Here is a 224586-nt window from a genome sequence, read left to right on the forward strand (position 1 = left end):
GCCCGCGCAGCGAGCCCTTGAGGACGACCAGCGCGGCCTCGGGGCCGGTGGGCCCCTGGGTCTTCAGGACGTCCTTGAGCGTGACACCGTCGACCAGCTCCATCACGAGGGCGGCGGCCGTCGGCGTCTCGACGTACTCGTAGAGGCCGACGACGTGGGGGTCGGTCAGCTCGGCCATCAGCCGCGCCTCCGCCCGGAACCGGTCGAGGAAGTCGGCGTCGGACCTGAGCGCGTCCGACAGGTACTTGATGGCGGCGGGAGTGCCGGTCGCCTCGTGCACGGCGAGGACGACCGTGCCGGAGGCACCCTGCCCGAGGATTCGGACCTGCCGGTATCCGGGGACCGTCCAGTTTCCGTCCATGGCGTTCCTTGGTCTCAAGCGACGGAGAGCGTCGGGGTCCCGACACTACGTATGCGACGTACGCCGCACCTGTCGAGTTGAGAAAAGGCGATGAAGTGGCCGGATTCGGCCATGACCGTAATGATGACTACGAGTCGGAAGTAAAACGCCGTATCGCTCGGGACGGACGCCGCCCGAAGAAATGTTCCGCTTCGGCCGAGGACCGCCCTATATGTCGGGCGGCCCCCGGTCGGCGGATCAGCCGGCCTTCGGCCCGAGCTTCTCGACGATCAGCCGGTACAGCTGGCGGGGACGGCCCGGTTGCGGGGTCCGGTTCGGCGGCAGAGGCCAGGCGAGGCCCTCTTCCACCAGTGTCCGCAGCAGTCGCCGAGCCGTGCGCGGGGTGACGCCGAGCATCTTCCCGGCGTTCTCCGCGTCCACGATGAGCGGCTGCCGGCCGTCGGCACCCTCCTCACCCGGCTGGTCGCCCAGCTTGTCGGCCAGGCGGGCGAGGATCTCCAGGCCCTTGGGCTTGGCCGGCGCCGGAGCGCGGGGCGGGGTGCGCGGGGCGGGCACGAGCGCGCGGCCGTCCCGGTCCAGCGCGAAGCCCTGCGCCCGCTGCGACGTCTGCGAGCGGGCGAGGGCCGCCCGCGCGTGCGTCTCCGCCTCCTGGGCGGTGCGCCCCATGCCGATGCCGACCTCGACCGCCAGCCCCAGCTCCTCCCGGACCCGCTCGACGAACGGCGGGGTGCGGAACCCCTCCGTCGCCGCCGTGATCGAGCCGCGGGTGGCGGTGACCAGGTAGCTGTGGTCGTCGAGCGGCCAGACTGCGGCGCTCATCCGGTGCGCCTCCTGCAGGAGGAGGCGCTGCAGCGACAGCTTCAGCTCCTCGCGCCAGTAGCGCGGCGTGACGCGCCGCGGCGTCTCGCGCAGCGTCGGAACGTCCACGACCACGACGACGAGCTGGGACTCCTCCAGCCGGTGATGGGCGCCCAGCAGCGCCGAGGTCTGCAGCGCGGACCGGATCGCCGCGCCCGTCGGCCGGATGCGCAGCGTCGGCACGCCGGCCAGCTCGAGCCGCTCCGCCGTCGCGTGCACGCAAGTGAGCGCGACACTTGTCGCGCCGCGACGCCACAAACGCTCGTGAAAGGCCGCCAGGGTCCCCGGCCCGGCCGCCTCCTCCCGCAAGTGCACGTGCTCGGTGTTGAGGTTGATCTCGCCGTACGCCTCTTCGACCTCGGCGCGGCTCAGCACGTCGATGCTGACGCGCGACGGCTCGTGGTGCTCGTCGAGTGCGGCGCGCAGGAGCGCGCCCTGCAGCGCGGCGCCGTTCAGCGGGACGAACGTCGCCGGCATCGTGAGGACGCCCGCCTTGCGGGCGAACTCGTACGGGACCGGGCTGGCGAACAGACAGACGTCCACCCCCGACCCGAGCCGTACGACCTTGTCCGCCGCCTCCTGCTCGTCGCGGTACGCCGCCGCGACGAGGCGGCTCGGCACCGGCGTGGGGCCGTGGCCCATGAGCATGACGCGCTCGACCAGATCGTGTGGTCCGACGACGCCGATGGTCAGATCGGGTGTCACCGATCCGCCTCGAGGACCACTCATCTCCGCCCCTCCCGGCGCCGCGGCGCCTTTAGGCGGCTTTCGGCCGGTCCTACCTGCCGCCCGTTCCGTCTCGCGGCCGTCGACCCACGGCCTTCACCCAACGCATGACCCATCACATTGACGCCCCTGTCTGGTCGTCCGCCCCAGCTCCGTGAACTAACACCTCACTGGGCAGATCGCCGGAGGCCCGCGATATGTGACGCGTCTTAGCGAAATCGGTTAAGAGTGCGTCGAAAAACCACTAGTAGAGAGCGTCCGGTGAGGGAAATATTACTAACCGGTTAGGTCAGCGAGGGTCGGAAGGCTTGTGATCATTAAGGTCCAATATGGCACACGCCCCGCCGCGTTCGCCGGTGAATGACGGCCTCGCGTAGGAGAGGGGTCACTGCCGGGATCGCGACGGGGCGTCCGCGCCGTGGAACCAGAGGTCAGGCCAGGCGCTCGATGTCCGCGCCCAGGGCGTTCAGCCGCTCGGCGATGTGCGAGTGGCCGCGGTCCAGGTAATAGCCGTTGGTGATGGTGGTCTCGCCCTCGGCCACGAGGCCGGCCAGCACCAGCGCGCTTCCGGTGCGCAGGTCGTGGGCGACGACCTCGGACCCGCGCAGGGGCGTCGCGCCGTTGACCTTGGCCCGGTTGCCGTTCACCTCGATGTCGGCGCCCATCCGCACCAGCTCGTCGGCCAGCTTGAACCGGCCGTCGAAGATGCGCTCGTAGATGTAGCTCGGGCCGTCGGCGAGGCAGGACACCGCCATGATCGGCGACTGGAGGTCGGTGGCGAAGCCGGGGTACTCGTCGGTGATCACGTTGATGGGCCGCAGCGGCCGGTCCCGGCGGACCCGGAGCACGGCGCCCTCCTCGGAGAACTCCACGCCCATCTGCTCCAGCTTGTCGGCCGCGACGCCGAGGTGCTCGAGCGAGGCGCCGACCAGGCTGATCTCGCCGCCGGTGATGGCGGCCGCCATGACCAGGACGCCCGCGTCGATGCGGTCGGGCATCACCGTGTGCTGGACCGCGGTGAGCTTGTCGACGCCCTCGACGGTGATGAAGCCGGTGCCGCCGCCGGTGATGCGGGCGCCCATCCGCTGCACGAACTGGATGACGTCCAGCACCTCGGGCTCGAGGGCGCAGTTCTTGATCAGTGTGGTGCCCTCGGCCAGCGAGGCGGCCATGATGAGGTTCTCGGTGCCGGTGTGCGACGGCGTGTCCAGGTAGAGCGTGCCGCCCTGCAGCTGGCCGGCCTTGACGTGGATGCTGCCACGGCCGTCGTCGCTCACCTGCTCGGTGACGGTCGCGCCCATGCGCTTGAAACCGTTGTAGTGGAAGTCGAGGTTGCGGCTGCCGAGGTTGCATCCGCCGACGCCCTCGATCACCGCCTCACCGAGTCGGTGCAGCAACGCCGGCACGAACAGGAACGAGCCACGGAACCGCGAGGCGATCTCTTCCGGCAGGACCGGGCTGGTCAGCTTCGACGCGTCGATCACCAGGGTGCGCTCGGCCTCGTGCAGCTCGGCCTTCGCGCCGACCGCCTCGGCCAGCTCGACCGCACGTTTCACGTCCTCGATGATCGGCACGTTCCGCAGGACCGTACGTCCCTCGGCCGCCATCAGGGAGGCGCCGATCATCGGCAGGACGGCGTTCTTGGCGCCCTGGACGAACACGGTGCCGCTCAACTCGGCGCCACCACGCACGCGGTAACGGACCTCGTGGCCCAAGCTCATATCGCCGGTGCTCCTTTGGCTGCGGTGAAGTTAGACTGCCCGCTCGGTCAGGTCGGCGGGTCACGAGTGCCGCGCGTGTGACACGGGCGGCCCCAGTATTCCATCGGGTGCTCCGTGGCATGACCGAAACTTCCGGTCTCGCGTGGTAACCCCGATTCGTTAGATTCGGCGGGCCGCAGGTTTGTTCGGGGTCTCCCGGACCTCAGCGCCGAGGCTTGCCGATGCGTTCAGCGTTTCACTTGTACGAACCTGAGTCCCGAGGATACCCACGTACCGGTGTGGTCCCGGAGGCCCGGTGCGCCACAGGTGTCGCGACCGGCCCGACCAGGGCCCAATCGTGATCGAATCTTTTGGATGGGCCGCGATCGACGAGGCGCCGGCCCGCGTCCACGGAGCCGCCGCATTCGGCACCATCCACAAAGGGGCGCTCGGCGGCCCGGACCCGCTCGACGGCTACGGCGTCCCGGCCGGCGAGGTCATCGGCTGAGCACGGTCACGTCGTCGCCGACGTTGATGGTGCCGAGGGCGCGGGGGACGGCGTTCTGGCCGAAGATGACGCCGCGGTCGCCGTCGGGGAACGTGTGCGTCCGGTAGGTCGCCAGGGTGCGCAGCGGCTCCCGGCCCTTGATGGCGGTCTCCTGGTCGGTGGTCGTGATGACGCAGCGGGCGCAGGGCTTGACCAGCTCCAGCTCGACCTCGCCGATCCGCAGGAACCGCACGGCGTCCTCGCCCCAGGCGCCGAGGCCCTCGAGCACGATGCTGGGCCGGAAGCGGTTCATCGGCAGCGGCTCGGCCAGGCGGGAGTTCAGCTCCGCCAGGGACTCCGCCGAGACGACGAGCAGCGGGAACTCGTCGGCGAACTTGACCGTGCCGCCGCCGATCCCGGTCTCCCGCCGGCCGGTGAACCCCACGAGGCGGCAGTCGCGGCCGAGCGCGGCGGTGAACCAGGCGGCCGCCTCGTCGCCCTGGTCGACGCCCTGGCACGGGTTGCCGTGCACCGTGACGTCCAGGACCGGCCCGTCGGCCGGGACCGCGTGGGCGAGCGGTGCGCTTGGCCCGGTTCCGGTGAACTCCACGGTCAGCTTCACGCCGTCGTACGACGGGCGCAGCAGCGCCATCCGCGGGACCTCCCGCTGTGACAGGTGCCGCCCGTCCGGACGGATCAGCATGAACGCGCGGTCGTGCCGGAACCCCTCCGGGAGCACCTCGGCCCTGGTCAGCGGCGTGCCGCCGGCGCTCTTCACGGGATAGACGTTCAGCTCGCGGACCACGACCGTCATTGGGGGGCTCCCTTCTCTCCCCGCCATGATCGCACTCGGGCCGCCGTCAGCTCAGCGCGGCGAGGCGCTGGAACATCCCGTCGAGGCGCTCGACGTACCGCTCCGGACGGCAGACCTCGTCGAGCCGCGCCTCGTCGAGCGTCAGCCCGGCCGCGGCGGCCTGCGTGCGCAGCGTCTCGCGGAACGGCGTCCCGGTCTCCCAGGTCTCCATCGCGGCCCGCTGGACGAGCGGGTACGCCTCGTCGTCGCGGGACATGCCCGCGTTGACGAGCTCGAGCAGGACGGTGCTCGTGTAGATCAGGCCGCCGGTCGACTCCAGGTTGGCCCGCATCCGCTCGGTGTCGACGACGAGGCCGGTGACCAGGCGGTGCGTCAGGTTGAGCATGTAGTCGAGTCCGATGGAGGCGTCGGGCAGCGCGATCCGCTCGGTGGAGGAGTGCGAGATGTCCCGCTCGTGCCACAGCGGGATGCCCTCCAGGACCGGGGTCACCTGGGCGCGCACGATCCGGGCCATCCCGGCCAGTCGCTCGGAGATGATCGGGTTCTTCTTGTGCGGCATCGCGGAGGAGCCCTTCTGGCCCTTCCCGAACGGCTCCCACAGCTCGCGCACCTCGGTGCGCTGGCCGTGCCGGACCTCCAGAGCGATCGCCTCGCAGACCGTGGCCATGATCGCCAGCGCGGAGACCCACTCGCTGATGCCGTCGCGGATCACCACCTGGGTGGACACGTCCGCGGCCGTCAGCCCGAGCTCGGCCGCGACGTACCGCTCGACGTCCGGGTCGATGTTCGAGTAGGTGCCGACGGCGCCGGAGATCGCGCAGACCCCGACGGCGGCCCGGGCGCGGTGCAGCCGGTCCCGGGAGCGCGCCATCGCGAACGCGAAGTCGGCGACCCGGTGCCCCCAGACGTCGGGCTCGCCGTGGATGCCGTGGGTGCGGCCGACGCGCAGCGTGCCGCGGTGCGCCAGGCCGTGGTCGCGCAACGCCGCGACCAGGTCGTCCGCCTTGGCGAGCAGGATGTCGGTGGCCTCGACGAGCTGCACCGCGAGGGCGGTGTCGAGCAGGTCCGAGGACGTCATGCCGAAGTGCACGTACGCCGCGGCCTCGCGGGGCTTGGTGTTGTCGGCCCACGCGGACAGGAACGCGATCACATCGTGCTGGGTCGTCGCCTCGATCTCGGCGACCCGTTCGGGGGTCGGCGGTGGAGCGGCGCGCACCGGCTCGACGACGTCCGCCGGGACGGTGCCCGCCTTGGCGTGCGCCTCGAGCACCAGGGTCTCGACCCGGCACCACAGCTCGTACTTGTGCGCGTCGCTCCAGACGCGGCCCATCTCCGGAAGGGTGTAGCGCTCGATCACCCTTCCAGTGTCCCAGCCGCTAGAACAGGTAGCTCACCCAGGACCGCCAGTTCTCGTTCGCGTCGACCATGCTGAACGGCCCGTCGCCGTTGTCGGAGGAGTACTCCCACCAGGCGTAGTCGAGGCCCTTGGACTTGTAGAGGGCGACCTTGTCCTTGATGTACTGGTCGTGGCCGGTGGCGCCGCTGCCGATGCCGAACTCCCCGATCCAGACCGGCAGGCTCTCGGCCTTGGCCATGTCGAGCTGGACCTGCAGGTGCGAGGCGAGACCGGCCTTGTTCGCCGCGTTGTAGCCGGTGGTGCCGTCGGAGGGGTTCGGGACCATGCCCAGTCCGGTGGAGTTGGCGTAGCCGCTCGTGTAGCCGCTCGCGGAGGCCCCGTTGTAGTAGTCGTGGACCGACCAGATGAGGTTGCCGCGGTTCGTCGGCGTGAAGGACGAGAACGACGAGGTGGGCACCTTCGAGTCGCCGTAGGACGGCTCCAGCATGATGCTGGTGGTGCCGTCCTTGGCGCGGATCGCGTTGACGAGCTGGGTGTAGTCGGACAGCAGCCGCGCGGACTTGGTGGAAGAGCGGAACGGCTCGTTGACCGGGTCGTACGCCGCGATCGCCGGCTCGTCCTTGTACCGGTTGGCGATGGTCTGCAGGAAGCCCAGGCCGTTCTCGACGACGGCGTCCAGGCCCTCGACGGAGCCGTCGTCCGTGGGCGTCACCTGGGCCCAGTCCGGCACGTGCTCCTGGCCGTCGTTGGCGCCGGACATGTGGACGCAGTCGAGGATGACGTACAGGCCGGCGGCCTTCGCCCTCGTGACCGCCGTGGCGAGGGTGGAGAACGCCGTCTCGTTCCACTCCGCCTCGGTCGGCTGGAACATGTCCCAGAACAGGACCATGCGGACCGCCGTGAAGCCCTTGGCCTTGATCGAGTCGTAGGTCGACTGTCCCCAGGTGTCGGTGTCGTTCGCGTCCCAGACCGGCTGGATGTTCGGGCCGATCAGCAGGTGGGTGGTCCCGGCGGAGTCGACGAACGCGTGCGACGACGTGGCGTGCAGCCGGGTGAGCGAGGCGGCGGCCTGGGCCGTCGCGGCGGAGGTGCGCGCGGTGGCGGCCGGCTCACGGGCCGAGGTTCCGGCGAGAGCGGTGCCGCAAGTACCGGCCGTCATGAGAAGCGTGGCGAGGGCGAGCCCGACTGATCGGCGCATGGACCGTCTTCCCTTCAGGAGGACCAAGATCAACACGGGATCCTAGATCAACTTCTCCGCTCCGTCAGGAGAGCCGCGATGATGATCGAAAAGAGCGCGATGAGCTCCGCCTCGCCGGCCACCAGGGCGCCCAACGGGATCGCGGCCAGGCACGACACCGCCGCGACGAGCCGGATGATCGGGGCGCCGATCCGCAGGGCGCGGCGGAACGCGGCGTCGCCGAGGAGGTACGCGGCGACGCCCGCGCCGAGGGCGATCGACGGTCCCGTGTGCAGGGCCTCCGTCGCGTGGCTCATCGCCTTCTTCACGCCCGCCGCCGCCGCGACGATGCCGATCATCACCGGGATGTGGGCGTAGAAGTAGCCGTTCATGATCGCGCCGGTCCGGCGCGCGTCGTCCATCCGGGTGAGCGCGTGCTCGGCCCGCATGTCGTCCTCGGCGAAGTACGTCCACCAGAGCGCGGCGGCGAGGGCCAGCCCGAGCACCGCCGCGATCGCCGTACGGGTGTCGAGCGGCTCCTCCGACAGGCCGATCCCGATCGCCACCACCGACTCGCCGAGCGTGATGAGGACGAGCAGACCGTGCCGCTCGACGATGTGCGCCGCTCGCAGCGGGAACCGGCCGTTCGGCCGCACGATGTACGGCGTGACGATCGGCACGAGCACCGCCGCGATCCACAGCGCGTACGTCGCCGGACCGGACGTCAGCCCCGCGCCGATCACCAGGACGGCGGCGATCAGGTTGGCGGGCAGCACCCGCAGCATCTCGCGGTTGACCTGGATGTACAGGCCGCCGTGCACGACCACGACCACGAGGTAGCCCAGGCCCCACGCGACACCGCCGCCGTCGAAGGCGCGCGGGGTGGCCAGCGCCATGACGAGGAACCCGGCCATGCCGACCAGCAGCAGGACCCGCCGGAGCGTGGTGGTCGGCGCGACGGTGTTCGTCAGCCAGGCGTACCCGCTGTAGATCCACCACAGGACGCCGAAGAGCACGACCACCCGCAGCAGCCCCACCGGCGACAGCTCGTGGGCGAGCACTCCGGTGAGCTGCGTGATCGTGAAGACGAAGACCAGGTCGAAGAACAGCTCCAGGGTGGTGACCCGGTACGCCTCCTCCGGCGCCTCGGCCGTCACCGCCGAGGCGCCGCCGTGCGGCTCCATCCGCCCGTCAGACCTTGGCGGCGATGTCCGTGCGGTAGTGCGCGCCGCGCAGCCGGATGCGCTCCGCGGCGGTGTACGCCGCCGCGCGGGCGGCGGCCAGGTCCGGACCGGTGCCGACGACGTCGAGCACCCGCCCGCCGCCGGAGACCGGCAGCCCCTCGTGCAGCTTGGTGCCCGCGTGCAGGACGTACGCGCCCTCCACCGCGTCGGCCTCCTCGAGCCCGGCGATGGGGTCGCCGACGGTCGGCTTGCCCGGGTAGTTCTCCGCCGCGATCACGACGGTGACCGCCGCGCCCGGCCGCCACTCCAGCGCCGGGGCGGATCCGAGCCCGCCGACCGCGCACGCCTGCAGCAGCGAGCCGAGCGGCGTCGCCAGCCGGTCCAGGACGACCTGCGTCTCCGGGTCGCCGAACCGGGCGTTGAACTCGATCACCCGGACGCCCTTCGACGTCAGCGCCAGCCCGGCGTACAGCACGCCGGTGTAGGGCGTCTCGCGGCGCCGCAGCTCGTCCACGGTCGGCTGGATGATCGTCTGGACGACCTCGTCGACCAGGCCCGGCGGCGCCCAGGGCAGCGGGGTGTACGCCCCCATGCCGCCGGTGTTGGGGCCCTGGTCGTCGTCGTAGGCGCGCTTGAAATCCTGCGCCGGCAGCAGTGGGACGACCGTGGTGCCGTCGGTCAGCGCGAACAGCGAGACCTCGGGTCCGTCGAGGTACTCCTCGATCACCACCCGCTCGCACTCGGCCGCGTGCCGCTCGGCGACCCCCCGGTCCTCGGTGACGACGACGCCCTTGCCGGCGGCCAGCCCGTCGTCCTTCACGACGTACGGCGGCCCGAACTCGTCGAGCGCGGCGTTGATGCCGTCGGTGCTCTCACAGACCCGGGCGGCGGCGGTCGGGACGCCGGCCGCCGACATGATCTCCTTGGCGAACGCCTTCGAGCCCTCGATCCTCGCCGCCGCGGCGTCGGGGCCGAAGCACAGCAGCCCGGCGCGGCGCAGGGCGTCGCCCACGCCCGCGACCAGCGGCGCCTCGGGGCCGATCACGACGAGCTGCACCATCAGGCGCTGCGCGAGCTCGACCACGGCGACCGGATCGGTGGGGTCCAGGACATGGTTGTCCGCGAGCGCACCGGTGCCGGCGTTGCCGGGGGCACAGTGCAGGGCGGTGACGTCAGGGTCTTGGGCAAGGGAGCGGACCAGCGCGTGTTCGCGCCCGCCCGAGCCGAGAACGAGGACTCGCACGTTCGAAGCCTATCGAGATCCGGAGATCTTCCGGGGTGGGGATGGAAGCGACGACGGCCCGCGGACGTTGATCCCTACAGCGGTGTTTTTTCGGATGTTCCGGGAACCCTGTGAACCGGCGGCCGCCGCCGGGCGTCCTTATTACCCGGTGTAACCTCAGAGCTCGTGCTCTGACGCCGACGACCCGAAGGAGGTGGTCGAAATGAGTCCTGGCGATCCTTGCAGTAACGCCGAGCCTCCTCACAGTCCGACCACCTCTACTCGGCGTCCGGCCGCCTCCGGCGCGCGATCCCCGCTCTGACCTCGGGTCGACGCGCGCCGTCGCGCGTGCGGCCGGGCCAGGGAAGGATCCCCCATGGCCATGACCAGGGTTCGCCCCGGACGCGCCACCCGCGTCCTGTTCAAGCCGCTCGCCCGCCCCGGCCGCATCTCGGCCGGTGAGTCGATCAACCAGCGCTCGGCCCTCATCGACTGGGCCGCGTACGTCGACGGCAAGCGCGTCGACACCGACAGCCTCGCCGAGGCCGTCGAGCTGGTCCGCGCCCCCGACGACCTCCCCGAGGGCGCCGAGCCGCGCAACCGCTTCGTCTGGGTCGGGCTGCACGAGCCCGACGCCGCCGAGCTGGAGCGGCTGTCGGAGGTGTTCGGCCTGCACCCGCTCGCCGTCGAGGACGCCGTCCACGCCCACCAGCGGCCGAAGCTGGAGCGCTACGACGACGTGCAGTTCATCGTCATGAAGACGGTCGGCTACGTCGAGCGCGCCGGCACGGAGACCGTGCGCACCGGCGAGATCATGATCTTCTGCGGGCCCGACTTCATCGTGACCGTACGCCACGGCGAGCACGGCGCGCTCGCCCCCGTCCGGCGGCGTCTCGAGGACACCCCCGAGCGCCTGGCCCTCGGCCCCGCCGCCGTCCTGCACGCGATCATCGACCGGGTGGTCGACGACTACATCTCCGTGGGCGACGCGGTCCAGCAGGACATCGACGAGGTCGAAGAGAACGTCTTCTCCGCCGACGCCACCAACCAGGCCGAGCGGATCTACCGGTTGAAGCGCGAGGTCATCCAGCTCAAGCGGGCCGTCGGCCCCCTGTCCGGTCCGCTGCGCAACCTCGCGGCCCGCCGGTTCGTCCCGGCCGAGATCCGCGAGTACTTCCGCGACGTGGACGACCACCTCGCCCGCGTGCGCGAGCAGGTCGAGTCCTGCGACGAGCTGCTCACCCCGATCCTCCAGGCGCACCTGACCCAGGTGACCGTCACCGACAACCACGACATGCGGAAGATCTCCGCGTGGGCGGCGATCCTCGCGATGCCGACGGCGATCACCGGGGTGTACGGCATGAACTTCAAGTACATGCCGGAGCTGCACTGGAAGTACGGCTACCTGCTGGCCGTCGGCGTCATCGCGACGGCCTGTTTCGTCCTCTACCGCGGCTTCCGCCGCAACGGCTGGCTCTGAGCGCCGCCTGACTGCGAGCCCGGCTCAGCGGCCGAGCACCGTCCGGAGGCGGTCGGGGTAGTCGGTGACGATCGCGTCCACGCCGAACGCGATGTGCCGTCGCATCTCCGCCGGCTCGTTGACCGTCCAGGGGACGACGCGCAGGTCCCGCGCGTGCGCCGTCGCGACCAGTTCCGGGACGACCATGACCCGCTTGGGGGAGATCATGGTCGCCCCGGCGTCGGCCGCGGCGGCGATCAGGCCGCCCGCCGGATCCCGCCCGGCCATCCACGACGCGTCGAGCGTGTCCGGCTCGACCAGCGCGACGCGGTCCCCGCCGGGCAGCAGTTCCCGTGCCACGCCCAGCACCCGCCAGTCGAACGCCAGCAGCCGCGACCGCTCCGCCAGGCCGTACGACTCCAGCACCTTCACGGCCGCGACCGTGATCGTCTCGATGTCCGGCCAGGACGGATCCGTCTTGATCTCCACGGCCAGCCGTACGTCGTGCGGGGCGACCAGCTCACAGAGCTCCGCCAGCGTCGGCACCTCCGCGCCGGGGATCGGCGTCTGCGTGGCCGCGAACCGCTTGTTCTGGATGCCCGCGTCGAGCGTCTTGATCTGCGCGAGCGTGAGCTCCCGGATCGGCCGGCCGACGTACGGGAACAGCGGGTCGCGCGGCCGGCACGGCCCCCGGTCCCGTACCGTCCCGGCGTTCAGCGCCTGGTCGTGATGGAGCACCGGGACGCCGTCCGCGGTGAGCGCGACGTCCAGCTCCAGCACGTCGACGCCCAGCTCGAGCGTTCTCGCGAACCCCGGGATGGTGTTCTCCGGCCACAGTCCCCGCGCCCCGCGGTGTCCTTGGATCTCCACCCGCCCCAGCGTACGGGCCCGATTCGCCGCCTTCGCGGCGTACCGGAGGGCGGCGGAGCCGGCTGGTCATGGGGCCGTGTACTGCTCCCGCGCGTCGAGCAGCTCGTCCCAGTGCTCCGCCGCCCACGCGCAGGCGGCCTCCAGCGGCCCCAGCATGCTGCGCCCCAGCGGCGTCAGCGCGTACTCCACCCCCGGTTTCGGGTCGGCGTGCACCGTGCGGGAGACGAGCCCGTCTCGCTCCAGACGGCGTAGCGACTGGGTGAGCACTTTCGGGGTGACGCGGTGCAGGGGCACGCGGAGCTCGGAGAATCGTCGGGGGCCGTCTTCCAGGCAGCGAATGACCAGACCCGCCCACTTGTCGCCGAAGCGGAACGGCGACAGCGAGGACGGGCACAGTTCGTCGAACATGTCAGGAGGCAGCGGGTGCCGGTGCGTCATGGTGTCTCCTGTCGGCCGGGCCGGTGGCCGTCCTCGGTATCCAGGAGGTAACCGGCCTTGTGGATACCTTCCGGGAGCATCGAGTCAACGGGAGGTATTCCGACGATGAGCAGGTTCGTGATTTTCGGGGCCGGTGGCCGGGCCGGCCGGCAGGCCGTCGCCGAAGCGCGTCAGCGTGGACACCAGGTCACCGCGGTGGTCCGTGACCCGTCCCGCTACGGCGGCCTGGCGGACGATGGCGTACGGATCGCCGCCGGGGACGTCACCGACGTGGCGGACGTCGCCACCCTCGCGGCCGGGCACGACGCCGCGATCAACGCGGCCGCGGTGTACGGCGCGGGCACCGACCCCGACGCCTTCTTCGCCGGTGCCGCACACGCCCTGGTCAAGGGCTTGCGGCAGGCCGGAGTGGACAGGCTCGTCGCGGTCGGGCTGTCGGTGTTGCTGCCCGGCCCCGATGGGGTCCGGCAGTTGGACGCGCCCGGTTTCCCCGCCGAGTTCCGGCCCTTCTGCCTGGCCCACGCCGCCGGTCTGGAGGTGTTTCGTGGCGAAGGCGGCACGCTGGACTGGGTGTACGTCAGCCCGGCCGGCGACTTCGACCATGAGGGGGAGCGCACCGGCCATTACGAGATCCGCGAACACGGTGACACCGCGGCGCGCATCTCCTACGCGGACTTCGCCCTCGTCCTGCTCGACGAGGCCGAGACCCCACGGCACCACCGCAGCCACCTTGCCGTGACCTGACGACCTGGCCCCGCTCCGTTGGGATCCCGGGCTCACGCTGCCGGACGGGGCGGGGCATTTGTTCCGCTATGCGGGCCTGATTCCTGAGTCACGGGGTGGCGAGGGCCTCGGTGGGGGAGAGCCGGGCGGCGCGGATGGCGGGGTACAGGCCGGCGATCCCGCCGATGACCAACGTGGCGCCGATTCCGCCGGCCATCGCCCACGCCGGGACGACCGTCGGCCAGCCCTGCGTCACCGCGAACACCGCCGTGACGAGGATGCCCAGCGTCACGCCGCCCACGCCGCCGAGCGCCGCCAGCAGCTGGGACTCGGTGAGGAACTGCAGCCTGACCTGACCGCGCGTCGCGCCCAGGGAGCGCCGCAGGCCGATCTCGGCGCGGCGTTCCAGCACCGAGATCACCATGGTGTTCGCGACCCCGACCCCGCCGACCAGGAGCGCCACCGCGCCCAGGCCGAGGAGGAGCCCGGTGAACGCCTTGTCGCTGGCGTTCTGCGCGGCCAGCGCGTCGGACGGGCGGCTGACCTCGACCGCGGTCGGCGACTCGGGGTTGGCGGTGGCGGCGAGCAGGTCCCGTACGCGCTGCACCGCGTCCTCCTTCGCCCGCGTGTAGACGGTGGTGGGGTGGCCGTCGAAGCCGAGCCGCGCGACCGCCACGTCCCAGCCGACCAGCGCGGCCGAGTCCAGCTCCGGTGCGAGCTCCGCCCGGTTCAGGATGCCGACGACGGTGAACCACTGCGAGCCGAGCCAGACCTGGACGCCCGGTTGGGCGACGCCGAGCGCGTCCGCCGCGTCCGAGCCGAGCACGACGGCCGGGTACCGGCCCGTGGCCGCGTTGAGCCAGGTCCCGGCGGCCACGTTCAGACCGGCCGTACGGGGCAGGTCGAGGCGGCTCGCGAGGACGGCGATGCCGCCGGTCTCCCCCGCGCTGATGTGATCGTTGCGGTAGACGTTCGTGTCGGAGACCTTGCCGGTGGCGGACGCGGACAGGACGTCGGTCATCCGGCCGATCATCGCGACCGACTCCTTGGGAAGCTCGGCGTCGGAACCGAAGAAGTCCTTGCCGGGGGCCACGGTGAGCATGTTCGTGCCCAGCCGCTCCAGCGTGGCCTGGAGCTGCGCCCGGCTGGAGGTCGAGATCCCGACCACGCCGACCATCGCCGCGATGCCGATCGCGATCCCCAGAGCGGACAGGAACACCCGCAGCGGGCGGGCGCGCAGCCCCGCCGCGCCGACCCGGACCGCGTCCCGGAGGCTCAGCCGCGCCGGCTCATCGCCACTCATCATGGTGCGGCCTCCACCCGTACGTCGTCCGCCACGACCCGGCCGTCGCGCATCCGGATCTGGCGGGGCAGCGTCGCGGCGATGTCGCGATCGTGAGTGATCACGATGACCGTGGTGCCGCCCGCGGCCAGTTCGCGGAGCAGGCCCATCACCCCGGCGCCCGTGCTGGTGTCCAGCGCGCCGGTCGGCTCGTCGGCCAGCAGCATCGCCGGTTCGCCGACCACCGCGCGGGCGATCGCCACCCGCTGCTTCTCCCCGCCCGAGAGCTGGTGCGGCCGGTGGCCGAGCCGGTGGGCGAGACCGACGCGTTCGAGGGCCAGGCGTGCGCGGCGCCGGCGTTCCGCCAGGGGAACGCCGGCGTACAGCAGGCCGTCGGCGACGTTGTCCAGCGCGCCGACCCCGGCGGCGAGGTGGAACTGCTGGAAGACGAAACCGATCCTCCGGGCACGCAGCGCGGAGAGCCGTCGATCCGACATCGTCGACACGTCGCGGCCCTCGATGTGCACCGTGCCGGCGCTGGGCCGGTCCAGCGTGCCGATGAGGTGCAGCAACGTCGACTTACCGGAGCCGGACGGCCCGACGATCGCGGCCGCCTCACCGGCCTCGATCCGGAGCGTCACCCCGTCCAGGGCCGTGACGTCGCCCGGGTACTCCTTGCGTACTTCGCGCAGTTCCACGACCGGCTCGTTTCCCATGGGGTCGCTCACTTCGGCACCCCCACGCTCATGCCCTCGGACAGGCCGGAGCCGGAGATCTCCACCTTGCCCTGGGTGAACGCGCCGGTCTCCACGGGGACCGTACGGACGCGCCCACCGTCGACGACCTGCACGGCGTAGCCGCCGTCGGACTGGGCGAGCAGTGCCTCGATCGGCGCGGAGAGGACGTTCTCGTGCCGTCTGCTGGTGAGGTAGACCGCCACCGGCGCCTTGTCGAAGGAGCCCAGGGAGCCCTGGTCGTCGACGGCGACGGTGACCGCGACGGTGGTGGGGTCGTTCCCCTGTCCCGCCGTGGCGACCTTGCCGACCTTGGTGATCCGGCCCTTGGTCGTTCCGCCGCCGGGGAGTTCGACCGACACCTTGGCGCCCTTCTTGGCGAGCCGCTGGTACTGCACGTCGAGGTTGACGTCCACCTGTCGGGTGGTGCCGGTGTAGGTGAGCACCGGGCCGCTCACCCGGTCCCCGACCTGCGCCTTCCGCTCGGCGACCCGGATCGCGCCGGATGCGAACAGGACGGAGCCGGGCGCGACCTTGCCGGTCTCGTCGAGGCCGAGGTCCTCCTGCCAGCGTTTCACCGCCGCCGCGGTGGCGGCGGTGTAGGTCTCGTCGACCGTGAACCCCGTGTAGCCCAGGGCCTGGAGGTTCCGCTCGAACTGCAGGACGTCCCGGCCCTTCGTGCCGTCGGCGAGGGTCCGGTACAGCGGCAGCGCCCCGTACAGCAGCGGCACCGGGTGGTCGTCGACCCGGTAGGCGGACCGGCCGCGCGAGATCACGCTGCCGGGCGCGGCCAGCCACGTCAGGACGCCGCGGCCGCCCGCGCCGGCCATGGTGCGCGTCGAGCCGTATCCGAGGGTGCCGTCCACTTTCTGGGTCTCCACCAGCGTGGTCCGCTCGATCCGCGCGGTCGCGGGCGGCAGGGAACTGCGCCCGGTGGGCGTTCCACCCCCTCCGCCCAGGCCGGCCGCCGCCAGCCCGGCGACGCCGACCAGGACCACGCCGGCCACGCTCAGGGCCGCGACGCGGACCCTGCTCAACTTCCACTCCGGTTGAGGGACCGGCCGCCGCCCGGCCGGTACTGGGCGCAGGCCTTGTCCGCGCTCTTGAACGTCTGGCTCTCCGGGTCGGCGCCGGTGCGGCCCTGAGAACCGGTTGCGCTTTCGCGCTTCATCACGATGCCGCCGTCGGGATTCGGGTCGGGCATGTCGACGCCGTGCTGACGCATGCACTTGGTGTATGCGCGCATCTTCGCCAGATCCGCCGCACTGAGCTGCTTCGGTTTCCCGCCGTTCGGCTGCAGATGGCCGCATTTGGCCTGGGCGGCCTTCAACGTCTGGTCGTCCGAGCCTTTCGCGGCGTTCGGCTTGCCACTGCCACCCTGGACATCGATCCGTATCCTGCCGTTCCCGTCGGACTGCGGGTCGGCCATGTTGACGCCGTTGGCCCGCATGCATTTGGCGTACGCCCGCATCTTCGCCAGATCACTCGAGGCACTGGCCTGGGCGTTCGTCGTCTTGTGCCCCGACCCGCAGGCCGGCAGGCCGAAGAGGAGCGCGGGCGCCAGGACCAGCGCCGGGATCGTCTTTCTTCGCATGCGTCGTCTCCCCACGACTTCGCCGGGCGCTTCCCGGCGAACTGCGAGGAGTCAAATCGTCGGTCGATAACCCGGGCGTAACCGGTTGTGGTTATGCCGGCGTTATGCGCGATGGCGCACGCTGTTCCACGACGTTCGTCGAACGAGTTCTGGACGGGAAACGTGCGCGTACTCATCGCCGAGGACGAGCGGATGCTCGCCGATTCGATCGCCGAGGGGCTGCGGGCGGAGGCCCTCGCCGTGGACGTGGCCTACGACGGGGACGCCACGCTCGAACTCCTCGGCGTCAACGACTACGACGTGCTCGTGCTCGACCGCGACCTGCCGGTCGTGCACGGCGACGACGTCTGCCGGGCGGTCGTCGAGTCCGGGGCGCACGTGCGGGTGCTGATGCTCACCGCCGCCGCCGCGGTACGGGCGCGGGTGGAGGGGCTCGGGCTCGGCGCGGACGACTACCTGACCAAGCCGTTCGCCTTCGAGGAGCTGGTGGCCCGGATCCACGCGCTCGGCCGGCGCGCCCGCCCGGCGGACCCGCCCGCGCTGCAGCGCGCCGGGATCCGGCTCGACCCCGCACGCCGGGAGGTCTACCGGGACGGGCGCTACGTGCACCTGGCACGCAAGGAGTTCGGCCTGCTGGCCGAGCTGCTGCGCGCGGACGGCGCGGTCGTCTCGGCGGAGCGGCTCCTGGAGAAGGTCTGGGACGAGCACACCGACCCGTTCACCAACACCGTACGGGTGACGATGATGAAGCTTCGCCGCAAGCTCGGCGACCCGCCCGTCGTGGAGACCGTCCAGGGAGTGGGGTACCGCATCACATGAGGCCACTCGCACAGCGGCTGCAGCCCACGATCCGCGTCCGGCTCACACTGGTGTACGGCGGGCTGTTCCTGGTCGGTGGCATCGTGATGCTGACCCTGACCTACCTCCTCGCCAAGAACAACATCCAGCCGGACCGACCGGCCGGCGTGACGGCCGTCCAGATCGAGCGGACCGCCGCACCCGGCGAGGCGAACCCGGCCACGCCCGCTCCCGGCAAGGTGTACACGTCCAGGCAGGCCGTCTACACGGCCAATCAGACGAAGGGCATGCTCCTGAAGGCGCGGGAGGACTCGGCGCAGCAGACGCTCGACTCGCTGCTCACCCAGGGCGGCATCGCGCTGGCGGTCGTGGGCGCGGCCGCGCTCGGGCTCGGCTGGTTCTTCGCCGACCGGGCGCTGCGGCCCGTCCACCGGATCACCGAGACCGCCCGTCGCGTGGCGCACAGCCGCAACCTCACCGAGCGGATCGCCTACACCGGGCCGCGCGACGACGTGAAAGAGCTGGCCGACACGTTCGACATGATGCTGGAGCGGCTGGCCCGGGCGTTCGAGGGGCAGCGGAGGTTCGTCGACAACGCCTCCCACGAGCTGCGTACGCCCCTGGCCATCAACCGGACCCTCATCGACGTGGCGGTACGCCGCCCGGGCGCCGGCGAGGACGTCAGGCGACTCGGAGAGTCGCTGCTCATCGTCGGCGATCGGCACGAGCGGCTCATCGAAGGGCTGCTCACCCTCGCCGGCAGCGAGAACTCCGTCGTCGACACGTCACCGCTCGACCTCGCCGACGTGGGCGCGCACGTCCTCGACCAGGCCAAGGCCGAGACGGACGGCCGCGGCCTGACCGTGCGCCGCGCCCTCGACCGCGCCCCGACCGAGGGCGACCCGGTCCTCGTGGAACGGCTCGTGCAGAACCTGGTCGAGAACGCGACCAGGTACAACGTCGACGGCGGTGGAGTGTGGCTGTCCACCCGGCGGAGCGCGCGGCTCGCCGAGGTCGTCGTCGCCAACACCGGCCCGGTCGTCCCGGCCTACGAGGTCGAGACGCTGTTCGAGCCGTTCCGGCGGCTGCGGAGCGACCGGCTGCGCTCCGACCGGGGCACCGGTCTGGGACTGTCGATCGTCCGCGCCATCGCGACCGCCCACGGCGGTACCGTGACCGCCGTCCCCCGGGAGGGCGGCGGTCTCGTCGTGACGGTGCGGCTGCCGTCGGCCGGCTGAGCGCGGCGACGAGTCGCCGCGCGTCCTGCCCGGTCACCGTGCCGCAGACGGCCTCGGCCGCCGAGCGGAACACAGGCCCAGTCGCCCGCGCGGAGGCAGGATCAGTCGCCGCGCCACCAGCGGACCAGGGCATTGCTCCGCCGGGGAGCGGCGTTGCGCAGCGCCGTCGCCAGGCCGCCGGCCAGGCCCATCTCCTGACCGCCGGGGGTCGGCGGCGGCGGAATGTGAATGGGCGAGAAGCGCACCGGCAGCGAGACCAGGGCGCGCTGGGCGAACCCGGGCCGCCACTCCAGCCGACTCGCGGGGACGGCCAGCTCCATGTCCGGCAGGGCGTCGAGCACCTTCTCGATGGCGACCGAGGCGATCATGCGCGCCTCGCCCTGCGACGGGCACTTGTGCGGACCCGCCCCCCAGGCCAGGTGGGCGCGGTTGCCCGCCCGGTTCGTGGACGCGGCCGCCGGGTCGGTGTTGGCGGCCGCGAAGCCGATGACGACCGGCTGGTCCGCCGGCAGCCGTACGCCACGCAGGTCGACGTCCTGCGTGGGGTAGCTGACCGCCCAGTTCGCCAGCGGCGGGTCGGCCCACAGGACCTCGTCGATCGCGTCCTCGACGGGCAGGCTGCCGCCGGACAGGTCGCCGGCGAACCGGTCGTCGGACAGCAGCAGGAGCAGCGCGTTGGCGATGAGGTTCTGCTCCGGCTCGGTGGCGAGGCCCACGAGCAGGGCGATCTGCTCGATCAGCTCCTCGTCGGTGAGCTGGGCCGGGTGGGCGATCAGCCACGACGTCAGGTCCTGGTCCGGTCGGGCGCGCTTGAGCGCGACCAGTTCGGCCACGGCCTTCATCATGATCTGGTTGCTGTTCGCCGTGTCGACGTTCTCGACGAAACCCCGCATCCCGACGACGATGCGGGTTCCGATGTCGGACGGGCAGCCCAGGATCTCGTTGAACACCAGGATGGGCAGGAGCAGCGCGTACTCGGCGCGCAGGTCCACTGTGCCCTTCTCGGAGAACCCCCGGATGAGCGCCTCGACGTTGCGTTCGACGGACTCACGCAGGATGGTCGAGTCGACCCTGGACAGGCTGTCGGCGATCGCCGTGCGCAGCCGGACATGTGCGGCGCCGTCCGACAGGTTGCAGGCCGGCCGGTACATCATGAACGGCAGGACCGGGCAGTCGGGCGGGACGCCCTGCTGCCACCGGCGGGCGTCCTTCGGGAAGGTGACGGGGTCGCGCAGCACGTCGAGGGCGGCGCTGTACGAGATGACCAGGGACGCCGGGACACCCGGGGCCAGCTCGACGGGAGCGACCGGACCGTATCGGCGTAGGGCCTCGTAGACGCGCTGCGGGCGGGCTGCGAAATCCGGACCGTACAGCGGCGTCCGTCCGCCGTGGGCGGGACATCCGGCCGCGAACGCGTCAGAACTCACGAATGCTCCCGTTCTGGATCGCGATGAGGTACTCGACGAGAGTGATCAGCGCGCGGGTCGAGGACACCCGATCCCGGGCGTCGCAGGTGATCAGCGGCGTCGAGGGCAGCAGGTCGAGGGCTTCGCGCAGCTCCTCCTCGGCGAAGGTCGGCGCGCCGTCGAACTGGTTGATGGCGACGGCGTACCGCAGCTTCTGCTCCTCGAGGAAGCCCATGATGTCGAAGGACTGCTCGAGCCGCCGGGTGTCCGCCAGCACGAGCGCGCCGAGGGCCCCGCGTGACAGGTCGTGCCACAGCTGCGTGAACCGGTGCTGCCCGGGAGTGCCGAACAGGTACAGCACGAGGTCGTCGGTCAGCGTCAGCCGGCCGAAGTCCATGGCGACGGTGGTCGTCTCCTTGTCGGGGACCCCGGCGAGGTCGTCGATCAAGGCGCCGGCCTGCGTCATCCGTTCCTCGGTGCGCAGCGGCCGGATCTCCGACAGCGTGCCGACCAGCGTCGTCTTGCCGACGGCGAAGTGACCGACGATCAACAGCTTGACCGAGGTCCGTACGGTCTCGCGCACATAGGTGCCATCAGAGACGAGCGCGGAGTCCATTCAGCACCTCCTGGAGAAGCCGGGTCGAGGTCTCGCCGTCGTCCGGCCCGCCGACCCGGGTCACGATGTGGCCGCTGTCCACCAGATCCGAGAGCAGGACCTTGACGACGCTGAGGGGAAGAGAGAGGTGACCGGCGACCTCGGCCACTGAGAGGGCGCCGCCCCGGCACAGCTCCAGGACCCGGCGCTTCTCCGGGCTGAGGCCGGTCATGTCCGTGCGCGCGGCCATGACGAGCGTGACGAGGTCGAAGATGTTGCGGGTCGGGCGGGCACGCCCGCCCGTCACCACGTGCGGCCGGACCAGAGCGCGTTCCCGCCGACTAGGAGTCATGCGTCCTCCTTCGTCGGGGGAGGGACCGGAGACGCCGTGTTCTCGCTTCGCTCGCTTCGCTCGCTCATGCCGTGATGCCGCCCGGGGTTTGTCTCGGCGGAGCGGTCAGCTCCTTGCCCAGGCGCTGGACGAGTTCCTGCAGGCGGAAGGAGATCGCCTCCATGTCGACGCGTTCCGTCGTCGAGACCGCGAGGTACGCGCCGGGACCGGCGGCGACGAGGAAGGCGTATCCGTCGTCGAACTCGGTCACGGTCTGCCGCCAGGGGGTGCGCGCGTCGCCGCAGAACTCCGCCGAGCTGCGGGCCAGCGACTGCAGCCCGGACATCCCGGCCGCGTGGCGTTCGGCGTCGTCACGGTTGATGCGCTCGGAGTAGGCCATCAGCAGGCCGTCCGCGGACAGCAGGATGGCGTGCCGGGTCTCCGGCATTTTCAGGGCGTCGTCGAGCATCCAGCCGAGCTTGTTGTTCGCGTCCTGCGTCATTCGGCGATATTCCCTTCGGACTCCGGAGAACCAGTGGCACGGCCGGCTCGGGTACCGCGCTGCCAGGCGCCCATCCCGGCGGCGACATCCCGCGGCGGGCGGATGGAGGGCGACGTCTCGGTCGACGGTACGGGCCGCTCGCCCGTGTCGGTGACGCGCCGACGCTTCGGCAGGCCGTTCGCGGTGACCGGGCGCTGCTCCTCTTGCGTGGACGAGACCGGGCTCGGCGTGGTCGGCCGGCTGGGCGCGGGCGGCGTAGGCGGCACGGACGGTGCGGGCGGCATAGGCGGCGCGGGGGGTCGGCTCGGCATGGTGGGGAGGCTCGGCGCGGGCGGCGTGGACAGGCTCGGCGCGGTCGGGAGACTGGGCGCGGTCGGCAGGCTCGGCGCGGGCTGCTCGACGCGTACGGGCTGCGGCTCGCTTCGTGCGGGGGCCGGTTCGGTGTCGAGCCGGGTGAGCAGCTCGCTGGGGAGGAACAGGACGGCGCGCACCCCGCCGTACGGCGAGCTGCTGTCGACGGTCACCCGGAATCCGTACCGCGCGGCGAGTACGCCGACGACGGCGAAGCCGACCTGCGGCGGGTCGCCGAGCCGGTTGATGTCCACGGAGTCCCGCCCGGACAGCATCCGATCGGCCCGCTGGATCTCCTCCGCGTCCATGCCGACGCCCGCGTCGTCGATCACGACGGCGACGCCGTTGTGGGCCTGCCGGAAGTTGACCTCGACGGCGGTGTTCGGCTGGGAGTGGCGGGCGGCGTTGTCCAGGAGCTCGGCGACCGCCAGGACCACCGGCTCGACCACGCGGCTGACGACGGCGACGTTCGACTGCGGCTGGACCTCGATGCGCAGGTAGTCGCGGATGCGGGAGGTGGCTCCACGTACGACGTCGACCAGTCCGGCAGCGGACCGCTGCTGGCCCGGCCACGACCCGCAGAGCACGGCGGTGGCCTGGGCGCGCCGGCCGAGCTGGGCGTTCATGTGGTCGACCTTCATGAGACCCTCGAGCACGTCGGGGTCGTCGTGACGTTCCTGCATGGTGGAGATGGCGAGTTGCTGCTCGTTGGCCAGGCTCTGCACGGCGCGCATCATGGCCTTCACCGTGACCTTGGCCGCCTGGTCGGCCCGCTCCTTCGCGCGTTCGGCGTATTCCGAGAATGTCGCCAGAATCGCCCGAATGCCCTGTTCGGCGCTGGTTCCGGCGAAACTCGGGTTGCGCGGGCCGGGCACCGCGACCGGCTTGCCGTAAAGGGACTCCACCAGCGCCGGGACGCGCACCGTGACGAGGTAGCGCAGTTCCTCGTTACGGATGCGGGCCGTCTCCTCCAGCGCGCCGGCCTGCCGGCGTAGCCGGGAGGCGATCTGCCGCTCCCGTACGAGCAGCACCACGGCGACCAGGAGCCCGGCCGTCAGGCACACGAAGGCGACCGCCGTCATGTATCGCTCCTCAGATCCTCGATGCGGGAAGGGGGAAACGCGAGCGCGCCACATTTCGGGGCAGTACTCATATAAGTCGCAAAGACTACAGCCCGTGATCTTCGTGTACCAGGGCATCACGAAAAAAGACCAGCCCGATGAGGGGCTGGTCGCGAACGACTTGACGGCCCTGCGGAAGGCAGGGCCGTCAAGTCGGCAGGTCAGACGAGAGAGCGCAGTTGAAGTGTCTGATCGCGGCCGGGTCCGACGCCGATGGCGCTGATCTGGGCGCCCGACATCTCCTCCAGCGCCCGGACGTAGTCCTGCGCCTTCTTCGGCAGGTCCTCGAACGTCTTGCAGTCGGAGATGTCCTCGTGCCAGCCGTCCAGCTCCTCGTAGATCGGCTTGGCGTGGTGGAACCCGGTCTGCGTCATCGGGAGCTCGTCACAGCGCTCGCCGTCGATATCGTACGCCACGCAGACCGGGATCTTCTCCAGGCCCGACAGCACGTCGAGCTTGGTGAGGAAGTAGTCGGTCACGCCGTTGACGCGCGTGGCGTACCGGGCGATCACCGCGTCGAACCAGCCGCAGCGGCGGTTCCGGCCCGTCGTCACGCCGTACTCGCCGCCGGTCGTGCGCAGCCAGTCGCCCGTCTCGTCGAGCAGTTCGGTGGGGAACGGCCCGGAGCCGACGCGGGTGGTGTACGCCTTCAGGATGCCGATGACCTTGGTGATGCGGGTCGGGCCGACGCCCGAGCCCGCGCACGCCCCGCCCGAGGTCGGGCTGGAGGACGTGACGAAGGGGTACGTGCCGTGGTCGACGTCGAGGAGCGTGCCCTGGGCGCCCTCGAGCAGGACCAGCTTGCCCTCCTCGAGCGCCTTGTTGACGACGAGCGCGGTGTCGGCGATGTGCGGGCGCAGCCTCTCACCGTACGCGACGTACTCCTCGATGATCGGGTCGATATCGATGGAGCGCCGGTTGTAGACCTTGGCGAGGATCTGGTTCTTGTCGCGCAGCGCGAGCTCGAGCTTCTGCCGCAGGATGCCGGGGTCGAGCAGGTCCTGCACCCGGATGCCCATGCGGGCGATCTTGTCGCCGTACGCCGGCCCGATGCCGCGGCCGGTGGTGCCGATCCGCGCCTTGCCGAGGTACCGCTCGCTCACCTTGTCGAGGGCCTTGTGGTGCGGCATGATCAAATGCGCGTTGGCCGAGATCAACAGCCGGTCGCAGCTCACCCCGCGCGCCTGTAGGCCGTCGATCTCCTCCAGCAGCACTCCCGGGTCGATGACCACGCCGTTTCCGATCACGGGTACGACGTCCGGGGAGAGTACCCCTGACGGAAGCAGATGCAGGGCGTAGGACTGGTCGCCGATGACGACGGTGTGCCCCGCGTTGTTGCCGCCCTGGTATCGGACGACATAGTCGACGTCGCCGCCGAGAATATCGGTGGCCTTGCCCTTGCCTTCGTCACCCCACTGGGCGCCGACGAGCACGATGGCCGGCATAGGAGCTCTCTCCCCTGGCATCGACGAAGCCCCTGGCGCAAGCAGCAGCGACAGGGGCTCTTGCGATCAGAGGGTACCCGCCGGATGACCGCGAGGAAAACGGTAGGAGCCGGTCAGGTGGCCAGAACCGCGACCGCCGTTGGGCTGGAGTCCCGCAGGAACGTCCGGCAGCGCTCGGCCTCGTCCTCCTCGCCGATCGCCGCGGCGGCCCGGCCGAGGGCGTGCAGGGCGCGCAGGAACCCGCGGTTCGCCGCGTGCTCCCAGGGGATCGGGCCCTGGCCCTTCCACCCCGCGCGGCGGAGCGAGTCGAGTCCGCGGTGGTAACCGGTGCGCGCGTAGGCGTACGACTCGATCACGTCGCCCTTCCCGAAGGCGCGATCGGCGAGCTCGGCCCAGGCGGCCGGGTACGCCGGGAAACGGGCGGCGACCTCGAAGGGGTCGACGCCGGCCTCCAGGGACTGTCGGGCTTCGTCGATGTCCGGCAGCTCGGTCGGGGCCGGCCCGCCGAGAAGGTTCTGGTGCTCCATGGAGTCATCCTGCCCTTTTCGACGCCGTTCTCCTATTCCAGCGGTCGGGAAACTTCGTCGATAATGCTGCTGGGTACGGTTGCGGCATGACCGAAACCACGTTCGCCATCGGTGGAGACCTGACCGTAAATCGTCTGGCGTACGGCGCCATGCGGATCACCGGGCCCGGCGTCTGGGGTCCTCCGGCCGACCGTGACGAGGCGCTGCGGGTCCTGCGGCGCGCCGTCGAACTCGGTGTGGACTTCATCGACACCGCCGACTCGTACGGCCCGTACGTCTCCGAGGAACTGATCCACGAGGCGCTGCACCCGTACGACGGAGTGAAGATCGCCACGAAGGCCGGCCTGGTTCGGACGGGACCGAACGAGTGGCATCCGGTCGGCCGGCCGAAGTACCTCCGCCAAGAGGCGATGATGAGCCTGCACCGGCTGGGCCTGGAGCGGATCGACCTGTTCCAGTTGCACCGCATCGACCCGGAGGTACCGCTCGCCGACCAGGTGGGCGAGCTGCGCGACCTGCGTGACGAGGGCAAGATCCGGCATATCGGGCTGTCCGAGGTCAGCGTCGAGGAGATCGAGCGGGCCCGCGAGATCGTTCCGATCGCCACCGTGCAGAACCTCTACAACCTGACCAACCGCCAGTCCGAGGACGTTCTGGACTACTGCGAGCGGGAGGGCATCGGGTTCATCCCGTGGTTCCCGCTGGCCGTGGGCGAGCTCGCCAAGCCGGGCGGACACCTCGACCTGATCGCCAAGGAGCTGAACGCCACCCCCTCGCAGGTCGCGCTGGCCTGGCTGCTCCGGCGCTCGCCGGTGATGCTGCCGATCCCCGGCACCGGCTCGGTGGCGCACCTCGAGGAGAACATGGGTGCCGCGAACATCGACCTGACCGACGAGCAGTTCGCCGCCCTGTCCGAACCGGCCTAAAGCGTGATCCGGTAGATCAGGCCGCCCTCCTCGCCGCGGGCGGCGACGGCGTGCGGCCACACGTTGCCGATCGCCGCCCGCGCGGCGTGGTTCTCCACCAGGACGTCGGCGCGCAGCTCGGCGATCCCGCGGGCCCGCGCGAGGCCGGCCAGGTCGGTGACCAGCCGCCGGGCGACGCCCCGGCGCTGCCAGGGGTCCGCGACCAGGACCGCGAGGTCCGCGAGCCCGGGCAGTGTCGCGTCGCGCGCGTACTCGGCGATCCCCACGACCCCGGTGTCCGCCACGGCGACGAGCGCGGCGCGGTCCCAGTGGTCCACCCGGCTCAGCGCCTCCGCGTAGAAGGACGGGAGCCGCGGCGTTCCGGCGAAGAACCGGAGGTACAGGCTGCGCGCCGATAGCCGCATCCCGAGCACGTCCGCCCGGTCGCCGGCCTCGTACGGCCGCACACCGATCGCCGATGCGGCATCGCCGGTCTCGTACGGCCGCACACCGATCGCCGGCGCGGCATCGCCGGTCTCGTACGGCCGCACGCCGGCCGTCGGCGCGGCGTCGTCGGCCAGGGGTGCGGGGGCCGGGTGGACATTGAGTTTCGTCACGAAACTCATTGCATCATCGGTAGGTTTCGTGAAGCAACCCTCAGGCCCTGAGAAAGGCCGGAGGCGAGACCGCCGCCTCCGGCCCTGCGCCGTCGGTTCAGGAGTGGAGGTGTCCCAGGTCGAGGTGGTGGTCCGGGCCGACCGCCGCGTGCCACGAGGCCGCGCCGAGGCCGCCGCTGTTCGGCAGGGAGAACGTCAGCGAGTCCGGAACGGTCGGCGTGTCGACGATGGACCAGTGCAGGTCGAGGTGGCCGACGGTGCCGGGCTTGAGGACGACCGACTCCTTGGTGGAGCCGGACGCCCGGGTGACGGTGACCGGAACGCTCTGCGCCCCTCCCTCCGGACCGGACGTCAGGAACGCGAGGCTCGTCAGGTCGTTGCGCAGGACGCAGGTCTTCTTGCCGAGCGTCGCGAAGTCCAGCGTGGAGTACCGCTGCCCCGCGCCGCTGTCCACGCGGCCGAGCGAGACCGTGAGGTCCGTGCCCTTGCAGGTCGGCGTGGTGGTGGCCGCGACGGCGGGCACGGCGGCGGCGATCGAGCCGCCCGTGATGACGCCGGCGACGATCGCGGTCCGCATCCGGCGGCGGGTCTTGTCGTTCATCGATGCTCCCCGAGAGATCGACGGGCACCGCGGGCGCCCGTCAGTGTGCGGTCGGAGAGTGAGACGCCCGCCCAATCAAGATCGTTCGGGCCTTGAGGAGAATTTGATCAATGAGTGCCGTCCGCGGCCTGCTGGACGATCCGGTCCGTCGGGCGCGCGCCCGGGCCGGGCCGGGGCTCGACGTCGGTGGGGCCCATGGCGGCCCCGCATTCCGAGCACGTCAGGGCGGGCGTCAGCCGGCCGGTGCAGCCGCGGTGGGAGAGGACGACCGGAGAGCCGTCCTCGGCGTAGTGCTGGTCGCCCCACAGCAGGAGGGACATCATCGCCGGCCACAGCCCCACGCCCTTGCGGGTCAGCCGGTACTCGTAGCGGTCGGGCCGCTCCTGGTAGCGGTGGCGCCGGAGGATGCCCTCGTCGCACAGGCGGCTCAGGCGGTCCGTCAGGACGTTGCGCGCCACCCCCAGGTCCGCCTGGAAGTCGTCGAAGCGGCGGACGCCCTCGAAGGCGTCACGGATGATCAGCAGGGTCCAGCGCTCGCCGACGATCTCCAGCGCCCGGGCGATCGAGCAGTTCTGGTCGTCATATGTGCGATGAAGCACGTTCCCAGCGTAGGCCGCCGGGTTTCGTCAAGCAACGCGGGGACGGCCGCGACCGCCGGCCGTCCCCGCCCTACGTTCCGGGGCCCTTACTTGATCTTGGTGCCCTGGGACAGGAGGTGCTCGCACGCCTCGACGATGCGCGCGGCCATGCCCGCCTCGGCGGCCTTGCCGTACGCGCGCGGGTCGTAGGCCTTCTTGTTGCCGACCTCGCCGTCGATCTTCAGCACGCCGTCGTAGTTCTTGAACATGTGGTCGGCGACCGGCCGCGTGAAGGCGTACTGCGTGTCGGTGTCGATGTTCATCTTCACCACGCCGTACGACACCGCCTCCCGGATCTCCTCCAGCGTGGAGCCGGAGCCGCCGTGGAAGACCAGGTCGAAGGGCTTCTCCTTGCCGTACTGCTCGCCGACGACCTCCTGGATCTCCTTCAGGACCTCCGGCCGCAGCTTCACGTGACCCGGCTTGTAGACGCCGTGCACGTTGCCGAACGTCGCGGCGAGGAGGTAGCGGCCCTTCTCACCGAGACCCACGGCCTCGACCGTGGCCAGGGCGTCGCCCGGCGTGGTGTAGAGCTTCTCGTTGATCTCGCCGACGACGCCGTCCTCCTCGCCGCCGACGACGCCGATCTCCATCTCCATGATCACGCGGGCCTTCGCGCACTCCTCGATGAGCTCGGCCGCGATCTGGAGGTTCTCCTCGAGCGGAACGGCCGAGCCGTCCCACATGTGCGACTGGAACAGCGGCTCCTCGCCGCGGGCCACCCGCTCCTGGGAGATCTTGATCAGCGGCTTCATGAAGCCGTCGAGCTTGTTCTTCGGGCAGTGGTCGGTGTGCAGCGCGATCTGCACGGGGTACTTCTCGGCGACCACGCGGGCGTACTCCGCGAGCGCCGTGGCGCCCGTGACCATGTCCTTCACGGTGGCGCCGGAGAGGAACTCCGCACCGCCGGTCGAGACCTGGATGATCCCGTCGCTCTCCGCCTCCGCGAATCCGCGCAGCGCGGCGTTCAGCGTCTGGCTCGAGGTGACGTTGATCGCGGGGTAGGCGAAGCCCTGACGCTTTGCCCGATCGAGCATCTCCGCGTATACCTCAGGGGTTGCGATGGGCATGGCTCTTCCTTCCTTGGGCATGGCTCCCGGCCGGCTCGACTCCAGTATCCCGAAATCCGCAGGCGGCCCGGACATGGCACGCCTACCGGTACGCTCAGGCCGTGGCACTCGCCGTGAACATCCTGGATCCCAAGTCCCTCATCGCGACGTTCGGACTTGTCGGCATCCTCGCCGTAATCTTCGCCGAGACCGGCCTGCTCATCGGGTTCTTCCTGCCCGGTGACACGCTGCTGGTCACCGCGGGCGTCTTCACCACGACGGCCGCCGCCCACCACGCCGGCATCGCGCCGCTGCCGCTCCCAGTGCTCCTGATCGGGGCGCCGATCTGCGCGATCGCGGGCGCCCAGGTCGGGCACTTCCTCGGCGCGAAGTACGGCCGGAAACTCTTCGACCGGCCCGACTCACGGCTGTTCCGGCAGGACCACGTCGAGAAGGCCGAGCACTATTTCAACAAGTTCGGCCCGGCGAAGGCGGTCGTGCTGGCCCGCTTCGCCCCGGTCGTGCGCACCTTCCTCAACCCGCTCGCCGGGATGCTGGAGATGTCCGCGGGCCGGTTCCTCGTCTTCAACGTGATCGGCGGAGTCGTCTGGACCGAGACGATCATCCTGCTCGGCCGGTTCCTCGGCGACCGGGTCAAGGGGATCGACAAGTACATCCTCCCCGTCGTCGCCATCGCGGTGATCCTGTCGGTCATCCCGGTGATCCGCGAGATCATCAGAGGGCCGAAGAAGACCGGGCAGAGCGGTGACGGCCGAAAGACGGCGATGCCATCTGGCCGTCACCGTCGCTGACGGTCCCGGTTATCGCTAACCTCCCCCTGTGGGACGTCACCGATCAGACCCCATGGGTCTCGCACGCATAGCCATCGCGGTCCTCGCCGTCAGCTTGGCGCTGGGCCTCGTGATCGTCGGTGGCGTGTCGCTCTGGGGGGCGCTCACCAAGGACGCGTCCAAGACGGCCTCCACCGCGCCCGACCCGTCCTCCAGCGCGGTCGCGCCCAGCGACACGGCGAAGTCGAAGCGGAGCGCGCCGAGCGCCCAGTCCGGCAACGAGATCGACGTCCAGTGCCTGGTCGCCCAGTGCCAGATCTACGTGGCCGGGCCCAGCGCCACCGACGTCGTCTACAACGGCTCGCTCGCCCACGGCGAGCGGCGTCAGTTCACCGGTACCCGCCTGATCCTGCAGGTCGACGACGCGAGCACGGTCAGCGTCGTCGTGAACGGGCAGCAGCAGGCCAGGGGACGGCACGGCCAGCAGCGCACCTACCACGCGCCGGCCAAGCAGCAGTAAGGACGCCGGCCCGGCCCCCTCGTGGCACGGTCCAGCCGGGGCCGACGGTCCTCGGTCGGCCGAGCCTCAGCCGAGCCCGAGGTCGTCCAGGGTGAACACCGAGCGGTACGGCAGGCCCGTCTCGGCGATGCGCGGACCCGCGCCGCGCTCGACGATGGTGGCGACGCCGACGACCTCGGCCCCGGCCTCGCGCAGCGCCTCCACCGCGGTCAGCACCGAGCCGCCGGTCGTGGAGGTGTCCTCGACGGCGAGCACCCGCCGCCCGGCGACATCGGGCCCTTCGACGCGCCGCTGCAGCCCGTGCGCCTTGCCCGCCTTGCGGACGACGAACGCGTCCAGGTGCCGGCCGCGCGCGGCGGCGGCGTGCAGCATCGCGGTGGCGACCGGATCGGCGCCGAGCGTCAGCCCGCCGACGGCCTCGTAGTCGAGATCCTCGGTGAGGTCGAGCATCGCCCGCCCCACCAGCGGGGCGGCGTGCCCGTCGAGGGTCACGCGGCGCAGGTCGACGTAGAAGTCGGCCTCCTGACCGGACGACAGGACCACCCTGCCGTGGACCACTGCCTTGCTCTTGATCTCGGCCAGGAGATCGTCACGATCCGTCATACGCGAAACTCTACTCATGGAACCCGGCACCCTCGTCCTGCTGCACAGCCCGCTGACCACCGCGTCCGCCTGGGGCGCCCTGCCGGAGGCCCTCGGCCCGTACGACGTCGTGGTGCCGGAGATCACCGACGACGACCGGCCGCCGTACGCCGGCCGCTACGTCGCCCGCGCGGCGCTGGAGATCACGAGGGCGGGCGTGCGGCCGCCCGTCGTCCTGGTCGGGCACGGCGGGGCGGGCCCGCTGCTGCCGCCGGTCGGCGCGGCGCAGCGCGCGGCGCATCGCCTCGTCGGCGCGTACGTCTTCGTCGACGCGGAGCTTCCGCCGCCGGCGGGGTCGAGCCGCCTGGACCAGGCGGGGGCGTTCGGACCGGAGTTCGCGGAGGCGCTGAAGGACGGCGGGCGGTTCCCCGACGAGGAGCCGCAGGCCGGGGTGACCGCCCGCCGCCGCGACGACGAGTTCTTCGCCGAGCCGCTGCCGATGCCGCAGGACTGGCCCGACGCGCCGTGCGGGTACCTGCGCACGTCCGACGCGTACGAGAGGCAGGCCGCGCAGGCGAGGATGCGCGGCTGGACGGTCGCCGCGAACCCCGGCGGGCACTTCGCCGCCGTCACCGATCCCCGGGCGACGGCCCGCGCCCTCACCGAGTTGATCGCGTCCCTGTAAGCCTGCGCGGGGGAGTCGGCCGGGGCCCGGCTCGGGGATCCGCGACACGCGGAACGAGCGAGCCGGAAGGGCCTGTCCGCGAGGGGGGATCACTGTGTCCGCCGGGGGAGGGACGCGAGATGTTCTCCCTGAATTTAGCGGGTGGTACCGACGCCCATCGGGCATCCGAGCCCGGTGGTCTTCCCAAGTCAGCCGTGTCGCGGCGCTCCCCGTCATACAGTGGCGAGCGACCGAGTCAACGCTGACACGCGGGAGGAGTGCGGTTGCCCGGGTTCGGAAAGCCACATATCCCCCATAATCTCGAGGAGCGGCCAATCACCCGATCGGCCCACGCCGACGACGGACTTCACTACGCTGTGGTGCCCGAGGTCGCTCGCCGGCTCGAAAGCCCACCCGTGGGTCACTGATAAGGGTCTCGTGCCGAGAAAGGGGCGGTGTCGCGTGGATCGCTGTGCGCTGTTCGTAGATGCCGGCTATCTGCTGGCGGACGGCGCGATGGCGGTGCACGGAACCCGCCGTCGTGAGTCCGTGTCGTGGGACTTCGCCGGGCTGCTGCAACTCCTCGGCAACCTCGCCCGAGAGCGCACCGGGCTGCCGCTGCTGCGCTGCTACTGGTACGAGGCGACGGTCGAGGGCCGTCGCACGCCGGAGCACGACGCGCTGGCCGACCTGCCGGGCATCAAGCTCCGGCTCTCCCGGATCCGCCCGGGCCGCCGCGAGGGCGTCGACACCGAGATCCATCGCGACCTGATGACGCTCGCCCGCAACGGCGGGGTCGCCGACGCCGTCATCGTCAGCGGTGACGAGGACCTCGCCCAGGTGATCGCCGACGCGCAGGACCTCGGCGTCCGGGTCACCGTCGTGCACGTGGCCGTCGACGGCAACTGGACGATCTCCCGGGTCCTCCGGCAGGAGTGCGACGACCTCATCGAGATCGCCGCCGGTCACCTCCGGCCGTACGTCAACCTGCTGGCCGGGGTGGACACCTCGTCCGCGCCGCTTTCCAACGGCCAGTCCAACGGCTCGGGCGGCGCGCTGGCCCCGCTCCGGCCGTCCCCGCAGCACGGCGCCGCGCCGCCGAGCACGCCGATCACCGCGTCGCCGTCCCTCGGCCCCTCCGCGGGCAGCACCGCGTCGAGCCTCGGCCGCCACTCCGGTGACGTTCAGCCGAGCACGCCCACGCCGCCGCTCCGCTCGGTGCCCACCCACTCGGCGCCCACGCCTTCCGTGCCGACGGCCGGCTCGTCGCCGACCGCCGGCGGCAACGCCAGCGGCCCGCTGTACCCGCAGCAGCCGGTGGGCCCCTACACCGGGCCGCAGCAGATCACGCCGACGCCGGTCCACCAGTCCGCCCCGACCCTGGCCGACGCCGTGAAGGCGGCCCACAAGGAAGGGCAGGACTTCGGCGAGTCGGTGGCCCGCGACGCGCCCGCCCTCTGGCTGGAGGCGGTGCTGGCCCGCAAGCCGCGGATGCCCTCGGATCTGGAGGCACGGCTGCTGCAGGGCTCGTCCCTGCCGATCGACTTCCTGCTGCACGACGAGGTGCGCCACGCGCTGCGACGCGGCTTCTGGGACGCGCTGGAACGCTCGCGGCGCAACTGAGCGCGGTAACGTCTGTACCGGCCGGGCCGGTCCGGCCCGGTTCTGGTCGGGGGATGATCCCAAATGACCAGATTCGCAGCAGGTAGGCCGGGTAGCGTCTAGAAGGTGACGCATGTGACCGAAGACGATCTCGATGACCTCGAGTTCGAGACTCTCCGCACCGGTGATCACGCCGCTGCGGCGACACGGTTCATCGAACTCGCCGATACGGCCTCAGTCGGCGTCTCCCGCGCCGGCCTGTTGCTGCGTGCCGGTGAACAGTGGCAGCACGCCGGAGACCACGAGAGGGCCGCGGAGGCGTACCGCCGCGCGCTCGAGGACGGCGGGGATACCTACGGCGACCCACGCATCTACCTCGCCGGCGCGCTCTTCGAACTCGAACGCACCGATGAGGCCCGGGCACTGATCGACCGGGTACGCGCCGACAACCCGAAGGACCCGGAGATCTTCCGCGCCGTCGCCGAGCTGCTGCACGAGCAGGGCGACCTGGTCGGCGCGCACGACTGGTCCACCGAGGGTGCCGACATCGCCGGGTCGACCGACCCGGACGCCCTCGAGGGACTGCTGCGGATCCGCTACCGCTGCCGGCTCGACCTCGGCCGCCCGGAGGACGAGTACGACGCGCTGCTCGACGACCTGCTGAAGAAGACCGACGAGGCACCCGACGAGCAGTTCCGCTGACGCTCCGAAGGCCCTGGTTCAGGTCAGCTCGGCGCGGCCGAGTTCGCGGAGCCGGTCCTCGGCGTCGGCGGAGTCCCAGCGCACCGTGGCCGTCCGCCCGTCGACGTGCACGGTCGCCAGCGCGTTGTCGAACCAGGGCCCGTCGGTGAGCCGCCACCGCAGCGGCGGCCGCCGCACTCCGGCGAGCCGCGCCAGCGCCCGTACGGGCAGGTCGCCTAGGCGCCGGCAGGCCGTGCGGTTGGCCATCCGGAACCGGCCGACGAGGGGATTGCGCAGCGGCGAGCACACGACCTGGGAGATCGGCGTGCGGGTGCCGCGCACCCGCGCGAGGTAGGAGAAGTGGACGTCGCCGGAGACGAGCGTGATGCTCGCGGGCGGGCGCGGCCCGTTTGCGACGTCGAGCAGGGTGTTCGCCACCGCGCGGAACGACGCCTGGAACGCCGCCCAGTGCTCCAGGTCCGCGCCCTGCCGGAGCCGCTCTCCGAGGTTCGCCGCCCACTTGCCCCACGCGCCGCCCGCGACCGCCTCGTTCCACGACTCGATGTCGTGGATGGCCGTCGGCAGCAGGAAGGGCAGCGACGTCGCGACGATGAGGTGGTCGACGTCCGCGCGCAGCCGCTCGTCCAGCCAGGCGAACTCCGCGTCGTCGAGCATGGCGCGTGCGCCGTCGCCCACCACGCGCCCGCACCTGCTGTCCACCACCACGAGCCTGGTCCGTCCGTGGTCGTGGACGTAACTCCACCGGACCCCCGTCGGTTCCCGGTCGGCGCGGTCGGCGAACTCGTCCACGATCGGGCCCGCGTCGCCGTCCGCCGCCAGCACGGCCTGGTAGACCGGGTCCGCGGCGCGCTCCGCCGGTGACAGGTTGCCGAGGTGCTGGTAGATCCAGTACGCGCCGAGCCCGCCGGTGATCCGCTTCGCCCACCAGTCCTGGGCGCGCATCTGCCGCCGCCACGTCTCCGAGGTGTTCCAGTCGTCGCGGATGTCGTGGTCATCGAAGATCATCGAGCTGGGCACCGTGGCCAGCAGCCACCGGACCAGGGGGTCCGCGCCCCAGGCGAGGCGGTACAGCTCCGCGTACTCCTCGAAGTCGGCGATCTCGCCGTACGGCGGCCGCTCGATGTCGCGGTGGGCGGCGATGAACTCCCGGATCTCCGGACCCGTCTCGTCGGCGTACACCTGGTCGCCGATCAGCAGCAGTTCGTCCGGCGGCTCCTCGCCCGCCAGCAGCCGACGCGCGTACACCGACAGCATGTCGAAGCCGTGCGTCTCCACGGAGGCCGGCGCCACCCGGCACGACCCGACCGCGAACCGCCGCGCGCCGTCGGCCGTACGCGTACGGATGCGGCCGGGCGCGGCCCCGTCCTCCGGCCACGCGTGTTCGCCGTCGAGGAGCACCTCGTACGGGGTGTCCGTGCCGGGCTCCAGCCCCTCGACGTCGACGAGCGCGTAGTGGTGCCCGTGGACGGTGAAGGTGCGCGCCGCGGCGCCGAGGACACGGACCTCGCACGGCCGGTCGGTCTCCACCCACACCGTCGCGGTACGAGGGCCGACGTGGCGCAGCATGGGTCCGAGGACAAGTCGTGTCATGACTGTACGGACTATCGCGACTCGGCCGCCGCGTCCACCGGGGCCGCGTCCCACGGAGGTCAGCGGTCGGTCGGACGCCGTTCATCCCGATGTGATCAACTATGCCGCGTAGTAGCACAGATGATCTTCTGTTATCCGAGGGAAATCTCTCCATGATGCAACGCGTCACCCGTCGAGCCGCTCGCCGTATCGCCACGGCCGTGGTCCCGGCCGCGGTCGTCGGAACCCTGGCGGTCCCCGGCGCCGCGTACGCCGTCACGTCGGCCCCCACGGCCCGTACGGCCGCCACCTGCCCGCCCGCGGCCACGGCGGTCGGCTACAGCGACGCACTGAACAAGGCCACGTTCAACGGGATCGGGGTCGGCGGACTGTCGGCCATCGCCTACGACCGGCGCACCCGCGGGTACGTGACCGTCGAGGACCACAGCGGCACCCAGGCCGCCCGGCTCTTCTTCTTCCGCGACACCGCCGCGCCCAAGGTCACCGACACCCTCGTGCTGACCAAGCCGGACGGCACCCCCTACGACGGGAACAACTTCGACGGCGAGGGCGTCGTCGTCCTCCCCAACGGGAACTTCCTGGTCAGCTCGGAGACCGAGCCGTCGATCCGCGTCTTCGACCGTAAGGGCAGGGAGCGCGCCTCGCTCGAGGTCCCGGCGCGTTTCCAGGTCGCCCCGGCCGGCGAGGCGACCGTCAACGCCACCCTCGAGGGCCTGAGCATGTCGCCGGACGGACGCTACGTCTACGCCGCGATGGAGGGCACGCTCAGCGGGGACGCGCCGGCCACCGGCGAGGGCGTCTGGCGGCGTCTTCTGGTGTACCGGGCGCACGGCGACGGCTATCGACTCACCCGCCAGATCGGCTACCGGGTCGAGCCCGGCAACCGGATCGCCGACGTCGCGGCGTACGGCGACGGGCGGCTGCTGGTCCTCGAGGCGGCCTGGGACGCGAACAAGGGCAACACCATCCAGCTGTACGCCGTGCGCGACGCGGACCGGGCCCCGGACGTGAGCAAGGTCGCCAACCTCGCCGCCGCGCCGTCCCGTGACACGGTGCGCAAGGAGCTCGTCTCCGACCTGGTCCACTGCCCGACGCTGGGCGCCACCAGCCCCGAGCCGCAGACCAACCCCCTGCTCGACAACTACGAAGGCCTCCAGGTCGACACCTCCGCCGGCCTCCGCAGGGCCCGGATCCACCTCATCAGCGACGACAACTTCTCCGCGACCCAGGTCACCCGGGTGCTGACCCTCACCGCCCGCCTGCCCTGACCCCTGGTCGAAGCGCCATCTTGATCGCCGAGACTTTTGGTCGTCAGGACGACCAAAAGTCTCGGCGGTGAGCGACTGCCTGGGCTTTCGCGTGCGGAGCGGGCGACGGAGGTCGAACCCGCCGTCATAGGCGCTGATCAGTCGCCGGCGGCCACGACCAGGGTGAGGCTGTTGGCGCCGGTCGATGACGAGCGCCTTCCGATTCCGCTGATCGAACGCGCGCCCCAACGCGCATTGGTTCCCTTGGAGCGGCACCGTCTGACTGTTCGAAATCTCTAAGATAAATCTCGCGAACTTCACGTTGATCTCCCGAACCCCTGCAGGACTATCCCTCTCATCGGAGGAGAACCCGCCCCCGCTTGGTCGGCGGCTCCTCCTGGGAGAAAGGGACAGCCCGTGTTCAAGAAGCTCACCATCACGGCCGCCACGGTGGCCGCTGCGGCGGCCACAACCCTCACCATGGCCGCCCCGGCACACGCCGGCTCCACCGTCTACGCGGAGAACAACAACAGCTGCGCAGGGGTCTGGTTCGAGCCGGACGGCGACAACTTCGGCTTCAAGGACTTCTGCGCGGACGGCATGGGAGTCTATATGGAGATGACCAAGCCGACGGGGGGTACGCCCTCCACGTCCGATTCCAAGATCTTCAAGAGCTACGCCACCAGCTACAACGGTAGTCTCGACTGGTACAGCGGCGACGTGGTCTGGAACCAGGATTACACCGAGGGCTACTGCTTCTTGTACCGGGTCGGCCTGCGCAAGGACGGCGCCTACGTCTCGGGAACGTACGGGTCCTGGCACCTCGCCTGCGCCTGAGCGGAGACGACCGCACACCACCTGGCGCGGACGTCGGCCACGCCAGGTGGTCTGGGCAGGGGACGCCTGCTCCAGTGGTCTCCGCTTCTGACCGGATGGCGGCCGACAGCCGGGCCTACCGAGATCGAAGCCCAGGTTGGGGAACTTGTCCCTGGCCTGGGCTTTCGCGTGCGGAGCGGTCCCTGACCCACTGCCGAAGCGCCGCTCGCCGGGCGGCGCTTCGGCCTTCCCGCGGAGGGGGTCAGCGGAGCTTGCCGAAGAACTCCCGGATGTCCTCCGCGAGGACCTCGGGGAGTTCCATGGCGACGAAGTGGTTGCTCGGGGGACGGTTCTCGCCCCAGTGGACGATGTCGTTGTCGCGTTCGGCCAGGCGCCGGATGCCGGGCGGCCCGCTGTAGACCCCCGTGGGAACCGCGGACTGGCCCTTCGGCCAGACGAACCGCTCGCTGCCGTACATGAACCACGAGGACGACCCCGACGTCCCGGTCAGCCAGTACAGGGTCACGTTGGTCAGTAGCAGGTCACGGTCGATGGCGTCCTCGGGCACGGCCACCGTGTAGGCGAACTCTTTGAACTTCTGCGTCAGCCAGGCCAGCAGCGCGACCGGCGAGTCGTGCCAGCCGTAGGCGAAGGTCTGCGGGGCGGCGCGGAGCAGCGCGTGATGGTCCACGCCGCCGGCCCACTCCGCCATCTGCCGGAAGATCGCCTGCTCCGCCTCGGTCATCACCGGCAGGTCGTCCTCGGTGGGAATCCCCAGGCCGCTGTCGACGTGCACTCCGACGACGTGCTCGGGATCGACCGCCGCCAGCGCCGGGGTGACGTACGCGCCGAGGTCGCCGCCCTGCGCGCCGTACCGGGAGTAGCCGAGCCGGGCCATCAGCGCCGCCCAGAGCCGCGCCACCCGCGTGACGTCCCAGCCCGTCTCCCGCGGCGCCGCCGAGAATCCGAAGCCGGGGAGCGACGGCACGACGACGTGGAACGCCTGACCCGGGTCGCCGCCGTACGCTCCGGGATCGGTCAGCGGGCCGATCAGGTCGACGAACTCGACGAACGAGTTCGGCCAGCCGTGCGTGAGGATCAGCGGGAGTGCGTCCGGGTGCGGCGAGCGTACGTGCAGGAAGTGCACGTCCTGACCGTCGATCGTGGTCATGAACTGCGGGAAGCGGTTCAGCCTCGCCTCGTGGGCGCGCCAGTCGTACCCGTCGCGCCAGTAGGCGGCGAGGTCCTTCAGGTAGGCCACCGGAACTCCACGGCTCCACCCCTCGCCGGGCAGTTGCGCGGGCCAGCGGGTGCGGGCCAGGCGCTCGCGCAGGTCGTCCAGCTCGGCCTGTGGCACCTCGATGCGGAACGGCCGGATCTCTTCGCTCATCGGGTCTCCTCTGGGTGCGGGGCCGTACGGCGGGGCGTTCGCCGTCGACTTCCACCGACACTAGGCCGCGTATAGGTCGGAACCTGTCCTAGACTCCGGCCGTGACCGCGGCCCGCCTCCTGACGTTGCTGTCCCTGCTGCAGACTCCGCGCGAGTGGCCGGGCAGCGAACTCGCCGAGCGCATGGGCGTCAGCCCGCGCACGGTCCGCCGTGACGTCGAGCGGCTGCGCGACCTCGGCTATCCGGTCGAGGCCACGATGGGCCCGGCGGGCGGCTACCGCCTCGTCGCGGGTACGGCCATGCCGCCGCTGCTCGTCGACGACGAGGAGGCGGTGGCCATCGCGGTCGCCCTGAGCACCGCCGCCGCGCATCCGGTCGGCGGCATGGCGGAGGCGTCACTGCGGGCCCTGACCAAACTGGAACAGGTGCTGCCGTCGCACCTCCGGCAGCGGGTGGGCGCCCTGGGCGCCGCCACCGTCGCGCTGCTGGGCGAGGCCGGTCCGAGCATCGACCCGGACGACCTCACGACCGTCGCCGTCGCCGCGGCGAGCCGCCGGCGGCTGCGGTTCGCCTACCGGTCCCGCGAAGAGCCCGAGGTCGGCGGTGCCGACAACGACCGCCTCGTCGAGCCGTACCGGCTGGTCGCCGCCGGACGCCGCTGGTACCTCGTCGCGTACGACCTCGGCCGCGACGACTGGCGGATCTTCCGCATGGACCGGGTCCGGCGACCGCGGCCGACGGGCGTGCCGAACACCCCGCGCCGACCGCCCGAGGAAGACGCCGCCGCCTACGTCACCCGCAAGCTGCACTCGCTCGTCCCGACCTACCAGGCCCTGGTCACCCTTCACCTGCCGGCCGACGACGCACCGGCGGGCCGGCTCGGTGAGGTCGAACCGGTCGACGCGCGGACCTGCCGCCTGCGCACCCACGCCGACACACTCGACTGGCTGGCGCTGCGGCTCGCCATGCTCGGCTGCGAGTTCACCGTGCACGACCCACCGGAGCTCATCGACTACCTCCGATCCCTCAGCGCCCGCGTCCTCCGCTCCACCACCGACCCGGCGAGGGCTCGGGAACCCCGCAGCTCAGGGCTCAGCGACGGCGAACGTCCTCCACCACCTGCCAGGGCGCCGTCGTGAAGCACGCGTACAAGCTGAAGCGCCAGGCGGACGCCCGATGAGGGGGCCCCGTACGGGACCCCCTCGCCTGAGGGCTCACGCGTCGACCGGGTCGGCCTCCGGGACGCTCTCCAGGGCCACCGGCCTGCGGTCGCGGAGGACGAAGAGGGCGAGCACCGCGGCGGCCAGGACACCGGCCGCGCCCACCAGGAAGGTGGTCGACATGGCGGTGGTGAAGGCGTCGCGGGCGGTGCGGGCCAGGCCGGCGTCTCCGGTCCGGGCGGCGAGGGCGAGCGCCTCGCCGATCGAGTGCCGGGCCCGGTCGGGGGCCGTGGTGGGCATCGTGCGGGTGAAGGTTCCGGACAGGACGCTGCCGAGGATCGCGACGCCGAGGGCGGCGCCCGCCTGCTGGATCGTGTCGTTCAGCGCGGAACCGACTCCGGCGTGCTCGGCCGGTACCGCCCCCATCAGCGCGGTGATGGCCGCGGGCACGGCCAGGCCCCCGCCGACGCCCATGAGGCCGAGCGCGACGCCCACCACGGCGAACCCGTCACCCGGTGAGACCGTCGCCAGCACGCCGAACCCCACCGCCGTGATCACCAGCCCGGTCACCGCCATCATGCGGTTTCCGATCTTCTGGCCGATGGCGGCGCCGATGGTGTTGAACACCAGCGCGGCCGCCGCGAGCGGGACGAACGCCAGCCCGGTCTCCATCGGCGAGTAGCCGAGCACGAACTGCAGGTACTGGGTGGCCGCCAGCAGCAGTCCGCCGTTCGCGATCTCGGCGAGGGTGAGGGAGAGGCTGCCGCCGGTGAAGTTCCGGTCGCGGAACAGGCTCAGCGGCACCATCGGAGTCGAGACTCGCGTCTCCCAGAGCACGAACCCGATGAGCGTGGCGACCGCGACGGCACCGCCGGCGATCGTCGTGGGGCTGCCGAAGCCGTACCTCGGCAGTTCGATGATCGTCCAGACGAGCGCCGTCATGCCGACCACCGACAGGACCGCGCCGAGCGGGTCGGGCTTGCGCCACGGACCCTTGGACTCGGGCATCAGCACCAGCGCCGCGATGATCGCCAGGGCGGCGATCGGAATGTTGATCAGGAACACCGCGCCCCACCAGAACCGGGCGACCAGCAGGCCGCCGACGACCGGACCGCCCACCAGGCCGACCGTGGCGACCGCGCTCCAGGCGGCCATCGCCTTGGGACGCTCCGCCTCGTCGAACACGGTGATCAGGATGGACAGCATGCTCGGCATGACCAGCGCGCCGCCGACGCCCATCAGGATCCGGGCGGCGATCAGCAGCGCGGGCCCGGTCGCGAACGTCGCCGCGAGCGACGCGCCGCCGAAGAGCGCCAGCCCGATCACCATCATCCGCCGCCGGCCGTACCGGTCCGACAGGCTTCCCGAGGGGAGCAGCAGCCCGGCGAACACGAGGATGTAGGAGTCCAGGATCCACTGGATGTCCTGGGCGCTCGCGCCGAGGTCCTCGGTGAGCGGCGGGATGGCCACGTTGAGGGCCATGTTGTCGATGACCAGCACCAACGTGCTGAGGCAGAGCACGATCAGAATCAGCCAGCGGCGTGGATGACGGTTCATCACGCCTCCTTCCAACGATGCGCACAGTGTTCGCTAACTGGCGCACACTGTACGCAGGGCAGAACGGTGTGCGCAAGTGCGTACACCGTTCCCGCTTGCATACGGTGTGCGCTACGCTGTGAGTGATCGCAAGGAGGAGGCACCGTGACCGCCGATGACCGGCAGATTCCGTCGGTGTGGGCCCGTCCCAGTCGAGAAAGGCGCGAGCAGCCGGCGTTGAGCCGGCAGCAGATCGTGGCCGAGGCCGTCCGGCTGCTCGACGCGGAGGGCGTCGACGCGCTGAGCATGCGCAAGCTCGGCACCCGCCTCGGCGCGGGCGCGACCTCGCTCTACCGGCATGTCGCCAACAAGGACGAGCTCGTGGAGCTCGCGGTCGACGAGGTCTTCGGTGAGCTGCGGGCGCCCGACATGAGCGACCCGGCGCACTGGCGGGAGACGACGATCGCCTGCGCCCAGGGCATCCGCGCCGTGATCCTGCGGCACCCGTGGATGGCCTCCATGCTCGGCGCGATGGCCTACCTCGGCCCCAACCTCATGCGCCTGTCGGAGGACCTGCTCGCCATGCTGGAGGCGGCGGGCTTCCCTCTCACCGAGGCCAACGGCGCGATGAACACCGTCTTCGCCTACGTCCTCGGCATGACCGGCAGCGAGGCGGCGTGGCTGACCATGCTCGCGCGCAGCGGTCAGTCCGAGGACGAGTGGGCCGAACGCCTCAAACCGGCGTTCGAGAACCTGCACCGCACCCACCCGCGGCTCTCCGCCCTGTTCACCGCCCAGGCCGACGACGACCCCGTACGCCGCCGCGAGGAGGAGTTCGCCTACGGCCTGGACCGCATCCTCGACGGCGTCTCGGTCGCCCGCACCGGCGGCCCTACCTTCGACTGACGGCAAGCCGGTCGGCGCAGACGGCGACATCACGGCAGCTCATGGCCGATCCATCTCAACCAGGCGGTCTGTCGGGGAAGTCGGCGCGGTCAGTCGGCGCGCGGGCCACAGACAGGCGGCGGCTGCGAGCATGCCCGCTGTGACGACCATCAGCAGCAGGCGGTAGTCCACCACCGACACCAGGGCGGCGCCGGCGGCGACGGAGATCGTCTGGGGCCCGCTGACCAGCGTTTCGGCCGCTGCCGAGACCCGGCCGATCAGCGGTCCAGGCGTACGCCGCTGTATCACCGTCGTGAATCCGACGACCATCGTCGCCAGGCCCAGGCCGGTGATGACCAGGCCGATGAGGATGACCGGCAGGGACGGGAGGTCGTGCCCCGGAAGTGCGCGTCGGGCGGATGCGGGAATCACGGCGCCGAGCCGCTTCATCACCGCCCTGTTGTACGACGGTGTCCCGTCCGGACAGTCTTGAGTGGCACGTCGATGGACGCGCTCAGTCGACCTCGAAGGAGAGGAACCCGTCATGGCCGAGGTGCAGAAGCCGGACTGGTCGAAGCTCGACACGAACAAGGACGCCTCCCAAGGACAGGGGGCGCAGGACGTCGAGAGCCGGGAGTCCGGCGAGTCCGGCAAGTAGCAAGGTCGGCCGCTGAGGCCGGCGTCGAGCGGCCCCCTGACGGGGCCGCTCTTCTCTCGTCAGGCGACGGTGACCGCCGGTTTGACGGTGAGGGTGGGCACGCCGTCGCGACCGCCGACCCGCTGGTGCCGTCTAGGGAAGGCTCTTCCATCTGCTCCGAGCTGCCCTCGAACGAGTCACTCTCGCTGGCCATCTCTGACCTGACAGCTACCGGTCCTTTCGGCACAGACCTCGTGACCTGCACCGATCGATCCACTTCGGGGCTGGGGACAGAACTTCAAACCCGCTCGCGCCTAAGCGCGAGCGGGCCCTTTTTCAATGCTCTCCCCCATCAAGGGAGAGTAGAGCGCAGCATCAAGCGCGGTCTTCGGTGCTGTCGCCCGTGGGCTCACCGCTGCCGCTCCCAGGGGTGAAATCGAACCCATACTGGGCCCCTGCGGCCTTCGCATCAGCGACGTTCACACCCGCCGGCTCCGAGCCGTCCTGCGGGTCACTCTCGATCCGCGACATAGCGTCTCCCCATCTTGTCTTTCCGCACATTAAGTGCAGGGCCCTCTCAATGAGGACCAACTAAGACCGTCCACGTGCAGGCCCGAGAAGCACGAAAGCCGATCGAGGCAGGGGATGCGGTAGGCAACGCCGATGCGCTGACCTGCGTCTATGTCGCTCATGGGGGCTCTACGCCGCCATGCAGGCGCCCGAGGGCAACGAATTCGACATCGTCTGAGGGCCGTCGTGACGGTGCTGGTCGCTGAGAGGCCGGTCGGCATCGAGCGGCCCCCTCACCGGGGCCGCTCTTCTGTCGTCAGGCGACGGTGACGGACGGCTTGACGGTGAGGGTGTCGGAGCCGAGGTCGGTGTCGACGATGACCTCGTCGCCGTCGCTGATCTCGCCGCCCAGGAGCTCCTTGGCGAGCTGGTCGCCGATCGCGCTCTGCACGAGGCGGCGGAGCGGGCGGGCGCCGTACGCCGGGTCGTAGCCGGTGAGGGCGAGCCACTCGCGGGCGGCGTCGGTGACGGTGAGCGTCAGGCGACGGTCGGCGAGGCGGCGGGCCAGCCGGTCGATCTGCAGGTCGACGATCTTCGTGAGCTCCTCGGTCGACAGGGCGTCGAAGACGATGACGTCGTCGAGCCGGTTGAGGAACTCGGGCTTGAAGCTCGCCCGTACGGTGTTCATGACGGCGTCGCGCTTGGCGCCGTTGTCCAGGGCCGGGTCGACCAGGAACTGCGAGCCGAGGTTCGACGTCATGATCAGGATCGTGTTGCGGAAGTCCACCGTGCGGCCCTGGCCGTCGGTGAGGCGGCCGTCGTCGAGCACCTGGAGCAGGATGTCGAAGACCTCGGGGTGGGCCTTCTCCACCTCGTCCAGCAGCACGACGCAGTACGGCCGGCGGCGGACGGCCTCGGTGAGCTGGCCGCCCTCCTCGTACCCGATGTAGCCGGGAGGCGCGCCGACGAGGCGGGCGACCGAGTGCTTCTCGGCGTACTCGCTCATGTCGATGCGGATCATCGCCCGCTCGTCGTCGAACAGGAAGTCGGCGAGCGCCTTGGCCAGCTCGGTCTTGCCGACACCGGTCGGACCGAGGAACAGGAACGACCCGGTCGGCCGGTCGGGGTCGGAGACGCCCGCCCGCGCCCGGCGTACGGCGTCGGACACGGCGCGTACGGCGTCGGTCTGGCCGATGAGGCGGCGGCCGAGCTCGTCCTCCATGCGGAGCAGCTTGGCGGTCTCGCCTTCGAGGAGCCGGCCGACGGGGACGCCGGTCCAGGACGACACGACCTCGGCCACGTCGTCGGCGCCGACCTCCTCCTTGACCATCGTCTCGCGGGTCTCGGCGGCCTCGGACGCCTCGGCGAGCTGCTTCTCCAGCACGGGGATCTCGCCGTACATGAGGCGGGCGGAGGTCTCCAGGTCGGCGTCGCGCTGGGCGCGTTCGGCCTGGCCGCGCAGGTCGTCGATGCGCTTCTTCAGCTCACCGACCTTGTTCAGCCCGGCCTTCTCCCGCTCCCAGCGGCCGTTGAGGGCGTTGAGGCCCTCCTGTTTGTCGGCCAGCTCGGCGCGGAGGCGTTCGAGGCGGCGCTTGGACGCCTCGTCGGACTCCTTCTCGAGGGCCAGCTCCTCCATCTTGAGCCGGTCGACGGAGCGCTGCAGCTCGTCGATCTCGACGGGCCGCGAGTCGATCTCCATGCGGAGCCGGGAGGCGGCCTCGTCGACCAGGTCGATGGCCTTGTCCGGCAGGAACCGCGCGGTGATGTACCGGTCGGACAGCGCGGCGGCGGACACGAGGGCGGCGTCGGAGATCTGCACCTGGTGGTGCGCCTCGTACCGGCCCTTGAGGCCGCGCAGGATCGCGATGGTGTCCTCGACCGTCGGCTCGCCGACGAGGACCTGCTGGAACCGCCGCTCGAGGGCCGGGTCCTTCTCGATCCGCTCGCGGTACTCGTCGAGCGTGGTCGCGCCGATCATCCGCAGCTCACCGCGGGCCAGCATGGGCTTGAGCATGTTGCCCGCGTCCATGGCGCCTTCGGCGGCGCCCGCGCCGACGACGGTGTGCAGCTCGTCGATGAACGTGACGATCTGGCCGTCGCTCTGCTTGATCTCGTTCAGGACCGCCTTGAGGCGCTCCTCGAACTCGCCGCGGAACTTCGCGCCCGCGACCATCGCGCCCAGGTCGAGGGAGACCAGGCGCTTGTTCTTCAGCGTCTCCGGCACGTCGCCGGCGATGATCCGCTGGGCCAGGCCCTCGACGACCGCGGTCTTGCCGACGCCGGGCTCGCCGATCAGCACGGGGTTGTTCTTCGTACGCCGGGACAGCACCTGCACGACGCGGCGGATCTCGGTGTCGCGGCCGATGACCGGGTCGAGCCTCCCGTCGCGGGCCTGCGCCGTCAGGTCGACGCCGTACTTCTCCAGCGCCTGGTAGGTCTCTTCGGGGTTCTCGCTGGTGACGCGCGCGTGGCCGCGGACCTTCTCGAACGCCTCCAGCAGGGCGTCGGGGGTCGCGCCGTTCTCCTTCAGGAGGGTGGCGACGGGGCCGCCGTCGGTGGCCAGGCCGACGAGGAGGTGCTCGGTGGAGACGTACTCGTCCTCGAGCCGCTTGGCGCGGTTGGCGGCGGTGTTGATCACCTTCAGCAGCGGCCGGGAGGTGTCCGGCGCGTTGACGGTCGACCCGGCGGCCTTCGGCAGCGCGGCGATCTGCTCCTCGGCGCGACGCCGGACGGCCTGGGGGTCCGCGCCGACGGCCTCGAGCAGGGGCCCGGCGATGCCGTCGGACTGGCCGAGCAGCGCGACCAGCAGGTGCACCGGCTCGACCAGGGGGTGGCCCTCGGTCGAAGCCCGCCGGACCGCGACCGAGACGGCCTCCTGGCTCTTCTGGGTCAGCTTGTAATCCACTTACTCCTCCCCCCGTGATCGCCACAGCACCACGCTGGTCTGCCGGATCGGCACGAGGTCCGCTCCAGTGTCAGAACCGTGGCCACTCTTCAACTTGACGAGCCGGGCCGCGACGGCGCGCGTGGACTCCAGTTCGTTGGACAGCTCCTCGACCATTGCCCGGAGGCGTGCCACCTCGGTGCGGAGTGCGTCGGACTCGCGCTGCGAGTCGAGGATGTGCTTGATGCCGGCGAGGTTGATGCCCTCTTCCTGGGAGAGCCGCTGGATCTCCCGGAGCATCACGATGTCCCGCATCGAGTAGCGGCGCCCGCGCCCGGCCGTACGACCGGGGGACACGAGGCCCAGCCGGTCGTACGTGCGGAGGGTCTGCGGGTGCAGCCCGGACAGCTGAGCCGCCACCGAGATGACGTAGACCGGACTGTCGTCGCCGAACGGATCCATGATCGTCACCCCTCTCTCGCCAGCCGCAGCAGCTCGCTGCGCAGGTCGTCCCCGTTGTTGCTCGCGCGGATCTTCTCCAGCGCCTCCCGGGTGTCCTCGTCGACGTGTTCGGGCACGTGCACCTCGACGGTCACCAGCAGGTCGCCCTTGGTGCCGTCGCGTCGCGTCGCGCCCTTGCCGCGGACGCGGAACGTACGGCCGTTCGGGGTGCCCGCCGGGATCCGCAGGGTGACGGGCTGGCCGCCCAGGACCGGCGCCTTGATCTCCGCGCCCAGGGTGGCCTCGGGGAAGGTCACCGGGACGGTGACGGTGAGGTTGTCGCCGGAGCGGCCGAACACCTTGTGCCCCGTGACGTGCACGACGACGTAGAGGTCGCCGCTGGGCCCGCCGTTCTCTCCGGGCGCGCCCTTGGCCTTGAGCCGGATGCGCTGGCCGTCGCCGACACCGGCGGGGATCCGCGCCTGGATCGTGCGGGTGCTCTGCGCCCGCCCGCTGCCGTGGCAGGTGGTGCAGGGATCGTCGACCACGAGGCCGCGGCCGTGGCACTCGTGGCAGGGCTCGGAGAAGGCGAACCCGCCGGCGTTGCGGCTTTCCTGCCCCGTGCCCTCACAGCGCGGGCACACGCGGGGCACCGTGCCGGCCTTCGCGCCGGTGCCCCGGCAGGTGGGACAGGCCGCTTCGCTGGTCAGCCGCAGCGGCACCGTCTTGCCGCCGAGGGCCTCGCTGAAGGTCAGCGTGACCTCGGTCTCGACGTCGGTGCCGCGGCGGGGCCGCCGGGTGGCCTGCCCCCGGCGGCCGCCGCCGAAGAGCCCGCCGAAGAGGTCACCGATCCGCTCGCCGGTGCCGGTGGTGCCCCCGGTCTGGCTGCCGAAGAGGTCGCCCAGGTCGAAGCCGAAGCCGCCCTGGGCGCCGCCACGCGGCCGAGGGCCGCCGAAGAGGCTGCGCGCGTCGTCGTACTCCTTGCGACGCTTCTCATCCGACAGCACGTCGTAGGCCTCGGAGATCTCCTTGAACTTCTCCTCGGACTCGGCGTCGCCGCGGTTGGCGTCCGGGTGGTACTGACGCGCCAGCTTCCGGTAGGACTTCTTGATCTCGTCCTGCGTCGCGGTCTTCGGAACACCGAGAACCTTGTAGTAGTCCTTCTCGATGAAGTCCTTGGTGCTCACCGGCGTCCCTTACCTCTTTCGCTGTGGGTCTTCGTCTCAGTCCTCGCCGTCGCCGCCGGGCTCGGCGTCCGGCTTCGCGCCGTCGGCCGCACCCGCCGTCTCCGGCTCCGGCTCCGACGCGGCCTCCGCCTCCGAGCCGAGGTCCGCGGTCGGCTCGGCGACGGCCACCCGGGCGGGCCGGAGGGTCCGCTCGCCGATGCGGTACCCCGACTGCAGGATCTGCACGGCCGTCGGCTCGGTGACCTCGTCGGAGTAGGAGTGCATCAGAGCCTCGTGGACGTTCGGGTCGAACGGCTCACCGGCCTCCCCGAACGACTCGAGCCCGAGCTTGCCGACGATGCCTTCCAGGGACTCGGCGATCTGCTTGAACCCGCCGGTCAGCTCCTCGTGCTCCCGGGCGCGGCCGATGTCGTCGAGCACCGGCAGCAGCTCGCCGAGGACGTACGCGAGGGCCTGCTCGCGTACGGCCGCACGGTCGCGGTCGACCCTCTTGCGGTAGTTGGAGTACTCCGCCTGCAGCCGCTGAAGGTCGGTCGTGCGCTCGGACAGCTCCTTCTCGAGCTTGGCCGCCTTGCCGGCGTCCGCACCGGAGGGCGCTTTCGCGGTGGGGGACTCGGGAGCCGGCGTGGCCGCCGGCTCCCGAACCTCACCGGTCTCGGGATCGATGCGCCGCTTGTCGCGGATCACCGGGCCCTGGCGCTCCTCGGCGTCGTCACGACGCTCCGTCACGCTTCCTCCTCGAGTACCAGCTCGTCACGGTGTGCGGGGGACGCCCCGGTCACGCCGCGCCGCCCTTGGTGTCCTTTTCGTCGTCCACGATCTCGGCGTCGACGACCTCGTCGTCCTTCGCCTGCTCGCCCGCGGCCTGGCCGTCGGCCGGCTGGCCCTCGGCGCTCGCCTGGTTCTGGGCGTACATCGCGGCGCCCATCTTCTGGCTGACCTGGGCCAGCTTCTCGGAGCTGCTGCGGATCGCGTCGACGTCCGTACCCTCGAGGGCCTTCTTGACCTCGTCCAGCGCCGACTGGACGTCGGTCTTCACGTCGGCCGGGATCTTCTCGTCGTTCTCGCGGAGGAACTTCTCCGTCGAGTAGGCGAGGGTGTCGGCGTTGTTGCGGGTCTCGGTCTCCTCGCGGCGCTTGCGGTCCTCCTCCGCGTACTGGTCCGCCTCGCGCATCATGCGGTCGATGTCGTCCTTGGGCAGGGCCGACCCGCCCGTGATGGTCATCGACTGCTCCTTGCCGGTGCCGAGGTCCTTGGCGCCGACGTTCACGATGCCGTTGGCGTCGATGTCGAACGTGACCTCGATCTGCGGGACACCGCGCGGCGCCGGCGGCAGGCCGGTCAGCTGGAAGGTGCCGAGCTTCTTGTTGTACGCCGCGATCTCGCGCTCGCCCTGGTAGACCTGGATCTCCACGGACGGCTGGTTGTCGTCGGCGGTGGTGAACACCTCGGACCGCTTGGTCGGAATCGTGGTGTTGCGCTCGATGATCTTGGTGAAGATGCCGCCCTTGGTCTCGATGCCCAGGCTCAGCGGCGTGACGTCGAGCAGCAGGACGTCCTTGACCTCACCCTTGAGCACGCCGGCCTGCAGGGACGCGCCGACCGCGACGACCTCGTCCGGGTTGACGCCCTTGTTGGCCTCCTTGCCGCCGGTCAGCTCCTTGACCAGGTCGGCGACGGCGGGCATACGGGTGGAGCCGCCGACGAGGACGACGTGGTTGATCTCGTTCACGCCGATGCCGGCGTCCTTGATGACCTGCTGGAACGGGTTCTTGCAGCGGTCGAGCAGGTCGGACGTCATCTTCTGGAACTCGGCCCGGGTGAGCTTCTCGTCCAGGTGCAGCGGGCCCTCGGACGAGGCCGTGATGTACGGCAGGTTGATGCTCGTCTCCGAGGAGCTGGACAGCTCGATCTTGGCCTTCTCGGCGGCCTCACGGAGCCGCTGCAGCGCCATCTTGTCCTTGGACAGGTCGACGCCGTGGGCGTTCTTGAACTTCGTGACCAGCCAGTCGACGACCTTGCTGTCCCAGTCGTCGCCACCGAGGTGGTTGTCGCCGTTGGTCGCCTTGACCTCGACCACGCCGTCGCCCACCTCGAGGAGGGAGACGTCGAAGGTGCCGCCACCGAGGTCGAAGACGAGGATCGTGGCCTCGCCCTCCTTCTCCAGGTGGTAGGCCAGCGCCGCCGAGGTCGGCTCGTTGATGATGCGCAGGACGTTGAGGCCCGCGATCTGGCCGGCCTCCTTGGTGGCCTGCCGCTGGTGGTCCGAGAAGTACGCCGGAACGGTGATCACCGCGTCGGTGATCTTCTCGCCGAGGTAGGCCTCCGCGTCGCGCTTGAGCTTCTGCAGCACGAACGCACTGATCTGCTGCGGCGTGAAGTCCTTGCCGTCGATCGTGGTCTTCCAGTCGGTGCCCATTTCGCGCTTGACCGACCGGATGGTGCGATCGACGTTGGTCACCGCCTGGCGCTTGGCGACCTCGCCGACCAGGACCTCGCCGTTCTTGGCGAAGGCGACGACGGACGGCGTGGTCCTCGACCCCTCCGCGTTGGCGATGACGGTGGGCTCGCCACCCTCCAGGATCGCGACGACCGAGTTGGTCGTTCCAAGGTCGATACCGACCGCACGTGCCATGAGTTGGTTCCTCCGACTGTGAGCTTGCTAAGCCGATGAAGCTGAGTCCAGCAGACGCAAGGTTGCCAAACCGCTCCTGAAGTGTCAAATGACTTGAGTCCAGCGGACTCAACTTTGCTGACTGGTACAACGAGCGATGCCCCCGCGCTTGTTCCCATCCACGGCGAAATCTCAGGCCCCTCGGTAAGAGGCGGCTCGCCGTACGTCGGCTCGGAGGGGCCCACGTGGGATCGGAACGCCTTGCGTCGGCGCGAAGCGCCCTACGTCAGATCGGAGTGCCGTCGGCCGATGGGCGGCGGCTCGCCGTGGGCGTCGGCGTATCCCACGACCAGCTCCGCTGGTAGATGAAGTAGAGGCCGCTGAGCCGAAGAGCCCTGGCGAGCAGCCCCACACGCAGCGTGCGGACGCCGCCCGACCCCGGCCACGGGTCGAAGACGGTGACGGTGCCCCGCGCCCGGTCGTATCCGACGGCGACCACCATGTGATCCACCCTCTGGCCGGAAGGAATGTCCTGGTGCCAGGGCAGCCGCTCGGCCCAGACGGCGAGCATCGGCGCCCGGCGCAGTACGCCGACGTCGTAGGCCACCTCGCGCATCACGAAGTCGGGTTCGCTGTCCGGGCCTCCGACGTTGTTGACCAGATAGGGGGTGTCGTGCAGATAGCCGTTGACGGCCTTGTAGAAGGCCTCACCCGAGTACTCCCCGTCCGAGGTCATCTTCATCTTGGCCGCCATCGTGGACTGGCTGACCTCGATGCCGAAGCTGGACAGGCTGAGTACCGCCGCTGCGGGCGCTGCGTAGTAGGGGTTCTTCTGGTAGCGCGCCTTGAGCGGCAGGACGGAGCCGGTAGGCGGGGAGGGGGATGGGGACGGGGTCACCGACGGGGGCGGGGTCGACGTGGTTCGGCCGAGTGTCCCGACCCCCACGATGCCGACCACGCCCGCCACGGTGATCGTGGCGGCGGCCGCGGTCAGCCCGATGACCCATCGACGGCGTGACGTGCTGGACACGCTGATCCTCCTTGACGACTGGCTCGATCGTGGCACCGGCCCACGGGTTCCGCGTCGGTTTCGACCTTGGTCGAAAGCCCGATGTCAGATGATGCGAAGACGCCGCAGGGCGGCCCGGGAACTCGCTGGGCGAGATCGGGCGACCAATGGGTGACCGGCCCCGCGGTGGGTCCGCGCCGATGGCGTGGACCCGGCTGCGCGGCCGGCTCCTCTGACACCGGGACCGGGTGCGCGCCGCGCGCCCGGGGAAGGGAGGCCTGACGCGTGACCGACCTGACGCGGGTCGTCGGTGAGACCGGCGAGAACTCTTCGCCGGCACGGGAAGAGACTCCGGCCACGCCCGAGCATCGGCGCGGCCGGTCGCGCATGGGCGTCGGGGGCCCTCTGGCGCTGGCCGCCATCGGCGTGGCCGTCGCGGTCGCGCTGTCGGTCGGGTCGTCGGCGCCCCGGCCACGGCGGCACGCGCCGACCGGACGCGACCTCCTCCTGGCGACGGCCACCGCCGTGGACCGCCGGACGGACACGCCGACCGGCCGCTACTGGCACGTGGTCAAGACCGGCCGGTACACGCTTCCCGCCGGGAGCAGCGTCGGCACGGACCCCATCGAGGTCCGCGTGCGGGATGAGATCTGGATCGCCGGGCCCGGCGGAGGGCGGAGCGTCGCGTACCGGCAGTGCCTCGGCACCCGTCCCCTCACACCGGCCGAACGGGCCGCGCACCTGGACCGGGCCTCGCAGGCGTGGCCGGCGGACTCCGCGGCGGCGCCGATCTGCACGGCGGGGTCCGGGCCCGCCGTACGGAACGCCGACCTCACGGCGGCCACCGACTACCGCCTCGCGGACGTCGCCGTGTCACCGACCTGGCTGGACCACCTCTCCACCGAACCCGCCGTCCTGCGCCGGCAGATCGAGGCCAAGCTCGCGACGGCGCACCAGGGTGGCCTGGGCGTGTTCGGTCACGTCGTGCTGCCGCAGTTGACGGTCGACCTGCCGCTCCGTCCGGAGGTCCGCGCGGCGGTACTGCGGATGATGGCCGGACTGCCGGGCGTACGGGCGGAGGGCAAGGTGCAGGACGCGCTCGGCCGCACCGGAGAGGGCGTCACGACCGGCGGGCTCGGCCTCACCACGACGGAACTGCGCTGGATCGTCGACCCGCGCGGCGGCGGGATCCTGGGCGTTCAGGAGGTCGCCACCGGTCGCGGCCGCCGCCCGGCGGGAGCGGTGGTCGCCGAGAAGGCGTACGCGTCGGCGGCCTGGACGAACGACGCTCCAGGCGGCTGATCAGGTGTAGATGTAGTAGAGGCCGGAGGGCTGGAGGGCCTTGAGGAGCGCCGCCGCCCCGAGCGTGTGAGTGCCCCCGGTCGGCCGCCACGGGTCGAAGACGGTGATGGTGCCCTTCTTCTGGTCGTAGCCGTACGCGACGATCAGGTGCCCGATCTTGCGGCGCGAGCCGAGGCCCTTGTTCCAGGGCAGGCGTTCCCACCAGACCGCGACGAGGGGCGCGCGCCGCAGGACGCCGACGTCGTACGACACCTCCTTCATGATGAAGCCCGTGCCGCTGCCCGACCAGCCGTCGAACGTGAGCGAGTAGGGCGTGCCGCGCAGGTATCGCGTGAGGGCGGTCATGGCGTTGTCGCCGGTGGTGCCCTTCGGGTACCTCGTCTTCATCGTCCGGGCCAGGGCCGACTGCCGGACCTTGATGTGGAACGTCGACAGGCTCATGACCCCGGCGGCGGGCGCGCAGTTGTACGACGTCGCCTGGTACTCCTTCGTCATGCGGAGCCGGTGGGACGCCGGCGGGACCGCGACGGCCGGAGACGCCGACGCGCTCGGCGTGGGCGCCGGCGCCGACGCCGCGGTGACGGGGCGGGTGCGGTCGGCCGAGCGCCGGGTCTCCCCGGCGCCGGTGGTGCACCCCGCGAGGACCAGCGCGGTGGCCGCCGCGAGCCCGGCGACCCACCGACCACGCAGCACCCTGTGCAACTTTGCTCCCATACGACGGATCGGTGGCCAAATGATGGCACGATCCGCCATTCGCGGCATTGACTTTCTTCAACGGTGAAACCCGGAAAACCGGCCCGCGGGGAGTCGCGCGGATCGGCGGCGAGAACCGCGCGTCGACGGCCGGGCGACAGGCCGGCGTACGCCATGTGAACAATGCGATCGCCCTGCTGAAAGGCGCAGTGCCCGTCTTGCCGGGGTCGGTCGCTTGTGAACTGTCGGCTCTCGTAAGAGCACAACTCAGAGCAGAAGAAGCAGAAGGACGCGGCTCGACCGCGTCGTTCCCACACAGTCAGGAGCACCCTGATGAAGAACAAGCGCAAGATCACTGTCAAGGTCCGAGCCGGGAACTCCAGGGAGGCCGACGCGATCGGCCACACCGCGATGCGTCAGGTCCACGACGGCCTCACCTCCCGGGAGACCGTCACCAGCACGACGCACCGGACGCTGCTCGGAGGCAGGGGCGAGAAGCTGACCTTCGTGGTCGAGAAGCGCTAGCACTCACGCCGACCGCCGGCCGTCACCCGAGATCCGTTCGGGTGACGGCCGGTACGTCCACTGGAGGCGCTGCCGAGCGGGTCGCTCCTAGGGTGAGAAGACGACGGGAGGAATCCGATGGTCTGTGCTGATCTGCGCGGTGCCGCTGGACCCGGCGTCCTCGCCGCTTTGCCGCCGAGCAGGAGGTTCCCGCGATCCCACCGCTGCGCACCAAGCGGTGACCGGAGAACCGCCGTCGCGTGAGGAGGGATGGGGATCCGCTGCTGCGGGGGAGAAGAGGTGACCGTCATCCACGCCAATAGATGAGGCATCAGATGAAGGAGCCCCCCATGGTCGCTCCCCCCGACGCCGGACCGGACCTCCCGACCGACGCGTCGGTGGTGGAGCGGTCCTGGCAGGACCCGGAGCGATTCGGAGTCATTTTCGACGCGTACTTCGCGGAGATCCATCGGTACGTCGCACGCCGGCTCGATGTCGAAGTGGCCGACGACATCGCGGCGGAGACCTTCCACGTCGCGTTCCGGCGGCGGAAGACGTTCGACCTGACCAGGGGCAGCGCCCGGCCCTGGCTGTACGGCATCACGACCAATCTCATCGCCAAGCATCGGCGTACGGAGGCGCGGAGGTTCCGCGCCCTGGCGCGTCTCGGCGACGACGGTCCGGCGAGCGGCCATGAGGAACGGGTCGCGGCCCAGGTGAGCGCGGAGCACGAGAGGGGCCGCCTGGCGCGGGCCGTCGGCGCCCTGTCCGCCGACCAGCGCGACGTGCTCCTGCTCGTCGTCCTGGCCGATCTCACCTACGACGAGGTCGCGCAGGCGCTGGACGTGCCGTACGGCACGGTCGCCTCGCGGTTCAGCAGGGCCCGGAAGAAACTGCGGAAGGCGCTGGGCGGGGTCGATCCCATGCTCGATCAGGAAGGATCCACCGATGGATGAGCTCCAGGCCGTACGAGAGCTGTTCCCCGAGACCCCGCCGCCGGACGCCCGAGTGACCACCCAGGCCCGGCGGCGGGCGACCGGGGCCGCGCGGCTCCGCCCGCCACGACTGCGCTGGGCGCTGCCCGGCCTCGGCCTGGTCGCCGCGGCGACCGCGGTCGCGCTGGCCGTGGGCTCGACCGGCGGCGGGCCCACGCGGCCCGCGCCGACCTCCTCGCTGCCGCTCGACGGCAAGGCGGTGTTCCTGGCCGCGGCGGAGAAGGCCGAGAAGCAGCCGATGGGCGGCTACTGGCACTCCGACCAGATCTCCGGGCAGTCGTACCTTCTCAAGGGCGGGTACGCCGTCATCGGCGCGCACAGCGAGACCTTCGAGTGGACCAGTGCCGCGGAGGGGGGCGGCGGTCGCTTCTACGGGCGGGACCTGCCCATGCGGCCGGCGACCCCGGAGGACGAGGCCGTCTGGCGCCGGGCGGGGGCGCCGACGAGCGTCCGCGTCATGTCCAACGGCCACCCCATGACGTACACCAGGAAGGCGGGTCGCTGGCAGGAGGACAAGGGCGGGCGGAAGTCCGGCGGCCGTTTCCTCGTCGGCCGCGGCGAGGGGCTGACCCTGCAGGAGGTGCTCAGGCTCCCCACCGACCCGGAGACGCTGACCAAGCGGTTCCTCACCTCCTCGTCGAGACGGCGTTCGGGGGGACCGCCGGGCCCGGGGAACCCGGTACCGGCTCCGGTCAGCAACGCGTACCAGCTCGTCCTGGCGGCGAACCTCCTCGGGAGCGCGCCCCTGCCGCCGAAGGTGCGCGCCGGGGTGATGCGGGCGCTCGTCGCCCGGCCCGGCGTGCACACCATCGAGACGGCGACCGACGCGCTGGGCCGTCAGGGCGTCGCGCTCGCCGTCGACCAGCCGTCGTGGGGCTGGCGACCGGGCCCCGACGGGAAACTCGTCAAGAAGGACGACGGCTATCGGACCCAGGAACAACTGATCTTCGACAAGAGGACCGGGGCCCTCCTGGCCGAACAGTCGGTCCTCCTGACACCCGGCGGTGAGTACGGGAGCCGCAAGCCGGGCTTCGTAATCGATTATCTGCTGCTGCGGAGCTCCGGCTGGACGGACCGCAAGCCGTCCCCGCCGTCGGCCCTGCCGTTCCGGTAGCCGATCGCGGCTCGTCACGTACGCGGCCCGTGCCTCGTCAGAGGCGCAGGCCGCTCGTATCGTCGGTGTAGGGCCGCGAGAGGTCGGGCGGTGGTGACCAGGGAAGCTACTGCTCGGTAGAATCCGGAGTCCCATGTCGATGGCTGTCAGTTGCCGGCCGTACGCTGATTGCCAACGCCGTACCCCAGGAGGACGGAACATTGGTTCTCAGGTTGATCATCGGGCTTGCCGCAACGGTGGTCGCGCTGGTGTTCGCGGTTCGGCGGGTCCTGTTCCTGTACAGGCTCGCGACGAACGGCCAGCCCGCCCCCGACCGCATCGCGCTCGCCAAGGCGAGCGTCGGTGAGGACGTCAAGCTCCAGGCCGTGGAGGTCTTCGGGCAGCGGAAGCTGCTCAAGTGGACCGTGCCCGGTCTCGCCCACTTCTTCGTCATGTGGGCGTTCTTCATCCTCGCCACGGTCTATCTCGAGGCGTACGGCGCGCTGTTCTTCGGGCTCGACTTCCACATCCCGCTGATCGGCACGTGGGGCGTGCTCGGGTTCCTCCAGGACTTCATCGCGGTGGCGGCGTTCCTCGGCCTGATCGTCTTCTCGGTCATCCGGCTGAAGAACTCCCCGAAGAAGCTGGACCGCAAGTCCCGCTTCAAGGGCTCGCATCTCGGCGGCGCCTGGCTCGTCCTGTTCATGATCTTCAATGTGATCTGGACGATGTTCCTGTTCCGCGGCGCGGGCGTCGCGACGGGCAACTTCCCGTACGGGAACGCGGCGTTCATGTCGCACCTGGTCGGCAACGGCCTGAAGGGCCTGGGCCACGACGCCGGAGAGGCGCTGGAGTCGGTCGGCCTGCTGCTGCACATCGGCGTGATGCTGGCCTTCCTGATCATCGTGCTGAACTCCAAGCACCTGCACATCTTCGTCGCCCCGCTCAACGTCCTGTTCAAGCGCCGTCCGGACGGCCTGGGCGCGGTGCAGCCGATGATGAGCGACGGCAAGCCGATCGACTTCGAAGAGGCCGACCCGGACGAGGACACCTTCGGCCGAGGCAAGATCGAGGACTTCACCTGGAAGGGCTACCTCGACTTCGCCTCCTGCACCGAGTGCGGCCGCTGCCAGTCGCAGTGCCCCGCCTGGAACACCGGCAAGCCGCTGTCCCCCAAGTCCCTCATCATGGACCTGCGCGACCACGCGCTGGCCAAGGCGCCGTACATCTTCGCGTCCGAGGAGGAGCAGGCGAACCTCCCCGAGGATGTCCTCAAGGAGGCCGGCCGGCCGCTGGTCGGCGGCGCGGACGTGAACGGCGTCATCGATCCCGACGTGCTGTGGTCCTGCACCAACTGCGGCGCCTGCGTCGAGCAGTGCCCGGTGGACATCGAGCACATCGACCACATCGTCGACATGCGCCGCTACCAGGTCATGATCGAGTCGAGCTTCCCGTCCGAGGCCGGCGTGATGCTCAAGAACCTCGAGAACAAGGGCAACCCCTGGGGCATGTCCGAGATGAAGCGCCTCGACTGGATCGAGGAGCTCGACTTCGAGGTCCCGGTCGTCGAGGAGAAGATGCCCGAGGACACCGAGTACCTCTTCTGGGTCGGCTGCGCCGGTGCCCTCGAGGACCGCGCCAAGAAGACCACCAAGGCCATCGCCGAGCTGCTGCACATCGCGGGCGTGAAGTTCGCGGTGCTCGGCCCGATGGAGGCCTGCTCCGGTGACCCGGCGCGCCGCCTGGGCATGGAGTTCGTCTTCCAGATGCTCGCCCAGCAGAACGTCGAGACCCTCAACGAGGCCGGCGTCAAGAAGATCGTCGCGTCCTGCCCGCACTGCTTCAACACGCTGGCCAACGAGTACCCGCAGCTCGGCGGCACGTACGAGGTCGTGCACCACACCCAGTTGCTGTCGCACCTCGTCGAGACCGGAAAGCTCACGCCGGTCACGCCGATCGAGGAGAAGATCACCTACCACGACCCGTGCTTCCTCGGCCGGCACAACAAGGTCTACGCCCAGCCGCGCGACATCATGGCCCAGGTGCCGGGCGTGCAGACGCAGGAGATGCACCGCTGCAAGGAGCGGGGCTTCTGCTGCGGCGCCGGCGGCGCGCGGATGTGGATGGAGGAGCGCATCGGCAAGCGCATCAACACCGAGCGCGTCGAGGAGGCGCTGGAGACCGACCCGGACACCGTCTCCACGGCCTGCCCGTTCTGCCTCGTCATGCTCGGCGACGCCATCAACGAGAAGAAGAACAGCGGTGGCGCCAAGGAGTCCCTCGAGGTCGTCGACGTCGCCCAGCTGCTGATCAAGTCGGTCAAGGGTGAGGCGGAGCCCGCTCCGGCGGCCGCCGAGTAGGCGCCCCGTACGTCAAGGGCCCGTCACCGGGTGAGCCGGTGCCGGGCCCTTGGTATGTCGCGGCATGAATAAAGGCGGTGCCATCTCGGGGGAGCGGGGATTTGAGATGGCACCGCCCTAACGTTCCCTATCAGGTGTGACGAAGGCCACAGGGGCGGACGTCAACCGAACTGATCGGTAACGCGTCGTCCGAAACTATCGGCTTTGCTGTTAGTTGGCCACCGTTTGTGGAAAGAATCACGGGCCGTCCCGGCGCAATCACCGGGACGGCCCGTGCCGTACGTCAGAGCGCAGGCGGCCGGATCAGCTGGTCAGCCGCTTGACGACGTCCGGATGCTGCTTCTCCCACTCCGCGACGCCCTGCGCGGGCGTGTCCTTGTACTTGTTGATCACCAGATCCTCGAGCGGGAACAGGTCGGCGTCGGACATCTTGAAGTTCTTCAGCCAGCCGGTCAGCTGCGGGAAGTCCTTGGCGAAGCCCGCACGGCCGAGCACGTGGACCTGCTCCGCCGAGCCGAAGGCGTTCTGCGGGTCGGCCAGCGGCTTGATCGGGAACTTGTTGTACGCCCAGTGCGGCTTCCACAGCGTCACCACGATCGGCTGGTTGCTCTTCGCGGACCGGTCCAGCTCCGCCAGCATCGCCGCCGTGCTGCTCTGCAGCAGCTTGTAGTCGCCGAGCCCGTACCCGGGCAGCACCTTGTTCTTGACGATCTTCATCTCGCCGGCGCCCGGCTCGATGCCGACGACGCGGCCCTTGTAGCGGGCGCTCTGCCCCTTCAGATCGGCCACGGAGTTCGCCGGGTCGTTCTTCAGGACGGCCAGCTGCATGCTCGCGTTCTTGTACCAGACACCGATGTCCTGGAGCCTGTCCTTGTACTTGTTGTAGTAGTCGGCGTGCGTCGCGGGCAGCCACGCGTCGAGGAACAGGTCGATGTCGCCCTGGCCGAGCCCGGCGAACAGCGGGCCGGCGTCGACCTGCTTGAGCGTGACCTGGTAGCCCTTCTTCTCCAGCTCCGACTTCCAGAGCTGGGTGACGGCGATGTCCTCGTCCCACGGGATGTAGCCGATCGTGATCGGCTTGCCCTTGCTGCCACCGCCGGAGCCCATGACGCCGAGCGTGGTCGCCAGCAGCGCGAACACCACGACGCCGGACAGGGCCAGCGCCGGACGCGGACGGTACCGCAGGACGGAGGACACGCCCCCGTGCGCGGCCCGCTCGGCGTGCCGCCGCGCGGCCGGCGCCAGGCGCTGCCCGAGGGCCCCGGTCATGCGGTCCAGGATGATCGCCAGCAGCACGACCGCCAGGCCGGCCTCGGCGCCCGCCCCCAGGTTGTACTGCGTGATCGCCCCGAAGACGTTGGCGCCGAGCCCGGCGGCGCCGACCATGCCCGCGGTCACCACCATGGACAGCGAGAGCATGATGACCTGGTTGACCCCGGTCATGATGGTGGGCAGCGCCAGCGGCAACTGCACCCGGGTGAGGATCCGCGACGACGGCGTGCCGAAAGCCTCGGCCGCCTCGACCATCTCCCGGTCGACCTGCCTGATGCCGAGCTCCGTCAGCCGTACCCCCGGGGGAATGGCGAAGACCAGGCACGCGGCGATGCCCGGCACCTCCCCGAGCCCGAAGAACGAGATCGCCGGGATCAGGTAGACGAAGGCCGGCATGGTCTGCATGAAGTCCAGCACCGGCCGGGCCACCGCGCCGACCGCGGACACCCGCACGCAGAGGATGCCCAGCGGGATCCCGATGACGAGGGCGGCGACGCTGGAGACCAGCACCAGCGTGAGCGTCTGCATGGCCGCGTCCCACTGCCCCAGCCCGTCGATCACCATGAGGCCGGCGAAGGTCAGGACGCCCGCGAGCAGACCGCGCAGCCACCAGCACAGCATCGCGATGACGGCCGCCAGCGCCAGCGACGGCGGCGCGGTCAGCAGGTGGTCCATCCCGTGGACGACGCCGCCGACCACGTCACTGATCGCGTTGAAGACCGGCCTGCCGTGCCGGGTGAGGAAGTCGACCGCGTCGGTGACCCAGACGCCGAGGGGGATCCTAGGCATCGGCGGTCACCCCCCGAGGAGTGGTCTCTTCCGGAGGAGAGGTGTCCTCCCGTACGACGGGCATCTCTCCCGTGTTGCCCATGTGGCCCAGCGCGGCGAGCAGCGTCACTCGCGGGATCACGCCGATGAGCTTGCCGTTCCGGTCGGTGACGGGCACGGGCAGCGGGCTCTCCGCGCACGGCAGGAACAGATCGGCCACGGGAGTGTCCGGGTCGACCGGATGCGTGCCACCCTCGACGAGACCGTCGAGGGTGTTCCGCCCCGCCCGTACGGCCTTGGCCGCCGGCTCGGCGAACACCACGCCGGCCAGCCGCCGGTCGCGGGTCACGACGAACGCGAAGGACGTCTGCTGCTCGCGCATGACGCGCACGGCCGCGCGGGGGCCGCCGTTCGCGTCGACCACCGCGATCGGCTTGTCCATCACCGAGCGGGCGGTGAGCACCCGCGTACGGTCGACGTCGGCGACGAACTGCGCGACGTAGTCGTTGGCGGGGTCGGTGAGGATCTCCTCGGCGGTACCGATCTGCATGACGCGTCCGTGCCGGAGCATCGCGACCCGGTCGCCGAGCCGCATCGCCTCGTTCAGGTCGTGCGTGATGAAGACGATCGTCTTGCCGAGCTCGCCCTGCAGGTCGAGCAGCAGGTCCTGCATCTCCCGCCGGATCATCGGGTCCAGCGCGCTGAACGCCTCGTCCATGAGCAGGATGTCCGTCTCGGCGGAGAGCGCCCGGGCGATGCCCACGCGCTGCTGCATCCCGCCTGACAGCTGGTCGGGGTAGCGGTCCTCCCAGCCCGCGAGACCCACGTGGTTCAGGAACTCCCTGGCCTTCGCCAGCCGCTCCTGCTTTGGAACGTTCCGAGTCTCGAGCGCGTACGCCGCGTTCTCCAGGACGGTGCGGTGGGGGAAGAGCGCGAAGTGCTGGAAGACCATGCTGACCTTCTCCTGGCGGAGTCGGCGCAGTTCCTTCCCGCCCATGGCGGTGATGTCGACACCGTCGATCTCGATGCTGCCCGCCGTCGGCTCCAGGAGGCCGTTGAGCATCCGAATCAGCGTCGACTTGCCGGAGCCCGACAGCCCCATCACGACGAAGATCTCGCCCTCGTTCACCTCGAACGAGACGTCCGCGACGGCCGCGGTCACGCCCATCCGGCGGAGCTCGTCGGCGTCGGCGCCTTGGCGGATCTTGCGGAGGGCCTCAGCCGATCTGCGACCGAAGACCTTTGACACGTGTTGTGCGCGGATTCTGGGCACATCGTCCTTCCGGTCCGGCCGCGCCGCCGTCCCGGGAGCCGTCGTCCCCGTCGAACCGCGCGGCAATCTGCGCGAACCGCCGTGCCCGCCCCACCACGGCTCGCCTGTACGACCCAGTGGAACCGAGACGTGACACATGTCACTCTCGCGGTCGCCAACCGACCGAATGGGTCATGCGTCAAGGCACCTTATCGCCCGGTTAAAAGCAGTGCACGTTCGTGTGTGAACCCTCACATTCCGCAATGATCGGTTTGACCTGCGGAGATACGGGCAGTCCGGGCCCCTCGGGCCGCCCCGAACGCTCCACCGACGCGGTCGCACAGACGAAGAACCGGACCGCGGCGAGCCATCGCCACGGTCCGGTGAGTTGGACGGTCCGACCGCCGGCACCGGGCCGGCGGGCGTCCTGTCAGACGCGCGTCTGGTGGAAGTTCACGTAGGACCGCGACGGCGTCGGGCCGCGCTGGTCCTGGTACCGAGACCCGTGGCGCTCGGAGCCGTACGGCTCCTCCACCGGAGAACTCGTGCGGAACAGGCACATCTGCCCGATCTTCATGCCCGGCCACAGCTTGATCGGCAGCGTCGCGACGTTCGACAGCTCCAGCGTCACGTGGCCGGAGAAGCCCGGGTCGATCCAGCCCGCCGTCGAGTGCGTGAGCAGCCCCAGGCGCCCCAGACTCGACTTGCCCTCCAGCCGCGCGGCCAGATCGTCCGGCAGGCCGAACACCTCGTACGTCGAGGCCAGCACGAACTCCCCCGGGTGCAGGATGAACGCCTGGTCCGGCTCGACATCGACGAGCCGGGTGAGGTCGGGCTGCTCCACCGCCGGATCGATGTGCGGATACCTGTGGTTCTCGAACACCCGGAAGTAGCGGTCCAGGCGCACGTCGATGCTCGACGGCTGAACCATCCCGGGATCGTACGGATCGATCTTCATCCGCCCGGACTCGATCTCGTTCTTGAGATCACGATCGGAGAGCAGCACGACAAGAAACTACCGGGTAAAGCGACCCGACACGTAAACGCCGGTCCTGGACCGCGCCCCGGCGTACGGAGGTGATCACGCCTGAAGCGAACCTCTGGGCGCGGAGGGCGCGGGTTCCGGTAGCATGTGCGGGCGGTCACCTGAGAAGGCGATCGATGCGGGTGTAGTTCAATGGCAGAACTCCAGCTTCCCAAGCTGGTAGCGCGGGTTCGATTCCCGTCACCCGCTCCAACAGCTAAGGCCCAGGTCAGGACATGAATCCCGACCTCGCCCGCGGGCTGTGCGCCTACCTGCGCCAGCGCAACGCCAACGCCGCCACTTCCAGACGTCCTGGCCGCCCAACACCGCGAAGGCGACCGCATCCGTAGCGAACGACAGCAACGCTGCTGCGGCCGCCCACCGACCCAAAGCCCTGTGATCAAACCCGGCGAACGTTCGTGGTCGCCGCACCAGGGCGTCCGCTAGTGCATTTCTTTGCAGCTCATAAAGATCGTTTTAGCCCGGCCTCGGGCACATCCGTGACCGCACGGCCTCATAGATCGTTCGTGCGTCACGCGTCAGTTGGCCGGAAGGCCGACCGGACCGGCGAGAGCTTTGGCGTGCCCCGGGCCGGCGGCGCATCCCGATGCCGGCCTTCATGAAAGGAAGCCCATGCCGACAAGAGGTCTCACCGGCGCCATCCGCAGGCTCACCTCACCACCCCGACTGGCACGCGCCCTGACTCTGGCCTGTGCGACCAGTGTCCTGATCGGGGTGGCCGGGTCCGCGAGCGCGAGCGCGGCTACACCGCCCGTACCACTCGGTGCCGCCGCCAACTTCGCGGTTCTCGCCGGGTCGACGGTCACCAACACCGGCTCCACCACGATCAACGGTGATCTCGGGCTGAGCCCGGGCACCTCGGTGACCGGCTTTCCTCCCGGGCATGTGAGCGGAACCCAACACGTGGCCGATACTGTCGCGTTGCAGGCCAAGAACGACCTCGCCACCGCGTACGATGACGCCGCGGCACGCCCGACCACCGCCACCGTCCCCGTAGAACTCGGCGGCACCACCAAGACACCCGGCGTATACGACTCTCCCGCGGGCACGTTCGGGATCACCGGCACGCTGACCCTCGACGCCCAGGGCGACCCGAACGCCGTGTTCATCTTCAAAGCCGCATCCACGCTGACCACGGCGTCGGCGAGCAGCGTGAACCTCGTCAATGGTGCTCAGGCATGCAACGTGTTCTGGCTGGTCGGCAGCTCCGCGACGCTCGGAACCAATTCCACCCTGCGAGGGAACATCATGGCGCAGGCCTCGATCACCGTCACGACGGGCGTCATCGTGGACGGCCGGGCGCTGGCACGCAGCGCCGCGGTCACACTGGACACTGACACGATCACCCGCCCGAGCTGTGGCGAATCGGCCACCAGCACCACTACAACGCTGACATCTTCGGCGAACCCCACACCGGTGGGCCAACGGGTCAGTTTCATCGCCACAGTGAAAGCCACCACTGGTACGGCCATTCCGGCGGGCCTGGTGGTGTTCACGGACGGCCGAAGGATCATCCTCGGCGCCGTCGCTCTCGACAGCACGGGGCACGCGGTATTGACCACCTCCGCGCTTCCAGCCGGGATCCATCGGATCAGAGCCGTCTATATCGGCACAACCGCGTTCGCCGGCAGCACTTCACCGGAAATCGTGGAGTACGTCCTACCCGGCTGACCACTCTCGATGAATCTGCAGTGATCGAGACCGCGAACGCCACCAACGCTGGGGCCGCCCACACGCCCAAGCCACCTGACAAACCCGGTGAACGTTGGTGGTCACCGCACTAGGCATGACATGCGCGCTGTTGCCGACTGCTGTACAACACGGAAGTACAGCAACACCGTCGTGCAGCGCCGGCCACGATCACACGGCAACACACGTCCGAGCAGGGCACACCAGGGCCGACCTTGATCGTGCCGGTAGTTCGGGACGAAGAGGCATCGGATGGCGCGGCCAAGTTGGCTGAGCGAGCCCGAAGCGGGGGTCTCGCGACCCCCAGCCCCCGCGAGGCGGAGTACTCACCCGCGCGAAACCGTCTGTCACGCCATCTCGCCGTTCGCGCGGGTGAGTACTCCGGTCCGGCGTTTACGCCGCGGTAGTGGACACGCTTGCTAGCACTCGCGCTAACGATCACTCTGACTGCCTCGGACGAGTCCGCGCATTGAGGCGCCCTACGAGGATGGTTGCCTCGTTGTCTGCAGGTATTCGTACTAGCTACCGGTGAACTCAATCTCAATCGGGCTGCTCTGAGCTTCTGCCCTAGAGAAGTTCTTCTCACTCTTGAAGGTCTGGGGATCTGCGCCAAAGAGGAACGTCTTAGACGTATGTTGGCGGAACACGGATGGCACTGTGTCGTGAATGTGACCAACCTGTGAAGGCGGAAGGGGGGCGAGTCTGCAACATGCCGGCTGAGGGTGAGCACGTCACCATAGCTGCGGCCTCTGCCTCTAAGTGGCCCAGATGCTGGCGCTCCCACCGTCGCGCCGTTCGCGGGGGCGAGCGCTCCGGACCCAAGCCTGCCGGTGGATGTTGGCGCACGTCAACGACGTCCACCCTGTCTGAGTCCGTGCAATTAGCGTGCAACTAGCCAGGGCGAGCAGGGGTCAACAAGGGTCACTCGCGGGCTTCCCCAGCCGCAGGTCAGGGGCTCTGAAGGCCGATCTTCATTTGATTCCCAAGCTGGTAGCGCGGGTTCGATTCCCGTCACCCGCTCCGACTGAGAAAGCCCAGGCCAGGAACAGATCTCGGACCTGGGCTTTGATCTTGATAGGGCCAGCGAACGGCTGCCGGGCAATTAGCGGGCAATTAGGTCGCCGGCATCGGTGGCGCCGTCGTCCTGGTCGTCGTCAGCCGCGCGAGCTTCCTTCACGAGGGCATCAAGGCGGCGGCGCTGCGCGTCGCCGCAGGCCGCCCGCTCCGGCACGCCCTACGTGCGTGCGGCATGGGCGCCGGTTCCTCCGGCCGTCCCGGTCCTCGTCGAAGCTCGTCGTCATTCCGGCCGATCGCCGGCGAACAGTAGCTCTCCCCGGGCGTATCGCCAGTAGCCGTGCTGGCCGCGTGACTTCCACGTCTCGGCCGCCGTCTGCGCCTGCCGCACCCATCCGCGAAGCTGCGGCAAGCCCTGCGAGCGCAAGAGCGAGCGAACAGCAACCCGGTCGATGGACCGGACCGGACGAATGACGACATCGACGCCGACTGAGTCCGGATGGATGCCGCCTTGCCCGTAGTTGAACGACAGGGCCGGGACCCAACTCACCACCACCACGACATCGGAGATCAAACCCGTCTCGAAGCGAGGTGGTTTCATCAGAGCGTGTGCGTCGCCGAGTCCGTCGATCACGTCGGTGAGGGAGAGTGGCCACGACTGCCCTCGGGGAAGGCCACGGTTCCGTGACGACATGCCCCCGATCATGACGTTCACGAGTACACACCCGCATGCGCAAATCGCCGCACAAGCGCCTTCGGCGGGGCGCTTCCGGCTCCGGGGTGGGAGCACCTTCGGCGGGGAGTAGCGCCTGTTCACCTGCCCCACCTAGCCTGAGGTCGCCGTGTGCCCATCGCTGAGGGGAAAGGCTGATGGCTGAGCCACCGCGCCGGATCAGGCCGCGAGACGATCCGTCCTCATGGTCTTACTACGGCGCCGCCCATCGCTACGACGTTCACGGCGATCCCGACGCAGAGGCTGCCTGCGAGCGGCGTATGGACATGCTTGTCCTGGAGCGGCGTGAAGACGAGCTCAAGGCGCTGAGCATGGCCGGCGACCGGTGTGCGTTCATCGCTCTGATCGAAATCCTCGTTGATGAGAATCGCGTTGACGACCTGCGTGCGATGGCCGAGGCCGGCGACGGCCGAGCCCACGCGACCTTGATGGAGTTGTTGAGAAACCAGGAGTGCGCAGACTGACCGTGCCAGGAGGCAGATAAGTAGCGCTTCGCGGCCGCCGCGAGCAAGGAGGAGATCAACCCGGCCGAGGCACACACGGCCTCTTCTCGAGGCGGGGCGGACATCTGCGCGTGTCTGCGATGGGCTGAGCGTGCGTGTCTGGGAACCCGCGGTCCCCCGACCCCTCCTTGACCCGCCCCGGAGTTTCCGGACGATCATCCATCGAGCATGCTGCCAGTACCACGAGGGAGACTCATCATGACCGACTCACCCGATGGTCTCGCCCAGGATCTCGCCGACCTACGTGCGGTCGTTGAGATCCACGGCCATAGTCTCGCCAGGCACACAGAGCTCATCAATGGACTTCGCGATCGAGCTGGTTCACCCATTTCCATCGACGCCGATGAAACCATTGACCAACCAGATGATGAACGTCAGCCTGTACCAACCTTCATCCTGTACATGGAGGACCCAGAGGCAATCCTCGAACTCCAGACCATGGCCGAGTGGGTCAATGTTCTTCTGGTCCCCATCTATATCGACCAGGTGAGCCCGCTCCGACCGTGGTGCTCACGCTGGTGGGAACATCCTGAGGCCCGCGCTCGCCTCCACGCTCTTTGGATGGCCTGGCAAGAGCTCACCCACCCACCGGTATGCGGGCACACCGGCCCCAGCATCTGGCACCGTGACCATCTCGACCCCACACTTCTGCGTCTCCGTGCCCCTGATGGCCCCTTTGCAAAGTGCATGATCGATCCCGAGCGGCCTGCCCACAACGTAACCCCCACCACCCCGGTCGAAAGTTTTGGGCCCCCTCAGACATGACGGTGACAAGGCAGGCGGGCCGGGTCCTTCTCACCATTGCGCTCGCGGGCGACGCGAATGCATACCTCGGTGAAGCGGCGAAGGATCTGATCGCTGGTTTGCCGCAACCGCTAGTGGGCCAGTTGCCAGAGCGCCGCTGAGGACCACAGGATCACGATTAGGGTGACCAGGGTGCCGCCGGCGAGGGGCAACGCCCAAGCGGGCAGGTGCCGGCTGCGGACGAAGAGTACCTTCGCGGCGAATGCGCCGTAGAAGAAGCAGCCGGCGAGGGAGTGCAGGGCGACGCGGGCGTTATAGGTCTCTACTCCGTAGGCGGTGATGCAGTGGTAGGCGATGGGAAGGGACAACGCGAACAGCACCGCTCCGCCGATGCGGTGGGCCAGCGGTACCGGGCGGGGGGCGGTGCCTGCACCGGGTAGTCGGCGGTACATCCACAGTGCCAATATGAGCTGATAGAGCGCAAGGCACAGCAGGGCAGTGCCGAGTTGGGCCTTCAGCAGGTTCGCATCATTGCCGTGGCGTCCGAACAGGCTGCTGGCGTAGTCCGGCGCGTGCGTCCGGCCGAACACGTACAAGACTGCCGTCGTGGCGAGGGTGAGGCCGGCAGCTGCGATCAGCCGCAACCCGGCCCAGCGGGTTGACATCCTCCGCTCTGCTCCCATATTCATCTGATCCCTTCGTGATCCCGGCCGTCGGCGCCGCTGAGCAGGATGCTCGCGGTCGGCGAGCCGACGCGGCCGGTGCGAGGCTCAGCTGGAGGGGCGGTCCAGAGTTTGGCGAGCGTCGTCTGTTCCGCCGTACGCGTCATGCTGTGCGTGGCGCCGATGGCCTTGGTCTCGTTGATGGCGGAGGCGGGGTCGGCCGGTAGTCGCCGGGATTGCCGGCTGTGTAGGGCGGCGGTGCGGCGTCGGCGCCGTCGTGCGCGCGCAGCGCGTGGATGGAGTGGGCCGCTTGGGTGCTGGGCCTGGATTCCTACCTGCTTGGCGCGGCTGTTGGGAATGCCGACGAGGTCGGTGGCAACCTGGTGGTCCAGGCTGGTCGGATGGATGCTGCTCGGCTGTGCCTGCGGAGTCCGCGCGATGTCGAGCAGGGGCCGATTCCACTCGATCACGATGTTGCCCCGCGGCTGCCCCTCGACGGCGTTCGCGATCGCGAGCGAGGCGGCGTGGGCGACGGATTTTGCGGCACCTTGGGCGCCGAGCGTCAGAACTGCCACTGCGAGCGGGAACACGGACCAACACCGAGCTCTCCGCGGTTCTGGAAATGCGAATATCCTCATGGTCGTCTTCCGGTCAGGTCGCAGGTCGCTCTTCGCTGATCTCCGCCGCACACGTGGCGCCGCGGGCACTGTCAGCCGGCGGTTCTCAGCATTCGCATCAGCTGTTACCTGCAGTCGGCGGTCAAAGGCACACGGCTGGTCGGGCCGCCCGCGATGAGTGACGACGGCGTGGCCGACTCCTGCCCCCTCGCATATCCGGGTGGACATCGGTACGGCGGGGCGGTGGGATGACACCACCGTCTGGCAGGAGTTCTCCGGTGTCGTCGAAGAGGACGATGCCGTTGCACAGCAGGCTCCATCCCTGCTCGGGGTGGGAGGCAATGGTGTGCGCGGCGTCCCGGTCGACAGCGTCGGCCGGGGGCACTGCGGTTGGGCGGCACATGGCGTACCTCCAAAGATCTGGAGCATCCACCGAGGCCACCGGTGCGGTTCCACGGTGTGAAGATGATCCTTTTCGAGTGGTGCCGCCGCTTCGACCATGACCAAAGCGGCAGCGGCGGCCTGATCGAGCGTCGCCGGGCGGCGACCGGTGCGAACAGCCGATGGTCGGCGAGGTCGCAGCCATCTGTGGTCTCAACCCGCAGGCGGTATGACCTCGGCGCCCTGTTTCGCGTCTGTCGTTGAGGAGATAGGCGCGTGGGTTACAGCGAGAGTGATGCTGCCCCCGACTTGGCGATCAGGACGTGTGTGCCGAGGAACCGTAGCCGCAGGTGCAGCCGTCTTCTCGCCGTCCAGTCGACTGGAGACCCAGTCCACTGAGATCTTCCGTCCCGACTACAGCATCCGGCTTGATGCCGCACGAGAACGACTCGCGCCGCCCGGCTCCGAGTTCTGAAAGACGCCTCCGGCGGGCGCTCCAGCTCCGGAATGGCCATCACACGGGGCGCGGCGTGACAGTATGCCGTCGTGAACGCCGACGTTGCCGTCCCCAAGGACGTTCCCACGGTGGTTCTCGACGGTACGACCATGCGGGATGAGCGAAGTTTCCACAGGAATTTCGTGCCCGCACTCGGCGACAGAATTCGCGTCGACTACGGGAAGAACCTGGACGCGCTCAATGACGTCGTGAGCCTTGAGATCGAAGGTCCGCTCGACATTCACTGGAGCGATCACGCCGGCGCCCGCGAGCGGCTCCCACCCGCCTTCTACGCGAGGGTCATCGAGATCTTTCAGAAGAGGGCAACGGACGACGCTCGCTACGGGCACACCGCTGTCCGCCTGATCTTGGATTAGCGCTCCGTCTTCTCCCACACGGGCACCGACGGCAAGCCACGCTCCGCCCGTGCCCGATCCGTCAGCTCCTGGATCAGGGCCGTCTTCGCCCGCGCATAGTCGCCAGGCGCGATCCCAGCAGCGGCGATCTGCCGCTTCAGCCGGGCATACCGCTCGACGTCGCCTGGATGCTCGCGCAGGTGGTCACGCAGAATCCGCTGGTTGCGGGTCGGCCAACTCTCCAGCGTGACCACGTGCAGGATGTGGCTGCGCACGCCTCCGGCGGCACGCACATACAGCAGACGGTCGACCATGCCGTTGAAATGACGGTGATAACCCAGCTCTGCCAAAGTCTCCTGGCACCGCTCAACGATCTCCAGATCAGTGACCGCGGCCATCAGATCGATGATGGGCTTGGACGCCAACCCTGGCACAGCGGTCGAGCCAATGTGCTCAATCTCCGCCATGACCCCGGGCAACGCCTGCTCCAGCTCCTGAATCGCGGCGGCAGCCAAAGCCGGCCATGCCGGATCGTACGCAACGACTTCGATGGTCGCCCTGGCCATAGGCGCCATCCTGTCATCCGTTCGAACGGCCAGTTCGCGGCAACCCCTGTCGCATTATCGAAGAACCGGTGTAGGCCACAACCGCCTTGAGGAGCTGCATCATGACGGACCTCATCGACTTCGCCGCACCCCTCGGAGTTCTCGGGAAGTTCGCCGACACCGCTGTCGTGGGCTGGTACATGCCCAAGTTGATCAGGTCCCGCAACGCCCACCTCGCCAGGATCCTTTGATCGACGCGATTTCCACGAGGACCGGCCACCAGGCGAACCGCCGTTGTGCGTCCGGGGCGGCGGCCTCCACGAGGGGGCGGCCAATCAGAGGAGGGTCGTCGGCGCTACCACCCGCCTTCAGCCGTACATCCGCTGTGGGATCCGACGAACCCGCAGGCACGGAGCTTCCAGAGGATCCCCAGTCCGGACTCGTCCCTGGTGTTCACCGAGCTCGCGCCGGACGGAATGGTCGCACCCCAGAACTGGTAGGTCTTGAAGCCGTCATCGCTCCACTCGAGCTTGACGACGTCGCCTGCCGATCCGCCGACGATCTGCGCGTGCCACTGCAGGGCATCCCCGTACATCCACAGTTTCACCGTCCGGCCCTGCACGGTGGTCTGGTGGTCAACGGCCCAGCTGGACGCCTGAGCGGCGCCGGCCGATGCCACGGACCCGCCGAGGGTCAGGACCGCGCCCGCGCCCAGAGCAACGACCATCTGACCGATTCGCGAACGGAGAGCGTTTGCTGACATGCGGTCTCTTGGATTCATAAGGCGAAAGTACGTTGACTGCGCCGGGCCCTGTGGCCAATGCGCGTACGGTCTCTCACCATTCTGTGCACGGCGTACGGGCGCGAGCTCAATGGACGGCGGCGCTCATCTGAAAGCGTTTCAAGATCACGCCGTATTCGACCAGCGAATTCTAACCATTTGCGCAAAACGGTCGGGCGGCATCGAGCCGCCCGACCGTCGGTGTGCTACTTGTTGTCGGACACTGGTCCTCGCCGGACAGCGACCTGAGACGCCGTCAAGGCGCCTTCGAACCATGTCCCTGGCCGCATTCGCCGGAGGCGGTGTCCGATGGTTGTTGCCACTGCGACCTGACCTGGAGTGGCCAGGTCGCGACGGCCTAGTTCATGAGGCCGAACACCGCGGAGACCTGTCGCACAGAGTCCTCCTCGGTGATCGTGGAATCCACCCTGAGCCTGTTCAGACCCAGGTGGCGGGTCTGCTCGGTGAGCCGCTCGGTGAACAGCGCGTCGCGCTGAAGCAGGTTCTGCAGCGCGCGCTGTGGGTCACCGGTCTTGGCGATGAACCCCCATGCCGACCCCCCACGGCTGTCGACCACCGCCTGACGGAACGCGGGGGTCGGCAGCAGCCACACGGCGTGGCCCACCTCGGCGAGCAGCGGTCGCACGAGATCGGGCAGCAGCCGGAACCCCTCGGCGATCACCGGCCGATCGGTCGGGAGAGCGAGAAGGTCCTCGATGATCTGGTTGAACCCTTCACCCTGGTACCAGTGGAAGGTGTCGAGCATCTCCCACGGGCTTCGGTTCACCCACCGTTCGTCCATGTCCATGGCGGCGAACTTGCCCAGGCACGGGGCCTGTTCCACGGGCATGCGGCGGGCGTGGTCGGGCATGACCGCGTCGGTGTCGTACAGGCGCAGCCCGCACTGGTCGGCGAGGCGCCGGGCGATGGTGGACTTCCCCGCCCCGCTGCCGCCGCCGAGCCAGTAGACGTGGCGCAACCGCTCCCGCAGAACCTCGGGGGGAGAGTCGGCGCCCATGGACTCGGCGTCCGCCGAATCGGCGTACTCGTCGTGCGGCTCATTGCCACTATTGTTGTGCGGATTGCCCATGGAGCTTCCGTTATGCTGCATAGGGCGATCCTCCTCATTCTTAATTGGGGATGTCCTGCTGATCGCCAGCCGGACCCTTGCGCCGCTAACCAGTTGGGTTACGGCAGGTGGTCAATGGTGTCACATGCGCACCACTGGGCCATGCCTCGCGGTGGGCGCTGGGAATCGGGGCGTTCGCATGGCCGGGGCGTGCGTACGCGGCTCCCGGTAAATGTTCGCACGTCAAGCTGTGCTGCTATGAGTGAACCGATATGAGCTGGGACGCGGACTCGGCCAGTGGAATCGGAAGGCGCATGGCGTCGTCGCCGCGTACGGCGAAACCCCGATCCGTACGCCGGACCGGGGCATGGCAGGGCGAACCCAGCTCGCCGTGCGATGTTCGCAGTCTCGGTCAGGAGAGGACCGAGACCAGGCACAACCCCGCGACGGCCCCGGCCGGCAGCGCCAAGAGACAGGCCCGCACGATGGTCTTCTTGTCCTTGTCTTCGCCCGGCTTGACGATCGTGAAGATGCACGCCGCGAAGAACAGAAGCGCCACCACCCCCACGGGGGCCGAGACCCACATGGGAAGCGGCTTGACCCACCCGGTGGGGTTCCACCCGGCGTGCGCCTTGTCCGCCAGTCTGCCGATGCCGGTGGCGAGCACAAGAGTCCTCATGGTCTCTCTCCTTTGGTCAGATGTTCACCCCTGCAGTGAGACATCGCCTATGACCGTCCACGCTCAGGCGCGGCCTGCAACGGCTGTGGTATCGGGACGAGCCGCTCCGGTCGCGTCGCGTCGGGCGGCCAAGAGAGCGACCTACCTCGCTGTCATGCTGGATCGCATGGACGACATCGCATTCCTCCGGCGCGAGTTCGACGCGGAAGAGGGCTCGTTCCTGCTTCAGGTCCGGTGTGACCTGCATTGGGACCGCGAGGCGTTCAGCCGGCTGGAGCAGGCGATGCGCAGGGTGTGCGCCCAACAGGAAGACCGCGGGCAACTGGACCGATGGCTGGTCGAGGGCTACTGGTACCTCGCAAATTTCGTCCCGAGTTTCACCGGCCATCCGAACTTTCCACGCCCCGAGCCGCCCGACTACTACGAGGCAGCACTTGAGCGGCTGCACGACCTGCAGAACTGGTTCGTCTCCGGGTGCTCGCCCTACCTTCCCGAGCACGTCTGGCCGGACTTGTGATCCCGCCGCCACTTTCCGCCTCCGGTGGGACTCGGCCGGCGGTGAGGCGGCGCGGAGCTCAGGCGGTTGCGCGGCGTACTCGGTAGCCCCAGCGCCGGAGGACCCGGACCACCGTCTCCGCGCCGCTCGGATTGGCGCTGTGGACGAAGATCATGCCGATCTCGAAGGGGTGGTCGTCGAAAGCCGCCTCTTCCAGCAGGGCCACGACCGGCATGATGCTGTCGTCGCCGCCCAGGTCGTGGTCGAGCCAGAGTTCATCGATCTCGCGGTCGCGATGCTCTTCGAGTAGCAGGATGCCGTCGCGGCTGGTGCGGGCGATCCGGGTGGCTCTCGGCAAGGCTCGCAGGTCGTCGATGCCGAGGACGATCGGCGTTCGTGGCCCTGAACAGCCGGGGACTGCTGGGTTCGTGGCCACGGTGAGGACGACCGAGCGGGATCCAACGGTGAGGATGCGCGCGTCGGCGTCGATGAAGCCGGCGGCCGTCGCGAGCGTGCGCGCGTCTTCGGCCGTCTCCGGAAGCGGAACGTCGGCGGATACGAGGTCGGCGAACGGGCCGGAGGGACGGAACCGCGATGCGATCGGCAACGTGAAGCCCACTCGCCCTCTGGGCCTAAGCGCACGTCGCCAGTCGGCCAGGGCTCGGATGCCCAAGAAGTGAAGAGACGACGTGCAAAGGATCAGGTCCAGGTCGGCGTCGGCCACCGGCAACGGCACCGCCGTCCCGACACGCCAATCGATGGCGCGATCGCAGCCGAGCCGTTCGGCGCGGAGTCTGCCGGCGGCGACCATTCCCGCCGAAAGATCAACGGCCAGAATCGGCGTGCCGCGATGCGAGCGCCCCTGGGCGATCGCCAGCGCCGCCGCGCCGGCCCCGCAGGCCACATCGGCGATGTGCTCCGCGTCGGCCGGCGCCGCCAGCGCGACCAGAGCGCGGGCGATCTCGTCATGATGGTCGTTGTCATAGCCGTCGGCCAGATCATCGAACGCCCGCGCCATCTGCACTGGACCGGTCACGATCACACCTTAGTTCGGTGACCAGGCCCCATCCGTGGTGTTCCGGGCCGGCGGCACCGGCGCCGGCCGTACTCCGCCAAGGCGCACCTAGCTCGTGAACATCTGAGTGACGTTGGTGAAGGTGCCGGTCATGCCGGACGAGCGGTCGGAGGCGAGGAACACCGCCACCTCCGCGACCTCGGTGAGCGAGGGCGAGCGCTTGGACATCCGCATGGCGGCCAGGTTGTTCTTGAGTCCCTCGAGGGCCGCCTCGTCGAGCTGCATGTCGCTGTTCACGGTGGCCAGCCTCTCCGGGGTGAGCGTCTCGGGGATACCGGCGGCCCAGATCCCGAGGACCCGGACGCCATTCGGGCCGACCTCCAGGGCCAGGTTGCGGATGAAGGTGTCGATCGCCGCGTCGGCCGGGCCGGTGCTGCCCATCATCGGGGAGCTGTGCGCGGAGCCGCTGTTGAACGCCAGGATCACACCGGACCCCTGCTCGCTCATGTGGCGGGCCGCGACCTTCGCGGTGATGAAGGTGGCCGTGACGCCCTTCGTGATCGCGCGGGTGAAGTCGTCGGCCGCCATGCGCATGAGCGGGACGCCCTGGACGTCGCCGCGGCTGATGAGGTTGAGCGAGATGTGGATGCCGCCCTGCGCGGCCACGGACCTGGCGTGTTCCGCCACGGCGTCCTCGTCCAGGGCGTCGACGACCGCCGTCTCGGCCCTGCCGCCGGCCTCGGTGATCTCCTTGGCGAGCCGGTCGAGCTTGTCCTGGCCGCGCCCGGTGAGGAAGACCCGGGCTCCCTCGCGGGCGAACGCCTTGGCGATGCCGCCGCCGACCGGGCCGCCCGCCCCGTAAATGATCGCGTTCTTGCCCTCGAGCATCATGATCCGCTCCATCTCGCAGAGTCCGTTGCCTGTCGACTGTTGAAACGAGGAGACGGCCGGAGACTCATCGGTGTGACGGTGACCATTTTTGAAAGCCGGCCGTCACCTTGGCCGATCGAGAACTCAGGCGGCCGCTGCGGGTTCGAGGTACGGCGGTCGAGCGTGCCGGCGGCGTTGTGCCCAGCGGACGGCGAGTGGCGCCGCCAGTCCGGTCAGGGTGAACAGTGCTCCGACGACGTACCACCCGGGGCGGCCCCAGGCGATGCAGAGGGAGATGAGCAGGCTGGGGCCGAACGCTTCGGCGAGGCCGGCGCCCAGGCCGAAGACGCCCAGGTACTGCCCGATGGCGTGGTCCGGCGCGAGGGAGAAGGAGACCTCGAACCCGCCCGCGGAGTGCCAGAGCTCGCCCACCGTTGAGGATCAGGATCGCCGCGGAGGCCGCGAAGGAGATCGCGTTACCCGCGACGAGGAGCTGGTACGCGGTGTGGGTGCCCACTTGGACGGCCCAGCCCGCCAGCAGGGCCCCGAGGGAGACGCCGATGTTGGTCACGGCGCGCAGATAGGCGCGGAACTCCTGAGGCCGTCGCCGCGCCCCGTACGACGAGTGTGGCCGCGTAGACGCCACGTGCTCCGTGCGTGTCGGCGAGATGGCCGACCGTGACGCCGGCGATGAGCGAGACGAAGCCGGCGATGCCGAGTCCGAGACCCACCTCGGTCGCCGGGAGGTGGGCCGCCTGGGTGAAGTACAGGACTCCGGCGGTCAGGTAGAGGCCGCTGCCGATGGTGTTGACGAAGTTCGAGGCGGCGATGACGCGCTGCGGTCCGGTTTCTGGCACCAGGTGGGGCATGGCGTGGCTCCGCGTCTCGAGCATCCGGTACGGACCTGCTCTTGTTGCAAATAAGTTGCAATAGCAAGACTTGCGCGACTATGCCCGGCCGAGTCACGGCGGCCCCGACGGGAGGATCCGGCCGCCGGGGCCGCTACCGTACGAACGTGTTCAACCGTGACGGAGCCGAGGCCGGAGAGACGGCGGCGGCGGTCGACGCTTTCCTGGCCGACCGGCCGGACGACGCCGGCAGAGTGACCCTCCGCCCGCTCGCCGACCGTGAACAGGACGAGTTCCTCGAACTGGTGGCGGCGAGCGGCGATCTGCACCGCCCGTGGATGACCCTGCCCTCCACTCCCGAGGAGTTCCAGGCCTACCTCGCGCGGTACGCGCAGCCCGGCGAGGAGTCGCTGCTGGTCTGCCTGCGGAGCACCGGCGCCATCGCCGGCCTGGTCAACATCAACAGCATCATCCGGGGACGCTTCCAGAACGGCTCGCTGGCCTACGCCGCCTTCGCCCCCACCGCCGGCCAGGGGTACATGACCGAAGGTCTCGAACTCGTCGTGCGCTTCGCCTTCGCGCAGCTGCGGCTCCACCGGCTGGAAGCCCAGATCCAACCCGACAACCAAGCCTCCATCGGCCTGGTCCGGCGGGCCGGCTTCCGCTACGAGGGCTGCTCGCCCGAACTCCTGTTCATCGACGGCGCCTGGCGGGACCACGAACGCTGGGCCATCACCAACGCCATGATCGACGCCGTCCCCGCCGACCCCCATCCCACCCAGCCGCAACGCTGAGCGCCGACGGTCGTACGGTCCCGCCGTCGGGCCTTCGTCGTACGCGCCGCGGAGCGGCTCGCCCTGCCGCCCCGCGACGCCACCGAGAGCCGAGACGGAACCCGTCGGGATCGCCGGCGATGGCGCTGGAAGATCTTTTGTCGCAGGATGGCGGCCATGACGTGGTACGCGACGGTTCTGCCGCTCGGTGGGGTGGTTCTCGGATCGGCCGGCGCCCTGTTCGGTCAGTACCTGACCACGCGCGTCGACGCGCGCCGGGAACGACGTGCGCAGGTGACGGCCGAGCGGGCCGAGCGCAAGGAGGCGATCCTGGGCTTCCTGTCGGCCGCGCAGAGCGTGGAGCTGTTCCTCGACCGCCGCGATACGGCCGGTCCACAGGAGGACGACGGCGAGGCCGGGGATCGCCTGCACGCACTCTGGCTCGCCAAGAAGACCTGCGAGCTCGTGTGCTCGGACGGAGCCGCCCAGGCCGCCCACGACTACACGCTCGTCCTGCACGATCTCGTGCGTGCCAGGCCGGAAGGGCCCGCGAGCAAGCGTGAGCTCCGGCACGCGTTCATGGAGGAGGCCAGGAGCGAGCTCGGCATCGACGGCCGTCCGCTGCGGCGCGAGCTACCGCCGCCGATGTGAGATCCGCGCCTTCGACCGGGCACCACCGTCGGCTTCGATGTGCCGCCGTCGGCCGAGCCGATTCATGGGCTCGGCCGGTTCGGGCATCGGCCCGGGATCAGGAACCGGACTCCACGGTCGGGCACCAGACGGCCAGCTCGCAGCCTCCCGGCTCGCGGAAGTGGAACCGCCGGCCGCCCGGGAAGTCGAACGGGTCGACGGTCACGACTCCGCCCGCCCCCTCGACGGCCGTCCGCGCGGCGTCGAGATCGTCGGTGCGGACGGTCACCAAGGGAGCGTTCGGCCTCTCGGCGGGGTCTGCCTGGAAACCGAGAGCGACATCCCCGCTCCGCACGTCGACGTAGTCGGGGCCGTACGAGGTGGCCGCCCAGCCGAACGCGTCCTCGAAGAACCGGCCGGATTCGGCGGCGGAGCCGGAGGGGAACTCGACGAAGTCGACGGTGTACATGGGCGGCACCGTACGCCTCGGCACTGACAAGTCGGACCATCGCGCAGGTCAGGGGACTGATGGACCGGTTAATTAAGGCGACAAGGGTCGAACCCGGACACTACCGTACGGCGCATGAAACCGATCGGCGAGAACGAGATACGCGGCAGCTTCGTCAACTGTTCCAAGGGCGAAGCGCGCAAGCTGCACCTGCCTCGGGGGCTGGCCGATCTGCCCTGGGGCGACCTGGACTTCCTGGGCTGGCGAGATCCGGGAGCGCCGGACCGCGGCTATCTGGTCGCGGAACGAGACGACGGGCTGATCGGGCTCTCGCTGCGGGTCTCGGCCGAGGTTCGCCGGAGCATGGTGAAGACGACCGTCTGCTCGGTGTGCCTGACGGCCCACGCCGGGTCGGGGGTGTCGCTCTTCGTCGGACGCCGGGCCGGCGCCGCCGGGCGTGACGGCAACACGGTGGGCACGTACATCTGCGGCGACCTGGCCTGCCCGCTGTACGTACGCGGCAAGAAGAAGAACCCGCTGGCCACGCGGTTCACCGAGTCGCTCACCCTCGAGGAGCAGGTGGGCCGGATGCGCGACAACCTGAACACCTTCCTGGACCAGATCCTGTCGGAGAGGCCGTCCGTCTAGTGCAGCGCCGCGTTGATCCTTCGGGGGTTCATGCGGCTTTGAGTGGGCTGCCGTCGTAGGTCCAGCGGTAGGGCTTGGCGTCGTGTTCGTCGTAGGCCAAGACGAAGGTGGCGCTCGACGATGCCGGCGAAGGGAACCCCGCGCCGCACGACATATTCCCGGCGGATGACTCCGGTACCTCGCGGGGGCTACGAACGACACCAGAATGTTTACATCTATGGGCTGATTCGATACGGAGCTGCGGAACCTAGCGTCGATCCCGTGAAACGCAATCGCCGTATCAGCGCTGTCGCGGTGCTGACGCTCGCCGCCCTCGTCACCGGAACCGGCGCCGGGTTCGCCGCCACGACCACACCGTCGGCCACGCCGGTGGCCACGCACGCGTTCGGCATCGCACCGGCCACGGCCACGGCCACCGCGCCCACGCCGTCCTTCCAAGGCACGCTCCCCGCGCCGACCGGCCCCTACGCCGCCGGCGAGGACGTCATCCACCTCACCGACGCGAGCCGTCCCGACCCGTGGGTGCCGTCATCCGGCCCCCGCCAACTGACCGTCACGATGGTCTACCCGGCCGTCCCCGGGACCGGGACTCCGGCCCCTTATATGACCCTCGCCGAGGCAGCCGGAGTCATCCAGCACCGGAAGATGCCGGCGAGCTCCGGCGTCACCCCACAGAACCTTTCCAGCGTCACCACTCACGCCTTCGACGGCGCGCGGCCGCAACACGGCAAGCATCCGCTGGTGGTCCTCTCACCCGCGTACGAGGACCCGCGCATGGTGCTCACCTCGCTCGCGACCGACCTGGCCAGTCACGGCTACGTCGTCGCGCTCGTCGGCCACACCTACGAGGACAGCGGCGAGACGCTGGCGAACGGCCAGACGCCGCCGTGCGCGATCTGCGATGACCCGGCGCTCGACTTCGACTCCGTCGCCGCCAGCCGCGCGCTGGACGTGTCCTTCGTGATCGACCGGTTGACGCATGGCAATACCGCGTGGCGCCTGGCACACCTCATCGACAAGCACGAGATCGGCATGGCCGGACACTCCCTCGGCGGAGCGGCGGCCGCCACCACGATGATCGCCGACCCGCGAGTACGGGCCGGAGTGAACATGGACGGCACCTTCCACCCGGCCCCGATGCCCGGCCAGATCAACCGGCCGTTCCTCATGCTGGGTGCGGCCGTCAACCACGCGCCCGGCGGCGACGACTACACCGTGTGGGAGCAGGCCTGGGCCGCCCTCGGCGGCTACAAGAAGTGGCTGACGGTCGCCGGCGCCGACCACTTCAGCTTCAGCGACCTGGACCTGCTTCTGGAGGAGGGCGGGTTCCCGACGCCGCCCCTCTCCCCGGAACGCGGGGTGGTGATCACCCGCGAGTACGTGACAGCGTTCTTCGACCAGACGCTGAAGGGGATCCACAGTCCGCTGCTGGACGGCCCCTCGCCGAACAATCCGGAAGTAGTCTTCCAGTACTAGCGCAGCGCCGGGTTGATCCTTCGGGGGTTCATGCGCCTCGGCGACCCCGCCAGCTGACCGGCACCCCCGAAGGATCAACGCGGCGCTGCACTAGGGCGGAGCCGTCGGTGCCGTGGAGGTCCGCGCGCATCACTCAGGGCGGTCGCCGTCTCACATCCGGCCTCGGCGGAAATTTCGTCGCGAAGCGTGCAACCCCGCGTACACCTCGTGCGTATTGGCGGGCGGAAGGCATCTGTGCCGAAAGAGACGGAGTGCTCATGCACGAAGGCGCCGGACGTCCACGGGTCCGCCGCTCCGTGACGTCGATGCCGAGGTCGCCGCAGGATCGGCCGACCCATCGGGTCCGGCCGGTGTGCGCATTCGCCGGCCGGCCGTGCCGCGCGAACTCCGCGCCACGCGCCGCCTCGGCCTCTTTCGGCGGTGTCTTCCTTCTGCTCGGCCGCCCGCCGGCAACCGCGCCCGGCGCGGGGCGGCCGCGCGTCCGATTCGACTCCGCGCTCGTACGCGGAGCGCTTCCCCGAAGGAGTGGACACCTGTGCGCTTGACGCGTCTTTCCGCCGCCGCGGCCATCGCGGGTGCGCTGGCCGCGCCCCTGGCCATGGCCGGCACGGCCTCGGCCACCACCGGCACCGGCTCGGCCTACGGTCTGGCCGCCACCGGTCTGGTCGCCATCCCCGCGACCCCCGCCGTCGCCGCCACCGCCGACAAGAGCCTGCTGCACCTGCCGGCCAACCCCCTCATCGACGTCAAGGTCCTGCACGTCACCGCCAAGCCGGCCTATGCCCGCGCCAGCGTCACCGACCTGAGCGTCGCCAAGGCCGCCCTCACCGCCCACCTGGTCACCGCCACCTGCGACAACGGGACGGCCAGGTCCCACCTGGCCAAGGCCAGCCTGGCCGGGCACCGCCTGGCCGCCGACGCCGCGCCCAACAGCGCCCTCACCATCCCCGTCCAAGGGCTCGGCACCGCCTCCGTCACCCTCAACAAACAGGTCCGGAACGCGGACGGCACCCTCACCGTCACCGCCATCGAGGCCACCCTGCCCCTCGGCCCCGGCCACACCCAGACCCTCAGCGTCTCCTCCGCCACCTGCGCCGGCCCCGCTGAGAACCCGCCCACCCAGCCTCCGGGCAACCCCCCCACCCCGACGCCCACCCCGACCGCGACCGGCAGCCCCGTCCCCGCGCCGCCGGGGCAGGCGCCCAAGCCCACCCCCGTCACCGGAGACCTGCCCGTCACCGGCTGACCCCGTCGTAGGCGCCCTCATGCGGAGATCAGTGCACGGGTCTCCGCACGAGGGCCCCGCACCCGGTCGCCACCGCCCGCCGGGCGCGAAGCGGTCAGCCGGTGGGGACCGCGTAGCCGGGGATGGACGGCCAGCGGACGGTCATGACGACCGATTCCTCCTCGGCGTACCAGGAGTGGTCGACGCCGTGGCCCCAGAGAACGTAGTCGCCCTGCTCGGCCAGCACGACGTCGCCGTCGGGGAACCGCAGGTGGAACCGGCCGCTGATCAGGACGAGCAGGGCGGTGCGCTTCTCCTCGGTCGCCCACTGCGCCCGCTGGTCGCCGCGCGGGTGCACGCCCCACTTGATCTCGACGTCCTCGCTGTGCCGGAGGTCGCCGACCGGCTTGAAATGCCCGAGCAGCCAGCCCCGGTCACCGGCCGCGTCGGCGGCGGCCTTCCCGACGTACACGTTCTCCACGACCGGCGACGCTAGCAGTGCCCTCCTCAGGCGCTCGCATCACCGGTGCGGTCCCTCCTGAGCCTCACTGGGGCGTGTCACCGGCGGTCGACCGCGCGGCGATCAGGTCGGCACGCAGCTTCGCCGCGGCCTCGGCCGGGTCCTTCTGGTCGAGATCGGCGAACGCGGCGGCCGCGCGGTCGGCGGCGACGACGGCCTCGTCGAACCGCTCCAGGGCACCGAGGATCCGCGCCTCGTCGAAGTCGATGAGGGCCGTCTCCCAGGCCAGGGCGGCGGGTTCGTCGCCGGGCAGGTCCGCGAGCGCGGCCCGCGCGCCGGCCATCGCCGTCAGGCCGACCTCGGCGCTGCCGCTCCACATCACGCACAGGGCCTGGCGCCGGAGCGCCTGGACGGTTCCGTACGGGTCGCCGGCGGCGGTGGACGCCTCGGCGGCCGCGGCGAAGCGTTCCGCGGCGGTCGCGTCCTTGTCGAGCCGGCTGAGCAGGTCGCCGGCCTGGACGAGGAGGCGCGCGGCCACGGCCGGCTGCTCGGCGCGTTCGTCCTCGGCGAGCCGGGTGAAGGTGTCGGCGGCGGCGTCGACCTCGCCGAGGTCGCGCTGGGCGTTGCCGAGCAGGTAACGGGTCCGGCGTGCGGCGTCGGCGTCGCCGTGCGCCTCGAACATCGGAAGCGCCTCCTCGGCGGTCTCGGCCGCCTCGAGGTACCGGCCGGTCTCCAGATAGGCGACGCACAGGTCCTGGCGCGCGTACGCGGCCTGGTGGTGCGAGCCCTCCGCGGTGAAGCCGGCGACGGCCTCGATCAGGTCCTCGGCGGCCTGACCGGCGTCCCCGCGGGCCAGCAGGCGACCGCCCCGGACGGCGTACGCGGCGGCGCGCAGCGCGGGCAGGTCGGCCGGGGCGTTGGTGATGGCCTCGGTGAGCAGCGCGTCCGCCTCGGCGGCGTCCTCTTCCGTGTCGCTCGCGGCCAGCCGCCGGCCGAGCAGGAAGGCGGCCTCGGCCAGGACCGCGCGTCGTCCGCCCCGCCGGTATCCGTCGACCGCCCGCCGGAGCGCGGGCGTGAGCTCCGCGTCGCGGCCGGCGGCGCCCAGGACGCGGGCGCGGGCCATCTCCAGCTCACCGAGATCGCCGGGCTCGGCGGGCGTCGGCGCGCCGTCGAGCAGGCCGAGCGCCTCCTCGGTGCGACCCGCCTCGCCGTACGCGGCGGCCACCCGCGTCCGGGCCGCCAGCACCCGTCGCGGATCCGTCCCATGGGCGTCGAGCCAGGCGAAGGCGGACTCCAGCAGGGGCAGTCCCGCCTCGACCTGCCCGGTCTGGCACAGGACCGCGGCGTACCGGCTGGTCGCCGACCGAGCGCTCTCCTCGTCGCCGCCTCGCGTGTACGCCTCCGCGGCCCGCCGCCAGCCGTCGATCGCGCCCGGCGGATCTCCGGAGAGGAGGCGTTCGAGGCCCTCGCCGTCGAGCCGTCGTCCCCGCTGGACGGGGGAGAGCTCGCCCGCGACGGCGTCGACGCGACGCCAGGCGACCAGCGCGGCGGGGAACTCGCCCAGCCTCCAGTGCTCCTCGGCGCGGTCGAACAGCCGGTCGACGTCGTCGACGCTTTCGAGGCCGCCCTGCGGGACCGGGGCCGGGGGCGGCGTCGTGGCACGGCGCGCGTACGGGGTCAGCGGCAGGTGGTCGGCGAGCGGCTCGGCGTCGAGCAGTTCCCGGACGAGCCGGCCCTGCTCCGGCGTGCCGTTACGCGCGTCGAACCGGGCGGCGAGGTCGAGGGCCTCTCGGGTGAGCTCCGCGCGCAGGTCGGCGGCCGGTACCTCGGCGGCCGGCCGGTCGCCGTGCGCGGGCCGGCGTACGGTCACGTCCCCGTGGCCGATCTCGGCGAGCCGCCGCAGCAGGAGCGCGCCGGCGGCCGCGAACCGCATGCGGTCGTACGGCGTCGGGGCGCGGTCGAGCCAGCCGAGGTGGCGTTCCAGCAGCTCCAGACCGCGGGCCTCGTTGCCGCTGCGGGCACAGAACTCCAGGTGCACGGCGATGCCCCACAGCTCGGCCAGCCGGTCGCGCTGCGCCCGGTAGCCACGCCGGTGCGCGTCGGCGGCCGCCTCGAGGCGACCCGTGCGGAGGTAGCTGAAGAGCAGCTCGGTGAGGATCGTGTGGGGCTGCTCGTCGCAGCCGAGCTCGCCGCGCAGCAGCGGCTCGGCGAGCGCGATCGCGTCCTCGTCCCGGCCGCGCGCGGCCAGGTAGGCGACCTTGGTGCTGGGGTCGCAGCCCTCGCAGTCCGACAGCCGGGTACGCGGCGCCGCGTGCCACCGGGTGTACCACTCCTCGGCGGCCTCCGGCCCGTGGACGTGCTGGGTGACGACCGACCGGCACATGTACACCGGCTGCAGCCCCTCGCCGGCGAGCCGGTAGCGGCGCTCCATGTCGTCCAGGACCGCCAGCGTGCGGTCGAGCGGGATCTCGGGGAACCGCGTCAGCCCGGTGACGGTCCCCTTGAACCCCCAGAACAGCTGGTGCTCCTCGCCGAGGTCGGGGTTCCGGTCGTAGTCGCTGAGGCAGCGTACGAACACCGCGAACGCCTTGGCCCGCTCGCCGCTCTGGGTGTACTCGGTGCGCAGGTAGGTGCGGATCCGGTAGGCGACGCGCTCGTCGGCGGCGGCCTCGGCCAGCCGCAGCGCCTCCTCGACCATGATCGTTCGTGCCTGGCCGTACGGCAGCTCGCCCGCGCGGCTCAGCAGCTCATACGCCTGTTCGACCGTCATCGATCCTCCTCCGTCGGGCCGGTGACCAAGGTGCTGGGCTTCGTCACTGCTCCTCCGGGGCGGGGTCGTGGACGGCCCAGTCGAGCAGGCCGAGGAAGGACCGGTTGAGCACGGCGGTGTCGGCGGCCCGGAGGGGATGGTGGCCGAGCAGGAGCGCCTGGCCGTAGAGGGCCTGGACCGCGAGCTCGATGAGACCGGTCTCGGTCAGTGCGGTGATGCGCCGGGCGAGCGGGTTGCGATGGTTGATGACGAGCTGCGGGCGGTCGCTCACGGCCGCCATGCCCTCCAGCGCGCCGAGCACGTCCGACCACAGCGCGTCGGCGGACTCCCGTGCCTCCCGCAGCTCGGCCTGGTGCCGTGCGGCCCGGCTGGTCACGTACAGCGCGGGCAGCGACGCCGGGTCGAAGTCGCGGATGACGACCTCGCAGCCGAGCGAGTCGACGGCCCGCTGCGCGACGGCCAGGAAAGGCCGCAGCGCCAGCTCGGTCTCCGGGTCGAGCACGCCGAAGTGGGAGGTCAGCTCCGAGGGGTCCAGCGGCGGCAGGACCGCGTCGGGGTCGATCGCCGGGAGCCGTTCGATGATGTCGGCGTCGTAGACGTAACCGCCGTTGACCAGCGCGACTCCCTGAGCGCCGGAGACGGCCGCCAGGCGCCGGAACTCGTCCACGTCCGCGGTGTAGCGGCCGTCCCGGTGCCGGGTACGGAACTCCGCCAGGGTCATCGGCCCGGCGGATGTCTCGAACTCCAGCCACCGGTCGACGATCCGCAGCATGTCGTCGTCGCGCAGCGCCATCGCCTTGACGCCCAGGTGGTGCAGGCGCAGGAACGCGCGCAGCCGGGCCGGGTCGGTCTCCGACAGCCGTACGAGCCACTGCCGGACCTGCCGGCCCAGGGCGTCGCGGGTCGCGTCGAGCAGCTCGTCCTCGTACAGCGCCTCGCGGCCGGCCGTCGGGCGCAGTTCCCCGGCGTCCACCACGCACCGTACGAAGAACGCCCAGTCGGGCAGCAGCCCCTCGACGTCCTCGGCCAGCAGCATGCGCTTCAGGTAGACGCGGTGCGCGCCGCGCGCGGTCGGGGTGACCGGCTGCGGGAGGACGAACGCGACCCCGGTCAGCCCCGCCTCGGGGACCTCCAGGTCGATGGCGTCGAACGGCGCGAACCCGAACACCCGCCGGCAGTACTCGTCGAGCGCCGCGCGGCGGCGGCCCGGGTCGGGGTACGCCGCCCGCCACGGCGGCCCGTCCGCGGTGATCCGCCGGCCGTCCACCGTGAGGTCGACGGGCAGCAGCTCGCCGTACGTCGCGGCGAGCTCGGTGACGGTCGCGGGGGTGAGCCAGTCGCTCGCGCCGAGCCGGGGCCGCAGGCTGACGGTGGTACCCGGCTCGTCACGCGTGCCGGGTTCGACGCGGTAGCGGCCGTCGGCGAAGCCGGTCCACCGTACGGCGTCTCCCCCGCGGGCGGAGCGGGTGACCACGGTGATCTCGTCCGCGACGAGGAACGCCGACAGCAGGCCGATGCCGAACTGGCCGAGGAAGTCGTGCCGGGCCAGGCCGAGCTCGTCGCGCTTGGACGACCGGCCGATCGTCGCCAGCAGCTCGTGGACCTCGGTCTCGGTCAGGCCGATCCCGTCGTCGTGCACGCGGAGTTCGGCGCCGGTCTCGATCCGGATCCGCCCCGGCCCGTCGCCGCGCGCGGTGATCGCGTCGACCCCGTTCTGCAACAGCTCCCGCAGGTAGACGCGGGGGCTGGAGTACAGGTGCCTGCTCAGCAGGTCGACGACGCCGCGCAGATCGACTTGGAACGCCTGGTCCACCCCGGTGGCCTCTCATCGGTCGGCATTGCTGCCGATCACCCTAACGGCGACCTATCGGACACGCGTTTCAATATCGCGAGATGGCAGGTGATCGTACGGTGTCGAGCTTCCCACGCCGGGTAGGGGAGGCCTGACCAGGGGCTTTTCGGAGGGAGGAGGCCGACGATGAAAGAGCAGGAGGAGGGCCCCCACGGGGAGCGAGGAGTCACCAAGAGGCCGAGCACGCCCGCGGAGACGGAGACCACCGGCCGTCCGGACGCGAAGACCCCCGCCGAGGAGGAGTACCACCCGCCCGGCGGAACCTCCCGACCCGAGGACCTCAGCCCGGACGACTTCGAGTGAACGGGGCCCGGCGGCGGCTGAGCGAATCGCCCGATTCGCCGGCCGCCAGACCGGGCCTTCACCGAGCTTTCCTGCCCGGGGAGGCGGATGGCGGGTGGTGAGCGGCGGGTGGGTCCAGCCGCTCTCTGCTGTGAAACCCGATCGGCCAGTCGGTCCGCGTCCGCTGACCCGTGAGGCCCGCTCTCACCTGCGGCTCGGCTCGCCACCCTCTACCTGCGGTCTTTCCCACTACGCGGGATGGGATTCGTCGTCCGGCCGGTCGGCCTCCAGCGCCGCGATCCGGTGCCGCGCCGCCTCGATCTGCCGGCGGAGGAGGCGCACCTCCTGCTCGAGCTCGAGGACCCGGCGGATCGCCGTCAGGGTCATCCCCTCGTCGGCGAGGCGGACGACGTACTGGACCCGGTCGATCTCACGCCGGGAGTAACGACGCTGGCCGCCCGGGGACCGCTGGGGACGGACCACATCGTGCTCGTCCAGCCGCCGCAGGAACGCCTGCTGTAGGTCGAGCATGCCCGCTACCTGACCGACCGAGTAGAGAGGCGCGTGCTCGTCGTCGATGGGCAGTGATCCCATTGGCGGTCCTCCCTTGACGACGGCGGGGTGGGCGCCGTGACGCGCCCACCCCGCCGGCGACCGATCCGATCAGCGGACGATCGCCTTCTGCTCCGACTTGTGCACCTCGATCTTGCGCGGCTTGGCCTGCTCGAGCACGGGGATGCGGACCGCGAGCACGCCGTTGTCGTACGCGGCGTCGATGCGCTCGGCGTCCAGGTGCTCGGAAAGGTAGACGCGCCGGGTGAAGGTGCCCATCGGGCGCTCCCGGACGAAGACCCGGTCGTCCTCGGCGAACTCCTCTTCGCGCCTGGCGCTGACCGTGAGCACCCCGCGGTCGACCGTGACCTCGATCGAGTCCGGGTCGATGCCGGGAACGTCGAAACGAAGCACCACGTCGTCCTTGCGACGGATGCCGTCCATCGGCATCACCGCGCCGCCGGACTGGCCGAGGGACTGCCGGGTGAGCCGGTCGAACTGCCGCTCGAACTCCTGCACGAATGGGTCGATCGACGTCAGCAGCATCGTGAACCACCTCCGAAGATCCGTAAGTATCTTGTGCCGCCGACTGGAGGAAACCTCCAAGTCGATTTCGATGTTCCCTCTCGCCGCGACGAGAACAACTAACGTGCGGGGTAGATCTATCTAACCGCGATCGCGCAGGTCGGACGGGGTCATGCGCGTCGCGTCTCACGCGGTGGCGGGTGTGGGTGGTACCGGCCGGGCGGAACGGTTCACCCGCCGGGTGGGGCGTCGTTTCTGGTGGTGTCTACTCAGAGGAGACGAAATCTTCTGTCAGTAGACGTCGGTGAAACAGGACGGGCGACCCGCAGGGCGCTACTAGGAATCGTCGGCGCCCGCGTCTCTCACAGCGCCATCGCCAGTTCGGCCGCGCGGCACGCGTAGACCAGTTGCTGCGGGGTCGTGGCGAACAGGATCGGCGAGGCCGTGTCGAACCGGGCGATGGCCATGTACTCGCGCCGGTACCAGCACCACATCACTAACCACTGGCGGCACAGGCCCTGCAGCTCGGCGAGTTGGGCGGGGCTCGGGTCGGGGCGGACGGCGGGGATGTCGGTGAGCGTGTCGCCGACCGTCGTACGGTACGGGGTGCGCCGGGTCAGCATGGCGAGGAGGCGGCCGATCACCGCGGCTCCCGGATTTCGGCCAGCTCCGCGGCGGTCAGGATGACGCCGGATGCGGGGACGATGACGTGCACGGTCTTGCCGTGCTCGGTGTAGGTCGGCCACCAGGCGAGGGCGTGCTGATCGATGATGACTAAGCCGCGACCGTTCTCGGCGAGCAGGCCGCCCATCTGCCGGGCGGACAGTGGCTCGGGGTCGGGATCGCTGACGGCCAGGTGTACGTACCGGTCGGTGACGGTCACCTCGACACCGATCGGCCAGATGTCGTCCGGCCATGGGTGCAGGGCCGTCGCGGCGCGTACGGCGTTGGTGGCCAGTTCGGACGCCAGCAGAGCGATGTCGTACGGGTCGTACGGATGGCCGGACACAGCGTCGGCGGCGAAGCGGCGAGCCTGACGCACGACTTCGGGCCGGGCCTGGAGCGGGAGGAACCCGGGTCCCGCCGCTGTGCGGGACGGGGGAGCAATAGATCCCTAAATGTCGGTTCCCCTGTTCAGCCCTTCCTGCTGCCCTACGATTCCCCTGGCAACACTGAGGGAGGTCGTGTGGTTACTGAGCGAATCAGCCCGACACTGCGACGCCGTCGTCTTGCGTCGCGGCTGCGGCAGTTGCGCGAGCAAGCCGACATGACCGTTGCCGAGGCCGCGAAAGCGATCGAATGGACGCCATCGAAGATCACTTGGATCGAGACGAATCGTGGCAAGCGCCCGAATCCACGCGACGTCCGCGACCTGTGCGACGCCTACGAGGTGACCAACGAGCGCGAACGCGCGTACCTTGAGCAGCTTGCCCGCGATGGGCGACTGAAGGGCTGGTGGGATCCGTACGGCGACGTCCTCCCGCACCCGTACGAGAACTACGTCGGCTTGGAGGCGGAAGCGGCGACCGTGCTGAACTTCGAACTCGGCATGATTCCCGGCCTGCTCCAGACCGAGGACTACGCCCGCGCGATGATCCAGGCGGGGCCGGCTGAACTCGCCGCCGACAAGGTCGACAAACGCGTCGAGGTTCGGATCAAGCGGCAGGCCGCGCTGCGGCAGGACCCGGGACTCCGCCTGGTCGCAGTGATTGACGAAGCCGCGCTACACCGGCAGGTCGGCAGCACGACGGTGATGCGTGCTCAGCTGCAGCACCTGGTCGACATCGCCGAAGAACTCTCGCGCGTCACGATTCAGGTAGTCCCCTTCATCCGTGGCGCGCACTCGAGTATGACGAACGGCTTTGTGATCCTCCAGTTCCCTGAGTCGGAGGACCCTGATGTCGTCTATGTCGAGAACGCGGCCGGTGGACTCTGGTTGGAGGACGTGCAGGAGATCACGGGCCATCACGTCGCGTTCCAACATCTGCTCGGCAATGCGGATAGTGCGCCAGATACGATCGCAATGATCGCCAAAATGGCAAGGTCCTGACCGTACCGACCTGAAAGACCGTGTACCAATGTCCAACACCCACGAGTTGATCGATCCCGCGTGGCGTAAATCGAGCCACAGCGGCCAGTCGGGCCAGTGTGTCGAGGTCGCCGTAGGCGGAGAGGACCGTATCCGATAGGTGAATCCAGGGGCCCATTCGCCGGAGACGGCGCGCGGGCGACCTGGTCACGGTCGCCGCGCGCCTCACCGTCGCGCAGGGACCCTCACCCGTTCACCGTCTCCTTCGCGTCGGGTTGTGTCTCGGGCCCCTCGCCGGGCCTCCGGACCTTCGTGAGGTCAGACGCGGCGTGTCTCGTTGCCCAGGCCGAGGGCATCGGAGACCTCGGCGACTCGCGTGTACTCCTGGTCCGGGAGGTTCCGCAGGTCTCTGACGACGTCGTCCGGGGCGCCGTTGCGCGCCGCGCGGTCGGCCAGCGCGGCCGGGCGCATCGGCTCGTGGAAGCCCGCGAGGTAGCGCGCGATGTTGCTGCGCCGTTCGACGTCGTCCGGGCTCATGCCGGGCGGAGTGCCTTCGCGGTCCGCGAGGTTCGCGGACGTCGGGTCGCGGTCCCGGTCGTCCTCCACCGGCTCGGGTTCCTTCCACTCCTCCACGCGCGTCGGACGGGCGGCGCGCTGCAGCCCTTCGGTCTCGTGCCGCAGCTGGTCGTCGATGTGCGGGCCGTGCTTGGCGCTCTTGTCACCCATGGTGGACTCCTCTCGGCTCATAGGCTTCGCAGGGCCCCTACCCGCCGCACGGGGAAAATGCGGCCCACGTGCCGGGAGTTGCCGCCGCGGCGGGGAGACCGGTCGGGACCGGGCGGGCGACCGTGCGGTAGCTTCGCTTTCCTGGGACGGGTTCGACGCGGCCCTGTCCCCGCGCAGGCCTCGTCACCTGGGAGCAGCCCATGAACCGGCCCATACGAATCGCGAACTGCTCCGGCTTCTACGGCGACCGGCTGTCCGCGCTGGCCGAGATGGTGCGCGGCGGGCCGGTCGACGTGATCACGGGCGACTACCTGGCCGAGGTCACGATGCTCGTGCTGGCCAAGAACCGGCTGAAGAAGCCCGCCGGCGGGTATGCCACGACCTTCCTGCGCCAGCTCCGGCCGGTGGCGGCCGAGATCGCCGAGCGCGGGATCAAGGTCGTCGTCAACGCCGGTGGCCTGGACCCGGCGGGTCTGGCGCGGGACACCCGCGCCCTGCTGGCCGAGGCCGGTGCGGACCTGACGGTCGCGCACGTCGAGGGCGACGACCTGTCGGCGCGGCTGCCCGAGCTGGCGGCCGCGGGCCATGACCTGGCCCATCTGGACACCGGCAAGCCGTTCACGAGCTGGGGGCACGAGCCGCTCACCGCGAACGCGTACCTCGGCGGATTCGGCATCGCCGCCGCCCTCGCCGGTGGGGCCGACATCGTGATCACGGGCCGGGTCGCCGACGCGTCGCTGGTAACGGGGGCCGCCGCCTGGTGGTGGGGCTGGTCGCCGGGCGACCATGACGCGCTCGCCGGGGCCGTCGTGGCCGGGCACGTGATCGAGTGCGGCGCCCAGGCGACCGGGGGCAACTTCTCCGGCTTCCCCGGCATCGCCGACCTGCGTCACCCCGGCTTCCCGATCGCGGAGGTCGACCGGGACGGGTCCAGCGTGATCACGAAGCACGAGGGCACCGGCGGGGCGGTCACGGTCGACACCGTCACCGCGCAACTGCTGTACGAGGTCGGGGCACCGGACTACCTGAACCCGGACGTGATCGCCCGGCTCGACACCGTCCGGGTCGAGCAGGAGGGGCCCGACCGCGTCCGGATCAGCGGCGTGGCGGGGCAGGCGCCGCCGCCCACCACCAAGGTGGCCGTGACCGGGCTCGGCGGCTGGCGGAACGGCTGCACGTTCGTGCTGACCGGGCTGGACGTCGACGCGAAGGCCGCATTGGTCGAGCGGGCGGTGCGCGCGCGACTCGACGAGGATCCGGGCATCGCCGACCTGCGCTTCACCCGTATCGGCTCACCCGCGGCCGACCCGGCGGACCAGATGGCCGGGTCCAGCCTCCTGCACGTCGCCGTCGACGGCGACCAGCAGAGCGCGGGCCGGTCCTTTTCGGCGCTCTGCGTGGAGCTGGCCCTGTCCAGCTATCCGGGGATCTACGGCATGGGGGCGCCGCCGTCCGGCTCCGCATATGGCGTGTACTGGCCGACGCTGATTCCCCAGGACGTCCTGCGGCACACGGTCGTGCACGCCGACGGACGCCAGGAGCTCGTCCCGCCCCCCGCGACCGGGGAAGAGCCCGTCGAGAGGTCTGCCGACGCCCAGGCGCCGTACGACGCGGGGCCGACCGTTGACGGGCCGCTCGGGCGGCTCGTGCACGCTCGCTCCGGGGACAAGGGCGGCAACGCGAACGTCGGGCTCTGGGTCGCCGATCCCGAGGCGTGGCCGTGGCTCGCCGCGACGATGACCACCGACCGGCTGCGGGAGCTGCTGCCCGAGACGCGCGGGCTGGCCGTCGACCGGTACGTCCTGCCGAACCTGCGGGCGGTCAATTTCGTGATCCGGGGCCTGCTGGACGGCGGGGCCACCGAGGCGCGGCGGTTCGACACCCAGGCCAAGGCGCTCGGCGAGTGGCTGCGCGCCCGCCACGTACCCCTTCCGGAGCGGCTCCTGGCATGAAGGTCACCACCGAGTCCGCACGGCGCCGCACCGTGGCGTCGTTGGAGCTCGGTGTGCTGCTGGCGCTGGTCGGGGGGTTCCTCGACGCGTACTCCTTCATCCACCTGGGCGGCGTCTTCGCCAACGCGCAGACCGCCAATGTCGTGCTGTTCGGCGTGGAGGCGGCCCGTGGGCAGTGGGGGAACGCCGTGCGGCACCTGCCGCCGATCGTGGCCTTCATGGTCGGCGTGGCCGTGGCGGAGACGCTGCGGCGGCCCCGGGTGACGGCCGTCGTACCCGGGCCGGCCAGGGCCGCCCTCGTGCTGGAGATCCTCGTGCTGGTGGCCGCCGGCTTCCTGTCGTCCGTGATCCCGGCCGACGCGCTCGTGGTCGTGATCGCGTTCGTGGCGTCGGTGCAGGTGACGTCGTTCCGGACGCTGATCGACTGGCCGTACAACACGACCATGACCACGGGGAACCTCCGTTCGGCCGCGCAGGCGCTGTACGTGGCGGTCGTCGACCGGGACGCCGCGTCGGCGCGGAAGGCCGCCAGCTTCGCCACCGTCATCGTCAGCTTCCTGGCGGGCGGGTTCCTCGGCGGGTGGCTGACCCTGCGCCTCGGCGCGCACGCGATCTGGGTCTGCGCCGCCATCCTCCTGCTGGCACTGGGCCTGTTCGTCATCGACGTGCGCCGGAACGTCCCCGCGCTGCGCCTGCGGATGCCCCGCCGCCGGCGGTGACGGTCACTCGTACGGGTCCCGTGGGGCGGTGACCTCGGCGAGGCTGGTGGCGCGCAGCTCGGGTACACCGTCGGCGGCGCGCTGGAACGTCCCGGTCACGGTCACCCACTGGTCCCGTGCGGGCGCGTTCCCGGTCGTGCCGGTGACGCGTACGACCGCCGCGACGGCGTCGGCGGCGCAGCAGGCGATCTGGTAGCGCGCGATCCGGAACCCCGTCCGGTCCTTCGCCGGGGTGACGAAGCCGGTGAGCCGTACGGGGGTCGCGCCGAAGCTCGCGCCGTGGTGGTCGGCGGTGCGTTCGTCGAACTCCAGCAGCGTCATCGGCACCGTACGCCCGGTGGGGAGCGGGTCGAAGGTCCGGCCGCCGGAGCTGACGTCGACGGCGGCGCTGCGGCCGACGCCGAAGCTGCCGAGCGCGGGCGGCGTGACCAGCAGCAACGCGAGGACGGGCCCGAGCAGCAGCCACCCGGCCCGATCGCCGTGCGCGTGGCCGTGGTCGTGGCCGTGGGCGTCGCCCCGGCCCCGTACGAACCCGAGGGCGCGGGCGACCCCGACCAGACCGAGGCCGACGAGCAGGATCCCGGCGATCAGCAGCACGCTGCCCATGCCGGTCTTGACGTACTTCGCGTACGCGCCGGTGAGCGCCAGGCGGACCATCATCGCGCCGACGAGCAGGACGGTCGTCGCGCGGGCGTCCTCGGTCACAGCAGCCACCACCCGACGAGACCGGCGCAGGTGACCGCCACCGCGAACGTCGCGAGCGAGAACCGCCACGCGAACCGGGTGCCGAACGTCCCCGCCTGCAGCGCGAACAGCTTGACGTCCACCATGGGCCCGACCACGAGGAACGCCAGCCGCGCGGTGAGGGAGAACTGCTTGAGCCCCGCGGCGACGAAGGCGTCCGCCTCGGAGCAGAGGGCCACCACGACGGCGAGGGCGCCGAGGACGAGCAGCGAGAGCGGCCCGGTCCCGGCGACGGAGTCCACGATGTTCCGGGGTACGAGGGTCTGCAGCGTGGCCGCGGTGCCGGCCCCGATGACGAGGAAGCCACCGGCCTGCAGGAAGTCGTGCTGCGCGGTGGAGAGGAAGACGGTGAGCCGGGGTCCTTCCTCGTCGTGGTGCGAGCGCCGCGGCCGGATCAGGTCGTCGCGGCCCAGGGCGTTCCACAGCAGGCCCATGATGACGGAGGCGGCCAGACTCGCCAGGAACCGCGCGAGGACCATCGCGGGCCGCCCGGGGAACGCGACCGCGGTCGAGACGAGGACGACCGGGTTGATGGCCGGCGCCGACAGCAGGAAGGCGAACGCCGCCGCCGGCGTCACGCCGATCGAGACGAGCCGGGCGGCGACCGGGACGGATCCGCACTCACAGCCGGGCAGCGCCGCTCCGGCCGCCGCCGCGGCGGGCACCGCGAGCACGGGGCGTTTCGGCAGCAGCCGCGCGATCAGGCCGGGCGGGACGAACGCCGCGATCGACGCGCTGACGGCGACGCCGAGCACGAGGAACGGCAGGGCCTGGATGGTGATGGCGACGAAGACGGTCGCCCAGTTCGCGACGGCGGGGTGGCCGAGCAGCCCGGTCAGCACCGGCCGCAGCAGCACCGCGGCGACGATCAGCGCGGTGACCAGCGGCAGTCCGGCTCCGCGCGGGCGTCGGCCGGGCGGAGCCGCGTCGGCGGCGGTCGAGGGGGCCTCCGGGGAGGAGGCGGGGGTCGGCACAGGCGGCAATCTACTCATCGCCGCAAAACGGTCACAAGGCGAGATCACGCCATGAACACGAATTAACCCGACGTCTTCCCGCGCGTCGTCGTCGCATGGGAAGGTACGGCCGGTATCGACGTCCCCACCGGAGACCGCGTGGTCCCCGGCTCCCGGAGGAAGCCTTGCCCCCTAGGTTCCTGCGTTCCCGCGCGACCCGTGCGGGACTCATCGCCGTCGCGCTGGGCGCGGTGGCCGCCGCGCCGCTGGCCGTCACCGGCTCACAGCCGGCCGACGCGGTCACCATCGCCGGCGCCAACACGCTCTCCGACAAGGTCTCGGTCGACTGGTCCAAGCACCGGCCCGCTCGCACGACCGACGTCCACCTGATCGCCTGGAACGACTTCCACGGCAACCTCGAACCGGCCGGCCTGACCATCTACGGCAAGTTCGCGGGCGGCGCCGCCTTCCTCGCCAAGGCGGTGAAGGACAAGCAGCAGCAGTACGGCGCCCGCGAGGCCAGCGTGATGGCCGGTGACGACATCGGCGCCAGCCCCCTCGTCAACGGGCTGTTCAACGAGGAACCGGCCACCATCATGGCCAACCTCATGAACGCCGACTTCGCCTCGGTCGGCAACCACGAGTTCGACAAGGGCAAGACCGAGCTCCTGCGCATCCAGAACGGCGGCTGCGCGAGCACCGGCTGCAAGGGCGCGCCGTACCCGGTCGAGCGGCATGGCAAGTGGACGACGACCAACACCTACCCGGGCGCCGCCTTCCAGTACCTGTCCGCCAACGTGACGGACAAGGCGACCGGCAAGACGCTGCTTCCCGCGTACGGCGTCAAGCGGTTCCCCTCGACGAGCGGGCGGCCGATCTCCGTCGGCTTCATCGGTGAGGTGCTGCAGGCCACGCCCACGATCGTCACCCCGACCGGCGTCGCCGGCCTGGACTTCGGCGACGAGGCGGCCGCCGCGAACCGCGCCGCCAAGCAGCTCGCCAAGCAGGGTGTGAAGATCCCGGTCCTCGTCATCCACCAGGGCGGCTTCCAGACCGGCACGATCAGCACGCCGAACGGCTGCGCGGGGAACCTCGCCGGCAGCGACATCGAGGCGATCGCCAAGAAGCTGGACCCCTCGATCAAGGTCATCGTGTCCGGCCACACGCACGCCGAGTACCGCTGCACGATCACCGTGAACGGCGTCACGCGCCTGGTCACCAGCGCGGCGTCGTTCGGCCGCATCCTCAGCGACATCACGCTCAAGGTCGACAACCGGACCGGCACGCTCGTCTCCGCCGACGCGACCAACTCGATCGTCGAGAACGCGCTGAACACCCCGGGCACCGGCGTCACCCGCCAGGAGGACCCGTCCAAGGCCGACCCGGCCGTGGCGAAGGTCGTCAAGCAGTACGTCGACGCGTCCGCGCCGCTGGCCAACAAGGTGGTCGGCAAGATCCAGGGCGACCTGACCCGGGACGCGACCTCCGTCGGCGAGACGACGCTCGGCGACGTGATCGCCGACGCGCAGCTCGCCGCGACCTCCGACGCGAACACGGGCGGCGCCCAGCTCGCGCTGATGAACCCGGGCGGCGTCCGCGCGGACCTCAAGACCGGCGACATCTCCGCCGGCGGTGAGGCGGTCGGCGAGGTCACCTACGGAGAGGCGTTCACGGTCCAGCCGTTCGGCAACAGCCTCGTCACCAAGACGATGACCGGCGACATGCTCCGGCGCGTCCTGGAGCAGCAGTTCACCGGCTGCGGCGGCCAGACGTCCCAGAAGGTCCTGCAGCTCTCCAAGACGCTCACCTACCAGTCGAACCCGTCCGCCGCGACCTGCGCCGGCAAGATCGGTGAGATCAAGGTGAACGGTGCGACGGTCACCCCGACCACGAGCCTGCGCGTCACGATGAACAACTTCCTCGCCACCGGCGGGGACGGGTTCACCGTCTTCAACGAGGGCACCGACCCGCTCGGCGGCGCCCAGGACATCGACGCCTTCGTCGCCTACCTCACGGCCGCCGGCTCCACCGGCCTCGCCGTCCCGGCGAGGGACCGCATCACCCCGCTGTCCTGACCTCCGGCTCGACCGCCTCGGCCCGTACGGCTCCCGCCGTACGGGCCGAGGCGTTTCAGCCGCTCCCCGGTTTCACGCCCGCGACGATGTCGTCCATCAGGGAGACCTTCGGGGCCTTCGGGTCGTCGTCGAACCCGAACCGGAGGATCGCGAAGCCCCGGGCCGGTGCCGGGAAGACGACGGACTGGACATAGGCGGTCTGGCCGTCATCCGACTTGATCTTCCAGCGGATGAGGTGGCCCTTCTTGCCGGCGACGGTCACCGGGCCGGACTTGAGCACGGTGTGCCGCGCGATGCGCCCGTAGGACGCCTCGGCCGCCTCCGGGATGTCCGCCTCCGCGGCGGACTTCGCGCCCATCGACGTCGACGACTCGTGCGACGTGTCGACGCCGGCGAGGACGCAACCGGAGCTCGGGTTCTGGTCGCACCGGTAGTGGCCGACGGTCATGTGGGCACTGCCTCCGTAGCCGGTCTCGCCCGTCCATCCATGGGGCAGCGGCAGGGTGATCTTGTTCTCGTTGTCGACGACCGCGTTGGCGGGCGGGGGCGTCTCCTTCTTCCGCCCGGCCAGGTCGTGGAGCATCATCGCAAACCCTGCGAACCACACCACGATCCCAAGGCCGGCGAGGCACGCGCATCCGATGCCGAGGGGCTTCAGGCAGCTCCCGCGATCCGCCCGCGGCAGGCCGAGCGCGGCCCGCGTACCGTCCTCGACGGCATCTCTGATCTCCCAGGGCTCCAACCGGTCCATGAACGCCTTTCCGACGGTTCGTGATCATGCCGTCACCGAGCCTGCTGGACGCGGCGGAGAACTTTCAACCGGAACGGACCGGCTTACCGGGTTCATCGTGGTGATGACCCGGTCGATCCACCCACGTGGAACATTGGAAAGCGCACAGACAGGTCTAGTAGGGAGGTCACATGAGCGTCCTGTACACGGCGATCGCCACGGCGTCCGGCCGGGACGGCCGCGCGGTCAGCTCCGACAAGAAGCTCGACGTCACCCTGGCCGGCCCGACCGAGATGGGCGGCGACGGCGAGGGCACCAACCCCGAGCAGCTGTTCGCCGCCGGGTACGCGGCCTGCTTCGGGAGCGCGCTGAGCATGATCGGGGAGAAGAAGAAGGTCGACGTCTCCGACGCCGCCGTCACCGCCGAGGTCGGCATCGGGCCGAACGAATCCGGCGGCTACGGCCTCGAGGTGGTCCTGCGCGTCGAGCTGCCCGACGGTGTCCCCGCCGAGACCGGCCGCGAGCTCGTCGACGCCGCGCACCAGGTCTGCCCCTACTCCAACGCCACCCGCGGCAACATCCCGGTCAAGCTCGTCGTCGAGTAGGCGCCCGCGTGCGCCGTCCGGTCGCCGACGCTCAGGAGCGCTCCACCGCCTCCTCGCGGTGCAGGAAGCCCTGAATCCTCTCGGCCGCTCCGGTCACGTCGCCGACCGGATGGCGCATCTCGGCGTTCCGCCAGTCGAAGTGGTTCCCCGACTCGCTGACGAAGATGTACAGCGGAACGCCGGGCACGTCGGTCGCGACGGCCAGGCCGGGTAGCGACCGGCGCAGGTCGGATTCCACCCCGAGCCGGACCAGTTCCGCGCTCAGCCTCTCGAGCAGCCGGACCTCCTCGTCATGAGCGATCGCGCGTCGCACCGCCGAACTCCTTCCGCCGTGCCCTGTCACCTCGTGCGGTCCCGGATTCGGACCGTCACCACGTTGTACGCGAGAAATAGGACGGAAGGTTCAACCGGGTCCGGGATGACCTTAAATCGGGTTGTCCGCTAGAAACGGCCGCTCTCGGTGAGCGGCCGGCCGGCGCCGTCGGCGGCCGTCACGCTGTAGGTGTCCTGGTGTGCGTCGTGGCCGTCGGGCGCGCGTGCGTACTGGGCGGCGAAGACGTACCGGCCGGGCGGCACCGACCGGCCGGGCCGCAGCACCCACGTGTAGACGACCGCGCTCCCCTCGTCGCCGACGGTGACCTGGAAGGTGTCGCCCGGCAGGTTCGACCAGGAACCCGTCGACCGTACGCCCGCCGTGCGCGTCACGCGCACGGTGACCCGCAGCGCGGTGAGCGGCCGGGTCCTGGACAGGGTCACGTCCTCCTCCGCCCAGTAGGCGTTGCTTGCCGAGGCGAGCCCGGCCACGACCGCCGGGGACGTCGTACGGGGCCGCTGCGGGACCGACGAGGAGGTGGCGGGGCCACCGGTCGGGGAGGGCCGGTCGGAGCGCGCCGTCGGCGCGGCGCTGCCCCACGTGGAGGCGGCGGACGACGGGGCCGGCCGGTCGGTCTGGGCCGTGCCGTGCCCGGCCGGGACGGCCGGGGCGGCCGGTCCCGCGGCCCGCCACGTCACCACTCCCACCGAGACGGCGGCCACGCCGACCGCAGCCAGCGCCGCCGCGGCCAGCGAGCGGCCGCGGGCCGGCCGGGCCCGGCGCCCGCGGGTGCCGGCGTCCACGCGGGACCACATGCGGTCGCCGTCGGGACGGTGCGCGTCGGCCTCCTCGCGCAGGGCGGAGCGCAGCCAGGCGGGCGGCTCGCTCATCGCGCCTCCCCCGTGCGCCCGGCCGGGTGCGCCGGCGGCGACCGCCACGCGCCCAGGGCCTTCTCCAACTCCGCCACCCCCCGTGACGTCTGGCTCTTCACCGTCCCGACCGAGATCCCCAGGACACGCGCCGTCTCCTGCTCCGACAGGTCGAAGGCGTACCGCAGGACGACGCACGCGCGCTTGCGCATCGGCAGCCGCCGCAGCGCCGCGCGCACGTCGAGCACAGCGGGAACGTCCGGATCGTCGGACCGGTCGCGGAACATGGCCCCGAGCCGCCCGGCGCGCGCACGTTCCCGGACAAGAGTACGGACCCGGCTGGCGGCGAGGTTCACCACGATGCGGCGGACGTAGGCGAGCGGCTGGTCCGCCGCCCGGACCCGGCCCCATTGGTGCCAGGCCGCGACGAACGCGTCGGCGGCGAGGTCGTCGGCTGCGTCCGCGTCCCCGGTGAGCAGATAGGCGAGACGTGCCAGCTCCCGATGGTGCGCCTCGAAGAAGGCGTGGAACTCTGCTGCGTCGTCCTCGGACTGCACAGGGCGCTCCCGGGTGCGTCGGCTGCGTCCGCTCATCGGCCTCAGCCGCGCAGAGAGTAGCAGTCTCAATCGGGTTTCTACCGGCTCAGCACGGCGTCACCTCGACCGGGACCGTCAGGACGCGATCCAGGCCGAGCACGCGCTCCGGGCCGGTCAGGGTGAACGCCCCCCGCAGCGGCAGGTCGGCGCTGGACCCGCCGACCGCGACGTCCACCCGGCCGGGTTCGACGACGCGCCGGAGGTCGAGGTCGGTGAACGAGGTGCGGTCGGCGTGCACGGTGAACTCCACCCGCGCCGCCGCGCCGGGCTCGAGCCGGACCCGCGCCCAGCCGGCCAGCCACCGCACCGGCCGTACGACGGAGGCGACCGGGTCGCCGAGGTAGAGCTGGACGACCTCGGTGCCGGGCCGGTCCCCCGTGTTGCGCACCGTCGCGGTGACGCGCACGGTGCCGTCCGTGGCGGCCGACGGGTCCACCTCGAGGACGTCGTACGCGAACCGGGTCCAGGTCAGCCCGTGGCCGAAGGGGAACAGCGGGGCCGGGTCGATCGAGCTCCAGCGCGACGGCCCGCCGGTCCGCGAGTGCAGGTACGTCGCCGGCTGGCCGCCCGGGCCGCGCGGCACGCTGACCGGCAGGCGACCCGACGGCTCGACACGGCCCGACAGCACGCCGGCGACGGCGGGGCCGCCCTCCTCGCCGGGGAAGAAGGCCTGCACGATCGCCGCCGCCCGGTCCACCAAGCCGCCGAGCGCGTACGGGCGGCCGGCGAGCAGCACGATGACCGTGGGCGTGCCGGTGGCCAGCACCGCGTCGGCGAGTTCGGCCTGCCGGCCGGGCAGGGCGAGGCTCTCGGCGTCGCAGCCCTCGCCCGAGGTGCCCCGGCCGAACAGGTCCGACCGGTCGCCGAGGGTGAGCACGCACACCTCGGCGCGGCGGGCGGCCGCGACGGCGGCGGCGATGTCCGCGTCGTCGGTGACCCGGACGTCCCGGCCGGCCGCCACCTCGACCTCCGCGTCCGGCAGTGCGGCGCGGAGGGCGTCCGCGAGGGGCGGGATGTCCACGCCGAACGGCAGGTCGGGGAATCGCGCGGTCATGTGGTTGGGGAAGGCGTAGCAGCCGAGCATGGCCCGCGGCTCGGCGGCGAGCGGGCCGGTCACCGCGACGCGACCGGCGCGCAGCGGGAGGACCCCGTCGTTGGCGAGCAGGACCACCGACTGCTCGGCGACCCGGCGCGCCAGCCGCCGGTGGGCGGGCGGATCCAGGTCGATCGGGTCGCCGGGCCGTACCCCGTCGACCGAGCCGCCCGGCCGCCGCACCCCGGCCACCTCGACGGCTCCATCCACCTCGACGGCTCCATCCACCTCGACGGCTCCGGCCACCTCGACGGCTCCGTCAGCCGAGCCGTCGGCGGAGCCGTCCTTCGCTCCGTCCGAAGCCTCGTCGAGCAGGCCGAGGTCGCACTTGAGCGCGAGGACGCGGGCCACCGAACGGTCCAGGTCCTTCTCCGGGACGGCGCCGCGCCGCACCATCTCGACCAGCGGCGCGCCGTAGCAGCGGATCGTCGGCAGCTCGACGTCGACGCCCGCGCGCAGGGCGAGGGCGGCGGACTCGCCGGGGGAGCCGGCGACGCCGTGCATGCTCTCCAGGAACGAGATGCCGAAGTAGTCGGCCACCACCACGCCGGTGAAGCCGAGCTCGTCGCGGAGCAGCCGGGTCATCAGCCGTTCGTCGGCGGTGGCCGGGACGCCGTCGACGTCCACGTACGCGGCCATGACCGAGCGGGCGCCGCCCTCGCGGAGGGCGAGGAAGAACGGTTCGAGGACGATGTCGGCGTACTCGCGGGGGCCGAGGGCGGCGGACGCCATGTTCCGGCCGGCCCGCGACGAGGCGTACGCCGCGAAGTGCTTGAGCGTGGCCACGACGCCGCGGCCCTCCAGCCCGCGCACGTAGGCCGTGCCGATCCGGCCGACGAGATACGGGTCCTCCCCGATGGTCTCCTCGGTGCGGCCCCACCGGGGGTCGCGGGTCACGTCGAGGACGGGCGCGAGGCCCTGGTGGACGCCGACCTGCCGCATGCTGTCGGCGATCGCGCCGGCCATCTCCTCGACCAGCTCGGGGTCGAACGTCGCGCCCCACGCCAGTGGGCAGGGGAAGACGGTCGCGGTGTGGGTCATGAAGCCCGTGAGGCACTCCTCGTGGGCGATCGCGGGGATGCCGAACCGGTTGCCGGCGGCGACCCGTGCCTGCAGTTCGCGCAGCCGGGACGCGCCCTCGGCCGGCGGGATCGGCGCGGTGCCGAAGACGCGGGTGAGCTGGCCGAGTCCGGCCTTGATGACGTCGTCCAGCGGCGGCGGCTCACCGAAGTCGTCGGGGAGCGGCGCCACCTCCTCGCCGGGGCGGGCGGACACGGCCCAGTACCCGACCAGCTGGGCCGCCTTCTCCTCCACGGTCATCCGGCTCAGCAGGTCGGCCACCCGTTCGGCGGTCGGCAACCGGCGGTCTCGCCATGACCCGGCCGGTCGGGTGGGGTGAGGAAGCGTTTCGGCCATCTGTGGTGGGCTCCCGTCTGGCGATCGAACGTGGTGTGGGCCAGGCGTGTCCCGTGGGCCTCGCGCTCCCACCGCATCGAGGTCCACGGGGCACGCGTCCTGGGTGCGGCCGGCGGTGGCGCCGTGGATGGCCGGACGCGCGGCTCGGTGGCGAGGGGCTTGCTCGCCGAGCGGCCGAGGTGAACGTTATCGCAATGTTTCGGAGCCGCCAAGGTCTCCGTAGCTTGCAGGATTTCCGGTTTCACAAAGAACGTCGCGAAGGGTTGACCGCTGCCGGGCGCTTTTTTAAGGTACGGCAGCAACTGCTTTCCCGACACTTTTTCGAAACAGCGCCGACACGTCGTCGCAACGCCCGTCTCTGCCGCAATCCCCCAAGGAGGACCGATGGGCGACTCACCGCTCTCGCGCCGCACCTTCCTCTCGGCCGCCGGTATCGCCGGCCTCACCGCCCCTCTGCTCAGCGCCTGCGGAACCTCCGGGCCCTCCGGTGGCGGTAAGGGAGGCGGCAAGACCCTCCAGGCCTGGGTTCTGCAGGACGACGGGCAGAACCCCATCCAGCAGGCGTCCCTCGACGACTTCAACAAGTCGTCGGCCACAAAGATCAAGCTCGTGGAGATCCCCAACTCCGGCAGCTCGGGGTACACCGACAAGCTCCGCATCGGCATGGGCTCGCCGAACCCGCCGGACCTGCTGTTCAACTGGGGCACCGGCAGCATTCAGGACTACGCCCAGAGCGGTCGCCTGGTCGACCTCACCCCGCACCTCACGAGCGACCCGACGTGGCAGAACTCCTTCCTGCCCTCGGTGCTCGACGCCGGTAAGGCGGCCGACGGGAAGTTCTACGGCATCCCGATGCGCGGGATGCAGCCCGTGCTGCTCTTCTACAACAAGACGCTGTTCGCCCAGCACGGCCAGCAGCCCCCGGCCACGTACGACGACCTGCTGAAACTGGTCACGTACTTCGACTCGAAGAAGATCCAGCCGTTCGCGCTGGGCCACGTCGACGCCTGGCCCAACCTGATGTGGCTGGAGTACCTCGTCGAGCGTCTCGGCGGGCCGTCGGTCTTCGCGGACATCCTGGCCGGCAAGCCGAACGCCTGGGGACACCCGCTCGTGCTCGACGCGCTGCGGCGGATCCAGGACCTGGTCGACCGGCGGGCGTTCGGCACCAACTTCGCGTCGGTCAACTACGTCAACGACGGCGCCGGGCTGCTGTTCGCCAAGGGCAAGGCCGCGATGCATCTGATGGGGACGTGGGAGTACTCCAACCAGGTCGACAAGCACCCGCAGTTCGCCAAGAACGACCTCGCGTTCGCGCCCTTCCCGACCATCGCCGGGGGCAAGGGCGACCCGAACAGCGTCGTCGGCAACCCCACCAACTACTACTCGATCAGCAGCAGGTCCAAGGACGTCAACGCCGCGCTCGCCTTCCTCAAGAAGGAGATGGCCGGCGCGATGTACGTCGACAAGCTGATCAAGGCGGGTGACGTGCCGGCCGTCAGTGGCCTGGAGGCGAGGCTGTCCGCCTCCCCCGGCCCGGAGTTCTCCAAGTACGTCTACCAGATGGTGCAGAAGGCTCCGAGCTTCACGCTGTCCTGGGACCAGGCGCTGCCGCACGTGTTCACCGACCCGCTGCACAACAACCTGCAGAAGGTCTTCCTCAAGAAGCTGACCCCGGAGAAGTTCGTCCAGGTCATGGGCCAGGTGAAGTGATGGCGGCGCGGACCGAGGCGGCCGGCCGATGACCGCCGTGGCGGGCAGGCGCCGAGGCGGGCGGCCGTCGGCCGCCGGCGCGGACCGGGCGGCGCGGCCGGGCGCCGTGTGGATCCTCCCCGCCGCGCTGTTCTTCGGCGTGTTCGCGGGGGTGCCCCTGCTCCTGACGGCCGTGCTGTCCTTCACCGACTGGAACGGCCTCGGCACGCCGAACTTCAACGGCCTGGCCAACTGGAGCCGTGCGCTCTCGGACAGCGCGATCTGGGAGTCGATGCGGATCAGCCTGGTCTTCATGGTGCTGTGCTGGGTGGTGCAGACGCCGCTCGCCCTGCTGATCGGCGTCTGGGCGGCGGGCCGGGAGCTGAACCGCGCGGTGCTGTCCTCGATCTTCTTCCTGCCGCTGCTGATGTCGACCGCCGCGATCGCCATCACCTGGCGGGTGCTGCTCGACCCGAACTTCGGGCTCGCCGCGAAGGTCGGTCCCTGGATCGGATTCCCGGACGGGAACATCGCCGGCGACCAGCACGGCGCCCTGGGCGCCGTGGTCGTCGTCATCGCCTGGCAGTTCGTGCCGTTCCACTCGCTGATGTACCAAGCCGCGGCGCGGCAGATCCCGAAGATGCTGTACGACGCCGCGCTCATCGACGGCGCGGGACGGTTCCAGCAGTTCTGGCACATCACGCTGCCGCAGCTCCGGAACACCATCATCACCTCGTCGGTGCTGATGCTGGTCGGGTCGCTGACCTACTTCGAGACCATCCTGATCGTCACCAACGGCGGGCCGGGCACCGCCACGATGGTCCTGCCGCAGCGCATGTACAACAGCGCCTTCCAGAGCTTCCAGATGGGGTACGCGAGCGTGATCGCGCTGGTCCTGGCCGCGTTCGGCACCGCGCTGTCGCTGCTCATCGTCCGGTTCTCCGGTTACGGGAAGATGCGCAGCACCCTGGAGGGGATCTGACGCCATGACGGCACTCCGGGAAGAGACGTCGGTGCCGGTCGCGCGCCACCGGCGCGGCGACCGGCCACGGCGGAGGCGGCAGCGGCCGAACTGGGGCGCCGGGGTGGCGGCGCTCGCCTGGCTCGTGTTCGTGGGCGTCCCGATCTACCTGATGATCAAGGACAGTGTGCAGCCGACGGACGCCTACCTCGACGGCGGCCCGCTGTCCCTGCCGCACAAGCTGACCTTGGGCAACTTCACCGAGGTCTTCCGCAGCGGGTACACCCGCTACCTGGTCAACACGGCCATCGTCACCGCGGGGAGCGTCGCGCTGACCGTGCTGCTCGCCTTCCCCGCGGCGTACGCGATCGTGCGGTCGCGCAGCCGGGTCGTGTCCGGGACGTTCCGGATCTTCCTGGCCGGACTCGCGGTGCCCGCGCAGGCCACGATCATCCCCGTCTACCTGATGATCACCCGGATGCACCTGTACGACTCGCTGACGGCGATCATCCTGCCGACCGTGGCGTTCGGCCTGCCGCTCAGCGTGCTGGTGCTGTCGTCGGCGCTGCGGGACGTCCCCCGCGAGCTGTACGAGGCGATGACCATCGACGGCGGAGGGGCGTTCCGGCTGATGTGGAGCCTGGCGCTGCCGCTCAGCCGCGCGTCGCTGACCACGATCGCCGTCTACAGCGCGCTGAACGCCTGGAACGGCTTCCTGTTCCCGTTGATCCTCACGCAGTCCCCCGAGCAGCGGGTCCAGACGCTCGGCCTGTGGAACTTCCAGAACCAGTTCGGCTCGAACGTGCCCGGCCTGATGGCGGCCGTGCTGCTGTCGGCTCTTCCCGTGTTCGTCGTCTACCTGTTCGCGCGCCGCTGGCTCATCGCGGGCCTGGCCGGCGCGGGCGGAAAGTAGCGGATCCCCCCATGCGTCCCCTCACGCGCAGCTCACTTGCCCTCGCCCTCACCGTGGCGACCACGTGCTCCCTGGGCGTGCCCGCGCACGCCCAGGAAGCACCCCGCGGCCGCGTCGACTTCCGCGCGAACCTGCAGCCCATCGACGGGTTCGGGTTCTCCGAGGCCTTCCAGCGGGCCGCCGTGATCCACGGACTGAACGGACTGTCGGCGCCGAAGCAGAAGGAGGTCGTCGACCTGCTGTTCGGCCGGCGCGCCGGCGCGGGCGCGTCCATCCTGCGGCTCGGCATCGGCTCGTCCGCCGACAAGGTGTACGACCACATGCCGTCCATCGAGCCCGCCGACCCGGGCGGGCCGACCGCACCGCCGAAGTACGTCTGGGACGGCGACGACGGCGGCCAGGTCTGGCTGGCCAATCAGGCGCGGTCGTACGGCGTGCGGCGGTTCTACGCCGACGCGTGGAGCGCGCCGGGCTTCATGAAGACCAACGGCACCGACGCGAACGGCGGCACCCTCTGCGGTCTCCAGGGCACGGACTGCGCGAGCGGTGACTGGCGGCAGGCGTACGCGAACTACCTGGTGCAATACGCGAGGTTCTACCGCCGCGAGGGCATCAGGATCACCGACCTGGGCTTCACCAACGAGCCGGACATCACCGTCTCGTACGCCTCCATGAACTTCACCCCGGCCCAGGCCGTGGAGTTCGTCAAGGTGCTCGGCCCGGTCGCGAAGAAGGCCGGGCTGAAGCTGTCCTGCTGCGACCACACGGGCTGGGACGGCCAGCAGGACTACACCCGGGCCATCGAGGCCGACCCGCAGGCGGCCAGGTGGGTCACGACCATCACCGGGCACGCCTACTCCAGCCCGGTCACCTCGCCGCAGCCGACCCGGAAGCGCACCTGGATGTCGGAGTGGGGCCCGGGCGGCAGCACCTGGAACGAGAACTGGGACGACGGCACCGAGTACTCCGGCTTCGCGGTCGCGGAGAACATCCACCGGACCATGACGGACGGGAACGCCGGCGCGTACGTCTACTGGCTCGCCGCCTCCGTCGGGGCGACCCGCGCGCTGATCCAGCTCGACGGCGACGCGTACCACGTGTCCAAGCGGTTCTGGGCGTTCGCGGCGTACAGCCGGTTCATCCGACCGGGCGCGACCCGGGTCGCGGTGAGCGCCGCCGACCCCGCGCTGGAGATCTCGGCGTACCGGAACGCCGACGGCACCAAGGTCGTCGAGATCCTCAACACCGGCACCACCGCGTCGACGACGGACCTGGCCCTCGGCTCCCCGGCCGGGCACGCCCAGGCGTACCTGACCGACGCCGGCCACTCGGTGGCCCCCGTCGCCGCCGCGCGCACCCACGGCCGTGACCTGTCGGCCGACCTCGCCCCCCGCTCGCTGACCACGGTCGTCCTGCGGTGATCCGGGCCGCGATCGTCGGCACGGGCGGGATCGCGGGGATCTGCCACCTGCCCGCGCTGCGGGCGGAGGCGCACCGCGCCCGGGTCGTGGCCGCCGTCGACGTCGACGCCGCGCGCGTGAAGGACTTCTGCGCCGCGCACGACGTTCCCGCGGCGTACACCGACCTGGGGGAGATGCTCGCCGAGGCCCGCCCCGACCTGGTGCACGTCTGCACGCCGCCGCACGTGCACGCCGCCCAGGTCAGGGCGTGCCTGGAGGCGGGCGCGTGGGTGCTGTGCGAGAAGCCGCCCGCCCTCTCGCTCGCCGAGTACGACGCCATGACGGCCGCCGAGCGCGACGGCGGCCCGTACGCGGCGGTCGTCTACCAGCACCGGTTCGGCTCCGGCGCCCGCCACCTGCGGCGGCTCATCGCCGACGGCGAGCTGGGCCGGCCGCTGGTCGCGGTCTGCCTGACCACCTGGTACCGCGACCAGGCGTACTTCGACGTGCCCTGGCGCGGTCGGTGGGACACCGAGGGTGGCGGGCCGACCATGGGCCACGGCATCCACCAGATGGACCTGCTGCTGGCGACGCTCGGCGACTGGGCCGAGGTCCGCGCCATGGCCGGCCGCCTCGTCCGGGACGTCGCCACCGAGGACGCGTCCGTGGCGTCGGTCCGCTTCGAGAACGGCGCGCTGGCGTCGGTGGTCAACAGCGTGCTGTCGCCGCGTGAGGAGAGCCGGCTGCGATTCGACTTCACCGACGCGACGGTGGAGCTGTCGCACCTGTACGGCCATGCCAACGCGGACTGGACCTACACCCCCGCGCCGCACGTCACCGACGAGGCTCGCGTCGCCGCCTGGCGGACCCCGGACCAGGACCTGCCGAGCTCGCACACCGCGCTGCTGGCCGACCTGCTCGACGCGTACGAACGCGGCGACCGGCCGCAGACCAGCGGCGCGGGCGGCCGCCGGACCCTCGAGCTCATCGTCGCGCTCTACAAGTCGGCGCTCACCGGCCGTCCCGTACGCCGGGGCGAGATCGACGGCACGGACCCCTTCTACCGCGAGATGAACGGCGGGAGAGACCTTTGAGGATCGAGCACCTCGGCGACCACACGCTCGCCGTGCACGAGCGGGACGTGGAGCTGTTCCGGTACGTCTACCGGCCGACCACGCCGGCGTTCGAGGGCCCGAAGCCGTACCTACATCCGGTGCGTACGCTGGCCGGGGACGTCGTCACCGCGTACCGGCCGCACGACCACCGCTGGCACAAGGGCGTGCAGCTGACCGCGTCGCACCTTTCGGGGGAGAACTTCTGGGGCGGCGGCAGCTACGTCCGCGACCAGGGCTACGTCGACCTGCCGAACGTCGGCGTCATGCGGCACGAGGAGTTCACCGAGGCCGACGGGGGACGGATCGCCGAGCGACTCACCTGGCACACCCAGGCGGGCGAGCACTGGGTCGACGAGGGGCGCGAGCTGGCCGTACGCGACGTCACCGGCGACTCGTGGGCGCTGGAGTTCGCGACCGCGCTGACCAACGTACGAGGGGAGGCGCTCGTCTTCGGCAGCCCGACCACGAACGGCCGGCCGGCGGCCGGGTACAGCGGGCTGTTCTGGCGCGGGCCGCGCGCGTTCACCGACGGGGACGTCATCGCGGCGGACGGCCAGGGCGGCCCGGAGCTGATGGGCCGGCCCGCGGCCTGGCTGGCGTACGTCGGCCGGCATGACGAGGTGGACCGCGCCTCCACCCTGATGTTCTTCGACGACCCGGGCTTCGGCAGCGACTGGTTCGTCCGGACCACGCCGTTCCCGGCGGTCAACCCCTCGCTCGCCTTCGCCGAGGAGTTCGCGCTGCCGCCCGGCGAGACGCTGCGCCTGCGGTACCGCATCGTCGTCGCCGACGGCGCGTGGGACCGCCTCCGTCTGGACGCCTACGCCGAGGACCACCCATGTTGAGCCCGCTGCCCGGTGCGGTCGGGATCTCCGGGCTCCGCGTGTACGACTGGCCGACGGCCGACGGCCTGTGCGGCGGCTCGCCGCACGTCCACCTGACCTGCGCGGAGGCGTACGTCGTCGTCGCGGGGCAGGGCAGCGTGCAGACGCTGACCTGCGACGGTTTCGCCGAGACGCCGCTGGCCCCCGGTACCGTCGCCTGGTTCACGCCCGGGACCGTGCACCGGCTCGTCAACGGCGACGGCGGGCTGCACATCGTCGTCGTCATGCAGAACAGCGGGCTTCCCGAGGCGGGCGACGCCGTCTTCACCTTCCCGCCGGAGACCCTGAACGACCCGGAGGCGTACGGGCGGGCGGCGGCCCTGGACCCCGGCGCGCGGGAGCACACCGCCCGCAGCCGTCGCGACCTGGCCCTGGCGGGCTTCACCGCGCTGCGCGCCCGGTTGGACGCCGGCGAGCCGACGGCGCTGCACGACTTCTACCGGTCGGCCGTACGGCTCAAGGCGCATCTGTTCCCCGAGTGGGAGAAGCGCTGGCAGGCCGGCGCGTTCGCCGAGGCGCTGCGGACCGGTGCGCAGCTGAGCCGCCTGGGCGCGGGCGACATCGGCCCCCTGACGGAGGCCGCCGTCCACCGCCTCGACCCGCCACCGGAGCGCGCGTTCGGCATGTGCGGCCGCCTCGACACGTACGTGCCCTGACCCACCCGGCCGGTCAGCGCCGGATCCGCGGGCGGCAGTGGACGAGGTCTTGGACGACGTGATCGAGACCGGCGAGCCGCCGCCCACCTTCAGGCGTCGCGGACGTGCAGGAGCAGGCCGCCGACCAGGAGCGCCGCGGCGGCCCACCCGGCGGTCACGCCGAGGCCGGCCCAGGGGCTGATGGGCAGGCTGCGGAGATCGGTGGTGGCTTGGACGGCGAGCCCGGCGCTCATCGGCGCGACCTGCTGGAGCAGGCGCTGCCAGTGCGGATCGCCGACGGTCTGGGAGACGATGGGGACGATGTAGAGCAGGCCGAGGACGACCCCGATGCCGGTGGCGGAGTCCCGCACGGCGGTCGCGATGCCGAGGCTGAGAAGGGCGATCAGGATCAGGTAGAGGACCGTTCCGAGGACCGCGCGCAGCGTCGGCCCGTCGGCCAGGGACAGGGCCTGGTGGCCTGGGCCGGGCAGGATGAGCCACCCGGCGAGCAGCGACCCGAGGACGGCGACGGTCCCGGCGACGGCCACGACGCCGGTGAGAGTGATGGCCTTGGCCGCGAAGGCGGTGGCTCGCCGCGGCACCGCCGTCAGGGTGGTGCGGATCAGGCCCGAGCCGTACTCCCCGCTGATGATCAGCACGGCCAGGATGGCGACCAGCGCCTGGCCGAGGTAGACGCCCATGAGGGTGATCTTGGTCGGGTCGCCGCCGCAGCGGGCGGACGTGCACGTCACCAGCGAGGTCGCCACGGCGCTGAGGGCCACTGTCGCCGCGATGGTGCCGAGCAGCAGCCACAGGGGGCCGGCGACGGTCCGAATCTTCGTCCATTCCGCGTGCAGTGCCGGTCTCATGCGTCCCTCCTGTTGAGAAGGACGGCGGCCACGGCCAGGCTTGCCACCGCGTAGCCGGCCAGGACGGCGAACCCGGCCCATGGCGCCAGCGGGTAGTAGCCGTAGTACGGCGTGTAATTGCTTGCGACCTGGTCATATGGCACAAGCGTCTGCTGGACGGCGAAAGCCGCGCCCGGTGTCACCGTGGCCACCCCCTTCGACACGCTCGCGGGCAGGAACGGGATGGCGATCAGGATGTAGGGCAGCACGATGGCCAAGAGGACCGTGGTGACCGCGCCCGCACTGTTCCGGAAGACGGCGCCCACGGAGAGGGCCAGGACCGAGGCGGTCGCGAGCAGCGCCGCGGTCCCGAGTGCCACCCGCAGTTCGGTCGAGGACGACACCGGGAAGATGTAGACGCCGTTGCCCCGGGCGAGCCGCTCACCGAGCGGAGTGGCGAGGAGCGTTCCCACCGACCCGGCGACGAAGGTGACGGCCCACAATACGATCGCCTTGGCCACCAGCACCCGGCTCCGCCTCGGACTCGCGGCCAGGGTGACGTGGATCATCTTGTTCCGGTACTCCGCGGTCATGAACAGCGCCCCCACGACGATCACCGCGGTCAGCGCGGCGAACGTGCCGATGAGGATGTCGCGGAGGAGGCCGCCGGTCGGCAGGCTGTCGCGGACGGCGGGCGCTATGTCGCCGGCGCCGGTCACCGTGAACCGGGCGCCGGATCCCGTGAACGAACCCGAGCCGTTCTCCGGGTAGCCGGCGAAGCTGGGGGATTCGGCTCCCACCTGATCGCCTGTCCAGTCGCCACCGGCCCAGCCGCTCTGGGTGCGCAGGTCCCCGAAGGTGGCCGTGGACACGCTGCCGGCCGTGCCCCCACCGCCCACGACAGGCGGAGAGGCGACGAACAGCCCGACCTGCGCGGTCGTTCCGAGCCCGCTCACCTGCGCGGTGCCCACCCTGGTCCACTTCACGCCGTCGGCGGAGGCGTAGCCGGTGACCGTGTCGCCCGAGCGGTCCAGCCGCAGCCGGCGGGGGGACTCGGCGGAGACCGGACCGGGCGGGCCGGCCGTGTCATTGACGTAGCCGTCCTGCATCCGCACGCCGTGGCTGCCGGTGACCATGATCGCCGCGTAGGGCGATCCCTGGCGAGTGCTCTGCTTGATGATGAGCCCGGCCTTCGCCCACGGCACGGTGCCGGGCCGCAGGTCCCCGGGACCCTTGGGGATGCTGCTCTTGAGCGCGGAGACGGAGACGGTGACGCTGCCGTTCCCGGCGAGCGGTCGGTGCACGAAGTAGAAGCTGTCGGTGACCGGCTCACCGCCAGGTCCGACCGGAACCGGTGGTGAGCCCTTCTGGTTGCTGCTGGCCCCGGTGAGCAGGGCGAACAGCACCATCATCAGTGCCGCCGCCACCGTGCCGGTCACCCAGCCCCGGACCGTCCGGAACTTGGTCCACTCCGCGTGCAGCAACTGGAGGAAGCCGTCCCGCCCGACCCGTCGGCCGGATCGGTAAGGCGTGATGGTGGGGGTCACCGCGAGACCTCCGTGGGCGTCGCGGCGTGGAACTCGAGCGCTTCGCGGGTGAGCGCCAGGTAGACGTCCTCAAGGGTGGCGCGGTGTGCCGAAACCTCGGAGAACGGCACCGCGCTCGCGCTGAGCAGCGTCACGATCCGGTCCGCAGGCAGGCCGGAGACGGTGATGGTGTCGCGGCCGGCGGCCGTCACGGTCGCGCCGGCCTGCGCGAGCACCCTCATCGCGTGCGTCGCGGCCGTGGTCCGCACGGCCACCCGGTTCGCGGAGGCGGCCGCGATCAGGTCGGCCACGCCGGCGTCGGCGATGGCCTTGCCGCGCCCGACCACGACGAGGTGGTCGGCCGTGTCCTGCACCTCGCTCATCAGGTGGCTGGAGACCAGCACGGCGCGACCCTGAGCGGCCAGCGACCGCAGGAAGCCGCGCATCCAGATGATGCCGTCGGGGTCCATGCCGTTGAACGGCTCATCGAGCATGATGATCGGCGGGTCGCCCAGCAGGGCCGCGGCGATCCCGAGCCGCTGGCGCATGCCGAGCGAGTAGCCGCCGGCCTTGCGCCGGGCCGCCGGGGTCAGGCCGACCTGCTCGATCACCTGGTCCACCCGCCGCGCGGCCAGGCCCTGCGAATGCGCCAGCCACAGCAGGTGACCTCGCCCGCTGCGGCCGGGGTGCAGCGCCGCCGCGTCCAGCAGTGAACCGACATGGTTCAGCGGGTGCCGAAGACCGCGGTACGGCTTCCCCTCGATGAGCGCGGTGCCCTCCTCGACCGCGTCCAGGCCGAGGATCACCCGCATCGTGGTGGACTTCCCGGCCCCGTTCGGCCCAACGAAGCCGGTCACCAGACCCGGGCGGACGGTGAAGGACATGCCGTCGAGGGCCAGGGTCGCCCCATACCTCTTGCGCAGTCCGGCGACGACGATCCCCGGGGCGCTCATCGCAGCGAGCTCACGGTTGGAAATGCACTCATGCCGACGGTTGTACGCGGCACCCGGTTCCAGCCCGGTCGCAGCGGCTGCGACCCGGTTGGAACCGGGGAGCTGGCATCGTCAAGGCATGGCACCTCGACCCGGCGGCCGGTTCGGCCCTCCCACCCGCACGACGACCGGCGGTGAGCGGCGGTGAGGGTCCTCGTCGTCGAGGACTTCGAGGTCCTCGCCCGCTCCATCGGAACCGGGCTGCGCCGCGAGGGCATGGCTGTCGACGTCGTCCTCGACGGAACCGCCGCCCTCGAGCACCTTGCCGTCACCCGCTATGAGGTGGTGATCCTCGACCGCGACCTGCCCGGCGTCCACGGGGACGAGATCTGCCGGCGACTCGCCCACGGCCGTTGCGAGGCCCGCGTGCTGATGCTCACCGCCTCGGACACGATCGAGGACCGCGTCGACGGGCTCGGCCTCGGCGCCGACGACTACCTGCCCAAGCCGTTCGCGTTCGCCGAACTGGTCGCCCGCGTCCGTGCTCTGGCCCGCCGAGCCGCCCCGCCGCTACCGCCCACCCTGGCATGCGGGGACATCACCCTCGATCCGGCCCGCCGCATCGCGTTCCGGGCCGGCCGGCGTCTCCAGCTGAGCCCCAAGGAGTTCGCCCTGCTCGAATGCCTGCTCGCCGCACCCGGCCTGGTCATCTCCGCCGAGGAACTGCTCGAACGCGTCTGGGACGAGGCCGCCGACCCCTTCAGCAGCGCCGTCAAGCACACCGTGCACCGGTTGCGGGCCAAGCTCGGCGACCCGCCCGTGATCGAGACCATCCGCGAAGGCGGCTACCGCATCGGATCGTCATGACCTCCCGGCAGCTTGCCAGAAGGTCGTTGCAGACGCGGCTCGCGCTCGCGTACGCGGCGGGCATCTACGCCGCCGGGGTCTTCGTGCTCGTACTCGTCGACATCCCGCTCGCCGGCGTCCAGTCGGCCAAACCCAAGGGCCGGCCCTCATCGCCCGCGATCACCGGAAACGGGCACGGGATCAGCCTGCCCCAACTCCTCACGGGGTCCGCCGTCGCCCTGGTCGTCCTGGTTCCCGTCGCCCTGGCTCTCGGCTGGTTCGTGGCCGGCCGGTTCCTGCACCCACTGCGCGCCATCACCGCCACCGCCGGAATCATCTCCGCCGGCGACCTCCACCGGCGCCTCGACCTCGGTGAGCCCACCGACGAGCTGACCGAGCTCGGCCGCACCCTCGACGACCTGTTCGCCCGCCTTCAAGCCTCCTTCGACGCCCAACGCCACTTCGTCGCCAACGCCTCCCATGAGCTGCGAACCCCCCTCGCCGGGCTGCGCACCCTCCTCGAGGTCGCCCTCGCCGACCCTGACGCCGACGCCGACACCCTGCGCTCGGTCTGCCAGGAGGCCCTCGCTCTCAGCGGACACCAGGAACGGCTCGTCAGCGCACTGCTCGTCCTCGCCACCAGCGAGCGCGGAATCTCTCGCCGGGTCACCCTCGACCTCGCCCAAGCCGTCGAAGGGGTGCTCGCCTCCCGCCGCGACCGAGCAGCGGAGAAGGGCATCGACCTCGCCGAACACCTGACGCCCGCAGTGACGGCCGGGGACCCGAGACTGATCGAAAGCCTCATCGCCAACCTCATCGACAACGCCATCCGCCACAACCGCCCAGACGGGCTCGTGGAGATCACCACCCAGACCTCCGGCACGCAGGCGACCCTTACGGTCACCAACAGCGGGCCGGTCATCCCCGGGAACGAGATCCAGCGCCTCTTCCAACCCTTCCAAAGACTGGCGCCCGATCGGAACGGCCGCCGCGACGGCTACGGTCTCGGCCTCGCCATCGTCAATGCCGTCACCCAGGCTCACCACGCCACCCTCACCGCCGGCGCACGCCCCGAAGGCGGCCTGTCCATCACCGTACGGTTCGCGCACGCATCTCCGGACCTTCTCTAGGGTCGAGGCGGCCACTGGTCCGCCGCTTTCAGCTGCTTTCACGGCCGGCCTCCCGGCTGTGCGAGTATCCGCAGGTCACCCTGCCCACGCCGGATCCCCTCGCGGCCGTCGTTGACCCTCCGAGGTCCGGAAACCGATCCTGAGAACGCGCTCCCACCGCGCCCGAACTCCCTGCGGGTCCGCATGCCGGCCCGCGGGCAGATCGAAGGGAAACGGTGTCGTGAGAAAGCGACGGAGAAGCGCGCTCGCCGCGGCCCTCGGAATGGTGTCGATCCTGGTGATGAGCGTGTTCACGGGGACCCCGGCGTGGGCCCACGGGGCGTTCATGCAGCCGGGCAGCCGTACGTTCCTGTGCTGGAAGGACGGCCTCACCTCCACTGGAGAGATCAAGCCGCAGAACCCGGCGTGCGCGGCCGCAGTCGCCCAGAGCGGGACCAACTCGCTCTACAACTGGTTCTCCGTGCTCCGGTCCGACGGCGCCGGCCGTACGCGGGGCTTCATCCCCGACGGGCAGCTGTGCAGCGGCGGGAACCCGAACTACACCGGCTTCGACCTGCCGAACGCGAACTGGCCGGTCACGCACCTGACCAGCGGCGCGAACTTCCAGTTCCGCTACAACAAGTGGGCGGCGCACCCCGGCTCGTTCTACCTGTACGTCACCAAGGACGGCTGGGACCCGACCAAGCCGCTCACCTGGGACGAGATGGAGACCAATCCGTTCCTCGTCGCCGACCACCCGGCCGACACCGGCCCGGTCGGCAGCGTCGACGGCTACTACTACTGGTCCGGCAACCTGCCGGCCAACAAGACCGGCCGCCACATCATCTACTCCGTCTGGAGTCGCTCCGACAGCACGGAGACGTTCTATGGCTGCTCCGACGTGGTCTTCGACGGCGGCAACGGGCAGGTCACCGGCGTCGGCGACAGCAGCGGCGGCGGTGGCGGTGGAACCCCGAGCACGCCGTGCACCGCGACGTACAAGACGACCAGCAGCTGGTCGGGCGGCTTCCAGGGTGAGATCACGGTGAGCAACCCCGGGACCACGGCCCTCAACGGCTGGACCGTGAGCTGGATGCCGTCCAGCGGCCAGACCATCAACAGCGTATGGAACGGCACCCTCACCTTGAGCGGCGACATGGCGACCGTACGGAACGCCGACTGGAACCGCACCGTGAACGGCGGCGCGTCGACCAGCTTCGGGTTCGTCGCCAATGGCTCGCCGGGCGCGTCGATGATCACCTGTACGAGCCCCTGACCCGCCCGTACGGCGCGGCGGACCACGCCGACTCCTGACCCACCGACCCGGCGCGGGGGAGCCCCGCTCTCCCCCGCGCCGCGTCATGCCCACGGCACATCTCACGAACACCCCTGGAGGAACTCAGCATGTCCTCGCCACTCCGGCCGAGACTCGCGGCCGTCCTGGCGCTGGCACTCGGCGTGCTCCTGGCGCTCACCGCCATGGTGATGCGCCCCGCGTCCGCCGCGTCAACGCTCGACCAGCTCGCCAAGGCCAAGGGCAAGTACTTCGGTTCGGCGACCGACAACCCCGAGCTGTCCAACAGCGCCTACACGGCGATCCTGGGCGGCGGCGAATTCGGGGCGACGACCCCGGGCAACTCGATGAAGTGGGACACCACCGAGCCTTCGAGGGGATCGTTCAACTTCAGCGGAGGCGACACGATCGTCTCCTTCGCCAAGAGCCACAACGTGATCGTCCGCGGTCACAACCTGGTCTGGCACAGCCAGTTGCCGAGCTGGGTGTCGAGTCTGCCGAGCACCCAGGTGCAGGCCGCCATGGAGAACCACATCACCACCGAGGTGACCCACTACAAGGGCCAGCTTTACGCCTGGGACGTGGTCAACGAGCCGTTCAACGAGGACGGCACTCTCCGCACCGACGCGTTCTACAACGCGATGGGCAGCGGCTACATCGCCGACGCGCTCCGCACGGCGCACGCCGCCGACCCGAACGCCAAGCTCTACCTGAACGACTACAACATCGAGGGCACCGGCGCGAAGAGCGACGGCATGTACAACCTCGTCAAGTCGCTCAAGCAGCAGGGCGTGCCGATCGACGGCGTCGGCTTCGAGAGCCACCTGGCGATCCAGTACGGCTTCCCCACGAACATGCAGCAGAACCTGCAGCGCTTCGCCGATCTCGGCGTCGACGTCGCCGTCACCGAGCTCGACGTGCGGATGCAGCTGCCCGCGGACACCACCAAGGTCAACACCCAGGCGCAGTACTACACGAACGTCGTCAACGCGTGCCTCGCCGTGACCCGCTGCGTCGGCATCACGATCTGGGACTACACCGACAAGTACTCCTGGATCCCCGGCACCTTCAGCGGTGAGGGTTCGGCCCTGCCCTGGGACGAGAACCTCAACAAGAAGCCGCAGATCTACGGCGCGATCAGCACCGCGCTCGGCGGCACGGGCGACGGCGGCACCCCGACGCCGACTCCGACCCCCACACCGACGCCCGGCAGCTGCAAGGTCGCCTACTCGGCCAACGACTGGGGGACCGGCTTCACCGCGAACATCACGATCACCAACGGCAGCTCGGCGATCAACGGCTGGACGCTGAAGTTCTCCTACGCCGGCAACCAGCAGCTCTCCCAGGGCTGGAGCGGCACCTGGTCGCAGTCGGGCAGCACCGTCACCGTCACCAACGCGAGCTGGAACGGCGGCCTCGCCGCAGGCGCGTCCACCTCGGTCGGCGCCAACTTCACCTACAGCGGCTCCAACACGGCGCCCGGCTCGTTCACCCTGAACGGCACGGCCTGTAGCTGAGGGCCGGCCCACCGCCACCCGGGGGCCTCGCGTGCGGAGGACCGAGGCCCCCGGGCACCACCCTTCTCGCCGACCGCTTAATGAGTGATTTGTCCTCTTTTGTCGCCTTTTGGTCGGGCATCCACCGAGCTTTTCGCGCGCGGGTGTCAGCGGAGGATCGGCACCGTCTCGCCGGTCGTCCGAGATGCCCCCTTTTGTTGCTGATCCGTTATGTCTATATCTGGCTCGTCCGATATGTGAAGCTGCGATCATGATCGCGCCGTCCCGGATTCACAGGGGCGTGCCTGGGCGTTCCCCGCCCATGCGTGCAGAAGGCCTCAAGGAGGCAAGCATGAGAACGGCGCTACGCCGTACCGCGCTGTCGCTTTCAGCGCTCACTCTCACCACCGCCGGAACCCTGTCCATCGTGAGTCCGGCCCACGCCGCCGCGAACTTCACGATCCCCGGCGTCTGCGGCAGCAGTTACTACGAGGTGCACAGCGAGACGAGGAGCGGCTACAACAAGACCTCGGACGGCTGGGGCACCGTCATCTACATCAAGTTCGGCTACAGCCCCAGCACCGGCAAGAACTGCGCCTTCGTCCAGAAGTCAACGACGAACTACTCCTACGGCGAGGCGTCGGGTCTCTCCATCGCCTTGCGGAGGAAGAGTGACAGCGCGTACGCATACAACGGCGGCAGCTTCAAGTACTACGCCGGACCGGTCTACCTGTCGGCCCCGCACACCTGCATCAGCGCCGACGGCTGGGACGACTGGGCGGGCTCCTGGTCGACCGGCTGGTACGCCTGCGGCTGAGCACGTATAGGACGTGGCGTGCGGTCGATTCGTGCGACGGAAAGTACCGCACGCCACGGTCAAGCAGAGAACGTCGAACACGTACGTCCCGCGTCGCCTCGACCTCATCGGCCGCGACGCGCTCGTCACCACCAACATGGCATGACACCCCGTCGTTGAATCGTCGGCGGAGGTGCCGCGCGTCAGCGGTGGTGCGGTAGGGCGGCGATGCCGTCGAGCAGGCGCTCGTCGATCTCACGGCCGGCGCCGGAGGGGAGCCCGAGCAGCCCGTCCCGGTACGGGCCCAGGAGGGCGACATCGCCCGCATCCTGTACGACCCCTCATGGCTGTACCGCCTGCTCGACCACGCCGAGGCGACCGGCACCGACCTGACCCCCCTGAAGTTCGTCATGTACGGCAGCTCCCCCGCAGCCCCCGCCCGGCTGCGCCAGGCGCTGGAACGGCTCGGCCCCGGACTCATGCAGACGTACGCGACCACCGAGGCGCCGGCCATCGCGACGCTGCAACCGGCCTACCACGCCGCCGCCCTCGCCGGCCGTCCCGAAGTCCTCGCCTCGGTCGGCCGCCCGATGCCGGGCGTCACCGTCACGCTGCGGCGCACCGACGGCACGACCGCGCCACCCGGTGAGATCGGGGAGGTCTGCGTCCAGGGGCCGGGCGTGCTGACCGAGTACTGGAACCGCCCGGACGACGCGGGCCGGACCGTACTGCCGGATGGCCGGCTGCGCACCGGCGACCTCGGCCGATTCGATCCACCTGACCGCCGACGCCGTACCGGCCACGATCACCGTTCTCGACGAGCTACCGCTCACCCCACTCGGCAAGCCCGACAAGCGGACCCTCCGCACCCGGGCCACCTCGACGCCCCAACCGTCGATGACCGACCCGAGCTGACGGCCGCCGACGGACCGAGAAACGGGCTTAGTTCCGGCGCGGCAGGTGCGGACATCTGCGGATCGGTGTGTTCGGTGTGCTTCCGGTTCTCGCCTAACGTCGTGGTTAGAATTGTCACTGAAACATCCCCTGATGGCACTCTCCCCTAGGTGTACCTTTATAACGGCCATCGCCAACGAGAGCAGCGGCAGATTCGGCGTGCCGAATGAAAAGCTGAAGGACCTGCTCGAAGAAGCCGGATGGCGTCCGGAAAGCCTTGCACGCCGCGTCAACGCGGCCATTTTCGCAATTCGCCGGGAAAATCGCCAGATCCACCTAAAGACCCCCTATCGCTGGCTGAACCGCGGCGAGGTCCCTCATGCGCCGGTGCCCGAGGTCGTTGTGCGGCTTCTCGCCGAAGCCACTGGACGTGACCTGACGTTCGACCAGGTATGGCCTCGCGGAGCATCGCGCTCTTCGCTGCTCTTGCCCGCCGACCACGGCCTCGATCTGCCCTGGGACGCGAGCGGATTGCTGCGTCTCCTGGAGGAGTGGTCGCATCCGATGCTGACCCGGCGGACGTTCATGGTGGTCTCCGGTACGACGCTGACACGCCATGCGTGGCAGTGGTCTCAAGCACCGGTCCCGGCCCTCGCCTCGGCCGCGCGGGAGGCGGATCGCGTCACCGCGCCGATGCTCGAACTCGTCGAGGACATCGCCTCGCGATGCCGTCGACTGGACGAGCGGCACGGCGCCGCGGGTGCCGCCTTCGTCGCCGACCAGTTCGCCTGCGTGTCGCGGTTACTACGGCGGTCCCGATACGACGCGCGAACGGGTCGGCGTCTTACCTCGGCCCTTGCCCAACTTGCCCAGACCTCCGGTTTCATGGCGTTCGACTCCGCCCGGGACGGCGAGGCACAGCGCTGGTACCTGACCGGTCTTCGCGCGGCGCACGCCGCCGGTGACCGCGCGCTGGCCGCGAGCATCCTGGGCCTGATGAGCAATCAGGCGACGGAGATCGGCGAAACGGCGGACGCGCTACAACTCGCCACGGCCGCGTAGGAGGCGGCCTCGCAGGGGCCGTCGACGGTGCGGGCGCTCATCGCCGCGCGCAGCGGTCTCGCCAGTGCGGCGGCCGGGGATCTGGCGACCTTCCAACGATTGCGGGAGCAGACACTGGGCCTGCTCGAAGGCGCGGAATACCGTGGAGAGGCCGCTCCGGACTGGGCCAGTTATGTCACCCGGACCGAACTCGATGCCATCGCCGGGCGAGGCATGGTGGTCCTGGCTCGGCGGATGCCCACGCATCGGGGCCGTCTGCTGGCGGAGGCCGAAGATCTGCTGCGCGACCGGGCGCGGACCGATCCAACCGGCGAGCCGCAGCGTTCGGCGTTCCGGCACGGCGCATGGCTCGGGCTGGCTCATGCCCAAGCCGGCGACCTGGACCAGGCCCTGGCGGCGGCACATCGATCCATGAACCGACTGCCCGGCGTCACCTCGGCGCGTAGCGTCGGTCTCCTCCAGCGGCTCGGCCGTGAACTGGCCCCGCACGCACGCCGATCTCCTGAGGTGAAGGGCCTCCTCCGCGACCTCGAACGAAGGCCGCCACACGCGGAACCGCCGGGCGGGTGAGAACGCGCCTTCTTCCGCCCTCGACGGGCGGAAGAAGGCGCGTGGCCGCCGTTGCGGGGGCGGGTTTACCAGTGCGGGACCTCCTTCTGGGTCCAGCGCAGGGTCTTCCTGTCGACGATGTCGATCTTCTTGCCGACGATCGACGGGGCTTCGTCGAAGGAGCATCGGCCGCCCGACGGCGTGTCCTTGCACTCCACCTTGTTGCCGTAGGCGACCAGGAAGGAGTCACCGGAGTGGGTGACGGCCTTCACGGTCACCTTCACCTTCGACGCGCCCTTGGCCCGGTCGGTGTCGATCGAGACGACGGTGGGAGGCAGGAACCGCTCCCAGTCGAAGGTCGCGTCGGCCTTCGAGTACTTCCACTGCGGGTCCAGGAACTCCTTCTTCAGGTGCGCGACCGCCGCCGGGTCCTCGATGAAGTAGCCGTCGTCCTGCAGGAAGGCCGGGTAGGCGTTCTTGGAGCCCAGGTAGAAGACGCGGTCGTCGACCACGATCAGCTTGGTGTGCTGGGCGTAGGTGCAGGCCTCCTTCGGGTCGTCGCAGTTGATGACCTTGCCCTCGTCGTTCTTCTCCTTGCCCTCCCAGCGGGGCTTGTCGCTGCTGCGCAGCGAGGCGTACTGGAGGGTGTCCTGCATGACCTGATCGGCTTTCCTGTCACCGCCCGCCTGCAGCGCGATCCGCTTGCGCAGCAGGTCCGAGAGCTGCGCCATGTTCTTCATGGTGGAGTAGGCGTCCTCGTTGCCGGGCGTGGAGATGACGATGCGGACCTTGACCCCGTGGATCATCTTGGCGGCGACGTTGTCGAGCAGCCGCAGGTCGGCCAGCGGCTGGACGGCCTTGATGGGGCCGCCGATGCTCGCGCACCAGCCGTACAGGTCCTGCTGGGAGAACACGATCGACTTGGTGGCGGTGGCCACCATCTCGCGTAGCGCGGTCTCCTCCGGGTTGACGGTCTGGTAGTCCCGGTCGAGGTTGACCACGTCCTTGTCGGCGAAGCTCAGCTTGCACTTGGCGTCGTCGGGCTGCTTGAGGTCGGGCAGCTTGTAGGTGGAGGAGCCGTCCTTGTGCTGGATGCCGACGCCGAGCCCGCCGACCTCCAGCATGTCGAGGTCGCCGGCCCTGGCCGCGGCGGGCGGGTGCAGGGTGGAGATGCAGCCCCCGCCCGACGGGTACACCCACGATCCCGTGGTGGCCGCCCAGTTCCACTTGTTGCGGTTGGCGCAGGTCCAGTCCCAGAGCCGGTTGACGTAGCCGGTCGCCGACGCGGCCGCGGGGCCTCGGATGGCCATCATCATGTCGGTGACGGGCTTCGGGGTCTGGACGTAGTTGTTGGTGTAGGTGTTGACGCCGCCGGTGATGACGGTCCTCCCGTCGACCACGAACAGCTTGGAATGGTTCCAGGAGGGCGTGTAGCCGCCGATCGGGACGCCCGGCGTTCCCGAATAGGAGGTCGTCATCGTCGCCACGTTGAAGGTGATGTTGCGGGCCGCGGCGCCGATGGTCTTCTTCGCGGCGTCGATCCAGTCGTCGCCGTTCACCGTGGCGGGCAGCACCGGCGCGCCCAGCAGCATCCTGAAGGTGATCTTGTGCTCCTCGGCCGCCTTCTTCAGCCCGGCGACGATGGCGTCGCGGAAGTAGCCGTCCGGGAAGGTACGGCACGGTGAGGGCAGCGGCAGGATCAGCTTCTCCGGGCAGCCGAGCGAGGTGATGTCGACCGTGCTGGTCGCCTCGCCGATATTGCTGGTGATCTTGCTCAGCAGCCGCTTGGTGCCCGGCCGGTCGGCGGGCGGGCAGGGGTCGTGACCCCAGCACTGCGGTGTCTGCAGCAGCCAGTCCCCCGCCGAGTCGTCCAGCCGGTTGCCGCCGCTGCGTTCCCAGACCTGGTGTTCCAGGCCCGGCGACACGTGCCGGACCGCCCGCTCGATCTGGTCGAGGTAGGGCGTCGGCGACGACGCGGCCGAGGCCGCGTCGTGGGTTGCCGCCGGTGAGGAGACGGCGGCGGTGAACGCCGTCGCCGTCGGCCAGGAGATGGCGGCGGTGAACGCCGTCACCGCCGCCGCGGTGATGATCGTCTTCATATTCGCCACTCAACCCAGCGGGACCGCCCGCCCGGTCGTCAGCCACACCCCGCCCGGGTAAAGCGATGATCCAGAAAGCACAGGGCGCTCACGGGAACCGGACCTCGACGTCCAGGCCGCCTTCCGGGCGGGCGTGGGCCGTGACGGTGGCGTCGTGCGCGGCGGCGATGGCGCGCACGATCGACAGGCCCAGGCCGTGGCCGCCGTCGTCGCGGGCGGTACGGCCGGCGAGGCGCTGGAACGGCTCGAACAGGTCCGCCACCCGATCCGGCGGGATCACCGGCCCGGTGTTGCGCACGGACAGGACCGCGCGCCCGGCCTCGGTCGTCGTACCGACCTCCACGCGGCCGCCGGGAACGTTGTAGCGGACCGCGTTGTCGAGAAGGTTCGCGACGAGGCGTTCGGCCAGGGCCGGATCGCCGGCGGCCGGGGCGGGAGACGTCCGCGTCTCGATCCGGAGCCCGAGCCGGTCGACCTGCGGCCGGGGTGCGAGCAGCGCCTGACCGGTGAGCTCGGCCAGGTCGAAGCGTTCGCGGCGCTCCAGCCCGCGTTCGCCCGTCGCCAGGGTGAGGAGCGCCTCCAGCAGGCGTTCCTGCTGCTCACTGATGGCGAGCACACGCTCCGACGTCGCCCGGAAGGACGCGAGCGTGGCGGTGTGGTCGGTGAGCGTCTCCTCCAGCAGCGCGTGCTCCAGCGTGAGCGGGGTGCGCAGCTCGTGCGCGGCGTTGGCGACGAAGCGCTTGTGCGCGCCCAGTGCCGTCTCCAGCCGGCCGAGGAGGCCGTCGACGGTGTCGGCCAGGTCCTTGAGTTCGTCGCGGGGGCCTGCGACGGCCAGCCGTTCGTGCACGTTGCGCGCGGAGATCCGCTGGATCGTGGAGGTCATCGTCCGCAGCGGGCGCAGCACCCGCCCGGCGACCAGCCAGCCCAGCACGACCGACACCACCATCATGATCGTCAGTGCGATGCCGGACTGGACCAGCAGGGCGTGCATCTGGGCCGCGTGCTGCCGGGCCACCTCGGCGTCCAGCTGTGCGTTGAGCTGTTTCAGGTCGGGCGGAAGGGACTGCTTCGTGAAGACTTTGTCGCCCGAGACGACCGGTCCGATCCGGCCGGTCCGGTAGAGGATCCGCCGCGGCCCTGTGGCGTGCCGGACGAGCAGGTATGTGATCGCGAGCAGGATGGCGCCGGAGACGGCGAACAGCACGCCGTACAGGGCGGTGAGCCGCAGGCGTACGGTGCGCGGCCGCAGACCGGCCGGGACGCGGGGACGAAGCAGCGTGAGCATGGGGCCTTCAGATCCGGTAGCCGCCCCGGGGGACGGTCTCGATCACGGGTGGGGAGCCGAGCTTCGACCGCAGGCGGTTGATCGTCGCCTTGACCGTCGTGGTGAACGGGTCGGTCGCCTCGTCCCAGACCCGTTCGAGCAGTTCCTCGGCGGGCACGACCCGGCCCTGCGCGCCGAGCAGGTACTCCAGCACGGAGAACTCCTTGGGGCTGAGTGCCAGGCGTGCGCCCGCGCGGAAGGCGGTCCGCTGTGCGGGGTCGAGCCGTACGTCGCCGCGCGCGAGGACCGGCGGCAGGGCCGGCTGCGCGCGCCGGGCGAGCGCGCGGACGCGGGCGACCAGCTCCGCGTAGGCGAACGGCTTGGGCAGGTAGTCGTCGGCGCCGAGGCTGAACCCCTCCACGCGATCCGCGATCGTGGCCGACGCGGTCAGCATCAGGATCCGGGTGCGCGGTCCCTTCGCGGTCAGGGCGGCGCAGACCTCGTCACCGTGGACCTCGGGAAGGTCCCGGTCGAGCACGACGACGTCGTAGTCGGTCAGCGACGTACGGTCGAGGGCGTCCTGCCCGTCGTAGGACACGTCGACCGCGATCCCCTCACGGCGCAGCACCCGCGCCACCGAGTCCGCGAGTTCGACCTGGTCCTCCACCACCAGCACTCTCATCCGCGTACGCCTCGCGGTCCGGTCAGGGCGGTCTGGTCCATGCCGTCAGGATGCCCGACGACCGGTCACAGGCCGGTCACAACGGCTCGCACCGTGCTGTGACCGGCGAATCCGTACAACTGGCCTCGCAACGAACGGCCGCCGGGCCACGACGGTCCGGCGGCGTCGATATCGCAGAGAGGCCGAGACATGGACGACACAGCCGGCACGCGCACCACCCCGACCACGTCGCGACGGACGCGACACGGCCGGCCGCTCGCCGCGGTACTCCTGATCGCCGGGCTGGCCCTCACGGCCTGCGGGGGCGGGTCCGGCGGTTCCGCCGGCGCTTCGAGCTCCGCGGCGGCCGGCTCCGGTGGGAGCGCAGGGAAGGGCGCGGACTCCGGGAAGGCGGTCAAGTACGCCGAGTGCATGCGCAAGAACGGTGTGCCCGACTTCCCCGACCCGCAGGACGGCAAGATCCAGATCAAGGCGGGACCGGGCAGTGACATGAATCCCGACTCGCCGCAGTTCAAGGCCGCCGACCAGAAGTGCAAGGCGTACGCGCCGAGCGGCACCGGGATGGGCGCCCAGGACAACACCGCGATGCTGAAGTTCGCCGCGTGCATGCGCAAGAACGGCGTGCCGAACTTCCCCGACCCGCAGGGCGGAAAGATGATCATCGCCAAGGGCAAGGGAGTCGACCCCGACTCGCCGCAGTTCCAGGCGGCCCAGAAGGCCTGCCAGAAACTGATGCCCGGCGGCCTCCAGTGAGCGTGGAGCGGCCTGGGAGCACGCGCGTCCCCGAACCGGACGCGGCGCCCGCCGGCGACGAACCCGGACGGGGCCTGACGCGCTCCGACGCCGCCGTACCCGTTCGCGCGGCCGAGCGGGAGACGGGAACCTCCACCGGGACGGCGGAGATCGCCGACGCCGGAACGCCCGGTCGGAAGAGGCCGCGCAGGCGGCGACGCCGGTTCGCGCGCGTCGGCGGCGCCATCGTCGTCCTGGCGGTCGCGGCGGGCATCGTGATCGTCACCGCCGATCCGTTCGGCGACCGGAAGAAGACGCCCCCGCCGACGACCACCGGTGAGTCCCTCGCGTCCGTTCGGCAGGGCCCGCTGTCGTCACAGGTCGACCAGAGCGGAACCCTCTCGTACGTCGCCCGGGCCGACGGGACGCCGTACTCGGTCGTCAACCACGCGAACGGCGTCTACACCTGGGTGCCGCGCGCGGGCGACGAGATCAAGTGCGGGAAGGTCCTCTACTGGGTCGGCGGCACGCCGGTGCCGCTGCTGTGCGGTACGTGGCCCGCCTACCGCGACCTGTCCGAGGGCGACAGCGGCAAGGACGTGCGGGAGCTCAACCGCAACCTGGTGAAGCTCGGCTACGCCGACGACGCGGACCTGGACCCGGACTCGAAGTACTTCGGCTCGGCCACCGCCACGGCGCTCGAGAAGCTGCAGGACAAGATCGGCGCGGAGGAGACCGGGTCGCTGAAGCTGGGCTCCGCCGTGTTCCTGCCCGGCCCGCTCCGGATCACCAAGGCGGCGGCGCAGCTCGGCACGAACGCGCGGCCGGGGGAGCCGGTCGCGCAGGCGACCTCGACCGACCGCCAGGTGACCGTGAATCTGGACGCGTCGCAGCAGTCCCAGGTCAAGGTCGGGGACAAGGTGGAGATCACCCTGCCGGACAACCGTACGACCTCCGGGAAGGTCCGCCGCATCGGCGCGGTCGCGACCTCTTCCTCCGATCAGAAGGACTCGTCCAGCGCGACGATCCCGGTGTACGTCACGCTCACGCATCCGAAGGACGCGGGCGGCCTCGACCAGGCGCCCGTCCGCGTGCAGATCACCACCGGCGGCGTCAAGGACGCGCTGATCGTGCCGGTCACGGCGCTGATCGGCCGGTCCGGCGGCGGGTACTCGGTGGAGAAGGTCGACGCGCGGGGAGCGCACAGCGTCGTACCGGTCACGCTGGGCCTGTTCGACAACGCCGACGGCCTGGTGCAGGTGTCGGGGAACCTCGCCCCGGGCGACCGAGTGGTGGTGCCCGCGACATGAGCGTGACGCGAGTGGCCCTGGAGCTGGAGGCGGTGACCAAGGTCTACGGAGAGCGGTCGCCCGTCCTGGCGCTCCGGGGCGTGACCTTCAGTGTCCGGAAGGGCGAACTGGTGGCGATCGTCGGGCCGTCCGGATCGGGCAAGACGACGTTGCTGCACGTCATGGGAACGCTGGAACGGCCCACCGGGGGCACGGTCCGGATCGACGGGGTCGACGTCGACCGTCTCGACGACCGCGGCCTGTCGGCGCTGCGGGCCCGCAGCATCGGGTTCGTCTTCCAGCAGTTCTTCCTGGCCGAGCACTCGACCGTGCTGGACAACGTCGCCGACGGGCTGCTGTACGCCGGCGTCGAGGTCCGCGAGCGGCGGCGGAGGGCCCTGGCGGCGCTCGAACGCGTCGGCCTGGCCGACCGGGCGTCCGCCCGGCCGACCCAGATGTCGGGCGGGCAGCGCCAGCGCGTGGCGATCGCCCGGGCGCTCGTCGGCCGGCCGGCGATCGTGCTCGCCGACGAGCCGACCGGCAACCTCGACAGCGTCACCGGCGCCTCGATCATCGAACTGCTGCACGAGCTCAACGCCGAAGGCGCGACGATCGTCGTGATCACGCATGACGCCGAGCTGGCCGCCGGGCTGCCCCGGCAGGTGCACGTACGCGACGGGCGGATCGTTTCGGACAGCGCCCACGACCGGGACCTGCGGCCCGGCGACCGGACGACGAGCCGGGCCGTCGGGGCGACCGACGGCGTGCGTGTGCCCGTCGGAGCGGAGCAGGAGGACCGCTCATGACGACGCTCGTCCCCGCCCGGCTGCGGCCGGGTGATCGAGCGCGGGTGGCGAGCGTCGGGCTGCGGGCCCGGCGGCTGCGGTCGGCACTGTCGGCGCTCGGGATCGCGATCGGCACGGCTGCGATCGTCGCGGTGCTGGGACTCTCGTCATCGTCCCAGGCCGGTCTGCTCAATGAGATCGACCGTCTCGGCACGAATCTGCTCACCGCGGACAGCGGGCAGAGCTTCAGCGGGGACGCGGCCCAACTGCCGCCCGAGGCGCCCGCCAGGATCTCGCGGCTGAAGGCCGTCGAGCAGGTGGCCGACACCGCCACCGTCACGACCGCGAACGTGTACCGCAGTCCGCTGATCCCTCCGGTCAGCACCAACGCGCTGAAGGTCAGGGCGGCCGGTCTCAACCTGCTGTCGGTGGTCGCCACCGGCGTCGCCCAGGGCCGCTGGCTGAACTCCGCGACCGCCACGAAGCCCGTCGTGGTGCTCGGCGCGGTCGCCGCGCAGCGGCTCGGGATCGACAGGGTCCGCCCGGGGCAGCGCGTCTGGCTCGGCGGCCAGTGGTTCTACGTCGGGGGGATCCTCCGGCCGGCGGTGCTGGCACCGGAGATCGACACCAGCGCCCTGGTCGGTTATCCGGCCGCGCAGCGCTATCTGAACTACACGAGCGTCGTTCACGGCACGGTGACGCCGGGACCGCCGAGCACCATCTACGTCCGTTGCCGGACGGATCAGGTCAACGCGGTGCACGAGGTGCTGGCCCAGACGGCCGACCCCGAGTCGCCGAACGAGGTCGACGTGAGCCGGCCGTCCGACGCGCTCACCGCCCGCGCCGCCGCGAGCGGTGCGTTCAACAGCCTGTTCCTGGGCCTCGGAGTCGTCGCGTTGATCGTGGGCGCGGTCGGGGTGGCCAACATCATGATCATCTCGGTGCTCGAACGCCGCTCGGAGATCGGCCTGCGCCGCGCGCTCGGCGCGACGAAGGGGCAGATCCGCACGCAGTTCCTGTCCGAGGCGATCGTGCTGGCGTTCCTCGGGGGCGCGGTCGGGGTGGCGGCCGGTGTCCTGGCCACGGCCGTCTACGCCGAGACCAAGCACTGGGCGATCGTCGTTCCGCTGGAAGCGTGGACGGGCGGCATCGGCTCCGCGATCCTGATCGGCGCCCTCGCCGGCCTGCTCCCGGCCCTCCGCGCCTCGCGGATGGCGCCCACAGAGGCGCTGCGAACGGTGTGACCGGTGCTCGCCGAGGATCGCCGGGCGCGAGGCCCCGGCGATCCTCGGCGAGCGGCTCCCTACCCGCCGACGCGGTCGCCGTACAGCACGCCGCGGCCGTTGGTGGCGATGTAGACGCGGCCGTAGACGCGCGGGTCGCCGGTGATGGCGGCGCCGATGTTGCCCCACTGGTGCGCGTCGTCGTTGATCCGTACCCAGGTGGCCCCGGAGTCGTCGGACCGGAAGACGCCGCGTACGCCGCCCACCTTGGCGATGACGTACAACGCCGGGTACGTCTTGCCGGTCGCGGCCTTGCCGAAGCCGACGTTGTCGGCCTCCTGGACGTTCGACAGCTTCGTGAACGTCGCCCCGGAGTCGGTCGAGTGCCACAGGCCGTACGCCGAACCGGAGGCGCCGCCGGCCAGCCAGAGGTCGCCCTCGTGGCCCGCGACCGCCTTGACGTGGCCGGAGGAGGGCAGGCCGGTCGCGGCGGTGGCCGTGAAGGTCGCGCCGCCGTCCGTGCTCACGTACAAGCGCCCGCCCGACAGGCCGTAGAACTTCTTCGGGTTCACCCGGTCGGCGGCGACCCGCGCGCCGGACGGGATGCCGGACGAGGCGGTCCAGGAGTTGCCGAATCCGACGGAGTAGTACACGCCCGTGCCGTCGGGGCTCCACACGAACCGGGACCCGTCCGCGGCCGCCGCGACCGTACCGCCGCCGGTCACGCCCGGCGGCTCACTGCCCTGCCACCAGTTCGCGCCGCCGTCGGTGGAGAAGCCGACCCGGTTGACGTTCGGGCTGGCCGACTTGTCGACGTTCCCGACGCGGACCATCCAGCCGGGGTTCGTCTCGGCGTAGTCGAGGCTCGTCGTCGTGGTCAGATTCGGCTGGGTGAACATCATCGACGGGATCGCGTCGAGGTTGGTGTGGCGGAAGCCGCCGATGTCACCGAGGGCCGACAGCAGGTGCGCGTCGCCGGACGGCGGGCTGATCAGGTCGTTGACCGCGGTCTCCTCCAGGCCCTTGACCATCGGCTTCAGCGTTATCTGCCCCCCGGCGTCCCAGTTCGTCAGGTTCGTCGTGCCGTAGATCGTGGCGCCCGTCCCGTACATCATCCGCGCGGAGTCGAACGGGTCGATCTCCAGCGCCTCGGTCATCCAGCCGAGCTTGGGCGTCACCTCGGGCGGCGACGGGTTGGCGCCGAACGTCAGCCACGGCACCGAGGACACGTCCAGCGTGTAGCGGAACGTACGGTTCGGGTAGCTGCTCCAGTCCCAGATGCGGGTCCAGGTGGCGCCGCTGTCGGTGCTGCGCCAGATCATCGTGTCCGGCCACCAAGAGCTGTACCCGGTCACCATGAGGGTGCCGGGGTGCTGCCGGTCGACGCTCAGCCCGCTGTAGCCGTAGTAGTTGTCGCCGCTGGACGCCGGGATCGGGCTGATGTCGGTCCACGCGCCGGTCGCGGTGTCGTAGCGCCACACCTGGCCCTTCGATCCGTCGTACGGGCCGCCCTTGTCGCTGGTCGCGAGGTAGAGGTAGCCCTTGGTCGTGTCGAGGACGCCCTTGTGCGCGAGGTATCCGGTCGGCTGGCCGGCGAGGCGCTGCCAGGTGGAGCCGCCGTCGGTGGAGCGGTACACGGTGTTCTGCGGGTCCGCGACGCCCACGTAGATGGTCTTCGTGGCGTTTCCCGAACTACCCGTGCGCTTGTCGAACGTCACCCACACGACGCCCTGATTGTCGCTGAGGTAGCCGGAGGAGTCGCTCGGATCCTGCTTGTACGTCCCAGGGTTCGGGAAGCTCGTCACCTTCGCCCAGGTGACGCCGTAGTCGGTGCTGCGCCACAGGCCGTTGCCGCTCGGCGCGCCCAGGTAGAGGACGCCGTCCTTGTTCGGGTCGATGGCCAGGCGTTCGCCCATGCCCCGGCCGGGCATGTTCCCGCCGAGTTTGAACGGCAGCGGCGTGGCGGTCCAGCTGTCGCCCTTGTTCGTGGACCGCAGGATGGCGCCGTTGTTCGGGTCCCAGCTGTTGGTGTACATGCCGGCGGCCACGTACACGCGGTTCGGGTCGACGGGGTCGGTGGCCAGGCTCGCGGCGCCCATCCAGCCCCAGTTCGTGAAGCCGATCGAGTCCAGCAGCGGTGTCCAGGAACTCGTCGACTGGTTCCAGCGGTACACGCCGCCGATATCGGTGCGGGCGTAGATGAGGTTGGCCTGCGACTGGTTGAACACGATGCTCGGCACGAACCCGCCGCCGCCGATCTGGACGTTGCGCCAGGTGTACGACTCCGCGGCGGAGGCCGCGCCGCCGACGGCGACCTGACCGGCGATGCCCGCCAGGACCGTGATCACGGCGACCAGCGCGGCCGTGAGCGCGCCGACCGGATTTCTGCGCATTGACGGACTCCTCTCTCGGCAGCGCCACCGGTGGGAGGGACAGAGGCTGCCGATCGAGGATGACGCTCACCCCGGCGCGTCGAGACCGTCAACGATTCGACGTGCCGTTCGATCGTCTTTCACGGATCGCCGCCGCGACCAGCGGAGACGACGGTGAGAGCGGCCGCGCGGAGCACGCCGTTCGACCATGCTCGGGCTGCTGCGGAGGAGGCCGTCCGACCGCGTTCAGGCCGGCTGGTCGGCGGCCCGCCGTGGGGTCTGGAACACGCGCACGATGTCGCTCATGCGCTCGGTCATGACCTCCTCGGCCCGCTCGACGTACCGGTTGCGCTCGGCGCGGTGCTGCGCCCACGCGGGGGCGGGAGGGGCGTTGCGGACGACCGCGTGCCAGCGGCCGGTGAGCTCCTCGAGCACCTGCCGCGCCTGCATGAAGGCGTGGCCGGGCAGGTCGACCTCGCGGGACTGCCGCGCGGCCGTCTCCACCGACCGGTAGGCCTTGGCCGCCTCGGCCGCCTGGTTCTCCTTGCGACCGGGCGCGACCATGCTGACGACCGTGGCGAGCAGCGCGGCGCCCAGCGCCAGCCCGCCCGCGATCAGGGGGAAGCGGTCGCCGGCCAGGACGAGGCTGCCGGCCACCCCGGCGGCCAGGACGGCGGTGGACCCGAGCCACAGGTTGAGGACCCGCCAGATCTTCACCGTCTCGGCCTGGGCGCGCGCCGAGTGCGAGCAGTGCTCCTCGATCCGGTACAGCTCGGCGGCGACCGTCACGCGCCACGCGGGCTCGCCGAAGAGTTCGTTGTCGACCATGGCGTTTCCCCTCGAATACTCGCCGATGATGACGCAGATGATTCAGCGGGTCGTTGCGTGAACGGAGGGCGCACGACGGAAAACGGGAACGCCGTTGACCGAGGCATGAACCGCGGTCACCTCTTGTAGGACCACATGGAGCGGTTGCCGTCGGTGGTGCTGCCGTCGCCGAGATCGCTTGCGATCTTGGGCCAGTGCCCGTTGTCGAAGGCGCTGCTGTCGTTCCTGAGTTCGAGCAGTGCGGCGAACTTCTCCAGTGAGTTCTGCGCGAGCGCGGTAGCGAGCGTATAGATCGCGACGACCTCCGTCATGGTGCTCACCACGGCAACGGCGATCGTGAACAGACCTTCCGGTATGAGGAAGAACGTCACCAGCATGAGAGCGGCGACGACGATACGGCGCAGGCCGATCGTCAGGGCGGCCGCGATGGCGACGTAGAGAGACGCCAGGGCATAGGCGAGATCCTGCATCGCCTCCCTTGTCGTGGACACCATCTCGGCGACCTTGGCCGTTGCCGCCTGCTGCACCGGGATCGCCTGCGTGTACGCGAGTGCCGCGGGGCCCGCCCAGAAGTCCTCGACTTTGGTCTTGTTGGTGTTCAGCTGCCCCGAAATCGTCGACAGATTCTTATAGACGGTCGTGGTCCACTTGTTTCCGGCCGTATACAGCGTGTACGGGCCGGTGATCGCAGGAAAGACGTTCTCCGCCAGCCAATCGTTGAGCTTGCCGACGAGCTTGGCGATGAGATCCAGGAGCTCCTTCGCTCCGGCGAGGACCTGATCGGCGAGCGCTCGATCCACGCCGGGCGGTATTGCCGGGGAGTTGATCGAGTACGCGAGGTTCTGGACGGTCCGGTTGATGCTCTGACTGAACGCCTCCAGCTTCTCGAATGCTCCACTGAGTTGCCCGCACACGGCTTCGGCGCTCATGATGCCCTTCTTCACCAGGCCTTGTTGGCGGCGTGCACGTTATTGTCTTCTTCTCGCTGGTAGGCGTTTCGTGCCTTGATGAGGTTGTCGGCGATCGCGCCGAACTCGATTGCGGCCTCGCCGCAGCGATCGATGATCATTTGTTGTACTCGCCGGTATGTCTCCGCCATGCCGAAGAGTGCGGCCGGGCCGAACGTCAGTGAGTCGATATGGAGGGCGTCGGCGGCCTGCTCGGCCTGCCGCATCGATCTGCTGTGTGCGTCCCACTGGGCGGCGTCCGAGGTGAACTTGCCGAGGGCGAAGCGGAGATCTTGGATGCTCGGAGGCGTCTCCGTCATGCGTGACGTCCCTCTCCGAACACGGCGTTCACGATCGACTGCAGCTCACCGAAGAGGTCGGCAGTGGGTTCTGCGCCGGCGTCATCGGCGGCGCCCGCGGCGTACGCGGAATCGAACGCCTCGAGCAATGACGCGGACAACTGCCGGTGACCGGCGCGGAGTGCCCACCGGTGGTCCATATTCACCGAACTCGGCTGACCCGCGACCATGGACACCGCGATCCGGCGATTGGCGCTATGCCCCACGGTCTCATCGTTCTTTTCCTGGTCGATGGGCGGACTGATCGCGCAGGCGTCGATGGCGCGTTCCAAAGTGTCGAGCATGCGGCCGAGTTCATCCCAATTCCGGGCGGTCATCGGCCTCTTGGCCGCTGATGGTGGCGAGGCCGGCGCGGACGGGGTGGACGGGGTGGACGGCGCCTCGGCCGTCGCGGCGGCGAAGTCCTTCATCGCACTCAGCCGGGCTGAGACGACCGCCTCCATGACGGCCGGTCCAAGACCTTCGGCGCCTACGCGGTCGCGCCAGTCGGCGGCCACGACCACGCGGGTGACCCGCCGGCCGTGGTCGTTCATGGTCACGGTGACGGTGCCGGAGGCATCGCTGGAATCCGTGACCTCGGGAGGAGGGCGGTAGGCGACGCGCGCCGCCTGGGCCAGCGATTCCGCCTCGGCGAGCAACGCGGCGAGCTGCTCTTCGGCAGAGTTGATCATGGGTCATAGCCTCACGTCTTGGCCGTGTCATGTCAACGATTCGTTTATGCCATTAACTACGTAAATTACTGTAATTCATCACACAACGGGTGGCGGGCTCTCCGGTCGGTGAGCCCGCGGTGAGCGTGCGGTGAGCGCCCGCCGCCATCGTCTTGCCCATCGCCGGATCCACCGAGGACCGGCCACTGAGCGAGGAGCAGGGCGATGGGCATGCTGACCGGCAAGACGGCGCTGGTGACCGGAGCGTCACGGGGGATCGGCCGGGCGGTCGCGCTGCGGCTGGCCGCCGAGGGCGCGCTGGTCGCCGTCCACTACGGCGGCAACGACGAGGCGGCCAAGGAGACCGTGGCGCGGATCGAGGAGGCGGGTGGTGCGGCGTTCATCGTCCAGGCGCGGTTCGGCGAGGACGGGGCCGTGGACCGGCTCTTCGCGGGTCTGACCGCGGGGCTGGCCGGTCGCGGGCTGGACATCCTGGTCAACAACGCGGGCATCGGCTCGGGCAGCCCGATCTCCCAGGTCACCCAGGAGGAGCTCGACCGGCTGCTCGCCATCAACGTCACCACGCCGTTCTTCGTGATCCAGCGCGCGCTGCCGCTGCTGAACGACGGCGGTCGCATCGTCAACATGGGGTCGACGGCCAGCCGCTTCGCGGTCACCACGCAGATCGGGTACACGATCAGCAAGGCCGCGCTGGAGTCGATGGCCCCGTCACTGGCCAACGAGCTCGGCAGGCGCGGCATCACCGTGAACACCGTCGCGCCCGGCGCCGTACGGACCGACCTCACCGCCGGCTACACCTCCATCCCCGAGGTCGTCGCCGGGCTGGAAGCGATCACCGCGCTCGGCCGGCTCGGCGAGCCCGAGGACGTCGCCGACGTCGTCGGCTTCCTCGCGGGCCCGCAGGGACGGTGGGTGACGGGTCAGACCGTCGACGTCTCGGGAGGCACCTGGCTCGGTCCGATCGCCCCTTGATCGACGCCGGTGGATAATCACCGGCATGCGGTTCGGGATTCTCGGTGACACCCGGGCGTGGCGTGACGACGGGGCCGAGGTCCCCCTGGGCGGGCCGGCCCGCCGCGCGCTGCTGGCGCTGCTGCTGAGCCGGCCCGGCGAGATCGTGGCGGCCGACCGGCTGGCCGACGAGATCGACCCGGACGGGGCGCCGTCGGCACACGCGCTGCAGTCCCAGGTGTCCCGGCTGCGCGCGGTCCTCGGTCCCGAGGCGCCGATCGAACGGGCCGGGACCGGCTACCGGATCGTCGTCGCGCCCGACGACGTGGACGCCTCCCGGTTCGAGCGGCTCGCCCGGGAGGGGCGGGCCGCACTGCGCGACGACGACGCCGGGCGGGCGGTCGCGCTGCTGCGCGAGGCCCTGAGCCTGTGGCGCGGGGCCGCCCTGGCCGACCTCGGCGAGGGCGAGACGGCTCGGGCCGCCGCCGTACGGCTGGAGGAGCTCCGGCTCGGGGCGACCGAGGACCGGATCGAGGGTGAGCTCCGGCTCGGCGAGCACCGCGCGGCAGTGCCCGAGCTGCGCGAGCTGGTCGGCCGGCATCCGCTGCGCGAACGGGCGGCCGGCCTGCTGATGCGGGCGTTGTTCGCCGCGGGCGGGCCGGCGGAGGCGCTCGTGGTGTTCGAGGAGACCCGGCGGCACCTGGCGGACGAGCTGGGCGCCGACCCTTCGGCGGAGCTCACCGCGCTGCACCGGGAGCTGCTCAGCGCCGATCCGTCGCCGTCGCCCGTCGCGCCGCCCGCCCAGCTCACGGCCTTCGTCGGCCGCGAGGAGGACGTGGCCGAGGTCGCCGGTCTGCTGCGCGTGGCCCGGCTGGTCACGCTCGTCGGCCCCGGCGGAGTCGGGAAGACCCGGCTGTCCGTCGAGGTCGCCGGCGCCATGGCCGACGAGGTCTGCTTCGTCGAGCTGGCGCCGTCGCGCGACGGCGCGGGGCTGCCGCAGACGCTGCTGGCCGCGCTCGGCCTGCGCGAGAACGGGCTGCACCTGGGAGGCGGCGGGCAGACGCCCCTGGACCGGCTGATCACGGCGCTGTCGGACCGGGTGCTCGTGCTGGTCCTGGACAACTGCGAGCACGTCGTCGAGGAGGCCGCGGCGCTGACCGCGCGACTGCTGGCGACCTGCCCCCGGCTGCGCGTCCTGGCGACGAGCCGCGAGCCGCTCGGCGTCATCGGCGAGCACCTGCGGCAGGTGGCGCCGCTCGACGCCGAGGCGGCCGTACGCCTCTTCACCGACCGCGCCCACGCCGTCCGGCGCGGCTTCACCGCCGACCCCGAGGTCGTACGGCGGATCTGCGCGGCCCTCGACGACCTGCCGCTGGCGATCGAGCTCGCGGCGGCGCGGCTGCGGACGCTGCACCTCGACGACCTCGCGGCGCGGCTGGACGACCGGCTCGGCGTCGCGGCCCGGGGCAGCCGCGGCACCGACGAGCGGCATCGGACGCTCCGGTCGGTGGTCGCCTGGAGCTGGGACCTGCTGCCGGCGGCCGAGCAGGAGGCCGCGCGGAGGTTCGCGGTGTTCGCCGGGGGCGCGACGGCCGAGTCCGCGGCGCTCGTGTGCGGCACCGACGCCGACACGCTGGAGTCGCTGCTCGACAAGTCGCTCCTGGAGCTCGCGGGCGGCCGCTACCGGATGCTCGAGACGATCCGCGCGTACGCCGCCGAACGGCTCGACGAGTCGGGCGAAGGCGAGTCCGTGCGACGCGCCCACGCCCGCCGCCTCCTGGACCTGACCCGGTCCGCCGACCCGCACCTGCGGCGGCCCGAACAGCTCGAGTGGCTGACCGTCCTCGCGGCCGAGCACGGCGATCTCCTGGCGGCCGTGCGCTGGGCGGTCGAGGCCCGGGAGGCGGAGACCGCGCTCGACCTGATCGCCGCGGCGACGCACTACCTGTGGATCCGGGGCGCGTCCGCCTCGATCGTCCCCCAGGCGGCCACGCTGCTCGAGGTGATCGGCGAGGAGCCTCCGGCCGGCCGTGGCGAGGAGTACGCGCTGGCCGTGCTGGCGGCGGCGTCCGGCGCGGCCGGGCGGTGGGTCTGGCGCAGGCACCGCGCGTCGGCCGAGAAGGCGCTGACGGCCGCGTGGTCCGGTGACGAGCCGGGCCGTCACCCGGTCGTCCTGCTCATGTGGATGATGCGGAACGCCGGTGAAGGCGATCCGCAGGGCGCGTTCACGCTGGTGGCGTCGCAGTGCGACCGCGCCGATCCGTGGGTGCGGGCGGCCGCGCGGTACGTCTCGGGCTTCGGGCCGCTCGGCGCGGGCGACACCGCCGAGGCCGAGCGCGTCTTCGCCGCGGCCGTCGCGGGCTTCCGCTCGCTCGGTGAGCGCTGGGGCACCGCGCTGGCCCTCGACGCGCTCGCCGGGATGGCCGGCGCGCGCGGCGACCGGGCGGCGGCGATCGCGCTCACCGACGAGGCGCTGGCCCTCACCGAGTCGCTCGGCGCCCTGGAGGACGGCGCCGACCTCCTGGTCAACCGGGGCGATCACCTCGTCGCGGACGACGCGGCGGCGGCACGCGCCGACTACGAGAAGGCCGCCGCCCTCGCCCGCCGCGCCGGCAGCGCCACCGGTCGGGCGGCGGCCCTGCGCGGGCTCGGCGACCTGGCCCTGGCGGAGGGGGACCCGGCGGAGGCGGGCCGGCTGTACGGCGAGGCCCTGGAGCTCCTCGACCCGCACTGGGTCAAGAACATCGGCAACCGGGTGCGCGCGCTCGCCGGGCTCGGCCGCGTCGCGGAGGCCGGCGGCGACCACGCCGCGGCGCGGGCGCGGTACCGGGAGGCCGCCGAGTCGGCGGGCGTGATGGGCGCCGCCACCCCGGAGGCCCTGCGCGCGATGGGGCTCCCCGAACCCGTCGTCGAGGCGGTGAGCGCGCGGTGAAGCGCCCTCGGAGGGACTGACCGGCACGGTGAGCGCGCGGTGAGCCCGCGGTGAGCGCCCCCCGCGAAGCTCACCGACATGAAGAAACTCAACGTCCTGATCTCCGGCGCCTCCGTCGCCGGCCCCGTGCTCGCCTACTGGCTCCACCGGCACGGCTTCAACCCCACGATCGTCGAGCGGGCCCCCGCCCGCCGCGACGGCGGATACGCCGTCGACTTCCGCGGCGAGGCGCACCTGACGGTCCTGCGCCGGATGGGCATCCTGGCCGACCTCGAACGCGCCCGCACCGGCATGAGCCACATGTCGTACGTCAACGCCAAGGGCCGGCCGGTCGCCAAGATGCCCGCCGACCTGTTCGCCGGGGACCTCGAGATCCTCCGGGGCGACCTGACCCGGATCCTGTACGCCGCGACCAAGGACCGGGCCGAGTACGTCTTCGGGGACTCCATCACCTCGCTCACCGAGGACGCCGACGGTGTGACCGTCACCTTCGAGCGCGGCGCACCGCGCCGGTTCGACCTGGTGATCGGGGCGGACGGCCTGCACTCGAACACCCGCCGGCTGGCCTTCGGGCCGGAGGAGCGGTTCGTGAAGCACCTCGGCGTCTACTGCGCGATCTTCACCACCGAGAACCACCTCGGGCTCGACCACACCGGGCACGCCTACCGCACCGCGAACCGGCTCGCCGCCCTGTACAGCGCGCGTAACAACACCGAGGCCAAGGCGGTGTTCTACTTCGGCTCACCGGACCTGGACCTCGACCGCCGCGACGTGGCGCGGCAGCAGGCCGTCCTCGCCGAGACCTTCACCGGCAACGGCTGGGAGAGCGACCGGCTGCTGCGGGAGATGCGGTACGCGCCGGACTTCTACTTCGACTCGGTCGGCCAGGTCCGCATGGACGGCTGGACGCGCGGCCGGGTCGCCCTCGTCGGCGACGCCGCGTACTGCCCGTCCTCCCTGTCGGGCATGGGCTCGGGGCTCGCCCTGGTCGGCGCGTACGTCCTGGCGGGAGAGCTGGCCGCCGCGCACGGCGACCACCGCGTGGCGTTCGCCCGCTATGAGGAGGAGATGCGGGACTACGCCGCGGGCTGCCAGAAGCTGGGGGACGGCGTGGCCAAGCTGATGGTGCCCGGGAGCCGCGCCCTCGCCGCGTTCCTCAACCGCTACTACAAGGTGATGCCGTACCTGCCCGGAGCGAGCATGGCCTCGAAGATGGCCCGCAAGGCCGCCGAGGGCATCGCGCTGCGCGACTACGCGGTCCGCTCGTGACGCAGGGCGGCGAACACCTCGTCCCAACGGTCGGCGACCTCGGAGATCCGGTAGCGCTCCGCGGTCCGCCGGCCGTTCTCGGCGAGCCGCCGCGTCCTCTCCGGATCGTCCATGAGGGACAGCAGGGCGTCGGCGAACGCGTCGATGTCGCCGTCGGGCACCAGCACTCCGTCTTCGCCGGACGTGATGATCTCCCGGGGACCCTGCGGGCAGTCGAAGGACACCACCGGCACTCCGGCGGCGAACGCCTCCACGATCGTCATGCCGAACCCCTCGAACCGCGAGGTGATGACGTGGATCGACGCCTTCGCCAGTTCGCCCTCGATGTCGCTGGTCGGTCCCATGAAGGCGACGTTGTTGTGCAGGCCCAGGCGGCGGGCCTGCCGGCTCAGCTTGTCGGCGTGCGTCCCGTTGCCGTAGATGCGCAGCCTCCACTCGGGGCGCTTCTCGATGACCTTGGCGAACGCGTCGAGCAGCCGGTCGTACCCCTTGACCTTGACGAGCCGGCCGGCGGCGAGGACGACGGGGTTCTCCAGCCGGGACTGCGGGCGCGGCCCCTCGGGCAGCCCGTTGCCGATCGTGCGAACGCGGGTCGGGTGGCCGTCGAGCATCCGCGCGTACTCGGTGTGGTCCGCGTCGGTCAGCGTGATGACCGCGTCCAGCTTGGGGTACCAGGTGCGGATCTCTTCGAGGATGCCGGGCTTGTGCGCGCCGAAGTGCAGGTGCTCCTGGCCGATGAGGGTGACCCCGTCACGGGCCAGCCGCGCGGCGGCGATGTTCAGCCCGGCCCGGGTGGTGATCAGGACGTCGGTCCGCAGACCGGCGAGGTACCGCTGCAGCGCCCGGTCGCTCTCGGCGTTGAAGTTGTCGTACGCGCGCTCATCGGGGTGCATCAGCGTGCTGGGCTTCTTGATCCGGGAGGAGAGCCCGACCCGCCACCACTTCTTGGAATCCGGCCGGAGGTCGACCAGGCTGGACAGTGTCACCCGGTCGGAGTACGGCAGGAACGGCCTGTCGCGGTGCCGGAAGACGCTGACGACCTCGACCTCGTGGCGCTTGGCCAGTTCGTCCGCCAGGTTCAACGTCGCGCGGATCGTGCCGCCCATGCCATAGGCGTTCATGATGAGGATGGAGATCTTCATGACGCCTCCGCGTTCGCGACGACCGTGGTGGCGATCGCGAGGTGGTCCTTGTCGGTGTAGTAGGCACGGACTCGTACGCGGTCGGTGTCCCGTACGACGTGCCGCGCCGGGAACCGGATCTTGTTCTTCTTGTCCGGGATGTCGTCGAGCAGGGTGGCGACGTTGAGAGCACCGATCCGCAGGTCCCAGAAGCCGCGCTCGGTCTCCACCGCGAAGGGGGCGTTCGGCAGCTCGGCGTGCCAGCGGTCCCCGGTGACGGTCACCGGGCCGGTGACCTCCTCCGCGGTCTTGCGCCGGGCGGCGACGATCTCGTCAGCGGTGGGCGTGGCGCCGTACGCGAGGAACCCCTCGAGCGTCAGCTTGTCCTCAGCAGGGTGGACGGCGGTGACCTCGGCGTACGGCTCGACCGGCCGCACGTCGACGCGCAGGCCGCCCGAGGGCGCGCGGAAGGTCCGCAGCGCCCGGGTACGGCTCCGTCGCGCGTACTCCACCAGGCCGTCGAGCGAGAAGCCCGGGTCGGTCGTGATCACCTCGGCCTCGGCCGCGTGCACCGACCAGGTTCCGGCGGCGAGGTCCAGCCGCGAGAGGTCGGCGGCCGCGCCGTCGAGGCGGACCGTGTGCGCGGTGTCCTCCCGGCGGAGCGTGAGTGTCGTCTCGTCGGCCGGGGGCTCGGCCCAGCGGATCCGAAGGACGTCGTCTGCGTCGAGCCGGGCCGACGCGGCGAGTGCGACCATCGCTGGGGGGGATCCCTTCGATCTACCTGAGTGTCCGGACATGTAACCAACACCCGGGTAAACGCCGGGCTAAGCCCTTGCTGCGTATGCGCGGATGATTCGCTGTCAGGACGCCCAGAAGTCGATCAAGGTTTACCGGGAGGCGTCAGAGCGGCAGCTTCATGCCCTCGTGGGTCGCTTCGAAACCGAGGGACTCATAGAAGCGGATGGCGTCCGTGCGGCGCTTGTCCGAGGTCAACTGGACGAGGCCGCAGCCCCGCCGCCGCGCCTCGTCGATCGCCCAGTCGATCAACCGGTGACCGAGGCCTCGGCCCCGGTGGGCGCTGCCGACGCGGACCGCCTCGATCTGGGCGCGTTCGGTGCCCATCCGGCTGAGCCCGGGAATGAAGGTGAGCTGCAGCGTGCCGGCGACCTCGCCGTCGACCTCCGCCACGATCAGGCGGTTGCGCGGATCGGCGTCGATGTCGGCGAAGGCGGCCCAGTAGGCGTCGATGTCGCCCTCCCGGCCCGCGCCGATCGCGTCGTCGGCGAGCAGCGCGACAATCGCCGGTACGTCGTCTCTGGTGGCGTCGCGAAAGGTCACATCGGTGGGCACGGTCCAAAACTTTAGCGAGAATTGACACGACTAGGCGTAGTACTACAGTTGGTAGTACTACGATTCGTCAATAGCGCTTCAGGAGGCGGCGTGACCGCACCGTCGACGATGGATGCTCCCGCCCGGCTCCTGGACCGCCACTGTCAGGAGCTGGTCGAGGACGAGCTCACCCGGTTGGCCCGCCGCGTCCCCTCGCTCGCGGAGGACCACCTCGGCGTCGTCGAGACCGCGCTCCGGCAGATCATCGATCGGCTGCTGCCGGTCCCGAGACGCGCCGAGGCGCACCCCGAGACCCTCGCGGCCTTGTTCGACCTGGAGGCATCGTATGATCGAACACTGGACGGATCTCGCGGCCTGCCAAAGCGCTGACCCCGAGCTGTTCTTCCCGGTCAGCGCCAGCGGCCCGGCCCTGGACCAGGTGGCCGAGGCCAAGCAGGTATGCGCGAGCTGTCCCGTGGCGTCGGACTGCCTGGCCTGGGCGCTGCGCGCGGGCGAGTCGGCCGGCATCTGGGGCGGAACCACCCCCGACGAGCGCCGCTACCTGCGCCTGAAGCCGCTGCCCGCGGCGCCCGCCTGGCACTGAGGCCCGCGCCCGCGGTTTCTTATTTCACCCCGACGGTCCGCGACGTACGGTTGCGCTATGGCCGACCCCTCGATCACCGCGCGGTCCCCCCGCGACGGACTCGTCCACCACGCCTCGCGCGCGGTCGGCGCGCTGATCATCACCGTTCTGCTGCTCGGCGCCTGCTGGGCGGTGGAGGTCGCGAACTACGGCGGTGACCTCACCCGGGAGTACGGCATCCAGCCGCACAACGTGCACTCCCTGTGGCACATCTTCACGGCGCCGTTCCTGCACGCCAACCTCGACCACATCATGGCCAACTCGGTACCGCTGGCGATCTTCGGCTTCCTGACGGCGCTGCGCGGCCTGGGCCGCTTCATCGCCGTCAGCGTGATCGTCATGGTCGTCAGCGGTCTCGGCGTGTGGTTCCTGGCCGCCTCGAACGTCGTGACCGTCGGCGCGAGCGGTCTGATCTTCGGCTACTTCGGTTACCTGCTGGCGCGCGGCTTCTTCGAACGCCGCGTCCTGGACATCCTCCTCGGCGTCGTCATCGCCCTGGTGTACGGCACGATGATCTTCGGTGTGCTGCCCGGGCAGCCGGGCATCTCCTGGCAGGCGCACCTGTTCGGGCTGATCGGCGGGATACTCGCCGCCCGCCTGACCCGCCGCCGCACCGCACCGGCGGCGCTGCCACCCGCCTGACGCCGTCCTCCCGGGGCCGGGTCAGCCGCGCACGCTGACGTCGGTGACGGTCGCGTCGCGCGGGGTGGCCAGCGTGTTCACGATCACCGTGGCGACGGTCCGGGCCGACATGTAGTCCGCCGGGTCGTACGCCTCGCCCTCCTGGTCGCGGACCTTGCGCTGCATCTCGCTCGCCGTACGGCCCGGATAGACCGACGTGACCCGGATCTCCGGCTCCTCGTCGCGGAGCGCGTCGGCGAGGGCCCGCAGCGCGTGCTTGCTCGCGGCGTACGCGGCCCACCCGCCCCGGGCGCGCAGCCCCGAGCCCGAGTTGACGAAGACGACGTGGCCGCGCGCCGTGCGCAGCAGCGGCAGCAGCAGGCGGGTCAGCTCGGCGGGGGCCGCCGCGTTCACCAGGAGCTGCTCGACCCAGGTGCCCGGCGGCGCCTCCGCGACGGTGCCCAGCTCGACCACGCCCGCACTGTGGACGACCCCGTCCAGCGCGGGCAGGTCGGCGCCGGCGAGCGACGCCTCGATCCGCAGGGGGTCGGACAGGTCCAGCTCCAGGGTCCATACGCGCTCCTCGCCCGTCGGGTGGGCCGTCGGCTCGACGGCCAGCGGGGTCGGGGAGACGAGCCGCATGGCGGTCTCCTCCAGCCGCTCGGCGGAGCGCCCGACGAGGATGAGCGAGTGCCCGGCGTCGTACAGCAGCTCGGCGACGGCCGAGCCGATGCCGCCCGTGGCCCCGGTGATCAGGTAGGTTCCCACGAACCTCATTCTTCCCCGCGATCCTCAGGAGGGACGCAGCACACGGGCGACGCCGGAGATCAGCGCGGTGGCCAGGATCCAGCCGGTGCCGGTCAGGGACCAGGCGAGCCAGCGGGACCAGCCGACCGGGTCCCAGGCGGTGCGCTGCCCGAACGTCTCGATCGGCAGCATCAGGTCGAGCGTGTAGATCAGCGCGTGGAAGTGCGGCCGCTCGTCCGGCTGCTTGATCGTACGCGGGTGGTCGACGCTGAACACGATGGTGCCGACGGCGACCAGCACCGCCAGCCACAAGGCGGCGATCCAGGGCCGGTAGCCGTACCCGACCGTCCAGTCGAGCAGGACGCCCCACGCGCGGCCGATCGGCCCGAGGTGCCGCCGCCGGGCCCGCTGCTTGGCGAGCTGGCACTTGCGGGCCAGGTCCTCCCGGCCGATCCGGCGCAGCCAGACGGCGAGCTGCTCGTACGGCTGCGGGCGGAACCCATGGGGGTCCCGGGAGATCCAGTCGAGCCGCTGGCCCTCCTCCGGCTCCCCGCGCAGCGTCTCGTACACCAGGCCGTTGAGTCGCAGTTGCTCGGGCCAGACGTCGGGCCGGTCCAGGATGACGTCGATGCGCGAGTACCCCAGCGTCACCTCGCCCTGGATCGGCTCGCGGGGGACGAGGATCAGTTCCTTGACGTCGGCGTGGCTCAGGTGGAGGGCGCGCCGGCCGGGGGCGCGGATCGCGCCCTGGTCGAACGAGAGGGTGCCGTCGATCCGTGCGCCGCGCAGGCGTACCGGGCCCTCGGCGGTGAAGCCCGCGCTGCACTCCATACGGTCCTGGACGATCATGTTGTCGCCGTCCAGGGCGCAGGCGCCGTCGCGCACCGTCGTCCCGAACAGGAACAGGCCGCCCGTCATGCGGGAGCCGGTGAGGCGCACCTCGCCGGTGATGTCGGAGTTGCGGATGTACGCGCCGGCGTCGACGGTGAGCAGGCCCGCGTACAGGGCGTATCCGCCGGGGTTGCGCAGGCGCACGTTGTTCATCCGGAACCCGCCGGACAGCGCCGCCCGCGTCAGCCGTACCTCGCCCTCGATCAGCGACTCGGACAGGCTTAGGTAGCCGTCCGCCTGGAGGCCGCCGCCGTCGAACCCGGGGAAGGAGCAGCCGTTCAGGCGCATCTGCCGGGCGCGGGCGTTGGAGAAGTCCGGTCGTTCCTCGAGGACGCAGTGCTCGAGCCGGAGCTCGCAGCCGACCGCGCCGCCGGAGACGTTCAGCACGCCGGTGACGCGGGCGCCGCGGAGGCGTACGGCGGGCACGTGCCCGGGCGCGGGCTCGCACGCGCCGAGCAGCAGCGCGGAGATCACCTCGGCCCGGATCGTACGGTCCGGGGAGCCGGTGGCGGGCGGCCGTTCGTCGCCGAGCGACACGAGCGCGCCCGTCGGGTACGCGTCCCAGAGCCGCCGTTCGGAGCGGGTCAGCCGCAGTCGTCGCTCACCGTCCCGCCAGGTGCGGACGGCATTCCACCGATCGGCCACAGACGGTCATCGTAGGCCCGATTGATCATCAAGGCTGCGGCGAATGTCATACGTCGCCCGGTAGGGAAGGGGGCGGCTCGGGCAAGCCGTGATCGCCCATTCGCCGCCGAACACCCATATTTCGGCGCACAGTTGTCTGTTCAGTTACCCACGGGTAGCATCAGGTGTTACTGACTGGTACGTAACCCGGGTGCGATCCGCCCGCCCGAGAGCAACGGGGTGTTCATGGGGCACTACAAGAGCAACCTGCGTGACATCGAGTTCAACCTCTTCGAGGTCCTCGGCCGTCAGGAGATCCTGGGCACCGGGCCGTTCGGCGAGGTCGACGAGGACACCGCGCGCAGCGTCCTGGACGAGGTGAACCGCCTCGCCACCGGCGTGCTCGCCGAGTCCTTCGAGGACGCGGACCGGCACCCGCCCGTGTTCGACCCCGAGACGCACTCGGTCACGATGCCCGAGAGTTTCAAGAAGTCCTTCCGGGCCTACTTCAACGACGCCGAGTGGTGGCGCCTCGAGCTGCCGACCGAACTCGGCGGCATGAACGCCCCCCGCAGCCTGCACTGGGCCGTCGCGGAGCTCATCCTCGGCGCGAACCCGGCCATCTGGATGTTCTCCAGCGGCCCGAGCTTCGCCCAGCTCCTGTGGCGCATCGGCACGCCGGAGCAGAAGAGGCTCGCCGAGATGGCGGTCGAGAAGCACTGGGGCTCGACCATGGTGCTGACCGAGCCCGACGCGGGCTCCGACGTGGGCGCCGGCCGTACGAAGGCGATCCAGCAGCCCGACGGCACCTGGCACATCGAGGGCGTCAAGCGCTTCATCACCAGCGCCGAGCACGACATGGCCGACAACATCCTGCACTACGTGCTGGCCCGCCCCGAGGGCGCCAAGCCGGGCACCAAGGGCCTGTCGATGTTCATCGTGCCGAAGTACCTCGTCGACGTCGAGACCGGTGAGCTCGGCGAGCGCAACGGCGCCTACGTCACCAACGTCGAGAAGAAGATGGGCCTCAAGGTCTCCACGACCTGCGAGCTCACCTTCGGCGAGAAGCACCCGGCCGTCGGCTACCTCGTGGGCGACGTCCACGAGGGCATCAAGCAGATGTTCCTGATCATCGAGCAGGCCCGCATGATGGTCGGCACGAAGGCGATCTCGACGCTGTCCACCGGCTACCTCAACGCGCTGGAGTACGCCAAGGAACGCGTCCAGGGCGCCGACCTGACCAAGATGGCCGACAAGGCCGCGCCGCGCGTCACCATCACCCACCACCCCGACGTACGCCGCCTGCTCATGCTGCAGAAGGCCTACGCCGAGGGCATGCGGGCGCTCGTCCTCTACACGGCGACGTACCAGGACAAGGTGCAGCTCGCCGAGGCCGCCGGTGAGCCGGACAAGCTCGCCGAGAAGGTCAACGACCTGCTGCTGCCCATCGTCAAGGGCGTCGGCTCCGAGCGGGCGTACGAGGTGCTGACCCAGTCGCTGCAGACCCTCGGCGGCTCCGGCTTCCTGCAGGACTACCCGATCGAGCAGTACATCCGGGACGCCAAGATCGACTCTCTGTACGAGGGCACCACGGCGATCCAGGGCATGGACTTCTTCTTCCGCAAGATCCTCCGGGACAACGGCGAGGCGCTGCAGCACCTCGCCGGGCAGATCAAGGAGTTCGTGGAGAGCGAGGCGGGCAACGGCCGGCTCAAGAAGGAGCGGGCCCTGCTCGGCAAGGCCCTCGAGGACGCCCAGGGCATCCTCAACCCGATGATCGGCTGGGCGCTCGGCTCGATGGAGCGGTCGGAGGAGATCTACAAGGTCGGCCTCAACACGACCCGCCTCCTCATGGCCCTCGGCGACGTCGTCATCGCCTGGCTGCTCTGCCGTCAGGCGGAGGTCGCGCTCACCAAGCTGGGCGGCGAGGTCTCCGAGGCCGACAAGGCGTTCTACACCGGCAAGATCGCGGCCGCCCAGTTCTTCTGCGCGACCCAGCTGCCGAAGCTCGCCGCCGAGCGCGCGATCACCGAGGCCACCACGGCCGACCTGATGGACCTCCCCGAAGAGGCCTTCTGACCCAGACCACCTGACGTGCGCTCAGAGGTCCCGCCGCCGATCGAATCGGCGGCGGGACCTCCGCTTCGCAGGTACGACCGGCCACCAGGCCACCTTCCTGCGAGAAGGCCGAAACGCGCAAAGTAATACATGCCGGGTTCGCCGGAACGTCCAGGCCGGACTGAAAGACACGGCAGACGCGAGCCCACCCTCCGGACAGAAGCCCCACAATGCGCATCCGACGCCTGTTGCCGAGCTTTCGGTACGCCGAGACGGGGCGGCGCGGGGAACACAGCCGTCCAAGGGCGTGATCCCTGGTGATCGGTGTCGATAGGACGCAGCAGACGCCAGTGATCAGAGGTGCCCCCGGTCGTCAGCGAGCCGATGGCGGAATCGCTGTCCGATGTTCCTGGTTGGATGGCCATGTGCGTGCGATTCGCTTCACGCGGTTCGGAGGGCCCGAGGTTCTCACGGTGTCCGAAATTTCCGAGCCGGTGCCCCAGACGGGCCAGTTGTCCGTGCGAGTCACGGCGGCGGGCGTCAACTACGCCGACATCCTGCGTGCGGCGGGCACGTACTCGGGTGGTGTGGAGCTTCCCTTCATCCCCGGCAGTGAGGTCATCGGCTCGGCGACGGACGGCCGCCGGGTCATGGGTTTCACCTTCGACGGGGGCGGCTTCGCCGAGCACACGCTCCTGGACGCCGCCGAGGTGGTCGAGGTACCGGACGAGGTGGCCGATGGGGCGGCGCTCGCCCTGCTGGTCCAAGGACTGACCGCCTGGCACCTGCTGCGTTCATCGGCGCGGATCGCAGCAGGCGAGTCCGTGGCCGTGAACGCCGCGGCCGGCGGAGTCGGGACGCTCGCGGTGCAACTGGCCCGCGAGTTCGGCGCGTCCCGTGTCATAGCGACGGCCTCGTCCGCTGACAAGCGGGCTCTCGCACTCGAACTCGGCGCCGATGCCGCGGTGGACAGCGACCCCGACGGCTATCCCGAACGCGTCCGGGAGGCGAATGACGGCCGACCGGTGGACATCGTCCTCGACGCGAACGGCGGACCTGCCATCGCCGCCGGCCTCGACGCTCTCGCGCAGTTCGGCCGCCTGGTGAGCTACGGCGACGCGTCCCGCGAAGGCCGCCCGCCCATCGACCCCGGATCGCTCGCCGAACGCAACCTGTCCGTGTCGGCCTTCTGGCTACGCCCGGCACTCACCCTGCCCGGCGCCTACCACGAGCCACTCCGGGAACTACTCGCCCTGACCGCACAGGGCCGGCTCCGCCCGGTCGTCGGCTCCGAGTACCCCCTCAGCGAAGCGCGCCGAGCATTCGAAGACGTGGCGGCCCGCCGCACGAAAGGCAAGGTCGTGCTGCGGGTCGGCGACCGGATCGGCCAGGTGCCGTCCGGCGGGTGACTGCGGACGCAGGAGGCGTCATGAGTCGTCCCGTGCCCAGCCGTAGCGGGACTCGTAGTCGTCCCTTTCATTCCCGACCTCTGGCCGGTGGCTGAGGCCTGCCTTCTGGACCTCGTGAGTACTTTTCACCTCGGCGTGCTCATATCGATCGGCCGTCGTGTACACGGCCTCCCGGTTCTGTATGAGTGTGATCGTGTCATCGTTCAGCTTTAGGATCGTCTGGGCGCGGGACTTCTCGTACTCCTGGCGAAGTCCCAACTCCTCGCCGATTTCACCGAAACAGTTCTCTGGCAGGTAAGCGGTGTCAAGGATCGCTGGCGCCTCTGACCAAAAGTTCACTGCATCATTTATATTGTCGCCACTCTTGCGGATTTGGCTTGCCTGGAACTTGAGGTTCGGCGACATTGTGCCGTCTCTCCTTATTCTTAATCTAAGTCAGCCGGGCATATTCTTGAGAGCCTGTTCGGCTAGCTGCCTGGTCACCGGACCTGCTTGGCTGATGCGGCTCTGCTCTGGTGTCGTTCGGGAAAGCCTGGTTGTACCCCAATAGATGAGCACATGGAGATTTCCGTGCATGATATCGATATTCTGTCGATCGCGCTCTTGGCAGAAAGTGCCGACAGTGGTTGTCACCTTTTCGGGGCAGTTTCCGCTGCCGGGAAGGCTTGGGAATTTGGCGTTCGGTTCGCGCGGGCGAAGGTCTGATATCGAGACTCGCACGCTGGCCGTACCCTCACTGCCATCGCGACTCAGCCACGAGCATTGCTGAAAATAGGGCTGGCTCTCTTTCTTGGGCTTGACGGACGCCAATTGATGGAGCCGGGAGATGTTTCCTGGGTCGACGATGGTGCATGCGTCAGGAGCGTCATAGATGGTCATCGGCGGCGGTACGGTGACCGAGCCGGCTGGCGTATGCGATGACTCTGTTCCTCGGGGCGTCGGCGTCTTGCCCGTCGCACACCCGGCGAGTGCAAGCGCAAGGAAGCCGAAACATGTGACTGCTCTTTTGTTCATTTTCTGATGCAGGCTTACTGGTAGATCCAGCGTTTCGGGTTCTGGATACTGCTTGACATCTCTGCCGGCGGCTTTAGTTTTGCCAGCTCATTGGCGAACTTTGCCAGTCCCACCTTCTGGCTCTCGACGGCCGACCTCAGTTTCGTGTCCGTCGTATTTATCGCGTTGATGTAGTCGGTTAGCGCTGCGATGATGCTTGGCTTGTCGTCCTTCTTTGCGCCGGTGAGGCCGAGCCCAAGGCTGGTTGGATACGAGAGGCCGCCAGTGTGGTGAGGTCTACCGCCGAGTTGTAAGTATTCGTTACTTGTACGGACAGATCAAGAAGTGCCATTTCTGCGCCAAGAAGTGCGGCAGCGTTTCCGCCGGCCACCTGCATATTCCTTCCCATCAACTTGTCGAATGCGCTGTAGGCGGGGCCTGACCAGTCGGATTGGAGTGCATTCGAGGCGAGGAAAAGTGGATTCTCGCAGTCGCTCAGCTTCAGTGCGGCTTCGCGCCACTTTTCGGCAGCGGTGAGTACTGCGTTGGCGTCGCCTTTCATTTTCTTTGCAGTCTCAATGGCCGTCAATCCCCCCATGATATTCACCACAAAGACTCCGGCGCGGATGATGTTCTCGGATTTCAGTGACCAGAGTTTTGCGGTCGCGTGGGCGCCGCCGAGCCTTGCGGATACCTTCCCTTTCGCTTTCGGCTTGGGAACCATTGCCGAGTTCCTTTCAGTGCGGTAGTCGAAGGGGGTCTCTGGATCTATCGACTGATGTGGGATGCGGTAGTCTCGTCGAAGACTTTGGCTAGGGCTTCGGCGAGTTTGGTCTCGGCTCTGGAAAGCGCGTCAAGAATTCGTTCACCCAGCTTAGATGTATCTGAAACCGCTACTTTAGCCTGGTTGAGATTAATGATTATTCGGTGATCGGCCGTTACTGTGACCACGCCAAGGTCTGGAGATATTTGGGCCTTGACGGCCAATTTTTTCAAGCTCGCGGTTATCCGCTCCCGCTTTACGAGGAGTTCCTCGCTCGCGTTCACGAGATGCTCGGTTCGGCGGGATGCAGAATGCAACTCCGCGCGGAGCTCGTTGTTGCGTCGAATGGCGCGCTGGAAGTCGTCCGGCTGCGTCATCCCGTATCGCCTCCCACTGGGGCCCGTTGTTCGAGCGCGGCTTCAAGCCGCTGCCGGCGTGTCGCAACCTGCTGCCGGGCGCCCATGATCAGTGCTGCGATGTAGTCACCCAGTCGATGGCCATCCGGGCCCTTGACGGCGCTCGGATCGATGTCCAGCGATAGGGGGCGGCCGTCTCCTGCAACCACCAGCCGCAGCAGACCGTCCGGCGACTTCTTCGCGAAGCGTTCAGCCGCCAGCCTCTCTTCCAGTTTCGCGTACTGCGCGGCCCGTTCGGCGAGTTCGGCGAGGACGTCGGTCAGCGATGGTCCGTCTGCCGCATCCCTTTCACCGGTGTCGAGGAGCGACTGATCCGTGTCGGCGTATCTCGGGTCGTCACGGGTCCCGTCGGCGCTTTCCGGCTTCTGGGCATCAGCCGGTTCAGGCGTGTCTTCCCGTCGAGGCGCGCGTGCGGCCAGGCGTGCTCGAATCTCGTCCGGGGACGTCGGTGGATCGGCGACGCTCTTGTTGAGGAACTCGTCGAGTGAACCCGGACCCTCACCCATGGCAATCCACCCCGTCACGTTGCTCGGCCCCGTGAAGCCGCGGCAGAGCCGCAGGCGTACGGCCATGTTGCTCGATACGCCGTTCACAGGCAACCGGATGAATTACTTACAGTCCGCACAGCAATATTTCGGTCAGGTCCTGTCCTGCCGTGTCTTTCGCCGAGCATGTACCGCGCGGCGGTCGGCCGGAGTCCGGAACGCGGGACGGTGGAGAAAAGGCGTTGAGGGGTCGGCGGTTTGTCGGGAGACTAAGTGGGTGAACGCGCGGCGGTTCGTCTTTCTTGATCCCGATGGCATGGACGACGGGTGGCTGTATGTCGTCGTCGAGGCGCCGACCGGGGTCTTCTACCAGCAGCAGTACGGCGGAACCGCCTGCCGCCAGGGTCAGCTCGAGGGCTACCTGGTGCCCGTGTTCGGGCCGGACGCGCTGGACGCGCTGGGAGAGCTGTTCGTGAGGCACTTCCGGGGCGCGGGCACCTGGAATCACCGCTGGTCGGGCGATGAGGTCGCCACGTTGCGGCCGATCGTCGCGGGCATCACCTTCTGGGCGTGCGACGGAGTCAACGACCATCCCCATGACCTGCGGCTCGACGACGCCCGGATCGCCGAGGCGGACGAGGCGTGGATCCCGGTCCGGACACCGGACGGACCAGGCGTCCTGATGTGGAGCAACTCCGACTGATCGATCAGCGGTTCGGGGTGTAGACCACCGACCACGGGCGCGGCGCGTCCGGGGCGGGCGGCGTGGCCGGGTTGCCCTCGCCGGTGAGGACGGCCTCCGCCAGGGCACCGAATCTCGGTGCGGCCGGATGGGCCGTGTCGGCGGGCCAGGCGGCGGACATGCCGCGGCGCAGCGGATCGCCGGCCAGCGGGCGCCAGGCGACGCGCGGCTCGCGGCGGGCCAGTGCCTCCTGCTCGAATGCGACGCCATGCCCGCTCAGTACCAGGCCGAGCAGGAACTCCGGATTACGGGCATGGCGGATGCGCGCGGGCGTGAAGCCGTCGGCCCGGCACACGTCGAGCACATGGTCGTGCCAACCCGGTGCGGTCGCCCGGGGGGCGAGGACGAGGTCGTGGCCGGCCAGGTCGCACAGCCCGATCTCGCGTAGCCGCGCCAGCGGCGACGTACGGGGCAGCACGATGCCCAGCGTCACCTCCACGGTCGGGCCGAAGCGCAGGTCGGCGGCGTCCACGGGATGGTGTACGAGTCCGACGTCGAGTTGCGCCGAGGCGAGCAGACGCAGTTGCTCGGCCGTGGTCAGCTCCTGAAGGTCGACGTCGAGTTCCGGGACCTCGTCGGTGATGCGCCGGGACAGCGCCTGCAACGCCACGGCCGGCGTTTCCGGAGGGACGCCGGCACGCAGGACGCCCAGCGCTCCGTCACCCGCCTTCCGCATGAGCGTGCGCAGGCGTTCCTCCCTGGCCAGGAGCTCGCGCGCTTCGTCGAGGAGCAGGTGCCCGGCCGTCGTGAGCCGCACCTGTCGCCGGGAACGGTCGAACAGCTCGACTCCGAGCTCGCGCTCCAGCCGCTGGACCGACTGGCTCAGTGGCGGCTGCGCGATCCCGATGACCTCCGCGGCACGGCCGAAGTGCAGTTCCTCCGCGGTGACGACGAAGTACCGCAGGTGCCGGGAAAGGTCCACGCCGACACCATAGGCGGTCGGCTATCACTCGAACGCGGACCGGGCCGACCACTCCGATAGCGTGGGCGAGTGCGGACGGAGGAGCTGATCACCCAGACGTTCGCCAAGGCCTCGGCGACCGCCCGCCTTCACGTGGTCGATATTCGCGACGGCCGGCAGATCGGCGTGCGCCCCGACGAGCAGGTGGTCATCGCCTCGGTCTTCAAGATCCTGCTGGTGCTCGAGTTCGCCCGGCAGGTGGTCGCCGGGCAACTCGACCCCGCTGAGCGCGTCGTCGTACGGGCCCGGGACCGGCTCGGCGGCTGGGGGCTGGCCGGCTGCGCGGACGACGCCGAGGTGTCGCTCCGCGATCTGGCGTACTTCACGATGTCGGTCAGCGACAACACGGCGGCCGACCTGCTGCTGCGCCGTGTCGGGCCGGACACCCCGGCCCTGCTGGCGGCGGAGCTGGGCCTGACGCGCACGCGGCTGATCGGCGGCCCGCGCGAACTCCTGGAGTCGATGTTCGCCGACGTCGGCGCCCGGACGGACGCGGAGTTCGCCCGCATCTTCGCGACCCTCTCGGAGGAGCGGGTCCGAGGCCTGAGCGTGCTGGATCCGGAGCGCACCACCTCCAGCACGGCACGGGAGATCACCCGGCTGTTGAGCCTGATCTGGCGGGACGAGGCGGGTCCGGCGCCGGCGTGCGCGATGGTGCGGGACCTGATGGGACGTCAGATCTTCTGGACGCGGCTCCCCGCCGGATTCCCGTCCGAGGTGCGCGTGCCCGCCAAAACGGGGACGCTGCCGGGCCTGCACATCGAGGCCGGCGTCGCCGAGTACCCCGATGGGGGACGGTACGCCATCGCGATGTTCGCGCGGACGGAACGGCTCGGCACCCGCAGCCTGGACGTGGACCTGGCGATGGGCGACGCCGCGCGCATCGCGGTGGAGGCGCTTCGGTCGAGCGACGCGCGTGGTCATACCGCCGCCGACCTGGCCTGATATCCGTCCGCGTATCCACGGCTAGCCGGGACGATCTTGGACGTGGGCGGACGCCTGATGGTTGAGTCTGCGCTGATCAGTCGCTCAGCCGACCCGAAAGGGGAGATCAGCATGTCCGGACAACGAGTCGGCCGCCGGGTTTTTCTGCGTGGAGCCGGAGGCGCCACCGTCGCCTCGGTGGCGGCGGCGTCCGTGTTCGCACCATCCACGACCGGCCAGGCCCAGGCGGCGCCACGGGCCAGGAAGAAGAGCACCGCCGCGACGTTCCGCTGGTTCGGTACGGCGGGATGGCGGATCGACATCGGGGCGCGGACGTTGCTCATCGACCCGTACCTCAGCCGGTACTCCACCGGCATGTTCGACGGGAAGTTCAACCCCGCCACAGAGTTGACGGTGGACACCGAGACGATCGACGAGAACGTCGGCAAGCCGGAGACGATCCTGGTGACCCACTCGCACTGGGACCACTTCAACGACGTCCCGTACATCGCGCAGAAGACGGGTGCGCGGGCCCTCGGCACCATGACGACCTACAACCTCGCGCTGGCGTGCGACGTTCCGTCCTCGCAGCTGAGCCAGGTCAAGGGCGGTGAGGTGCTCGACTTCGGCGCGTACACCGTCGAGGTGGTCGCTTCGCTGCACAGCCGCAACGCCTCGTACTCGGTCGCGTTCCCCGGTGTGCGCCTCAGCCGGCCCGAGAAGCCGAAGACGGTGGGCGACCTGCCGGAGGGCGACACGCTGAACTTCCAGGTGACCCTGAAGGACGGCCCCTCGGTGTTCTTCATGGGCGCGAGCGACTTCGTGGAGCGCAACGTGACCGGCCTCTCGCCTGACATAGCCATGATCGCGATGCAGGCGAGCGGTTCGACCTACGACTACGCGGAGCGTGTCATCACGGCGCTGAACCGGCCCTCCGTCATCGTGCCGGTCCACTGGGACGACTTCGAGGTGGAGCTGGACAACCCGCCGAAGCCCGACCCGAGCACGAAGCCGCACATGGACGACTTCATCGCGACCGTACAGAAGATCAGCCCGCGCACCAAGGTGGTCGTGCCCGAGTACCTCACCCCGTACCAATTCGGCTGAGCGGCCCGAAATTGGTCATCTCACTGGAATTTGGGAATCACCGGCTGTAGCCTTTCGGCTCCTTGGCGCTGCCCGCGTTTCTTTCGTCCCGTCGTTATGAGCGTCCGGACTCCGGTCCGGCCGACCGTGGACGCCTTGATTCGCGGCAGAGGCTCCCCGACCCCCTCGAAAAGGAGCCCGCGTGACTCCCGATCAGTTCGCCACCGGACCTTCCTCGGCATGCCCCGCCCACTCCGGCCGCCTGCCGTTGTACGGGCCGGAATTCGCCGCCGACCCCCACGGCACCTACGCCGCCCTGCGCCGGCACGGAGGCGCCGCGCCGGTCGAGTTGGCGCCCGGCGTGCCCGGCACGCTCGTCGTCGGCTATCAGGCCGCGCTCGACGTCCTGCGCGACCCGATCAGGTTCCCCAAGGACCCCCGCCGCTGGCAGGCGAACGTCGCGCCCGACTGCCCGCTGCTGCCGATGATGGGCTACCGGCCGAACGCCCTGTTCACCGACGGCGCCGTCCACACCCGGCTGCGGTCCGCGGTGACGGCGAGCCTGGCGCAGGTGGACTCCAATGTGCTGCGCGGCTGGGTCGAGACCACCGCCGATTCCCTCATCGCGCGACTCGCGCACGTCGGCCAGATGGACCTGATCACCGAGTACGCCCGCGTCCTGCCGCTCCTCGTGTTCAACTCGATGTTCGGCTGCCCGTCGGTGATCGGGGATCGGCTGGTCCAGGGCATGAGCGGGATCTTCGAAGGCATCGAGGCCGAGAAGTTCAACATGATCCTGGGCGAGGCCATCATGGAGCTGGTCGCCTACAAACGCGCCAACCCGGGCCCCGACGTGACCTCCTGGCTGATGGCCCACCCGGCGGAGCTGACGGACGAGGAGATGCTGAGCCAGCTCGTCACGCTCATCGGAGCCGGGACCGAGCCCGTGCAGAACCTGATCGCGAACACCATGTTGCTTCTCCTATCCGACGATCGCTTCGCGGACGGCCTGTCGGGGGGCAGCCTGTCCATCGAGGACGCGCTGGACGAGGTGCTGTGGATGGACCCGCCCATCGCGAACTACGCGGCCACCTACCCTCCGAAGGAAACGGACCTCGACGGCGTCTGGCTGCCCGCCGACCAGCCGGTCGTCGTCAGCTTCGCCGCCGCGAACACCGACCCGTCGCTGGCGTCGGACGTACGGGCGGGCAACCGGGCGCACCTGGCGTGGGGCGCGGGGCCGCACACCTGCCCGGCGCAGAGCCACGGACGTCTCATCGCCACGGCCGCGATCGAGAAGCTCCTCGACAAGCTCCCCGGCATGGAACTCGCGCCTCCCCCCGAAGGGCTGCAGTGGCGACCGGGGATGTTCCATCGTGCGCTGACCGCGCTCCCGGTGCGCTTCCCGCCCGTGTCGGTGCCCGCTCCCGTGCCCGTGGCGACGGAGAATCCGCCGGCCCCGCCGGCGCCGCTCGCCATGCCGGAGCGGCCGGACTTCTCGGACACGGAGCGGCCCCGCTGGTGGCGCACCCTGGTCGGCTGGTGGCGCGGTCAGTAGGAGGCGGCCGTACGGGACCGGGCGGTCAAGCCTGTCGTGTCCGGAGGTGTGCGGCGGCCGCTCTCAGCATCTCCTCGTAGGAGACGTGGTCGCCGCTGCGGGCGACGGTGTATCCGAGCTCATCGGCGTCGGACGGCGTCTCGCATTCGTAATAATATCTGTCCGCAGATTCGAGAACGTCACCTTCGGCGTCTATCGCTATCGCGACATAGACGAGTAAGTCATGGTCAAGCGAGTTGCGTGCTTGCTGGATGTTCACTTTCTCGACGGCGTCATGGAGCTGCTGCCGGGTGGTCCATTTCTCGGCGTGGCTGCGTATGCCGTGCACGTTGGAGGAGACGCACTGCTGGAGTATTCCGCGGACCGCGTCATGCGCGGCCCAGATCAACGGGCTGATCAGGTCGTTGCCCGGTTTCTCCACCAGGCTCTGTACCTTGTCATCGAAATCCTGCTGTAACGCGTCGAGCGATCCGGCCGTCGGGCGACTCGCCGACCTCGCGGGTGTCGCGGGCGTCGCGGGTGTCCCCGGGGTCCGCCGTCCCGAGGGATTCGAGTATGTTCCTCGTACGAGAGATTAAGTCGTCGACCTCGGCGCTTCTCAGGTCCATCGGACGTCCCGTCGCCGTAACTGACCCCGTCGGGACGATTATCTCAAGCAGATCTCTGATCTATTGGGACGAATGTCCGATTTCGGCCATCGGGTAATGCATTCAGTAGTCCTCGATGAGGTCGCCGTCGTCGGCGCGGTAGAGGAGGGTGCGGCCGGGCCGCGGGGCGACCCGCATCGTCGCGCCGATCGCCGGTTCGCGGTCCTCAGGAACGGTGAGCTGGACGTTCGGGCCCGAGGTCGCCAGCGTCACCAGGGACGTCGTGCCGAGGTTCTCGACGATCTCCACCCGGCCCTCGATGCCGTCCGCGGCCTCCTGGACGTACTCGGGCCGGAACCCGGCGATGACCTTGTCGCCGGGGCCGACGAGGCCGGTGGCCTCCTCGGGGACCGGCAGCCGCAGGCCCGCGACGTCGATCTCGTCGGTCCACGAGCTCGTCGGATCGCCGTCTCCGGGCACGCACTCGCCCTCGAGGAGGTTCATCGGGGTCGAGCCGATGAAGCCGGCGACGAAGATGTTCGCGGGTCGCTGGAAGACCTCGCGAGGGGTGCCGATCTGGCGGACGCACCCGTCCTCCATGACGGCGATGCGGTCGGCGAGCGCGAGGGCCTCCGCCTGGTCGTGGGTGACGAAGACGGTGGTGACGCCGAGGTCGTGCTGCAGCTTCTTCAGGAACGTCCGGGCCTCCAGGCGGAGGCGTGCGTCGAGGTTGGACAGCGGCTCGTCCAGCAGGAAGACGGTGGGCCGGGCGGCCATCGCCCGCGCGAGCGCGACGCGCTGCTGCTGCCCGCCGGACAACTGCGCCGGGCGGCGATCGAGGTACGGGCCGAGGGACAGCCCGGCGGCGGTGCCGGCCGCCTTCGCCCGGCGTTCGGCGCGCGGCACCTTCTTCAGCCGGAGCGGGTAGGCGATGTTGTCGGCCACGGTCATGTGCGGGAACAGCGCGTAGTCCTGGAACACCATGGCCACGTCCCGGTCGCCGGGCGGCAGGCGGGTGACGTCGCGCTCGCCGATCCGTACGGTGCCGGACGTGGCCGTCTCGAGCCCGGCGATCGTGCGGAGCAGGGTCGTCTTGCCGCAGCCGGACGGGCCGAGCAGCGCGAAGAACTCCCCGTCCGCGATCTCCAGTGAGAGGTCGTCCAGCGCGCGTACGTCGCCGTCGTAGACCTTCGTCACCGCCTCCAGTGCGACTCTCATCAGCTTCGCGGCGTCTCGTCCCCGGCCTTCAGGCCGGGGACGAGACGCCGCTCCCTCCTCGCATTGTCGGTGGTGGTGGTTAGGGTGCGGGCATGCGGTTCCGGCTTGCGCCCACGCCTGCTCAAGAGCAGGGGTTGCTGGAGCATTGTTCGCACGCCCGATATATGTGGAATCTGGCGGTCGAGCAGCATCAGCACTGGCGGCCGGGCCGGGCGTCCGCGCCGGGTTATGCGGAGCAGTGCCGTCAGTTGACCCAGGCGAGACGACAGTTCATGTGGTTGGCGACGGGGTCGCAGACGGTACAGCAGCAGGCTTTGCGGGACTTCGCCCAGGCCATGGCGAACTTTTTCGCCGGTACGCATCGGCGGCCGACCTGGCGAAAGGCGGGCGTGCACGAGGGTTTCCGGATCGTCGGCCAGCGTGGTAACCACTGGGACGTGCGCCGGCTGTCTCACAAGGTCGGACAGGTGTGGATCCCGAAAGTCGGCTGGGTGCGGTTCCGCTGGTCCCGCCAGGTCCCGGACGAGGCCAAGTCGTTCCGGGTGAAGCGGGATCGGGCGGGCCGCTGGCACGTGGCGTTCGCGGTGATTCCGCCACCCGTCGACGGACCCGGTACCGGACAGGTCGTCGGGGTGGACCGGGGCGTGGCCGTCTCGGCCGCCCTGTCCACCGGCGAAAAATTGTTTGCGCCCGGCCTGCGCAGCACCGAGGCCAAGCGCCTGGGGCGCCTGCAGCGCAGGTTGGCGCGCGCCAAGCCAGGGTCGAACCACCGGGCGCGGGTCAAGGTGGCGATCGGCCGGTTGAAGGCGCGTGAGACCGACCGGCGCAAGGACTGGGCGGAAAAGACATCCACCCGTCTCGCGAGCGATTTCGACCTGATCAGGGTCGAACATCTGAGAATCAAAAACATGGTGCGGTCCGCGCGCGGCACGCTCACCGTGCCGGGCACGAACGTACGGGCCAAGACCGGCCTCAACCGTTCGATTCATGCGGCCGGTTGGGGCCTGTTGGTGACCCGCCTGGAGGACAAGGCGCCGGACCGGGTGGAGAAGGTCAATCCCGCGTACACATCTCAGACCTGTCATGCCTGCGGGCATCGCGCAGCTGGAGGACGTCAACCTTTGATCCCTCCGTGGAACCGGAAGCCGTAGCGGCGGCTGACGAACAGGAACATGACGACCACGGGAATGGAGTAGAGCAGCGCGAACGTCGAGATCAGCGCGAGATCCGGCTGGCCGCCCTCGGTGTAGAAGGTGTTGAGGGTGACGGCGGCGGGCTGCTTCTCCGGGCTGCGGTACAGCAGGAACGGCATGAGGAAGTTGCCCCAGACGTTCACCACCGCCCAGACGGCGATGGTGGCCAGGCCGGGCCGTACGTTCGGCAGCACGACGTGGCCGAAGACCTGCAGCGAGTTCGCGCCGAAGACCCGCGCCGACTCCTCATGCGATCGGGGCATCGTGTCCATGAAGTCCTTGAGGATGAAGATGGCGGCCGGCAGCAGCCCGCCGGTCAGCACGAGGATCACGCCGAGGTCCTGATCGAGCAGGTGCAGCCGGAACATCAGCTGGAAGACCGGCACCATCGCGGCGGTCCCGGTGATCACCGAGGACAGCAGCAGGAGCAGGTAGAGGATCGCGTCCCGGCCGGGCACGCGCGCCTTGCTCAGGGCGTACGCGGCGAGCGCGGCGGCGCCGACGGTGAGCAGCATCGTCCACAGCGACAGCACGGCCGAGTTGTACAGCGAGGGCAGCGCGTTCGGGTCGTCGCCGAGCGCCCGGAAGTTGGCGAGCGTGAAGTCCGGCCACCGCACCGCGAACGTCGGATGCCGCGTGAACGGCGCGGTGACCAGCCACAGCATCGGCAGCGCGAAGAACGCCGTGACCAGGGCGACGAGCACGTAGAACCCGATCCGCCGCAGCACCGTCCGTACGGCCGTCATGCGCGCCTCCGGAGGATCCGCACGTACGCCAGCGCGAGCACGAGGTTGATCAGCAGCATGATCAGCGAGATCGCGCTGGCGAAGCCGAGCCGCTCACCCGGCAGCGCGGTGAGGTAGATGTACACCGGCAGCACCGCGGACGCGCCGTGCGGCTCGCCCTTGGTGATGAGGTACGGCGTGAAGTCGTTGAACGTCCACAGGCTGATCAGCAGCGTGTTGGTCAGGACGTGGCCGCGGACGTTCGGCAGGACGACGTCGCGCAACTGCTGCCATCCCCGGGCGCCCGCCAGCCGGGCGGACTCCAGTTGGCTCGGCGGGACGTTCGACAGCGCGGCCGAGAACAGCATCATCGAGAACGCCGTGCCCCGCCACGTGTTGAACACGATGAGCGCGCCCATCGGATGCTCGAACCACCAGTCGTGGCCCGGCGTGCGCAGGATCGTGTTGAGCGTGCCGCCCTGGTCCTTCAGGAACGCGATCCACAGCCAGGCCACCACCACGCCCGGCAGGATCCAGGCGAGCAGCACGACCGTCTCGACCGTCGCCCTGACCCACGCCCGCGCCGACCGCAACGACCACGCCAGGAGGAAGCCGAGGACGTTCTGCCCGACGACGGCCGAGCCGAAGACGAACAGCAGCGTACGGCCGAGGGCGTCGCGGAAGTCCTTGTCGCCGAGCGCCCGCGTGTAGTTGTCCGTGCCGACGATCCGCGGGTGCGCGGCCGCCGTCCCGGTGAGCCGGTAGTCGGTCAGCCCCAGGTAGAGCGTCCACAGCGCCGGCAGGATGAGGAACACCGTGATGAGCAGCAGGGCCGGGAGGACGAACGCGAGCCCGGCCCGCCGCTCAGCCGGTGCTGACGCTGCCACTGCCACCGACGGCCTGCTCGAGGTTCTGTTCGTACGCCTTCGCCGCCGCGTCGACGCTCCCGCCCGCCACCACGTCGCCGGTCGCCTTCTGCAGGGCCGTGGAGACCTGCGGGTACGCGGCGAGGCCGGGGCGTACGACGGTGATCGGCAGCACCTTGGTCGAGATGAAGTTCAGCAGCGGATCGCTCGCGAGCGTCTCGGCGTTCACGTCGGTGCGCGGGCTGATGCCGACGGCCGTGCGGCGGACCTCCTCCTTGACCGCGTCGTGCGACTGCATGAACGTCAGCAGGTCCCAGACCAGCGCGGCGTTCTTCGTGTGCGGATTGATCACCCAGCCGCTGCCGCCGGACAGGCTGACGAAGTCCTGGCCGCGCACGCCGCCGCCGGGCCGCACGGCGGGGATCAGCGCGTACCCGACCGTCTGGTCCCGGTCCTTCATCGGCGCCACCTCGGCGTCCGGGCCGACGACCTCACGCCAGAAGTAGTCGCTCTCCAGCAGCATGCCGACCTTGCCCTGGGCGAACCGCTGGAACGACTCGTCCCGGCCCTGCGGGTTCTGCTGCAGCCGCGGGTCGCCGAGGCCGCTGGAGTACACCTTCTTGTAGACGTCGAGGACGTCGCGGATCTGCGGGGTGTTCCCCAGCCACCTGTCGTTCTCGTAGATCTGGTGGCCGGTGCCGGCGAGCAGCGGCAGCACGCCCTGCATGGACGTGGCCTCCGACATCGCGGTGCCGGCGTTGAGCTGGATCGGTGTGACGCCCTTGACGCCCTTGAGCCGCCGGCCCGCGGCGAGGACGTCGTCCCAGCTCTTCGGCTGCCAGTCGGCGGGGAGCCCGGCCTGCTGGAACAGCTTCCTGTTGTAGAAGATCACGCGGCCGTCGGTGCCGCTCGGCAGGCCGTACCGCCTGCCGTCGAAGGCCATGATGTTCTGCACCGGCCCGGGGATCTGCGCGAAGCCGTCCCACTGGTTCGCGGTGGCGCCGACGGTCTGGTCGAGCGGTTTGATGTATCCCGCCTGGGCGAACTCACCGACCCAGATGCCGTCGATCTGCAGCAGGTCCGCGCCGCCGCCCGACTTCAGGTCGAGCGCCGTCTTCTCCTTGTACGGGGCGTCGTCCACACCCGTCCCCAGGTAGCGGACGGTGACCTTCTTCCCCTTGCTCTTCTCGTACGCGGTGAACTTCGGGATGACGTAGTCGGTGACCCACTCGGCGCCGGCGGCGTTCTTGCCGCCCTTGACGCCGTTGGCGCTGATCCGGATCGTGGTCCCGCCGCCCCCGCTCGCCCCGCCCGAGCACCCGGCCACGATGAGGCCCGTCGCCATGACGGCGGCCGCCGTTCGCGTGATCTTCATGCCGCGCCTCCCAGGCAGGCTTTTCACGCTCTTTACTGAGACGTCGAAGGATTTCCACAATCGCGGCGGCTCCACACCTGTAACCCAGGTCACAATTCGGGCTCAACCGGTCTAAGTAGCACTTTTTACCGAGTGGCATGACTCGGATACCGACTGTGCGGAAGGGGTGCGGGTTCAAGATCATCACTTGTCCCGAAATGCTGACGTGTCGGCGGCGTCCGGCTAGCTTGCTCACCTATGGCACTGAAATACGCGATCCTCGCGCTGTCCCTCGCCGCCGTCGCGGGCTGCGGCAGTTCGGGCGGCGCCCGCGACGTGGCCGCCCACGAGACGGCGTCGGCGAAGGCGCAGGCGGCCTCGGCCTCCTGGTGGAAGCCGAAGACCGGCGTGAGCTGGCAGTGGCAGCTCAGCGGCAAGATCGACACGTCGGTCAACGCAAGCGTCTACGACGTCGACATGTTCGACACGCCCAAGTCGACGGTGACCGCGCTGCACGCCAAGGGCCGTAAGGTCATCTGCTACATCGACATCGGCGCGGCGGAGCAGGGCCGGCCCGACTACGCCAAGTTCCCCAAGTCCATCCTCGGCAACAAGGTCGACGGCTGGCCGCAGGAGCGCTGGGTCGACATCCGGAAGATCGACGTGATTCAGCCGATCTGGGCGGCGCGCCTGGACCAGTGCAAGGCCAAGGGCTTCGACGGCGTCGAACCGGACCTGGCCGACGCGTACCAGAACAAGTCCGGCTTCCCGGTGACCGCGAAGCAGCAGTTGGCGTTCAACCGCATGCTGGCGAGCGTCGCCCACCAGAAGGGCCTCGCCGTCGGCCTGAAGAACGACCTCGGCCAGATCCCGACCCTGGTCAAGGACTTCGACTTCGCGGTGAACGAGCAGTGCGCCGAGTACGACGAGTGCTCCGCCCTCAAGCCGTTCATCACGGCCGGCAAGCCCGTCTTCCACGCGGAGTACGACCTGCCGCTGAGCAAGTTCTGCGCCGAGTCCAAGCGCCTGAAGCTCAGCTCCATCCGCAAGACCCTCGACCTCACCGCCAAACGCCAGACCTGCCCCTGACCGAACGCCCTGTCGGCGATACGTCCGTATCGCCGACAGCACGGCTCAGGAGGTTGCGGATTCACCAGCCGCCGAGACTCACGTCTCGGCGGCTTCTCCATTCCATGGCGCCGGGCCGCCGGTCTTCTAGATGCCGTCCAGCCAGTACTGCTGCAGCCGGATGATGGCTTCCTCCCGAGTCATCTCGGCGACCTCCTTCTCCGAAAGGCCGACCCGGGCGATCAGGAGATGCACCATTTCGGCGGGGAGCGGGTTCTTGTCCGGTGGGGAAGCTCCTCGCGCAGGTTTCCGACCATCGCGAACACAGGCCCAGAATTCCTGCTCTGAGACATCGAGCTGGTCGCGGAGGACGTGCGCCCAAAGACTCTTGCCATAGCCGCTGCGATCAACCGGATGGGAGATCCTGGTCCGTAGGATCGACCCGTCGGGCAGGTCCAGCTCGTAGGTCGCATGATGTGTTCCGACGCGTCCGCGCGCGTCGCGCACCCGGCGCCACCCTTCGGTCACGCAGAAGCACTCGTGATCCTTCCGGGTGGGCTGTGGCCAGGTCATGTGCCGTCCCCGGTGAGCCAGGCACGTAGCTGGTCGTCGTCGCTAAGATTGATCAGCTGGACCAGCCCCCACTGCTGACGATGGTTAGGGGCCTCGCGCAGTCGCTCTTGCCAGTCGGCGGCGTACTCACGAAGGGCATCCACCATCTCGTCGATCGCCTCGTCGAACGTGGCGCCGTCGGCGGAGATGGGCAACCCGGGGAGAAAGACCGACCAGCCGCCGTCCTCGGCCACGACCTGCGCCCGGACCGGACTCACGACGGCAAGGAAGTGCCGCAGCCGGGCGGCGTCGACGACCGCTGCCATCGAGGACTCCCGGCGTACGGTCGCCGTGCATCCCAGCTCTGCCGCATCGAGGAGATCCTTCAGATGCGCGCGAGCCTCCGTGTAGCTGTTGAAGTGCACAGACGACATGATGCCACTCCCTGTCACCGATCATACCGTTTTTGTGACTACGGCAAGTACGTCGAGTACTTAACGTACTCGCTGCCAGTGAGTGATCTCCGCCTGTGGTCACGCAGAGAAAAGGGCTCCGGGCCGGGGCGACCCGGAGCCCTTCTCCGTCAGGACCAGGCGAGCATGCGCATGGGGTCCTCGAGCATGGCGCCGACCTCGCGAAGGACGGCGGAGCCGAGCTCGCCGTCGACGATGCGGTGGTCGAACGACAGCGCCAGCGTCGTCACCTTGCGGACCTTGATCTCGCCCTCGTGCACCCAGGGCATGTCCCGGATCTGGCCGACGGCGAGGATGGCAGACTCGCCGGGGGGCAGGATCGGGGTGCCCGCGTCGATGCCGAAGACGCCGACGTTCGTGATCGTGATCGTGCCGTCGGACAGGTCGGCCGGGGTGGACTTGCCGGCGCGCGCCGTGGCGGCGAGGTCGGCGAGTGCCCGGGCCAGGTCCGGCAGCGACAGGTCGTGGGCATCCCGGACCTTCGGCACGATCAGCCCGCGCTCGGTCGCGGCGGCGATGCCCAGGTTCACGTAGCGCTTGACCACGATCTCCTGCCCGTCCTCGTCCCACGCCGAGTTGACCAGCGGGTTGCGCCGGACCGCCAGCAGCAGCGCCTTGGCGACCAGCAGCAGCGGCGAGACCTTGACGCCCTCGAAGTCGGGCAGCTCGCGCAGCCGCTTCACCGCGTTCATCGTCTCGGTCACGTCGACCTGCAGCCACTCGGTGACGTGCGGCGCGGTGAACGCCGACTGCACCATGGCCGCCGCCGTGTGCTTGCGCACGCCGCGGATCGGGATGCGCTCCTCCCGCCGCTCGCCCGCTGTACGGACCGGGGCCGCGGGGGCCTCGGCGGCCTGGCGGACGTCGTCCCGGGTGATCGACCCCTGCGGGCCGCTGCCGGTGACGCCGCTCAGGTCGACGCCCAGGTCCTTGGCCAGCTTGCGGACCGGGGGCTTGGCCAGGACCGCGACCCGCGACCCGGCGGGCCGGGAGGCGGGGACGGGGACGGGGACGGGCTGCGCCGGTGCGGCGGGCTCGGCCCGTACGGCGGACGCGGCCGGGGCCGAGGCGCTGGAGGCCGCGGCCTTGCGGGGGCGGCGTTTGGTAGAGCCGGCCTTCACGCCGTAGCCGACCAGCACCGGGACGCGCTTCTGCTCCGGGGCGGCCGGGTCGACCGCCGGGGCGGGGCTGCCCTCCATGCCCGGCTCCCGCGCGCCCTCGGCGGCGGGGGCGGGCGCGGTCTCCTCCGCCGTCGTCCCGGTGGCCGGGACGTCGCCGCCGACCGCGACCGAGATGATCGGGACGCCGACGTCGACGGTCGTGCCCTCCTCGACGAGGAGCTCGGCGACTGTGCCCTCGTACGGGCAGGGCAGCTCGACGACGGCCTTGGCCGTCTCGATCTCCACGATCGTCTGGTTGACCTCGACGGCGTCGCCGGGCCGTACGTGCCACTTGACGATGTCGGCCTCGGTCAGGCCCTCACCGACGTCCGGCAGCTTGAACTGTTTCAGCTCGCCCATGCTCACCACGCGAAGGTCCGGTCGACGGCGTCGAGGACGCGGTCGAGGTCGGGCAGGTAGTGGTCCTCGAGACGGGACGGCGGGTACGGCGTGGAGAAGCCGCCGACCCGCAGCACCGGTGCCTCCAGGTGGTAGAAGCACTTCTCGGTGATCCGGGCGGCGAGCTCGCCGCCGTACCCGTTGAAGACCGGCGCCTCGTGCACGACGACGCACCGGCCCGTGCGGCGTACGGACTCCAGGATCGTCGCCTCGTCGAGCGGGTTGAGCGAGCGGACGTCGATGACCTCGATCGAGTGCTGCTCGTCGGCCTGCGCGGCCTCGAGGGAGGTCTTGACCATCGGCCCGTACGCGAGCACGGTCACGTCCTCGCCCGGGCGCGCGACGACGGCCTTGTCGAACGGCGCGGCCTTGGACAGGTCGCGGTCGACGGGGGCCTTGTCCCAGTAGCGGCGCTTCGGCTCGAAGAAGATCACCGGGTCGGGGCACTCGATGGCCTGCTGGATCATCGTGTACGCGTCGGACGGGTTCGAGCACGCGACGACGCGCAGGCCGCCGGTGTGGGTGAAGTACGCCTCCGGCGACTCACTGTGGTGCTCGACCGCGCCGATGCCGCCGCCGCACGGGATGCGGATGACGACCGGCAGTTCGAGCGTGCCGAGCGACCGCATCCGCATCTTGGCGAGCTGCGTGGTGATCTGGTTGAACGCCGGGAACACGAACCCGTCGAACTGGATCTCGCACACCGGCCGGTAGCCGCGCAGCGCGAGGCCGATGGCCGTGCCGACGATGCCGGACTCGGCCAGCGGCGTGTCGATGACGCGCGCCTCGCCGAAGTCCTTCTGCAGACCGTCGGTCACCCGGAAGACACCGCCGAGCTTGCCGACGTCCTCACCCATGATGAGGACCTTCGGGTCGTTCTCCATGGCCTTGCGAAGGCCCTCGTTCATAGCTCTGGAAAGAGTCAGCGTCTCAGCGCTCACCGTCGCACTCCCCTCCGCGCGTACCCCCGGCCCGAGTCGGCCGCCCCCTCATCGGGACACATCCTCGAACGTCGCCAGGTACGAGGTGAACTGGCCGCGTTCTTCCGCGAGCAGCGAGTGCTCGGTCGCATAGACGTTCTCCCAGATCGCCGTCGGCTCCGGGTCGGGCAATTCTAGACACCGTTTCCGCAGGTCCGAGCCGACCTCTTTGGCCTCGGCGTCGATCGCGTCGAAAAACGCGCGGTCGGCCAGCTGGTTCTTCACGAGGTAGGCCTTGAGGCGCTCGATCGGGTCCTTGAGCTTCCAGGACTCGAGTTCGGCCTGGAGCCGGTAGCGCGTCGGGTCGTCCGTGGTGGTGTGCGCGCCCATCCGGTAGGTGAACGCCTCGATGAGCGTCGGGCCCTGGCCGCTGCGGGCGTTCTCGAGGGCCTTCTGGGTGACGGCGTGCACGGCGAAGACGTCGTTTCCGTCGACGCGGATGCCGGGGAAGCCGAAGCCCTCGGCGCGGCGGTACAGCGGAATGCGGGACTGCTTCTCCAGCGGCTCGGAGATGGCCCACTGGTTGTTCTGGCAGAAGAAGACGATCGGGGCGTTCTGCGCGGCCGACCAGACGAACGCCTCGTTGACGTCGCCCTGGCTGGTCGCGCCGTCGCCGAAGTAGACGATGGCGGCGTTCTCGGCGCTGTCGCGCTGGATGCCCATGGCGTAGCCGGTGGCGTGCAGGGTGTGGCTGCCGATGACGATCGTGTAGAGGTGGAAGTTGTGCTCCTTCGGGTCCCACCCGGCGTGGTTCACGCCGCGGAAGAGACCCAGGAGGTCGAGCGGGTCGACGCCCCGGCACCAGGCCACACCGTGCTCCCGGTAGCTGGGGAACGCCATGTCGTCCGGCCGCAGGGCGTGCGCCGAGCCGATCTGCGCGGCCTCCTGGCCGAGCAGCGAGGCCCAGATGCCCAGCTCGCCCTGGCGGGTCAGCGCGACGGCCTCGGTGTCGATCCGGCGGACGATCACCAGGTCGCGATACAGACCCTTGATCTCCTCGGGGGTCAGGTTCACGTCGTAGTCGGGGTGCTCGACGCGCTCGCCCTCAGGGGTGAGCAGCTGGACGAGTTCCGATGGGGGAGACTGTGCGTCGGTGCCCAGGGGCGCACCGCGCGCGGCGTCGACGATCACGTGCCACTCCTCGTGCGTTCAGGGCCGTTCGCGGGATCGCCGCGGTCGGCCTGGTTGCGCGTCGCCCTTCCCGCGGATCCCGGCGAGTACGGGAGACGTAGTCGTCATCGTGACAGAGGCCACGTACCCGGGCGCAAGCCTTTGCTCCTACGGAAACGTACCCGGAAGGTTGTGCCCTGCCACCAACGCGAATCACGCGCTGATTCGGTAGGAGTGGATCACTCTCGGGACAGTACGCGGGTCGCTCCGGCGGCGACGGTCAGGCCGAGGATGAAGCCCGCGGCGACGAGCGCGTCGGATATCCACAGGTAGATGCCGTGCGGCGCGAACTCCCCCTCCTGGCCCAGCGAGCCCACCGGTAGCAGCAGGTCCAGGGTGTACAGGAACGGGTTGAACTGCGTGTTGTGCCCCGGCTCCTGGATCAGCGGCCGGTGCTGGAAGACCACGGTGCCGAACGCCAGCAGCGCCACCAGCCACGCGGCCGCCAGGAAGGGCCGGTAGCCGTAGCCGACGGTCCAGTCCTGGACGTACCCCCAGATCCGGCGCGGCACCGGCTGGGTGTTCCGGCGCGCCCGCTGCTTGGCCAGCAGGACGGAGCGCCGCTCGCCGTCGTGGCCGAGGACCCGGTAGGTCTCCGCGAGCTTCTCGTACGGCTGCGGGATGTAGCCGTCCGTGTCGCGGGCCACCCACTTGAGCCGCTCCTTGGCGGTCAGCGGCGGGTCGATCATCTCGTACGTCAGGCCGTCGAGCTGGTACCTCGGCGCCCACGACAGCGGGTCGTCGCGCAGCAGCTTGATCCGCGCGTAGCTCAGGTCGACGACGCCCTTGATCGGCTCGGCGGCCCGCAGCAGCACCTCTTCGGCCTGGGCCCGCTGGAGGTTCAGGGCGACTCCGGCCGGGTTGGAGAGCCGGCCGCCGCGCAGACTGAACAGGCCGCCGATGTGCGCGCCCGCCAGGCTGACCACGCCCTCGGAACGGAAGCCGTCCGAGCAGTAGATGTCCGTCTCGATGCTCATGTCGGCGCAGTTCAGCGCGATACGGCCCGGATTCGACACGGTCGCGCCGACCATCGAGAGGTACCCGCCGATGCGCGCGCCGCGCAGCCGGATCTCCCCCTCGGCGCTGAACCCGCCGTCGCAGAACATGTTGGCCGCGACCGCGAGCCGGCTGGCGTACAGCGCCTGGCCCTTCGGGTTGCGCAGCCGCGCGCCGCGCAGGTTGAGCAGGCCGCCGATGTGCGCGCCCGGCAGCCGCACCTCGCCCTCGGCGGTGAAGCCCTGGTCGCAGTAGACGTTGTTGTCGACGATGAGGCGGTCGGCCAGCAGCGGCGGGTCGCCGCCCGGGTGGGACAGGTAGGCGCCGGTCAGGTTCAGGATGCCGGTGATGTGGGCGCTGTCGAGCCACACGCCGCCGTAGATGTGGCTGCCCTCCAGCCACAGGTGCCCGTCGATGCGCACGCCCGAGGCGACCAGGCCGGGCAGCCGGCAGCGCATGAGGTGGACGCTGCGCAGTTGCGCCCAGTACAGGTGCGGCGCGTCGGTGAGCTGGCAGCCGGTGAGCGCGAGCGGGACGGTGACGTGGGCGTGCCCGAGGTTGAGCGTGCCGGTGATCCGCGCGCCGGTCAGACGTACGGCGGCGACCTGGCCGGGCTCGTTCTCCCGCGCGCCCAGCAGCAGCGCGGAGATCACCTCGGCGCGGATGGTGCGCTCGGGGCCCCAGGCGTTCGTGGCGTCGAAGTCCTCGTCGCCGCCGGACAGGTCCACCGTCTCACCGCGCGGGAACGCGTCCCAGAGCACCCGCTCGGGCTTGGTCAGGTCATCGATCAACATCCACGGCTCCGGGGTGACGACAGAACCTTCATGTATAGCGCGTCGGCGACCCGACCGGTGTGATCGCTTACACGGACACGAGACGCACCCGATCACCGCAGAGCTTCGTCATGTCGTCGATGTCCGAGGTGAGAAGGACGACTGGACGCCGCTGCCGTACGGCCATCTCGGCCACGAGGGCGTCGATCGCGTACTTGTGGCCGTGCAACCCGGCGTTGATCAGCATCGTCGAGGCGGCCTTGGCCTCCTCTTCGCCGACGTGAACGATCCGCACACCTGAGAGGAGCCAGGCCAGTCGCGCCTTGTCGGTCCGGCGATGCGCGGCTTCGATGATGGTCAGCGCGCTGATCACCACCTCCATGCCTCTTTTGCGGGATTCCGTGACCAACGCGACGACACGCTCGTGATCATCGACGAGCTTCGACAGTCCCTCACAGTCGAGCACGAGGGTGCCCTCGTGGCTCAGCTTGCGGCGGGCCAATTGCCCTCCTCGGCGAACACCTCGTCGAAGACCTGGCGCGCCGTCTCCTGTTCTCGTGCTGAGACCGGTCCCTTGCGGCGTTCGTAGTCGGCCAGGTACTCATCCAGGATCTGGCCGCGCAGCTCGCGCTCGACCGCTTCCGTGATGAAGGCCGAGAACTCGCGCTTGCCGACCCGTTGGCGGATCGCTTCGGCCGTTCCCTCGGGTAGGGAGAGACTCACCCTGGTCGCTGGGCCTTCGCCGACGCTGTACGCCTGCTCGCTCATGGAGTCAGATTATCAAAGAAGTAGGAATTCAGTCCGGCTACTGACGGGAGAGGACCCGGGTGACGCCTGTGGCGATCGTGGTGGCGAGGATCCAGCCCGACGCGACGAGTGCGGCGGCGAGCCACTGCTGCCAGCCGCGCGGCGCGTACGCCGACTCCTGGCCGAAGCCGACGATCGGCAGGAGCAGGTCGAGCGTGTAGAGGACCGGGTTGAACGGAGGGGCCTCGCCGGCCTTGAGCGGTGGCGGGTGGTGGGCGCCGAACGCCGCGGCGCCGACGAGCAGCAGCCCGGCCAGCCAGAGCACGGCGCGCTGCGGCCGGTAGCCGTAGCCGACCGTCCAGTCCTGGACCATGCCCCAGAGGGCCAGCCAGCGCGGCAGGGTCCGCCGGCGGCGGCGCTGCCGGGCGAGCTGGACCGTACGGGCGTCGGCGTCCTGCCCGAGCCGCCGGAACACGGCCGCCAGCTGTTCGTACGGCTGCGGCTGGTACCCGGCCGCGCCGTCGAGCCAGGCCACCCGGTCGGCCGCGGACAGCGGCGTGTCGAAGGAGTCGTAGGAGAACCCCGCGAGCAGTGTCTGCGTCGGCCAGCCCGCCGGGTGGTCGCGGACCACGGTGATCGTCGCGTGCTGCAGGTCGAGAGGGCCGGTGATGCGCGTGCCCTCGGTCAGCCGCACGGCGGTGGCGCGAGCCCCGTGGAGGGTGGCGGACGCGTCGATCTTCGCGTCCGCGAAGCAGACCTCGCCGCCGACCCGGGCGCTGGAGAAGGAGACCCGGCCATCGGCGGTGAACCCGTCGCAGCAGTCGACCACCCGGCCCACGTCGATCCCTGAGGCGGTCAGGGCGCGCCCGCCCGGATTCGACAGCGCCGCCCCGTTCAACTCGACGCTCGCGCCGACGTGGGCGTCCAGAAGCCAGATCCCGCCTTCGGCCGTCAGGCCGCCCTTGCCCGAGATCGTCCCGCCCACCTCGATCCGGTTCGCGGACAGCGCGGGACCGCCCGGGTTCGACAGCCGGGCCCCGTCCAGGACGAGTGAGTCCTGCACCGTGGCGGCCTCGAGCGACACCTCGCCGACGGCGGTGAAGCCGTCGCAGCAGTTCACGGCGCCGCCGACGGAGATCCCATTGGCCTTGAGCGCCACGGTCCCCGGTGCGGTGATCCGGGCGCTGGACAGGTCGAGGCCGGCCCCGACACGCGTGTCGACCAGGTGGATCGCGCCGTCGGCGACGAATCCGTACCTGGCGAAGACGCCGCCGGTGATCTCCGCCCGAGAGGCGCGCAGCGCGGGTCCGCCTGGATTCGACAGGTGGGTCCCGTCGAGAACGATCGACCCGGTGATGTGCGCCGCGTTGAGGTAGACCTGCCCGGTCGCCCGGACGTTCGAGGCCCGCAGGCTGCTTCCGACGGTGAGGAGGTGCCCGCGCAGCGCCATGCCGGAAGGATTGACCAGTTCCGCGCCGCGCAACTCGAGCGTGCCGCCGATCACCGCAGACCGCAGGCTGACCATCCCCTCGGCGCGCAGCCCGTCGCCGAGCGCGACCGCGCCCTCGACCCGGGCCCGGTCCAGTTCCAGCGCGACACCGCCCGGGCAGGAGAGCCGGGCGCGGTCGAGGACGATCGCGCCCTGCACCCGCGCGCCCCGCAGGCGAGCCGATCCCGAGACGGTCAGGCCGACGGCGATCAGGTCGCGGGCGACGGTCAGGTCGGCCGCCTGCAGCGCGCGTTCAGCGTCGATCCGCGCCGAGCTCAGGGACAGTGCGCCGTCGACCTGCGTCCCGACGAGAACGACCGGCCCGTCGAACCGGCAGCCCTCCAGCCAGAGCAGGCCGTCGATCCGGGCGTCGGCGGCCTGCAGGCCCGGCAGCCGGGAGCCGGACAGGTTGACCTGCCGGAGGCGGGCGCCGTACAGACTCGGCCTCTCCGCGAACTCGCAGTCGCGCAGCAGGACGGCGTACGGCACGTCGGCGAAGGACAGATCGAGCCGCCCGGTGATCTTCGCGCCGGTGAGCCGGACCGCGGGCACCCGCCCCGGCTCGGGCGGCCGCGCGCCCGAGAGCAGCGCCGCGATCACCTCGGCGCGCACCTCGCCCTGGCCGCCGAGGTCGACGGTCCGCGCGGCGGAGAACGCCTCCCACAGGGCCGACTCCGACTCGGTCAGTTCCTCGGCGCGCATGACGAATCCTCCGGGGGGCTTGATCGGCTTCTACGATCCCATCGGAGAGGCTTCGCGTCATCGGGCGGCCGGACGTGCCGTACGCTTCGATGCCGTAGCTGCAGATCAGAGGGGGTCACCATGGCGCGTTTCATCGTCGAGGTCATGCTCAAGCCGGAAATTCTCGATTCCCAGGGCCAGGCGGTCGCCCGCGCACTGCCGCGGCTCGGTTTCGAAGGCGTCACCGAGGTTCGGCAAGGGAAGCGGTTCGAGATCGAACTGGAAGGACCGGCCGACGAAGCGGCCACGGAACGTGTTCGGAAGATGGCCGAGACGTTGCTGGCCAACCCGGTCATCGAGACGTTCGAACTCCGCGCCGAATAGTCGCCTAAAGTTAGCTCGGTCACGCGATTACGCCAGTTTCCACCGGGGAAGCCTTAGCTTCGTTGAAAGAATCACGGAGACGGGGTCGACCCCCAGGTCAGGGGTCAAAGGATGACACGAGGTGACCGGTGGATATGAAGTTCTCACTCGACTTGCCGCGTGAGACTCTCAGCATCCCGGTGATCCGCCGGGTCCTGGGCGATACGCTGCGCGGGTTGGGGGTTTCGGAAGCCTGTATTGCCGACCTTCTCGTGGCCGCATCCGAAGCCTGCACGAATGTCGTGCAGCACGTTGATTCGGCGAGTCACTATGAAGTGATCGCCAGTATCGCCGGGGATCACTGCGTCCTGAAGGTCGCCGACACGGGGCACGGCTTCCGAAGCGACGCGGAGAAGAACGCGGGTCTCGATTCGGAGTCCGGACGCGGGATCAAGATCATGCGGGCACTCGTCGACGACGTCACGTTCGACAGCCGCCCGGACACGGGCACCGTCGTCTACCTCCAGAAGCGGCTGAGCTGGCAGGAGGAGTCGCCGATGCGGTTCCTCGAGCCTCAACTTTTGAAAACCGCAGGGTCAGCTTCTTAGCCGTGAACGGCCGTGGTTGTTGCCTGGGCGTTCACGCCTTGTTGCGCTCCCTGTCGCGGCTGGGTGTCGTGCCGGGGTCGCATCTCCCCTGCCCCCCTTTGGGGGTGGGGACGGGCATGCTGACGAATGCCCACACCACGCACGCCCGTTTCCGGATGTTCATGGCGGCGATGACGTCGGCGGGGCCAGCGAACCCGCACCGGCGACAACAAAAGGTGTTCCGGTCGGGCCGGTCGGCCCGCTCGGTGTGCCCGCACCATGGCACGGGACACCGCTGGGAGGTGTAGGCCGGGTCCACTTCCAAGAACGGCACCCCGGCCCGCTGGGCCTTGTACTGGATGAAGGTGCCGAGCTGGTGGAACGGCCAAGAGGAGTGTGTGGCCCGCTGGTGCCGCCTGAGCCGTACCCGATCGCGTATCCCGCTCAGTTCCTCAAGCGCGATACCGCGTCCGGTGCGTCGGGCATCGGTCACGATGCTCTTACTGATCTTGTGGTTCTCGTTCGCGGCGTGCCGTGCCTCCCGCTGTGCGCGGCGGGCCAGCCGGCGGGCGGCCGATCGGCTGCCTGCGGCTTTCTTGGCCTGCAACTGGGCACGCAGCCGGGCTTGGCGCCTGCGGTACCGGGCAAGGCCTTTGCCTTGGTGGTTGTCGCCGTCGGAGGTGGTGGCCAGGTTCACGATCCCCCGGTCCACCCCGATCCAATCAGCGGGCTCGACCCGTAGAACCTGTTCGATCTCACAGGTGGCGATCAGGAAGAACATCCCGTCGCGGTGCACCAGATCGGTCTCGCCTTTGCGGTGGTCCGCCAGGAACTTGAGTTGCCCGGGCTCGCCAGTGAAGGCGATGTCCCGGACCCGGCCCCGGGCGGTCCAGATCGAGATGGTCCGGGCGTCCATCTGCCAGGACAGGCATCGGTCATCGAACGGCTGGGCGGCGTCGGCCCGCACGGTGATGGGCTTGGACGTGGCCTTCCGGCGCTGGCGTGAGTGCTCACCGCCCAGCAGGCCTGCCTCGATTTGAGCGTGCAGCGCGGTGTAGGCGTCGGCGACCTTGCGGATCACATGTAACGCGGGCTGCGCCGACAGCCCCCGCGCCTTCAGATCGGTATAGACGAGTTTTTGCAGCTTCTGCCGGGCGAACACGCCGTGGGCGAACGCGACCGCTGATACCTCGTTCGCCGCGGTGTTGCATAGAGCCAGGGTTGCTGCGAGCGCCGCCGCCTGCTCGGGCGTCGGCAGCAGCTTCACCTGCACCACCAGCTTCACAGGTTGTGACCCTATCGCCTCTGTCTGTTACATCGGGTGGGAATGCCGCGCCAGAAGCCCGTTGAACCCCGGATAAGCTGGGGCACGCTGAGTCCGTTCCTGTATCGGAGTGTGCCCATGTCAGCCCGTGTGGGCGTGATCACCTTCCCTGGGTCGCTGGACGACCGGGACGCCGCACGAGCAGTCCGCCTCGCGGACGCCGAGCCGGTGTCCCTGTGGCATGCCGAGGGCGATCTGCTCGGCGTGGACGCCGTCATCCTGCCCGGCGGATTCTCCTACGGCGACTACCTTCGCGCCGGGGCCATCGCGCGGTTCGCGCCCCTCATGGAAAAGCTGGTCGCCGCCGCGCGCGACGGCCTTCCCGTGCTGGGCATCTGCAACGGCTTCCAGGTGCTGTGCGAGTCGCACCTGCTGCCGGGCGCGCTGACCCAGAACGTCGGCCTCCACTTCGTGTGCCGCGCCCAGCGGCTGCGCATCGAGAACACCGACACCGCCTGGACCACCGACTACGAGGAGGGCCAGGAGGTCGTCATCCCGGTCAAGAACATGGACGGCTGCTACGTCGCCGACCAGGAGACCATCGACGAGCTGGAGTCCAGCGGCCGGGTCGTGGCCCGCTACCTCGACGTCAACCCCAACGGTTCGCTGAACGACATCGCCGGCATCTGCAACGAGGCCGGCAACGTCGTCGGCCTCATGCCGCACCCGGAGCACGCGGTCGAGGCCCTGACCGGTACGTCCACCGAGGGCCTCGGCTTCTTCACCTCGGTCGTCAAGAAGTTGATCCACTCATGAGTGAGCAGGTGCCGAACATCCCGGTGAACGAGCAGGGCGACGAGCGGTCCGAAGAGCGCGTGGAGCCGGCCGTGGCGGGCTCCGCCGAGGCGGCCACCGAGCCGACGGCCGTGCGGCCGGTGGAGGTGGACACCGTCGACCGCGCGGCGGGGACGCCCGAGCTCCCGCTGCCGTACGCCGAGCTCGGCATGAAGGACGACGAGTACGCCCGCGTGCGGGAGATCCTGGGCCGGCGGCCGACCTCCGCCGAGCTGGCGATCTACTCCGTCATGTGGAGCGAGCACTGCTCGTACAAGAGCTCCCGCGTCCACCTGCGGCAGTTCGCCGACAAGGCCCCGAAGACCGACGCGCTGCTCGTCGGCATGGGGGAGAACGCCGGGGTCGTCGACGTCGGCAACGGCTGGGCCGTCACCTTCAAGATCGAGTCGCACAACCACCCGTCGTACGTCGAGCCGTACCAGGGTGCGGCCACCGGCGTCGGCGGCATCGTCCGCGACATCCTGTCCATGGGCGCCCGGCCGGTCGCCGTGATGGACTCCCTGCGGTTCGGCCCGCCGGACGCGCCGGACACGCGCCGGGTGCTCGACGGCGTCGTACGCGGCGTCGGTGGCTACGGCAACTGTCTCGGCCTGCCCAACATCGGCGGCGAGGTCGTCTTCGACGCCTGCTATTCCGCGAACCCGCTGGTCAACGCCCTTTGCGTCGGCGTGCTCAAGCCCGAGGACATCAAGCGGGCGATCGCGCCGGGGCCGGGCAACAAGGTCATCCTGTTCGGCGCGCGCACCGGGCCGGACGGCATCGGCGGCGCGTCCGTGCTGGCCAGCGCCACCTTCGATGAGGAGTCGCAGCAGAAGCGCCCGTCGGTGCAGGTCGGCGACCCCTTCATGGAGAAGCTCCTCACCGAGTGCTGCATGGAGATCTTCGCCGAGGACCTCGTCGTCGGCATCCAGGACCTCGGCGCGGCCGGCGTCTCGTGCGCCACGACCGAGCTGTCCGCGGCCGGCACCGGCGGCATGGACGTCGACCTGAACAAGGTCCCGCTGCGTGACCCGACGCTGCGGCCCGAAGAGATCCTGATGAGCGAGTCTCAGGAGCGCATGATGGCCGTGGTCGAGCCGGCCAAGGTCGAGCGCTTCCTCGAGGTCTGCGCCAAGTGGGACGTCCTGGCCACGGTGATCGGTGAGGTCACCGACACCGGGCGGCTGCGCATGACCTGGCACGGCGCGACGATCGTCGACATCCCGCCGGGTACCGCCGCCGACGAGGGGCCGGTGTACGAGCGGCCGTACGAGCCGCCGGCGGACCTGGGGCAGCTACAGGCCGACGGCCCCGGCCGCCTGCCGCGCCCCGCGACCGCGGACGACCTGCGCAACACGGTCCTGTGGCTGGTGGGCTCGCCCAACCTGGCCGACAAGACGTTCGTGACCTCGCAGTACGACCGGTTCGTGCTCGGCAACACGGTGCTGGCCACGCCGGAGGACGCCGGTGTGATCCGCATCGGCGACGGGCCGCAGGGCATCGCGCTGGCCACCGACGGCAACGGTCGGTACGCCCGGCTCGACCCGTACGCCGGCGCGCAGCTCGCGCTGTCCGAGGCGTACCGCAACGTCGCCACGACGGGCGCGCGGCCGCTCGCGGTGACGAACTGCCTGAACTTCGGCTCCCCGGAGGACCCGGAGGTCATGTGGCAGTTCGCGCGTGCCGTCGAGGGGCTCGCGGACGGCTGCCAGGCACTGGGCGTCCCGGTGACCGGCGGCAACGTGAGCTTCTACAACCAGACGGGCAGTACGCCGATCAACCCGACTCCGGTGATCGGCGTCCTCGGCGTCCACGACGACGTCAACCGGCGGGTGCCGATGTCGTTCAACGTCGAGGGCACCACGCTGCTGCTGCTCGGCGAGACCCGGCCGGAGTTCGGCGGCTCGGAGTGGGCGCACGTCGTGTTCCAGCACCTCGGCGGCCTGCCGCCGCGCGTCGACCTGGCCGCCGAGGCGGCGCTGGCGTCGGTGCTCGTGGCCGGGGCGCACGAAGGCGTGCTGAACGCCGCGCACGACCTTTCCGACGGCGGCCTGTCCCAGTCGCTGGTCGAGTCGTGCCTGCGCGGCGGGCTCGGCTGCGTGATCAACCTGCCGGACGACCCGTTCACCGAGCTGTTCAGCGAGTCGGTGGCCCGTGCCGTCGTGGCCGTCTACCCGGAGCACGAGGAGCGGGTGACCGCGCTGGCCGAGGCGGCCGGGGTCCCGGTCCGCCGCCTGGGCACGGTCGGCGGCGACGCGTTCGAGGTCGAGGGCGTGTTCTCCATCCCGCTGAGCGAGCTGCGCGAGGTGCACCAGGGCGCCCTGCCCGCCCTGTTCGGCTGAGAGTTCCGCCGCGCCGGGTGGTTCCCCACCCGGCGCGGCGAGGGCCCCGTGGCGGCGTCGCGTCGTCAGCCGTTCGGGGCCAGGGCCCGCACGCCGGCGACGAACAGCTCGATGCCGAGGGCGACCTCGGCGTCGGACTGGTCGATGGCGGCGAGCGCCGGGGCGGCCTCGACGACGTGCCGGTACCGGTCGGAGGACAGCGTCTCGAACATGACGCGTTTGCGCCGGCGGGCCTCCGCCACCTCCTCGGCGGTCATCTGCGGCTGCATCTTCGGATCACGGACGGCCAGCATCGTCGCCGTGCGCAGGCCGTACTTGCTGATGGCGGCCGCCTGGTCGGGGGTGAACCCGCCCTCGGCGAGGAGCACGAGGGCCGTCTCCATCGAGTCGTAGCAGTACGGGGCCGCCTCGAGGTTCGCGGTCATCATGAGCTGGGCCGCGCTCGGGTGCGTGCGGAGCACGGCCACGACCGACGTCATCAGCACGTGCAGCCTGGCGTGCCACGGCGTGGCCGGATCGACGTCCGTGTCGACCAGTGACCACAATCGGTTGACCAGCGCGCCCTGCAGCTCCTCCTTGTTCTTGAAATGCCAGTACAGCGCCATCGGCGTGACGCCGAGCCGCTGGGCGAGCCGCCGGACCGTCAGCCGGTCCAGGCCCTCCTCGTCGACGAGCGCGAGCGCGCCGTCCACCACCGTCTCCCGGCTGAGCCGGGCCCGCTCCTCTGTCGTGGCCACTTGACAACTATACGCCGTACAAGTTTCCCTATACGTCGTACATGTACGACGTATAAGAACGCTGTATAGGAGCGGGGACCGATGGAATCTCGTCGACGCTGGTGGACCCTGACCGGGGTGGCGCTGGCGACCTTCATGACCTACCTGGACAACAACGTCGTCAACGTGGCGCTGCCGTCGATCCAGCGCGACCTGCACCTGACGCTGTCCGGACTGGAGTGGATCGTCAGCAGCTACATCCTGGTCTTCTCCGGCCTGATGCTCGTCGGCGGCAGGCTCGGCGACGTGTACGGCCGCCGCCGGCTGTTCCTGGCCGGGCTGACGGTCTTCACCGGCGCGTCGTTGCTGGCCGGGATCGCGAACGACGAGACGATGCTGATCACGGCCCGTGTCCTGCAGGGCATCGGGGCGGCGCTGTCGGCGCCGTCGACCATCGCGATCATCTCCTCGACGTTCCCCGACCCACGGGAGCGGAGCAGGGCGGTCGGCGTGTGGAGCGCCGTGGGCGCGCTCGCCCTGGCGCTCGGCCCGCTCACCGGCGGCTTCATCAGCGACCGCTGGCACTGGGGCTGGATCTTCCTCATCAACGTGCCGGTGGGCGTGGTGACGATCGCCATCATCGCGGTGTCGATGCGCGAGACCGCCGAGGCCGCACGCCGCCGCCTGGACCTCCCGGGCCTGCTGACCTCCGCGGTGGCCCTGTTCTCCGTCACGTACGCGCTGATCGAGGGATCGGACCGGGGCTGGACGTCCGCGCTGATCCTGGGGGCCTTCGCCCTCGCCGCGGTCGCCATGGCGGCGTTCGTCGTGATCGAGACCCGCACCGACGACCCGATGGTGGACCTGTCGATGTTCCGGAACCGCGTGTTCAGCGGCGGTGTCGGCGCGATGGTCCTGTGGGGCTTCGGCGTCATGGGCGTCTACCTGTTCACGGCCATGTTCCTGCAGAACATCCTGGGCTTCTCCCCGACCGAGGCGGGCGCGTCCATCGTCCCCATGGCGCTGACGATGATCGTCATCACGCCGTTCGCCGGGCCCGTCGCGCGCCGCCTGGGCACGCACCGCACCGTGGCCGGAGGTCTCTTCCTCAACGTCGCGGGGCTTGTCCTGGTGTCGTTCGTGGGCGAGGGCGCCCACTTCATGGACCTCATGCCCGCCTTCGTGCTCTTCGGGGTCGGCTCCGGCTTCACGATGATGCCGCTCACCGACGCGGTGATCGGCGTGCTGCCGCCCGCCCGGGCCGGCGCCGCCTCCGGCGTCCTCAACGCCGCCCGCGAGGTGTCCGGCCTGCTCGGCGTCACGATCATCGGCGCGATCCTGACCTCCCGCCAGTCCGCGGTCCTGCGCGGCGGCTCCACCCCGACCCACGCGTTCCTGGCGGGCTACCAGCTCGCCCTCCTGGTCGGCGCCGCGATCGTCTTCATCGGCGTCCCGCTCAGCCTGTACGCCCTGCGCGCCCGGCGGGTGACCCCCGCGGAGACGGAACCGGTTCTGGAACCGGTCGCCTGACGAGGCCCCGATGACGAGGGGGCCAAAGGCGCCGGTATTCCCTGGTGTTCACTGCTTCAAGAGGGCGGTGAACGCCAGGGATCTTCAGCGTTGCGGTCGGCGCCGGCGGCTGCGCGGGTAGGGACGTTCTGTCGGTGAGCTCAGGTAACGTCGCGCGCACGGGCAGCCGAGGAACGGAGCACGATGGCCGACCGCAAGCACGGGCGGCCCGCACCGCCCACCGAGAGCACCATCAGGTCCGAGGACTGGGACGGCCGGGACCTGTCCGGACAGGAGCACACCCGTGTCGAGTTCGTCGACGTGGACCTGACCGAGACGTCGGGGCGAGGGACGGTGTTCACCGAGTGCCTGTTCCGGGGCGTGCGGTTCAACGCCTCCTCGTACACGGACTCGGCCTTCGTGAACTGCGCGTTCGTCCGGTGCTCGTTCTTCGACACCACCTTCACCGGATGCAAGCTGGTCGGCGGCATGTTCGACGGCTGCACCTATGGCCTGTTGAAGGCGGAGGGCGGCGACTGGTCCTTCACCGGTCTGCCGGGAGCCGACCTGCGCGGGTCCTCGTTCCGCCGGGTACGCATGCGGGAGGCCGACCTCACGGGCGCGCGGCTGCAGAAGGCGTCGTTCCGCGAGGTCGACTTCTCCGGCGCGTCGCTGCACAAGGCGGACCTGTCGGAATGCGATCTACGCGGCAGCGACCTGTCGTCACTGGACCCGCACACCACCGCCCTGGCCCGCGCGGTGATCGACCCCTACCAGGCGATCGTGCTCGCCCAGGCGCTCGGCCTCGAGGTCAAGGAGAGCTGACCTCGCCTTCGGGGCAGGCAGCCGGTTCCGACCTCAGCCGACCTCGCGGTCCAGATTCCGGGGCCGCAGGCGAGTTCGAGCACGCTGCCGGCCGGGCGGAACGCGTCCAGCGCCGCGGAGAGCTCAGGGCCGAGGAAGGGCAGAACGCCGCTCTCGTACTCCGGGGCGCGGGCCCGGTAGTAGGCGACCTGTTCGTCGAGCACGTCCTGCGAGTCGTGATCATGGGTCGGCGTCATTCCTCGACCATCACTGAACGATCACCGAGGCGCAAGCGTGAACCGGTGGAGGGCGAACTACGCGTAATCGGAAACTTTTTGATCTGACCGCGTATCTACACCATCGGTAAGGCCCTGCCCCGAGGAGAGGATCTGTTCCGGTGGTGCGTCGCGTTCGTGTGCTGTTGGTGTCCGCGTTGTTGCTGGTGACGGGTTCGGTGATGGTGGCCGGGCCGGCCTCGGCCGTCATCGGCGGGTCGAAGAGCACTTACGGCCCGTGGGCGGTGCGCATGCTCGTCGACGGCCACCCGGTGTGCACCGGGACGGCGGTCACGAAGCAGTGGGTCATCAGCGCCTCGCACTGCTTCTTCGAGCAGGGGCAGGCGGTCGCCGACAAGCGGATCTCGTTCCGGGTCGGCGACCTCGACATGCGTAAGGGCACCACCGTCCGCCCGGTGGGCAAGCGGGCGGGGAACGCGCGCGCCGACATGATGCTCATCAAGGTCTCGCCGATGAAGATCCACCCGGTGCGCCTGGCCACGGCCCATGTCCACCCCGGTGAGATCGTGCGGCAGTACGGGTGGGGCGCCACCTGCACCGAGGATGAGAACACCTGCCAGTCGCCCGTGCTCAAGCAGTCGACGCTGCGGGTCGTACGGTCGGACGCCCGCCGCTGTGAGGGCTACGCCGTACCGGGCGGCACGGACTTCTGCATGGAGAAGGTGTCCGGGATTCCTGCCGGCGGCGACTCTGGAGGCCCGGTGATGAGCATCGGCGCACACGGCAAGGAGACCCTGCTCGGCGTCTTCTACGGCTCCGACCGAGAGAAGATGGCCGGGGCCGGGGAGATCGCCCAGCAACTCGCCTGGATCCACAAGGTCACCGAGCGATAGGGCAGAGCGCGACCTCCGAGGCCGATCCCCGCGCGGGGATCGGCCTCAGCGCGAGAAAGCGTCCTGCCGCCGGAGCTGCGCGCGGCGCTGTACGGCGCGCTCGCCGCGATCCTCGACTCGCCACCGCCATCGTCGACCAGCCGGGCACCCTCGTCGCATTCCGGTGGGCTATGGTGTGCGGCGATGATTACCGGGACGGCATTGCGCCACACACGGATCGGTGACCCGGTGCTTCTCTGAGCGCCGAACGGGCCGGTGCGGGCCCGCTGTTCAATCGAGGATCTTCTGCTGCCGCGCGGGCTCCGCCTCCGTCGTGTTGATCACAGGCTCGACACACCGACCACGACAGGAGAAGCCATGCCCATCAAGACTCTGCAGATCCCCACCCCGGACGGTCAGGCCGACGCCTTCGCCGCCTTCCCCGACCATGGCGAGCGGCACCCAGGGGTGCTGATGTACGCGGACGGCTTCGGCCTCCGGCCCGTACTGCGGGAGATGGCCCGCGAACTGGCCGGGCACGGGTACTACGTGCTCGTCCCCAACTTCTTCTACCGGCACGGCCCGGCACCAGTGGTCGAGCTTCCCGAGTACATCGGAGAAGAGACCAGGTCCGCGGTCTTCGCCCAGGTGATGCCCTTGATCGAGGCACACACCACCGAACGCGTCCTGAGCGACGCCGACGCCTACCTCAGATTCCTCACCACCCAGCCCGAGGTCGGCGCCGGACCGGTCGCGGTGACCGGCTACTGCATAGGCGGCCTCCTGGCGGTGCGCACCGCCGCGGTCCACCCCGGCCAGGTGGCCGCCGTCGCCGGATTCCACGCCCCCGTGGGTGCCGTGGGGCCCGACAGCCTCTCCAGGCTCACCGCCCAGGTCCACTTCGGCCACGCCGAATCCGACATCACGCCCGAGGCCCTCGGCGAGCTCAACCAGGCCCTGGATGCCGCGGGTGTCGACTACACCTCCGAGATATACCCCGGCACCGTCCACGGCTTCACGATGTCCGACACCGATGCCTTCGACCCCTCCGCACTGCAGCACCACTGGGACCGCCTGCTCCCTCTCCTCGACCGCGCCCTGGCCAAGAGTTGAGGCTCCGACTCGGGTCTGATCACCGGTGCCTACCGCCTCTCCGCAGGCGGTAGGCACCGGCGATCCGGGGTGCGGCGACGCGAAGAGGCCGCCGTCCCGTGGGGACGGCGGCCTCCTCGCTGGATCACGTCAGAGGGTGCTCTTGTAGAGCAGGCGGTTGTGGGTGTTCGCCTTGTTGTTCTTGATGACGTTGTTGGTGGCGTTCGAGTGGATCCACGACTGGACGGTGCCGAACGTCTTCTGTCCGTAGGTCGACTTGTACAGCGCCGCGACGCCGGCCACGAACGGCGACGCCATGGAGGTGCCGCTCTCGAACGCGGTGCCGCCGGGGACGGTCGACTTGATGCCGTAGCCGGGCGCGTAGATGTCGACGCACTTGCCGTAGTTGCTGAACGAGGCGCGCTTGTCGCTCGACGTGCTGGCCGCGACGGCCTCGACGCTCGCCGCGCTGGACGGGGACGTCTTGCAGGAGTCGCCGTTGTCGTTGCCGGCGGCGACCGCGACGAAGACCCCGGACTTCGACAGCTTGGTGACCGCGTTGTTCAGCGCGGTCGACTTGCTGCCACCGAGGGACAGGTTGGCCACCGACTTGGCGGCGTGGTGGGCGATCACCCAGTTGATGCCGGCGATCACGTCGGAGGTGGAGCCCTCACCGTCGCAGTCCAGCACCTGGACGCCGTGCAGCTTGACGCCCTTGGCGACGCCGTACGTCTTGGAACCGATGATGCCCGCGACGTGGGTGCCGTGGCCGTTGCAGTCCGCCTTGCCGTACACCGTGTCCGCGCGGCCCTGGAACTGGCTCAGGGTCGTGTCGATGCCCGTGTCGATGACGTACGCGTCGACGTCGGCGCCGGTGTGCGTGTACTTGTACGAGTGCGACAGCGGGAGCTTGCGCTGGTCGATCCGGTCCGGTCCCCAGTTCACGGGCGTCTGGGTGGTGGTGGTCCGGTAGATCTGGTCCTGCTCGATGGCGGCGACGTTGGGGTCGCTCTGCACCTTCTTGAGCTGCTCGGGCGACAGCTTGGCCGCGAAGCCGTTGGTGAAGTCGTGCACGTGGCGGAGGCCGGAGACCCGGGACAGGCGGGCTCCGGTGCGCTTCATCGTGACGATGTACTGCCCCGGAACGGCCTGGGAGGAGACGGCGGCGGAGGCCACCGCGACCTGGGCGCTGGGCTTGGTGATGGCGGCGTACGCCGGAACCGCGGCGGCCGCGACCGCGACGGCGGAGGTTGCGATCACGAGTCTTCTGGCTCGGACCCTCAAGGGGGGCTCTCCTTAAATCAGGGGGTGCGCCGGGGGGCGCCGGCTACGAAAGCCGAAACCGCCACAAGACGGTACTCCTGCGGCATGTGGGGTTAAGTGGCATATGGGGGATTAAGACAATTTAGCGGGTCCAGTGGGAGAAGGGGCGTCGTTCGGACCCGGTAGCGTCTGTCCTGCCATGGCCAAACTCACACCGGAGCGGCTGCGCGCCGCACTCGACGACCAGCTCGCCGCCCTCGGCGAGGAGCCCTACGCGGGCTCGGCCGCCCGCCTCGCCGACGCCCTGATCGCCGCGGTCGTGACCGCGTACGCCGCCGGTGCCGACCCCGAGCGCGCCGCCGTGCGCCTGGCCGTGAAGCTGCTGCTCGACCGGCTCGCCGGGCAGGCGCCGGGCAAGTCGGTCGAGGTGCGCGTGCCGCCGTACGCCGCCGTGCAGTGCGTGGCGGGTCCCCGTCACACCCGGGGCACGCCCCCGAACGTCATCGAGACCGACCCGAAGACCTGGGTCCTGCTCGCCACCGGCCGGCTGGCCTGGGCGGACGCCGTCGACCGGATCTCGGCGAGCGGCGCACGAGCCGACCTGTCGCCGTACCTGCCGGTCGACCCGTACGAACCTCGGTAGGGCGGAGGTCAGCCCTGGTCGATCAGTTCCAGTCGCTCGGCCATCACGGCGAACAGCGGTTCGTCCTCATCCGGAACGGACGAGCCGCATCCCAGGCAGAACGTGCCGCCGGTCCTGCGGGTCGACGAACCGGGCGGTCTCCCAGGGGCTGTTCGCGAGGTTCGGCTCCCGCTCCTGCCAGTCGTGGGGGACGTGGACGACGTAGCCGAAGTCGGGCTTCTCGATGCGCTGCCACTGCACGGCGTGCTCCTTGGCCTCCGAACGTCGAAGGTGCCTGAGGGCAGCGGTGTAGGACTCGCCCGTACGCCGGGCGCGTTCGCGGACGCGTCGCTTGAAGTGCTTGTTCGCTGTCATCTCGGGCCTTCGGCGCCACGATGCCCGACCCCCGGCGAACGAGCCCGTGGCGGGCGGGATGACCAGCGATCCGAGGAAGGAATCCCCGTTGCCTCCGCCGAGCGGCCCTGCCGGGGAGAGCCGAAGGAGGTTGGGCGGTGGATCGACGCCCGCCGTCATGGTCTGCCCCTCCGGTGTTCCCCGTCAAGGAACGCCGGGTTCGTGCCTCGTCAGGGGGTCGGGCTGGATTTCAGGAAGGGGACCCGCTCTTGGAGGCACCGGTCGCGGTCCGCCTTCGTGGGGTAGCGGGTCCGGTCCGCGCACGGTTCGATGCGGCCGTAGAACCACACGGCGAAGCCGATCGCGATGACGAGCGTCAGCGCGGACAGGACGACGCCCGTCACGGCCATGCCGCGGCCGTTCCGCCGGACCACCGCGACGATGCCGATGACCAGGCCGATGAGGGCCAGGATCACGCCGACCCCGCAGAGCGCGAGCGTCAGGAGCCCCGCGATCCCGAGGACCAGCGCGGCGATGCCCAAGCCCCTGCGCTGCGGCGGCGTCTCACGGATCGGCGGATACAAAGCGTCATCACCTCGAAACCAATAGTGCTCGATCATCGGGTGGCCGGGCGGCGCGGCACGCCGATCGCCGGGGCGCGGCGGGTGCGGGCAGGTGGGGGCGCTCGACCGGCGCGGGCGTGAGCTTGGCGAATGCCGCATTAGACTGGGCGTGTGCCGCATGGAGACGGACGTCTGAGTCACGACCTCGACCCCCGTGATCGAAGCCCCCAGGACGCCTGCGGGGTCTTCGGCGTGTGGGCGCCCGAGGAAGAGGTCAGCAAGCTCGCCTATTTCGGGTTGTACGCCCTGCAGCACCGCGGCCAGGAGTCGGCCGGCATCGCGGTCAGCGACGGCTCCCGGATCGTCGTGTTCAAGGACATGGGCCTGGTGTCCCAGGTCTTCGAGGAGTCCGTGCTGAACACCCTGCGCGGGCACATCGCGGTCGGTCACTGCCGCTACTCGACGACCGGGTCCAGCGTCTGGGAGAACGCCCAGCCGACGTTCCGGTCGACCGAGACCGGCAGCATGGCGCTGGGCCACAACGGCAACCTGATCAACACGCCGGAGCTGGCCGCGCGCGTGCCGGGCGAGCTGACCGCCACGACCGACACCGAGGTGCTCACCGCCCTGCTGGCCGACGGGGAGGGCAGCGTCGAGGAGACCGCGCTGAAGGTGCTGCCGCTCGCCCGCGGCGCCTACTCCCTGGTCTTCATGAACGAGCGCACGCTGTACGCCGCGCGCGATCCGCAGGGCATCCGCCCGCTGGTGCTCGGCCGCCTCGAGCACGGCTGGGTGGTCGCCAGCGAGACCGCCGCCCTGGACATCGTCGGCGCGACGTTCGTCCGCGAGGTCGAGCCGGGTGAGCTGATCGCCATCGACGAGGCGGGCGTGCGGTCCACGCGGTTCGCCGTCGCCGAGCCGAAGGGCTGCCTGTTCGAGTACGTCTACGTGGCCCGGCCCGACACCTCGATCGCCGGCCGCAGCATCCAGGCCACCCGCGTCGACGTCGGCCGCCGGCTGGCCCGCGAGCACCCGGTCGAGGCCGACCTGGTGATCCCGACGCCGGAGTCCGGAACGCCGGCCGCGATCGGGTACGCCGAGGAGTCCGGCATCCCGTACGGCCAGGGCTTCGTCAAGAACTCCTACGTCGGCCGCACGTTCATCCAGCCGTCGCAGACGATCCGCCAGCTCGGCATCCGGCTCAAGCTGAACCCGCTGCGCGAGGCGATCGCGGGCAAGCGCCTGGTCGTCGTCGACGACTCGATCGTGCGCGGCAACACCCAGCGGGCGATCGTGAAGATGCTCCGGGAGGCCGGGGCCAAGGAGGTGCACGTGCGCATCTCCAGCCCGCCGGTCGCCTGGCCGTGCTTCTACGGCATCGACTTCGCGACCCGCGCCGAGCTGATCGCCGGGAACCTCTCGGTCGAGGAGATCCGGCAGTCCCTCGGCGCCGACTCGCTCGGCTACATCTCCCTCGACGAGCTGATCGCCGCGACGCAGCAGGACAAGAACAGGCTCTGCCGGGCCTGCTTCGACGGCGTCTACCCGATCGACGTCGCCGACGACGCCCGCGGCAAGCACCTGCTCGAAGAGGCCCGCCGGTGACCGACGACTCCGCAGCCGGCACGTCCTACGCCGCGGCCGGGGTCGACATCGCGGCCGGCGAGCGCGCGGTCGAGCTGATGAAGTCCCGCGTCGCCGCGTCCCACCGGCCGGAGGTCGTCGAGGACGTCAGCGGCTTCGCGGGCCTGTTCGACGTCTCGGCGCTGAAGCGCTTCGAGCGGCCGCTGCTGGCCACCTCCACCGACGGCGTCGGCACCAAGGTCGACCTGGCCCGGCGCCTCGGGGTGTACGACACGATCGGGCACGACCTGGTCGGCATGGTCATCGACGACCTGGTCGTGTGCGGGGCCGAGCCGCTGTTCATGACCGACTACATCGCCTGCGGGCGGGTCGTCCCCGAGCGGATCGCCGCGATCGTCGGCGGCATCGCGGAGGCCTGCGCGCTGGCGGGCTGCGCCCTGGTGGGCGGCGAGACCGCCGAGCACCCGGGGCTGCTCGGGCCCGACGAGTTCGACGTGGCCGGGGCGGGCACCGGCGCGGTCGAGGCCGCCAAGGTCCTCGGACCGCACCGGGTACGACCCGGGGACGTGGTGCTGGGCCTGGCCTCGTCCGGAATCCACTCCAACGGCTACTCCCTGGTCCGGCACATCCTGCGCGAGAGCGACCTGTCGCTGGAGGCGACGCCGCCGGAGCTGAGCCGGACGGTCGGCGAGGAGCTGCTCACCCCGACCCGGATCTACGCCAAGGACTGCCTGGCCCTGATCGACGCCGCCGAGGTGCACGCGTTCGCGCACATCACCGGCGGCGGGCTCGCGGCCAACCTCGCCCGGTCGCTGCCGGCCGGCTGCGACGCGGTCCTGCGGCGCTCCTCCTGGGAGCCGCTGCCGATCTTCGGCCTGCTCGAGACGTACGGCCGGGTGCCGCGCGCGGAGATGGACAAGACGTTCAACATGGGTGTCGGCATGGCCGCCGTCGTGGCCGCGTCCGACGCCGACCTCGCGCTGCGGACGGCGGCCGAGCGCGGCCTGCCGGCCTGGGTCCTGGGCGAGATCGTCGAAGGAACCGGCCAGGCCCGCCTGGTCTGAGTCGGAGGCACCGGCCAGGGTCGCCTGGCCGGTGGAGGGGCCGGCCCGCCTCCGCCGAGGCGGAGGACCCGGCCCGGTCACGCCCGGGTGAGTGATCTTCCCGTGAACCCACCGGTCGGTCCGGGCATCTTCTTCTGTATGAGGCGGTTCTGGAGTGGCGTCTGGCGCTGTAGGGCGCCGTTGGCCGTGCTCGGCGCGCTCGGCGGGTACGCACTGTTCCTTCCCGGCGCGTGGATGTACGCCGAGGCGGGCCGCTACCGGACGGACGTCGCGCACGCCCCCCGGGTGACCGTGGGCATGATCTTCGGTGCGGGGATCTACTCCTCCGGCCAGCCGTCCCGGATGCTCGACGAGCGCCTGAAGCTCGGCGCGACGCTGTACCGCGCGGGCAAGGTCCGGGTCCTGCTCGTCACCGGCGACAACAGCCGCAAGGACTACGACGAGCCGTCCGCCATGCGCGACGTCCTGATCGCGGAGGGCGTGCCGCAGACGCGGATCGTGCTGGACTACGCGGGCTTCAGCACCTGGGATTCCTGCGCCCGCGCCAAGCAGATCTTCGGCGTGGACCAGGCGATCCTCGTGACACAGAACTTCCACCTGCCGAGGGCTCTCACCCTGTGCCGTGCCGCGGGCATCGAGGCGTGGGGCGTCGGCGACGACAGCAGCCGGTACGCCGGCATCACCACCGAGTATCTGTACGTGCGCGAGATCCCGGCCGTCCTCAAGGCCACTTACGAGGTGGGAGTGCGTCCCCGGCCGTACTATCTCGGCCCCCGCGAGGCCGGGATCCGCCGCGCGCTCGAGGCGGCAAGCCGAAACTGAGCAGGACCGAAACCGGGCAGACCGAAACTGAGCAGGACCGGAACCGAGCAGGACGGGACCGGGCTGAGTAGGCCCGGACCGGGCAGGCCGGTCAGGGCCCGGGCGGGCCCTGACCGGCCGTGGGGTCAGCCGGTGACGGCCGGCTCCGCGATGCGTACCGAGGATCTCTCGTCCCGCCCGTCGTGCTGCGCGGCCCAGGACTGCAGCGCCGTACGGCAGGCGTGGTCGAGGTGGCGCAGGCCGGACAGGTCGAGTTCGACCGCCCGTCCGTGCGGGATCGTCTCGAGCGTGTCGAGCACCTTCGGCAGGCGGAGGAACGTCGCGTTCCCGGTGAGCCGGATGACGAGCGGGTCCGCCTGCTCGTCCACAGAGATGTGGATATCCGAGACGTCCCACGCGGTCTTCACGACGGCCAGCAGCAGGCCGATGAGGACGCCCTCGAACAGGTTCGTGACGACGATCGCCAGCGCCGTGCCGGTCAGGACGATCGCCTCGCCGCGCTCGGTCCGCCAGAGCCGGCCGACCTCCCGCAGCGACAGCAGCTTCCAGCCCGCGTGCACGAGGATGGCTGCGAGGGCGGTCACCGGGATGTAGCCGAGCGCCGCCGGGAAGACCACCGTGAAGGCCAGCAGCCAGACCCCGTGCAGGATGCGGGACGCCTTCGTCCGGGCACCGGCCTGCACGTTCGTGGCACTCCGCACGATCACGGCCGTCATGGGCAGGGCGCCGAGCAGCCCGCAGACCGTGTTGCCGGCGCCCTGCGCCATCAGCTCCCGGTCGTAGTGGGTGCGGGCGCCGTGGTGCATCCGGTCGACGGCCGCCGCGCTGAACAGGCTTTCCGCCGAGGCGATCAGCGCGAACGCCACCACGGTGCCGATCGCGCCGACCGAAATCAGCCCGCCGAGTTGGCCCGTCCCCGGCGGCTGGATCGCGTCGAGCAGGCCCCTGACCTCGATGCGCTTGACCGGAAGGTCGAAGGCGACCGTGACCAGGGTCGCCAGCGCGACCGCGACCAGCGCGCCCGGGATCACCCGCAGGCGTTTCGGCGCGTACTTCCAGCAGACCAGGACGACGATGGTGCCGATGCCGATCCCGCCGGCGGCGAGGGCGGCCGGTTCGTTCGCCGAGTCGGCGAACAGGTCGGGAAGCCCGGTGACGTTGGCCATCGCCGCGCCGGGCGACCTGTTGTCGAACAGGCTGTGCACCTGGCCGGTGACCAGGACCAGCCCGATGCCGGCCAGCATGCCGTGCACGACCGAGATGGAGATCGCACGGAACCAGCGGCCCAGCCGCAGCGCGCCCATCCCGAGCTGGATGAGCCCCGCCGCGAGCACGATCAGGCCGAGGGACCGCAGGCCGTACTCCTGCACGGCCTCGTACACGAGCACGGTGAGCCCGGCGGCCGGGCCGCTGACCTGCAGACTGCTGCCCGGCAGGGCGCCGGCGACCAGGCCGCCGACGATGCCGGTGGCCAGGCCGAGCTCGGCCGGGACTCCGGAGGCGACCGCGACGCCGATGCACAGCGGCAGGGCGACGAGGAAGACGACGATCGACGAGAGCAGATCCTGGCGGAACACCGAGAAGGTGCCACGTCCGGAGAGGGGCGGTGCCATGTTCACCTCGTTTCAGGGTCGGGGGAAGTTCAGAGCGGCAGGAAGGCGCCGGTGTCCGGGCGGTGGGCGCTGACGACGCCGGTGTCGATGGCGTAGCACCAGGCGTGCAGCGCGAGCCGTCCGTCGGCCACGCGGGCCGCGACGCTCGGGTGGGTGCGGAGCCGGTCGAGCTGGGTCAGCACGTGCCGCTGGACGGCGGAGGTGATCGCGGGCCCGTCCGCGGCGGTCACCGCGTCCCGTACGGGGTCGTGCGGTTCGGTGTGGCTGAGCCAGCGCCGGACGGTGGGGACGGCGGTCAGGTCGTCGGTGCGCAGGAGCGCGCCCACGGCCCCGCAGTGCGAGTGCCCGCAGACGATGACGTCGGTGACCCCGAGCACCTCGACGGCGTACTCGATGGTGGCGGCCTCGGCGGTCACCCGCTCGGTGTCGTGGACCGGGACGATGTTCCCGGCCGTACGGAGTTCGAAGAGTTGCCCCGGGCCGGCGCCGGTGATCAGGGTGGGCACGACGCGGGAGTCGGAGCAGGTGATGAACAGCGCCTCGGGGTGCTGGCCCTCGGCGAGCCGACCGAGGTCCGTGCGCCGGTCGGCCGCGCGTTTCGGGAAGAGACGGGCATTGTCGATCAGCGACTGCATGGCACAGCCCTTTCTGTGGTCGTCGGCGTCGAACCGACGAGAACGGACGGGTACTGGCGAGCGTTCACGCGGCACGCGAGGCACGGCGCTGGGCCATCGCGGGCAGGCGTCGATCAGGCGGCGTCGAGGACGAGGCCGTCTGCGGAGAAAAGGGAAATGTCGGGCGCTGGGTCGCCCTAGGCGTCCATCAGCAGCGGAACACCTGCAACGACGCGGGAGAGCATCGCGTATCGCGCCGCGCGAGCCGGCGGCCGGCCGTGCCCGCCGATCCGAGGGCGCCGTCGGTGACCCCGTCGGTGTGCCCGATCGCCGCGGCCGGACGGGTGTCCTGGTCGGGCGGGAGCCCCGGCATCCGGCGCCGGCCGAGGGTGAGGTGCTCGGTGACCGAGGCGGGGCTGCCGGTCTCCTCGCCGACCCGGTTGTCGCGCTCGGCCGCCGACGCGGCGACGGCGCGGGCCGGGGAGTGGTCGGTCAGGAGGTCCGGGCCGCCGAGGAACGCCAGCGCGATCAGCAGCACCGCTGCGATCCAGCCTGCGCGCGCCCTCAGCACCGCGTCCCCCCGACTCGGATCCTGACTTAATTGACCGAGGTCAGCCTAACCCGAGACGCTGCGTGCTGGGGAGGTGCCGTACGGTGCCGAATACGGCGCTGGCCAGCCATTTTTCGGGACGATTCCCCGCAATTCAGTGCGAAATCCGCCGCCTGGTCAGGGGGATTTAACCGGGAAGTTACATATCGTCAGCGGACGGTGACCAGCGGGAATCCGGCCCGGACGGCGCACGGGCCGCGGGGAAGACCCCACGGCCCGTGCTCCTCACCGGTCGCCGACCGGTTCACCGGTCAGGGCGGCTCCGCTCAGCCGCAGGCGTGATCCGGTTTGAGCGCGAAGTCGGCCGTCGTGGACGCCAGCTTCACGATCTTGACGGACCGTGTCTGCGGCGCCCAGCCGTCCTTGGCCGCGATCAGGGTGAGCGGGTTGTTGCGGACGTCGAGCCAGAGCACGTACTGGCCGTTCTTGTCGGTCTTGAGCGTGTAGCCCGCCGTCCAGCTGTCGATCTGCACGGTCGCCCCGGCCAGCGGCGCCGGCGCCCCGGTGCACCCGGCACCCGTCACGGTCCCGGTGATCTTCCCCCAGGTCGACGGCGGCTTCACCGTCAGCGTCACGGGCACCGAGGTCCCGCCGTACGGCGTCTTGGCCTCGACCGTGAGCTGGGCGGTGAACGTCCCCGGCTGGGTGATCGCGGCGACGTTCGCGTCGAACGTCACCGTGACCTTGGCGCTCTTGCCCGGCTGGATCGTCACCTCGGTCGGGTCCTCCGACAGCCACGGGACGTCGGCCGCCGCGACGCACTGGTCGTACCCGGGCAGGGTCTCGCCGCTCTTCACGGCGTTGAACCCGCCGGTGGAGCCGCCGACCCGGTACAGGCCGCAGGCGGCGCCGCCCCGGTAGAGGGTGTTGTTGGAGTTGGGCAGGGCCGTCCACGAGTCCGAGTCGGGGTGGTAGGCGAAGCCCTGGTTGGTGAGCGTGCTGGTGCCGTTGGTCACGCCGCCGGACAGCAGGAGCTGCCCGCCGGCCGCGGCGTACCCCATCGCCCACAGGTCGATCGGCAGGTCGGCGACGGCCGACCAGGTCCCGCTCGACGGGTCGTAGGCGTAGGCGTGCTTGCTGCTGACGCTGGACGCCGAACCGCCCGCGCAGTACAGCTTGCCGCCGAGCCCGCCACAGGCCAGCCAGGCGGTCTTCTCCGGGTACGCCGCCGCCGAACTCCAGGAGTTCGCCGCCGGGTCGTACACCTGCACGTCGGTCGCGCCGCAGGCGTCCAGGCAGCCGCCCACGACGTAGATCTTGTCGCCCAGGACGCCGACGCCGGCCCCGGCGTACGGCTTGGGGTTGTCCGCCCCGGCCGACCAGGCGCCGGTCGCGGGGTCGAAGATCTCCGTCTTGGCGACCGCGTCGCCGGTGGAGCCCCAGCCGCCGAGGACGTAGACCTTCCCGCCGACCGTCGCCGCCTCCGGGGCCTCCCGCGCCGTGCCCAGGTTCGCGATCGGCGACCATGCCTGGCCGACCGGGTCGTAGACGTACGCCTTGTTGAGGACGGACGTGGCGTCGACGCCCGCCAGCGAGTAGACCTTGCCGCCGACGTTCACGACCGCGTTGTCCATGATCGTCGAGGGGTAGTCGGCGATGCTCGTCCACGGCGGCGCGTACGGCGACGCCGCGGCCCTGGCGGCGGCCTTCGTACGGGCCGTGGCGCTCTTGTCGGGACGGAACCGGCCCGCCGCGTAGTCTCCCTTCACGTTCTGCAGCGGCGCGCCCTGCGCCGCCGGGCGGTAGTCGCCGGACTGCTCCCCGAGCTTGGCGGTCACCGGCGCCGAGCCGGTGTTCTTCAGCGTCAGGGTCGCGCTGCCCTGGCCCTGCCAGGCGACCGTCTTCGTCAGCTCGCCCGGCGTCACCGCGATCCGCGGCGCGGCCAGCGTGAAGTCGGCCGCCGTCGCCCAGCCGGCCGCCACGTTCACGGTGGCGTCCTTGGCGGAGTAGCCGCTCGCCGACGCCGTGAACTTGTGGCTCCCCGTCACCGAGGAGAACAGCCAGTAGAAGCCGTCACCGAGGTTCGGGTCGTCCGGCGTCGCCGCCGAGGTCGCCTTCTCCGCCGGCCGGTCGGCCGACGTCACGGTGGCGCCGTTCACGCCGGCACCGGTGTTCTGGTCGAGGACCTGGCCGACGACGAGACCGCCGGAGACCGGGTCGCAGGTGCGCTCGCCCAGGAAGACGTCGTCGACCTGCCACCAGTAGCCGAACTTGCCGGTGAAGTGGAACCGCACCTGGACCGCGCTCTTGCCGGCCGCCGCCGACAGGTCCACGGTCTCCGTCCGCGGTCCGCGAGCGCTCGCCGCGTGGTGCGAGACCGTCGTCCACGTCTGGCCGCCGTCGACGCTGAGGTCCACGTCGCCGGCCTGGCCGGAGTAGTGGTAGTAGTCGCTGCGGAAGGACACGATCGGGTGCGCCTTGCCGCTGAGGTCGAGGACCGGGCTGACCAGCGAGCTGTCCTGGCTGTTGCCCGAGCCGTACTTGTCACTGTCGATGATGGCGAAGCCGCCGGATCCGCCGGTCTTGTTGCCGCGCCCGCCCGGATCGTTGAACACCCAGGTCTGGCCCTTGCCGACCTTGTCGTCGACCGTCCAGCCGGCCGGGGCGGCGGTGCCGTCGAAGCCCTGCGTCGTGCCCGAGTAGTTGAACCCGTACCCGGGGGCGCTGCACGTCGTCTGGTCCACCAGGGTGGTGACGTCGTGCGTCGCGTCGGCCGACCCGACGCGCACGTCCTGGGAGTCGGACGTGTAGCCCGGATACAGCGGGTCCACCTGCAGCGTGTACGTGTCGTCGGCGGGCAGGCTCAGCGCGTAGCGGCCCGTCTTCGGATCGGTGTAGGTCACCGCGGTCGGCTCGTCCTTGACGCGGACGGTCGCGTACATCGGCCAGCCGTGGCCGGACCCGTCCCGTACGAGGCCGGTCACGTTGACGCGCGTCTTCGCGGTCAGCGCGAGGTTCTCGGTCACCGTCTGGCCGTCCGCGACCTGCACGCCGCTCACGGTCTTGGCGGCGTAGCCGAACTTGCTCGCGGTCACGTCGTACGTCCCGGGCGGGACGCTGAGGGTGTAGTTCCCCTGCCCGTCCGTCGTGGTCGTGGCGTCGCCCGCCGCGACCTTCGCGGCGGCGAGCGGAGCGGTGCCGTCCGTCACCGTGCCGGTCACGATGCCGTGCGGCCCGGACCGGAACGCCCCGACGCCCTTCGGCGTGCCGAGCCCGGTCGGCCCGTCGTACCCCGGCCCCGCCGTGCACAGGTACGCCTGGCTGCAACTGCCGTTCGACCCGCTGGTCACGTCGTTGAGGTCGCCCGGGTGCGCGTACGGCAGGGCGTTCGGCGAGGAGCCCGCCGCCGGCGTGCCCGCGAGCGCGTAGACGGACGCGATGATCGGCGCGGACGCGCTGGTGCCGCCGTAGACGTGCCAGCCGCCGTTGTAGACGGCGACGCCGGTGTTCGGGTCGGCCACCGCCGACACGTCGGCGATCGACCGCTTGGCGCAGCCGGTGTCCTGCTGGAACGACGGCTTCGCCTCATAGGCGGAGCAGCCGCTGCCCGCGCCGTCCCACGTCGTCTCCGTCCAACCGCGCGAGGAGGAGTCCTTGACCAGGGACGTGCCGCCGACGGCCGTCACGTACGGCGACGCCGCCGGATAACTCGTCCCGTACCCGTCGTCGCCGCTGCTGGCCGTCACCACGACGCCGGGGTGGTCGAAGTAGGCGTCGTCGGCCTGACCCTCGTCGGAGCCCTCACTGCCGCCGTAGCTGTTGGAGACGAACTTGGCACCCTGCGCGACCGCCTGGTTCACCGCCGCGCCGAGGTTGTCCATGTAGTTGTCGTCCGCCTCGACCAGCAGGATCTTGCAGCTCGGGCAGGCCGCGCTGACCATGTCGACGTCGAGCGCGATCTCCCCGGCCCAGCCGGAGTCCGGCGGCGGGTAGCTGGTCCCGCCACGCTGGTCGATCTTCTTGAAGCAGCCGTTGGCGGTCGTGCACGGCGGCAGCCCGTACTGCTGCCGGTACACGGCCAGGTCGCTCTCGGCGTTCGGGCTGTCGAACGCGTCGACGATCGCCACCGTCCGCCCCGCCCCGGTGTCGGGCAGGGCGTACGCGCCGACCAGATCGGCGGGCGCCCATCCGGCCGGAGTGCTGTTCGGCTGCACGCCCTTCGGCCCGACGGTGTCGTCGCGGACGAACGCCAGGCAGGCCATCTCGCCGGCCCGCGCGGGCTTGGCGCAGACCCGGCTGGTCGGGTGCAGCCCCGGCGCGGTCGGACTGGTCGCCTTGGTGTGCGGTGCGGATTTCTTCGCCGGGATGCCGGACGCGGACGCCGCCGGAACGGTGATCACCGTCAGAACGGCCACCATGAGCGCCACGACGATGGCGCCCACGCGTCCGCCCGCGGACCACGCCGCGAGCGGAGGGGGGAGGCGACGAGGTCGCCGCCGGGTGGGGGGTTGGAGCATGTACGTGACTCCTGGCGGGGTGGCTGGGACCCGGATCACGGGTCTCGAACACGCCGATCCTCACCCAAGAAACGGTAAAGATCACGGCCGCATATGGCCGAGAGTCAAGGTCGCTGTCAGCTTGAAAACTTCTGAAAAAACGCTCATGGCGTCAAAAATGTACGAAGAGTGAGATTTCTGGTTGTCCGGCACATCTGTGTGGAACGTGCCAGTGGCGAACCCCTACAAACCCCAAGCCCCAACCTTGGTCGCGTAGCGTCCTGATCACGTTCGGTAGCACGCCTCCGCTCCGGCCGCCCACCCACCGCGCCGGAGGCGTCCCTCGTGCCGTACCGAGACCCGGCACCTGGAACGGCGGTCGGTGTGGCCGGAAGGCTCGGTGAACGCTGCAGTGGCGGTGCCGCGACACGGCCGAGATGCGGCGAATCGAGTGGCGGCGGCCGCGTTTCCCGAGACTTCTGCACGCCATCGGACCCGCGCGAGCCACCCCGCGCGGGTGGCTCGCGCGCCGCCCGTGCTGAACGGCTTGCCGTCGCGCGCCACGGGTGCCGCCCACAGTGCCGTTCGTGGCCTCGCGCCGCCGCCCATGCCGCCCGCGGGCCGCCCGTGCCGAACCGCGCGCGGGCCTACCCGGAACGGGTGTTACGAAAAGCGTCCCCGCCCTGGCAGCGGGGACGCTTTTCGGTCGTACATCCCGGCATACCCCTCAGACCTCGGTCGGCCGGGGCGACCGGGTGGCTCAGACGCCGGGACGGCACTCAGCTCTTGCTCGTGCCGTCCTTCTCGTCGTAGTCCTCGGCGTAGTCCGCATAGCGCGATGCGAGGTCTTCGTACGACGAGTCGTCGTCGTAGGGGTCATGGTCATCTTGCGAGTTCTGGTTGACGCCCAGCTCGCCGCGCAGGCGATCCAGGTCCGTCCCGCCGCTGTTGTACTTCAGCCGGCGAGCAACCTTAACCTGCTTGGCCTTGGCTCGGCCGCGCCCCATTGGCTCGACCCCCTCGATGGTCGGGGACCCGTCGTATCGGCCCCACTTACGCTCGCTTACGCATCCGCAACCGGGCGCGACGACACGCCACGCACCGGCTACGGATACAACCGTACCCGTTTTGCGCCTAGCTCGGTACGTCGTCTGCACGGCAGCGGCTGGTCTAGAGCTTAACCCACCGCTCCCGTGCCCGCTCCGGTGGCCTTCGCGGGAGGGAGGATCCGCAGCGTGCGCTGATCACGGGTTCAGCAGGATGCCTCGCAGGCGGCCGATTTCGGACATCCGGCGCTCGGCGAGTCGATCCGCCGCAACCGCGGGCGGTACGCCCTCGTCTGCGGCGATTGCGAAGATTCGCCGGGTCGTCTCGAAGATCCCGCTCGCCTTCTGCTTCGCCCGATCGAAGTCGAACCCCTCGATCTCGTCGGCGACCTGGATCACGCCGCCGGAGTTCACGACGTAGTCCGGCGCGTAGAGGACGCCTCGGTCGTCGAGCTGCTTCTCGATGCCGGGGTGGGCGAGCTGGTTGTTGGCCCCGCCGCAGACGACCTTGGCGCCCAGCACCGCGACCGTCTCGTCGTCGAGGGCCGCGCCGAGCGCGCACGGGGAGTACACGTCGATGTCGGAGGCGATGAGGGCCGCGTGGCCGTCGACCACGTCGACCTCCGGGTGCCGGGCCCGTACGCGTGCCACGGCGGCCGCGTCGACGTCGGTGATCACCACGTCGGCGCCGTCCTCGCGCAGGTGCTCGACGAGCCGGTGCCCGACCTTGCCGACGCCCTCGACGCCGACGCGACGGCCGCGCAGCGTCGGCGAGCCCCACACGCGCTCGGCCGCCGCCCGCATGCCCTGGTACACCCCGAACGCCGTGAGGATCGACGAGTCGCCGGCGCCGCCGTGCGCGACCGTACGGCCCGTCACGTAGTCGCACTCACGCGCGATGACGTCCATGTCCTCGGAGAAGGTGCCCACGTCACAGGCCGTGAAGTAGCGGCCGTTCAGCGACTGCACGAAGCGCCCGTACGCGCGCAGCAGCGCCTCGGACTTGTCCACGGCGGGATCGCCGATGATGACCGCTTTGCCGCCGCCGAGGTCGAGGTCGGCCAGGGCGTTCTTGTACGCCATGCCCTTGGAGAGGTTCAGGACGTCGTCCAGGGCCTCGTCCTCGGAGCCGTAGGGGTAGAAGCGGGTGCCGCCGAGCGCGGGACCCAGCGCGGTCGAGTAGATGGCGATGATCGCCTTGAGGCCGCTGGTCTCGTCGTGGCAGAAGACGACCTGCTCGTGGGGTGTGCCGAAGACCTTCGTCACTGTGGTGGCTCCTCTCTGAGCACACGCTGCCCATGGCCGGGGTGAGGCATGGGCTGAACACCTGGTGCCGGCCGCATCATCGTGGATCGCACGATCGGGGCCGGCACCGGGGCATGAGTCCGACAGGATCAGGGTAGGCGTCCTGGGACCGGTGTGCGGGCAGCGGCACGGTAAACGCCGAACAGGTCTCAGGAGCATTTCGGCGGCCCTGGCGACGAGCGTTTTTCGTATAGGCGTGTAACGATGCGGTCGTGTTGCCTTACGCCGCCTACCTCCGGGTGTACGAACCGCTGACCGCCTACCCCGAACCGGAGCGCTCCCGTTGGTCGGCGTACGTCGATTCGCAGGAACGGCCGCGGCGGGTCGGCGCGCTGGACGTCGAGCATACTCGCGCACTGTGGCGGATGATCGCGGTTCCGCCCATCGTCGCGCCGACGCGGGAGAGCGGTGACGCGTACGTCCGGCGTGTCGAGGGCGTGACATATGTCTGCCCCTGGGAGACGCGCCTGCGGTCATGGCTGGCGTTCGACCGGTTCCGCGCGGAGATGCCCGACGGGCTGGCGGACATGTTCGTGCCGCCGCGCGTCGCCGCGCAGGCGGACGAGGCGTTCGAGAGCTGGAAGCGGTCGTCCGGGTCGCTGAGCCCGCACATCCTGTCCAGTACCTGGCAGGTGCCGCTCGCCTGGTTCCTGCCGTTCGTGGCCAAGGAGCGCTGGCTGGTGCTCGGCGGTCAGGCGGAGCCCGGGTCCGGGGGCCCGATGACCGCCACGCCGACGCGCACGCTGATCTACGTCACGCCGATGGCCCAGGCCCGCCGCCGTGTCGCGCGCGCCCGAGGCGTCCTGCGGCGTCAGGTGGGCGACGGGCTGGACCTCGGGGACGTCGAGTCGGTGGGCCGCTGGCTCGAGGAGTTTCACCCGCACTCCCTGGTGGAACTCGACTACGGCGGACTGGTGCACCTGCTCGACGACGCGGCGTTGCGCGCCGATGAGTCGGTCGGAGAGATCGCTGCTGCGATCATGGGACTGGAGACCGGGCAGGCCGAGGTCGCCGTCGCGATGCACAAGCGCGTGACCGCCCGGTGGCGGGTTGTACGAGCTCTTGAATCCGCCAACTGAGCAAAATTAGCCGAATCACCGCGCGATGCGACTATACGTGTCGCTAGAATCACGCAGCGTGACTCGACCACCAAAAATCACAGAGTTGCTATCAGGGACTTGCCTGTTGCGCTCAGTGGTGGCATGGTTACGTCTTGTGATGTCAAAGTGGTCCATCCAGACCATAAGAGACATCAGTGGCACGCGCGAGGTTCAAACGCTGGATCGCTGTCATCGGTCCACGGAGGAGAGGCCGCACAAATGTCAGCTCGTACGCCAGAGGCCGAGCCCCTGCTGACGCCGGCAGAGGTGGCGACGATGTTCCGCGTCGACCCCAAGACCGTCACCCGTTGGGCGAAGGCCGGGAAGTTGACGTCAATCCGGACGCTGGGAGGGCATCGGCGCTACCGCGAGGCCGAGGTCCGCGCTCTGCTGGGGGGGATCCCGCAGCAGCGGTCGGAGTAGTCGGAGCACCCCGATCAGTCGTCGGTGACCGGTACGGACCCGCCGGCGACGTTCACTGGGGGGCGCACGGCCGGCCGTCGCCGGGCGTGTCGCATGAGCCGCGAGGTGGCGGAGGTCCGCCGCCAGCGGCAGGTCGGGGAGCTTCCGTGAGGTTCGACCGGTCCCGTGACTTCGGGGCCGAGCCGGGGGGTTGCACGGACTCCAAGTGATGGATGCCCCGCCCGAGACCGGGCGGGGCATCCACGCTGTCCGGCGTGTCGCGCCTTTGGGGGATCAGGTGGCGCGGGACTCTCGGGACAGCCGCTCGATGAGCGCCGCCACTTCGGGGTCGTGCCGGGCGGCGACGTCGAGCAGCACGACATGGTGGTCGATGAGCAGGCGTTCGAGTTCGTCCCGGGGGATGTCACGGTGTTCGAGCCAGTCGAGACCCGCGGTCTCGACGGACGCCATCCACGACCGCAGCGTGATGCGCAGGATCGGGCCCGGCTCGTCCGCGCCGATCGTGGCGGTGATGCGGTTCATGACGAAGTTGCGGATGCCCTCGATGACCTCGCCGATCTCGCCGGTCCGGTAGGCCGGGCCGCCCCGCAGCAGCGCGACGAACGCCGCGGCGTAGTGCTCGACGAAGTCGAAGTACCGGTGCAGCGACACGGCCAGCCGCTCCAGGCCCCGGCCCTCCGCCGGCGGGTCGAGCAGCTCGCCGAGCTGCTTCGCGGCGGTGTGCAACGCGGCGAGGTAGAGCTCCTGCTTGCCGCCGAAGTAGTGGTAGACCAGCGCGCGGGAGGCCCCCGCCGCGTCGGCCACGTCGTCGATCGAGATCTCCTCGGGCGGCCGGTCGCTGAACAGCTCCAGGGCGGCGGCGATCAGCTCCTCGCGGCGCTCGTCGACGCTCAGCCGACGTCGGGCCGGTCGGCCGCCGCCAGAACGCCGGGGCGGCTCCGACTGCTCGTCCGGAGCGGTTGCGCGATCACCCACAGTGGAAGCGTATCGGAGCAGGCTTTCCGGCGGTGGTTCGGTCAATGGCTGGTCAGCGCCTAGACCAGATGTAGTGACCTGGCCCGAAATGCCATCCGTGCATGCCCATTACCGACGGTCAGGGGCGAGGAGGGCGATAGAAGGGCATCATGGCATCTCCTCCCTTGCGGCGGTCCGCCGGTATCTGTCCCTGATTCAGGCGGTCGCCGGGACAGGAGAACCCCCAAATGCCCGAGGACCCACGCCAGGAGGCGGCCGTGCCCAAGGTGCCGGCGGCGAAGCCGACCATCCGTAACGTGGCGGAGCGTGCCGGCGTGTCGAAGTCGCTGGTATCGCTCGTCATGCGCGGGTCGCCGCACGTCAGCGAGGCGCGCCGGCAGGCCGTGCTGAAGGCCGCCAGGGAGCTCGGCTACCGCCCCAACGCGGTCGCCCGCAGCCTGGTCGAGGGCCGCACCCGGCTGATCGGCGCGCTGGTCGCCGACCTGCACAACCCGTTCTTCGCCGAGTTCCTCGACGGGTTGCAGGAGAGCCTGCACGGCGCGGGGCTGCGGATGCTCGTCGGCAGCGGACGCTGGGACCCGCAGTTCGAGGCGGAGGCCGTCGAGGCGTTCCTGGAGATGCGCGTCGACGGGCTCGTGCTGCTCAGCGTCGTGCCGGAGACGCTGACCGACACGGCGAAGAACGTCCCCGTCGTCGTCGTGGGCGAGCGCGACATCGAGGGCGTGGACATCGTCGTCGACGACGACGAGCTCGGCGCGCGGCTCGCGATCGACCACCTCGTCGAACTCGGCCATCGCCGGATCGCCCACATCGAGGGCGCCCCCTCGACGACGGCGCACTACCGCAGGGCCGGGTACGAACACGCGATGCGCCGGCACGGGCTGGAGGACCGGATCGTCGTGGAGCCCGGCGACTTCACCGAGGAGGGCGGCTACCGCGCCGCCCGCAAGCTGCTCGACCACGCCGAGCCGCCGACGGCCATCTTCGCGCCGAACGACCTCGTCGCCACCGGCGTCCTGTCCGCCGCCGACGAGCGCGGCCTGCGCGTACCGAACGACATCTCGATCGTCGGCTACGACAACACCCACCTGGCCGCGATCCGCCACATCGCGCTGACCAGCGTCGACCAGCCCCGCCGCGACATGGGCCGGGTCGCGGCCGAGCGCCTGTGCGCGCGCATCGACGACCCGTTCCGGGTACCGGAGCAGACCCTGGTCGTGCCGCACCTGGTCATCCGCTCGACCACCGGCCCCGTCCCGCGCTGAGATCCGGCGGACCGCGCTCCCGTACGGCATTGCCGATCTACCTTCGGGCGCCTCTCGTCCGGCCGTGGTCTCCGGTCGGTAAGGGCGGCGTCAAGCCTCGCCGAACCCGCGTACCGGCGGTCGGCGCGGCCGCCTTAATGGGTGCGTGACCGCCGCCCGGCGGGTCCGTCATCGGGAGTCGCCACCGGCCCTGTTCGGGGGGACGGCCGGGGCGTGGACCCGGGACCGCCGGGCGGCGGGCGGGCGGAGCCGAGAGATGCCAGGGGGCGATCGTGCGTGATCCGGAGCTTGTGTCATCCGCGCAGCGGGCGGCGAGTGAGCTGGAGCGCGCCTGGTCGCAGTGGCGGCACGCGCGCGGGCTGATCGAGGAGGTGACGGAGTCCGTCGCCGGATACGTCAGCCACTCGATCGACCACCCGTGGGGCCGGCCTCGCGTGGTACTCGGCCTGGACGCCGACGAGGCCAGGGCCCTCGCCGTCCTGCTCGGCAAGGAGAGCGCCGTCCGCTGACCGGTGGCGGTGGCCGGTGGGTCGCGGGCGGCCGGGGCGGCCGTTCCGTGCGGTCGGCGGCCGCCGACCGGCCTCAGGCGTGGCCGCCGTCGCCCGACTCAGCGCGGAGAGAGCGACGGCGGCCACTCAGACCCTCCGGCCACTCAGACCCTCCGGCCACTCGCCCCTCCGGCCACTCGCCCCTCCGGCACTCTTTCCGGGGGCGGGACGCGGCACTCGTCGGGATTTGGCAGACTGGTCGTGATGCGTTGTTCGACGGTTCGCTCCGGCAGGGCGCTGAGCGCCCTGGTCATGACCGTGCTCGCGGGTGGGTTGACCGCCTGCGGCTCCGGCGGCTCGTCGTCGGCGTCTCCGCCGACGGCGTCCTCGACGGTCTCGCACCCCGCGCCGGTCTCCTCGGGATCCCCGTCGCCGACCGGCGGACCGAGCGGTGGGCAGGGGCCCCTCGCCGGGAAGGTCATCGTGCTGGATCCGGGGCACAACGGCGGCAACGCCGCGCACCCCAAAGAGATCAACAAGCTCGTCGACATCTACAACGGCAAGAAGCCCTGCAACACGACCGGCACCGCCACGAACGACGACTATTCCGAGCACGCGTTCACCTGGGACGTCGCGAACCGCCTCGCCAAGATCCTGAAGGCGAAGGGCGCCAAGGTGATCCTCACCCGGCACAGCGACACCGGTGTCGGCCCGTGCGTCGACGAGCGCGCCCGGATCGGCAACCGCGCCAACGCCGACGCGGTGCTGGCCATCCACGGCGACGGCGCGCCCGCCAAGGGGCATGGGTTCCACATCATCGAGCCGGCGAAGATCAAGGGCGGCCACAACGACTCGATCCTCGCGCCGTCCCGCAGGCTCGGTAAGGATCTGCGCGACGCCTTCCACGAGGGCACCGGCATCCCGTACTCCACCTACCTCGGCAAGGACGGCATCGACGTCCGCAGCGACCTCGGCGGGCTGAACGTCTCGACGCGGCCGGCGGTGTTCATCGAGGCGGGCAACATGCGCAACGCGGGTGACGCGGCGAAGATGAAGAGCGCGCAGGGCCGCCAGCAGATGGCCGAGGCCCTCGCGAACGGCTTCGTCAAGTTCCTGGGCTGAGCATGGCCGTCGACCAGGGCGCCGCCGCGCGCGTGCGCGGGCTCTTCGAACACGCCGACTACACCGTCGCCGGGGTGCGGCACCTCCTCGGGCCGGTCGCCGGTGCGGCGCTGGCCCGCGACGAGATCGTCCCGGCGCTGCGGGCCACCCGGGGCGGCACCCCGCTGGAGACGCTGGTCCGGCTGTTCTGGCTGCAGGTGCCGGTGCCGGAGTCGGCGCTGCCGGTCGCCGACCTGGCCGCGCTCGGCCTGATCGAGCGGTCCGGCGACGAGGTCCGCGCGCTGCTGCACGTCGAACCGGTCGAGTCCGCGTCCGGCGTCGGCGATCCGCCGTCCGCCCGCGGCCACATCGTCTCCGACCTGAAGGCCCGGCCGGGCGGCGTCCCCCTTCACCCGGACCACGTCGTCGGGCAGGGCGGCGCGTCGAACAACCTGGCGCAGTTGGTCGTCCGCGGCCCGGTCGGCGACGTGCTGGACCTCGGTACGGGGTCCGGCGTGCAGGCCGTGCACCTCGCGGACCGGGCCCGGAGCGTCACCGCCACCGACGTCAGCCCGCGCGCCCTGGACCTCGCCCGGCTGAGCTTCGCGCTGTCCGGGATCGACGCGGAGCTGCTGGAGGGTTCGCTGTTCGAGCCCGTCGCGGGCCGTACGTTCGACCTGATCGTGTCGAACCCGCCGTTCGTGATCTCGCCGGACCTGCGGTTCGAGTACCGGGAGACGGGGCTGCCGGGCGACGAGCTGTGCCGGCGCCTGGTCCGGCGGGCGCCCGCGCACCTGGCGCCGGGCGGCTGGTGCCACCTGCTGGCGAACTGGCTGCACGTCGAGGGCGAGGACTGGCGCGAACGCGTCGCGGACTGGATCACGGGCGTCGACGGCTGGGTGGTCCAGCGCGACGTGCAGGACCCCGCGGAGTACGCAGAGCTGTGGCTGCGGGATTCCTGCGACGTCGGCTCGCCCGAGTACCGCTCCCGCTACGACGCCTGGCTCGACTACTTCGAGGCGCACAAGGTCACCGGCGTCGGCTTCGGCTGGATCACCCTGCACGCCTCCGGCGGCGAGGACGTACGGGTCGAGGAGCTGCGGCACGCCGTCGACCAGCCCGTGGGCGGCTATGTCCGGGAGGTCGTACGCGCCCGGCCGCACCTCACCCCGTCGACCACGCTGCGCACCGCGCCGGGCGTCGTCCAGGAGCAGATCGGCCCGCCGGGCGCGGAGGACCCCGAGCGGATCGTGCTGCGGCAGACGAGCGGGCTGCGCCGCGCGGCCCAGGTCGGAACGGTCGAGGCCGCGCTGGCGGGGGCCTGCGACGGCGACCTGCCTCTGGGCCCGCTGCTCGACGCGATCGCCGAGCTCACCGGCGCCGACGCCGGGATCGTACGGGCCCGGGCGCTTGCCGTGCTGCCCGATCTGGTGGCCGACGGGTTCTTTGACATCATCTGAGCATGGTCCCGATCCGTACGCTCACCCTCGGGGTGCCCGAGCCGCACCCGCTGGCCGCGGACGTCGTCGCGAAGGGCGCGGACGCGCTGCGCCGCGCGGAGGCGGTCTTCCGCGACGCCGGATACGAGGTGCAGACGCTCCGCCTGTCCACCCGTCCCGTGTTCGACGACATGACGCCGACCGTCGCGTACGCGCGTGACCTGCAGGCCGCGCTGGACGACGCGGGCCTGACGTACTGCTCGCTCGGGCCGGCGACGTCGGGGGTCGAGACCATCCCGGACCTGCTGATCGGGAACGACGCGCTGAACTGCACCGTCCGGCTCGACGGCAACACGGCGGCGGCCCGGCCGGTGGCGGAGGCGATGCTCCGGCTGGCGAACGAGACGGAGGAGGGCTTCGGCAACTTCCGGTTCGCGGCGCTGGCGTGCGTCCCGCCCGGCAGCCCGTTCTTCCCCGCCGCGTACCACCAGGGGCCGGCGAACCTGACGGTCGGCCTGCAGGGCGCGAGCATCGCGGTCGGCGCGGCCAAGGGCGGCCTGGACGGCCTGACCGAGCGCTTCGCCGCGGCCGTCACCGAGGAGGCCGCGCCGGTCGTGCGGCTCGCCGAGCGGGTGGCCGCCGAGCTGGGCGTGGCGTTCGGCGGGATCGACCTGTCGCCGGCCCCGAACGGCGCGGACAGCATCGGCGCGGCGTTCGAGGAGATCACCGGGGAGTTCGGCGCGCCCGGCACGCTCGCCGTCGCCGCCGCGCTGACCGCGGGCATCCGGAGCACGGACCTGCCGACCTGCGGCTACAACGGGTTGATGCTGCCGGTGATGGAGGACGTCGTGCTCGCCCGGCGCTGGGAGGAGGGCCGGATCGGCCTGCACGACCTGCTGGCGTACTCCTCGGTCTGCGGCACCGGCCTGGACACCGTGCCGCTGCCCGGCGACAGCTCCGCCGACGCCATCGCCCGGCTGCTGCTGGACGTCACCGCCCTGGCCGTACGCCTGCGCAAGCCGCTGTCGGCGCGGCTGTTCCCGGTCCCGGGCACGCGCGACGGCGACCGTACGGCGTTCACCTCGGAGTACCTGACCGACACGACGGTCAGGTGGTGACGCGGCGGATCGCCTCCAGGGTCGTGGCGACGTAGGTCTCGGGGTCGGCGAGGAAGACGTCGTGGTCGTCGTCGATCTCGAGCACCTCGGCGTCCAGGCGGCGGGCCATCTCGTACTGGTCGGCGGGCGGCACCGCCCGGTCCCGTGTCGTCAGGACGACGGCGGTGGGCAGCCCGGCGAGCTGCGGCGCGTGCGGCCGGAAGTCGAACTCGTACTCCGCCAGCATGGTGTCGATGATCGCCCGGGGATGGGCGCGTACGAGCTCGCGGCGCAGCCAGGGCCACAGCCGGACGGTCTCCTCGCTGCGGTTCCGGGTGTCGCTGAAGTAGCGCAGCGGGGCCGTACGGCCGACGTCGAAGCGGGTCAGCGGCCGGAGCGCCTTCAGCAGCGGCCGGGTCACCCGGTCGGCGGGGCTGTCGAAGCGCAGGGCGGTGGACTGCAGCACCAGGCCGGCGACCCGGTCGGGGTGGCGGCGGGCGAGTTCGAGACCGACCGGGCCGCCGAGGGAGTAGCCGCACACGACGACCTCGTCGATGCCCAGGGCGTCGAGCAGCGCGGCCTGGTCGTCCGCCGCGGCCTCGATGCGGAACCGGCCGGGCCGGCTCGGCCCGCGCCCGTGTCCGTGGTGGTCCATCGCCACCATGCCCTGGGCCAGGTGCGGCATGAGGTGGCAGAAGTTGACGTCCGCGGTGAGCGCCCAGCCGTGCAGGAGAAGCACGGGCGCGGGTCCCTCGACGGCGCGTACGGTGACCTCGCCGCGCCGGCGCAGTGAGACGACGCGGGCGGGCGGCAGATCGGGTTCGACGACGCTCTCGCGGGTTCTGCCGACCCGGCGGACGAAGGAGAGTCCCCGCCGGAGATCCGCCTGCATCGAACTCATGATCAGAAGCTTGGCACGCCCAGGTGTCGCCGAGGTATGAGACCGTCGTCACATCTGTGTATTCCAGGTTTGACCTACGCTGAACCCGATGGAACGCATCCTCGTCAGCTCGTGTCTGCTGGGCACGCCGGTGCGCTACGACGGCACCGGCAAGCGCAGCGGCCACCGCCTGTTCGAGCGGTGGCGGGCCGAGGGGCGTCTCGTGCCGGTCTGCCCGGAGGTGCGCGGCGGGCTGCCCGTGCCACGCCCGCCCGCCGAGATCCACGGCGGCGTGGGCGGCGACGTGCTGGACGGGCGGGCCCGGGTGCTGACCCCCGACGGCACCGACGTCACGGCGCACTTCCTCAAGGGCGCGCGGCACGCGCTCGAGCAGGCGCGCGCCCAGGGCGTGCGGATGGCGATCCTGAAGGAGCGCAGTCCCTCCTGCGGCGTCGTGCGGATCTACGACGGCGGCTTCAGCGGCACGACGGTGCCGGGGGAGGGCGTGACGACCGCCCTGCTGGAGCGGAGCGGGATCGCGGTGTTCGCCGAGGACGACATCGACGCGGCAGCCGCCCACCTGGCCGAACTGGAGCGCTGAACCCGCTCGCCCGGTCATCTCGAACAGCGGGTACTCAAACGCGATATGTCTTGACCTCTCTCGCTATACGCGATATATCTTCTCGCGAAACGAGTAATAACGTCAAAGGAGGGGCCATGACCGCGACCGACGAGTCCCGGGTGGGCGTCGGCACCTCGGTGGTGTACCGCTGGCGGTGGGTCGCCCTGTTCGTCCTTCTCGCCGCCGAGGTCATGGACATGTTGGACGCCATGATCACGAGTATCGCGGCGCCGTCGATCCGCGCCGATCTCGGCGGCAGCGCGAGCACCGTGCAGTGGCTGGGCGCCGCCTACACGCTGGCGATGTCGATCGGCCTGATCACCGGCGGGCGACTGGGCGACGTCGCCGGCCGCAAGCGGATGTTCGTGATCGGCGCGCTGGGCTTCACAGCCGGCTCGCTGCTGTGCGCGCTGGCGCAGTCGCCCGAGACGCTGATCGCCTTCCGCGGCCTGCAGGGGCTCTTCGGGGCGGTCATGCTCCCCCAGGGCCTCGGCATGATCAAGGAGATGTTCTCCGAGCAGGAGATGGGCAAGGCGTTCGGGATGTTCGGCCCGGTGATGGGGCTGTCCTCGGTCGGCGGCCCGCTCCTCGCCGGCTGGCTCATCGACGCCGACCTCTTCGGCACCGGCTGGCGGATGATCTTCCTCATCAACCTGCCGCTCGGGCTGCTGGCCGTGCTCGGCGGGCTGCGCTTCCTGCCCGCCTCCCGGTCACCGCAGGTGGCCAGACTCGACCTCGCCGGCGTGGTGCTGGCCGCGGTCGCCTCCCTGCTGATGATCTATCCGCTGGTGCAGGGCCGTGAGCTCGGCTGGCCGGCCTGGACGTTCGCGATGATCGCCGCCGGGGTCGCCGTCTTCGGGCTCTTCGGCTGGTACGAGGCCCGCACCAAGCGCGCGGGCGGTGACCCGCTGGTCGTGCCGAGCCTGTTCCACAAGCGCGGCTTCACGGGCGGGCTGATCGTCGGGACGGTGTTCTTCTCCGGCATGGCAGGGTTCTCCCTCGTCTTCAGCCTCTTCCTGCAGATCGGCCTCGGGTACTCCCCGCTGCGGGCCGGGCTGTCGACGGTGCCCTGGTCGGTCGGAGTGATCATCGGTTTCGGTGTCGCCCAGGCGGTGCAGAAGTTCGGCCGCAAGGTGATCCACGGCGGGACGCTGGTGATGGCTCTGGGCGTCGCGGCCGTCGTCCTCACCCTGCACCTGGCCGGTACGGGGGTCGGCCCCTGGCAGTTCGTCCCCGCGCTGACGCTCACCGGCATCGGCATGGGCCTGCTGATGGCGCCGTTCTTCGACACCGTGCTGGCGGGAGTCGAGCCGCACGAGACCGGTTCGGCGTCCGGCACGCTCACCGCCGTCCAGCAGTTCGGCAGCGCCCTCGGCGTGGCGGTCCTCGGCACCATCTTCTTCGGGGTCCTCGGCGGCCAGGTCGCGTCCGCCACGGACACGACGGCGCCCAAGACGTTCGCCGCGGCCGGGGTGTCCGGACCGGCGCGCGACCGGCTCGTCGCCGGGCTGCGCGACTGCGGCCACGACCGTGCGGTGGCCAAGGACGCCGAGGCCGTCCCCGCGTCCTGCGTCCGGGCCGAGGGAGAGGTGCGCGCGGCGGGTGTCCCGGCGCAGCGGGCGGCCGCCGACATCGGCAGTACGGCGCTGAAGAGCGGGTTCGTCGGGACGATGAAGATCACGCTGTGGGTCGAGGTGGGCCTGCTCGGCCTGACCTTCCTCGCGGCGTTCCTGCTGCCGAGGCATGCCCGCGACCCGGAGTGAGACCTCGGACGATCAGCCCTCGAGCTTCCGGCGCCGCAACTCGGCGTCGGAGGCTCTGCGCTGGACGCCGACCCCGCCCCAGAACGCGAAACCGGTGATGATGATCTTCGGCGCGCCCGCGGCGCCCACGCCGCTCGCACGGTGGTCGAAGCCGCCCATGACGCCGATGCCGTTCACGTGCACCTCGGCGTCCTCGGGCACCAGGATCTCCATGCCGCCCATGACGGCGAACGCCCGGATGGTCACCACGGGCGCCTCGAACTTCGCCTCCCGAAGGTCGAGCTGCCCACCGCCCCAGAACGCCACGGCGGTGAGCTCCTCGGGGACCACCCACGCGCCCTTGCGCTGGAACCCGCTCATGATCCCGAGCACCACGCGGGAGCCGGGCGTCCCGCCGAACCGGTCGCCGCGCGGCGCCGCGGCCGGCCGGGTCGCGGGTTCGGGCAGGTCACGGGTGATGGGCTCCAGGTCGCCGTACGTCTTGGCGGCGTAGACTGCCGTGAGGCGTTCGTCGAGCTCCTCGAGGTCGAGCCGGCCCTCGCCCGCCGCCTCACGAAGGATCGCCGCGATTTGGTCGCGCTCGGCATCGGAGATGCGCAACTCGCGCCGCTCCGGAAGATTCGTCATGACGCCACCCTAGATCGCCCGTAATTCGGTGCGTAGGGTTTGTGGTCGGCAAACACGCTGGGGGTTTCATATGAGACCGCAACGAACCGCCCTTCTCGCGTCACTCGCCCTCGCCGGCGGAGCGATGTTCACCGGCCTGGCGCCCGCCGCACAGGCCCAGGCCTTCGACCCGTGCTCCGCCGCGAACCAGGGGAAGCTGCGATATCCGACGGGGTCGGCGTCGCACGTGGTGTTCGCGACCTCCTCCTCGTACGACTCGAACCACGTGGTGGTCACCGAGTGCGCCAAGCAGGGCAATTCCTGGAAGAAGGTCAGCGAGACCACCGGGCGCGCGGGGACCGCCGCCTTCGCCCGGCCGGGCGAGAAGCGCGAGGGCGACGGCAAGACGCCGACCGGCTCGTTCACGCTCACCGAGGCGTTCGGCCTCGGCAACCCGGGCACCAGGCTGAAGTACCGCACGCTGCGCGACAGCGGCGACTGCTGGGGCGCCACGCCGGGCAAGAGCGACTACAACGAGTTCTACTCCGGCACGTGCCGCTCGACCGACGAGGACCTGTCGGCCATCGCGCAGCGTGGCCCGTACCGCCAGGTCGTCGTGATCAACTACAACCGGCCGAATGCCAAGCCCGGACTGGGCTCGGCGATCTTCTTCCACGTCGGCGGGATCAACCCGACCGCCGGCTGCGTGTCGATCAGGGAGCCGGAGCTGCGCGCCGTCATGCGCAGCCTCGTGCCGAACGACCGCATGATCATGGGTCCACGGAGCGCGCTCTTCCACTCCTAGAACGGCCGCACCCTCATCCGTACGGTCGACGGCGAGCGACGCGAGGAGCGGCTCGGCGACGACGCGGGGGTGCTCGCCGCCTACCGCACCCATTTCGGCGTCGAGCTGGACCGGGTCCCGGAGGTCGAAACGTCCTGATCCATCGTCCCGAGTCTCGAACGTCACCTCGGCGGGGGCTCCACGTCGCCCGGCTTCGCTACCCTGAGTCTTCGATCATTCACGTAAGGTAGCGTGACGGTGGAATCCCCGACCTCAGGTGGTATCGCATGAAGATCCGGACCGCAGCCGCCCTGTCGGCGACCGTCGCCCTCATCGCCGGCCCCGGACCCCAAGCCATGGCGGTGCCCTTCACCCCAGCGGACCAGGCCACGCGCCTTCCCGCAGCCGCCCCGCCCCTGCAGACCGCCGACGCGGAACAGTGCCAGTACTGGGGGTACGACTACAGGCCATGGACCAACGCCAATGGTCACATCACAGAAGAAGTGTGCTGGACGTCCGACCCGCCGACCGTCCACACGCGGACGAAACGGATGTGGCAGACCGGTGATGAACCGGAGGATTACTGCACCCTCACCCCGGCACGACCAAGCTGCGTCGCCAACGCCGGCGACGTCAAGGACTCGTTCACCGCGGACTTCGGCGCCAAGCGGGTCACCGAGACGATGCGATACTGCGCCGACCGCTGTGCGAACGGCGGGCATGTCTACACCTTCCAGTAGCCGACCCGGCACGCCACCTGAGTCCACCTCGGCGTCGAGCTCGGGCGGGTTCCACAGGTCAGGGTGTCCTGACGTCGCGTTCGGCGGCGTGTACGAGCCGGCGGGCCAGCGAGCGCAGCAGCAGCAGTAGCGCCCGCTCGGCCAGCCGGCCCGTGCCGGGGATCAGCTCGGTGAAGGTGCCCTGCCACACGACGTCCGTGCCGCCGCCGTCCCGGGCCTCGAACGTCACCTCGGCCCGGTAGTCGCGCATCGGGGCGGGCGTGCGCAGGGCGTAGCCGTGCAGCCGGTCCTGCTCGTAGGCGACCGTCTCCTCGCGCACGACGATCGGCCACAGGCCGAGGCGGCGGATCGCGCCGATCCCGCCCGGTGGCGGGTCGCCCTGCCGCTCCCATGACGACCGGGGCGCGAGGGTCCCGGCCCACTCCGACCAGCGGCCACCGTCCGCGGCCAGCCGGAACAACGTCGCCGGAGCGGCGCTGCTGTGCGCGGTCACCGTGACCGAGAATTCGCGTCCGTCGCCTGCCATGCCGACCTCCCGGGCGTCGCCCCCCAACGATCTCGCACCACGGCGCCCCGCACCAGGGCGGCCCGCTGACCGTCCGGCGCGCGGCTGTCAGCGACCGGTAGCCGTCCGGTCAGCGCCGCCCCCGAGGCTTCCAGACATGACGAGACGACAGATCACGCGAAACGCCGTACGGCTCGGAGTCACCGCGTCCACCGGCCTCCTGGCGGCGGGGCTCGTGGCGGCCCCGGCCTTGGCCGAGACGGACACGGCGGACGGCCGGCTGGTCAGGACGGCCTCGGGCCCGGTCCTGGGCGGCATCGGCACCGACGTGCGAGAGTTCAACGGCATCCCGTACGCCGCGCCCCCGGTCGGCTCACTGCGGTGGACGGCGCCCCGGCCCGTGACCCCCTGGTCCAGCCCCCGGGACGCGACGAAGCCCGGACCGGTGTGCGCGCAGTCCCCGTACAACAAACCGGTGGGCAGCACGGTCAGCGAGGACTGCCTCACCGTCAACGTCACGACGCCGCGCGACGCGTCGGCCGCGCACAAGAAGCCCGTGATGGTGTTCCTCCACGGCGGTGACCTGACCACCGGCTCCGGCAGCCAGTTCGAGCCGCGCCAGATGGCCGCGCAGGGCGACGTCGTCGTGGTCACGGTGAACTACCGGCTCGGGATCTTCGGATTCTTCGGGCACGCCGGGCTCCCCGGCTCGGGCACGTTCGGGCTGCAGGACCAGCAGGCGGCACTGCGCTGGATCCGGCGGAACGCCGCGGCCTTCGGCGGAGACGCGGGCAACGTCACCCTGTTCGGCCAGTCGGCGGGGGCGATCAGCACGTGCGGGCAGCTGACCTCCCCGGCCGCGAAGGGACTGTACGACAAGGTCGTCATCCAGAGCGCGAGCTGCGGCAGCTACATCCCGACCCTCATGCTCGGGCAGCAGGCGCCCACGACGACCGCTACGACCAAGTGGAAGCCGCTCGCGGAGGTCGACGCGCAGGGTGGCGCGCTGGCCAAGGAACTCGGCTGCGCGGACGCGGCGACCGCGATCGACTGCCTGCGCGGGCTCCCCACCGACCGCCTCCTGCCGCACACCGAGGAGTTCTCCAGCGGGGCGTACGGCACGCCGACCCTGCCGCAGAACCCCGAGGCGGCCATCCGCGCCGGGCGGTTCAACCGGGTCCCGACCATCATCGGGCACACCCGCGACGAGGGCCGCATGGTCACCACCTCCCTCGTGAACCCGGCATACGGCGGGACGCCGATGACCGAGCAGCGGTACGTCCGGCTCACCGACCAGGCGTACGGGGCGCGGGCGGCCGACGTGCGCCGGCACTACCCGCCGTCCGCCTACGCGGCGGCGGGCGACCAGTGGGCGCCCGCCCTGGCCTGGGCGGCGATCGAGACGGACCGCACCACGGTCTGCCCGGTCCTGCGGGACGCGGACGCGCTCGCGCGCCGGACCTCAGTGCACGCGTACGAGTTCGCCGACCCGAACGCGCCGACCTGGACGGCGTTCCCCGAGGGATTCCCGGCGGGCGCGTCGCACATCTCGGACCTGACCTACCTGTTCGACGTGAACCGGCCGGACGGCACGCCGGTGACCCTCGACGCCGCCCAGCGCGCGCTCGCGGGGAAGATGATCGCCTACTGGACCGCGTTCGCCCACAGCGGTGCGCCGGACGCCGACGGCGCCCCCGCCTGGGCGGCGTACGCCTCGGGGACCCGGCACGTCCAGACACTGGCGCCGACCCGGATCGGCTCGGTCGACGACGCCACCGAGCACCAGTGCGCCTTCTGGAACACCGCCGAGTAGGCGACCTGGCGCGGATGGACGACTCGGGAACGGCCCCGGCGGCAACGCCGGGGCCGTTCCCGCGCTCTCCCCGATGGTGACGTGAAGCCCGTCACCGTGATGCCTGCTTCGCCGTCGCTGCGGTCACTTCGCCGTCGTTGAGGACGGGGTTCGTCCCGATCGTGCGTTTTGTGCCGTCAGCGCCGACGGCAAGGTCCCGTGTGGCCGCGCCGGCTCAGGCCGCTGGTCAGCTGAAGGGGTGTTGGCGGACGTAGACGGCCTCGAGGAGGCCGAGGGCGATCATGTTGGCGAGCGTCGCCGAGCCGCCGTACGAGATGTACGGCAGCGGGACCCCGGTGATCGGCATGATGCCGATCGTCATGCCGATGTTCTCGAACGTCTGGAACGCCAGCCACGACACGACCCCGGTCGCCACGAGCATCCCGAAGCCGTTCGGGCACTGCGCGGCGATGCGCAGGCCCCGCCACAGCACCACGCCGACGAGCACGACGATCAATGCGGAGCCGAGGAAGCCGAGCTCCTCGCCGGCGACCGTGAAGATGAAGTCGGTGTGCTGTTCGGGGACGAAGTGGCCGCCGGTCTGCTGCCCCCGGAACAGCCCCTGACCGGCCAGCCCGCCGGAGCCGACCGCGATCCGGGCCTGGGCCGCGTTGTATCCCGCGCCCCTCGGGTCGGCCGCGGGATCGGCGAAGGCGATGAACCGGTTGATCTGGTACTGCTTCAGCAGGTGGAACTGCCAGGCGGCGATCGCGCCGCCCACGCCGCCGGCGACCATGGTCACCAGCCAGCGCTTGGGCACGCCGGAGATGGCCACCATCGCCAGGACGACGACGGAGAGCACCATGGTGGTGCCGAGGTCCGGCTGCATCATGATCAGGCCCGCGACCACCCCGGCGAGGACGAGCGCGGCCACGATGTCGCGGGTGTCCGGGGCGGTCTGGGCGTCCCGCGGCTCGCCGAGCAGCACGGCGAGCACCACGACCAGGCCCACCTTGGCGAACTCCGCGGGCTGGAGCTGGAAACCGCCGCCCAGCTCGATCCAGGAGTGATGGCCCTTGATCGTCGAGCCGAGCGGGGTGAGCACGAGGATCAGGCCCACGCAGGACGCGCCGTAGACGATCGACGCGTACGCGCGGACGAGCCGGTAGTCCAGCGCCGTGACCAGCGCGGCGAGACCGAGGCCGATCGCCACCGTCAGCAGGTGCTTCTTGAGGAAGACCTGCGGGTCCTGGCCGGTGTTCAGCAGGGCCGGCCGGGTCGCCGACCATACGAGGAGCGTCCCGATCAGCGTCAGCATCACGACGGCGCTCAGCAGGACCCAGTCCAGCCGGCGCAGCGGTGACTCGTGGCCGGACCAGCGACGCAGCAGCGAACGCCGCCGCGCCGTCCGTACCGTGTCGTGCATCCCGAGCATGGCACCCCCCAACCCGCCCCCCGACGGGTCCTGACCATCCGCGCCCGGGCCGCGGCGGCGGCCGTGACCCCGGGCGGCAGATCGATCACATGACGCCTCGTGATCGATCAGTCACTCTGTGAGCATACTCGTGAGCAGCGGAAAGGGTCCTCAGGCGAGGGGCGGGCGGTGTCGGGACGCTACAACGGCACGAACGCGCCGGTATCCGGGCGGTACCTCCAGACCGCGCCCGTCTCGACGTCGTAGAACCAGCCGTGCAGCCGCAGCGTGCCGTTGGCCAGGCGCCGGGCCACCCACGGATAGCGGCGGAGCTTGTCGAGCTGGGCGACGAGGTGCGACCGGCCCGGGTCCTCCTGCTCCTGGGCGCGGATCCCGCGCCACCGATGCGTGTGCAGCAGCCAGAACCGCGTGGTCGGAGCGTGGCGGAGCGCGCTGCCGCCTGTACGCGCGCGGACCGCGCCGCACCGGGTGTGGCCGCACACGATGAGGTCCGCGATGCCGAGGATCCTCACGGCGTACTCCAGGGTCGCCGCCTCGGCGGTCAGCCGCCCCACCCGGTGGGGCGGGATGACGTTGCCCGCCGTGCGCAGCTCGAACAGGTCGCCGGGCGCGGAGCCGGTGAGCAGCGCGGGGACGACCCGGGCGTCGGAGCAGGAGACGAAGACGGCCTGCGGCGTGCGGTCCGGCCGGGACGGGGAGAGCCGCCCGCGGTGGGTCGCGACCTGCTGATGGAAGCTGCGGGCATGGTCGATCAGTGACTGCATGGGACATGTCCTTCGCGCTGAAGACGGGTGAGGCGGACCGGTGCTCCCGTACGCGCGGCACCCCCTGCTCCGCACGTACGGGCGGGCCGCGGATCAGCAGCGGAGGACCTGCAGCCGGGCGGCTTCGGGGTGCGCGAGGTGCCGCGCCGAGCGCGCGAGGCGGCGGGGCGTCGTCGAGCGCGGGTCCGCGTCCGTCCAGGTCGGTTGCCCGGTGCATCCGCGCAGGAGCTGGGCGCCGGGGCCGGAGGGCGGCGCGGGCGACCGGTGCAGGATGGCGTCGCAGTGGCCCCACGGCACGGGGCGGCCGCCGTCGCCCGGATCGGGGCGCAGCCGGTCCGTCGACCGGGTGGCCGGGCACGGGTCCGACGTCGGGCGATCGGCCTGGATGGACGCCAGTACGGCCGCCGGGTGCGCGCCATGCGGGGCGGCGCCGTGCACGAGGAGGACGACGGTGACGGTCAGCGCCCACAGGATGACGGCGGTCGCGCGTGCCATCCGGAGCGCACCGTCCTCCACTCGCCGCCCCCAGGCCAACCCGACTCCAATCGACTACCAAGAGTGCTCAATCAATGACTCTATGTTGCCATCGGCGGCGGGTCTACACGTGTGGGGAGGCAGAGGTGGCGGTGTCGCCACCCACCGTCACTCCGGTCGCGTGAACAGGTCAGGGACCGAGCCGTGTCCGGATCGGCTCGGTCCCTGACGTCTTCACTCTGGAGGGTCTCGGTGCGGGCCGGGGCGGCCCGGACTCCGCTCAGCCGCCCTCGTGCCAGGTCATCTCGGCGCCGAGGTGACCGGTCCGCACGACCCAGATCGCCGAGACGACCGCGGCCACGACGGCGAGGGCGGCCACCACGGTGCCGAGGACCGAATTGGCGAGGAGGCCCTCCGTGGTGCTGAGCGCGCGGTACCGCGCGAGGATGACGAGGACGACCAGGAGGACGACGAGGGCGAGCACGAGCAGGCGCAGTTGCGAGCCCAGTTCGGCGTGCCGGTCGAGGAGGTTGCCCTCTCCGCCGCCGCCCTGGCGCGGGGCGCCGCCCGGACCGCCGGCCGGGGCGCCGCCGGGCCGCAGCCGCCCCATCCGCTGCATCCGCTCGTCCCGCAGTTTCTCACCGGCGCCGGCGGTGAGGATGGTCGCCGCCATCGTCACGATGCCGAAGACGCCCGCCGCCAGGCCGTATCGGACCCGCCAGACGGGGCGTACGGCCAGGGCGATGACGACGCCCGCCAGAATGGGCACGAGCACCACCGGGACGTGCAGGAACAGCGCGTGCGCGGGCAGGCCGAAGAGCTTGGACAGCTCGAACGGGGCCACCGCGACGGCGACCACCACGGTCGCCGCCAGGAGAAGGACCGAGGGGTCCGAAGGGAAGAACCGCCGCGTGGGCGGCTTCGTCGGGCTGTCGGATCCGGTCAGGGCCGTAGTCATGGTCCCGAAGTTATGAGAGGTGCTCCGGTGATGGCTGTGAGAAGGCTATGAATCGCTTCTGAAACCCGCCCGGGTTCCGCCTCCGTGTCGCCGATCACTTACCCGATGTGTCGCGTCTGCCGCGCAGCGTGGCGAACGCGGCGCTAACGTGTCCTGGTCGTGAAATCGCGGTGAACCCCGCGGTGGGCTGGAAGGGCAGGACGTGACGAGTCGGGCGAAGATCATCGGAGGGATACTGCTGCTGGCCGTCCTGGCGGTGCTGGGCACGGCCGCCAAGACCGCAGCGCTGACCAGCGCGGACCTCCGCATCGACGAGCATCTCGTGACCCTGCGGACGCCCGCCCTCACCCTCGTCGCCAAGGCCGCGACCCTGGTCGCGCAGGCCGCGGTCGGCGTCGTCGTCGCGGTCGTCGTGCCGGCGGTCCTGTGGTTCACGCGGCGCCGTCGTGACGCGCTGCTGACCGCCTGCCTGATGATCGGCGCGCTGGCGATCGCGTTCGTCGTGAAGACCCTGGTCGCCGAGCACCGCCCGCCGCGGCGGCTGTGGGTCATCCCGCCGGACAACGCGATGAGCTTCCCGAGCGGGCACGCCACCGTCGCCGCCGCGGTCGCCCTCATCCTCGGCATGCTCGTACGCGGGCGTCTGCGGCCGCTCGCGATGACGGTCGGCGTGCTGTTCGCCGGCGTCGTGGCGTTCGCCCGCATGTACCTCGGCGTGCACTACCTGCTCGACGTGGTCGGCGGTTGCCTCGCCGCGGTGAGCGCGGCGCTCCTGGTCTCGGGGTTCCTGGACCTGCCGCGCATCCGCAGCGGGCTGGAGGACGTGGGAACTCCCGCCGCCGGCCGGCATCACGCCGGTCGCTCGCATCGGACGCCCACCGGGCGGCGCTGACGCCGCCGCGCTCTCGGGGAGGCGGCAGCGCGATAGGGCGCCGGGTCAGGGGGTAAGGCTGCGACATGTGGCGACAACGTGCGCGAAGGTGGACCTACCGGCGGTTCAGCCCGGACGGGCGTCTCGGGCTGAGACTGACCCTGGCCTGTGCCGCCGTCTTCCTCGTCGTCGTGCCGTTCGTCGTCCTGCTGGCGCTCGTCGACGTCCACTGGGCGCCGTTGCGGCACCTGGACGACACCGCCACGACGCACACCCACGGCTTCGTCCTGCGGCACCGGGCACTGGTCGGTCCGCTGCGGGCCACCGCGTACGTCTTCCATCCCTGGGTGTTCCGGACGATCCTCCTCGCGCTCGCGGCGTGGCTTCTCTACCGGGGGGCGCGGCGACTCGCCGTCTGGGCGGCGGCGAACGTACTGGTGGCCGGGGTGGTGAGCGCGACGCTCAAGACGGCCGTCGGCCGGACGCGCCCCGTACTGCCCAATCCGATCGCGCACTCCGGCGGAGGGTCGTTCCCGTCGGGGCACGCGCTGATGACGGTGGTGGGCACCGCGACGATCGTGCTGGTCCTGCTCCCGCTCCTGCGGCGGGCCTGGCGGGCGGTCGCGTGGGCGGCCGCCGCCGTGCTCAGCGTGGCGTCCGGGCTGTTCCGGGTGCTGCTGGGCGTGCACTACCTCAGCGACGTCATCGCCGGGTGGCTTCTCGGCGCCGCCATCGTGCTGGCCACCACGGCGGCGTTCGAGACGTGGCGGCGCGGCGAGGGCCGCCGCCCGGCGGACCCGTTCCACGAGGGCACCGAGCCCGAGGCGGAGGCGCGGATCGCCGGTGAGGACCACGCCCGTTCCGCCTGATCTGAGCGCACCGGCCTGAGCACGGGCGTCGACGGCCGGGAGGTGCGGCGTGGGCCGCTTGTTTTCCGGCTGCTGACGGTGCCGTGACCGGGATCGGCCGCCTCGCCCGGGGGCCGCGCGGAAGCATGGTGCCGACAGATCGTCTCGCCGTACGTCCGTGCGGCCCACCTCGCGGGGAGCCCGAGCACCATGAAGCCGAGGACACGACCGCGCCCGTGGGCCGCGGTGATCGCCGCCGTGGCCCTGCCGGTGCTCTGTGTGCCGGCTCCGGCGTTCGCCGCACTGCCGGCCCGGGGCAGGTACCTTCCGAGACCGATCCCGCCCGTCCGGCTCTCCGGCATCACGGCCGTCTCCGCCGGAGACGACTTCGCGCTGGCGCTTCGTACGGACGGCACGGTCGTCGGCTGGGGGCGGGACGAATTCGGCCAGTCGAGCCTCCCGCGCCGGCTCAGGGGCATCACCGCGATCTCCGCCGGCAGGGACTTCGGCATCGCGCTGCGCACCGACGGCACCGTGGTGGGCTGGGGAAACGACGAGTTCGGCAAGGCGAGCCCGCCGCGCTGGCTGACCGGCGTCCGGTCGATCTCGGCCGGCGGCGACTGGGCCCTGGCGGTGCGGTGGGACGGCACCGTCGTCGGCTGGGGCGACGACCGGTTCCGCGAGGTCAGTGCGGCCCGCCTGCTCTCCGGGATCATCCTCGCGTCGGCCAGCGATCGCTTCGGCATCGCGCTGCGCACCGACGGCAGGGTCGTCGGCTGGGGCAACGACGAGTTCCGGAAGGCGAGTCCCCCGCGCTGGCTCTCGGGGGTGCGGGACCTGTCCACGGGCGGCGTCTTCTCCCTGGCCCTCCGCTGGGACGGCAGGCTCTTCGCCTGGGGGGCCGATGACTTCCGTCAGGTCAGCATCGCCAACCGCGTCTCCGGTCTCCGGCAGGTCTCCGGCGGCGATCGTTTCGTCGCCGCGCTCCGGTGGGACGGGACCGCGTTCGGCTGGGGACGGAACGAGTTCGGCCAGGCGAGGCCGCCACGCTGGGCGCGCGGCATCATCCAGCTCTCCGCGGGCAACGACTTCGTGGTCGCCGTGCGCACCGACGGCACCGTCCTCGAATGGGGCAACGTCGGCGGACCAGGTCAGCCCGCTATGGCCGGCTCGGGCACCACGGGCGCGGCCGGGGGAGCGGGCGGCGCGGGGGGAGCGGGCGGCGGTGGCGGCTGACGGCGGGCGATCCGGGGCGCCAGCGCTCCGACGCCCAGCGCCGCCGCCGTGCCGGCCACCGCGCTGAACCACCACACCACGGCCGGCCCGGCCGACGCGTACACGCCGGTTCCCACCGACAGGGCCGCGAACCGGGCGATGCCCCAGGTCCACTGGAACGCGCCCTGGTACCGGCCGCGGGCGTACTCCGGGGCCAGACCCGCCACGATCGCGCCGGGAACACCGCCGACCGTCGCCTCGCCGACCGACCAGAGCGCGACGGTCCCCGCGTACGCCCAGGGGCCGTGGGCCACCCCCGTCAGGGCGATGCCGCCCGCCACCAGCACGCTGCCCGCGACGTACACCGGGATCTGCCGGAACCGGGCCAGGACGTGCAGCGCGACGGGCTGCAGGACCACGACCAGGACGGCGTTGAGCGTGGCCATCATGCCGAGCGTGGTGGTGGGCAGCCCGTCGTCGCGGATGGCGAGCGGCAGGCAGACCTCGGTCAGCGAGTAGATGGCCAAGGCCGTGCCGAGCAGCGGCAGCAGCGCGCGCATCAGCGGGTCCCGCAGCACGACGCCGTACCCGGCCCCGCCCTCGGCGGCGTCGGTCCGCCCGCTCCCGGCGCGCCCGCCGGGCAGCAGCGCCACCACGATGACGGCGAACGCCAGCGAGGTCGCCGCGTCGAGCGCGAACAGCGACCAGTAGCCGTGCGCGGCCAGGAACCCGCCGAGCACCCCGGCGACCGCCGTCCCGATGTTGACCCCCCAGTGGAACAGGGAGAAGGCCGCGCGGCGCTGATCACCCGGCACCGCGTCGGTCATCAGCGCGCCGGAGGCCGGCGTGACCGTGGTCGCGGCGGCGCTGAGGAGGAGGGCCGCCAGCGCCAGCGTCACCAGGTTCGGCGCGGCGTACAGCAGCCCGTGGGCGAGTGCCGTACCGACGAGACCGGCCAGCATCGTGGCCCGCCGCCCCACGCGATCGGCGGCGAGCCCGCCGATCACCGGCCCGATCAGGTTGCCCGCCCCGAGCGCCCCCAGGACGTACGACGCCTGTTCGGTCGAGACGCCGCGTGACGCGAGATAGAAGACGAGGAACGGCGTGACGACGAATCCGAGCCGGTTGACGACGGTTCCGGCGAAGAGGACCCAGGCGGTGCGCGGCAGTCCGCGGAAGGTGGACACCATGCCGGGAATCCTGCGTCTGGCCCTACAATCCTCACCATTGATTAAGCCTGGACCGAATCCACGGAGGCGTCGTGCAGTCCGAACTGGCCTTCTCGGCGGACGACCTGGCGCTGACCCGGTTCACGGTCTCCCCGATGTGGGAGGTCATCACCAGCTTCCGCCTGCTGGCGTCCGGCACGGCGCATCCGGTGCACCGGCCATGGCTGGAGCAGGTACGGCCCCGGGTGGCCGCCGCCGGCCTCGATCACGGGTCGCTCGGCCGGCTGATCACGCCCTCCGGCCACATTCCCGACTTCCTTACCCCGCCCGCCGACGACCCGGCCCCCGACCTCGCCACCGAGCTGGCCGCCGTCCGCGCCACCCCAGCGGATCAGGTCGACGCCGACCTCGACCTCCTCCGCAGGAGCGGTCTCCATCACCCCACGTTGGACGACCGGCTCGACGGCCTGTGCGAGGAGA

225 protein-coding genes, 1 tRNA gene and 1 pseudogene (2 of these 227 cut by a window edge) are annotated in these 224586 nt (G+C 70.6%); 101 read left to right on the plus strand and 126 right to left on the minus strand.

Annotation, left to right across the window (positions count from 1 at the left end; genetic code table 11):
* The 3 genes from ABD978_RS41350 to murA all read right to left on the minus strand — a co-directional run.
* Positions 1-361 carry the 5' end (the start) of a serine/threonine-protein kinase gene (locus tag ABD978_RS41350; RefSeq protein WP_345366780.1) on the minus strand. The gene continues 1217 nt to the left of window position 1, outside the view, so only the first 361 of its 1578 coding nucleotides appear in the window; it begins with the start codon at positions 359-361; its stop codon lies off the left edge, out of view.
* 237 nt (positions 362-598) lie between these two features.
* The gene (locus ABD978_RS41355; RefSeq protein ID WP_345367432.1) at positions 599-1882 is read right to left on the minus strand and encodes a transcriptional regulator; all 1284 of its coding nucleotides are present in this window, start codon (positions 1880-1882) and stop codon (positions 599-601) included.
* Between the two features lie 494 nt (positions 1883-2376).
* On the minus strand, positions 2377-3666 hold the full coding sequence (murA, locus tag ABD978_RS41360; protein ID WP_345366782.1) for a UDP-N-acetylglucosamine 1-carboxyvinyltransferase: 1290 nt from the start codon (positions 3664-3666) through the stop codon (positions 2377-2379).
* Positions 3667-4003: 337 nt separating this feature from the next.
* Between murA and ABD978_RS41365 the strand changes: the two genes are divergently transcribed.
* On the plus strand, positions 4004-4153 hold the full coding sequence (locus ABD978_RS41365; RefSeq protein ID WP_345366784.1) for a hypothetical protein: 150 nt from the start codon (positions 4004-4006) through the stop codon (positions 4151-4153).
* On the opposite strand, the gene ABD978_RS41370 is transcribed toward ABD978_RS41365, so the two are convergent.
* From ABD978_RS41370 to purD, 5 genes are read right to left on the minus strand one after another with little or no spacing between them, the layout of a single operon-like run.
* Positions 4143-4946: an MOSC domain-containing protein gene (locus tag ABD978_RS41370; protein ID WP_345366786.1), complete on the minus strand. Its 804-nt coding sequence runs from the start codon at positions 4944-4946 to the stop codon at positions 4143-4145. The genes ABD978_RS41365 and ABD978_RS41370 overlap by 11 nt on opposite strands.
* A gap of 46 nt (positions 4947-4992) precedes the next feature.
* A complete protein-coding gene (gene purB / locus ABD978_RS41375; RefSeq protein WP_345366788.1) occupies positions 4993-6303 on the minus strand; it encodes an adenylosuccinate lyase in 1311 nt (436 codons plus the stop codon).
* 19 nt (positions 6304-6322) lie between these two features.
* On the minus strand, positions 6323-7501 hold the full coding sequence (locus ABD978_RS41380; RefSeq protein WP_345366790.1) for a glycoside hydrolase family 5 protein: 1179 nt from the start codon (positions 7499-7501) through the stop codon (positions 6323-6325).
* A gap of 47 nt (positions 7502-7548) precedes the next feature.
* Positions 7549-8664: a low temperature requirement protein A gene (locus ABD978_RS41385; RefSeq protein ID WP_345366792.1), complete on the minus strand. Its 1116-nt coding sequence runs from the start codon at positions 8662-8664 to the stop codon at positions 7549-7551.
* A gap of 7 nt (positions 8665-8671) precedes the next feature.
* Positions 8672-9907 (minus strand): phosphoribosylamine--glycine ligase, encoded by a 1236-nt coding sequence (gene purD, locus ABD978_RS41390; protein ID WP_345366794.1) that lies wholly within the window; start codon positions 9905-9907, stop codon positions 8672-8674.
* A 361-nt stretch (positions 9908-10268) separates the two neighbouring features.
* Between purD and corA the strand changes: the two genes are divergently transcribed.
* Positions 10269-11366 carry a magnesium/cobalt transporter CorA gene (gene corA, locus ABD978_RS41395; RefSeq protein WP_345366796.1) on the plus strand — a complete coding sequence of 366 codons (1098 nt, stop codon included), beginning with the start codon at positions 10269-10271 and terminating at the stop codon, positions 11364-11366.
* A gap of 24 nt (positions 11367-11390) precedes the next feature.
* Here the strand turns inward: corA and ABD978_RS41400 are convergent, their stop codons facing one another.
* Both ABD978_RS41400 and ABD978_RS41405 read right to left on the minus strand, forming a co-directional pair.
* The gene (locus tag ABD978_RS41400) at positions 11391-12215 is read right to left on the minus strand and encodes a glycerophosphodiester phosphodiesterase family protein (RefSeq protein ID WP_345366798.1); all 825 of its coding nucleotides are present in this window, start codon (positions 12213-12215) and stop codon (positions 11391-11393) included.
* Positions 12216-12281: 66 nt separating this feature from the next.
* Positions 12282-12653 (minus strand): winged helix-turn-helix transcriptional regulator, encoded by a 372-nt coding sequence (locus tag ABD978_RS41405; RefSeq protein WP_345366800.1) that lies wholly within the window; start codon positions 12651-12653, stop codon positions 12282-12284.
* 105 nt (positions 12654-12758) lie between these two features.
* Here ABD978_RS41405 and ABD978_RS41410 point away from each other — a divergent pair, with 105 nt between their 5' ends.
* A complete protein-coding gene (locus ABD978_RS41410; RefSeq protein ID WP_345366802.1) occupies positions 12759-13397 on the plus strand; it encodes an NAD(P)-dependent oxidoreductase in 639 nt (212 codons plus the stop codon).
* An 88-nt stretch (positions 13398-13485) separates the two neighbouring features.
* Here the strand turns inward: ABD978_RS41410 and ABD978_RS41415 are convergent, their stop codons facing one another.
* From ABD978_RS41415 to ABD978_RS41430, 4 genes are read right to left on the minus strand one after another with little or no spacing between them, the layout of a single operon-like run.
* Positions 13486-14679, minus strand: a complete 1194-nt coding sequence (locus ABD978_RS41415; RefSeq protein WP_425550828.1) for an ABC transporter permease — start codon at positions 14677-14679, stop codon at positions 13486-13488.
* Positions 14679-15374 (minus strand): ABC transporter ATP-binding protein, encoded by a 696-nt coding sequence (locus ABD978_RS41420; RefSeq protein WP_345367434.1) that lies wholly within the window; start codon positions 15372-15374, stop codon positions 14679-14681. The genes ABD978_RS41415 and ABD978_RS41420 overlap by 1 nt, the downstream gene beginning before the upstream one ends.
* Before the next feature lie 8 nt (positions 15375-15382).
* Complete coding sequence (locus ABD978_RS41425; protein WP_345366806.1) at positions 15383-16429, minus strand: peptidoglycan-binding protein; 1047 nt, start codon at positions 16427-16429, stop codon at positions 15383-15385.
* Positions 16426-16986 carry a hypothetical protein gene (locus tag ABD978_RS41430; RefSeq protein ID WP_345366808.1) on the minus strand — a complete coding sequence of 187 codons (561 nt, stop codon included), beginning with the start codon at positions 16984-16986 and terminating at the stop codon, positions 16426-16428. The genes ABD978_RS41425 and ABD978_RS41430 overlap by 4 nt, the downstream gene beginning before the upstream one ends.
* A gap of 162 nt (positions 16987-17148) precedes the next feature.
* On the opposite strand from ABD978_RS41430, the gene ABD978_RS41435 reads away from it, so the two are divergent.
* Positions 17149-17805, plus strand: coding sequence for a response regulator transcription factor (locus ABD978_RS41435; RefSeq protein ID WP_345366810.1), 657 nt, complete (start codon positions 17149-17151; stop codon positions 17803-17805).
* Positions 17802-19022, plus strand: coding sequence for a sensor histidine kinase (locus ABD978_RS41440; protein WP_345366812.1), 1221 nt, complete (start codon positions 17802-17804; stop codon positions 19020-19022). Before ABD978_RS41435 ends, ABD978_RS41440 begins: the two co-directional genes overlap by 4 nt.
* A gap of 101 nt (positions 19023-19123) precedes the next feature.
* On the opposite strand, the gene ABD978_RS41445 is transcribed toward ABD978_RS41440, so the two are convergent.
* From ABD978_RS41445 to ABD978_RS41475, 7 genes are all read right to left on the minus strand, one after another.
* Positions 19124-20449, minus strand: coding sequence for a cytochrome P450 family protein (locus ABD978_RS41445; RefSeq protein ID WP_345366814.1), 1326 nt, complete (start codon positions 20447-20449; stop codon positions 19124-19126).
* On the minus strand, positions 20439-21044 hold the full coding sequence (locus ABD978_RS41450) for a GTP-binding protein (RefSeq protein WP_345366816.1): 606 nt from the start codon (positions 21042-21044) through the stop codon (positions 20439-20441). The genes ABD978_RS41445 and ABD978_RS41450 overlap by 11 nt, the downstream gene beginning before the upstream one ends.
* On the minus strand, positions 21022-21375 hold the full coding sequence (locus tag ABD978_RS41455) for a DUF742 domain-containing protein (protein ID WP_345366818.1): 354 nt from the start codon (positions 21373-21375) through the stop codon (positions 21022-21024). Before ABD978_RS41455 ends, ABD978_RS41450 begins: the two co-directional genes overlap by 23 nt.
* A 64-nt stretch (positions 21376-21439) precedes the next feature.
* On the minus strand, positions 21440-21856 hold the full coding sequence (locus ABD978_RS41460; protein WP_345366820.1) for a roadblock/LC7 domain-containing protein: 417 nt from the start codon (positions 21854-21856) through the stop codon (positions 21440-21442).
* Positions 21853-23289, minus strand: coding sequence for an ATP-binding protein (locus tag ABD978_RS41465; RefSeq protein WP_345366822.1), 1437 nt, complete (start codon positions 23287-23289; stop codon positions 21853-21855). Before ABD978_RS41465 ends, ABD978_RS41460 begins: the two co-directional genes overlap by 4 nt.
* Positions 23290-23489: 200 nt before the next feature.
* A complete protein-coding gene (locus ABD978_RS41470) occupies positions 23490-24773 on the minus strand; it encodes an adenylosuccinate synthase (RefSeq protein WP_345366824.1) in 1284 nt (427 codons plus the stop codon).
* 113 nt (positions 24774-24886) lie between these two features.
* Positions 24887-25300 (minus strand): DUF3151 domain-containing protein, encoded by a 414-nt coding sequence (locus ABD978_RS41475; RefSeq protein WP_345366826.1) that lies wholly within the window; start codon positions 25298-25300, stop codon positions 24887-24889.
* Between the two features lie 86 nt (positions 25301-25386).
* Between ABD978_RS41475 and ABD978_RS41480 the strand changes: the two genes are divergently transcribed.
* On the plus strand, positions 25387-26226 hold the full coding sequence (locus ABD978_RS41480) for an aldo/keto reductase (RefSeq protein WP_345366828.1): 840 nt from the start codon (positions 25387-25389) through the stop codon (positions 26224-26226).
* Here ABD978_RS41480 and ABD978_RS41485 read toward each other — a convergent pair.
* From ABD978_RS41485 to fbaA, 4 genes are all read right to left on the minus strand, one after another.
* Complete coding sequence (locus ABD978_RS41485) at positions 26223-26822, minus strand: GNAT family N-acetyltransferase (protein WP_345366830.1); 600 nt, start codon at positions 26820-26822, stop codon at positions 26223-26225. The two genes, ABD978_RS41480 and ABD978_RS41485, sit on opposite strands and share 4 nt — an antisense overlap.
* A gap of 97 nt (positions 26823-26919) precedes the next feature.
* A complete protein-coding gene (locus ABD978_RS41490; RefSeq protein WP_345366832.1) occupies positions 26920-27423 on the minus strand; it encodes a DUF4232 domain-containing protein in 504 nt (167 codons plus the stop codon).
* 107 nt (positions 27424-27530) lie between these two features.
* A complete protein-coding gene (locus ABD978_RS41495) occupies positions 27531-28022 on the minus strand; it encodes a winged helix-turn-helix transcriptional regulator (protein ID WP_345366834.1) in 492 nt (163 codons plus the stop codon).
* An 86-nt stretch (positions 28023-28108) separates the two neighbouring features.
* Positions 28109-29131, minus strand: a complete 1023-nt coding sequence (gene fbaA / locus ABD978_RS41500; RefSeq protein ID WP_345366836.1) for a class II fructose-bisphosphate aldolase — start codon at positions 29129-29131, stop codon at positions 28109-28111.
* 101 nt (positions 29132-29232) lie between these two features.
* Here fbaA and ABD978_RS41505 point away from each other — a divergent pair, with 101 nt between their 5' ends.
* Together ABD978_RS41505 and ABD978_RS41510 are read left to right on the plus strand one after the other, a co-directional pair.
* Complete coding sequence (locus tag ABD978_RS41505) at positions 29233-29922, plus strand: DedA family protein (protein WP_345366838.1); 690 nt, start codon at positions 29233-29235, stop codon at positions 29920-29922.
* A gap of 52 nt (positions 29923-29974) precedes the next feature.
* Positions 29975-30421: a hypothetical protein gene (locus ABD978_RS41510; protein WP_345366840.1), complete on the plus strand. Its 447-nt coding sequence runs from the start codon at positions 29975-29977 to the stop codon at positions 30419-30421.
* Between the two features lie 66 nt (positions 30422-30487).
* On the opposite strand, the gene pyrE is transcribed toward ABD978_RS41510, so the two are convergent.
* Complete coding sequence (gene pyrE, locus ABD978_RS41515; protein WP_345366842.1) at positions 30488-31024, minus strand: orotate phosphoribosyltransferase; 537 nt, start codon at positions 31022-31024, stop codon at positions 30488-30490.
* Between the two features lie 16 nt (positions 31025-31040).
* On the opposite strand from pyrE, the gene ABD978_RS41520 reads away from it, so the two are divergent.
* From ABD978_RS41520 to ABD978_RS41530, 3 genes are all read left to right on the plus strand, one after another.
* Positions 31041-31688, plus strand: coding sequence for a hypothetical protein (locus tag ABD978_RS41520; protein ID WP_345366844.1), 648 nt, complete (start codon positions 31041-31043; stop codon positions 31686-31688).
* Positions 31689-32129: 441 nt separating this feature from the next.
* Entirely contained in the window at positions 32130-33290 is a 1161-nt protein-coding gene (locus ABD978_RS41525) for an NYN domain-containing protein (RefSeq protein ID WP_345366847.1), read from the plus strand.
* Between the two features lie 114 nt (positions 33291-33404).
* Positions 33405-33971, plus strand: a complete 567-nt coding sequence (locus ABD978_RS41530; RefSeq protein WP_345366849.1) for a tetratricopeptide repeat protein — start codon at positions 33405-33407, stop codon at positions 33969-33971.
* An 18-nt stretch (positions 33972-33989) separates the two neighbouring features.
* On the opposite strand, the gene ABD978_RS41535 is transcribed toward ABD978_RS41530, so the two are convergent.
* The gene (locus tag ABD978_RS41535) at positions 33990-35561 is read right to left on the minus strand and encodes an alkaline phosphatase D family protein (protein WP_345366851.1); all 1572 of its coding nucleotides are present in this window, start codon (positions 35559-35561) and stop codon (positions 33990-33992) included.
* Positions 35562-35713: 152 nt separating this feature from the next.
* Between ABD978_RS41535 and ABD978_RS41540 the strand changes: the two genes are divergently transcribed.
* Together ABD978_RS41540 and ABD978_RS41545 are read left to right on the plus strand one after the other, a co-directional pair.
* Positions 35714-36829, plus strand: a complete 1116-nt coding sequence (locus ABD978_RS41540) for an esterase-like activity of phytase family protein (RefSeq protein WP_345366853.1) — start codon at positions 35714-35716, stop codon at positions 36827-36829.
* Between the two features lie 396 nt (positions 36830-37225).
* Positions 37226-37645 (plus strand): hypothetical protein, encoded by a 420-nt coding sequence (locus ABD978_RS41545; protein ID WP_345366855.1) that lies wholly within the window; start codon positions 37226-37228, stop codon positions 37643-37645.
* A 241-nt stretch (positions 37646-37886) separates the two neighbouring features.
* Here ABD978_RS41545 and ABD978_RS41550 read toward each other — a convergent pair whose 3' ends face one another.
* Entirely contained in the window at positions 37887-39014 is a 1128-nt protein-coding gene (locus ABD978_RS41550) for an epoxide hydrolase family protein (protein WP_345366857.1), read from the minus strand.
* 101 nt (positions 39015-39115) lie between these two features.
* Between ABD978_RS41550 and ABD978_RS41555 the strand changes: the two genes are divergently transcribed.
* Positions 39116-40153 (plus strand): helix-turn-helix transcriptional regulator, encoded by a 1038-nt coding sequence (locus ABD978_RS41555; RefSeq protein ID WP_345366859.1) that lies wholly within the window; start codon positions 39116-39118, stop codon positions 40151-40153.
* A gap of 75 nt (positions 40154-40228) precedes the next feature.
* On the opposite strand, the gene ABD978_RS41560 is transcribed toward ABD978_RS41555, so the two are convergent.
* Positions 40229-41731: an MFS transporter gene (locus ABD978_RS41560; protein ID WP_345366861.1), complete on the minus strand. Its 1503-nt coding sequence runs from the start codon at positions 41729-41731 to the stop codon at positions 40229-40231.
* Positions 41732-41875: 144 nt separating this feature from the next.
* On the opposite strand from ABD978_RS41560, the gene ABD978_RS41565 reads away from it, so the two are divergent.
* A complete protein-coding gene (locus ABD978_RS41565) occupies positions 41876-42616 on the plus strand; it encodes a TetR/AcrR family transcriptional regulator (protein ID WP_345366863.1) in 741 nt (246 codons plus the stop codon).
* 39 nt (positions 42617-42655) lie between these two features.
* On the opposite strand, the gene ABD978_RS41570 is transcribed toward ABD978_RS41565, so the two are convergent.
* The 7 genes from ABD978_RS41570 to ABD978_RS41600 all read right to left on the minus strand — a co-directional run bounded on the left by ABD978_RS41570 (position 42656) and on the right by ABD978_RS41600 (position 51898).
* On the minus strand, positions 42656-43048 hold the full coding sequence (locus ABD978_RS41570; RefSeq protein WP_345366865.1) for an MFS transporter: 393 nt from the start codon (positions 43046-43048) through the stop codon (positions 42656-42658).
* A 1010-nt stretch (positions 43049-44058) separates the two neighbouring features.
* A complete protein-coding gene (gene clpB, locus ABD978_RS41575) occupies positions 44059-46647 on the minus strand; it encodes an ATP-dependent chaperone ClpB (RefSeq protein ID WP_345366867.1) in 2589 nt (862 codons plus the stop codon).
* The gene (locus ABD978_RS41580) at positions 46648-47088 is read right to left on the minus strand and encodes a heat shock protein transcriptional repressor HspR (RefSeq protein WP_345366869.1); all 441 of its coding nucleotides are present in this window, start codon (positions 47086-47088) and stop codon (positions 46648-46650) included. It abuts the gene before it with no gap.
* A 5-nt stretch (positions 47089-47093) separates the two neighbouring features.
* A complete protein-coding gene (gene dnaJ, locus ABD978_RS41585; RefSeq protein WP_345366871.1) occupies positions 47094-48254 on the minus strand; it encodes a molecular chaperone DnaJ in 1161 nt (386 codons plus the stop codon).
* Positions 48255-48290: 36 nt separating this feature from the next.
* Positions 48291-48983, minus strand: coding sequence for a nucleotide exchange factor GrpE (grpE, locus tag ABD978_RS41590; protein ID WP_345366873.1), 693 nt, complete (start codon positions 48981-48983; stop codon positions 48291-48293).
* Between the two features lie 49 nt (positions 48984-49032).
* A complete protein-coding gene (gene dnaK, locus ABD978_RS41595; RefSeq protein ID WP_345366875.1) occupies positions 49033-50889 on the minus strand; it encodes a molecular chaperone DnaK in 1857 nt (618 codons plus the stop codon).
* A gap of 265 nt (positions 50890-51154) precedes the next feature.
* Positions 51155-51898 (minus strand): C39 family peptidase, encoded by a 744-nt coding sequence (locus tag ABD978_RS41600; RefSeq protein ID WP_345366877.1) that lies wholly within the window; start codon positions 51896-51898, stop codon positions 51155-51157.
* Between the two features lie 264 nt (positions 51899-52162).
* Here ABD978_RS41600 and ABD978_RS41605 point away from each other — a divergent pair, with 264 nt between their 5' ends.
* A complete protein-coding gene (locus ABD978_RS41605; RefSeq protein WP_345366879.1) occupies positions 52163-53179 on the plus strand; it encodes a CU044_5270 family protein in 1017 nt (338 codons plus the stop codon).
* On the opposite strand, the gene ABD978_RS41610 is transcribed toward ABD978_RS41605, so the two are convergent.
* A complete protein-coding gene (locus ABD978_RS41610) occupies positions 53180-53872 on the minus strand; it encodes a C39 family peptidase (RefSeq protein WP_345366881.1) in 693 nt (230 codons plus the stop codon). It lies immediately after the preceding gene.
* Positions 53873-54205: 333 nt separating this feature from the next.
* Between ABD978_RS41610 and ABD978_RS41615 the strand changes: the two genes are divergently transcribed.
* From ABD978_RS41615 to ABD978_RS41630, 4 genes are all read left to right on the plus strand, one after another.
* On the plus strand, positions 54206-54397 hold the full coding sequence (locus ABD978_RS41615) for a hypothetical protein (protein ID WP_345366883.1): 192 nt from the start codon (positions 54206-54208) through the stop codon (positions 54395-54397).
* A 329-nt stretch (positions 54398-54726) separates the two neighbouring features.
* The gene (locus tag ABD978_RS41620; protein ID WP_345366884.1) at positions 54727-55332 is read left to right on the plus strand and encodes an RNA polymerase sigma factor; all 606 of its coding nucleotides are present in this window, start codon (positions 54727-54729) and stop codon (positions 55330-55332) included.
* A complete protein-coding gene (locus ABD978_RS41625) occupies positions 55325-56485 on the plus strand; it encodes a CU044_5270 family protein (protein WP_345366885.1) in 1161 nt (386 codons plus the stop codon). The genes ABD978_RS41620 and ABD978_RS41625 overlap by 8 nt, the downstream gene beginning before the upstream one ends.
* Positions 56486-56685: 200 nt before the next feature.
* Complete coding sequence (locus ABD978_RS41630) at positions 56686-58824, plus strand: 4Fe-4S dicluster domain-containing protein (RefSeq protein WP_345366886.1); 2139 nt, start codon at positions 56686-56688, stop codon at positions 58822-58824.
* A 303-nt stretch (positions 58825-59127) separates the two neighbouring features.
* Here ABD978_RS41630 and ABD978_RS41635 read toward each other — a convergent pair whose 3' ends face one another.
* The 3 genes from ABD978_RS41635 to dcd all read right to left on the minus strand — a co-directional run bounded on the left by ABD978_RS41635 (position 59128) and on the right by dcd (position 63122).
* Positions 59128-60885, minus strand: a complete 1758-nt coding sequence (locus ABD978_RS41635) for an ABC transporter permease/substrate binding protein (RefSeq protein ID WP_345366887.1) — start codon at positions 60883-60885, stop codon at positions 59128-59130.
* Complete coding sequence (locus tag ABD978_RS41640) at positions 60878-62113, minus strand: quaternary amine ABC transporter ATP-binding protein (RefSeq protein ID WP_345366888.1); 1236 nt, start codon at positions 62111-62113, stop codon at positions 60878-60880. The genes ABD978_RS41635 and ABD978_RS41640 overlap by 8 nt, the downstream gene beginning before the upstream one ends.
* Before the next feature lie 433 nt (positions 62114-62546).
* A complete protein-coding gene (gene dcd / locus ABD978_RS41645) occupies positions 62547-63122 on the minus strand; it encodes a dCTP deaminase (RefSeq protein ID WP_345366889.1) in 576 nt (191 codons plus the stop codon).
* A 157-nt stretch (positions 63123-63279) separates the two neighbouring features.
* Here dcd and ABD978_RS41650 point away from each other — a divergent pair.
* Positions 63280-63353 (plus strand) — tRNA-Gly (locus ABD978_RS41650).
* A 420-nt stretch (positions 63354-63773) separates the two neighbouring features.
* Positions 63774-64832 (plus strand): ice-binding family protein, encoded by a 1059-nt coding sequence (locus ABD978_RS41655; RefSeq protein WP_345366890.1) that lies wholly within the window; start codon positions 63774-63776, stop codon positions 64830-64832.
* Positions 64833-66147: 1315 nt separating this feature from the next.
* Here the strand turns inward: ABD978_RS41655 and ABD978_RS41660 are convergent.
* A complete protein-coding gene (locus tag ABD978_RS41660) occupies positions 66148-66498 on the minus strand; it encodes a hypothetical protein (protein WP_345366891.1) in 351 nt (116 codons plus the stop codon).
* Positions 66499-66734: 236 nt separating this feature from the next.
* On the opposite strand from ABD978_RS41660, the gene ABD978_RS41665 reads away from it, so the two are divergent.
* Together ABD978_RS41665 and ABD978_RS41670 are read left to right on the plus strand one after the other, a co-directional pair.
* The gene (locus ABD978_RS41665; protein WP_345366892.1) at positions 66735-67061 is read left to right on the plus strand and encodes a hypothetical protein; all 327 of its coding nucleotides are present in this window, start codon (positions 66735-66737) and stop codon (positions 67059-67061) included.
* Between the two features lie 237 nt (positions 67062-67298).
* Complete coding sequence (locus ABD978_RS41670; RefSeq protein WP_345366894.1) at positions 67299-67865, plus strand: DUF4913 domain-containing protein; 567 nt, start codon at positions 67299-67301, stop codon at positions 67863-67865.
* Between the two features lie 110 nt (positions 67866-67975).
* Here ABD978_RS41670 and ABD978_RS41675 read toward each other — a convergent pair whose 3' ends face one another.
* The 3 genes from ABD978_RS41675 to ABD978_RS44140 form a co-directional block, all read right to left on the minus strand.
* Positions 67976-68509, minus strand: coding sequence for a DUF6529 family protein (locus ABD978_RS41675; RefSeq protein WP_345366896.1), 534 nt, complete (start codon positions 68507-68509; stop codon positions 67976-67978).
* Positions 68510-68529: 20 nt separating this feature from the next.
* Positions 68530-69096: a hypothetical protein gene (locus ABD978_RS41680; RefSeq protein ID WP_345366898.1), complete on the minus strand. Its 567-nt coding sequence runs from the start codon at positions 69094-69096 to the stop codon at positions 68530-68532.
* 169 nt (positions 69097-69265) lie between these two features.
* The gene (locus ABD978_RS44140) at positions 69266-69709 is read right to left on the minus strand and encodes a DUF5999 family protein (RefSeq protein ID WP_425550823.1); all 444 of its coding nucleotides are present in this window, start codon (positions 69707-69709) and stop codon (positions 69266-69268) included.
* Between the two features lie 341 nt (positions 69710-70050).
* Between ABD978_RS44140 and ABD978_RS41690 the strand changes: the two genes are divergently transcribed.
* Positions 70051-70377: a barstar family protein gene (locus ABD978_RS41690; RefSeq protein WP_345366902.1), complete on the plus strand. Its 327-nt coding sequence runs from the start codon at positions 70051-70053 to the stop codon at positions 70375-70377.
* Here ABD978_RS41690 and ABD978_RS41695 read toward each other — a convergent pair.
* Positions 70374-70922, minus strand: a complete 549-nt coding sequence (locus ABD978_RS41695; RefSeq protein WP_345366904.1) for a GrpB family protein — start codon at positions 70920-70922, stop codon at positions 70374-70376. The two genes, ABD978_RS41690 and ABD978_RS41695, sit on opposite strands and share 4 nt — an antisense overlap.
* 101 nt (positions 70923-71023) lie before the next feature.
* Between ABD978_RS41695 and ABD978_RS41700 the strand changes: the two genes are divergently transcribed.
* On the plus strand, positions 71024-71152 hold the full coding sequence (locus ABD978_RS41700; protein WP_345366906.1) for a hypothetical protein: 129 nt from the start codon (positions 71024-71026) through the stop codon (positions 71150-71152).
* Between the two features lie 104 nt (positions 71153-71256).
* Here the strand turns inward: ABD978_RS41700 and ABD978_RS41705 are convergent, their stop codons facing one another.
* From ABD978_RS41705 to ABD978_RS41715, 3 genes are all read right to left on the minus strand, one after another.
* On the minus strand, positions 71257-71628 hold the full coding sequence (locus ABD978_RS41705) for a hypothetical protein (RefSeq protein ID WP_345366908.1): 372 nt from the start codon (positions 71626-71628) through the stop codon (positions 71257-71259).
* Positions 71629-72040: 412 nt separating this feature from the next.
* The gene (locus tag ABD978_RS41710) at positions 72041-72793 is read right to left on the minus strand and encodes a shikimate kinase (RefSeq protein ID WP_345366910.1); all 753 of its coding nucleotides are present in this window, start codon (positions 72791-72793) and stop codon (positions 72041-72043) included.
* A gap of 370 nt (positions 72794-73163) precedes the next feature.
* The gene (locus tag ABD978_RS41715; RefSeq protein WP_345366912.1) at positions 73164-73430 is read right to left on the minus strand and encodes a hypothetical protein; all 267 of its coding nucleotides are present in this window, start codon (positions 73428-73430) and stop codon (positions 73164-73166) included.
* Between the two features lie 166 nt (positions 73431-73596).
* On the opposite strand from ABD978_RS41715, the gene ABD978_RS41720 reads away from it, so the two are divergent.
* On the plus strand, positions 73597-73947 hold the full coding sequence (locus tag ABD978_RS41720) for a hypothetical protein (protein ID WP_345366914.1): 351 nt from the start codon (positions 73597-73599) through the stop codon (positions 73945-73947).
* A gap of 58 nt (positions 73948-74005) precedes the next feature.
* On the opposite strand, the gene ABD978_RS41725 is transcribed toward ABD978_RS41720, so the two are convergent.
* The 4 genes from ABD978_RS41725 to ABD978_RS41740 all read right to left on the minus strand — a co-directional run bounded on the left by ABD978_RS41725 (position 74006) and on the right by ABD978_RS41740 (position 76680).
* The gene (locus tag ABD978_RS41725) at positions 74006-74962 is read right to left on the minus strand and encodes a cyclic-phosphate processing receiver domain-containing protein (protein WP_345366916.1); all 957 of its coding nucleotides are present in this window, start codon (positions 74960-74962) and stop codon (positions 74006-74008) included.
* Positions 74963-75049: 87 nt separating this feature from the next.
* Positions 75050-75832, minus strand: a complete 783-nt coding sequence (locus tag ABD978_RS41730; protein WP_345366918.1) for an SDR family NAD(P)-dependent oxidoreductase — start codon at positions 75830-75832, stop codon at positions 75050-75052.
* Between the two features lie 123 nt (positions 75833-75955).
* The gene (locus tag ABD978_RS41735; RefSeq protein WP_345366920.1) at positions 75956-76243 is read right to left on the minus strand and encodes a hypothetical protein; all 288 of its coding nucleotides are present in this window, start codon (positions 76241-76243) and stop codon (positions 75956-75958) included.
* Positions 76244-76287: 44 nt separating this feature from the next.
* Positions 76288-76680: an MFS transporter gene (locus tag ABD978_RS41740; protein WP_345366922.1), complete on the minus strand. Its 393-nt coding sequence runs from the start codon at positions 76678-76680 to the stop codon at positions 76288-76290.
* 146 nt (positions 76681-76826) lie between these two features.
* On the opposite strand from ABD978_RS41740, the gene ABD978_RS41745 reads away from it, so the two are divergent.
* Both ABD978_RS41745 and ABD978_RS41750 read left to right on the plus strand, forming a co-directional pair.
* On the plus strand, positions 76827-77453 hold the full coding sequence (locus tag ABD978_RS41745) for a GNAT family N-acetyltransferase (RefSeq protein ID WP_345366924.1): 627 nt from the start codon (positions 76827-76829) through the stop codon (positions 77451-77453).
* Between the two features lie 156 nt (positions 77454-77609).
* Complete coding sequence (locus tag ABD978_RS41750; protein ID WP_345366926.1) at positions 77610-78083, plus strand: hypothetical protein; 474 nt, start codon at positions 77610-77612, stop codon at positions 78081-78083.
* Positions 78084-78180: 97 nt separating this feature from the next.
* Here ABD978_RS41750 and ABD978_RS41755 read toward each other — a convergent pair whose 3' ends face one another.
* Complete coding sequence (locus ABD978_RS41755; protein WP_345366928.1) at positions 78181-78531, minus strand: VOC family protein; 351 nt, start codon at positions 78529-78531, stop codon at positions 78181-78183.
* 114 nt (positions 78532-78645) lie between these two features.
* Between ABD978_RS41755 and ABD978_RS41760 the strand changes: the two genes are divergently transcribed.
* The 3 genes from ABD978_RS41760 (at position 78646) to ABD978_RS41770 (ending at position 81880) form a co-directional block, all read left to right on the plus strand.
* Positions 78646-79158: an FBP domain-containing protein gene (locus tag ABD978_RS41760; protein ID WP_345366930.1), complete on the plus strand. Its 513-nt coding sequence runs from the start codon at positions 78646-78648 to the stop codon at positions 79156-79158.
* 261 nt (positions 79159-79419) lie between these two features.
* Positions 79420-80634, plus strand: coding sequence for an alpha/beta hydrolase family protein (locus ABD978_RS41765; RefSeq protein WP_345366932.1), 1215 nt, complete (start codon positions 79420-79422; stop codon positions 80632-80634).
* 535 nt (positions 80635-81169) lie between these two features.
* Positions 81170-81880, plus strand: coding sequence for a choice-of-anchor P family protein (locus ABD978_RS41770; RefSeq protein ID WP_345366934.1), 711 nt, complete (start codon positions 81170-81172; stop codon positions 81878-81880).
* A gap of 94 nt (positions 81881-81974) precedes the next feature.
* Here ABD978_RS41770 and ABD978_RS41775 read toward each other — a convergent pair whose 3' ends face one another.
* From ABD978_RS41775 to ABD978_RS41785, 3 genes are all read right to left on the minus strand, one after another.
* A complete protein-coding gene (locus ABD978_RS41775) occupies positions 81975-82340 on the minus strand; it encodes a cupin domain-containing protein (RefSeq protein WP_345366936.1) in 366 nt (121 codons plus the stop codon).
* 64 nt (positions 82341-82404) lie between these two features.
* Positions 82405-85089 (minus strand): hypothetical protein, encoded by a 2685-nt coding sequence (locus ABD978_RS41780; RefSeq protein ID WP_345366938.1) that lies wholly within the window; start codon positions 85087-85089, stop codon positions 82405-82407.
* A 43-nt stretch (positions 85090-85132) separates the two neighbouring features.
* Positions 85133-86902: an HSP90 family protein gene (locus tag ABD978_RS41785; RefSeq protein ID WP_345366940.1), complete on the minus strand. Its 1770-nt coding sequence runs from the start codon at positions 86900-86902 to the stop codon at positions 85133-85135.
* A gap of 165 nt (positions 86903-87067) precedes the next feature.
* On the opposite strand from ABD978_RS41785, the gene ABD978_RS41790 reads away from it, so the two are divergent.
* Positions 87068-87244 (plus strand): hypothetical protein, encoded by a 177-nt coding sequence (locus tag ABD978_RS41790; RefSeq protein ID WP_345366942.1) that lies wholly within the window; start codon positions 87068-87070, stop codon positions 87242-87244.
* 228 nt (positions 87245-87472) lie between these two features.
* On the opposite strand, the gene ABD978_RS41795 is transcribed toward ABD978_RS41790, so the two are convergent.
* The 4 genes from ABD978_RS41795 to ABD978_RS41810 all read right to left on the minus strand — a co-directional run bounded on the left by ABD978_RS41795 (position 87473) and on the right by ABD978_RS41810 (position 89408).
* Positions 87473-87817: a MerR family transcriptional regulator gene (locus tag ABD978_RS41795; RefSeq protein ID WP_345366944.1), complete on the minus strand. Its 345-nt coding sequence runs from the start codon at positions 87815-87817 to the stop codon at positions 87473-87475.
* 69 nt (positions 87818-87886) lie between these two features.
* Positions 87887-88321 carry an Hsp20/alpha crystallin family protein gene (locus ABD978_RS41800; RefSeq protein ID WP_345366946.1) on the minus strand — a complete coding sequence of 145 codons (435 nt, stop codon included), beginning with the start codon at positions 88319-88321 and terminating at the stop codon, positions 87887-87889.
* Between the two features lie 341 nt (positions 88322-88662).
* Positions 88663-88944 carry a hypothetical protein gene (locus ABD978_RS41805; protein WP_345366948.1) on the minus strand — a complete coding sequence of 94 codons (282 nt, stop codon included), beginning with the start codon at positions 88942-88944 and terminating at the stop codon, positions 88663-88665.
* On the minus strand, positions 88941-89408 hold the full coding sequence (locus tag ABD978_RS41810) for an ATP-binding protein (RefSeq protein WP_345367436.1): 468 nt from the start codon (positions 89406-89408) through the stop codon (positions 88941-88943). Before ABD978_RS41810 ends, ABD978_RS41805 begins: the two co-directional genes overlap by 4 nt.
* Positions 89409-89486: 78 nt before the next feature.
* On the opposite strand from ABD978_RS41810, the gene ABD978_RS41815 reads away from it, so the two are divergent.
* Together ABD978_RS41815 and ABD978_RS44145 are read left to right on the plus strand one after the other, a co-directional pair.
* Entirely contained in the window at positions 89487-90350 is an 864-nt protein-coding gene (locus ABD978_RS41815; RefSeq protein WP_345366950.1) for a helix-turn-helix domain-containing protein, read from the plus strand.
* Positions 90351-90378: 28 nt separating this feature from the next.
* Complete coding sequence (locus ABD978_RS44145) at positions 90379-90489, plus strand: DUF397 domain-containing protein (RefSeq protein WP_364435844.1); 111 nt, start codon at positions 90379-90381, stop codon at positions 90487-90489.
* A 158-nt stretch (positions 90490-90647) separates the two neighbouring features.
* Here ABD978_RS44145 and ABD978_RS41820 read toward each other — a convergent pair whose 3' ends face one another.
* Positions 90648-91055, minus strand: a complete 408-nt coding sequence (locus ABD978_RS41820) for a DUF2795 domain-containing protein (protein ID WP_345366952.1) — start codon at positions 91053-91055, stop codon at positions 90648-90650.
* A gap of 200 nt (positions 91056-91255) precedes the next feature.
* On the opposite strand from ABD978_RS41820, the gene ABD978_RS41825 reads away from it, so the two are divergent.
* Together ABD978_RS41825 and ABD978_RS41830 are read left to right on the plus strand one after the other, a co-directional pair.
* Complete coding sequence (locus ABD978_RS41825) at positions 91256-93007, plus strand: acyclic terpene utilization AtuA family protein (protein WP_345366954.1); 1752 nt, start codon at positions 91256-91258, stop codon at positions 93005-93007.
* On the plus strand, positions 93004-93726 hold the full coding sequence (locus tag ABD978_RS41830) for a YoaK family protein (RefSeq protein WP_345366956.1): 723 nt from the start codon (positions 93004-93006) through the stop codon (positions 93724-93726). Before ABD978_RS41825 ends, ABD978_RS41830 begins: the two co-directional genes overlap by 4 nt.
* Positions 93727-93729: 3 nt before the next feature.
* Here the strand turns inward: ABD978_RS41830 and ABD978_RS41835 are convergent, their stop codons facing one another.
* Complete coding sequence (locus tag ABD978_RS41835) at positions 93730-94440, minus strand: TIGR03943 family putative permease subunit (RefSeq protein WP_345366958.1); 711 nt, start codon at positions 94438-94440, stop codon at positions 93730-93732.
* The gene (locus tag ABD978_RS41840) at positions 94428-95444 is read right to left on the minus strand and encodes a permease (RefSeq protein ID WP_345366960.1); all 1017 of its coding nucleotides are present in this window, start codon (positions 95442-95444) and stop codon (positions 94428-94430) included. Before ABD978_RS41840 ends, ABD978_RS41835 begins: the two co-directional genes overlap by 13 nt.
* 164 nt (positions 95445-95608) lie before the next feature.
* Between ABD978_RS41840 and ABD978_RS41845 the strand changes: the two genes are divergently transcribed.
* Positions 95609-97498 (plus strand): bifunctional metallophosphatase/5'-nucleotidase, encoded by a 1890-nt coding sequence (locus tag ABD978_RS41845; RefSeq protein WP_345366962.1) that lies wholly within the window; start codon positions 95609-95611, stop codon positions 97496-97498.
* A gap of 55 nt (positions 97499-97553) precedes the next feature.
* Here the strand turns inward: ABD978_RS41845 and ABD978_RS41850 are convergent, their stop codons facing one another.
* Positions 97554-98249 carry a hypothetical protein gene (locus ABD978_RS41850; protein WP_345366964.1) on the minus strand — a complete coding sequence of 232 codons (696 nt, stop codon included), beginning with the start codon at positions 98247-98249 and terminating at the stop codon, positions 97554-97556.
* 170 nt (positions 98250-98419) lie between these two features.
* On the opposite strand from ABD978_RS41850, the gene ABD978_RS41855 reads away from it, so the two are divergent.
* Positions 98420-98833 (plus strand): organic hydroperoxide resistance protein, encoded by a 414-nt coding sequence (locus ABD978_RS41855; RefSeq protein WP_345366966.1) that lies wholly within the window; start codon positions 98420-98422, stop codon positions 98831-98833.
* Positions 98834-98864: 31 nt separating this feature from the next.
* On the opposite strand, the gene ABD978_RS41860 is transcribed toward ABD978_RS41855, so the two are convergent.
* From ABD978_RS41860 to ABD978_RS41875, 4 genes are all read right to left on the minus strand, one after another.
* On the minus strand, positions 98865-99146 hold the full coding sequence (locus ABD978_RS41860; protein WP_345366968.1) for a hypothetical protein: 282 nt from the start codon (positions 99144-99146) through the stop codon (positions 98865-98867).
* A gap of 128 nt (positions 99147-99274) precedes the next feature.
* A complete protein-coding gene (locus ABD978_RS41865) occupies positions 99275-100036 on the minus strand; it encodes a hypothetical protein (RefSeq protein ID WP_345366970.1) in 762 nt (253 codons plus the stop codon).
* Positions 100033-100572: a SigE family RNA polymerase sigma factor gene (locus ABD978_RS41870; RefSeq protein ID WP_345366972.1), complete on the minus strand. Its 540-nt coding sequence runs from the start codon at positions 100570-100572 to the stop codon at positions 100033-100035. Before ABD978_RS41870 ends, ABD978_RS41865 begins: the two co-directional genes overlap by 4 nt.
* Before the next feature lie 85 nt (positions 100573-100657).
* Positions 100658-103120, minus strand: coding sequence for a beta-xylosidase/alpha-l-arabinosidase (locus tag ABD978_RS41875; protein ID WP_425550824.1), 2463 nt, complete (start codon positions 103118-103120; stop codon positions 100658-100660).
* A 384-nt stretch (positions 103121-103504) separates the two neighbouring features.
* Here ABD978_RS41875 and ABD978_RS41880 point away from each other — a divergent pair, with 384 nt between their 5' ends.
* Genes ABD978_RS41880 through ABD978_RS41910 form a run of 7 tightly spaced genes read left to right on the plus strand, consistent with a single transcriptional unit; the run spans position 103505 to position 110741 of the window.
* Positions 103505-104833, plus strand: coding sequence for an ABC transporter substrate-binding protein (locus tag ABD978_RS41880; RefSeq protein WP_345366974.1), 1329 nt, complete (start codon positions 103505-103507; stop codon positions 104831-104833).
* Positions 104834-104861: 28 nt separating this feature from the next.
* The gene (locus tag ABD978_RS41885; RefSeq protein WP_345366976.1) at positions 104862-105794 is read left to right on the plus strand and encodes a carbohydrate ABC transporter permease; all 933 of its coding nucleotides are present in this window, start codon (positions 104862-104864) and stop codon (positions 105792-105794) included.
* Between the two features lie 4 nt (positions 105795-105798).
* Positions 105799-106686 (plus strand): carbohydrate ABC transporter permease, encoded by an 888-nt coding sequence (locus ABD978_RS41890; protein WP_345366978.1) that lies wholly within the window; start codon positions 105799-105801, stop codon positions 106684-106686.
* An 11-nt stretch (positions 106687-106697) separates the two neighbouring features.
* Complete coding sequence (locus tag ABD978_RS41895) at positions 106698-108107, plus strand: glycoside hydrolase family 30 protein (protein ID WP_345366980.1); 1410 nt, start codon at positions 106698-106700, stop codon at positions 108105-108107.
* Positions 108107-109180 (plus strand): Gfo/Idh/MocA family protein, encoded by a 1074-nt coding sequence (locus tag ABD978_RS41900; RefSeq protein WP_345367440.1) that lies wholly within the window; start codon positions 108107-108109, stop codon positions 109178-109180. Before ABD978_RS41895 ends, ABD978_RS41900 begins: the two co-directional genes overlap by 1 nt.
* A complete protein-coding gene (locus tag ABD978_RS41905; RefSeq protein ID WP_345366982.1) occupies positions 109177-110046 on the plus strand; it encodes a DUF6807 domain-containing protein in 870 nt (289 codons plus the stop codon). Before ABD978_RS41900 ends, ABD978_RS41905 begins: the two co-directional genes overlap by 4 nt.
* Positions 110040-110741 (plus strand): cupin domain-containing protein, encoded by a 702-nt coding sequence (locus ABD978_RS41910; protein WP_345366984.1) that lies wholly within the window; start codon positions 110040-110042, stop codon positions 110739-110741. The genes ABD978_RS41905 and ABD978_RS41910 overlap by 7 nt, the downstream gene beginning before the upstream one ends.
* Before the next feature lie 89 nt (positions 110742-110830).
* On the opposite strand, the gene ABD978_RS41915 is transcribed toward ABD978_RS41910, so the two are convergent.
* Genes ABD978_RS41915 through ABD978_RS41925 form a run of 3 tightly spaced genes read right to left on the minus strand, consistent with a single transcriptional unit; the run spans position 110831 to position 114047 of the window.
* Positions 110831-111589 carry an ABC transporter permease gene (locus ABD978_RS41915; RefSeq protein WP_345366986.1) on the minus strand — a complete coding sequence of 253 codons (759 nt, stop codon included), beginning with the start codon at positions 111587-111589 and terminating at the stop codon, positions 110831-110833.
* A complete protein-coding gene (locus ABD978_RS41920; RefSeq protein WP_345366988.1) occupies positions 111586-113115 on the minus strand; it encodes an ABC transporter permease subunit in 1530 nt (509 codons plus the stop codon). The genes ABD978_RS41915 and ABD978_RS41920 overlap by 4 nt, the downstream gene beginning before the upstream one ends.
* Complete coding sequence (locus tag ABD978_RS41925; RefSeq protein ID WP_345366990.1) at positions 113112-114047, minus strand: ATP-binding cassette domain-containing protein; 936 nt, start codon at positions 114045-114047, stop codon at positions 113112-113114. Before ABD978_RS41925 ends, ABD978_RS41920 begins: the two co-directional genes overlap by 4 nt.
* Before the next feature lie 183 nt (positions 114048-114230).
* Between ABD978_RS41925 and ABD978_RS41930 the strand changes: the two genes are divergently transcribed.
* From ABD978_RS41930 to ABD978_RS41965, 9 genes and pseudogenes are all read left to right on the plus strand, one after another.
* Complete coding sequence (locus ABD978_RS41930) at positions 114231-114893, plus strand: response regulator transcription factor (protein WP_345366992.1); 663 nt, start codon at positions 114231-114233, stop codon at positions 114891-114893.
* 26 nt (positions 114894-114919) lie between these two features.
* A complete protein-coding gene (locus ABD978_RS41935; RefSeq protein ID WP_345366994.1) occupies positions 114920-116002 on the plus strand; it encodes a sensor histidine kinase in 1083 nt (360 codons plus the stop codon).
* Between the two features lie 220 nt (positions 116003-116222).
* Positions 116223-117257: a lytic polysaccharide monooxygenase auxiliary activity family 9 protein gene (locus ABD978_RS41940; protein ID WP_345366996.1), complete on the plus strand. Its 1035-nt coding sequence runs from the start codon at positions 116223-116225 to the stop codon at positions 117255-117257.
* Between the two features lie 128 nt (positions 117258-117385).
* Positions 117386-118792, plus strand: a complete 1407-nt coding sequence (locus tag ABD978_RS41945; RefSeq protein WP_345366999.1) for a glycoside hydrolase family 10 protein — start codon at positions 117386-117388, stop codon at positions 118790-118792.
* Positions 118793-119123: 331 nt separating this feature from the next.
* Positions 119124-119588: a hypothetical protein gene (locus ABD978_RS41950; RefSeq protein ID WP_345367001.1), complete on the plus strand. Its 465-nt coding sequence runs from the start codon at positions 119124-119126 to the stop codon at positions 119586-119588.
* 326 nt (positions 119589-119914) lie between these two features.
* Positions 119915-120253, plus strand: a pseudogene (locus tag ABD978_RS44150) (AMP-binding protein); the annotation flags it as partial.
* A 49-nt stretch (positions 120254-120302) separates the two neighbouring features.
* Positions 120303-120482, plus strand: coding sequence for a hypothetical protein (locus tag ABD978_RS41955; RefSeq protein WP_345367003.1), 180 nt, complete (start codon positions 120303-120305; stop codon positions 120480-120482).
* A 132-nt stretch (positions 120483-120614) separates the two neighbouring features.
* A complete protein-coding gene (locus ABD978_RS41960; protein WP_345367005.1) occupies positions 120615-121523 on the plus strand; it encodes an NsdA family TPR-like regulatory protein in 909 nt (302 codons plus the stop codon).
* Positions 121524-121550: 27 nt separating this feature from the next.
* Complete coding sequence (locus tag ABD978_RS41965) at positions 121551-122093, plus strand: hypothetical protein (protein WP_345367007.1); 543 nt, start codon at positions 121551-121553, stop codon at positions 122091-122093.
* A gap of 65 nt (positions 122094-122158) precedes the next feature.
* On the opposite strand, the gene ABD978_RS41970 is transcribed toward ABD978_RS41965, so the two are convergent.
* From ABD978_RS41970 to ABD978_RS41980, 3 genes are all read right to left on the minus strand, one after another.
* Positions 122159-124171 carry a phospholipase D-like domain-containing protein gene (locus ABD978_RS41970; protein ID WP_345367009.1) on the minus strand — a complete coding sequence of 671 codons (2013 nt, stop codon included), beginning with the start codon at positions 124169-124171 and terminating at the stop codon, positions 122159-122161.
* 88 nt (positions 124172-124259) lie between these two features.
* Positions 124260-125456, minus strand: coding sequence for a sensor histidine kinase (locus tag ABD978_RS41975; RefSeq protein WP_345367011.1), 1197 nt, complete (start codon positions 125454-125456; stop codon positions 124260-124262).
* Positions 125457-125463: 7 nt separating this feature from the next.
* On the minus strand, positions 125464-126117 hold the full coding sequence (locus ABD978_RS41980; RefSeq protein ID WP_345367013.1) for a response regulator transcription factor: 654 nt from the start codon (positions 126115-126117) through the stop codon (positions 125464-125466).
* A 189-nt stretch (positions 126118-126306) separates the two neighbouring features.
* Here ABD978_RS41980 and ABD978_RS41985 point away from each other — a divergent pair, with 189 nt between their 5' ends.
* Genes ABD978_RS41985 through ABD978_RS42000 form a run of 4 tightly spaced genes read left to right on the plus strand, consistent with a single transcriptional unit; the run spans position 126307 to position 130167 of the window.
* Positions 126307-126870, plus strand: a complete 564-nt coding sequence (locus ABD978_RS41985) for a hypothetical protein (RefSeq protein WP_345367015.1) — start codon at positions 126307-126309, stop codon at positions 126868-126870.
* Entirely contained in the window at positions 126867-128159 is a 1293-nt protein-coding gene (locus tag ABD978_RS41990; RefSeq protein ID WP_345367017.1) for a peptidoglycan-binding protein, read from the plus strand. Before ABD978_RS41985 ends, ABD978_RS41990 begins: the two co-directional genes overlap by 4 nt.
* The gene (locus ABD978_RS41995; protein WP_345367020.1) at positions 128156-128944 is read left to right on the plus strand and encodes an ABC transporter ATP-binding protein; all 789 of its coding nucleotides are present in this window, start codon (positions 128156-128158) and stop codon (positions 128942-128944) included. The genes ABD978_RS41990 and ABD978_RS41995 overlap by 4 nt, the downstream gene beginning before the upstream one ends.
* The gene (locus ABD978_RS42000) at positions 128941-130167 is read left to right on the plus strand and encodes an ABC transporter permease (protein WP_345367022.1); all 1227 of its coding nucleotides are present in this window, start codon (positions 128941-128943) and stop codon (positions 130165-130167) included. The genes ABD978_RS41995 and ABD978_RS42000 overlap by 4 nt, the downstream gene beginning before the upstream one ends.
* 59 nt (positions 130168-130226) lie before the next feature.
* Here ABD978_RS42000 and ABD978_RS42005 read toward each other — a convergent pair whose 3' ends face one another.
* From ABD978_RS42005 to ABD978_RS42025, 5 genes are all read right to left on the minus strand, one after another.
* Positions 130227-132539 carry a xyloglucanase gene (locus ABD978_RS42005; RefSeq protein WP_345367024.1) on the minus strand — a complete coding sequence of 771 codons (2313 nt, stop codon included), beginning with the start codon at positions 132537-132539 and terminating at the stop codon, positions 130227-130229.
* 225 nt (positions 132540-132764) lie between these two features.
* Positions 132765-133346 carry an SLATT domain-containing protein gene (locus ABD978_RS42010; RefSeq protein ID WP_345367026.1) on the minus strand — a complete coding sequence of 194 codons (582 nt, stop codon included), beginning with the start codon at positions 133344-133346 and terminating at the stop codon, positions 132765-132767.
* Between the two features lie 116 nt (positions 133347-133462).
* A complete protein-coding gene (locus ABD978_RS42015) occupies positions 133463-134275 on the minus strand; it encodes a hypothetical protein (protein ID WP_345367028.1) in 813 nt (270 codons plus the stop codon).
* A gap of 11 nt (positions 134276-134286) precedes the next feature.
* Positions 134287-134613, minus strand: a complete 327-nt coding sequence (locus ABD978_RS42020; RefSeq protein ID WP_345367030.1) for a hypothetical protein — start codon at positions 134611-134613, stop codon at positions 134287-134289.
* Positions 134610-135290: a hypothetical protein gene (locus ABD978_RS42025; RefSeq protein ID WP_345367032.1), complete on the minus strand. Its 681-nt coding sequence runs from the start codon at positions 135288-135290 to the stop codon at positions 134610-134612. The genes ABD978_RS42020 and ABD978_RS42025 overlap by 4 nt, the downstream gene beginning before the upstream one ends.
* A gap of 237 nt (positions 135291-135527) precedes the next feature.
* Here ABD978_RS42025 and ABD978_RS42030 point away from each other — a divergent pair, with 237 nt between their 5' ends.
* From ABD978_RS42030 to ABD978_RS42040, 3 genes are all read left to right on the plus strand, one after another.
* Positions 135528-136295: an SDR family NAD(P)-dependent oxidoreductase gene (locus tag ABD978_RS42030; protein ID WP_345367034.1), complete on the plus strand. Its 768-nt coding sequence runs from the start codon at positions 135528-135530 to the stop codon at positions 136293-136295.
* A 25-nt stretch (positions 136296-136320) separates the two neighbouring features.
* A complete protein-coding gene (locus ABD978_RS42035) occupies positions 136321-139206 on the plus strand; it encodes an ATP-binding protein (protein WP_345367036.1) in 2886 nt (961 codons plus the stop codon).
* Between the two features lie 78 nt (positions 139207-139284).
* Complete coding sequence (locus tag ABD978_RS42040) at positions 139285-140475, plus strand: FAD-dependent monooxygenase (protein ID WP_345367038.1); 1191 nt, start codon at positions 139285-139287, stop codon at positions 140473-140475.
* Here ABD978_RS42040 and ABD978_RS42045 read toward each other — a convergent pair.
* The 3 genes from ABD978_RS42045 to ABD978_RS42055 all read right to left on the minus strand — a co-directional run bounded on the left by ABD978_RS42045 (position 140457) and on the right by ABD978_RS42055 (position 142946).
* Positions 140457-141617: a glycosyltransferase family 4 protein gene (locus ABD978_RS42045; RefSeq protein WP_345367040.1), complete on the minus strand. Its 1161-nt coding sequence runs from the start codon at positions 141615-141617 to the stop codon at positions 140457-140459. The genes ABD978_RS42040 and ABD978_RS42045 overlap by 19 nt on opposite strands.
* The gene (locus ABD978_RS42050) at positions 141614-142351 is read right to left on the minus strand and encodes a hypothetical protein (RefSeq protein ID WP_345367042.1); all 738 of its coding nucleotides are present in this window, start codon (positions 142349-142351) and stop codon (positions 141614-141616) included. The genes ABD978_RS42045 and ABD978_RS42050 overlap by 4 nt, the downstream gene beginning before the upstream one ends.
* A gap of 145 nt (positions 142352-142496) precedes the next feature.
* On the minus strand, positions 142497-142946 hold the full coding sequence (locus ABD978_RS42055) for a GNAT family N-acetyltransferase (protein ID WP_345367044.1): 450 nt from the start codon (positions 142944-142946) through the stop codon (positions 142497-142499).
* Between the two features lie 90 nt (positions 142947-143036).
* Between ABD978_RS42055 and ABD978_RS42060 the strand changes: the two genes are divergently transcribed.
* The 3 genes from ABD978_RS42060 to ABD978_RS42070 are packed head-to-tail and all read left to right on the plus strand — an operon-like array spanning position 143037 to position 144210.
* A complete protein-coding gene (locus tag ABD978_RS42060; protein WP_345367046.1) occupies positions 143037-143315 on the plus strand; it encodes a hypothetical protein in 279 nt (92 codons plus the stop codon).
* A complete protein-coding gene (locus tag ABD978_RS42065) occupies positions 143272-143529 on the plus strand; it encodes a WhiB family transcriptional regulator (protein WP_345367048.1) in 258 nt (85 codons plus the stop codon). The genes ABD978_RS42060 and ABD978_RS42065 overlap by 44 nt, the downstream gene beginning before the upstream one ends.
* A gap of 57 nt (positions 143530-143586) precedes the next feature.
* Complete coding sequence (locus ABD978_RS42070) at positions 143587-144210, plus strand: rhomboid family intramembrane serine protease (RefSeq protein WP_345367050.1); 624 nt, start codon at positions 143587-143589, stop codon at positions 144208-144210.
* 21 nt (positions 144211-144231) lie between these two features.
* On the opposite strand, the gene ABD978_RS42075 is transcribed toward ABD978_RS42070, so the two are convergent.
* Together ABD978_RS42075 and ABD978_RS42080 are read right to left on the minus strand one after the other, a co-directional pair.
* Entirely contained in the window at positions 144232-144966 is a 735-nt protein-coding gene (locus ABD978_RS42075; protein WP_345367052.1) for an SDR family oxidoreductase, read from the minus strand.
* A 15-nt stretch (positions 144967-144981) separates the two neighbouring features.
* A complete protein-coding gene (locus tag ABD978_RS42080) occupies positions 144982-146472 on the minus strand; it encodes a hypothetical protein (RefSeq protein WP_345367054.1) in 1491 nt (496 codons plus the stop codon).
* A gap of 225 nt (positions 146473-146697) precedes the next feature.
* Here ABD978_RS42080 and ABD978_RS42085 point away from each other — a divergent pair, with 225 nt between their 5' ends.
* Together ABD978_RS42085 and ABD978_RS42090 are read left to right on the plus strand one after the other, a co-directional pair.
* Positions 146698-148530, plus strand: coding sequence for an acyl-CoA dehydrogenase (locus tag ABD978_RS42085; protein ID WP_345367056.1), 1833 nt, complete (start codon positions 146698-146700; stop codon positions 148528-148530).
* A gap of 452 nt (positions 148531-148982) precedes the next feature.
* Positions 148983-149918 (plus strand): quinone oxidoreductase family protein, encoded by a 936-nt coding sequence (locus ABD978_RS42090; protein ID WP_345367058.1) that lies wholly within the window; start codon positions 148983-148985, stop codon positions 149916-149918.
* A gap of 18 nt (positions 149919-149936) precedes the next feature.
* Here ABD978_RS42090 and ABD978_RS42095 read toward each other — a convergent pair whose 3' ends face one another.
* From ABD978_RS42095 to ABD978_RS42115, 5 genes are all read right to left on the minus strand, one after another.
* Positions 149937-150323, minus strand: coding sequence for a hypothetical protein (locus ABD978_RS42095; protein ID WP_345367060.1), 387 nt, complete (start codon positions 150321-150323; stop codon positions 149937-149939).
* 30 nt (positions 150324-150353) lie between these two features.
* Positions 150354-150797 carry a hypothetical protein gene (locus ABD978_RS42100; protein WP_345367062.1) on the minus strand — a complete coding sequence of 148 codons (444 nt, stop codon included), beginning with the start codon at positions 150795-150797 and terminating at the stop codon, positions 150354-150356.
* 313 nt (positions 150798-151110) lie between these two features.
* Positions 151111-151635: a hypothetical protein gene (locus tag ABD978_RS42105; protein ID WP_345367064.1), complete on the minus strand. Its 525-nt coding sequence runs from the start codon at positions 151633-151635 to the stop codon at positions 151111-151113.
* Positions 151636-151679: 44 nt separating this feature from the next.
* Positions 151680-152051 (minus strand): hypothetical protein, encoded by a 372-nt coding sequence (locus tag ABD978_RS42110; RefSeq protein WP_345367066.1) that lies wholly within the window; start codon positions 152049-152051, stop codon positions 151680-151682.
* A complete protein-coding gene (locus tag ABD978_RS42115; protein WP_345367068.1) occupies positions 152048-152662 on the minus strand; it encodes a YbaB/EbfC family nucleoid-associated protein in 615 nt (204 codons plus the stop codon). Before ABD978_RS42115 ends, ABD978_RS42110 begins: the two co-directional genes overlap by 4 nt.
* Before the next feature lie 190 nt (positions 152663-152852).
* On the opposite strand from ABD978_RS42115, the gene ABD978_RS42120 reads away from it, so the two are divergent.
* The gene (locus tag ABD978_RS42120) at positions 152853-153278 is read left to right on the plus strand and encodes a DUF6210 family protein (RefSeq protein ID WP_345367070.1); all 426 of its coding nucleotides are present in this window, start codon (positions 152853-152855) and stop codon (positions 153276-153278) included.
* Positions 153279-153282: 4 nt separating this feature from the next.
* Here the strand turns inward: ABD978_RS42120 and ABD978_RS42125 are convergent, their stop codons facing one another.
* The gene (locus ABD978_RS42125; protein ID WP_345367072.1) at positions 153283-154239 is read right to left on the minus strand and encodes a LysR family transcriptional regulator; all 957 of its coding nucleotides are present in this window, start codon (positions 154237-154239) and stop codon (positions 153283-153285) included.
* A 69-nt stretch (positions 154240-154308) separates the two neighbouring features.
* On the opposite strand from ABD978_RS42125, the gene ABD978_RS42130 reads away from it, so the two are divergent.
* The 3 genes from ABD978_RS42130 to ABD978_RS42140 all read left to right on the plus strand — a co-directional run bounded on the left by ABD978_RS42130 (position 154309) and on the right by ABD978_RS42140 (position 157846).
* Positions 154309-155223: a serine hydrolase gene (locus tag ABD978_RS42130; RefSeq protein WP_345367074.1), complete on the plus strand. Its 915-nt coding sequence runs from the start codon at positions 154309-154311 to the stop codon at positions 155221-155223.
* Between the two features lie 111 nt (positions 155224-155334).
* Positions 155335-156309 carry an MBL fold metallo-hydrolase gene (locus ABD978_RS42135; RefSeq protein ID WP_345367076.1) on the plus strand — a complete coding sequence of 325 codons (975 nt, stop codon included), beginning with the start codon at positions 155335-155337 and terminating at the stop codon, positions 156307-156309.
* 181 nt (positions 156310-156490) lie between these two features.
* Positions 156491-157846: a cytochrome P450 gene (locus ABD978_RS42140; RefSeq protein WP_345367078.1), complete on the plus strand. Its 1356-nt coding sequence runs from the start codon at positions 156491-156493 to the stop codon at positions 157844-157846.
* A gap of 25 nt (positions 157847-157871) precedes the next feature.
* Here ABD978_RS42140 and ABD978_RS42145 read toward each other — a convergent pair whose 3' ends face one another.
* The 3 genes from ABD978_RS42145 to ABD978_RS42155 all read right to left on the minus strand — a co-directional run bounded on the left by ABD978_RS42145 (position 157872) and on the right by ABD978_RS42155 (position 159651).
* The gene (locus ABD978_RS42145) at positions 157872-158267 is read right to left on the minus strand and encodes a hypothetical protein (protein WP_345367080.1); all 396 of its coding nucleotides are present in this window, start codon (positions 158265-158267) and stop codon (positions 157872-157874) included.
* Between the two features lie 16 nt (positions 158268-158283).
* A complete protein-coding gene (locus ABD978_RS42150) occupies positions 158284-158454 on the minus strand; it encodes a hypothetical protein (protein ID WP_345367082.1) in 171 nt (56 codons plus the stop codon).
* 102 nt (positions 158455-158556) lie between these two features.
* Positions 158557-159651 carry an ABC transporter ATP-binding protein gene (locus ABD978_RS42155; protein WP_345367084.1) on the minus strand — a complete coding sequence of 365 codons (1095 nt, stop codon included), beginning with the start codon at positions 159649-159651 and terminating at the stop codon, positions 158557-158559.
* A gap of 92 nt (positions 159652-159743) precedes the next feature.
* Here ABD978_RS42155 and ABD978_RS42160 point away from each other — a divergent pair, with 92 nt between their 5' ends.
* The gene (locus tag ABD978_RS42160) at positions 159744-160802 is read left to right on the plus strand and encodes an RNA-guided endonuclease InsQ/TnpB family protein (RefSeq protein WP_345367086.1); all 1059 of its coding nucleotides are present in this window, start codon (positions 159744-159746) and stop codon (positions 160800-160802) included.
* Here the strand turns inward: ABD978_RS42160 and ABD978_RS42165 are convergent.
* Genes ABD978_RS42165 through ABD978_RS42175 form a run of 3 tightly spaced genes read right to left on the minus strand, consistent with a single transcriptional unit; the run spans position 160766 to position 163810 of the window.
* Positions 160766-161590, minus strand: coding sequence for a carbohydrate ABC transporter permease (locus ABD978_RS42165; RefSeq protein ID WP_345367088.1), 825 nt, complete (start codon positions 161588-161590; stop codon positions 160766-160768). The two genes, ABD978_RS42160 and ABD978_RS42165, sit on opposite strands and share 37 nt — an antisense overlap.
* A complete protein-coding gene (locus ABD978_RS42170; protein ID WP_345367089.1) occupies positions 161587-162462 on the minus strand; it encodes a carbohydrate ABC transporter permease in 876 nt (291 codons plus the stop codon). Before ABD978_RS42170 ends, ABD978_RS42165 begins: the two co-directional genes overlap by 4 nt.
* On the minus strand, positions 162434-163810 hold the full coding sequence (locus ABD978_RS42175) for an extracellular solute-binding protein (protein ID WP_345367090.1): 1377 nt from the start codon (positions 163808-163810) through the stop codon (positions 162434-162436). Before ABD978_RS42175 ends, ABD978_RS42170 begins: the two co-directional genes overlap by 29 nt.
* Positions 163811-164047: 237 nt before the next feature.
* Between ABD978_RS42175 and ABD978_RS42180 the strand changes: the two genes are divergently transcribed.
* Complete coding sequence (locus ABD978_RS42180; protein WP_345367091.1) at positions 164048-164878, plus strand: endo alpha-1,4 polygalactosaminidase; 831 nt, start codon at positions 164048-164050, stop codon at positions 164876-164878.
* Positions 164879-165004: 126 nt separating this feature from the next.
* Here the strand turns inward: ABD978_RS42180 and ABD978_RS42185 are convergent, their stop codons facing one another.
* The 9 genes from ABD978_RS42185 to ABD978_RS42225 form a co-directional block, all read right to left on the minus strand.
* The gene (locus tag ABD978_RS42185; protein WP_345367092.1) at positions 165005-165430 is read right to left on the minus strand and encodes a cytotoxic translational repressor of toxin-antitoxin stability system; all 426 of its coding nucleotides are present in this window, start codon (positions 165428-165430) and stop codon (positions 165005-165007) included.
* Positions 165427-165843, minus strand: a complete 417-nt coding sequence (locus ABD978_RS42190; RefSeq protein WP_345367093.1) for a type II toxin-antitoxin system HicB family antitoxin — start codon at positions 165841-165843, stop codon at positions 165427-165429. The genes ABD978_RS42185 and ABD978_RS42190 overlap by 4 nt, the downstream gene beginning before the upstream one ends.
* Before the next feature lie 149 nt (positions 165844-165992).
* Positions 165993-167402 carry a dihydrolipoamide acetyltransferase family protein gene (locus ABD978_RS42195; RefSeq protein WP_345367094.1) on the minus strand — a complete coding sequence of 470 codons (1410 nt, stop codon included), beginning with the start codon at positions 167400-167402 and terminating at the stop codon, positions 165993-165995.
* A 2-nt stretch (positions 167403-167404) separates the two neighbouring features.
* Entirely contained in the window at positions 167405-168382 is a 978-nt protein-coding gene (locus ABD978_RS42200) for an alpha-ketoacid dehydrogenase subunit beta (RefSeq protein ID WP_345367095.1), read from the minus strand.
* A gap of 48 nt (positions 168383-168430) precedes the next feature.
* Positions 168431-169552 carry a pyruvate dehydrogenase (acetyl-transferring) E1 component subunit alpha gene (gene pdhA, locus ABD978_RS42205; RefSeq protein WP_345367096.1) on the minus strand — a complete coding sequence of 374 codons (1122 nt, stop codon included), beginning with the start codon at positions 169550-169552 and terminating at the stop codon, positions 168431-168433.
* A 218-nt stretch (positions 169553-169770) separates the two neighbouring features.
* Positions 169771-171381, minus strand: a complete 1611-nt coding sequence (locus tag ABD978_RS42210; protein ID WP_345367097.1) for a hypothetical protein — start codon at positions 171379-171381, stop codon at positions 169771-169773.
* 67 nt (positions 171382-171448) lie between these two features.
* Positions 171449-171862 carry a DNA-binding protein gene (locus tag ABD978_RS42215; protein WP_345367098.1) on the minus strand — a complete coding sequence of 138 codons (414 nt, stop codon included), beginning with the start codon at positions 171860-171862 and terminating at the stop codon, positions 171449-171451.
* A complete protein-coding gene (locus ABD978_RS42220; RefSeq protein ID WP_345367099.1) occupies positions 171844-172128 on the minus strand; it encodes a hypothetical protein in 285 nt (94 codons plus the stop codon). Before ABD978_RS42220 ends, ABD978_RS42215 begins: the two co-directional genes overlap by 19 nt.
* Positions 172129-172165: 37 nt before the next feature.
* Positions 172166-174298 (minus strand): AsmA family protein, encoded by a 2133-nt coding sequence (locus tag ABD978_RS42225; protein ID WP_345367100.1) that lies wholly within the window; start codon positions 174296-174298, stop codon positions 172166-172168.
* Positions 174299-174418: 120 nt separating this feature from the next.
* On the opposite strand from ABD978_RS42225, the gene purS reads away from it, so the two are divergent.
* Both purS and ABD978_RS42235 read left to right on the plus strand, forming a co-directional pair.
* A complete protein-coding gene (purS, locus tag ABD978_RS42230) occupies positions 174419-174661 on the plus strand; it encodes a phosphoribosylformylglycinamidine synthase subunit PurS (protein WP_345367101.1) in 243 nt (80 codons plus the stop codon).
* A gap of 134 nt (positions 174662-174795) precedes the next feature.
* Entirely contained in the window at positions 174796-175248 is a 453-nt protein-coding gene (locus ABD978_RS42235) for an ATP-binding protein (protein WP_345367102.1), read from the plus strand.
* Between the two features lie 31 nt (positions 175249-175279).
* On the opposite strand, the gene ABD978_RS42240 is transcribed toward ABD978_RS42235, so the two are convergent.
* Positions 175280-176512, minus strand: a complete 1233-nt coding sequence (locus tag ABD978_RS42240) for an RNA-guided endonuclease InsQ/TnpB family protein (protein WP_345367103.1) — start codon at positions 176510-176512, stop codon at positions 175280-175282.
* 117 nt (positions 176513-176629) lie between these two features.
* Here ABD978_RS42240 and purQ point away from each other — a divergent pair, with 117 nt between their 5' ends.
* Positions 176630-177307, plus strand: coding sequence for a phosphoribosylformylglycinamidine synthase subunit PurQ (purQ, locus tag ABD978_RS42245; protein WP_345367104.1), 678 nt, complete (start codon positions 176630-176632; stop codon positions 177305-177307).
* Entirely contained in the window at positions 177304-179667 is a 2364-nt protein-coding gene (purL, locus tag ABD978_RS42250) for a phosphoribosylformylglycinamidine synthase subunit PurL (RefSeq protein ID WP_345367105.1), read from the plus strand. Before purQ ends, purL begins: the two co-directional genes overlap by 4 nt.
* Before the next feature lie 65 nt (positions 179668-179732).
* Here purL and ABD978_RS42255 read toward each other — a convergent pair whose 3' ends face one another.
* Positions 179733-180404, minus strand: a complete 672-nt coding sequence (locus ABD978_RS42255) for a TetR family transcriptional regulator (protein WP_345367106.1) — start codon at positions 180402-180404, stop codon at positions 179733-179735.
* Between the two features lie 81 nt (positions 180405-180485).
* Here ABD978_RS42255 and ABD978_RS42260 point away from each other — a divergent pair, with 81 nt between their 5' ends.
* Together ABD978_RS42260 and ABD978_RS42265 are read left to right on the plus strand one after the other, a co-directional pair.
* On the plus strand, positions 180486-181913 hold the full coding sequence (locus ABD978_RS42260; RefSeq protein WP_345367107.1) for an MFS transporter: 1428 nt from the start codon (positions 180486-180488) through the stop codon (positions 181911-181913).
* Positions 181914-182096: 183 nt separating this feature from the next.
* Complete coding sequence (locus ABD978_RS42265; RefSeq protein ID WP_345367108.1) at positions 182097-182717, plus strand: pentapeptide repeat-containing protein; 621 nt, start codon at positions 182097-182099, stop codon at positions 182715-182717.
* Here ABD978_RS42265 and ABD978_RS42270 read toward each other — a convergent pair.
* Positions 182663-182953, minus strand: coding sequence for a hypothetical protein (locus ABD978_RS42270; RefSeq protein WP_345367109.1), 291 nt, complete (start codon positions 182951-182953; stop codon positions 182663-182665). The two genes, ABD978_RS42265 and ABD978_RS42270, sit on opposite strands and share 55 nt — an antisense overlap.
* Before the next feature lie 140 nt (positions 182954-183093).
* Between ABD978_RS42270 and ABD978_RS42275 the strand changes: the two genes are divergently transcribed.
* Both ABD978_RS42275 and ABD978_RS42280 read left to right on the plus strand, forming a co-directional pair.
* Positions 183094-183825: a S1 family peptidase gene (locus ABD978_RS42275; protein WP_345367110.1), complete on the plus strand. Its 732-nt coding sequence runs from the start codon at positions 183094-183096 to the stop codon at positions 183823-183825.
* Between the two features lie 357 nt (positions 183826-184182).
* On the plus strand, positions 184183-184917 hold the full coding sequence (locus ABD978_RS42280) for a dienelactone hydrolase family protein (protein ID WP_345367111.1): 735 nt from the start codon (positions 184183-184185) through the stop codon (positions 184915-184917).
* A 129-nt stretch (positions 184918-185046) separates the two neighbouring features.
* On the opposite strand, the gene ABD978_RS42285 is transcribed toward ABD978_RS42280, so the two are convergent.
* A complete protein-coding gene (locus ABD978_RS42285) occupies positions 185047-186156 on the minus strand; it encodes a S8 family peptidase (protein ID WP_345367112.1) in 1110 nt (369 codons plus the stop codon).
* Between the two features lie 202 nt (positions 186157-186358).
* Between ABD978_RS42285 and ABD978_RS42290 the strand changes: the two genes are divergently transcribed.
* Positions 186359-186802 carry a sterol carrier family protein gene (locus ABD978_RS42290; RefSeq protein WP_345367113.1) on the plus strand — a complete coding sequence of 148 codons (444 nt, stop codon included), beginning with the start codon at positions 186359-186361 and terminating at the stop codon, positions 186800-186802.
* Positions 186803-186868: 66 nt separating this feature from the next.
* On the opposite strand, the gene ABD978_RS42295 is transcribed toward ABD978_RS42290, so the two are convergent.
* Together ABD978_RS42295 and ABD978_RS42300 are read right to left on the minus strand one after the other, a co-directional pair.
* Complete coding sequence (locus ABD978_RS42295) at positions 186869-187156, minus strand: hypothetical protein (protein WP_345367114.1); 288 nt, start codon at positions 187154-187156, stop codon at positions 186869-186871.
* Positions 187157-187365: 209 nt separating this feature from the next.
* On the minus strand, positions 187366-187719 hold the full coding sequence (locus ABD978_RS42300) for a DUF4190 domain-containing protein (protein ID WP_345367116.1): 354 nt from the start codon (positions 187717-187719) through the stop codon (positions 187366-187368).
* 150 nt (positions 187720-187869) lie between these two features.
* Between ABD978_RS42300 and purF the strand changes: the two genes are divergently transcribed.
* The 3 genes from purF (at position 187870) to ABD978_RS42315 (ending at position 191168) form a co-directional block, all read left to right on the plus strand.
* Positions 187870-189303, plus strand: a complete 1434-nt coding sequence (gene purF / locus ABD978_RS42305) for an amidophosphoribosyltransferase (protein WP_345367117.1) — start codon at positions 187870-187872, stop codon at positions 189301-189303.
* Positions 189300-190346, plus strand: a complete 1047-nt coding sequence (purM, locus tag ABD978_RS42310) for a phosphoribosylformylglycinamidine cyclo-ligase (RefSeq protein WP_345367118.1) — start codon at positions 189300-189302, stop codon at positions 190344-190346. Before purF ends, purM begins: the two co-directional genes overlap by 4 nt.
* A gap of 138 nt (positions 190347-190484) precedes the next feature.
* Positions 190485-191168 (plus strand): SanA/YdcF family protein, encoded by a 684-nt coding sequence (locus tag ABD978_RS42315; protein ID WP_345367119.1) that lies wholly within the window; start codon positions 190485-190487, stop codon positions 191166-191168.
* A gap of 125 nt (positions 191169-191293) precedes the next feature.
* Here the strand turns inward: ABD978_RS42315 and ABD978_RS42320 are convergent, their stop codons facing one another.
* The 6 genes from ABD978_RS42320 to ABD978_RS42345 form a co-directional block, all read right to left on the minus strand.
* Entirely contained in the window at positions 191294-192781 is a 1488-nt protein-coding gene (locus ABD978_RS42320) for a SulP family inorganic anion transporter (RefSeq protein WP_345367121.1), read from the minus strand.
* Between the two features lie 29 nt (positions 192782-192810).
* A complete protein-coding gene (locus ABD978_RS42325) occupies positions 192811-193416 on the minus strand; it encodes a carbonic anhydrase (protein WP_345367122.1) in 606 nt (201 codons plus the stop codon).
* 187 nt (positions 193417-193603) lie between these two features.
* A complete protein-coding gene (locus ABD978_RS42330; RefSeq protein ID WP_345367123.1) occupies positions 193604-193966 on the minus strand; it encodes a hypothetical protein in 363 nt (120 codons plus the stop codon).
* A 305-nt stretch (positions 193967-194271) separates the two neighbouring features.
* Entirely contained in the window at positions 194272-198387 is a 4116-nt protein-coding gene (locus tag ABD978_RS42335) for a carboxypeptidase regulatory-like domain-containing protein (RefSeq protein WP_345367124.1), read from the minus strand.
* A gap of 833 nt (positions 198388-199220) precedes the next feature.
* On the minus strand, positions 199221-199448 hold the full coding sequence (locus ABD978_RS42340; protein ID WP_345367125.1) for a DUF3073 domain-containing protein: 228 nt from the start codon (positions 199446-199448) through the stop codon (positions 199221-199223).
* A gap of 237 nt (positions 199449-199685) precedes the next feature.
* Positions 199686-200753 carry a Glu/Leu/Phe/Val dehydrogenase dimerization domain-containing protein gene (locus ABD978_RS42345; RefSeq protein WP_345367126.1) on the minus strand — a complete coding sequence of 356 codons (1068 nt, stop codon included), beginning with the start codon at positions 200751-200753 and terminating at the stop codon, positions 199686-199688.
* A gap of 251 nt (positions 200754-201004) precedes the next feature.
* Between ABD978_RS42345 and ABD978_RS42350 the strand changes: the two genes are divergently transcribed.
* On the plus strand, positions 201005-201871 hold the full coding sequence (locus ABD978_RS42350; protein ID WP_345367127.1) for a DUF8083 family protein: 867 nt from the start codon (positions 201005-201007) through the stop codon (positions 201869-201871).
* A gap of 240 nt (positions 201872-202111) precedes the next feature.
* On the plus strand, positions 202112-202315 hold the full coding sequence (gene bldC, locus ABD978_RS42355) for a developmental transcriptional regulator BldC (RefSeq protein WP_141956617.1): 204 nt from the start codon (positions 202112-202114) through the stop codon (positions 202313-202315).
* A 273-nt stretch (positions 202316-202588) separates the two neighbouring features.
* Here bldC and ABD978_RS42360 read toward each other — a convergent pair whose 3' ends face one another.
* The gene (locus ABD978_RS42360) at positions 202589-203290 is read right to left on the minus strand and encodes a TetR/AcrR family transcriptional regulator (RefSeq protein ID WP_345367128.1); all 702 of its coding nucleotides are present in this window, start codon (positions 203288-203290) and stop codon (positions 202589-202591) included.
* A gap of 227 nt (positions 203291-203517) precedes the next feature.
* Between ABD978_RS42360 and ABD978_RS42365 the strand changes: the two genes are divergently transcribed.
* From ABD978_RS42365 to ABD978_RS42385, 5 genes are all read left to right on the plus strand, one after another.
* Positions 203518-204555, plus strand: a complete 1038-nt coding sequence (locus tag ABD978_RS42365) for a LacI family DNA-binding transcriptional regulator (RefSeq protein ID WP_345367129.1) — start codon at positions 203518-203520, stop codon at positions 204553-204555.
* A gap of 272 nt (positions 204556-204827) precedes the next feature.
* Entirely contained in the window at positions 204828-205064 is a 237-nt protein-coding gene (locus ABD978_RS42370) for a hypothetical protein (RefSeq protein ID WP_252784072.1), read from the plus strand.
* A 243-nt stretch (positions 205065-205307) separates the two neighbouring features.
* Positions 205308-206165: an N-acetylmuramoyl-L-alanine amidase gene (locus ABD978_RS42375; protein WP_345367130.1), complete on the plus strand. Its 858-nt coding sequence runs from the start codon at positions 205308-205310 to the stop codon at positions 206163-206165.
* Positions 206166-206167: 2 nt separating this feature from the next.
* Positions 206168-207604 (plus strand): DUF7059 domain-containing protein, encoded by a 1437-nt coding sequence (locus ABD978_RS42380; RefSeq protein ID WP_345367132.1) that lies wholly within the window; start codon positions 206168-206170, stop codon positions 207602-207604.
* Between the two features lie 2 nt (positions 207605-207606).
* On the plus strand, positions 207607-208701 hold the full coding sequence (locus tag ABD978_RS42385; protein ID WP_345367134.1) for a DUF711 family protein: 1095 nt from the start codon (positions 207607-207609) through the stop codon (positions 208699-208701).
* Here the strand turns inward: ABD978_RS42385 and ABD978_RS42390 are convergent.
* Positions 208691-209581: an alpha/beta fold hydrolase gene (locus tag ABD978_RS42390; RefSeq protein ID WP_345367136.1), complete on the minus strand. Its 891-nt coding sequence runs from the start codon at positions 209579-209581 to the stop codon at positions 208691-208693. The two genes, ABD978_RS42385 and ABD978_RS42390, sit on opposite strands and share 11 nt — an antisense overlap.
* An 88-nt stretch (positions 209582-209669) precedes the next feature.
* Between ABD978_RS42390 and ABD978_RS42395 the strand changes: the two genes are divergently transcribed.
* Complete coding sequence (locus ABD978_RS42395; RefSeq protein WP_345367138.1) at positions 209670-210161, plus strand: 2-thiouracil desulfurase family protein; 492 nt, start codon at positions 209670-209672, stop codon at positions 210159-210161.
* 116 nt (positions 210162-210277) lie between these two features.
* Positions 210278-211945, plus strand: coding sequence for an MFS transporter (locus ABD978_RS42400; RefSeq protein ID WP_345367140.1), 1668 nt, complete (start codon positions 210278-210280; stop codon positions 211943-211945).
* 12 nt (positions 211946-211957) lie between these two features.
* Here the strand turns inward: ABD978_RS42400 and ABD978_RS42405 are convergent, their stop codons facing one another.
* Entirely contained in the window at positions 211958-212572 is a 615-nt protein-coding gene (locus ABD978_RS42405) for a DUF1707 SHOCT-like domain-containing protein (protein WP_345367142.1), read from the minus strand.
* Positions 212573-212642: 70 nt separating this feature from the next.
* Between ABD978_RS42405 and ABD978_RS42410 the strand changes: the two genes are divergently transcribed.
* Together ABD978_RS42410 and ABD978_RS42415 are read left to right on the plus strand one after the other, a co-directional pair.
* Positions 212643-213356, plus strand: a complete 714-nt coding sequence (locus ABD978_RS42410) for a L,D-transpeptidase family protein (protein ID WP_345367144.1) — start codon at positions 212643-212645, stop codon at positions 213354-213356.
* A gap of 266 nt (positions 213357-213622) precedes the next feature.
* Positions 213623-214075, plus strand: coding sequence for a hypothetical protein (locus ABD978_RS42415; protein ID WP_345367146.1), 453 nt, complete (start codon positions 213623-213625; stop codon positions 214073-214075).
* A gap of 58 nt (positions 214076-214133) precedes the next feature.
* On the opposite strand, the gene ABD978_RS42420 is transcribed toward ABD978_RS42415, so the two are convergent.
* The gene (locus tag ABD978_RS42420) at positions 214134-214601 is read right to left on the minus strand and encodes an SRPBCC family protein (RefSeq protein WP_345367148.1); all 468 of its coding nucleotides are present in this window, start codon (positions 214599-214601) and stop codon (positions 214134-214136) included.
* Between the two features lie 136 nt (positions 214602-214737).
* Between ABD978_RS42420 and ABD978_RS42425 the strand changes: the two genes are divergently transcribed.
* Positions 214738-216393: a carboxylesterase/lipase family protein gene (locus tag ABD978_RS42425; protein WP_345367150.1), complete on the plus strand. Its 1656-nt coding sequence runs from the start codon at positions 214738-214740 to the stop codon at positions 216391-216393.
* Positions 216394-216619: 226 nt separating this feature from the next.
* Here ABD978_RS42425 and rodA read toward each other — a convergent pair whose 3' ends face one another.
* The 4 genes from rodA to ABD978_RS42445 all read right to left on the minus strand — a co-directional run bounded on the left by rodA (position 216620) and on the right by ABD978_RS42445 (position 220003).
* Positions 216620-217798: a rod shape-determining protein RodA gene (gene rodA / locus ABD978_RS42430; RefSeq protein ID WP_345367152.1), complete on the minus strand. Its 1179-nt coding sequence runs from the start codon at positions 217796-217798 to the stop codon at positions 216620-216622.
* A 188-nt stretch (positions 217799-217986) separates the two neighbouring features.
* A complete protein-coding gene (locus ABD978_RS42435) occupies positions 217987-218571 on the minus strand; it encodes a carbonic anhydrase (protein WP_345367154.1) in 585 nt (194 codons plus the stop codon).
* A 93-nt stretch (positions 218572-218664) separates the two neighbouring features.
* Positions 218665-219066, minus strand: a complete 402-nt coding sequence (locus ABD978_RS42440; protein ID WP_345367156.1) for a hypothetical protein — start codon at positions 219064-219066, stop codon at positions 218665-218667.
* Between the two features lie 259 nt (positions 219067-219325).
* Entirely contained in the window at positions 219326-220003 is a 678-nt protein-coding gene (locus ABD978_RS42445; protein WP_345367158.1) for a DUF2231 domain-containing protein, read from the minus strand.
* 202 nt (positions 220004-220205) lie between these two features.
* On the opposite strand from ABD978_RS42445, the gene ABD978_RS42450 reads away from it, so the two are divergent.
* From ABD978_RS42450 to ABD978_RS42460, 3 genes are all read left to right on the plus strand, one after another.
* Entirely contained in the window at positions 220206-220895 is a 690-nt protein-coding gene (locus ABD978_RS42450) for a phosphatase PAP2 family protein (RefSeq protein WP_345367160.1), read from the plus strand.
* Between the two features lie 65 nt (positions 220896-220960).
* Positions 220961-221743, plus strand: a complete 783-nt coding sequence (locus ABD978_RS42455; RefSeq protein ID WP_345367162.1) for a phosphatase PAP2 family protein — start codon at positions 220961-220963, stop codon at positions 221741-221743.
* Positions 221744-221932: 189 nt separating this feature from the next.
* Positions 221933-222958 (plus strand): RCC1 domain-containing protein, encoded by a 1026-nt coding sequence (locus ABD978_RS42460; RefSeq protein WP_345367164.1) that lies wholly within the window; start codon positions 221933-221935, stop codon positions 222956-222958.
* Here ABD978_RS42460 and ABD978_RS42465 read toward each other — a convergent pair.
* Complete coding sequence (locus ABD978_RS42465) at positions 222874-224127, minus strand: MFS transporter (RefSeq protein ID WP_345367166.1); 1254 nt, start codon at positions 224125-224127, stop codon at positions 222874-222876. The two genes, ABD978_RS42460 and ABD978_RS42465, sit on opposite strands and share 85 nt — an antisense overlap.
* 71 nt (positions 224128-224198) lie before the next feature.
* Between ABD978_RS42465 and ABD978_RS42470 the strand changes: the two genes are divergently transcribed.
* Positions 224199-224586: the start of an ArsR/SmtB family transcription factor gene (locus ABD978_RS42470; RefSeq protein ID WP_345367168.1), read on the plus strand. Its footprint extends 572 nt past the window's final position; only the first 388 of its 960 coding nucleotides appear in the window; it begins with the start codon at positions 224199-224201; the stop codon falls past the right edge of the window.

This window comes from Actinoallomurus liliacearum, from assembly GCF_039542035.1.
GTDB lineage: Bacteria > Actinomycetota > Actinomycetes > Streptosporangiales > Streptosporangiaceae > Actinoallomurus > Actinoallomurus liliacearum.

Excerpts from the sequence above, each read along its gene's own strand:
- bldC (WP_141956617.1), top strand. The coding sequence starts at position 202,112 with ATGTCAGCTCGTACGCCAGAGGCCGAGCCCCTGCTGACGCCGGCAGAG.
- corA (WP_345366796.1), top strand. The coding sequence starts at position 10,269 with ATGACCAGGGTTCGCCCCGGACGCGCCACCCGCGTCCTGTTCAAGCCG.
- ABD978_RS42065 (WP_345367048.1), top strand. The coding sequence starts at position 143,272 with ATGATCGAACACTGGACGGATCTCGCGGCCTGCCAAAGCGCTGACCCC.
- ABD978_RS41820 (WP_345366952.1), bottom strand. The coding sequence starts at position 91,055 with ATGGGTGACAAGAGCGCCAAGCACGGCCCGCACATCGACGACCAGCTG.
- ABD978_RS42035 (WP_345367036.1), top strand. The coding sequence starts at position 136,321 with ATGCGGTTCGGGATTCTCGGTGACACCCGGGCGTGGCGTGACGACGGG.
- ABD978_RS41470 (WP_345366824.1), bottom strand. The coding sequence starts at position 24,773 with ATGCCGGCCATCGTGCTCGTCGGCGCCCAGTGGGGTGACGAAGGCAAG.
- ABD978_RS42295 (WP_345367114.1), bottom strand. The coding sequence starts at position 187,156 with ATGACAGCGAACAAGCACTTCAAGCGACGCGTCCGCGAACGCGCCCGG.
- ABD978_RS42105 (WP_345367064.1), bottom strand. The coding sequence starts at position 151,635 with ATGGTTCCCAAGCCGAAAGCGAAAGGGAAGGTATCCGCAAGGCTCGGC.
- ABD978_RS42455 (WP_345367162.1), top strand. The coding sequence starts at position 220,961 with ATGTGGCGACAACGTGCGCGAAGGTGGACCTACCGGCGGTTCAGCCCG.
- ABD978_RS44140 (WP_425550823.1), bottom strand. The coding sequence starts at position 69,709 with ATGGCTGCGACCTCGCCGACCATCGGCTGTTCGCACCGGTCGCCGCCC.
- pyrE (WP_345366842.1), bottom strand. The coding sequence starts at position 31,024 with ATGACGGATCGTGACGATCTCCTGGCCGAGATCAAGAGCAAGGCAGTG.
- purL (WP_345367105.1), top strand. The coding sequence starts at position 177,304 with ATGAGTGAGCAGGTGCCGAACATCCCGGTGAACGAGCAGGGCGACGAG.
- ABD978_RS42425 (WP_345367150.1), top strand. The coding sequence starts at position 214,738 with ATGACGAGACGACAGATCACGCGAAACGCCGTACGGCTCGGAGTCACC.
- ABD978_RS42440 (WP_345367156.1), bottom strand. The coding sequence starts at position 219,066 with ATGGCACGCGCGACCGCCGTCATCCTGTGGGCGCTGACCGTCACCGTC.
- ABD978_RS42070 (WP_345367050.1), top strand. The coding sequence starts at position 143,587 with ATGGCCGACCCCTCGATCACCGCGCGGTCCCCCCGCGACGGACTCGTC.
- ABD978_RS41970 (WP_345367009.1), bottom strand. The coding sequence starts at position 124,171 with ATGAAGACGATCATCACCGCGGCGGCGGTGACGGCGTTCACCGCCGCC.
- ABD978_RS42460 (WP_345367164.1), top strand. The coding sequence starts at position 221,933 with ATGAAGCCGAGGACACGACCGCGCCCGTGGGCCGCGGTGATCGCCGCC.
- rodA (WP_345367152.1), bottom strand. The coding sequence starts at position 217,798 with ATGCACGACACGGTACGGACGGCGCGGCGGCGTTCGCTGCTGCGTCGC.
- ABD978_RS41460 (WP_345366820.1), bottom strand. The coding sequence starts at position 21,856 with ATGACGCAGGACGCGAACAACAAGCTCGGCTGGATGCTCGACGACGCC.
- ABD978_RS41720 (WP_345366914.1), top strand. The coding sequence starts at position 73,597 with ATGGACGACATCGCATTCCTCCGGCGCGAGTTCGACGCGGAAGAGGGC.
- ABD978_RS42415 (WP_345367146.1), top strand. The coding sequence starts at position 213,623 with ATGAAGATCCGGACCGCAGCCGCCCTGTCGGCGACCGTCGCCCTCATC.
- ABD978_RS41670 (WP_345366894.1), top strand. The coding sequence starts at position 67,299 with ATGACCGACTCACCCGATGGTCTCGCCCAGGATCTCGCCGACCTACGT.
- ABD978_RS42385 (WP_345367134.1), top strand. The coding sequence starts at position 207,607 with ATGGTCCCGATCCGTACGCTCACCCTCGGGGTGCCCGAGCCGCACCCG.
- ABD978_RS42280 (WP_345367111.1), top strand. The coding sequence starts at position 184,183 with ATGCCCATCAAGACTCTGCAGATCCCCACCCCGGACGGTCAGGCCGAC.
- ABD978_RS42325 (WP_345367122.1), bottom strand. The coding sequence starts at position 193,416 with ATGCAGTCGCTGATCGACAATGCCCGTCTCTTCCCGAAACGCGCGGCC.
- ABD978_RS42190 (WP_345367093.1), bottom strand. The coding sequence starts at position 165,843 with ATGTCGTCTGTGCACTTCAACAGCTACACGGAGGCTCGCGCGCATCTG.
- ABD978_RS41550 (WP_345366857.1), bottom strand. The coding sequence starts at position 39,014 with ATGAGCGAAGAGATCCGGCCGTTCCGCATCGAGGTGCCACAGGCCGAG.
- ABD978_RS42075 (WP_345367052.1), bottom strand. The coding sequence starts at position 144,966 with ATGAGGTTCGTGGGAACCTACCTGATCACCGGGGCCACGGGCGGCATC.
- ABD978_RS41700 (WP_345366906.1), top strand. The coding sequence starts at position 71,024 with ATGACGGACCTCATCGACTTCGCCGCACCCCTCGGAGTTCTCGGGAAG.
- ABD978_RS44145 (WP_364435844.1), top strand. The coding sequence starts at position 90,379 with ATGTCCAACACCCACGAGTTGATCGATCCCGCGTGGCGTAAATCGAGC.
- ABD978_RS41385 (WP_345366792.1), bottom strand. The coding sequence starts at position 8,664 with ATGGAGCCGCACGGCGGCGCCTCGGCGGTGACGGCCGAGGCGCCGGAG.
- ABD978_RS41675 (WP_345366896.1), bottom strand. The coding sequence starts at position 68,509 with ATGTCAACCCGCTGGGCCGGGTTGCGGCTGATCGCAGCTGCCGGCCTC.
- ABD978_RS41730 (WP_345366918.1), bottom strand. The coding sequence starts at position 75,832 with ATGATGCTCGAGGGCAAGAACGCGATCATTTACGGGGCGGGCGGCCCG.
- ABD978_RS42095 (WP_345367060.1), bottom strand. The coding sequence starts at position 150,323 with ATGTCGCCGAACCTCAAGTTCCAGGCAAGCCAAATCCGCAAGAGTGGC.
- ABD978_RS41490 (WP_345366832.1), bottom strand. The coding sequence starts at position 27,423 with ATGAACGACAAGACCCGCCGCCGGATGCGGACCGCGATCGTCGCCGGC.
- ABD978_RS41535 (WP_345366851.1), bottom strand. The coding sequence starts at position 35,561 with ATGACACGACTTGTCCTCGGACCCATGCTGCGCCACGTCGGCCCTCGT.
- ABD978_RS41510 (WP_345366840.1), top strand. The coding sequence starts at position 29,975 with ATGGGTCTCGCACGCATAGCCATCGCGGTCCTCGCCGTCAGCTTGGCG.
- ABD978_RS42235 (WP_345367102.1), top strand. The coding sequence starts at position 174,796 with ATGAAGTTCTCACTCGACTTGCCGCGTGAGACTCTCAGCATCCCGGTG.
- fbaA (WP_345366836.1), bottom strand. The coding sequence starts at position 29,131 with ATGCCCATCGCAACCCCTGAGGTATACGCGGAGATGCTCGATCGGGCA.
- ABD978_RS41985 (WP_345367015.1), top strand. The coding sequence starts at position 126,307 with ATGGACGACACAGCCGGCACGCGCACCACCCCGACCACGTCGCGACGG.
- murA (WP_345366782.1), bottom strand. The coding sequence starts at position 3,666 with ATGAGCTTGGGCCACGAGGTCCGTTACCGCGTGCGTGGTGGCGCCGAG.
- ABD978_RS42155 (WP_345367084.1), bottom strand. The coding sequence starts at position 159,651 with ATGAGAGTCGCACTGGAGGCGGTGACGAAGGTCTACGACGGCGACGTA.
- ABD978_RS41710 (WP_345366910.1), bottom strand. The coding sequence starts at position 72,793 with ATGCAGCATAACGGAAGCTCCATGGGCAATCCGCACAACAATAGTGGC.
- ABD978_RS41780 (WP_345366938.1), bottom strand. The coding sequence starts at position 85,089 with ATGACGGTCGAACAGGCGTATGAGCTGCTGAGCCGCGCGGGCGAGCTG.
- ABD978_RS42005 (WP_345367024.1), bottom strand. The coding sequence starts at position 132,539 with ATGCGCAGAAATCCGGTCGGCGCGCTCACGGCCGCGCTGGTCGCCGTG.
- ABD978_RS41635 (WP_345366887.1), bottom strand. The coding sequence starts at position 60,885 with ATGCCTAGGATCCCCCTCGGCGTCTGGGTCACCGACGCGGTCGACTTC.
- ABD978_RS42115 (WP_345367068.1), bottom strand. The coding sequence starts at position 152,662 with ATGGCCGTACGCCTGCGGCTCTGCCGCGGCTTCACGGGGCCGAGCAAC.
- ABD978_RS41740 (WP_345366922.1), bottom strand. The coding sequence starts at position 76,680 with ATGCCCCACCTGGTGCCAGAAACCGGACCGCAGCGCGTCATCGCCGCC.
- ABD978_RS42435 (WP_345367154.1), bottom strand. The coding sequence starts at position 218,571 with ATGCAGTCACTGATCGACCATGCCCGCAGCTTCCATCAGCAGGTCGCG.
- ABD978_RS41950 (WP_345367001.1), top strand. The coding sequence starts at position 119,124 with ATGAGAACGGCGCTACGCCGTACCGCGCTGTCGCTTTCAGCGCTCACT.
- ABD978_RS42445 (WP_345367158.1), bottom strand. The coding sequence starts at position 220,003 with ATGACTACGGCCCTGACCGGATCCGACAGCCCGACGAAGCCGCCCACG.
- ABD978_RS41875 (WP_425550824.1), bottom strand. The coding sequence starts at position 103,120 with ATGGCCGAAACGCTTCCTCACCCCACCCGACCGGCCGGGTCATGGCGA.
- ABD978_RS41945 (WP_345366999.1), top strand. The coding sequence starts at position 117,386 with ATGTCCTCGCCACTCCGGCCGAGACTCGCGGCCGTCCTGGCGCTGGCA.
- ABD978_RS41380 (WP_345366790.1), bottom strand. The coding sequence starts at position 7,501 with ATGCGCCGATCAGTCGGGCTCGCCCTCGCCACGCTTCTCATGACGGCC.
- ABD978_RS42050 (WP_345367042.1), bottom strand. The coding sequence starts at position 142,351 with ATGGTCGCACTCGCCGCGTCGGCCCGGCTCGACGCAGACGACGTCCTT.
- ABD978_RS41620 (WP_345366884.1), top strand. The coding sequence starts at position 54,727 with ATGGTCGCTCCCCCCGACGCCGGACCGGACCTCCCGACCGACGCGTCG.
- ABD978_RS41795 (WP_345366944.1), bottom strand. The coding sequence starts at position 87,817 with ATGGGATCACTGCCCATCGACGACGAGCACGCGCCTCTCTACTCGGTC.
- ABD978_RS42320 (WP_345367121.1), bottom strand. The coding sequence starts at position 192,781 with ATGGCACCGCCCCTCTCCGGACGTGGCACCTTCTCGGTGTTCCGCCAG.
- ABD978_RS41825 (WP_345366954.1), top strand. The coding sequence starts at position 91,256 with ATGAACCGGCCCATACGAATCGCGAACTGCTCCGGCTTCTACGGCGAC.
- ABD978_RS41760 (WP_345366930.1), top strand. The coding sequence starts at position 78,646 with ATGAAACCGATCGGCGAGAACGAGATACGCGGCAGCTTCGTCAACTGT.
- ABD978_RS42270 (WP_345367109.1), bottom strand. The coding sequence starts at position 182,953 with ATGACGCCGACCCATGATCACGACTCGCAGGACGTGCTCGACGAACAG.
- ABD978_RS41880 (WP_345366974.1), top strand. The coding sequence starts at position 103,505 with ATGGGCGACTCACCGCTCTCGCGCCGCACCTTCCTCTCGGCCGCCGGT.
- ABD978_RS41925 (WP_345366990.1), bottom strand. The coding sequence starts at position 114,047 with ATGAGCGCCCCGGGGATCGTCGTCGCCGGACTGCGCAAGAGGTATGGG.
- ABD978_RS42375 (WP_345367130.1), top strand. The coding sequence starts at position 205,308 with ATGCGTTGTTCGACGGTTCGCTCCGGCAGGGCGCTGAGCGCCCTGGTC.
- ABD978_RS42290 (WP_345367113.1), top strand. The coding sequence starts at position 186,359 with ATGGCCAAACTCACACCGGAGCGGCTGCGCGCCGCACTCGACGACCAG.
- ABD978_RS41405 (WP_345366800.1), bottom strand. The coding sequence starts at position 12,653 with ATGACGCACCGGCACCCGCTGCCTCCTGACATGTTCGACGAACTGTGC.
- ABD978_RS41455 (WP_345366818.1), bottom strand. The coding sequence starts at position 21,375 with ATGACTCCTAGTCGGCGGGAACGCGCTCTGGTCCGGCCGCACGTGGTG.
- ABD978_RS41750 (WP_345366926.1), top strand. The coding sequence starts at position 77,610 with ATGACGTGGTACGCGACGGTTCTGCCGCTCGGTGGGGTGGTTCTCGGA.
- ABD978_RS42020 (WP_345367030.1), bottom strand. The coding sequence starts at position 134,613 with ATGACGGAGACGCCTCCGAGCATCCAAGATCTCCGCTTCGCCCTCGGC.
- ABD978_RS41410 (WP_345366802.1), top strand. The coding sequence starts at position 12,759 with ATGAGCAGGTTCGTGATTTTCGGGGCCGGTGGCCGGGCCGGCCGGCAG.
- ABD978_RS41960 (WP_345367005.1), top strand. The coding sequence starts at position 120,615 with ATGGCACTCTCCCCTAGGTGTACCTTTATAACGGCCATCGCCAACGAG.
- ABD978_RS41915 (WP_345366986.1), bottom strand. The coding sequence starts at position 111,589 with ATGAGACCGGCACTGCACGCGGAATGGACGAAGATTCGGACCGTCGCC.
- ABD978_RS41420 (WP_345367434.1), bottom strand. The coding sequence starts at position 15,374 with ATGGGAAACGAGCCGGTCGTGGAACTGCGCGAAGTACGCAAGGAGTAC.
- purS (WP_345367101.1), top strand. The coding sequence starts at position 174,419 with ATGGCGCGTTTCATCGTCGAGGTCATGCTCAAGCCGGAAATTCTCGAT.
- ABD978_RS42180 (WP_345367091.1), top strand. The coding sequence starts at position 164,048 with ATGGCACTGAAATACGCGATCCTCGCGCTGTCCCTCGCCGCCGTCGCG.
- ABD978_RS41615 (WP_345366883.1), top strand. The coding sequence starts at position 54,206 with ATGAAGAACAAGCGCAAGATCACTGTCAAGGTCCGAGCCGGGAACTCC.
- ABD978_RS42150 (WP_345367082.1), bottom strand. The coding sequence starts at position 158,454 with ATGGACCTGAGAAGCGCCGAGGTCGACGACTTAATCTCTCGTACGAGG.
- ABD978_RS42315 (WP_345367119.1), top strand. The coding sequence starts at position 190,485 with ATGAGGCGGTTCTGGAGTGGCGTCTGGCGCTGTAGGGCGCCGTTGGCC.
- purQ (WP_345367104.1), top strand. The coding sequence starts at position 176,630 with ATGTCAGCCCGTGTGGGCGTGATCACCTTCCCTGGGTCGCTGGACGAC.
- ABD978_RS41885 (WP_345366976.1), top strand. The coding sequence starts at position 104,862 with ATGACCGCCGTGGCGGGCAGGCGCCGAGGCGGGCGGCCGTCGGCCGCC.
- ABD978_RS42225 (WP_345367100.1), bottom strand. The coding sequence starts at position 174,298 with ATGCGCGCCGAGGAACTGACCGAGTCGGAGTCGGCCCTGTGGGAGGCG.
- ABD978_RS42260 (WP_345367107.1), top strand. The coding sequence starts at position 180,486 with ATGGAATCTCGTCGACGCTGGTGGACCCTGACCGGGGTGGCGCTGGCG.
- ABD978_RS42210 (WP_345367097.1), bottom strand. The coding sequence starts at position 171,381 with ATGTTGATCGATGACCTGACCAAGCCCGAGCGGGTGCTCTGGGACGCG.
- ABD978_RS41580 (WP_345366869.1), bottom strand. The coding sequence starts at position 47,088 with ATGGATCCGTTCGGCGACGACAGTCCGGTCTACGTCATCTCGGTGGCG.
- ABD978_RS41540 (WP_345366853.1), top strand. The coding sequence starts at position 35,714 with ATGATGCAACGCGTCACCCGTCGAGCCGCTCGCCGTATCGCCACGGCC.
- ABD978_RS41625 (WP_345366885.1), top strand. The coding sequence starts at position 55,325 with ATGGATGAGCTCCAGGCCGTACGAGAGCTGTTCCCCGAGACCCCGCCG.
- ABD978_RS41995 (WP_345367020.1), top strand. The coding sequence starts at position 128,156 with ATGAGCGTGACGCGAGTGGCCCTGGAGCTGGAGGCGGTGACCAAGGTC.
- dnaK (WP_345366875.1), bottom strand. The coding sequence starts at position 50,889 with ATGGCACGTGCGGTCGGTATCGACCTTGGAACGACCAACTCGGTCGTC.
- ABD978_RS42340 (WP_345367125.1), bottom strand. The coding sequence starts at position 199,448 with ATGGGGCGCGGCCGAGCCAAGGCCAAGCAGGTTAAGGTTGCTCGCCGG.
- ABD978_RS41830 (WP_345366956.1), top strand. The coding sequence starts at position 93,004 with ATGAAGGTCACCACCGAGTCCGCACGGCGCCGCACCGTGGCGTCGTTG.
- ABD978_RS42085 (WP_345367056.1), top strand. The coding sequence starts at position 146,698 with ATGGGGCACTACAAGAGCAACCTGCGTGACATCGAGTTCAACCTCTTC.
- ABD978_RS41790 (WP_345366942.1), top strand. The coding sequence starts at position 87,068 with ATGAAAGAGCAGGAGGAGGGCCCCCACGGGGAGCGAGGAGTCACCAAG.
- ABD978_RS41415 (WP_425550828.1), bottom strand. The coding sequence starts at position 14,679 with ATGAGTGGCGATGAGCCGGCGCGGCTGAGCCTCCGGGACGCGGTCCGG.
- ABD978_RS41865 (WP_345366970.1), bottom strand. The coding sequence starts at position 100,036 with ATGAGCGAGCCGCCCGCCTGGCTGCGCTCCGCCCTGCGCGAGGAGGCC.
- ABD978_RS41955 (WP_345367003.1), top strand. The coding sequence starts at position 120,303 with ATGGCCGGCTGCGCACCGGCGACCTCGGCCGATTCGATCCACCTGACC.
- ABD978_RS42160 (WP_345367086.1), top strand. The coding sequence starts at position 159,744 with ATGCGGTTCCGGCTTGCGCCCACGCCTGCTCAAGAGCAGGGGTTGCTG.
- ABD978_RS41695 (WP_345366904.1), bottom strand. The coding sequence starts at position 70,922 with ATGGCCAGGGCGACCATCGAAGTCGTTGCGTACGATCCGGCATGGCCG.
- ABD978_RS41465 (WP_345366822.1), bottom strand. The coding sequence starts at position 23,289 with ATGACGGCGGTCGCCTTCGTGTGCCTGACGGCCGGGCTCCTGGTCGCC.
- ABD978_RS42265 (WP_345367108.1), top strand. The coding sequence starts at position 182,097 with ATGGCCGACCGCAAGCACGGGCGGCCCGCACCGCCCACCGAGAGCACC.
- ABD978_RS41480 (WP_345366828.1), top strand. The coding sequence starts at position 25,387 with ATGACCGAAACCACGTTCGCCATCGGTGGAGACCTGACCGTAAATCGT.
- ABD978_RS41520 (WP_345366844.1), top strand. The coding sequence starts at position 31,041 with ATGGAACCCGGCACCCTCGTCCTGCTGCACAGCCCGCTGACCACCGCG.
- ABD978_RS41430 (WP_345366808.1), bottom strand. The coding sequence starts at position 16,986 with ATGCGAAGAAAGACGATCCCGGCGCTGGTCCTGGCGCCCGCGCTCCTC.
- ABD978_RS42185 (WP_345367092.1), bottom strand. The coding sequence starts at position 165,430 with ATGACCTGGCCACAGCCCACCCGGAAGGATCACGAGTGCTTCTGCGTG.
- ABD978_RS42405 (WP_345367142.1), bottom strand. The coding sequence starts at position 212,572 with ATGACGAATCTTCCGGAGCGGCGCGAGTTGCGCATCTCCGATGCCGAG.
- ABD978_RS41800 (WP_345366946.1), bottom strand. The coding sequence starts at position 88,321 with ATGCTGCTGACGTCGATCGACCCATTCGTGCAGGAGTTCGAGCGGCAG.
- ABD978_RS42040 (WP_345367038.1), top strand. The coding sequence starts at position 139,285 with ATGAAGAAACTCAACGTCCTGATCTCCGGCGCCTCCGTCGCCGGCCCC.
- ABD978_RS42135 (WP_345367076.1), top strand. The coding sequence starts at position 155,335 with ATGTCCGGACAACGAGTCGGCCGCCGGGTTTTTCTGCGTGGAGCCGGA.
- ABD978_RS42410 (WP_345367144.1), top strand. The coding sequence starts at position 212,643 with ATGAGACCGCAACGAACCGCCCTTCTCGCGTCACTCGCCCTCGCCGGC.
- ABD978_RS42030 (WP_345367034.1), top strand. The coding sequence starts at position 135,528 with ATGGGCATGCTGACCGGCAAGACGGCGCTGGTGACCGGAGCGTCACGG.
- ABD978_RS42400 (WP_345367140.1), top strand. The coding sequence starts at position 210,278 with ATGACCGCGACCGACGAGTCCCGGGTGGGCGTCGGCACCTCGGTGGTG.
- ABD978_RS41370 (WP_345366786.1), bottom strand. The coding sequence starts at position 4,946 with ATGACGGTCGTGGTCCGCGAGCTGAACGTCTATCCCGTGAAGAGCGCC.
- ABD978_RS41440 (WP_345366812.1), top strand. The coding sequence starts at position 17,802 with ATGAGGCCACTCGCACAGCGGCTGCAGCCCACGATCCGCGTCCGGCTC.
- ABD978_RS42110 (WP_345367066.1), bottom strand. The coding sequence starts at position 152,051 with ATGACGCAGCCGGACGACTTCCAGCGCGCCATTCGACGCAACAACGAG.
- ABD978_RS41450 (WP_345366816.1), bottom strand. The coding sequence starts at position 21,044 with ATGGACTCCGCGCTCGTCTCTGATGGCACCTATGTGCGCGAGACCGTA.
- ABD978_RS41755 (WP_345366928.1), bottom strand. The coding sequence starts at position 78,531 with ATGTACACCGTCGACTTCGTCGAGTTCCCCTCCGGCTCCGCCGCCGAA.
- ABD978_RS42465 (WP_345367166.1), bottom strand. The coding sequence starts at position 224,127 with ATGGTGTCCACCTTCCGCGGACTGCCGCGCACCGCCTGGGTCCTCTTC.
- ABD978_RS42000 (WP_345367022.1), top strand. The coding sequence starts at position 128,941 with ATGACGACGCTCGTCCCCGCCCGGCTGCGGCCGGGTGATCGAGCGCGG.
- ABD978_RS41975 (WP_345367011.1), bottom strand. The coding sequence starts at position 125,456 with ATGCTCACGCTGCTTCGTCCCCGCGTCCCGGCCGGTCTGCGGCCGCGC.
- ABD978_RS42015 (WP_345367028.1), bottom strand. The coding sequence starts at position 134,275 with ATGAGCGCCGAAGCCGTGTGCGGGCAACTCAGTGGAGCATTCGAGAAG.
- ABD978_RS42100 (WP_345367062.1), bottom strand. The coding sequence starts at position 150,797 with ATGACCATCTATGACGCTCCTGACGCATGCACCATCGTCGACCCAGGA.
- ABD978_RS41850 (WP_345366964.1), bottom strand. The coding sequence starts at position 98,249 with ATGGACCGGTTGGAGCCCTGGGAGATCAGAGATGCCGTCGAGGACGGT.
- ABD978_RS41655 (WP_345366890.1), top strand. The coding sequence starts at position 63,774 with ATGCCGACAAGAGGTCTCACCGGCGCCATCCGCAGGCTCACCTCACCA.
- ABD978_RS42165 (WP_345367088.1), bottom strand. The coding sequence starts at position 161,590 with ATGACGGCCGTACGGACGGTGCTGCGGCGGATCGGGTTCTACGTGCTC.
- ABD978_RS41980 (WP_345367013.1), bottom strand. The coding sequence starts at position 126,117 with ATGAGAGTGCTGGTGGTGGAGGACCAGGTCGAACTCGCGGACTCGGTG.
- ABD978_RS42390 (WP_345367136.1), bottom strand. The coding sequence starts at position 209,581 with ATGAGTTCGATGCAGGCGGATCTCCGGCGGGGACTCTCCTTCGTCCGC.
- ABD978_RS41910 (WP_345366984.1), top strand. The coding sequence starts at position 110,040 with ATGTTGAGCCCGCTGCCCGGTGCGGTCGGGATCTCCGGGCTCCGCGTG.
- ABD978_RS41715 (WP_345366912.1), bottom strand. The coding sequence starts at position 73,430 with ATGAGGACTCTTGTGCTCGCCACCGGCATCGGCAGACTGGCGGACAAG.
- ABD978_RS42220 (WP_345367099.1), bottom strand. The coding sequence starts at position 172,128 with ATGAGCGAGCAGGCGTACAGCGTCGGCGAAGGCCCAGCGACCAGGGTG.
- ABD978_RS41665 (WP_345366892.1), top strand. The coding sequence starts at position 66,735 with ATGGCTGAGCCACCGCGCCGGATCAGGCCGCGAGACGATCCGTCCTCA.
- ABD978_RS42380 (WP_345367132.1), top strand. The coding sequence starts at position 206,168 with ATGGCCGTCGACCAGGGCGCCGCCGCGCGCGTGCGCGGGCTCTTCGAA.
- ABD978_RS42195 (WP_345367094.1), bottom strand. The coding sequence starts at position 167,402 with ATGGGCGAGCTGAAACAGTTCAAGCTGCCGGACGTCGGTGAGGGCCTG.
- ABD978_RS42045 (WP_345367040.1), bottom strand. The coding sequence starts at position 141,617 with ATGAAGATCTCCATCCTCATCATGAACGCCTATGGCATGGGCGGCACG.
- ABD978_RS42175 (WP_345367090.1), bottom strand. The coding sequence starts at position 163,810 with ATGAAGATCACGCGAACGGCGGCCGCCGTCATGGCGACGGGCCTCATC.
- ABD978_RS42010 (WP_345367026.1), bottom strand. The coding sequence starts at position 133,346 with ATGGTCGACAACGAACTCTTCGGCGAGCCCGCGTGGCGCGTGACGGTC.
- ABD978_RS41475 (WP_345366826.1), bottom strand. The coding sequence starts at position 25,300 with ATGGAGCACCAGAACCTTCTCGGCGGGCCGGCCCCGACCGAGCTGCCG.
- ABD978_RS42420 (WP_345367148.1), bottom strand. The coding sequence starts at position 214,601 with ATGGCAGGCGACGGACGCGAATTCTCGGTCACGGTGACCGCGCACAGC.
- ABD978_RS41560 (WP_345366861.1), bottom strand. The coding sequence starts at position 41,731 with ATGAACCGTCATCCACGCCGCTGGCTGATTCTGATCGTGCTCTGCCTC.
- ABD978_RS42365 (WP_345367129.1), top strand. The coding sequence starts at position 203,518 with ATGCCCGAGGACCCACGCCAGGAGGCGGCCGTGCCCAAGGTGCCGGCG.
- ABD978_RS41895 (WP_345366980.1), top strand. The coding sequence starts at position 106,698 with ATGCGTCCCCTCACGCGCAGCTCACTTGCCCTCGCCCTCACCGTGGCG.
- ABD978_RS41855 (WP_345366966.1), top strand. The coding sequence starts at position 98,420 with ATGAGCGTCCTGTACACGGCGATCGCCACGGCGTCCGGCCGGGACGGC.
- ABD978_RS42395 (WP_345367138.1), top strand. The coding sequence starts at position 209,670 with ATGGAACGCATCCTCGTCAGCTCGTGTCTGCTGGGCACGCCGGTGCGC.
- ABD978_RS41890 (WP_345366978.1), top strand. The coding sequence starts at position 105,799 with ATGACGGCACTCCGGGAAGAGACGTCGGTGCCGGTCGCGCGCCACCGG.
- ABD978_RS41705 (WP_345366908.1), bottom strand. The coding sequence starts at position 71,628 with ATGGTCGTTGCTCTGGGCGCGGGCGCGGTCCTGACCCTCGGCGGGTCC.